202 protein-coding genes, 3 tRNA genes and 4 pseudogenes (2 of these 209 cut by a window edge) are annotated in these 230,686 nt (G+C 57.6%); 109 read left to right on the top strand and 100 right to left on the bottom strand.

The window, feature by feature from the left end; genetic code table 11:
• The 8 genes from ACYZUC_RS03500 to thrC form a co-directional block, all read right to left on the bottom strand.
• On the bottom strand, positions 1-248 hold the 5' end (the start) of the coding sequence (locus tag ACYZUC_RS03500; RefSeq protein ID WP_461996810.1) for an ABC transporter permease. Its footprint begins 481 nt before the window's first position; the window shows 248 of its 729 coding nt (coding positions 1-248); it begins with the start codon at positions 246-248; its stop codon lies off the left edge, out of view.
• 52 nt (positions 249-300) lie between these two features.
• Positions 301-1,083: a transporter substrate-binding domain-containing protein gene (locus ACYZUC_RS03495; protein WP_461993584.1), complete on the bottom strand. Its 783-nt coding sequence runs from the start codon at positions 1,081-1,083 to the stop codon at positions 301-303.
• Between the two features lie 175 nt (positions 1,084-1,258).
• Positions 1,259-1,576 carry a DMT family transporter gene (locus tag ACYZUC_RS03490; RefSeq protein WP_461993582.1) on the bottom strand — a complete coding sequence of 106 codons (318 nt, stop codon included), beginning with the start codon at positions 1,574-1,576 and terminating at the stop codon, positions 1,259-1,261.
• A 141-nt stretch (positions 1,577-1,717) separates the two neighbouring features.
• A complete protein-coding gene (locus tag ACYZUC_RS03485; protein WP_461993580.1) occupies positions 1,718-2,920 on the bottom strand; it encodes a trans-sulfuration enzyme family protein in 1,203 nt (400 codons plus the stop codon).
• A gap of 55 nt (positions 2,921-2,975) precedes the next feature.
• Positions 2,976-4,394, bottom strand: a complete 1,419-nt coding sequence (locus ACYZUC_RS03480; protein ID WP_461993578.1) for an aldehyde dehydrogenase family protein — start codon at positions 4,392-4,394, stop codon at positions 2,976-2,978.
• Positions 4,395-4,396: 2 nt separating this feature from the next.
• Positions 4,397-5,446, bottom strand: a complete 1,050-nt coding sequence (locus ACYZUC_RS03475) for a homoserine dehydrogenase (protein WP_461993576.1) — start codon at positions 5,444-5,446, stop codon at positions 4,397-4,399.
• 128 nt (positions 5,447-5,574) lie between these two features.
• The gene (locus ACYZUC_RS03470; protein WP_095129279.1) at positions 5,575-6,012 is read right to left on the bottom strand and encodes an Lrp/AsnC family transcriptional regulator; all 438 of its coding nucleotides are present in this window, start codon (positions 6,010-6,012) and stop codon (positions 5,575-5,577) included.
• 14 nt (positions 6,013-6,026) lie between these two features.
• Positions 6,027-7,550, bottom strand: coding sequence for a threonine synthase (gene thrC, locus ACYZUC_RS03465; RefSeq protein ID WP_461993574.1), 1,524 nt, complete (start codon positions 7,548-7,550; stop codon positions 6,027-6,029).
• A 119-nt stretch (positions 7,551-7,669) separates the two neighbouring features.
• Between thrC and ACYZUC_RS03460 the strand changes: the two genes are divergently transcribed.
• Positions 7,670-8,152, top strand: a complete 483-nt coding sequence (locus ACYZUC_RS03460) for a DinB family protein (protein ID WP_461993573.1) — start codon at positions 7,670-7,672, stop codon at positions 8,150-8,152.
• A 66-nt stretch (positions 8,153-8,218) separates the two neighbouring features.
• Here ACYZUC_RS03460 and ACYZUC_RS03455 read toward each other — a convergent pair whose 3' ends face one another.
• On the bottom strand, positions 8,219-9,115 hold the full coding sequence (locus ACYZUC_RS03455; RefSeq protein WP_461993571.1) for a dihydrodipicolinate synthase family protein: 897 nt from the start codon (positions 9,113-9,115) through the stop codon (positions 8,219-8,221).
• Between the two features lie 27 nt (positions 9,116-9,142).
• The gene (locus tag ACYZUC_RS03450; protein ID WP_461993569.1) at positions 9,143-9,838 is read right to left on the bottom strand and encodes a B3/B4 domain-containing protein; all 696 of its coding nucleotides are present in this window, start codon (positions 9,836-9,838) and stop codon (positions 9,143-9,145) included.
• Positions 9,839-9,999: 161 nt separating this feature from the next.
• On the opposite strand from ACYZUC_RS03450, the gene ACYZUC_RS03445 reads away from it, so the two are divergent.
• On the top strand, positions 10,000-10,602 hold the full coding sequence (locus ACYZUC_RS03445) for a helix-turn-helix domain-containing protein (protein WP_461993567.1): 603 nt from the start codon (positions 10,000-10,002) through the stop codon (positions 10,600-10,602).
• A 331-nt stretch (positions 10,603-10,933) separates the two neighbouring features.
• On the opposite strand, the gene ACYZUC_RS03440 is transcribed toward ACYZUC_RS03445, so the two are convergent.
• Positions 10,934-11,254, bottom strand: coding sequence for a sigma 54-interacting transcriptional regulator (locus tag ACYZUC_RS03440; protein WP_461996809.1), 321 nt, complete (start codon positions 11,252-11,254; stop codon positions 10,934-10,936).
• 387 nt (positions 11,255-11,641) lie between these two features.
• Positions 11,642-12,559 (bottom strand): LysR substrate-binding domain-containing protein, encoded by a 918-nt coding sequence (locus tag ACYZUC_RS03435; protein ID WP_461993565.1) that lies wholly within the window; start codon positions 12,557-12,559, stop codon positions 11,642-11,644.
• Positions 12,560-12,745: 186 nt separating this feature from the next.
• Here ACYZUC_RS03435 and ACYZUC_RS03430 point away from each other — a divergent pair, with 186 nt between their 5' ends.
• The 11 genes and pseudogenes from ACYZUC_RS03430 to ACYZUC_RS03380 all read left to right on the top strand — a co-directional run bounded on the left by ACYZUC_RS03430 (position 12,746) and on the right by ACYZUC_RS03380 (position 25,029).
• Positions 12,746-13,495 (top strand): SDR family NAD(P)-dependent oxidoreductase, encoded by a 750-nt coding sequence (locus ACYZUC_RS03430; protein WP_461993563.1) that lies wholly within the window; start codon positions 12,746-12,748, stop codon positions 13,493-13,495.
• Positions 13,496-13,588: 93 nt separating this feature from the next.
• The gene (locus ACYZUC_RS03425; RefSeq protein WP_461993561.1) at positions 13,589-14,890 is read left to right on the top strand and encodes an MFS transporter; all 1,302 of its coding nucleotides are present in this window, start codon (positions 13,589-13,591) and stop codon (positions 14,888-14,890) included.
• 19 nt (positions 14,891-14,909) lie between these two features.
• Complete coding sequence (locus tag ACYZUC_RS03420; RefSeq protein WP_461993559.1) at positions 14,910-15,758, top strand: transketolase; 849 nt, start codon at positions 14,910-14,912, stop codon at positions 15,756-15,758.
• Positions 15,755-16,777: a transketolase family protein gene (locus ACYZUC_RS03415; protein ID WP_461993557.1), complete on the top strand. Its 1,023-nt coding sequence runs from the start codon at positions 15,755-15,757 to the stop codon at positions 16,775-16,777. Before ACYZUC_RS03420 ends, ACYZUC_RS03415 begins: the two co-directional genes overlap by 4 nt.
• A gap of 287 nt (positions 16,778-17,064) precedes the next feature.
• Complete coding sequence (locus ACYZUC_RS03410) at positions 17,065-17,181, top strand: alpha/beta hydrolase fold domain-containing protein (RefSeq protein WP_461993555.1); 117 nt, start codon at positions 17,065-17,067, stop codon at positions 17,179-17,181.
• A 26-nt stretch (positions 17,182-17,207) separates the two neighbouring features.
• Positions 17,208-17,774 (top strand): annotated as a pseudogene (locus tag ACYZUC_RS03405) (alpha/beta hydrolase fold domain-containing protein).
• A 435-nt stretch (positions 17,775-18,209) separates the two neighbouring features.
• On the top strand, positions 18,210-19,700 hold the full coding sequence (locus tag ACYZUC_RS03400; RefSeq protein ID WP_461993554.1) for a carotenoid oxygenase family protein: 1,491 nt from the start codon (positions 18,210-18,212) through the stop codon (positions 19,698-19,700).
• Positions 19,701-19,882: 182 nt separating this feature from the next.
• Complete coding sequence (locus tag ACYZUC_RS03395; protein ID WP_461993552.1) at positions 19,883-20,650, top strand: helix-turn-helix transcriptional regulator; 768 nt, start codon at positions 19,883-19,885, stop codon at positions 20,648-20,650.
• A 228-nt stretch (positions 20,651-20,878) separates the two neighbouring features.
• A complete protein-coding gene (locus ACYZUC_RS03390; RefSeq protein ID WP_461993551.1) occupies positions 20,879-22,237 on the top strand; it encodes an FAD-binding protein in 1,359 nt (452 codons plus the stop codon).
• 329 nt (positions 22,238-22,566) lie between these two features.
• Positions 22,567-23,499 (top strand): SphA family protein, encoded by a 933-nt coding sequence (locus tag ACYZUC_RS03385; protein ID WP_461993549.1) that lies wholly within the window; start codon positions 22,567-22,569, stop codon positions 23,497-23,499.
• Between the two features lie 63 nt (positions 23,500-23,562).
• Positions 23,563-25,029 carry an aldehyde dehydrogenase family protein gene (locus ACYZUC_RS03380; protein ID WP_461993547.1) on the top strand — a complete coding sequence of 489 codons (1,467 nt, stop codon included), beginning with the start codon at positions 23,563-23,565 and terminating at the stop codon, positions 25,027-25,029.
• A gap of 421 nt (positions 25,030-25,450) precedes the next feature.
• Here ACYZUC_RS03380 and ACYZUC_RS03375 read toward each other — a convergent pair whose 3' ends face one another.
• A complete protein-coding gene (locus ACYZUC_RS03375) occupies positions 25,451-25,861 on the bottom strand; it encodes a winged helix-turn-helix transcriptional regulator (protein ID WP_461993545.1) in 411 nt (136 codons plus the stop codon).
• A gap of 89 nt (positions 25,862-25,950) precedes the next feature.
• On the opposite strand from ACYZUC_RS03375, the gene ACYZUC_RS03370 reads away from it, so the two are divergent.
• Positions 25,951-26,814, top strand: a complete 864-nt coding sequence (locus ACYZUC_RS03370; RefSeq protein WP_461993543.1) for an SDR family oxidoreductase — start codon at positions 25,951-25,953, stop codon at positions 26,812-26,814.
• 136 nt (positions 26,815-26,950) lie between these two features.
• On the opposite strand, the gene ACYZUC_RS03365 is transcribed toward ACYZUC_RS03370, so the two are convergent.
• The 10 genes from ACYZUC_RS03365 to ACYZUC_RS03320 form a co-directional block, all read right to left on the bottom strand.
• Complete coding sequence (locus tag ACYZUC_RS03365; RefSeq protein ID WP_461993541.1) at positions 26,951-27,877, bottom strand: alpha/beta hydrolase; 927 nt, start codon at positions 27,875-27,877, stop codon at positions 26,951-26,953.
• A gap of 71 nt (positions 27,878-27,948) precedes the next feature.
• Positions 27,949-29,229, bottom strand: a complete 1,281-nt coding sequence (locus ACYZUC_RS03360) for an OprD family porin (RefSeq protein ID WP_461993539.1) — start codon at positions 29,227-29,229, stop codon at positions 27,949-27,951.
• A gap of 49 nt (positions 29,230-29,278) precedes the next feature.
• Entirely contained in the window at positions 29,279-30,148 is an 870-nt protein-coding gene (locus ACYZUC_RS03355; RefSeq protein ID WP_461993537.1) for an aldose 1-epimerase, read from the bottom strand.
• Between the two features lie 89 nt (positions 30,149-30,237).
• The gene (locus tag ACYZUC_RS03350; RefSeq protein WP_461993536.1) at positions 30,238-31,329 is read right to left on the bottom strand and encodes a mandelate racemase/muconate lactonizing enzyme family protein; all 1,092 of its coding nucleotides are present in this window, start codon (positions 31,327-31,329) and stop codon (positions 30,238-30,240) included.
• On the bottom strand, positions 31,326-32,135 hold the full coding sequence (locus tag ACYZUC_RS03345; protein ID WP_461993534.1) for an NAD-dependent epimerase/dehydratase family protein: 810 nt from the start codon (positions 32,133-32,135) through the stop codon (positions 31,326-31,328). Before ACYZUC_RS03345 ends, ACYZUC_RS03350 begins: the two co-directional genes overlap by 4 nt.
• A 53-nt stretch (positions 32,136-32,188) precedes the next feature.
• Positions 32,189-33,478 (bottom strand): MFS transporter, encoded by a 1,290-nt coding sequence (locus ACYZUC_RS03340; RefSeq protein WP_461993532.1) that lies wholly within the window; start codon positions 33,476-33,478, stop codon positions 32,189-32,191.
• A gap of 82 nt (positions 33,479-33,560) precedes the next feature.
• Positions 33,561-33,854: a Dabb family protein gene (locus ACYZUC_RS03335; RefSeq protein WP_461993530.1), complete on the bottom strand. Its 294-nt coding sequence runs from the start codon at positions 33,852-33,854 to the stop codon at positions 33,561-33,563.
• Positions 33,855-33,869: 15 nt separating this feature from the next.
• Positions 33,870-35,276 (bottom strand): aldehyde dehydrogenase (NADP(+)), encoded by a 1,407-nt coding sequence (locus ACYZUC_RS03330; protein WP_461993528.1) that lies wholly within the window; start codon positions 35,274-35,276, stop codon positions 33,870-33,872.
• Positions 35,277-35,288: 12 nt separating this feature from the next.
• A complete protein-coding gene (locus tag ACYZUC_RS03325; RefSeq protein ID WP_461993526.1) occupies positions 35,289-35,735 on the bottom strand; it encodes a nuclear transport factor 2 family protein in 447 nt (148 codons plus the stop codon).
• A gap of 2 nt (positions 35,736-35,737) precedes the next feature.
• Entirely contained in the window at positions 35,738-36,547 is an 810-nt protein-coding gene (locus ACYZUC_RS03320; RefSeq protein WP_461993524.1) for an RraA family protein, read from the bottom strand.
• A gap of 172 nt (positions 36,548-36,719) precedes the next feature.
• Between ACYZUC_RS03320 and ACYZUC_RS03315 the strand changes: the two genes are divergently transcribed.
• On the top strand, positions 36,720-38,333 hold the full coding sequence (locus tag ACYZUC_RS03315; protein WP_461993522.1) for an IclR family transcriptional regulator domain-containing protein: 1,614 nt from the start codon (positions 36,720-36,722) through the stop codon (positions 38,331-38,333).
• 67 nt (positions 38,334-38,400) lie between these two features.
• The gene (locus tag ACYZUC_RS03310) at positions 38,401-39,036 is read left to right on the top strand and encodes a LysE family translocator (protein WP_461993520.1); all 636 of its coding nucleotides are present in this window, start codon (positions 38,401-38,403) and stop codon (positions 39,034-39,036) included.
• Between the two features lie 23 nt (positions 39,037-39,059).
• On the opposite strand, the pseudogene ACYZUC_RS03305 reads toward ACYZUC_RS03310, so the two are convergent.
• A pseudogene (locus ACYZUC_RS03305) lies at positions 39,060-39,382 on the bottom strand (transposase domain-containing protein); the annotation flags it as partial.
• A gap of 329 nt (positions 39,383-39,711) precedes the next feature.
• On the opposite strand from ACYZUC_RS03305, the gene ACYZUC_RS03300 reads away from it, so the two are divergent.
• The 11 genes from ACYZUC_RS03300 to ACYZUC_RS03250 all read left to right on the top strand — a co-directional run bounded on the left by ACYZUC_RS03300 (position 39,712) and on the right by ACYZUC_RS03250 (position 49,439).
• Positions 39,712-40,464: a hypothetical protein gene (locus tag ACYZUC_RS03300; RefSeq protein WP_461993519.1), complete on the top strand. Its 753-nt coding sequence runs from the start codon at positions 39,712-39,714 to the stop codon at positions 40,462-40,464.
• Between the two features lie 100 nt (positions 40,465-40,564).
• Positions 40,565-40,795: an AlpA family transcriptional regulator gene (locus ACYZUC_RS03295; protein WP_461993518.1), complete on the top strand. Its 231-nt coding sequence runs from the start codon at positions 40,565-40,567 to the stop codon at positions 40,793-40,795.
• Positions 40,796-40,799: 4 nt separating this feature from the next.
• Positions 40,800-41,642 carry a ParA family protein gene (locus ACYZUC_RS03290; protein WP_461993516.1) on the top strand — a complete coding sequence of 281 codons (843 nt, stop codon included), beginning with the start codon at positions 40,800-40,802 and terminating at the stop codon, positions 41,640-41,642.
• Between the two features lie 82 nt (positions 41,643-41,724).
• A complete protein-coding gene (locus ACYZUC_RS03285; RefSeq protein WP_461993514.1) occupies positions 41,725-41,934 on the top strand; it encodes a hypothetical protein in 210 nt (69 codons plus the stop codon).
• A gap of 14 nt (positions 41,935-41,948) precedes the next feature.
• On the top strand, positions 41,949-43,529 hold the full coding sequence (locus ACYZUC_RS03280; protein ID WP_461993512.1) for a ParB family protein: 1,581 nt from the start codon (positions 41,949-41,951) through the stop codon (positions 43,527-43,529).
• Complete coding sequence (locus ACYZUC_RS03275) at positions 43,526-44,074, top strand: DUF2857 domain-containing protein (RefSeq protein ID WP_461993510.1); 549 nt, start codon at positions 43,526-43,528, stop codon at positions 44,072-44,074. Before ACYZUC_RS03280 ends, ACYZUC_RS03275 begins: the two co-directional genes overlap by 4 nt.
• Positions 44,071-45,261 (top strand): STY4528 family pathogenicity island replication protein, encoded by a 1,191-nt coding sequence (locus ACYZUC_RS03270; RefSeq protein ID WP_461993508.1) that lies wholly within the window; start codon positions 44,071-44,073, stop codon positions 45,259-45,261. Before ACYZUC_RS03275 ends, ACYZUC_RS03270 begins: the two co-directional genes overlap by 4 nt.
• 242 nt (positions 45,262-45,503) lie before the next feature.
• A complete protein-coding gene (locus ACYZUC_RS03265; RefSeq protein ID WP_461993506.1) occupies positions 45,504-46,259 on the top strand; it encodes a PFL_4669 family integrating conjugative element protein in 756 nt (251 codons plus the stop codon).
• Positions 46,256-46,774, top strand: a complete 519-nt coding sequence (locus ACYZUC_RS03260; RefSeq protein WP_461993504.1) for a DUF3158 family protein — start codon at positions 46,256-46,258, stop codon at positions 46,772-46,774. The genes ACYZUC_RS03265 and ACYZUC_RS03260 overlap by 4 nt, the downstream gene beginning before the upstream one ends.
• Positions 46,771-47,241 carry a single-stranded DNA-binding protein gene (locus tag ACYZUC_RS03255; protein WP_461993502.1) on the top strand — a complete coding sequence of 157 codons (471 nt, stop codon included), beginning with the start codon at positions 46,771-46,773 and terminating at the stop codon, positions 47,239-47,241. The genes ACYZUC_RS03260 and ACYZUC_RS03255 overlap by 4 nt, the downstream gene beginning before the upstream one ends.
• Before the next feature lie 230 nt (positions 47,242-47,471).
• Entirely contained in the window at positions 47,472-49,439 is a 1,968-nt protein-coding gene (locus tag ACYZUC_RS03250) for a DNA topoisomerase III (protein WP_461993500.1), read from the top strand.
• A gap of 44 nt (positions 49,440-49,483) precedes the next feature.
• Here ACYZUC_RS03250 and ACYZUC_RS03245 read toward each other — a convergent pair whose 3' ends face one another.
• Positions 49,484-49,741: a hypothetical protein gene (locus ACYZUC_RS03245; protein WP_461993498.1), complete on the bottom strand. Its 258-nt coding sequence runs from the start codon at positions 49,739-49,741 to the stop codon at positions 49,484-49,486.
• 209 nt (positions 49,742-49,950) lie between these two features.
• On the opposite strand from ACYZUC_RS03245, the gene ACYZUC_RS03240 reads away from it, so the two are divergent.
• The 12 genes from ACYZUC_RS03240 (at position 49,951) to ACYZUC_RS03185 (ending at position 59,520) form a co-directional block, all read left to right on the top strand.
• A complete protein-coding gene (locus ACYZUC_RS03240) occupies positions 49,951-50,292 on the top strand; it encodes a helix-turn-helix domain-containing protein (protein ID WP_461993496.1) in 342 nt (113 codons plus the stop codon).
• A 900-nt stretch (positions 50,293-51,192) separates the two neighbouring features.
• Entirely contained in the window at positions 51,193-51,774 is a 582-nt protein-coding gene (locus ACYZUC_RS03235) for an STY4534 family ICE replication protein (RefSeq protein WP_461993494.1), read from the top strand.
• A 71-nt stretch (positions 51,775-51,845) separates the two neighbouring features.
• The gene (locus ACYZUC_RS03230; RefSeq protein ID WP_461993492.1) at positions 51,846-52,103 is read left to right on the top strand and encodes a hypothetical protein; all 258 of its coding nucleotides are present in this window, start codon (positions 51,846-51,848) and stop codon (positions 52,101-52,103) included.
• Positions 52,104-52,203: 100 nt separating this feature from the next.
• Positions 52,204-52,698: a RadC family protein gene (gene radC, locus ACYZUC_RS03225; RefSeq protein ID WP_461993490.1), complete on the top strand. Its 495-nt coding sequence runs from the start codon at positions 52,204-52,206 to the stop codon at positions 52,696-52,698.
• Positions 52,699-52,750: 52 nt separating this feature from the next.
• Positions 52,751-53,497 (top strand): DUF5983 family protein, encoded by a 747-nt coding sequence (locus tag ACYZUC_RS03220; protein ID WP_461993489.1) that lies wholly within the window; start codon positions 52,751-52,753, stop codon positions 53,495-53,497.
• 106 nt (positions 53,498-53,603) lie between these two features.
• Positions 53,604-54,146, top strand: a complete 543-nt coding sequence (gene pilL2, locus ACYZUC_RS03215) for a PFGI-1 class ICE element type IV pilus protein PilL2 (protein WP_461993487.1) — start codon at positions 53,604-53,606, stop codon at positions 54,144-54,146.
• On the top strand, positions 54,143-54,814 hold the full coding sequence (locus ACYZUC_RS03210) for a chemotaxis protein (protein ID WP_461993485.1): 672 nt from the start codon (positions 54,143-54,145) through the stop codon (positions 54,812-54,814). The genes pilL2 and ACYZUC_RS03210 overlap by 4 nt, the downstream gene beginning before the upstream one ends.
• Positions 54,815-54,823: 9 nt before the next feature.
• On the top strand, positions 54,824-55,543 hold the full coding sequence (locus ACYZUC_RS03205; RefSeq protein WP_461993483.1) for a TIGR03759 family integrating conjugative element protein: 720 nt from the start codon (positions 54,824-54,826) through the stop codon (positions 55,541-55,543).
• Complete coding sequence (locus ACYZUC_RS03200) at positions 55,525-56,073, top strand: lysozyme family protein (RefSeq protein ID WP_461993481.1); 549 nt, start codon at positions 55,525-55,527, stop codon at positions 56,071-56,073. The genes ACYZUC_RS03205 and ACYZUC_RS03200 overlap by 19 nt, the downstream gene beginning before the upstream one ends.
• The gene (locus ACYZUC_RS03195) at positions 56,070-56,585 is read left to right on the top strand and encodes an integrating conjugative element protein (RefSeq protein ID WP_461993479.1); all 516 of its coding nucleotides are present in this window, start codon (positions 56,070-56,072) and stop codon (positions 56,583-56,585) included. The genes ACYZUC_RS03200 and ACYZUC_RS03195 overlap by 4 nt, the downstream gene beginning before the upstream one ends.
• Before the next feature lie 9 nt (positions 56,586-56,594).
• Positions 56,595-58,700 (top strand): type IV conjugative transfer system coupling protein TraD, encoded by a 2,106-nt coding sequence (traD, locus tag ACYZUC_RS03190; RefSeq protein WP_461993478.1) that lies wholly within the window; start codon positions 56,595-56,597, stop codon positions 58,698-58,700.
• Positions 58,701-58,788: 88 nt separating this feature from the next.
• Complete coding sequence (locus tag ACYZUC_RS03185) at positions 58,789-59,520, top strand: TIGR03747 family integrating conjugative element membrane protein (protein ID WP_461993476.1); 732 nt, start codon at positions 58,789-58,791, stop codon at positions 59,518-59,520.
• Positions 59,521-59,757: 237 nt separating this feature from the next.
• Here ACYZUC_RS03185 and ACYZUC_RS03180 read toward each other — a convergent pair whose 3' ends face one another.
• From ACYZUC_RS03180 to ACYZUC_RS03170, 3 genes are read right to left on the bottom strand one after another with little or no spacing between them, the layout of a single operon-like run.
• Positions 59,758-61,203 carry a Shedu immune nuclease family protein gene (locus ACYZUC_RS03180; protein WP_461993475.1) on the bottom strand — a complete coding sequence of 482 codons (1,446 nt, stop codon included), beginning with the start codon at positions 61,201-61,203 and terminating at the stop codon, positions 59,758-59,760.
• Between the two features lie 23 nt (positions 61,204-61,226).
• On the bottom strand, positions 61,227-62,309 hold the full coding sequence (locus ACYZUC_RS03175) for a DUF3800 domain-containing protein (protein ID WP_461996808.1): 1,083 nt from the start codon (positions 62,307-62,309) through the stop codon (positions 61,227-61,229).
• Between the two features lie 48 nt (positions 62,310-62,357).
• A complete protein-coding gene (locus tag ACYZUC_RS03170; protein ID WP_461993473.1) occupies positions 62,358-64,109 on the bottom strand; it encodes a hypothetical protein in 1,752 nt (583 codons plus the stop codon).
• A gap of 336 nt (positions 64,110-64,445) precedes the next feature.
• Here ACYZUC_RS03170 and ACYZUC_RS03165 point away from each other — a divergent pair, with 336 nt between their 5' ends.
• The 9 genes from ACYZUC_RS03165 to ACYZUC_RS03125 are packed head-to-tail and all read left to right on the top strand — an operon-like array spanning position 64,446 to position 71,913.
• A complete protein-coding gene (locus ACYZUC_RS03165; RefSeq protein WP_461993472.1) occupies positions 64,446-64,781 on the top strand; it encodes an integrative conjugative element protein, RAQPRD family in 336 nt (111 codons plus the stop codon).
• Positions 64,778-65,017: a TIGR03758 family integrating conjugative element protein gene (locus tag ACYZUC_RS03160; RefSeq protein ID WP_461993470.1), complete on the top strand. Its 240-nt coding sequence runs from the start codon at positions 64,778-64,780 to the stop codon at positions 65,015-65,017. Before ACYZUC_RS03165 ends, ACYZUC_RS03160 begins: the two co-directional genes overlap by 4 nt.
• Before the next feature lie 17 nt (positions 65,018-65,034).
• Positions 65,035-65,406: a TIGR03745 family integrating conjugative element membrane protein gene (locus tag ACYZUC_RS03155; protein ID WP_461993468.1), complete on the top strand. Its 372-nt coding sequence runs from the start codon at positions 65,035-65,037 to the stop codon at positions 65,404-65,406.
• A gap of 7 nt (positions 65,407-65,413) precedes the next feature.
• A complete protein-coding gene (locus tag ACYZUC_RS03150) occupies positions 65,414-65,827 on the top strand; it encodes a TIGR03750 family conjugal transfer protein (RefSeq protein WP_461993466.1) in 414 nt (137 codons plus the stop codon).
• Positions 65,824-66,465, top strand: coding sequence for a PFL_4703 family integrating conjugative element protein (locus ACYZUC_RS03145; RefSeq protein ID WP_461993465.1), 642 nt, complete (start codon positions 65,824-65,826; stop codon positions 66,463-66,465). Before ACYZUC_RS03150 ends, ACYZUC_RS03145 begins: the two co-directional genes overlap by 4 nt.
• Entirely contained in the window at positions 66,462-67,274 is an 813-nt protein-coding gene (locus tag ACYZUC_RS03140; protein ID WP_461993463.1) for a TIGR03749 family integrating conjugative element protein, read from the top strand. The genes ACYZUC_RS03145 and ACYZUC_RS03140 overlap by 4 nt, the downstream gene beginning before the upstream one ends.
• Positions 67,264-68,781 carry a TIGR03752 family integrating conjugative element protein gene (locus tag ACYZUC_RS03135; protein ID WP_461993461.1) on the top strand — a complete coding sequence of 506 codons (1,518 nt, stop codon included), beginning with the start codon at positions 67,264-67,266 and terminating at the stop codon, positions 68,779-68,781. The genes ACYZUC_RS03140 and ACYZUC_RS03135 overlap by 11 nt, the downstream gene beginning before the upstream one ends.
• Entirely contained in the window at positions 68,744-69,160 is a 417-nt protein-coding gene (locus ACYZUC_RS03130) for a TIGR03751 family conjugal transfer lipoprotein (protein ID WP_461993459.1), read from the top strand. Before ACYZUC_RS03135 ends, ACYZUC_RS03130 begins: the two co-directional genes overlap by 38 nt.
• The gene (locus ACYZUC_RS03125; RefSeq protein ID WP_461993457.1) at positions 69,160-71,913 is read left to right on the top strand and encodes a conjugative transfer ATPase; all 2,754 of its coding nucleotides are present in this window, start codon (positions 69,160-69,162) and stop codon (positions 71,911-71,913) included. The genes ACYZUC_RS03130 and ACYZUC_RS03125 overlap by 1 nt, the downstream gene beginning before the upstream one ends.
• Before the next feature lie 200 nt (positions 71,914-72,113).
• Here the strand turns inward: ACYZUC_RS03125 and ACYZUC_RS03120 are convergent, their stop codons facing one another.
• Positions 72,114-73,397: a hypothetical protein gene (locus ACYZUC_RS03120; RefSeq protein ID WP_461993455.1), complete on the bottom strand. Its 1,284-nt coding sequence runs from the start codon at positions 73,395-73,397 to the stop codon at positions 72,114-72,116.
• Positions 73,398-73,645: 248 nt separating this feature from the next.
• On the bottom strand, positions 73,646-73,918 hold the full coding sequence (locus tag ACYZUC_RS03115) for a LasR-specific antiactivator QslA (RefSeq protein WP_461993454.1): 273 nt from the start codon (positions 73,916-73,918) through the stop codon (positions 73,646-73,648).
• A 169-nt stretch (positions 73,919-74,087) separates the two neighbouring features.
• Between ACYZUC_RS03115 and ACYZUC_RS03110 the strand changes: the two genes are divergently transcribed.
• The 5 genes from ACYZUC_RS03110 (at position 74,088) to ACYZUC_RS03090 (ending at position 78,657) form a co-directional block, all read left to right on the top strand.
• Positions 74,088-74,342 (top strand): helix-turn-helix domain-containing protein, encoded by a 255-nt coding sequence (locus tag ACYZUC_RS03110; protein ID WP_461993453.1) that lies wholly within the window; start codon positions 74,088-74,090, stop codon positions 74,340-74,342.
• A gap of 115 nt (positions 74,343-74,457) precedes the next feature.
• Positions 74,458-75,414, top strand: a complete 957-nt coding sequence (locus ACYZUC_RS03105) for a TIGR03756 family integrating conjugative element protein (RefSeq protein WP_461993452.1) — start codon at positions 74,458-74,460, stop codon at positions 75,412-75,414.
• On the top strand, positions 75,411-76,793 hold the full coding sequence (locus ACYZUC_RS03100) for an integrating conjugative element protein (RefSeq protein ID WP_461993451.1): 1,383 nt from the start codon (positions 75,411-75,413) through the stop codon (positions 76,791-76,793). Before ACYZUC_RS03105 ends, ACYZUC_RS03100 begins: the two co-directional genes overlap by 4 nt.
• A 3-nt stretch (positions 76,794-76,796) precedes the next feature.
• Entirely contained in the window at positions 76,797-77,105 is a 309-nt protein-coding gene (locus ACYZUC_RS03095; RefSeq protein ID WP_461993450.1) for a hypothetical protein, read from the top strand.
• Between the two features lie 10 nt (positions 77,106-77,115).
• The gene (locus tag ACYZUC_RS03090; RefSeq protein ID WP_461993448.1) at positions 77,116-78,657 is read left to right on the top strand and encodes a conjugal transfer protein TraG N-terminal domain-containing protein; all 1,542 of its coding nucleotides are present in this window, start codon (positions 77,116-77,118) and stop codon (positions 78,655-78,657) included.
• Here the strand turns inward: ACYZUC_RS03090 and ACYZUC_RS03085 are convergent.
• Complete coding sequence (locus ACYZUC_RS03085; RefSeq protein ID WP_461993447.1) at positions 78,646-79,044, bottom strand: DUF3742 family protein; 399 nt, start codon at positions 79,042-79,044, stop codon at positions 78,646-78,648. The two genes, ACYZUC_RS03090 and ACYZUC_RS03085, sit on opposite strands and share 12 nt — an antisense overlap.
• A gap of 455 nt (positions 79,045-79,499) precedes the next feature.
• Between ACYZUC_RS03085 and ACYZUC_RS03080 the strand changes: the two genes are divergently transcribed.
• Complete coding sequence (locus tag ACYZUC_RS03080) at positions 79,500-79,838, top strand: hypothetical protein (protein WP_461993445.1); 339 nt, start codon at positions 79,500-79,502, stop codon at positions 79,836-79,838.
• Positions 79,839-79,964: 126 nt separating this feature from the next.
• Complete coding sequence (locus ACYZUC_RS03075) at positions 79,965-80,927, top strand: ArdC family protein (RefSeq protein WP_461993443.1); 963 nt, start codon at positions 79,965-79,967, stop codon at positions 80,925-80,927.
• A 139-nt stretch (positions 80,928-81,066) separates the two neighbouring features.
• Here the strand turns inward: ACYZUC_RS03075 and ACYZUC_RS03070 are convergent, their stop codons facing one another.
• Positions 81,067-81,261: a DUF7740 domain-containing protein gene (locus ACYZUC_RS03070; RefSeq protein ID WP_461993441.1), complete on the bottom strand. Its 195-nt coding sequence runs from the start codon at positions 81,259-81,261 to the stop codon at positions 81,067-81,069.
• Between the two features lie 223 nt (positions 81,262-81,484).
• Between ACYZUC_RS03070 and mobH the strand changes: the two genes are divergently transcribed.
• Complete coding sequence (gene mobH / locus ACYZUC_RS03065; protein ID WP_461993439.1) at positions 81,485-83,209, top strand: MobH family relaxase; 1,725 nt, start codon at positions 81,485-81,487, stop codon at positions 83,207-83,209.
• Positions 83,210-83,467: 258 nt separating this feature from the next.
• Here mobH and ACYZUC_RS03060 read toward each other — a convergent pair whose 3' ends face one another.
• The 6 genes from ACYZUC_RS03060 to ACYZUC_RS03035 all read right to left on the bottom strand — a co-directional run bounded on the left by ACYZUC_RS03060 (position 83,468) and on the right by ACYZUC_RS03035 (position 90,913).
• Positions 83,468-84,064, bottom strand: a complete 597-nt coding sequence (locus tag ACYZUC_RS03060; RefSeq protein ID WP_461993437.1) for a Cap15 family cyclic dinucleotide receptor domain-containing protein — start codon at positions 84,062-84,064, stop codon at positions 83,468-83,470.
• Positions 84,065-84,496, bottom strand: coding sequence for a hypothetical protein (locus ACYZUC_RS03055; RefSeq protein ID WP_461993435.1), 432 nt, complete (start codon positions 84,494-84,496; stop codon positions 84,065-84,067). It lies immediately after the preceding gene.
• Between the two features lie 171 nt (positions 84,497-84,667).
• The gene (locus tag ACYZUC_RS03050) at positions 84,668-85,069 is read right to left on the bottom strand and encodes a Mov34/MPN/PAD-1 family protein (RefSeq protein ID WP_461993433.1); all 402 of its coding nucleotides are present in this window, start codon (positions 85,067-85,069) and stop codon (positions 84,668-84,670) included.
• Positions 85,070-85,459: 390 nt separating this feature from the next.
• On the bottom strand, positions 85,460-88,885 hold the full coding sequence (locus ACYZUC_RS03045; RefSeq protein ID WP_461993431.1) for a hypothetical protein: 3,426 nt from the start codon (positions 88,883-88,885) through the stop codon (positions 85,460-85,462).
• 847 nt (positions 88,886-89,732) lie between these two features.
• The gene (locus ACYZUC_RS03040; RefSeq protein WP_461993429.1) at positions 89,733-90,590 is read right to left on the bottom strand and encodes an ImmA/IrrE family metallo-endopeptidase; all 858 of its coding nucleotides are present in this window, start codon (positions 90,588-90,590) and stop codon (positions 89,733-89,735) included.
• Positions 90,590-90,913, bottom strand: coding sequence for a helix-turn-helix domain-containing protein (locus ACYZUC_RS03035; protein WP_063341190.1), 324 nt, complete (start codon positions 90,911-90,913; stop codon positions 90,590-90,592). The genes ACYZUC_RS03040 and ACYZUC_RS03035 overlap by 1 nt, the downstream gene beginning before the upstream one ends.
• A gap of 195 nt (positions 90,914-91,108) precedes the next feature.
• On the opposite strand from ACYZUC_RS03035, the gene ACYZUC_RS03030 reads away from it, so the two are divergent.
• The 4 genes from ACYZUC_RS03030 to ACYZUC_RS03015 are packed head-to-tail and all read left to right on the top strand — an operon-like array spanning position 91,109 to position 94,324.
• Complete coding sequence (locus ACYZUC_RS03030) at positions 91,109-92,074, top strand: CBASS oligonucleotide cyclase (RefSeq protein ID WP_461993427.1); 966 nt, start codon at positions 91,109-91,111, stop codon at positions 92,072-92,074.
• A 9-nt stretch (positions 92,075-92,083) separates the two neighbouring features.
• Entirely contained in the window at positions 92,084-92,599 is a 516-nt protein-coding gene (locus ACYZUC_RS03025) for an HORMA-1 domain-containing protein (protein WP_461993425.1), read from the top strand.
• Positions 92,599-93,537: an AAA family ATPase gene (locus ACYZUC_RS03020; RefSeq protein WP_461993423.1), complete on the top strand. Its 939-nt coding sequence runs from the start codon at positions 92,599-92,601 to the stop codon at positions 93,535-93,537. Before ACYZUC_RS03025 ends, ACYZUC_RS03020 begins: the two co-directional genes overlap by 1 nt.
• Positions 93,538-93,583: 46 nt before the next feature.
• Positions 93,584-94,324: a DUF6602 domain-containing protein gene (locus ACYZUC_RS03015; RefSeq protein ID WP_461993421.1), complete on the top strand. Its 741-nt coding sequence runs from the start codon at positions 93,584-93,586 to the stop codon at positions 94,322-94,324.
• Positions 94,325-94,328: 4 nt separating this feature from the next.
• On the opposite strand, the gene ACYZUC_RS03010 is transcribed toward ACYZUC_RS03015, so the two are convergent.
• From ACYZUC_RS03010 to ACYZUC_RS02960, 11 genes are all read right to left on the bottom strand, one after another.
• Entirely contained in the window at positions 94,329-95,633 is a 1,305-nt protein-coding gene (locus tag ACYZUC_RS03010; RefSeq protein WP_461993419.1) for an RES family NAD+ phosphorylase, read from the bottom strand.
• A 34-nt stretch (positions 95,634-95,667) separates the two neighbouring features.
• Positions 95,668-97,437, bottom strand: a complete 1,770-nt coding sequence (locus ACYZUC_RS03005; RefSeq protein WP_461993417.1) for an alkaline phosphatase D family protein — start codon at positions 97,435-97,437, stop codon at positions 95,668-95,670.
• 5 nt (positions 97,438-97,442) lie between these two features.
• Positions 97,443-98,567, bottom strand: coding sequence for a DUF4062 domain-containing protein (locus tag ACYZUC_RS03000; protein ID WP_461993415.1), 1,125 nt, complete (start codon positions 98,565-98,567; stop codon positions 97,443-97,445).
• A gap of 118 nt (positions 98,568-98,685) precedes the next feature.
• On the bottom strand, positions 98,686-101,625 hold the full coding sequence (locus tag ACYZUC_RS02995) for a DEAD/DEAH box helicase (RefSeq protein ID WP_461993413.1): 2,940 nt from the start codon (positions 101,623-101,625) through the stop codon (positions 98,686-98,688).
• A 788-nt stretch (positions 101,626-102,413) separates the two neighbouring features.
• Complete coding sequence (locus tag ACYZUC_RS02990) at positions 102,414-103,736, bottom strand: tyrosine-type recombinase/integrase (protein ID WP_461993412.1); 1,323 nt, start codon at positions 103,734-103,736, stop codon at positions 102,414-102,416.
• Between the two features lie 172 nt (positions 103,737-103,908).
• Positions 103,909-103,995 (bottom strand) — tRNA-Leu (locus ACYZUC_RS02985).
• A 195-nt stretch (positions 103,996-104,190) separates the two neighbouring features.
• Positions 104,191-104,264: transfer RNA gene (locus ACYZUC_RS02980), tRNA-Cys, on the bottom strand.
• Positions 104,265-104,515: 251 nt separating this feature from the next.
• Positions 104,516-104,956, bottom strand: a complete 441-nt coding sequence (locus ACYZUC_RS02975; protein ID WP_008029579.1) for a CBS domain-containing protein — start codon at positions 104,954-104,956, stop codon at positions 104,516-104,518.
• 40 nt (positions 104,957-104,996) lie between these two features.
• The gene (nirD, locus tag ACYZUC_RS02970) at positions 104,997-105,374 is read right to left on the bottom strand and encodes a nitrite reductase small subunit NirD (protein WP_461993410.1); all 378 of its coding nucleotides are present in this window, start codon (positions 105,372-105,374) and stop codon (positions 104,997-104,999) included.
• The gene (nirB, locus tag ACYZUC_RS02965; RefSeq protein ID WP_461993408.1) at positions 105,374-107,935 is read right to left on the bottom strand and encodes a nitrite reductase large subunit NirB; all 2,562 of its coding nucleotides are present in this window, start codon (positions 107,933-107,935) and stop codon (positions 105,374-105,376) included. Before nirB ends, nirD begins: the two co-directional genes overlap by 1 nt.
• A 338-nt stretch (positions 107,936-108,273) precedes the next feature.
• Positions 108,274-109,443, bottom strand: a complete 1,170-nt coding sequence (locus tag ACYZUC_RS02960; protein ID WP_461993406.1) for a DUF1624 domain-containing protein — start codon at positions 109,441-109,443, stop codon at positions 108,274-108,276.
• 205 nt (positions 109,444-109,648) lie between these two features.
• Here ACYZUC_RS02960 and ACYZUC_RS02955 point away from each other — a divergent pair, with 205 nt between their 5' ends.
• The gene (locus tag ACYZUC_RS02955) at positions 109,649-111,388 is read left to right on the top strand and encodes a dipeptidase (RefSeq protein ID WP_461993405.1); all 1,740 of its coding nucleotides are present in this window, start codon (positions 109,649-109,651) and stop codon (positions 111,386-111,388) included.
• A gap of 286 nt (positions 111,389-111,674) precedes the next feature.
• On the top strand, positions 111,675-112,931 hold the full coding sequence (locus ACYZUC_RS02950; RefSeq protein WP_461993403.1) for an OprD family porin: 1,257 nt from the start codon (positions 111,675-111,677) through the stop codon (positions 112,929-112,931).
• A gap of 68 nt (positions 112,932-112,999) precedes the next feature.
• On the opposite strand, the gene ACYZUC_RS02945 is transcribed toward ACYZUC_RS02950, so the two are convergent.
• From ACYZUC_RS02945 to ACYZUC_RS02935, 3 genes are all read right to left on the bottom strand, one after another.
• Positions 113,000-113,464: a RidA family protein gene (locus ACYZUC_RS02945; protein ID WP_461993401.1), complete on the bottom strand. Its 465-nt coding sequence runs from the start codon at positions 113,462-113,464 to the stop codon at positions 113,000-113,002.
• A gap of 79 nt (positions 113,465-113,543) precedes the next feature.
• On the bottom strand, positions 113,544-114,293 hold the full coding sequence (locus tag ACYZUC_RS02940; protein WP_461993399.1) for a creatininase family protein: 750 nt from the start codon (positions 114,291-114,293) through the stop codon (positions 113,544-113,546).
• Between the two features lie 61 nt (positions 114,294-114,354).
• A complete protein-coding gene (locus ACYZUC_RS02935) occupies positions 114,355-115,668 on the bottom strand; it encodes an MFS transporter (protein ID WP_461993398.1) in 1,314 nt (437 codons plus the stop codon).
• A gap of 138 nt (positions 115,669-115,806) precedes the next feature.
• On the opposite strand from ACYZUC_RS02935, the gene ACYZUC_RS02930 reads away from it, so the two are divergent.
• Positions 115,807-116,745 (top strand): LysR family transcriptional regulator, encoded by a 939-nt coding sequence (locus tag ACYZUC_RS02930; RefSeq protein ID WP_461993396.1) that lies wholly within the window; start codon positions 115,807-115,809, stop codon positions 116,743-116,745.
• 2 nt (positions 116,746-116,747) lie between these two features.
• Here ACYZUC_RS02930 and ACYZUC_RS02925 read toward each other — a convergent pair whose 3' ends face one another.
• The 16 genes from ACYZUC_RS02925 to ACYZUC_RS02850 form a co-directional block, all read right to left on the bottom strand.
• Positions 116,748-117,044 (bottom strand): hypothetical protein, encoded by a 297-nt coding sequence (locus ACYZUC_RS02925; protein ID WP_461996829.1) that lies wholly within the window; start codon positions 117,042-117,044, stop codon positions 116,748-116,750.
• Positions 117,041-117,343, bottom strand: coding sequence for a hypothetical protein (locus tag ACYZUC_RS02920; RefSeq protein WP_461993394.1), 303 nt, complete (start codon positions 117,341-117,343; stop codon positions 117,041-117,043). The genes ACYZUC_RS02925 and ACYZUC_RS02920 overlap by 4 nt, the downstream gene beginning before the upstream one ends.
• A 301-nt stretch (positions 117,344-117,644) precedes the next feature.
• Positions 117,645-117,947 (bottom strand): hypothetical protein, encoded by a 303-nt coding sequence (locus ACYZUC_RS02915; RefSeq protein WP_461993392.1) that lies wholly within the window; start codon positions 117,945-117,947, stop codon positions 117,645-117,647.
• 434 nt (positions 117,948-118,381) lie between these two features.
• Complete coding sequence (locus ACYZUC_RS02910; protein ID WP_461993390.1) at positions 118,382-118,711, bottom strand: hypothetical protein; 330 nt, start codon at positions 118,709-118,711, stop codon at positions 118,382-118,384.
• A gap of 405 nt (positions 118,712-119,116) precedes the next feature.
• Positions 119,117-119,572 (bottom strand): DUF6911 family protein, encoded by a 456-nt coding sequence (locus ACYZUC_RS02905; protein ID WP_223449909.1) that lies wholly within the window; start codon positions 119,570-119,572, stop codon positions 119,117-119,119.
• Positions 119,569-128,802 (bottom strand): hemagglutinin repeat-containing protein, encoded by a 9,234-nt coding sequence (locus tag ACYZUC_RS02900; RefSeq protein WP_461993388.1) that lies wholly within the window; start codon positions 128,800-128,802, stop codon positions 119,569-119,571. Before ACYZUC_RS02900 ends, ACYZUC_RS02905 begins: the two co-directional genes overlap by 4 nt.
• Positions 128,803-128,829: 27 nt before the next feature.
• Positions 128,830-130,548: a ShlB/FhaC/HecB family hemolysin secretion/activation protein gene (locus ACYZUC_RS02895; protein WP_461993386.1), complete on the bottom strand. Its 1,719-nt coding sequence runs from the start codon at positions 130,546-130,548 to the stop codon at positions 128,830-128,832.
• Positions 130,549-130,678: 130 nt separating this feature from the next.
• On the bottom strand, positions 130,679-132,745 hold the full coding sequence (gene treS / locus ACYZUC_RS02890) for a maltose alpha-D-glucosyltransferase (RefSeq protein ID WP_461993384.1): 2,067 nt from the start codon (positions 132,743-132,745) through the stop codon (positions 130,679-130,681).
• 239 nt (positions 132,746-132,984) lie between these two features.
• A complete protein-coding gene (locus tag ACYZUC_RS02885) occupies positions 132,985-134,532 on the bottom strand; it encodes a diguanylate cyclase (protein WP_461993382.1) in 1,548 nt (515 codons plus the stop codon).
• Between the two features lie 68 nt (positions 134,533-134,600).
• Entirely contained in the window at positions 134,601-134,819 is a 219-nt protein-coding gene (locus ACYZUC_RS02880) for a UTRA domain-containing protein (protein ID WP_461996807.1), read from the bottom strand.
• Positions 134,820-135,132: 313 nt separating this feature from the next.
• Positions 135,133-135,208 (bottom strand) — tRNA-Gly (locus ACYZUC_RS02875).
• 63 nt (positions 135,209-135,271) lie between these two features.
• Positions 135,272-135,832, bottom strand: a complete 561-nt coding sequence (gene pgsA / locus ACYZUC_RS02870) for a CDP-diacylglycerol--glycerol-3-phosphate 3-phosphatidyltransferase (protein ID WP_461993380.1) — start codon at positions 135,830-135,832, stop codon at positions 135,272-135,274.
• A gap of 32 nt (positions 135,833-135,864) precedes the next feature.
• A complete protein-coding gene (gene uvrC / locus ACYZUC_RS02865) occupies positions 135,865-137,688 on the bottom strand; it encodes an excinuclease ABC subunit UvrC (RefSeq protein WP_461993378.1) in 1,824 nt (607 codons plus the stop codon).
• Between the two features lie 2 nt (positions 137,689-137,690).
• Positions 137,691-138,332: a response regulator transcription factor GacA gene (gene gacA / locus ACYZUC_RS02860; protein ID WP_008015884.1), complete on the bottom strand. Its 642-nt coding sequence runs from the start codon at positions 138,330-138,332 to the stop codon at positions 137,691-137,693.
• 126 nt (positions 138,333-138,458) lie between these two features.
• On the bottom strand, positions 138,459-138,902 hold the full coding sequence (locus ACYZUC_RS02855; protein ID WP_461993376.1) for a GNAT family N-acetyltransferase: 444 nt from the start codon (positions 138,900-138,902) through the stop codon (positions 138,459-138,461).
• The gene (locus tag ACYZUC_RS02850; RefSeq protein WP_461993374.1) at positions 138,902-139,660 is read right to left on the bottom strand and encodes a carbon-nitrogen hydrolase family protein; all 759 of its coding nucleotides are present in this window, start codon (positions 139,658-139,660) and stop codon (positions 138,902-138,904) included. The genes ACYZUC_RS02855 and ACYZUC_RS02850 overlap by 1 nt, the downstream gene beginning before the upstream one ends.
• A gap of 627 nt (positions 139,661-140,287) precedes the next feature.
• Here ACYZUC_RS02850 and ACYZUC_RS02845 point away from each other — a divergent pair.
• On the top strand, positions 140,288-141,364 hold the full coding sequence (locus ACYZUC_RS02845; RefSeq protein WP_461993372.1) for a 3-deoxy-7-phosphoheptulonate synthase: 1,077 nt from the start codon (positions 140,288-140,290) through the stop codon (positions 141,362-141,364).
• A gap of 235 nt (positions 141,365-141,599) precedes the next feature.
• Entirely contained in the window at positions 141,600-141,959 is a 360-nt protein-coding gene (locus ACYZUC_RS02840; protein WP_461993370.1) for a hypothetical protein, read from the top strand.
• On the opposite strand, the gene ACYZUC_RS02835 is transcribed toward ACYZUC_RS02840, so the two are convergent.
• On the bottom strand, positions 141,956-143,647 hold the full coding sequence (locus ACYZUC_RS02835; protein WP_461993368.1) for a colicin-like pore-forming protein: 1,692 nt from the start codon (positions 143,645-143,647) through the stop codon (positions 141,956-141,958). The genes ACYZUC_RS02840 and ACYZUC_RS02835 overlap by 4 nt on opposite strands.
• A gap of 346 nt (positions 143,648-143,993) precedes the next feature.
• On the opposite strand from ACYZUC_RS02835, the gene ACYZUC_RS02830 reads away from it, so the two are divergent.
• From ACYZUC_RS02830 to ACYZUC_RS02785, 10 genes are all read left to right on the top strand, one after another.
• Positions 143,994-144,875, top strand: coding sequence for an esterase/lipase family protein (locus ACYZUC_RS02830; protein WP_461993366.1), 882 nt, complete (start codon positions 143,994-143,996; stop codon positions 144,873-144,875).
• 85 nt (positions 144,876-144,960) lie between these two features.
• The gene (locus ACYZUC_RS02825) at positions 144,961-145,242 is read left to right on the top strand and encodes a peptidylprolyl isomerase (protein ID WP_008029538.1); all 282 of its coding nucleotides are present in this window, start codon (positions 144,961-144,963) and stop codon (positions 145,240-145,242) included.
• A 136-nt stretch (positions 145,243-145,378) separates the two neighbouring features.
• Entirely contained in the window at positions 145,379-147,247 is a 1,869-nt protein-coding gene (locus ACYZUC_RS02820) for an extracellular solute-binding protein (protein WP_461993364.1), read from the top strand.
• Positions 147,247-148,308 carry a microcin C ABC transporter permease YejB gene (locus ACYZUC_RS02815; protein WP_008029533.1) on the top strand — a complete coding sequence of 354 codons (1,062 nt, stop codon included), beginning with the start codon at positions 147,247-147,249 and terminating at the stop codon, positions 148,306-148,308. Before ACYZUC_RS02820 ends, ACYZUC_RS02815 begins: the two co-directional genes overlap by 1 nt.
• Positions 148,308-149,330, top strand: a complete 1,023-nt coding sequence (locus ACYZUC_RS02810) for an ABC transporter permease (protein WP_461993362.1) — start codon at positions 148,308-148,310, stop codon at positions 149,328-149,330. Before ACYZUC_RS02815 ends, ACYZUC_RS02810 begins: the two co-directional genes overlap by 1 nt.
• A gap of 14 nt (positions 149,331-149,344) precedes the next feature.
• Positions 149,345-150,925 carry an ABC transporter ATP-binding protein gene (locus tag ACYZUC_RS02805; RefSeq protein ID WP_461993360.1) on the top strand — a complete coding sequence of 527 codons (1,581 nt, stop codon included), beginning with the start codon at positions 149,345-149,347 and terminating at the stop codon, positions 150,923-150,925.
• 119 nt (positions 150,926-151,044) lie between these two features.
• Entirely contained in the window at positions 151,045-152,460 is a 1,416-nt protein-coding gene (locus ACYZUC_RS02800; RefSeq protein WP_461993358.1) for a sigma-54 interaction domain-containing protein, read from the top strand.
• Between the two features lie 297 nt (positions 152,461-152,757).
• Entirely contained in the window at positions 152,758-154,149 is a 1,392-nt protein-coding gene (locus ACYZUC_RS02795; protein WP_461993356.1) for a GntP family permease, read from the top strand.
• A 7-nt stretch (positions 154,150-154,156) separates the two neighbouring features.
• On the top strand, positions 154,157-154,930 hold the full coding sequence (gene hbdH, locus ACYZUC_RS02790) for a 3-hydroxybutyrate dehydrogenase (RefSeq protein ID WP_008033792.1): 774 nt from the start codon (positions 154,157-154,159) through the stop codon (positions 154,928-154,930).
• A gap of 137 nt (positions 154,931-155,067) precedes the next feature.
• Entirely contained in the window at positions 155,068-157,023 is a 1,956-nt protein-coding gene (locus ACYZUC_RS02785) for an acetoacetate--CoA ligase (RefSeq protein ID WP_461993354.1), read from the top strand.
• An 18-nt stretch (positions 157,024-157,041) separates the two neighbouring features.
• On the opposite strand, the gene ACYZUC_RS02780 is transcribed toward ACYZUC_RS02785, so the two are convergent.
• Positions 157,042-160,893, bottom strand: a complete 3,852-nt coding sequence (locus ACYZUC_RS02780) for a hypothetical protein (protein WP_461993352.1) — start codon at positions 160,891-160,893, stop codon at positions 157,042-157,044.
• A gap of 139 nt (positions 160,894-161,032) precedes the next feature.
• The gene (locus tag ACYZUC_RS02775) at positions 161,033-162,142 is read right to left on the bottom strand and encodes a PilT/PilU family type 4a pilus ATPase (RefSeq protein ID WP_461996806.1); all 1,110 of its coding nucleotides are present in this window, start codon (positions 162,140-162,142) and stop codon (positions 161,033-161,035) included.
• Positions 162,143-162,261: 119 nt separating this feature from the next.
• Here ACYZUC_RS02775 and ACYZUC_RS02770 point away from each other — a divergent pair, with 119 nt between their 5' ends.
• On the top strand, positions 162,262-164,799 hold the full coding sequence (locus ACYZUC_RS02770; RefSeq protein WP_461993350.1) for a PAS domain-containing hybrid sensor histidine kinase/response regulator: 2,538 nt from the start codon (positions 162,262-162,264) through the stop codon (positions 164,797-164,799).
• A 65-nt stretch (positions 164,800-164,864) separates the two neighbouring features.
• On the top strand, positions 164,865-165,140 hold the full coding sequence (locus ACYZUC_RS02765; protein WP_007898282.1) for a peptidylprolyl isomerase: 276 nt from the start codon (positions 164,865-164,867) through the stop codon (positions 165,138-165,140).
• A gap of 154 nt (positions 165,141-165,294) precedes the next feature.
• Here ACYZUC_RS02765 and ACYZUC_RS02760 read toward each other — a convergent pair whose 3' ends face one another.
• From ACYZUC_RS02760 to ACYZUC_RS02720, 9 genes are all read right to left on the bottom strand, one after another.
• Positions 165,295-166,227, bottom strand: coding sequence for a sugar kinase (locus ACYZUC_RS02760; RefSeq protein ID WP_461993348.1), 933 nt, complete (start codon positions 166,225-166,227; stop codon positions 165,295-165,297).
• Between the two features lie 172 nt (positions 166,228-166,399).
• Positions 166,400-167,617, bottom strand: coding sequence for an amino acid deaminase (locus tag ACYZUC_RS02755; protein WP_461993346.1), 1,218 nt, complete (start codon positions 167,615-167,617; stop codon positions 166,400-166,402).
• Positions 167,618-167,658: 41 nt separating this feature from the next.
• Complete coding sequence (locus tag ACYZUC_RS02750) at positions 167,659-168,423, bottom strand: IclR family transcriptional regulator (RefSeq protein ID WP_008033782.1); 765 nt, start codon at positions 168,421-168,423, stop codon at positions 167,659-167,661.
• A gap of 162 nt (positions 168,424-168,585) precedes the next feature.
• Entirely contained in the window at positions 168,586-168,975 is a 390-nt protein-coding gene (locus ACYZUC_RS02745) for a RidA family protein (protein ID WP_008033044.1), read from the bottom strand.
• Positions 168,976-169,005: 30 nt separating this feature from the next.
• Positions 169,006-169,803, bottom strand: a complete 798-nt coding sequence (locus ACYZUC_RS02740; RefSeq protein WP_461993343.1) for an amino acid ABC transporter ATP-binding protein — start codon at positions 169,801-169,803, stop codon at positions 169,006-169,008.
• Entirely contained in the window at positions 169,800-170,462 is a 663-nt protein-coding gene (locus tag ACYZUC_RS02735) for an amino acid ABC transporter permease (RefSeq protein ID WP_461993341.1), read from the bottom strand. The genes ACYZUC_RS02740 and ACYZUC_RS02735 overlap by 4 nt, the downstream gene beginning before the upstream one ends.
• Positions 170,463-170,471: 9 nt before the next feature.
• Positions 170,472-171,134 carry an amino acid ABC transporter permease gene (locus ACYZUC_RS02730; protein WP_008033038.1) on the bottom strand — a complete coding sequence of 221 codons (663 nt, stop codon included), beginning with the start codon at positions 171,132-171,134 and terminating at the stop codon, positions 170,472-170,474.
• Positions 171,135-171,309: 175 nt separating this feature from the next.
• Positions 171,310-172,158 (bottom strand): transporter substrate-binding domain-containing protein, encoded by an 849-nt coding sequence (locus ACYZUC_RS02725; protein ID WP_008033036.1) that lies wholly within the window; start codon positions 172,156-172,158, stop codon positions 171,310-171,312.
• Between the two features lie 277 nt (positions 172,159-172,435).
• Entirely contained in the window at positions 172,436-173,227 is a 792-nt protein-coding gene (locus ACYZUC_RS02720) for a hypothetical protein (RefSeq protein ID WP_461993338.1), read from the bottom strand.
• A 509-nt stretch (positions 173,228-173,736) separates the two neighbouring features.
• Between ACYZUC_RS02720 and ACYZUC_RS02715 the strand changes: the two are divergent.
• The 6 genes and pseudogenes from ACYZUC_RS02715 to ACYZUC_RS02690 form a co-directional block, all read left to right on the top strand.
• Positions 173,737-173,856, top strand: a pseudogene (locus ACYZUC_RS02715) (non-hydrolyzing UDP-N-acetylglucosamine 2-epimerase); the annotation flags it as partial.
• 131 nt (positions 173,857-173,987) lie between these two features.
• Entirely contained in the window at positions 173,988-176,162 is a 2,175-nt protein-coding gene (nfrB, locus tag ACYZUC_RS02710) for a cyclic di-3',5'-guanylate-activated glycosyltransferase NfrB (RefSeq protein WP_461993336.1), read from the top strand.
• The gene (locus ACYZUC_RS02705) at positions 176,159-179,323 is read left to right on the top strand and encodes an NfrA family protein (protein WP_461993335.1); all 3,165 of its coding nucleotides are present in this window, start codon (positions 176,159-176,161) and stop codon (positions 179,321-179,323) included. Before nfrB ends, ACYZUC_RS02705 begins: the two co-directional genes overlap by 4 nt.
• Positions 179,323-180,201, top strand: coding sequence for a DUF4434 family protein (locus ACYZUC_RS02700; RefSeq protein ID WP_461993334.1), 879 nt, complete (start codon positions 179,323-179,325; stop codon positions 180,199-180,201). Before ACYZUC_RS02705 ends, ACYZUC_RS02700 begins: the two co-directional genes overlap by 1 nt.
• Positions 180,185-181,261, top strand: coding sequence for a GGDEF domain-containing protein (locus ACYZUC_RS02695; RefSeq protein WP_461993332.1), 1,077 nt, complete (start codon positions 180,185-180,187; stop codon positions 181,259-181,261). Before ACYZUC_RS02700 ends, ACYZUC_RS02695 begins: the two co-directional genes overlap by 17 nt.
• A 57-nt stretch (positions 181,262-181,318) precedes the next feature.
• On the top strand, positions 181,319-182,419 hold the full coding sequence (locus ACYZUC_RS02690) for a DNA alkylation repair protein (RefSeq protein WP_461993330.1): 1,101 nt from the start codon (positions 181,319-181,321) through the stop codon (positions 182,417-182,419).
• Between the two features lie 108 nt (positions 182,420-182,527).
• Here the strand turns inward: ACYZUC_RS02690 and ACYZUC_RS02685 are convergent, their stop codons facing one another.
• Positions 182,528-183,424, bottom strand: a complete 897-nt coding sequence (locus ACYZUC_RS02685; RefSeq protein ID WP_207284451.1) for a LysR family transcriptional regulator — start codon at positions 183,422-183,424, stop codon at positions 182,528-182,530.
• Between the two features lie 121 nt (positions 183,425-183,545).
• On the opposite strand from ACYZUC_RS02685, the gene ACYZUC_RS02680 reads away from it, so the two are divergent.
• From ACYZUC_RS02680 to lldD, 3 genes are all read left to right on the top strand, one after another.
• Positions 183,546-185,192, top strand: a complete 1,647-nt coding sequence (locus ACYZUC_RS02680; protein WP_461993328.1) for a GMC family oxidoreductase — start codon at positions 183,546-183,548, stop codon at positions 185,190-185,192.
• 424 nt (positions 185,193-185,616) lie between these two features.
• Complete coding sequence (locus tag ACYZUC_RS02675) at positions 185,617-187,239, top strand: MFS transporter (RefSeq protein ID WP_461993326.1); 1,623 nt, start codon at positions 185,617-185,619, stop codon at positions 187,237-187,239.
• Between the two features lie 1,144 nt (positions 187,240-188,383).
• Positions 188,384-189,538: an FMN-dependent L-lactate dehydrogenase LldD gene (gene lldD, locus ACYZUC_RS02670; protein ID WP_461993324.1), complete on the top strand. Its 1,155-nt coding sequence runs from the start codon at positions 188,384-188,386 to the stop codon at positions 189,536-189,538.
• A gap of 36 nt (positions 189,539-189,574) precedes the next feature.
• On the opposite strand, the gene ACYZUC_RS02665 is transcribed toward lldD, so the two are convergent.
• The gene (locus tag ACYZUC_RS02665; RefSeq protein ID WP_461993322.1) at positions 189,575-189,943 is read right to left on the bottom strand and encodes a DUF427 domain-containing protein; all 369 of its coding nucleotides are present in this window, start codon (positions 189,941-189,943) and stop codon (positions 189,575-189,577) included.
• Between the two features lie 317 nt (positions 189,944-190,260).
• On the opposite strand from ACYZUC_RS02665, the gene ACYZUC_RS02660 reads away from it, so the two are divergent.
• From ACYZUC_RS02660 to ACYZUC_RS02630, 7 genes are all read left to right on the top strand, one after another.
• Positions 190,261-192,489 carry a C1 family peptidase gene (locus tag ACYZUC_RS02660; RefSeq protein ID WP_461993320.1) on the top strand — a complete coding sequence of 743 codons (2,229 nt, stop codon included), beginning with the start codon at positions 190,261-190,263 and terminating at the stop codon, positions 192,487-192,489.
• Positions 192,490-192,647: 158 nt separating this feature from the next.
• Positions 192,648-194,597 (top strand): DNA topoisomerase III, encoded by a 1,950-nt coding sequence (locus ACYZUC_RS02655; RefSeq protein ID WP_461993318.1) that lies wholly within the window; start codon positions 192,648-192,650, stop codon positions 194,595-194,597.
• 78 nt (positions 194,598-194,675) lie between these two features.
• A complete protein-coding gene (locus ACYZUC_RS02650) occupies positions 194,676-195,305 on the top strand; it encodes a glutathione S-transferase family protein (RefSeq protein WP_461993316.1) in 630 nt (209 codons plus the stop codon).
• 31 nt (positions 195,306-195,336) lie between these two features.
• On the top strand, positions 195,337-195,840 hold the full coding sequence (locus ACYZUC_RS02645) for a GNAT family N-acetyltransferase (RefSeq protein ID WP_461993314.1): 504 nt from the start codon (positions 195,337-195,339) through the stop codon (positions 195,838-195,840).
• 146 nt (positions 195,841-195,986) lie between these two features.
• Positions 195,987-196,139, top strand: a complete 153-nt coding sequence (locus ACYZUC_RS02640) for a hypothetical protein (protein WP_007946257.1) — start codon at positions 195,987-195,989, stop codon at positions 196,137-196,139.
• Between the two features lie 222 nt (positions 196,140-196,361).
• The gene (locus ACYZUC_RS02635) at positions 196,362-196,691 is read left to right on the top strand and encodes a hypothetical protein (RefSeq protein WP_461993312.1); all 330 of its coding nucleotides are present in this window, start codon (positions 196,362-196,364) and stop codon (positions 196,689-196,691) included.
• Positions 196,692-196,948: 257 nt separating this feature from the next.
• Entirely contained in the window at positions 196,949-197,251 is a 303-nt protein-coding gene (locus ACYZUC_RS02630; protein ID WP_461993311.1) for a hypothetical protein, read from the top strand.
• Here the strand turns inward: ACYZUC_RS02630 and cynR are convergent.
• Positions 197,237-198,133, bottom strand: a complete 897-nt coding sequence (cynR, locus tag ACYZUC_RS02625; RefSeq protein WP_461993309.1) for a transcriptional regulator CynR — start codon at positions 198,131-198,133, stop codon at positions 197,237-197,239. The genes ACYZUC_RS02630 and cynR overlap by 15 nt on opposite strands.
• Before the next feature lie 121 nt (positions 198,134-198,254).
• Here cynR and cynS point away from each other — a divergent pair, with 121 nt between their 5' ends.
• The 3 genes from cynS to ACYZUC_RS02610 all read left to right on the top strand — a co-directional run bounded on the left by cynS (position 198,255) and on the right by ACYZUC_RS02610 (position 199,734).
• On the top strand, positions 198,255-198,722 hold the full coding sequence (gene cynS / locus ACYZUC_RS02620; RefSeq protein WP_461993307.1) for a cyanase: 468 nt from the start codon (positions 198,255-198,257) through the stop codon (positions 198,720-198,722).
• An 86-nt stretch (positions 198,723-198,808) separates the two neighbouring features.
• Positions 198,809-199,045 carry a DUF2790 domain-containing protein gene (locus tag ACYZUC_RS02615; protein ID WP_461993305.1) on the top strand — a complete coding sequence of 79 codons (237 nt, stop codon included), beginning with the start codon at positions 198,809-198,811 and terminating at the stop codon, positions 199,043-199,045.
• Between the two features lie 29 nt (positions 199,046-199,074).
• Positions 199,075-199,734, top strand: a complete 660-nt coding sequence (locus ACYZUC_RS02610; protein WP_192229300.1) for a carbonic anhydrase — start codon at positions 199,075-199,077, stop codon at positions 199,732-199,734.
• Between the two features lie 119 nt (positions 199,735-199,853).
• Here the strand turns inward: ACYZUC_RS02610 and ACYZUC_RS02605 are convergent, their stop codons facing one another.
• Entirely contained in the window at positions 199,854-200,204 is a 351-nt protein-coding gene (locus ACYZUC_RS02605) for a BON domain-containing protein (RefSeq protein WP_461993303.1), read from the bottom strand.
• Positions 200,205-200,277: 73 nt separating this feature from the next.
• Positions 200,278-201,780, bottom strand: coding sequence for an aldehyde dehydrogenase family protein (locus tag ACYZUC_RS02600; RefSeq protein WP_461993301.1), 1,503 nt, complete (start codon positions 201,778-201,780; stop codon positions 200,278-200,280).
• Between the two features lie 735 nt (positions 201,781-202,515).
• On the opposite strand from ACYZUC_RS02600, the gene ACYZUC_RS02595 reads away from it, so the two are divergent.
• Complete coding sequence (locus tag ACYZUC_RS02595) at positions 202,516-203,307, top strand: N-acetylmuramidase domain-containing protein (protein ID WP_461993299.1); 792 nt, start codon at positions 202,516-202,518, stop codon at positions 203,305-203,307.
• Position 203,308: 1 nt separating this feature from the next.
• Here ACYZUC_RS02595 and ACYZUC_RS02590 read toward each other — a convergent pair whose 3' ends face one another.
• From ACYZUC_RS02590 to glsB, 3 genes and pseudogenes are all read right to left on the bottom strand, one after another.
• On the bottom strand, positions 203,309-203,701 hold the full coding sequence (locus tag ACYZUC_RS02590; RefSeq protein WP_461996805.1) for a CZB domain-containing protein: 393 nt from the start codon (positions 203,699-203,701) through the stop codon (positions 203,309-203,311).
• Positions 203,702-203,734: 33 nt separating this feature from the next.
• Positions 203,735-204,187, bottom strand: a pseudogene (locus ACYZUC_RS02585) (methyl-accepting chemotaxis protein); the annotation flags it as partial.
• 312 nt (positions 204,188-204,499) lie between these two features.
• A complete protein-coding gene (gene glsB, locus ACYZUC_RS02580; protein ID WP_150636210.1) occupies positions 204,500-205,408 on the bottom strand; it encodes a glutaminase B in 909 nt (302 codons plus the stop codon).
• A 377-nt stretch (positions 205,409-205,785) separates the two neighbouring features.
• On the opposite strand from glsB, the gene ACYZUC_RS02575 reads away from it, so the two are divergent.
• From ACYZUC_RS02575 to ACYZUC_RS02560, 4 genes are read left to right on the top strand one after another with little or no spacing between them, the layout of a single operon-like run.
• Positions 205,786-205,995 (top strand): HvfA family oxazolone/thioamide-modified RiPP metallophore, encoded by a 210-nt coding sequence (locus tag ACYZUC_RS02575; RefSeq protein ID WP_461993297.1) that lies wholly within the window; start codon positions 205,786-205,788, stop codon positions 205,993-205,995.
• 53 nt (positions 205,996-206,048) lie between these two features.
• A complete protein-coding gene (locus ACYZUC_RS02570) occupies positions 206,049-206,564 on the top strand; it encodes an HvfX family Cu-binding RiPP maturation protein (protein ID WP_461993295.1) in 516 nt (171 codons plus the stop codon).
• A 56-nt stretch (positions 206,565-206,620) separates the two neighbouring features.
• Positions 206,621-207,244, top strand: a complete 624-nt coding sequence (locus tag ACYZUC_RS02565; protein WP_461993293.1) for a glutathione S-transferase family protein — start codon at positions 206,621-206,623, stop codon at positions 207,242-207,244.
• A 38-nt stretch (positions 207,245-207,282) separates the two neighbouring features.
• The gene (locus ACYZUC_RS02560) at positions 207,283-207,981 is read left to right on the top strand and encodes a dienelactone hydrolase family protein (protein ID WP_461993291.1); all 699 of its coding nucleotides are present in this window, start codon (positions 207,283-207,285) and stop codon (positions 207,979-207,981) included.
• 766 nt (positions 207,982-208,747) lie between these two features.
• Here the strand turns inward: ACYZUC_RS02560 and ACYZUC_RS02555 are convergent.
• Together ACYZUC_RS02555 and ACYZUC_RS02550 are read right to left on the bottom strand one after the other, a co-directional pair.
• Positions 208,748-209,716 carry a nitrilase-related carbon-nitrogen hydrolase gene (locus ACYZUC_RS02555; RefSeq protein ID WP_461993289.1) on the bottom strand — a complete coding sequence of 323 codons (969 nt, stop codon included), beginning with the start codon at positions 209,714-209,716 and terminating at the stop codon, positions 208,748-208,750.
• Positions 209,717-210,015: 299 nt separating this feature from the next.
• Complete coding sequence (locus ACYZUC_RS02550) at positions 210,016-210,948, bottom strand: GlxA family transcriptional regulator (RefSeq protein WP_461993288.1); 933 nt, start codon at positions 210,946-210,948, stop codon at positions 210,016-210,018.
• A 205-nt stretch (positions 210,949-211,153) separates the two neighbouring features.
• Here ACYZUC_RS02550 and ACYZUC_RS02545 point away from each other — a divergent pair, with 205 nt between their 5' ends.
• Positions 211,154-212,539: a hypothetical protein gene (locus ACYZUC_RS02545; RefSeq protein ID WP_461993286.1), complete on the top strand. Its 1,386-nt coding sequence runs from the start codon at positions 211,154-211,156 to the stop codon at positions 212,537-212,539.
• Positions 212,540-212,547: 8 nt separating this feature from the next.
• Positions 212,548-214,563 (top strand): hypothetical protein, encoded by a 2,016-nt coding sequence (locus ACYZUC_RS02540; protein WP_461993285.1) that lies wholly within the window; start codon positions 212,548-212,550, stop codon positions 214,561-214,563.
• 18 nt (positions 214,564-214,581) lie between these two features.
• Here ACYZUC_RS02540 and ACYZUC_RS02535 read toward each other — a convergent pair whose 3' ends face one another.
• Together ACYZUC_RS02535 and ACYZUC_RS02530 are read right to left on the bottom strand one after the other, a co-directional pair.
• Positions 214,582-215,517 carry a Ppx/GppA phosphatase family protein gene (locus ACYZUC_RS02535; RefSeq protein WP_008024127.1) on the bottom strand — a complete coding sequence of 312 codons (936 nt, stop codon included), beginning with the start codon at positions 215,515-215,517 and terminating at the stop codon, positions 214,582-214,584.
• A 107-nt stretch (positions 215,518-215,624) separates the two neighbouring features.
• On the bottom strand, positions 215,625-216,245 hold the full coding sequence (locus ACYZUC_RS02530) for a cell wall hydrolase (protein ID WP_461993283.1): 621 nt from the start codon (positions 216,243-216,245) through the stop codon (positions 215,625-215,627).
• 200 nt (positions 216,246-216,445) lie between these two features.
• Here ACYZUC_RS02530 and ACYZUC_RS02525 point away from each other — a divergent pair, with 200 nt between their 5' ends.
• Positions 216,446-217,297, top strand: a complete 852-nt coding sequence (locus ACYZUC_RS02525) for a CAP domain-containing protein (protein ID WP_461993281.1) — start codon at positions 216,446-216,448, stop codon at positions 217,295-217,297.
• A gap of 63 nt (positions 217,298-217,360) precedes the next feature.
• Here the strand turns inward: ACYZUC_RS02525 and ACYZUC_RS02520 are convergent, their stop codons facing one another.
• From ACYZUC_RS02520 to ACYZUC_RS02505, 4 genes are all read right to left on the bottom strand, one after another.
• Positions 217,361-217,516, bottom strand: coding sequence for a DUF2474 domain-containing protein (locus ACYZUC_RS02520; protein WP_461993279.1), 156 nt, complete (start codon positions 217,514-217,516; stop codon positions 217,361-217,363).
• Positions 217,503-218,519, bottom strand: a complete 1,017-nt coding sequence (gene cydB / locus ACYZUC_RS02515) for a cytochrome d ubiquinol oxidase subunit II (RefSeq protein WP_461993277.1) — start codon at positions 218,517-218,519, stop codon at positions 217,503-217,505. Before cydB ends, ACYZUC_RS02520 begins: the two co-directional genes overlap by 14 nt.
• A gap of 17 nt (positions 218,520-218,536) precedes the next feature.
• Entirely contained in the window at positions 218,537-219,958 is a 1,422-nt protein-coding gene (locus tag ACYZUC_RS02510) for a cytochrome ubiquinol oxidase subunit I (RefSeq protein WP_461993276.1), read from the bottom strand.
• 130 nt (positions 219,959-220,088) lie between these two features.
• On the bottom strand, positions 220,089-222,413 hold the full coding sequence (locus tag ACYZUC_RS02505) for an FdhF/YdeP family oxidoreductase (protein ID WP_461993274.1): 2,325 nt from the start codon (positions 222,411-222,413) through the stop codon (positions 220,089-220,091).
• A gap of 468 nt (positions 222,414-222,881) precedes the next feature.
• On the opposite strand from ACYZUC_RS02505, the gene moaA reads away from it, so the two are divergent.
• Together moaA and ACYZUC_RS02495 are read left to right on the top strand one after the other, a co-directional pair.
• Positions 222,882-223,880, top strand: a complete 999-nt coding sequence (gene moaA, locus ACYZUC_RS02500; protein WP_461993272.1) for a GTP 3',8-cyclase MoaA — start codon at positions 222,882-222,884, stop codon at positions 223,878-223,880.
• Between the two features lie 5 nt (positions 223,881-223,885).
• Positions 223,886-224,785, top strand: a complete 900-nt coding sequence (locus ACYZUC_RS02495; protein ID WP_414911731.1) for a bestrophin family protein — start codon at positions 223,886-223,888, stop codon at positions 224,783-224,785.
• Positions 224,786-225,003: 218 nt separating this feature from the next.
• Here ACYZUC_RS02495 and moaB read toward each other — a convergent pair whose 3' ends face one another.
• On the bottom strand, positions 225,004-225,543 hold the full coding sequence (gene moaB / locus ACYZUC_RS02490) for a molybdenum cofactor biosynthesis protein B (protein ID WP_461993270.1): 540 nt from the start codon (positions 225,541-225,543) through the stop codon (positions 225,004-225,006).
• Positions 225,544-225,825: 282 nt separating this feature from the next.
• Here moaB and ACYZUC_RS02485 point away from each other — a divergent pair, with 282 nt between their 5' ends.
• Together ACYZUC_RS02485 and fdhD are read left to right on the top strand one after the other, a co-directional pair.
• Positions 225,826-226,716 carry a LysR family transcriptional regulator gene (locus ACYZUC_RS02485; RefSeq protein WP_461993269.1) on the top strand — a complete coding sequence of 297 codons (891 nt, stop codon included), beginning with the start codon at positions 225,826-225,828 and terminating at the stop codon, positions 226,714-226,716.
• A gap of 135 nt (positions 226,717-226,851) precedes the next feature.
• Positions 226,852-227,679 (top strand): formate dehydrogenase accessory sulfurtransferase FdhD, encoded by an 828-nt coding sequence (gene fdhD, locus ACYZUC_RS02480; protein WP_461993268.1) that lies wholly within the window; start codon positions 226,852-226,854, stop codon positions 227,677-227,679.
• 26 nt (positions 227,680-227,705) lie between these two features.
• Here fdhD and ACYZUC_RS02475 read toward each other — a convergent pair whose 3' ends face one another.
• From ACYZUC_RS02475 to ACYZUC_RS02465, 3 genes are all read right to left on the bottom strand, one after another.
• Positions 227,706-228,494 (bottom strand): DeoR/GlpR family DNA-binding transcription regulator, encoded by a 789-nt coding sequence (locus ACYZUC_RS02475; RefSeq protein WP_461993267.1) that lies wholly within the window; start codon positions 228,492-228,494, stop codon positions 227,706-227,708.
• Positions 228,495-228,663: 169 nt separating this feature from the next.
• A complete protein-coding gene (locus ACYZUC_RS02470; protein WP_461993265.1) occupies positions 228,664-229,332 on the bottom strand; it encodes an ATPase in 669 nt (222 codons plus the stop codon).
• Positions 229,333-229,467: 135 nt separating this feature from the next.
• The gene (locus ACYZUC_RS02465; RefSeq protein WP_461993263.1) at positions 229,468-230,394 is read right to left on the bottom strand and encodes a LysR family transcriptional regulator; all 927 of its coding nucleotides are present in this window, start codon (positions 230,392-230,394) and stop codon (positions 229,468-229,470) included.
• Between the two features lie 132 nt (positions 230,395-230,526).
• Here ACYZUC_RS02465 and ACYZUC_RS02460 point away from each other — a divergent pair, with 132 nt between their 5' ends.
• Positions 230,527-230,686, top strand: partial view of a RidA family protein gene (locus ACYZUC_RS02460; protein ID WP_461993261.1) — the 5' portion only. Its footprint extends 245 nt past the window's final position; only the first 160 of its 405 coding nucleotides appear in the window; its start codon is at positions 230,527-230,529; the stop codon falls past the right edge of the window.

The raw sequence follows: 230,686 nt of genomic DNA, 5'->3' as shown, positions 1-230,686 counted from the left end.
AAAATCAATAACATCAGTACCAGATCCGGCACCCCCCGAATCAGTGTGGTGTAGAGCTGCGCCGGCAAACGCAGCAGCTTGAGGCTGGAAAGTTTGGCGCTTGCCCCAATCAGCCCCAGCAGTACGCTGAGCGCCAGGGAAGAAAGGGACAGCTTGACGGTCATCCAGGCGCCTTCGAGCAGCAAAGGGCCGAACCCTTTCAGGCTGAATGCAGAGAGCCCCAGCACGCCTAATAGTGTGTCGAACATGATCAGCAACCTATAGCGATAAGCGCCCGTCCAGCGGACGAGCGCCGGGTGGTTATTTGCCGCTGTAAAGATTCAGATCGCCGAAATGCTGCTTCTGGATCGAATCGTAGGTGCCATCTTCGTGTAAGGCCTGGATCGTTTTATCTATCAATGCCTTGAGCTCTACGTTGCCCTTAGCGATGCCGATGGCTGTTTTGGAGGGAAGATAAGGGCTCTCGACGGACGAGCTGATTTCGTAATCGGCACCCTGCGGCGAGTTGAGAAAACCTAACTTGGCCTGTAATGCGTCCTGCAGGGATGCATCCAGCCGCCCCGCTACAAGGTCGTAATACACCTGATCCTGGTTCTGATAGGACTGAATTTTTACGCCTGCTTTATCCAGAACGGCTTTTGCGTAGGCTTCCTGGATGCTGCCCTGAAAGTAACCAACCGTCTTACCCTTGAGTGACGCCACGTCTGCGCTGAGGCCCGAATTTTTTTTGAACACGTAGGACGTGAATCCGGAAAACAACTCGTTTGAAAAATCGATGGCTTTTTCGCGCGTGGGCGTCACTGTCATGGACGAGAGAATGCCGTCGAACTTACCGGCTCTGAGGCCTGGGATCAGGCCGTCAAAATCGCTCTCGACCCAGATGCATTTGACTTGAAGTTTGGCGCAAATCGAATGACCCAAATCAATATCAAATCCCTTGAGACTGCCATCAGCCGCTTTGGACTCAAACGGCGCGTAGTTAGCATCCACGCCAAAGCGCAATGTGGTGTACTCCTTGGCCGACGCACTATTCGCGCACGACGCAAACAGTAATATCAAACACAGCTTTTTTAGCGAATTCATAAGTACATCCCTAGATTTTGTAGTTGGATTTAAGGGCAGTAAACATCTGACATCGGTAAAACGTTACTTTCATTATTGTTGGTTAAAGCCATCGCTTCGCCTTAAACACTACCTGAGTGCCGCAACTTAACGAATATGGCAAATTGATCGTTATCACGAGCAAAATGCTCGCCGTTCAGGCAGACACCAACTTCATCATCAGCAAGCCACTGACAATCATAATGGCGGCCACAACGCGCAGCAGGCTGGCAGGTTCACCCAGAAAAAAAGTGCCCGCTGCGAATGCCCCCACAGCACCAATACCGGTCCAGATAGTGTAAGCCGTGCCCAGCGGCAAGCTTTTCATAGAGAACGAGAGCAGCGCAAAACTGGCTATTACTGTTATCAATGTAATAACCGTCGGTACTAACCGCGTAAAACCTTCCGACTGCTTCATCGAAAACGCCCAGACAACTTCAAGTATTCCTGCAATCACCAAACTTACCCAAGCCACGAGCTTCTCCTAAAACGCGAGCGAACGAACAGTTAGCCTTTAATAGGGCAAACCTTTTTAACTTTCTTAAAAAGACCCCCGCGAGCACGGGGGTAAAGACGGGTTTGACCAAACCCTGGCTGCGTGACGCCTGTATTTAAATCACTTGAATGTTGCATCCAGAGCGAACGTAATATCCTTGATCAAGTCTTCTGGATCTTCCAGCCCAACAGAAAAACGCAAATGACCGTACTGACGGAACTCTTCGGGATACTTGTCAAAGCCACCCCGTCCCTCTGCCCCCACATGCACGATCAGCGATTCGTCATGCCCTAATGAAACGGCCGAAGTTATGATGCGCAGATTCGAAACAAACCGATTCTGCATATCTGGATCGCCCTTCACCGCGAAGGCCATCATTGCGCCGTATCCCTTGCCTGCAAATTGCCGGCGCGCCAGCTCGTGCTGCGGGTGGGAAGGCAAACCCGGGTAGTAGACGTAGGCGATACGATCGTCGGCATCAAGAAACTGTGCCAGTTTTTCAGCCGTGCTCAACAGTTGTTTCAGACGCAGCGGCAGCGTGACCGACCCGCGCATGATCATCCAGGCATTGAAAGGTGAAATGGTCGCACCGAGGTCGACCAATGCATCATTTTTAATCTTGTAGATCAACTGGTTGGAGCCGATCACTACGCCACCCATCGCATCGCCATGACCATTGATGTACTTGGTCAATGAGTGAATGACGAAGTCGACACCGTGCTCACTCGCGCGGAAAAATGGAGGTGGGGTGAACGTTGCATCTACTGAAATCAGTGCGCCGTGCGCATGAGCAATTTCAGCCAACGCTGCAATATCTGCAACTTTGGTGGTCGGGTTGGCAATCGTTTCAGTATGAATCAGCTTGGTGTTAGGCCGGATGGCTTGACGAACCGATTCCAGGTCACCAACGTCTACAAACGTCGCTTCGATCCCATAACGTTCGGGCAGGAGTTCCGCGAAGAGTCGCCAAACGGCTTGGTAGGTGATGTCGCTGACGATGACGTGGTCGCCACTTTTCAAGAAAGAAAAGAACACCGAATGCAACGCGGCGACACCAGTTGCGAATACCACAGCATCTTCACAACCCTCGAGGGCTGCGAGTTTCTTCTCCAGACAAACCTGGTTGTGGCCTTGATTGCGCGTATACACAAGGCCGTCTGGACTCGACCAGTCCATGGTTGCCGGATCTTCGGGCAAGAGATAGGAGTTAGCCATGACCAATGGCGTACGGACGGCACCACTGGTGACATCCGCGACATTCCCGCCATGAACTGCCAGCGTCGCTGCAGATAATGTTGATAGGTTGTGCTTATCGGGACGCATGTCGATTCCTCTGATTTTATTGTTGTGTCATTCGTTGAAAATTCGAACGATTTGTTTAGCTTCCACTTACACCGTTAATGCAAATAACCTTGGGTTGCGTCATATCTTCATAGGCGAAACGCACACCTTCACGGCCCATGCTCCCGTACTTGAAACCACCGAAAGGCATTGCGTCGAATCGATAGTCCGAGGAGTCGTTGATCATGACGCCGCCCGCCTCAAGCCGCTTGGCTGCCTTCAGCGCAACATTCAAATTACTGGTGAAGATCCCGGCATGCAGGCTGTAGTCTGGTTCGTTGGCGAGCGTCAGGGCCTCATCCAGTGAACCTACGCTCTGGAGTATCACGACAGGGCTGAACACTTCTTCGCACCACAGCTTGCAGTGGCGGTCGACGCTTTCCAGAACGGTGGGCGAATAAAGCGACCCGTTGCGTACATTGCCAAACAGCAAGGTCGCGCCTTTCGCGATGGAGTCATTCACCACCTCCTCGGCGCGCTTGGCTGACGCCTCAGTAATCATCGGGCCGACATCCGTCTGCTCATCCGCGGGATTACCCACGATCAACTGGCTGGTTTTCTCAACGAAGCGTGTTTTGAATGTTTCGTAGAGCGGCGCCTCAATCAGAATCCGCTGGGTACCAATACAATTTTGACCGGCAGCCCAAAAAGCACCCGACACACACGAGTCGACTGTTTCATTCAAATCACAATCGGCCATCACGATGACTGGGGCATTTCCTCCCAGGTCCATCGCCAGTTTCTTGAGCCCGGCTGTACGCGAGATTTGTTCACCCGTGACGAAGCCACCCGTGAACGAAACCATACGTACCGCCCGGTGCGCGACCAAGGCCTTGCCCAGCGCAGCACCTCCTGTGGCGACTGTCACAACAACTGGAGGTAGGCCTGCATCGATAAGAAAATCCACCAGCTTGATCGCTGATAGCGGTGTGAGCTCAGACGGTTTGAGTACAACCGCATTTCCACCCGCAATTGCTGGCCCAAGTTTATGTGCGACCAGATTGAGGGGATCGTTGTAAGGCGTGATCGCGACGATTACACCAAGGGGCTCACGAGTGAACCATCCCTGGCGAGATTCGGATCCGACATAAGCATCGAAAGGGATCACTTCACCGGCATTACGCTTGGCTTCCTCAGCCGACAACTTCAAGGTATTGACGCAACGCAACACCTCCTTTCTCGCCTGCTTCAGCGTTTTGCCCGACTCAGCCACAATCAGTTTGGCAAAGGCGTCCTTATCACGTTCAACCGAGAACGCAGCTTTTTCCAATATGCGTGCACGTTCATGTCGCGGCAGATCCTTGGCAATCAAGGCACCCGAAATAGCCGTGTCGACTATCGTGGTGGCTGATGAAGCAGGGATGTCTGCCACCTCACCCACCTTGCTACCGTCAAACGGGCTAAGCACCGTAATGGCTTTATAATCAGCAGCGAGTGAGAGACTCAAGCTATTCATGATTACTTACCTGACTGGGTTTTGTGCTTGTGAATGCTCACAATATCGGCGAGCAAGGCGAAGGCAGTTTCAAAGCGACCGGCACCAGCGCCCACCACGGTTACAGGGCCGAGAATGGCGGTATTAAACGTAATGGCGTTGGTCGCGCCACTCACACCGCAGAGCGCGTCGTTGGATGGCAATAACTGAGGACTAACAGAGGCCGAGATCGAGCCATCACTCCGTTTCTCTGCGCTGCCGATAAGCTTCCATCGGGCATTGGCTTTGGTCGCCTCAGCAATATCGTTGGCGGTAATTTCAGAGATGCCTTTGCACAGGACATCGCTAGGCTTGAGCTTTGCTCCCAGCAGTTCATTCGCCAAAATGACGACCTTCAGACGTACATCATGGCCCTCCACATCCGCTGTTGGATCAGCTTCGGCATAACCCAACTCCTGGGCCTTTGCGACAGCCTCGGAGAAGTCCAGACCAGTTTCCATGCTGGAAAGGACAAAGTTGGACGTACCGTTGAGGATCCCTTTGAAACCGCTGATTTCCGAACCTGCCAGGGACTCCTTGGCCAAACGGATAACCGGCGTTCCGCTCATGACAGAACCTTCGAACTCGAACCGTGCACCGGTGCTTTCTGCAAGCGCTTTCAAACTATCAGCATGCAGTGCCACCGGCCCTTTGTTGGTGGTCACAACACTGGCGCCCTTCTCCAAAGCCCAGCGGCAGAACGTAGTGGCTGGCTCCCCATCCACGGGGTTTGTGAACGTTGCCTCAGCAACGATATCCGCACCCGAGAAGCGGATGACCGTTTCGTTAGCCGGCTCAGCACTGCCGCCTGGCAAGGTTCTGAAACCACCTTTGGCGGCAGGTACCGTGGCCAATTCATGTGCATCCAGACCGTCTTTGTTGATAATTGAGCCAAGATAAAGGTCGCTGACACCGACAATCTTCAGTTTGAAACCCAACTCATTTGCCCAGAGTGAGTTCTTGTCGGCGATAAGCTGAGTGAGGGCGCGATTGACGCCACCGAAGCCAAGCAGAGCAATTTTATATTCAGTCACGACAAAGATCTCATTGTTATGTTTTGGTGCTGAAATAGTAATTCGTCAACGTGCTTTCACGAATATGGCAAACAGAACGTTATTGCGAGCAAAATGCTCGTGCAACGGCGCACTTTGCTTTGTCCGTGCTACTTGGTGCAGGATAAAACGAAGGAAGTCACGGTATTTAGAACCCCTGGCAGCGCTGAGATTTCACTCCAGACCCTATGGATACGATCTGAACTCATAGCCTCGACCGTCAATACAATATCAAGATCGCCACTCATCACATTGCATGAAATGACTTCAGGCATTGCTACAACAGAACGGACAACTTCAGCATCACGCATCCTGTCTTTACGATAAACGAAGATTAACGCGTTGATGGGCCCGGCATCCGTGGAGGGCATACCTTTAATGATCGTATAGCCCCTGACGTATCCATCGCGTTCCAATCTTTCAATCCGCAGCCTGACCGCATTCCGGGACAAGTTAACTTTCATTGCAATATCATTATGAGCAAGCCGCGCGTTACGCGTGAGCTCTTCCAGTATTTTCTCATCAACTTTATCTAAAACACGTTTCATCTCTAACTCCAAACTTATAACGAGCGAGACTCCGTGTCTGTGGACAACGTCCCGATGAGCTGCTTAAGTGCGCCAACATCGTTAGGAATTGAAACACATCTATAATCGGGTCTAGGAGGAGCACCGATCCCTTTGATGACACCCAGCGCGTCTGATTCATCAATCACTGCAGCACTCTTCGATGGGTGTGTTGTCGCCAGACAGATCATCGGAATAAGCAAGCTGCGCCTGCTGACACGAGCAGCTCGCAGGCCAATTGCGGTGTTGGGACTGACCAGATAACCACTCTGCGCAAACACCTCATGAATGCTCCTGAAAGCATCCGAATCTTCCACGGCCAGAGAGTCGAAAAGTTTACGCGCCTCCAACCATTCATCTTGCTCTAACTGAATCGTACCCTCGCCCTCTAATAACTCCATATTTCGGGCTACTTTTTCTCCGCACCGGTTAAGAATACTCCATTGCAAGCGTTCAAAATTCGAGGCCAGTGAAACGTTCATACTAGGAGTATTGGTAATGCGAATTTTATTACGACTGTAGAGATTAGTTTGGAGAAAGTTATGCAACCCCGCATTGGCATTGGTGGCCACGATCAATTGCCGGATCGGCAACCCCATTTCCCTGGCAATATAGCCCGCATACAGCGCACCAAAATTCGCGGTGGGTACGCTGAAGGCAACTTCTCTGTTAGGCGCCCCTAGTTGAAGCGCTGAATAAAAATAGAAGGAAAGATGTGCAAGCACTCGAACCCAATTCACGGAATTGAACGATAACAGCTGCTGCGTTTCGTTATTGTGCTTGAAGAACTGTTCGCAGAGGCGATGACAATCAGAGTAATCCCCTTCGACAGCAACATTTACTATGTTTTCTTCATTCGCACTCAATAAGCGGCGTCTATGCTCCTCCGTTATTCCTCTGGAGGGATGCAGCACAATGACGGTCACACCTTGCATACCAGAGAAAGCTTTTATAGCAGCAGCGCCTGTGTCTCCACCGGTGCAACCTACAACAAGCGCTTTCTTTCCAGATTTCAGTAAACCGTGCTCAACCAGGCGAGCCATCAATTGGAGACCAAAGTCCTGATAGACGCCTGCTGGCCCATGAAACAATTCCAATATCCACTCATTACTCGCCGTTTGGTAAAGCGGTGCAACCGCTTTGCTTTTGAAGCAGTCAAACGTCTCCTCGAGAATCTGAGACAGCTGATCTTGAGGGATCCAGCTACCCATAAACGGCTCAATCACATGGCGTGCCAGTTCATGGAAAGGAAGCCATTCCAGTCTGGAGAGATCCTCACTTTTGAAGCGAGGAACCTTGAGAGGGACGAACAACCCTCCATCCGGTGCATACGCGCCCATGAGCACGTCACTGAACTCGAATGTTTTGCCAGGGGTCCGCGTGCTGACGTATTTCATAATCTGAGACACCCTCTCGCAATCTTTGAGCCAGCCGCCTCTCTGGCGGTGCTCTGCTGAAATCCAATGCGACGATTTAAATCGCTTGCCATCCAGCTTCCTTCCATTGACTATAAAAGTCAATATAGTGACTATTCCATTTGTCCAATGGCACTTTTTTCAGCCATACGCAAAGAGGCCTTCGGCGCTACCTCATCGAATAGCACAAGACATCTGTCAGCTTAGAAATCCGGGAGAACACCATGTGTGCCAAGAACCTTCTGCATTCGCTTTACCAGTACAAGGCATGGTCTGAGGAGGAGCTATTCAAATGCTTGAAAGCCCCGGCGGCGAAATCCTATCCAGACGAAATGGCGAAAGCGACGTACTGGCTCAGCCACATCAACATTGTTGATCAGCTGTTTATCGCCAGACTGCAAGGAAACCCAGACGAATTTGACTCCGTCGTGACTGACCAACCGCCGAACCTGACTCAGCTAGAAGAACAATTTTCCATAGCGAATCAATGGTTTGTTGAGTACACCAAATCAGTCACCGCAATGGAGTTGTCTGATCCAGTGGCGTTTATTTTCAAGGACGGGAAGCCAGGCAACATGACGAAGGAGCAAATCCTGGCGCATGTGCTTTCCCATGGTCTGCAACATCGAGGGGGTATCGGAACTATCTTGCCACGCGAGATCCTGCAGGATCACAAGGACCACTTCACAACGTTTTTGAAACGCTAGTAACCTGTTCGCCTGCCTCATGGAGCATGGTGGGCAGGCGTCCTCCTTCTATGTAAGAAGCCAGGTTCAGTTCAGTTCGAGCTCGTCGATCACCGAGGCAATTTGCTTACGCCCTTCACCACTTATCGTTCGGAGCGGCAGGGGCACGCTTGGATGCTGGGTAAATCCACGAAGCTCTGCGGCAGTCGCCACGACACGAAAGCTACCTCCAAATTGCCTGAACAACGACCAGAGTGGCTTTAAGCACTCAGAAAGGCGTGTGGCCTCATGGGCATCACCAGACAATGCCGCTCGCGTAATCGCTAGCGCCGTCTTGGGAAACAGCCCTCCCATGACGGAGTACCAGGCGTCGCAGCCAGCATTCATGCCGACAGCTGCAAACACATCACCACTCACCCCGATCGTAACGTGGTTCGGAACCAGCTCTCGAAGACGATCCACGCGTGCCTTGGCAAGATATGGCGCCTCGGGAACGCCAGGGATTTTGATTGAGCTCACATTCGGCAACTCGGCAATGCGTCCATGCAGCTCGTCAGTAAATTCGAAATGGGTGGTACCGGGATTGTCATAGACACATAGCGGAACTGAGATATTGGCCGTGACCGTTTCATACAATGAAAAGACATCTTCCGCAGATAGCTTCTGATAGGAAACAGGTGGCAGCAACAAGGCTCTGACCCCCACCTTTTGTGCCTCCTCGGCCAGTAATAGCACGTCACGCGTGCGTAGCGATCCAATGCTGACCATGACAGGCACATTGCCCGCTGCTTCTACTGCCAACTGAGCAACTCGAGAGCGCTCAGCCCGAGAAAGATACGCATAGCTTCCGGTAGAACCGAGTGCACCGATGGAGTCGACATTCGCTGCTGCCAGTTGTTCAACAAGACGAGTAAACGCATTTTCATCCACACCTTGCTCATTCATAGGCGTCAAAGGAAATGCACTAAGGCCGGTAAACATCATTCATGACTCCAAGGTTTCGTTTGTTGACTAATTGGCTCCAGGACCAATCAGTGAGCTCTCAATCTGAATGCCTGGCATCATCAGTTGCAAGCCTTCGATAAGCTTGTCACCTGCTTCCGTCAGCGCTTCGAGAGGCATTGCCGGCAAACTTTCCAGAATGAACCACATGTGTTTTGCATCAGCACTCAGCCGTGTTCTGACACCTTGCCGCCAATTCCAACGACGGCATGTCACGCCATTATCGTCACGCCATACCACTTCGCCGGCGTCTGGATACTCGTAAGCTGGAGCACCTTCTTTCATGGTGTCAAAAGGCTCAGTGCCATCTGCGACCACGAGCTGAGGCGAGCCCACATAGGCGTCTATGTTTTCCCCGCCTACTGGAATCGCATACTCGATACTGATGGCATTGTAGAGATCAACTATGGGATCCAGGCTCGGCAAGCTGCCATCACGTAAAACCCGCTTGCGCAACGCTTCGGCTGAGCAAGGCGTACGTTGCGGCTTAGCCCCGAATTTTCGAAAGGTCTCTGCCCATGCTGCCAGATGGGCTTCTCCCCAGCCGGGTCCATCTGACAACACTGACAGGCAAGCGCGATCCAAGGCCTCTTGAGCAACGCCAGGGTTGGTGAGGGGCGCAGCCCGCACTACGATGCTCAGCGCCCTGAAGCCCGGTGCCAGCTCTGCAACGGTTTGGTCAATTAACGGCAGTACGGACAGCATCAAAAATCTCCAGTGATCCACATGTCGTTTCATGCTAGCCACTGGCGACCAAAAAAGTCAATATATCGACCTGACTGATCAGACATAACTACTGAGCAGATTGACGACACTAGCGGCAAGCGTCGAGAATCCCTTTCAACTTTTTCTCATGATCATCAACAATGACCATAAATACCGGTATATCGACCGCGCCTGGCGCTGATGCTCAGACTGTGAGCCTGGCAGTTGCGCGAACGCTCAAACACGCACGAAAGAATCAGAAAATCACGTTGGATGAGCTATCCCGTCGCTCAGGCGTGAGTAAAGGAATGGTCGTCGAAATTGAGAAATGTACGGCTAACCCGAGCATTGGCATCCTTTGCAAAATCGCCGCAGCGTTGGGGCTTTCTGTTGCAGACATCGTCAATGTGACGGACGCCCCTGCTGCCCACATTATCGACAGTCAGGAGATCCCTACTCTCTGGACCGGTGATCTGGGTGGGACAGCCCGGCTTCTTGCAGGAACGACAGGCCCCAACATGATCGAACTGTGGCGCTGGGAAATGTGTCCAGGTGAATCCTTTTCGTCACAAGGGCATCCTCAGGGCACGCTTGAATTGTTCCATGTGGAGAAAGGGACGCTGAAATGTATTGTCGGGGAAACAGAATTAATCATCCCATCAGGTAGCTCTGCAGTGGCGAAAACAGACGTTCCGCACTCCTACGCCAATGCAGGTAGGTCCAGGCTAGTCTTCACCATGTCGGTCACTGAAATACACCAGTAAACGAGCCCTCAAGCTCATCAGCGCTGGTGAATATTCTATCGGTTGGTGCTCTGGCAAAGTGCGAGGTTCGTCAACATACTTCCGGCGCTAGGCAGAGCCATCTCACTGCCATTTCTCGTGATTTTTTGCCCTCTGCCGGGAGTTCGACGTCAATGAGGGTGGTATGGTCGAGGGTGCGTTGATCGAAAAGCTCGCACCTCAGCCTCTATGGCGTTCGCCCGGCTCAACAAGGCCAGGTGCACGACATTTTCCAGCTCGCGGATTAGGCGCACGCTGTAGAGTTCACGAAAGTGCCCCCCTAGCGACAGGATGTCTACCAGCTGTTCCTGCATTAACAGAACGCCACCTGGATGGTGTTAATGCAATAGAACAGATCGAGGCGGAAGTTGCCGGTCTCGACCACCTGCTCCAGGTTGACGTTGGTCGCGGTGAGCGGGCATATATCGATCTCGCTCGGCTTGCGCGAACCGATACGCACCACTTCCTGCTCCAGCAAGACCCGCAGCAGTTTCACCCGCTGCGACAACGTCAGGTCGCCGATCCGGTCGAGGAATAGGGTGCCGCCATGTGCCTCTTCGAACCTACCGGCGCGTCGCCCGACCGCACCGGAGAACGAACCGGCCTCGCGGTCGAAGAACTCGCTCTCGGCCAGATACTCGCTGATCCCCGCGCATTACCGCAACGAAGGCGCGGTGGCGTCCGCTGGCGGAAAAGATACAACGCGCCAACAGCTCCGCGCCGCCTGTCTTTCCATTGATCGGAACCGGCCCCGCCTTCAGCCCCCCGCCTTGGCCAGGATCGACTGCAGCAGCACATCGCCCCCCCGCCGTTGACCACTCCGGGGAGATCTCCTCCGATTCGGAATCTAGGGCAAAGCAATCACGTTCATGAAAGCTGAAATCTACTTGCCTGCTTGATAGTTTGACGGAACATTCAAGGCGCCTTGCTCACCTCAACGAAACCAGAACAGCTACCTCGCTCAACGCATGAGTTAAGTTCCGTGGCCGCCTGACTCACTTCAGTCAATTACTAGGACTGGTTAAAATACGAAGCTATGCCCTAGCTCTCCTTCCATCCATTCCAGGAATCGTCTGACTCTAGGAAAACTGGAGTGCGCTTTCGGAAAGACCAAATGGTGGGCGGCCACCGGAGAACTCAATGCTTCGGGGGCGACCTCAACCAGCGAACCGCTGGCGAGGTACTTTTGCGCCAGCAGCGTACTCTCGAGGGCAAATCCCAAGCCGTGGCTTGCCGCTTCCAGGCTCATGTAGGACCGATCAAAGCTTAAGGCATAAGGTTTTTCGGGGCGCGCAAGACCATGCTGCGCGAACCACTCAGGCCACCTGAGCAAGGTCGCTTCGGAAAGGATCAGGTCCTCTGCCAGTAGATCAGCTGCGTTTTCGACCGAGCAGCGTGAGATCAACTTCGGTGAGGCCAGCACAGCGAAGCTTTCGTTGCGCACGGTGCGCACTTCGTAGCTGGGCCAATTAGGCCGGCCGTGGCGAATATCGACATCAATCTTGTCTTGGCTGAAATGCAGCGACTCGTAGGAGCATGACAAATTGATCTGGATGTCCGGGTTGGTCATGCGGAATGACTCCAAACGGGGCATAAGCCAGAGCAATCCAAAGCTGGGGGAGGAATGCAGCCGCAGGCAATCCAGACTGACGTCACTCGCTGCACGCTCTGTGGCGACTTCCAAGCTCTGCAACAACCCGGAAATGTCCTTCAAATACTGCTCACCGACCGGTGTCAGCGTCACCCCACGCGCCGCCCGCACAAACAATTGTCGACCAATCATGACTTCCAGCTTGGCTAGTTGATGGCTGATCGCTGAGGGCGTGAGGTCCAGCACTTCGGCCGCCCTTGCCAGGTTACCGAAACGGGCTGTCTGCTCGAAGGCTTGAATTGCTCTCAGCGGTGGCAGATTGGATGAAGCGGTATCGTCCTGGCGCATCAGTTCAGCCTATTGTTTTGGTCATACCCGGGCAGCCCCATTCAACCATCTGCGGTTTGAATTGACGAGTGTTGAATTTTATTCATGTAACAGTGACGTTTGCGTTATTGCTCGGCATGTCGACGGGGACCACTCTGACTCATCGATCGCTGAATCGAACCATAAAAACAATCAGAGGTATCCCTTATGCTTCTTCAAGGAAAAGTCGCCATCATTACTGGCGCTGCATCGGAACGTGGTATCGGCCGCGCAACTGCTGTTACCTTCGCTAACCAGGGCGCCCGTGTGGTGATCCTGGATCTCGACGAATCCGCTGCCTGTGACGCCGCGGCCGCCCTCGGCGAAGGCCATCTGGGTCTGGCTGCCAACGTCGCAGACGAAACTCAAGTCAAAGCGGCCGTTGCCAAGGTCGTCGAACAGTACGGCCGTATCGACGTACTCATCAACAACGCCGGCATCACGCAGCCGATCAAGACCCTGGATATCCGCCCTGGCGATTACGACAAGGTCTTGGATGTGAGCCTGCGCGGCACGCTGTTGATGTCACAGGCTGTCATTCCCATCATGCGCACTCAGTCCTCAGGCAGCATCGTCTGCATGTCGTCCGTATCCGCTCAGCGCGGCGGCGGCATTTTTGGCGGCCCACACTACAGCGCAGCGAAAGCCGGTGTGCTTGGATTGGGCAAGGCAATGGCACGGGAATTCGGCGCTGACAACATCCGGGTCAACTCCATTACGCCCGGTTTGATTCATACCGACATCACCGGCGGCCTGATGCAGGACGATCGCCGCCACGCGATCATTGAAAGCATCCCGCTGGGCCGGCTGGGGGCGGCGCAAGATGTTGCCAACGCGGCACTGTTTCTCGCCAGTGATTTGTCCTCGTACCTCACCGGAATCACGCTGGATGTAAACGGCGGCATGTTGATCCACTGACAGGTGCGATCACCTACAGCCCTTTAAGTTCTGGATCGAAGATACGTCGGGCCACATGCCTGACGTTCTATAAAAACAAGAGATCAGACCATCATGATGACCACCATGACGCTCGACGCTGTGTCCACAGTGCGCTCAAGCGCGTATCGCAAAACTGCCTGGCGATTGATGCCTTTTTTGATGCTGTGCTATCTGTGCGCTTACCTGGACAGGGTAAACGTCGGGTTTGCAAAGCTTCAGATGATGAATGACCTGTCCCTGAGCGAGACCGTATACGGGCTTGGTGCCGGCGTGTTCTTTCTTGGCTATTTCCTCTGCGAAGTGCCGAGCAACCTCATCCTTCACAAGGTCGGCGCCCGTCGCTGGATTGCGCGCATCATGATCTCCTGGGGCATCATCTCCGCCCTCTTCGCCTTCGTCGAAACGGCCTGGCAGTTTTATACGTTGCGCTTTCTGCTCGGTATTGCCGAAGCAGGTCTCGCACCGGGTCTGCTGCTCTACCTCACTTATTGGTTCCCCTCCTACCGCCGCGCGAAAATGACCGTCCTGTGGTTCATCGCCATCCCACTGTCTGGAATGATCGGCGGGCCTCTTTCAGGCTACATCATGACCAAGTTTGCAGGCTTTCATGGCTGGGCGGGCTGGCAGTGGATGTTTGTGCTTGAAGCCATTCCCACCGTCATCGTTGGCCTGATGGTGCTGGCTTACCTCAAAGATGGCGTTCACCAGGCGACCTGGCTGACTTATGAAGAAAAGACGCTGGTCAGCGAGGAGTTGGCCGAGGACAACAGCCGCAAAGTCTCCCATGCATCGGTCGGTGCATTCTTGCGAGACCGCCGCCTATGGATCCTTGCCTGCATATACTTTTGCGTGGTCATGGGCCAGTACGCGATCACCTTTTGGTTGCCGACGCTTATCCGCAACGCCGGGGTTTCCGATCCGATGCACATCGGCTTACTCACCAGCCTTCCCTACATGTGCGCCATCGTAGCAATGGTGTTCATGGGTCGTAGCGGGGACAAGCATCAGGAGCGCCGCTGGCATTTGGTTGGACCCATGATTGCCGGGGCCATTGGTCTCACGATGGCTGCGATGTTCGGAGGTAACCTGGCTCTGTCGATATTGAGCCTCTGCCTCGCGGCGGCGGGTGTCCTTTGCGCTTCTTCGTTGTTCTGGATGTTGCCTACTACATTGCTCGGTGGAGTCTCCGCGGCTGCGGGGATCGCCGGAATAAACAGCTTTGCCAATCTTGCGGGGTTCTGCTCGCCGTTTCTGATTGGATGGATCACCACCACGACCGGTTCGAGCGCCATTGGCATGTACCTGATTACCGGCGTGCTGTGCATCGGCGCCTGTTTGGTGCTGCGCATCCCCGCCGCTTCGGTCAATCGTTGAGTTAACGGAGAATTCCCCCATGACTGCCAATCCATCTCGTGCGTCGTCCACCACTCTGGTGCAGCGCGCACATAACATTCGCCGCCATGCTTTGCGCATGGGTCAAGTTCAGGGTCAAGGCTATGTCGGTCAGGCATTGGGCGCGGCAGACCTGCTGGCGGTGTCGTACTTCCACGCGTTGAACTACAAGCCTGAAGATCCTGAGTGGGAACAGCGCGATCGCTTTTACCTCTCCATCGGTCACTACGCGATCGCGTTATATGCCGCTTTGATTGAGGCTCAAATCATTCCCCTGGATGAACTTGAAACCTACGGCTCAGACGATAGCCGTCTGCCCATGTCCGGGATGGCCGCATACACCCCAGGCATGGAGATCACCGGTGGCTCGCTTGGCCAAGGACTGGGGATTGCGGTGGGTGCCTGCCTTGGTTTGAAGCGCAAACAATCCGCCTCTTTCGTTTACAACCTTTTATCGGATGGCGAGCTGAATGAAGGCTCCACCTGGGAAGCCGTGATGTCAGCTTCGCACTGGAAACTCGACAACCTTATCGCCATCGTCGACGTCAATAATCAGCAAGCCGATGGGCATTCCAGTGAGGTGTTGGCTTTTGAACCTATTGTTGACCGGTGGCAAGCCTTTGGCTGGTTCACCCAACGCGTAGACGGCAACGATCTGGACGCCTTGGTTAAAGCGTTCGATGCCGCCCGCAGTCATCCAGCCGCTCAGCCCAGAGTCATTATCTGCGATACCAAAATGGGCAAAGGCGTGCCGTTCCTGGAAACCCGTGAAAAGACGCATTTCATCCGCGTGGATGAGCATGAATGGGATGTGGCCCTGAACAACCTCGAAGAAGGGAAAACTGTATGAGTAACGCAAATAACGCTACGGCTCAGGCGCCCGTGATCGTGAAGAAAAAGCTGACGACCTCCGCGATGATTGCCTCGATTGCTGCTGAAGGTCAGGCCACCCGATCCGCTCCATTTGGCCACGCGTTGGCAGCACTCGCGGATCAGCGCTCGGATATCGTTGGTTTATCCGCTGACTTGTCCAAGTACACCGACCTGCACATCTTCGCGAAGGCGCATCCCGAGCGTTTCTACCAGATGGGAATGGCGGAACAATTATTGATGAGCGCGGCAGCGGGTATGGCCCGGGAGGGCTTCGTCCCCTTCGCGACCACTTACGCGGTTTTCGCTTCGCGCCGCGCCTATGACTTCATCTGCATGGCGATTGCGGAAGAAAACCTCAATGTCAAAATCGTCTGCGGTCTGCCAGGACTGACCACAGGATACGGCCCAAGCCACCAGGCAACCGATGATTTGGCGATCTTCCGCGCAATGCCGAATCTGATGATCGTCGACCCCTGCGATGCACTGGAAATCGAACAGGCGGTACCCGCCATCGCAGCGCATCAAGGGCCGGTCTACATGCGTTTGCTGCGCGGCAACGTACCGCTGGTGCTTGACGAATATGGCTACAAATTCGAGATCGGCAAAGCCAAAACCCTGCGTACGGGGAACGAGGTTTTGATCATCTCCACCGGTTTGATGACGATGCGCGCCCTGGAAGCGGCCAAAGAACTTCAAGCTGATGGCGTGGATGTCGCGGTGCTGCACGTACCCACTATCAAGCCTTTGGATGAGCAAACGATTCTGGCTGAGGCCAGAAGGCCGGGACGGTTGGTGGTCACCGCGGAAAACCACTCAATCATAGGCGGATTGGGCGAAGCCGTGGCAACAGTGTTGCTGCGTAACGGGGTTACGCCGATGTTCAGGCAGATCGCTCTACCGGACGCGTTCCTCGATGCTGGCGCGCTCCCTACGCTGCACGATCGCTACGGTATTTCTACTCAGGCCGTGTGTGCGCAAATCAAGGGTTGGTTATAAACGTCTAAAGCTGCAGGGGGCTGATTGCGCCCCCTCGCAAGGAGGCACGACCATTGGGCACTGACAGGCTGCTCGACCCTTCTTACATGTTTTTCCTGGAAGAACCTTCCAGTGAATGGACACTCGCCACCCTCCCCGGCATCCGAAGCTGAATCAGTGCGGGCTATGCAACATCCCGGCCGGCGCACTGCGAACAGCGCTGGACAACGGACGCTGCAAGCACTGCCAGGGTTCGTCTATGTATTTATCGACCCGACCAACCGATTGAAGGTCAGACACTGCCTGCCATGTTGTACCTGCACGGAGGAGGTTTTGTACTGGGAAGTCCAGAGATGGCCGACGACTACCTGGCAGATCTCGCTAACGAACTGAAAGCAGTGATCGTTGAGTCGATTACAGGCTAGCGCCGGAGCATCCCTTTCCTGTTCCTCTGGAAGACTGCTATACGGCGCTGAGCTGGCTGTTCCGCCAGGGCCCCGCTCTTGGCCTGGATACGCAAAGAGTAGTGATCCTGGGCCACAGCGCAGGCGGCGGACTGGCTGCCGCATTGGCGCTGCTCGTTCGTGAGAGGGCCCAGCACTCGGTAGCAGGCCTGGTGATGATTTATCCAATGCTCGATCACAGAACTGGCTCAGCGACCGCCCCTTCTGATAACCCCACCACGGGAAGGTTAAGTTGAGGGCGGGAAGCGAACCAGTTTTGCTGGCAATGCATGCAAGGGTCATACGAGCTCGACGACAGACAAGCATTCCTGTTTTCCGCAGCCCTTGCGTCTGATCTGCGGGGACTGCCGCGAAGCTTTATAGGGGTTGGCGCCTTGGATTTGTTTTTGGAGAAAGACGTCGACTTCGCGTTAAAGCTGTCGCGCTCAGGCGTGCCCATAGAGCTTCACGTTTACCCAGGCGTACCGCATATGTTCGATCAGTATCCTGGCTCGGTTACCGAACAATGCCGGAACGACGTGGCAGCCGCGCTTGGAAAAATGTGGACAGCATGATCGATTGCATCAGATGACCCCATTTGTGCTCATTCCAGAAAAAAGCGCCTGGAGCAGACATATCGTTCTGGATGCGAGCTGCGATATCTCGCAACGCCACCGTAGCTATTTACAGTCGTAGCAAAACCATTCAACCCACCTACGCAGCACGAATGCAGGTTGACCAGATTGGCATCGACGACAGCGCTGTAACCATCAGCCCCACACAATCCAGTCATGGACTAATAAAAATTTCCGGCTAACGTAGCCACGCCGACCAGCGCTATTTCTCGCTGATGTCCTGCAGCTTCAGAATCAGCCCGTTGCCCAAAAACCTGGAGGTTAATGGCACACCATCTGTCATCGGAGCTGATGACAGATGGTTACAACATTCGACATGTACGCTGTTCATGGCCAGCCTACAAAATAAAATAAACCATTGCAGGAATAGCTGACATGAGCCACGTTTTCCCAAAAAATTCGCCTGTCTTCTCCGGAGTTATGAGTCCTTCGCGTGTTGAGGCTGACATCGTTGATCTAGAGATAGAAGGCGAATTACCTCCTCAATTGAACGGTGCACTGTACCGTGCCGGGCCAGACAATCGGTTTCCACCGATGCTTGGCGACGACACCATCGTGCATGGCGACGGAATGATCACCATGCTACGTATCCAGAACAAGCGCGCCAGTTTTCGCAGCCGATACGTACGCACTGACCGTTTCTTGGCAGAGGAAGAAGCCGGTCGATCATTGTTCGGTGCCTATCGTAACCCCTACACAGATGACCCCAGCGTTGCTGGTGTGGATCGCGGCACAGCCAATACCAATGTCGTGTTCCACGCCAACCGTCTATTGGCACTCAAGGAAGATGCACTTCCGATTGAGATTGATCCACTGACGCTGGAGACCATCGGAAAGTGGAATGCCGAAGGCACAATTACTAGCCCAGTGGTCACCGCTCATCCACACCCCGACGCACGGACAGGCGAATTGCTGATGTTCGGGTATCAAGCCAAGGGAATAGGAAGCAACGACGTGGTCTTCCTGCCAGTGAATGCCGATGGCCGAGTACCGCGGGAAACTTGGTTCAAAGCCCCCTACCCTTGCCTGATGCATGATTGGTTTGCAACCGAGCACTACGCACTCTTCCCTGTCTCGCCCGCCGTGACATTCCCGGAAAGGGTAAAAAAGGGCGCACCGTATTACATGTGGGACAGCACCAAACCCAGCTACATTGGCGTATTACCGCGCGACGGCAGCAGCGAACCGCGCTGGTTCAAAGGGCCTGCGCGTTTCGCCATGCATTTCGTCAATGCCTGGGAAGAAGACGGGCGAATCATACTGCAAGCAACCATGGCCTCTCCGGAGTCCCCACCGATGTTTCCTCCAGCCGATGCTGCAGAACCGCCCACAGAGTGGAAAAACGGCACCATCAAGATCGTCAACTGGTCGATGGACCTGAGTGACACCAAAGACCGAATCGAGGAAATCGATCTGATCGATGACGATCTGTTCATCGAATTTCCGCGCATTGACCCTCGCGTCGAAACGATTCGGCACCGCTATGCTTGGTGGCTGCGTAAGGATTTCCGTCGCCCTTCGGTTCCACACCTGTTGTCGGTTGTAAGCTTCAATGGCATCGAACGGCGTGATGAACTGACGGGCGAATTGGATACCTATTGGACAGACGATCGCTGGGCACTGGGTGAGCCGCTGTTCGTGCCGCGCCAGCCAGAAAGCGCCGAGGGGGACGGTTTTATAATCGCCCCGGCCTTCCGGATCGAGGGGCAAGGCAATGCTTACCTGGTCTTCGAAGCGATGAACATTGCGCAGGGGCCGATTGCCACGGTTCATGTGCCATTCCACTTCCGGCCTGCCTTTCACGGAAATTGGGTGACGACTGAAGAAATCGACATCGCAGTTGCCATGCGTACGGCGCGCGCCTGATTAATCTTGGCCACGGCAGATTAGGCCGCTACTCCCTCCCTCTGATGACCACTTCGATTTGCGCGGTGGTCATTATGTCAGCTATCCACTCGCTTCCAAGATCCAGTCAAAACAGCTAAAAATAAGGCTAGACTCAGCAAGAACGCCAAATAAGTACAATCAAATGGCGCAGGGAGACGATGATGGCATGGGTCACAGTTCCTGACATAGCCAGTGTGGAAATGGGATGGCTTGCGCATCTCATCGACAGCATTGGCACGCCGAACATGGATTTTGCGATGCTGAGCGCAGTGAACATGCTTGTGCCGGTAGAAGAGATCTCCGGTTACTTAGTCGATGCTTCACTCAATCCGTTCGGCTCTTACGGCCGCAGGGCAGACAGCTTACAGCGCGCCAAGAGTTATGCGCTGCATCACCACAAACATGACCCGCTGATTCAGGAGCTACGTACCCAACACTCACCCGGATTGATGCTCGTAAGGGTTGATCAAGCCTCGCGAATCCAGGACACCTGGCTGCGTTGGAACCACTTTGACGAACCCGGCTTTCGTTCACGAGTGTCGTTCGTGCGCACTAACCCGAATGGGTGGTCGATGATCAATTTCTTTCTGACCTGCGATACACCCGACGATCGTATGCTCGCAGAGCTGATGCGATTCTCGGTCGCCGCTTTTCCTGTTGCACGACGCCACTTTCAGCTACCCGATTGGGAACTACAGAATCTAGGACTAAACTCTGCCGCACGTTTGGAGACAAAACTGGCCGAACATTTCCCAACCCTGACGCCCCGCGAGCGTAGCGTTTGTGCATTCACAATGCTGGGAAGGAACTCGCGGGAGATCGCCATGCAATTCAACATCACTCCAGCTACCGTTCTGACCTATCGTCGGCGCGCCTACGAGCGACTCGGTATCAATAGCGCTGCGCAGCTGCTTGCCCACCTCATCTAGTGACTTTGGATACCGTCCATACAGCCGACCTCGCGTGCCTGACAGATAGGTCGCAGGCGACCGACCCATTGCGCAATCATACTAATCAACTCAAATAGTCAGTCAATGCGTTGTTCAGCCTGCGCTGACCGAGCTATGCCATCTGAGCTGATTACTTAAGTGGTCGTACGTTTTCCTTACTCTTTGAAGGCGCCTCCCCTGCCTTATCACTTTCAAAGAGTTTCAATTATGAACGACATGATAGCTGTGCAATTGCCTGATCTCGAAGGCAGACTGTGTATAGATTTTGCAACCCGACAACGGTTGGCCACAGACCTTGGCAATATTCTTTCAGAAGTCCCCTGCGCGGTACTGCAGCCGCACTCCGCACACGACATCGCACTGGTACTGACAGCGGCCGAACAGCAGGGACTGTCAGTCACAGTCAGAGGGTTGGGACGATCGGTCTACGGACATACTGTTGTGCGCCCTGGCGGTGTGCTAATTGATATGTCAGGGCTCAATAAAGTGCACAAGGTTGAACAAGACCGATGCATCGTCGATGCGGGCGCTACTTGGACCTCTGTAATAGAAGCGACAATCGCGCATGGGCTGACCCCTCCCGTGCTAACAGATTTTGTAGACCTGAGCGTAGGAGGCACGCTTTCCTGGGGAGGGATGGGCGCAATGTCCTTCCGCCACGGCCTCCAGGTCGACAACGTGCTCGAACTTGAAGTCATAACCACGGATGGCAAGCTCCACCATTGCTCCCCCGAAAAAGAAGCCGACCTTTTCTATGCTGTCCTGGGGGGAATGGGATTAGTCGGGGTGATGACGCGTGTCACCCTTCGCTTGATTGCAGCGCCCAAGTGGGTTCGTCGCCTCCAAATTCCTTATCCCGATGTTGCAACCATGCAAGAGGATCTGCTGAACCTGGTGAAAGAACAGCGTGTTGACGCAGCGGAAGGGCTGATTGTTGCACCGCGCGGCAGATGGGAATGCCTGATGGAAATATCGATATTCCATGACACAGGGGAGCCTGACGAAGAGTTTGCGCTGCGCGGTTTGCATGGCGCAGTGGGCGCAACTTCCCGGATTGACTCGACCTACGCTGAGTTTGTCACACGCCTTGGCGACGTCAAGACGCTTGCGTGCCGACCTACCGAGACGCCGCACGCTCATCCCTGGTGGTCAACCATGACCTCTCAGAACCTCAGTACCGATCTCATCGACCAACTGGTCGACAATATGGATGCTTCGAAGGCCGGCCCGTTTGATCTGATCGTCACCTACCCTGTGCCGACTGCGGTCTCGCGTACTCCATTGCCGAGGGTGCCGGATGCAGAGTGGCTATTTGTCGTTGCCCATTTCCTATGTGTCGACGCTGCCGATCATGTGCGGATTGCTGAAACACTCTCGCAGAACCGCCAGTTGTTCGAACAGTCAGCCGTCGCCCACCCTCACGGAGCTGTAGATCCGGTTAGTGCCGTTGATTACTCCAAAAGCGAATGGAAAGCACATTTCGGCGATGTGTGGCCGGCCTTCGAGGCCGCCAAGCACAAATACGACCCCCAAGGCACATTGGACAAGGCGCGTAGCGTTTTCTGAAAGGTGCCAAAGAGGTGAATGCCCAAGAGGAACTGCAAGCTGATATCGAGTGGGCGCCTGCCGTTCTTCCTGCGGATCTTACATAACTGAAAATCTGCGTTGTTCCTGGTTCTACACCATAGGTCGGGTTCAGTTGGGCTCTTGTGCGAACAACATGTCAGCAGAGCTGATGACAGATGCGACCCCGCCCCACACCTATTCTGAGCGCCGGTGGGAGTTGCTCAACTGACCAAGATCCCCCGAATAAGCGAGACGCCGTCGGTAGCAACCAACTGATAGTCGACGCTAACGCGTGGCGTGCACTTTCTAATAATAAGAGAACAATAATAATGACCAATATAAAAAAGAGCGTTTGTTTCCTATTAGCCCTTACTGCAATAGCACTGTTTTCAAGAGCAGTTCAAGCGAAGGAAGGCGCGGATTGGTATCCCTACGGTTCAGAAACTTGGATGGCGGGGGTGACGCCTCCTCCAGGCGTTTATTTTATCGATTACCTGGGGTACTACTCCGGCGATCTGCGTGACGGCAACGGAAGAAAGGCTCCAAGCTCCATCCACGCCTGGTTCAACGCATTCCGGATAGCGCATGTTACTGATCTCGACATTCTCGGAGGAAATTTTGCGTGGCATCTGATTCAACCTACAGTGCACACGTCGTCCCAATCCCCTGCTGGAGGAGTGTCTGGAACCCGCTTCGGCGATTTGACCCTGGGATTGGCTAATACTTGGCGCCACAATAACTCGAGCTGGGTGGCCGGGCTGGGGATAAACCTTCCCACGGGTTATTACAGAGCAGGCCGCCCACAAGAAAGTGTAGGGACTGGATACTGGAGCGTAGAGCCCTCTCTCGCTTATACCTACCTGAGTGATACCGGATGGGAGTTTTCAACCAGGCTTGCTTACTTTCTGAATGCCACGAATCACGATTACAAGCGCGCTCCCAAAACTCAGTCAGTCGACTACCACTCAGGTGACGAGCTCCATGTCGACTACCTGATTGGAAAGCGCTTCGGCCCCATGGGGATCGGTATTTCAGGTTATTGGGTGAAGCAAATTAACGACGACGAAATCGATGGATCAGCAGTGCCCGCCACCCCATTCACTTCCAAGGGACGCAGAGGACAAGTATTCGCTATAGGCCCGAGCGCGACCTACCAGACAAAGTCAGGAATCTCCGTAAGCCTGCAGTGGAACCATGAGTACAACGTCAGGAATCGTTTCGGTGGCGACAAGACCCTGATGAAATTCAATGTGCCATTCTGACCCCCATTACCGGCGTGTTCAAAACTTGAACATTACCCACCGTACTCACGAAAGGAAAGTCCCATGCCCCAAGCATACTCAGAATTCCATCTGCAACCCATCGCAGGTCAATGGCGAGAAGGCTCGGCCAAAAGCATCCTGAGTGTCACTGATCCGTTCGACCAGCAGCTGCTGTGTGAGATCACCATGGCGAACGAAAAGGACGTGGACCAAGCTTACGAAGCTGCCCGCCAGGCGCAAAGAAATTGGGCTGCACAGGGACCCAGTGCGCGCTCGGCAGTGTTGCTGCGTGCGGCTCAAATTCTTGATGAGCGTCATGAAGAGCTGGTTGGCTGGATCATCCGCGAATCGGGCAGTACGCGGATCAAGGCCGAAATTGAGCTGCATTCCGCTCGCGCCATCACCCTGGAAGCTGCAAGCTTCCCCAATCGCGCGCATGGACAAATAGTGGCATCGGACATTCCCCACAAAGAGAGCCTGATATACCGCAAACCCCTCGGCGTGGTTGGCCTGATCAGCCCATGGAATTTCCCCTTCCACCTTACCCAACGGTCGCTGGCTCCGGCCTTGGCTCTTGGCAACGCAGTCGTCATCAAGCCGGCCAGTGACACGCCAATATCGGGAGGTTTGCTCCTGGCCAAAGTGTTTGAGGAAGCCGGTTTGCCGCCCGGAGTGCTGAGTGTCTTAGTAGGTGCCGGGAACGAAATTGGCGGTCCCTTCGTGCGCCATTCGGCACCAGGGCTGATCTCATTTACCGGCTCAACCCCTGTAGGACAGAATATTGCACAGCAGGTCGGAGCGTGTGCACATCTGAAGCACGTGGTCCTTGAGTTGGGTGGTAACAACCCATTCGTGGTGCTGGCCGACGCAGACCTGGAGCAGGCAGTGAAAGCCGCAGTATTTGGCAAGTTTCTGCATCAGGGACAGATTTGCATGGCCATCAATCGCATCATTGTCGAGGCCCCCCTGTACGACGCGTTTATCACCGGCTTCATTGAGCGAGTCCGCAGCCTCAAAGTTGGTGATCCCAAGGACCAAGACACGGCCGTCGGCCCAGTGATAAACGTCAAACAGTTACAAGGCCACCTGCTCAAAGTTGAGCAGGCCAAGGCAGAAGGCGCCAGGCTGTTGCTGGGTGGAGCGCCACAGGGCCAGTTGTTCCCCCCCCATGTCTTTGTGGATGTCACGCCTGAAATGGCCCTGGCTCGGGAAGAGATTTTCGGGCCGATTGTCGGCATCCTGCGCGCTGACAACGAGGAGCACGCATTGTTGTTAGCCAATGACACAGAGTTTGGTCTATCAGCTGCGGTGTTTACCGCGGACTTGGCTCGGGGTGTGCGTTTCGCTCGACGGATTGAATCAGGCATGGCGCACGTCAACGACATTCCTGTAGCCGATGCGCCTAACGTACCTTTTGGTGGCGAGAAAAACTCAGGCATCGGCCGTTTCAACGGCGAATGGGCGATCAACGAATTCACGACCACCCAGTGGGTGACGGTTCAAAGCGAACCGCGCGCCTACCCGTTCTGATTACCCACCTTGCCCAAGTCCACGCGCGCGGCACCGAACAGGTGCTGTGCTCAACCTGGGTTTTGTGTACCCAGCGCCCTTGGCGATAGCAGGTCTCCGGCGGTGAGACATTCAGGTGATCATCCAGGCGTAGGTGTGGGCCACAGGCATCACCTATGTTCGCTCGACGCAGGAGTAAGGAACAACGCTGAAGTCCAAACCCGTCAGTGTGCATGCGCCTTAGAGAGCACTCTTTAATCCCAGATAATAGTATCAAGAGCATAATTTGGTAGTTTCGACCACAGACGCGGATATAGATGTATGCAGTGAAGTAAAAACGGTTTATTCCGCTCAAGCATATTAAGGGCTGAGGGTCAGTTTTTTCACAAGCTAAAAAACAACACATTTATCTTATGAGTAAAAGTTTTAAGAAAGGTGCCTATTAGTCTTGCCGCGAACGACGTTCATTCATAATTTTTTGTAGATTAGCTTCAATCCAATCTGCGAGAACTTCCACATGGCGCGCCACCTCAAGGCCCATAGGGGTAAGGCTATACTCAACATGAGGTGGCACTACCGGATATGATTTACGTATAACGAATCCATCGTGCTCCAAGAACTGAAGTGTTTGCGCAAGCATCTTTTCGCTTACACCTCCAATCTTTCTACGCAGATCGCTAAAGCGGTGTGTGCCTGCAATTAACGCTACCAGTACCAATACACCCCAACGGCTCGTGACGTGTTGAAGGATTATCCTTAAAGGGCAGCCTGCGTCAAACAGCTGCCCCTCACGTAATTGGTTAGCCACGGTCGTGGGCCGCTCAATGACTTCATAAGGAACAGAATCAGACATACATACTTACCTTCAGGTGCGTACTTACAAAAAGATTGCCAGGCCAATATTCTGCCTGCGCACACATTTTTTGTACAAGGAGCTTCTTCATGATTGCCATCACCGGTGCGACCGGCCAACTCGGCCGACTCGTTGTTGAGAAACTCAAACAGAAAGTACCAGCGTCCGATATCGTCGCCCTCGTTCGCAACCCGACCAAGGCAAGCGAGCTGGGCGTAGCGGCTCGAACAGCAGATTACTCTAAGCCTGAGACACTTGTTACGGCCCTCACGGGAGTTGACACGCTGCTTTTGATTTCATCAAGCGAAATCGGCAAGCGCGTGGAGCAGCATCGAAACGTCATCAATGCGGCAAAGCAAGCAGGCGTGAAACGCATCGTTTACACCAGTCTTCTTCATGCAGACACCTCATCATTGAGCCTCGCCGCAGAGCACCGCCAAACGGAAGCAGAGCTCAGAGGCTCGGGCCTTGAATTCACCATCATGCGTCACGGATGGTACGCCGAGAATCACACTGGTTTTATCCCAGGAGCGCTTGCTGGCGGCGCTTTTATTGGCAGCGCAGGGGCTGGCAAGATTGCTGCAGCGACACGCGAAGACTACGCACAAGCCGCTGCAGTAGTGCTCACCAGTGAAGGTCATGAGGACAAAACTTACGAATTGGCTGGCGACACCGCGTGGACACTCTCTGAGCTGGCTGCAGAAATCTCACGACAAATCGGTAAAGACATTCCGTACAAGAATTTGCCTGAGGCGGACTACGCCAATGCACTAATGGGTTTTGGCCTGCCAGAACCACTGGCACGCGCCGTCGCTGGGTACGACGTCAGCGCATCTGAGGGTGCACTCTTCGATGACAGCCACCAGCTATCGAAGCTGATCGGCAGGACCACCACCTCACTTTCAGCGGCAGTCACTGCCGCCCTTAAAAGCAGCGGCAGTGGAACCCTGTAATTCGCAACTGAGCTAAATATCTACTAATAATCGACAGTGGCCCTGAAGCTGGCATCCACCCATGGATCCAGCACATCAAACCAGGGCCGCGAGTTGATCAGAGCAGGCTTGGAATGCATCGTTGGCAGCGCTGAGGCTACAGTTTGTTCTCCACGAACATTGCAATGGAATCCCAAGCGGCTTCCACTACTGGCGCTCCGAAAGCCCTCAACCCTGAGTGAACCATGCCTCGCGCGATGTGCAATTGTGTGTCCACGCCATCAGCCGCCAACACATCGTGATAGGACACTCCGTGATCTCGCAGGGGATCAATTTGCGCCACGGCAACGAACGTCGGCGCGAGCCCACGAAAGTTTTTCGCTTCCAAAGGCATGGCGCATGGGTCCAGTCGGTCTTGCGCATTCGGCAGAAATCCCTCCAGAGACTTCGCCAGACCGGTCACTGTCATCATCGGTGCATTGGCATGTTCTTGCATGGATGGAAGTTGATGTGCAACTGTCAAAACCGGATAGATCAGTACCTGGGCCAACGGCTGAGGATGTCCATCTCGTCGTAAGGCCATACACAAACCCGCCGCCAGTGTACCTCCGGCGCTGTCACCGATGACCATCAAGCGTTCGGTACTGAGATCAGGATCGACGAGTCCCTGCCGCAGTCCATGCCAAACGTCCAGGCAATCCTCCAATGGAGCTGGATAGCCATGCTCAGGTGCAAGCCGATAATCGACCGCGACGATGGCCACCTTCAACCGCTGGCCCAAGGCGTATGCAAACCAGTCGTGGGTATCAAGGCTACCCAAATCCCAGCCGCCGCCGTGGATGTAAAGCAGTGTTGGCCAGCCTCCCACGGGGGGGATGACGTCGGGTCGGTAGCATCGCAAGCGCAATCCCTGCCATTGGAGATCATCAATCCGCCAGTCGTCAGGCGCAGCCGGCGTACACGCTCGACAGGCACGCAAGAACGCTTCCCGCCGAGCGGCCAGGCTGCCATCTGCTGGGGAGAAGCGTTGACTGGCTTCGACATAAGCTTGCATGGCGGCATCAAGCCGGTAGGATTGAGTCATGATTAAATGCACCTCCAAAAAACAAAGCTGCCGCGCTGTAAGCAGTGCGGCAACGTGATCAATTGCGGCTACTAAAACAGTGGCAAGGTATAGGCCAGAATCACCCGATTTTCATCCCGGCGCCCGGTCGCATCCCCGTGCAACTGGACATTGCGCCAGCGGAGCGCAAGGTTTTTCAGTGGGCCGTCCTGAATCACATAAGTGATATCCAGGTTGCGCTCCCATTCGCTGGCGTCCTGACCTGCAACCTTGAAATTGTCGCCTTTCACATAACGAGCAAAAGCCGTCAGGCCGGGCACGCCGAGCGGCGCAAAATCCAGGTCATAACGCGCCTGCCACGAGCGCTCCTGGGCACGGTCGAAACGTAGAACCTGAACCGCGTTAGCCACTCCTGGCAGGTCGGTGTCGTGAATAAACGGCAGTGCACTGTCACCGGCGTTGTACTGGTAACCGATGCGGAAAGTCTGCGCACGCAGGTTGGCGCTGAGCATCCCGGACGTCATGCGGCTGTCGAGTTTGCCTGCCTGTTCAGCGCCGGACTCACCGGTGTCGAGGTAATTGAGCGTACCCGACAGGTTCCACTCACCTGCCTTGTGCGTATGGGTCAAGGTGTACAGGTTTTGCTGATAGACATCTTCCAGACGTCCCCCCCACGCGCCTGCTGTCCATTGCGGGTTGATGCGCCAGGTACCGCCCAGGTAATTGAAGCAGTCACTGAACACGCTGTAGTAATTGCCCACCTGAATCTCACGACTGCCCGCGAATTCGCGCTGATTGACGCGGCGCATCTGGCCTAGGCTGATATCGAGATTATCGAACTCGCGGATGTCGAGCATCGCGCCTTCAAAGAACTGCGGTAGCAGTCGTGAATCCCCGGAAGTGACCAGCGGGATTTTCGGAAACAGACCACCCACCTTCAGTTCACTCTTGGAATACTTCAGTTTGAGCGCAGCGGTGGCCTCGGAAAAATTGTCGACCGAACGTGGATCGGCATTGCGCGGACCACCGGCGCGGTCGTACGCGCCAGGCAGCAATCCGGTGCCACTGCGCGAAGGCGACGAGTCGAGCTTGAGCCCCAGGCCCGCGTAGACATCCACACCGACACCAATAGTGCCGTCGGTGTAACCCGAGCCGCCTTTGAAGATGAAACCCTGTGCCCACTCCTCCAACTTTGACTGCGCCGGCTTGGTCGAGTCCCGCAAGTCATGGTTGTAGTAGAAGTTGCGCAAGGTCAGGTTGCCGTGAGCGTCATCGATCAGATCGGCCTGGGCCGCCAGAGGGCCAAGGCTGAGCAGCAGTGTCAAAGGTTTTGCAGCGCGAGCGAAGCCCGCCTCATGTGAGGATCTTTTCATTATTGTTGTTCTCGATGGTGGGTGTCGATTCAGCGGTCAGTGGATGACGTCAGGTGTCGTGCCAGGTGAAATCAAGGGTTGCACTCAGGCGTTGCCCTGGTGCCAGTTCATGAGTGCCCACGTCGTGCCAGGTTGAACGCGCCTGGTTGAAGGCGTCGGCAAGGTGCGACACCGGCTCCAGGCAAAGGTAGGTGGCATTTGCCGGGGCGAAGGCGACGAAATGATTCAGCGGTGCCGATGCGTGCAGGTCGAGCCGACCGCTGTCATACACCAATTGCAGATGCCCATCCCAACGCGACTGGTAATGGGCCAGTGCTCGCGCATCGTCCGCCTCGAACACCATGTTGCGCGGTTGGTCGAGGTACTCACCAGTAACGAGGTAGTCGCAATCAATGGCCCAATCACAGCCGACCGCATAGTGCGCACGCAGGCCGGGATGGCGCTGGAAATACGGGTGCAAGCCGAGTCCGCCGGGCATGGGTTGCTCGCCGTTGTTCGTCAACGCTAACGTGATACGCAAGCGATTGCCGAGCAAAACAAAATGCTGCTCGGCACGAAACGCCCACGGCCAATGCTCACCTTCATAATCACAGGCAATCAGCACCTGATCGGCAGTTGCGCTGACCACGTCCCAGGCCAGCGTGTGACTCACGCCGTGCAAGGTATGGGGTGCAGTTGCTGGATGGACCGGCAAGCCGTGCACACGACCGTTGAAACTCAGTTGCGCGTTACGCAGGCGGTTGGAGTACGGCATCAGCGGATAAGCGCCCGCCCTGGGCCAGTTCAGCGGATCGAAACCTTCGCTGTCGATCGGCACCAGCACATCCAGCCCGTTCGCGCGCAGAGCGGCGATACGACCGCCCCAGGCGGGCAGCAAACTCAATGTCCAAGTGGCATTTCTCAGTACGACAGGTTGCATGGGACCTCCTGCGCCTGGATCAGGCACGGCAAACCCGGCCGCCGGTTGCGTGGCGACGACGGTTTATCAATTCACAAAGGGATGAAACGTCAACTACGCCGGAAACGCTCGATCACCTGCAGATCAATGTCCACGCCAAGCCCGGTATCCTGGGGAATCAGTAACTGGTTGCCCTGGCGTAGCGACTCGACCGGGTACAGCCAGTCCGCCGGTTCCACAAACAGGTACTCCACCTGGGGGACCCAAGGCTGGACCGCCGCTAAGTGCAGAGTGGCGATCAACCCGGGACCAAAGTACGGACAATGCGGCAGCACCACGGCATCGTGCTCACGTGCTAATTCGGCAATGCGCAAACATTCGGAAATGCCGCCGACCTTGGTCACACTGGGCTGGATCGAATCGACCGCCCCCCTCGTCAAGGCCTGCTCGAACTGCACGGCCGTGCACCAGTTTTCCCCGGCGGAAATCGGTACGCCCTGGCCGCGCAGGCTGGCGAGCGTGGCGAAGTCCTCAGGCGGAAAGATTGGCTCTTCCAGCCAAGCCAGGTTGAGATCCGCCAACGCCGGCAGCCAGTCGCGGGTGTCTTGCACGCTCCACGAACAATTGACATCGGTGGCCAGTGGCACCGAATCGCCCACGGCGCGTCGGCAGGCAGCGATGTCGTGCAGGGTTGCCTCGTGCAGCTTGAGGTCGGTGAAGCCCATCGCCAAGGCTTTCTCGCAGGTCGCCGGGGCGATCTTGTCGTCGCCATAACGCACCAGGCTGGCATACGCCGGCACCTGGTCTCGACAGGACTCACCCAGCAGTCGATGCAACGGCACGCCCTGACGGCGAGCGGCCAAGTCCCACAGGGCGATGTCGATCCCCGAGATGGCAAACAGCGTCAACCCATAACGGCCAAACAGGTGCAGACGTTGCTGCAGATCCAGGTTCCACGCAGGGATATCAGTGATGTCTCGCGCCAGCAAAAGCGGTGCAATCAGACGATCGATCAGCGCCTTGGTCGCGTCGGCAACGAAGTAGCCAAAGGCTTCACCCCAGCCGATATTGCCCTGCTCGTCTTCAAGACGGATCAGCACGTTTTCCAGGGTGCGCCAGGTAGAAGGCGTACCGCCCTGCCCTTTGCCACCATCCTGGAACGGAATCTCCACCACTATCGTATCGACACGGACGATCTTCATACGCGCTCCAGGACACTGGCCAACGGCACACCCGCATAGGCACCGCCCACGTGGTCGCGGCCCGACCCTTCCGGCGCCATGGCCTCATAGGGAAGATAATGCTCGGCAAGGTGCTCACCGGCATTATCTTGCGGCGCGTAGCCCAAGGCGCGCGCACGCTTGTTGTGGAACAACGGATTAGGGCTATCTGAGACGCCGTAGACAATCTCCTGACGCACGTCCGGGTGCTCCAGGCCAATCAAAAGCAATTGCGCCAAGTCGCGGGCGCTGGTCCACATGCGCAGGCGACGGGCATCGGATACCTTGGGGTCGGCATTGCCAATGCGCACGATGAACGTGGCCAAGTCGCTGCGCTGGGAGATCATGGCGCACGCCGCCTCGCCAAATACCTTGCTTAAGGCGTAATAACTGTCGGGGGCCACGGGCATGTCATCGAAGTACTCGGCGGCGTCACTACGATGCTGACCCAGGACGTGATGACTGCTGGCGAAAACAAAACGCTTCACGCCATGACGCAGCGCAGCCTCCAACAGGTACAAGGTGGCGTGATAATTGGGCTCGACCGTGTTGAGGAACTCAATGTCAGTGCCGTGGGCGCAGGCCAGATGCAGGATGCCATCCACCCCGTTGACGGCCTGTTGCACACAGGCCGGGTCGGTCAGATCACCGACCACCGCCGTCTCGCCTGCCACGAGACCTTCAACAGGTTTACGATCAAGCAGGCGTAGCGCATAGCGCTGACGAAGAAAGGGTCGCAGCGCGGTTCCGACGATACCGGCAGCGCCGGTGATAAGCAGCGTAGGCATGACAAATTCCCAAATTCGTTACGGTCGCCGACCTTCGCCGGCGTTTCACAGGGTCAGGCGGCGGCGATGGCCATTTCGCGCTTCTGCGGCTTTTGACCAACAAAGAACGCCACGATCAGTGCACCGAGGATGCCAAGGCCACCTGCCAAGGCAAAACCACTGCTATAAGTGCCGGTGGACTGGATGATAAAACCAGTGACCGTTGGCGCAACAATGCCCGACAGGTTGGCCAGCCCATGCATGAATCCACCCGCTGTGCCGACCTGGTGATCCGGGACCGCATCCTGGATCAGCGACCAGTAGGCCGGCGCGGTGAGCATCAAGAAACCGATGGCGACGGTCATTACCGCCACGGTCGCTGTCACGCTCTGAACCTGGCCGGTCAACCCGATACACACCGCCGCAATCAACAGGCACGTGACGAGAACCACTTTGCGCGAAAACAACTGCTTGCCGGTGCGCTTGAACACCCAGTCAATGAGCAGGCCGCCGCAGACAAAACCGACAGTGCCCACCAGCCAAGGCAATGCGGTAACGATGCTCATGGCCTTGAGGTCGATGCCCTTGGCGTCGATCAGGTAGCTGGGAAACCAGGTCATGAAGAAGTACAGGATGTAGTTGTAGCAAAACAGCGACACACCAGTGACCAACACCGAACGCTGCAGAATGATTTCCAAGACAGGCGTGCGTGGCGCGTTTTCTACGGTAGAGACCGGCTCTTCACGGCCTTCGTTGATCTCAGCCAGTTCCTGGGGCGAGACCTTAGGGTGCTCGTTCGGCGTCGACGTGGCCAGCCGGTACCAGGCGACCGCCCAGACCAAGCCGATCACGGCAATGACCACAAAGGCAACCCGCCAGCCCAACCACAGGGCGAGAAAACCAATAATGGGGCCGGCCAAGGCACCGCCCAATGGCCCCCCGGCCTGATTGAGGCCGATGGCGCGGGCACGCTCCTTGATTGGAAACCAGCTGTTGACGGTTTTGTTGGCCGTGGTTGACACCGGTCCCTCACCAACGCCAAACAGCGCGCGAACGATCAGCAACGACCAGAAGTTGAACGCCAAAGCGGTGGAGCCACACAGCACCGACCAGAAGCTCATGGACCAGGTCAGTACGCGCTTGGGGCCGAAGCGGTCGGCGAGGTAACCACCAATAAAACAAAACAGCGCGTAGCCGAAGAAGAAGCTGCTGAAGATCATGCCTTTTTCCGAAGGCGTGAGGTGATATTCCTGGGTGATAAACGGCATTGCGATCGACAAGGCTGCGCGATCGATATAGTTGATGACCATGGCGAGGAACAGCATCGTCAGGATCGTCCAGCGGTAGTTCTTTTTCTTGTTCATTTACGTCTCCGCCCGGCATTGCAATGCCGGATCTTGTTGTTATAGCGCCTGCCCCGGGCAACAGGCCAGGCGCTGCTGGGGTCTAGACGCTGTAATCCACTGCCACCCATTCGAAGTACTGTTTGAGGTCCGCCACCAGGGCCTGGTGCGCAGGGTGCGGCAGGTAACGCTCGACCGCCGCCCCGTCATCAAAGGTGGACTCAAGGATGTAGTCCCAGCAGATCGGCCGGTGCAGCTCATTGGCGGCCACGTTCCACTGGCGGATGAAGTCGATCTCCTTCTCTAGGCCGCGCATCTGCGCGACCAGACGCGCTTCCAGTTCAGGCTGCGGTTCGACACCCGCCAGGCGCCGGAACATTACGATATGTCGCATCATCGTTACGCCCTCCGTTTAACCCAGGACCCAGGCCGGCGCGTCTTGCAACGCCACCGGGCGCAAGAAACGCTCGAGCGCGGCATAACCGACCGAGGTGGCTTGTGGAGTGGTAGACGATGGCCATGGTCCGCCATGCTGCTGCGCGTAACACACAGCAACTCCGGTCGGCACGCCGCCGAACAAGACGCGACCCGATACACGCTCAGCGGCGCGCACCAATTGCCGATTGAATTCACTGGAGTCTTCGGCGCCCCACAGCGTGGTGGTCAAGGTCCCACCCACCACATCCAGCACCTCAATGACCTGAGCCAGTGACCGGGCAGTGACGATCAACGCGGCTGGGCCGAACATCTCCTCACGCAGGTGCGGGTTGGCGATAAATGCTTCTGCAGCGGTGGCTAACAACTGAGGTGCCGGTCCGGCACCATCCGCAGCTTTGTCAAAGACAGGTGTCGCGTGCTGCGCCACAGTGGCAACGGCGGCCTCGAACCCCTTCTGCATGCCTGCTGTAAGCATGCGGTGCGTGGCGATGGGTGCAATGGCTTCGGCCAACTGAGCGACAAAACGCTGAGACTGGGGCGATTCCAAAACAACTATCAGGCCTGGGCTGGTGCAGAATTGACCGCAGCCGAGCGTAATGGAGGCCGCAAGTGTCTTGGCGAGCGTTTCACTGTTGTGCTCCAGTGCTGCCGGCAACACCACCAGCGGGTTGATGGAGCCCAACTCACCAAAGAACGGCACCGGACGCGCACGTTCATTTGCCGCTTGCCACAGTGCCTTGCCCCCTTGGAAAGAGCCCGTGAATGCTACGGCGGCAATTGCAGGGTGCTGCACCAGGTAAGTACCGCCTGCACGTGAGGTGCTCTCAACCAGGGTCAGTACACCCTCGGGCAACCCTTGCTCGCGAATGACGGCTGCGGCTACCTCGAATACAGCACGGGACAGCGCAGGGTGGCCCGAGTGTGCCTTGACTACCACAGGGCAGCCGGCGGCCAGCGCAGAGGCCGTGTCGCCGCCGAGTACCGAAAAAGCGAACGGGAAATTGCTCGCGGAAAACATCGCTACAGGCCCCAGCGGACGCTGCACTCGCACCAGTTTCGGCCGACCAACCGGTGGTGCGCCGGCGACTGCCTCGTCCACCACCCGGCGATAAGGCACGCCCGCCTCCACTTCGCTGGCGAACCCACGCAGTTGGAACGCGGTACGTGCGACTTCGCCGTTGAGCCGCGCTTCACCCAGCCCACTTTCACGGTCCGCGATGGCGACCAGATGCGCCTGGTTTTGCTCAAGGGCGGAGGCTAATCCGCGCAGTAAAGTGGCACGTACAGCGGCTGATGATTCGGCCCAGGTTACCGCGGCGTCTACTGCCTTGGCCACCACCTTGTCGATGCCAACCAATGCGGGGTCTTGTTGATTACTCATGTCGATCTCCGTTCAGTGCGGCGCAGGGCCGAGGTTGTAACCACGACCTGCGTAGTCGAAATCCACCAGTTCATTGATCGCGACGGCCTTATCCGCAGGCGAGGCGTAATACGCACGAATCTCTTTGATCAGACCGCTCTGCTCGTCGAACACATACCACTCATCCCCGCGCAGGGCCGTGTTCAGCTTGCTTTTCCAGTGCGTCCATTCGATCACCGCTTCATGGCTGTCGTGACTGACCAGGATTTTCTCAATGGTCCACTGTGAACCGAGGTTCTCCACGCACCACTGCCACTTACGGGCAATGGCGTCGGCCGTGCGCCATGGAATATCCGGCAGACCGGCTGGGAAGTAATGCACCGCGTCCGGGGTGAAACAGGACACCAATTTCTCGTAGTCAGCCTCGTTACAGGCATCGAAGTAGCGACGAATCAATTGGGCGTAAGTGTGCTCGGCCACGGTCAATCCTCCTTGCGGTCAATGATTGAAGGAATGGTCGGGCGGCCATTGGCGACCCAGGTGTGGTAATCGGCGATCGAAGCCGGGCTGGGTGGGTAAACGCCCCACAAGGCTTCACCTGCGGCAATGCGCATGGCCAGGTAATGCTCGAGATCATCCTGCACGCTGCAGACCTCGGCCAACTCTTCGGCCAGATGGGCCGGCACCAAGGTCAGACCGTCGGCATCACCCACGATGATGTCGCCGGGATAAACCGCAACACCGGCGCAGCCAATCGGTACTTGCAGATCGGCGACGTGGTGATAGGAAATGCGCGTAGTGGCCGTGATCTCACGGGCGTAGGCCGGCAGGTTCATGCCAGCGATTTCGCTGCCGTCGCGCAGGGCGCCGTCCGTCACGATGGCCTTCGCGCCGCGCGCCAGCAGCCGGGTCACCAAGATATTGCCAGCGGAGGCGGCGGCCGGATCATTACGGCTATCGATCACCAAGACATCACCCGACTGAATCTGCTCGACGCCCTGCCACTGCAGGTTGTCGTCATTGGGTTTGGTCGTCATCGTCGCGTAGGTATCGATATCCTCACGCGCCGGGATAAAGCGCATGGTGAAGGCACGTCCGGCGAACGGCTTGGTGTCACGCGTCATGGCGCGCAGGCCAACCAGCGCGGGCTGGCGAAAGCCACGCTTGAATAATTGGGTCGTTAACGAACCACTGCTGCACGTGGCGAGCTTGGCCAGGACTTCATCACTGACTTCAACCCGCTTGCCCGAAGCGCTTTCATGAGCGTCAGCGTAGGTGTGGATGGTGGACATTCTTATAGGTTCTCCAAACGATACGGCATCTGATGAGCAGCCCGGCATTCCCACCATGTGGAACTCAACCCGTAACCTGCCCCGCTGAGTTCGATTCTATGGCGGAAAACCGAATGAAAAAGCAGCAGAATGGGTGACCAACCAGAGCAGTTCCAAAAGGTGGGAATATTCGATGAAGACCGGGGATGGCACGGGCGCGCTGGAAAAAGCCTTGGATGTCTTGCAAGCTGTTGGCGCAACTCCCAGCGGCATCAGCCAAACGCAATTGGCCGCTCAGGTTCAATTGCCACGAACGACGATGTACCGGATTCTCGCCACACTGGTGGAGCGCGGCATGATTCGGCGCGACCCTACACGCAAGGTCTACCGACTGGGCTTCAATTATCTGGAGATGGTACGTAACGCGTACCTGGAGCCGGACCTTGTGGCCGCCGCCAGCGCCGAGCTTCGTGCATTGCGTGACCTCACAGGAGAAACCTCTTACCTGGCTGTATTGGACGGTAACCAGGTATTGTCGCTGGAGCGTTGCGATGGCGCCCACACCCTGCGCTCTGCAGCCAGCCTGGGCCAGGGCAAGCCGGTGTACTGCACCGGCCAGGGTAAAGCCATCCTTTCAGCGCTGGCGCCCGGCCCCCGTGACGACATTCTCAAGGGGTTGGTGCTGGAACCGCTGACACCGCTGACGATCACCGATCGCCGGCGCTTGTTGGCCGAATTGCAGATCACCCGTACTCGCGGCTACGCGCTGGATGACGAAGAGATACGGCTCGGAGTGCGTTGCGTCGCCGCCCCGATCATCGATAAGCACGGCAGCGTGCGCGGTGCACTGAGCGTCGCCGGGCCGGCCTATCGACTCACCCTGGAGCGTTTGACATTGCTCGGTCCGGAGCTGGCAGATGCCGCGCGACGGGTCGGCGAACAACTGCGGGGTGAGCCCTCAGCCCACCCGACCAGCGCTACGAATGTGGTGCCCGGGCCATGGGCTTTCCATGGTGCCTTCCCGCGCTGGCACGCCGAGCAAAAACGGCTTTATTGGGCGGACACCCTCGCACCAGCGATACATTGCTGGGACGGTCGCAGCAGCCGCATTCTGAGCCGATTGGACTTCCCTGTGCGTGTCATGGAGATGCACCATGATGGCTTGTTGGTAGCCCACGCAGGAGGCTGGTCACTGATCGATTGGAAAGGCGCGGAGCATTCCATGCAGGATCTCCTGGGCTCCCGCCTCCTGGCCTTGGGCACCCATCCAACAGGCACGCTGTGGGGATGTACCAGAACGTCAAGCGGCTGCGTAATTGGTGAGGTGAGTGTTGAGGGAGAACTGCGCCATGGCTGGAGCTTGAGCGAACAAGTCAGCGGCTTTCGGTGGGATGCTACCGGCACGGCGTTATACGCCATCGCACCAGGGACAGGCGACATCCTGAGAATGCAGCCTGGCAGCAACACCGTGCGGCGACTGGCTACCTTGCCACGCGGCGGGGGAAGTCTCAGCGGCCTGGCCCTGGATGCGCAGGGCGGCGTGTGGACAACCCAGCGTGATGGCTGGAGTCTCGCGCGCTTCGATGCAGAGGGCAATCTGGACCGAATGATAGGCCTTCCAGTACCCAGCCCTTCCGACCTTTGCTTCGCAGGCGAAGATGGCACCACTCTGTACATCACCAGCTCCCGTCAGGAGCTCAAGCTGGAAGTGCTCGGAGGGGCACCTGACTCAGGCTGCCTACTGCAGCTGGAAGCAGAAGTTGCAGGACAGACGGTGGCGGCGAGTTGCTGGCGCCTAGACAGTTAACAGGTTGGCGGCACATTATCGACACTCGGAATGCTGACCGGTATACGACGCTATCAAGGGGTTACTCATGTCATTTGATTTTCATCACTTGCTGTTCGTCTTCACAGCTTACATCGTTGGAGCGGCGAGCCCCGGCCCCAGCAACATGCGAATTATGGGAGTGGCAATGCATCAAGGCCGCAAGCCTGCACTTCTGCTGGCAGCCGGCGTGATCAGCGGTTCGTTTTTCTGGGGATCTATGGCAGCTACAGGCGTCTCAGCCATCCTGGCACAGTATGCTCAGGCGCTCGTTGCATTAAAAATAGTCGGCGGAATATACCTACTTTACCTGGCCATTAAAGCCGGACGTTCCGCCGCAACCTCGAATGCGAAGCTTGAAAAAGAAATGGCAGCATCACCCGCTGTTTCGGGTTTTGGCCTCTACCGGCGCGGCTTGCTCATGCACCTCACAAACCCGAAAGCGTTACTAGGCTGGGTCGCGACGATGACGCTCGGGCTGGGACCGCAAGCGACACCTGTCACCGTCGCAATCATCCTGGCCGGCTGCGCCGTGCTGAGCGTCACTATCTTCTGTAGCTACGCAATTGTCTTCTCCACCGCTCCGATGATTAGAGGATATCGTAGGGCTCGTCGATGGATTGAAGGTACGCTCGCAATAGTTTTTGGAGCTGCTGGAATGAAGCTGCTGCTCTGGCGCACTTGAACTCCCCCAGAGGACGTCTAACGCCCACCGCAGCCAGAACATTTTGATTCGGGCTGATGGACGTGAATTTCGCGAGGCAAGTGTTCAGGTAATGCTTACGCCGAGAGACAAGGCGAGATAGCGGTTCGGTTGGCGGTGTCAGTTCAGTCTGGCTGACTTGCAACTCTTCAACACTCAGTTGGAGCTGATCGATCATCGCGTCCAGTTGTTCGGAGCTGCGACCGAACTGCATGCGACGCAGCTTGGCGATCATCATTTTCAACCGCTCAATCTCTGCCCCCTGGGCAGAGACCAGAGCCTTCAAGGCTTGAAGATCGTTAGGCAGGGAGTCGGTCACGAGAGTCATGACCGAGTGTTCACTATCAAAACCTCGGGACTGATCACACATTCCACGTCACATTGCCCTTTGCCCATAGGCTGTCCACAGACCTGATGACAGATGCAAGCCCTACCCCATGCCTATTCTAAGCTCAGGCGGGAACTGCTCACCCGAGCAAGATGCCCCCTGAATAAGAGAGCGCGATCTGTTAACTCATTCTGCAAAAGCTGCCTTTACCCGATCACCAATCGAACATCCTATGGAGAAAAGGGCACCCGCAGGAGTTCATCGTCCAGCCTCAAAGCGCATCAACTTTAAGGTCTAGCTGCGCGCTCCCTCGATACAAGGATGTCTTTATGGAAGAAGATTTTCGAAGCCCTCCCTACGCAAAACTATTTTATCGCCCCATCGAAGTGGCCGTTCGCTGGTGCGGGCTAGTACATATCGAAGCTCAAATCCTCAGCGAGACCGATCATATTTTGCCTCTGGGAGATCAGTGTCGAACATTCACGTGCATTCAGCAAAAGCTTGAAATCTTACAGGATGCCATTCGCCATCAAGAATTGACTTATGGATGCTTGGGGATCGCTGTAACAAAGGGTGAGCTTATTGAACCATCGTTTCTCACTATTCGACACGCAGATCTCAAAAGCTGGTTTGCCCAATTCCATCCTACTGAGAAACCGGATTTTCTGTTCGACGAGCTAGAGAGACAAGTTATCTCGCCATACACTGTCGATATGTATAGATCTTTATTGGTAGAGATTGAGATATGTAAAACACAACACGAGCGCAGTCAAACCACCTTGTTCAATGTGCAGATAGAAAGGGATGCTCTCCTCCGGGAAAATATCGCTCTGACGTCTAAACTACGCCAAGCGCGCGAACCGAGCGAGCAAAGTGAGCGGACCTATCTACGACTGGTAGGCGCTTTGATTAATTTGCTGCTCGGGAAGTCCCCAAGCCGTAAACCGTACTCGGCCTTCACCAGCCAGGCTTCGATCATCAGTGCACTCATGGCTCACAATCGCAACAAGCCAGGCTTCACCCAACGCACCCTCGAAAACAAATTTGCTGCAGCAAAACGCAGCATCGATGACTTTGAATAGATACCGAAAATTGAGGCCGTTGCTATCGCATTTTGCGGTGTTTCTTTCCCTGGTCTGGTCTTGAATGGCAACACCCATTAAGCGCTATGGAGTGCTCGTCATGACGGATCAATTGGTCGCTTGCGCGCCCGCAAATTCACACAACCTTGAACGCCACATCATGCGGAGAGAAGAAGTCGAACGCAAAACCGGTTTCAAGCGTGCGCACATCTATAACCTGATGAAGGACGGAAAGTTCCCTCAAGCTAAACGCATTGGACTGCGCGCGGTGGGTTGGGACTCGCTGGAGATCGAGCGGTGGGTCAGCGAACGCTTAAGTCAGCAGTCCTGATGCCATGCGTGTGGTATCGGTGGTCTCCACCAAAGGTGGGGTAGGCAAAACCACAGTAGCCGCTAATCTCGGCGGTCTGCTGGCGGATGCTGGTCTACGCGTTCTGTTACTGGATTTGGATAGCCAACCCACCCTCTCCAGCTATTACGCCTTGAGCCAGAAAGCCGTTGGTGGTGCGTACGAGTTCATTGCACTCAACCTAACAGTACCTGCACAGATTGTTTCCAAGACAGTAATCACAGGCCTCGATCTGATCCTCTCCAACGATGATCAAGGCCGACTCAGCACCTTGCTGCTGTACGCTCCCGACGGTCGACTACGGCTGCGCAATTTGTTGGATACCTTCCGCCCCATTTATGACCTGTTTTTGATCGACACCCAAGGCGCACGTAGCGTGCTGCTGGAGATGGCCATCCTGGCCTCCGATCTCGCCCTTTCTCCCATAACCCCGGAAATGTTAGCCGCCCGCGAACTGCACCGCGGCACCTTGAAGCTGCTGAGTGAACTCGAACCATTCCGCCACCTGGGTATTCCACCGCCACCCTTGCGACTGCTACTGAACCATGTGAGCGCGATTCGGGTGGACACCCGGATGATCATCCGTGGCCTGCGAGAGACCTTCGCTGGGGCTATCAATATCTCGGTTTTGGACACCGTAGTTCCAGACCGGGTGGCGTATCTCAATGCCGCTTCCCTCGGCCTACCTGTCCACCGAATCGAGACGCACCGGTCACGCGAACGACGCTCGCCGTCAGAGTTGGAAACCATGCAAGCGCTAGCTATTGAGTTGTTTCCGGAATGGCGCGAGGCGATTTCTTCGGTGAGCCGATGCGTTGAGGTTCAATGAGACAAATCACCAAACCCGCATTTCTCACCAGGTCATTTTTTATCGACCTTGATGCCAACAGCGTTTGGCAGGGAGTCATTTGATGTTGGATCAACTGCCCATTATCGCTCCACCATCCATTCGACCACAGCACCCGCCTTGCGAAGAGTACTGCACTGTGGTGTTTCGCCTGCAGGGTGGGCGCTCGGCCATGGGTTGGTTCCTCGCAGAGCTCTCCCGACATTTCGAAGGCTCGGGAACTGCCGAGATCGTAAAATTCGAGGTCGGTGACCATTTACGTAACAGGGGTTAACTGAGGTTGTTCAGATGAAGAAGCTCAGTCAGGAGGAGATCACCGGCAAGCTGCTCCACGACCACTTCCCTCGGGGTCAAGAACTGGAGCAACTGTCCGATCCACTCATCGACACGCCTATGCTAGTCACACTGGAGCAGTTGCGGCCCTACGAACACAACCCGCGTTTCATCCGTAATCCACTGTATGACGATATCAAAGCCTCGATCCGTGAACGCGGGCTTGATCAACCGCCGCCGATTACCCGTCGCCCGGGAGAAACTTATTTCATCATCCGTAACGGCGGTAATACTCGCTTGGCGATTCTCGGCGAGCTGTGGCAGGAGACCCGCGAGGAGCGTTTCTTTCGTATTCACTGCTTGTTCCGCCCCTGGACCGATGAACTCACAGCCCTGCTCGGCCATCTAGCCGAAAGCGATCTGCATGGTCAGCTCACTTTTATCGAACGTGCGCTGGCCGTGGCTAAACTCAAATCCATGCTCGAACCAGATGGAGCTGTACTCTCTCAACGTGAACTGGCACGACGTCTTGCCGTTGGAGGCTATCCCATTTCGCAGTCGCATATCAGCCGGATGTTGGACACCCTTGAACACTTGCTACCCGCTATTCCACAAACACTTTATGCCGGATTGGGTAAGCCCCAGATCGAACGCCTGATCGCTCTGCGTAGCCAGGCCGAACGAACCTGGAACCATTACCCAACCGCAAACGTTTCGTTCGCCGAGTTTTGGCTCGGTACCCTGGTCAACTTCGATGCCGATCCCGAATCCTTCGATCTTGAGCAGATCCAGGATGAACTGCTCGAACGCATGAGCGGGTTGCTCGGACGGTCCTACCGTATGTTGGCTCTAGAGCTGACCGATACCCAACGCATCATCTCGACACCTGGCGCTGCCGTCACCACTCCTCCGGAGAACAACGTTTCGCCGAGCGTTCATGAAGTCGAGGCAGGGCTGCCCTCCTCCGAGCCCCGTCCAAGATCAACCGAGAGTCTAATCGAACCAAGGATTGAGGAACCGCCAGCATCGCAGGAAATGAATATCGTCTCAGCAGCCAACCCTCCGTCACGCGTCCAACAAATTCGTGAACAGATTGACCGCGAGACTCGCGCGGACGCAGCGCCCACCGTCGAAACCTGCACGATCGACGACATCTGGATCATCGCACCAGCACTCGATACCCCAGAACAACTGCGGTTAGCCATTTCCAGACTGGCGCGGGAAATGGCGGCCTATGCCGGACATCCCGAGAGCATCATTGATCAGAAACTTGGCTTGGGCTTCGCCCTGAACATCGAGCAAGTTGATCTGGCAGCTCCTCGCGCAACCGGCATTCACCTACTGCTCCTAGCCTTATTGCGCGCTCAAGACGAAGTGAACTGGGAAGATCGTCAGCAGCTGCCCTCAGCGCTGTTCGGCCAGCTGCTGTTAGGTATCTATCAACTCCCGCTCAAAGATCGTCCCGCCGTGGACGTAGGACTGGAGCGCCTGCCCGACAGTCTCTTAATCAAGCTGTTTCGCTTGATACGCTTAGCCCGGCGTCTGATCGACTTAACGCTTGTCCCTGAAGACGACTCAGCGAAGGAGCTGCCATGAACCTGTCCTTCAATGTGCTCAATCAGGCCATGCTGACCCAGGTACTACATGAGTTGCGCTTGGGCAATCTGCAACGCTGCAAGGCACTCGGTCTGAATGAGGATGACATCTACCTGTTGCAATCCTTGCCGCCCACCACGCTGTCGCGCCTGGCCCATTCCACCGTGTCTTGGGTCGAGGTCAAGATCGACTCGCCGGTACTACATCGGCTGATCGAGCAAGCCGAACGCGACGAGCAGAACGAACGGTTGATCAACCGAGCGCTCAAATTGGGTGCCAGCAGCACCATCATGTATCAGTGCTTCGGCTTGGCGCATTCGGAAACCGCCCTGCGGCGACGTCTACTCAAGATAGAAACACGTAAAGGCCGCCCTCAGAATTTGAGCGAAACGCAGGAACACGCGCTATGGCAGCGTTGGTGCCAACTGCGGGCTCAGGACGGTACCGAGGATCAGCTCGACGCCATGATGATGCTGGCAGAGGAGCAACAGATCAGCTTGACCATAGTGTGGCAACAGATCGACCAGTACAGCAACGGAACATGAACACTGCCCCTGCCAGTCGCTGGCAGCGTGTCTTGCAGCAATGTACCCAGCAACTGAGTGATCGCTGGCCCGCGCACCCTACCATTGAACAACCCTCCAACCAGGCTCTGCAGGCTGGCTTTCTATTCAGTGGTCAATCACACGAAGTCGTGCCACGTCAACTGCTGTTGGATAGTCGGCTGACGCCGCTGGAACGTAATGCCTGGCAAGTGTTTCGACTCATGCTGCAAGGCCAGGGTGTGGTCACACCGCGCTATGAGGATCTGCAGCCCTACCTGTCGAGCGTCCCCTACGGCGCGTCAGCCTCCCGTGAAACCATCGCTCGCGTCTTAACGATGCTCAGACTAACCCGCTGGCTTAGCCTGGTAAGTCGTGACCGCGATCAGCTCAGCGGGCGTCTACGAGGTTCGCTGTACGTCCTGCACGATGAGCCGTTAACCCCCGCTGAAGCGATGGAGTTGGATCACGATTACCTGGAGCTGATCGGACATGCCCTGGGTCATGCGACCAAGGCTGTGCGTATTGTCGCTCACCATATTCTGGAAGAGATTCGCCAAGACACAAATATTGATCAGGATCGGTTACCGACGCGGCTCGATAGCTGGGGCGAACTCTGGACCCAGCAAGGATTGGATCAGACAACCGATGCCACTCTGCACGATTCCGAACGGGGGGAAGATCATCTCGTTCGGAATCGTGCAGGCCCTCGTTCGGATTCCGAACTGAGTCTGAACGCCAGTGTTTCCGGCGGCGTTCGGAATCCGAACGCGGCCTGTACTGTATTAAAAGAAAGTAATTGTACTGTACCGCGCGCGACACCAGCAGTGGATAACCTGCACTGGCCTGAACCGCTGCACCTGAGTCCAAACGAGCGTCTGGCCGTCGCCGTGGCGCTGAACAAGCTGAAACCAGCGGATCGTCAGGCAGTGCTCAACGAAGCGGGCGCACGCTGTGCGGCCGGTGGTATTCGCAAGCCAGCGGCCTATCTGATGGGCCTGATCCAACGGGCGCTGAAAGGTGATTTTCGACCTTGGGCAGGTCAGACACAGCCCTCACTCATTGCAGAGTCGCCTCCAACAGCGCCGTCACGCCCGTCCCGAAAACAGGGCGAACCCGCTTCCGCACTCGCCCAAGCGTGCCTGAATGAGCTACGCCAACTCCGCGGAAAACACCCTGGACCTCAATAGATTTGATGCCAGTGGCATCAAATCTACTGACGTCTAATGTGAGATCGCAAAGGTTCAAATCTGCGCAATCCGACCGGTACGGCCTTCGCCATCCATGGAAATGATTCCACCGGCGTCACTCACGAACGTCTCCGAAATTAACCCTCTCACACCAAACCGAACAGACCGCATTCAGCTTTTTGGCTGCCCTTGACCCTCATCTGTCGCAACGTTCCCGTCCAAGCTTATGCGAGGACAACACCGTGGCCGATCACTATCAACTCAACCTGGGTTCATTGCGCAGCAGCATCACCCTGACTCTGCACACTCACCACGCCGCCCGTATCTGGCAAGGTCGGACCGCACGCGAAGGTGTCCACTCGATCATGGGCATGGCGGGCTACATCAGTGTCACCAACCTGATCAAACAAACCGCGGCCCAGGACGACCCCTATGCCGATTGGGCCATCGTGCAGCTCGAAGAAAAACTGATGCAGGCCAAAGCGGGGATGCTGGAACTGACCCAACAGCTGGATCGGATCAGGCAAGACCTGCCGACACAGATCGACATGAGCGACAACCTCAACATCCACCCCGTCACCTTGCCGTTGTACATCGGCAGCCAGCTGGGCTTTCTGGCGGTCTACTTGCTGACCGACTACGACACCCTGGTGCGCCGGACCCTATTGGCCCATCACACCGCTTTGATCGGCCGCATCGATATGGAAGCCTGGATCGACGACGGTGCACATCTGCTGCGCAGCCTGTTCGGCCAGGCACAGCGCTATCGGCATGCCGGCGTCACCCGTGATGACATGGCGGCGAACAACGCCCGTGCCATTGCGGCCATCGAGAAAATGGGTTTGCCCCCGATGGACATCCTTGAGGGGCATCGCCGCTCCCAGTTCGCGCCGCCAATCATTCGTCGTGGTGCTGTGGCGGTGGATGACACTGACGCGTTGGCAGTGGACGCGCAAGAGCTATCTGCCTCAGTGGAAGAGCCGGAGGACGAAGCATGAATCCCATGATCCCGGCTCAACCAATGCCCTTCGAAGCGTTGACACCGGATGCCTATCGACAGTTCGAACACGCAGCCTCCCTAAAAGGCCTTTTAAAGCCCTTTAAGGGTAAGGGGGAGTTGGAGCACCTGGCGCAGGTGGCGAGGGAAATCGAGGCGCAGTTATGTCACCTGATGGAGGCTGTAGTGCTGCAAGCCGGACAGCCCCCTTACTCACTGCTGGACATTCGATTGGTGCTGCAGAACACCAGCGCTGGCAGCAGCTTTTTGCGTTGGCGCACCCGTGACTTCGCCCGCATGGGGGTTGCGGTCTGGGAACGCCAGGTGAGCAACAAAGTCCTGCCGCTGGCCGTACACGAGGGATTGCACCGTTTCGAATGCAACCGCATTGCACTGAACCTGCAGATGAGCGTGGTGCATTCGCTTTACCGCCAGGCCACCACCTGCGCGATCAAAATGGCCAGTGCCGAACGGTTACTGCGCCAACTCACAACCGCAGTGGAGGTATCACGATGAGTACTTTTTTTGTCGGCGAAGGCAATATCGGCAGTGCGCCAGAGTTCCAGGAATTCCCGTCAGGCAATGACGAGCCACGGCGTTTGCTACGGCTGAATGTGTACTTCGACAACCCCGTGCCACGCGAGGGCAGCTATGAAGATCGAGGCGGCTATTGGGCGCCGGTTGAGCTCTGGCACCGCGAGGCTGAACACTGGAGCACGCTGTACCAGAAAGGCATGCGCGTGTTGGTCGAAGGCCGCACCGTGCGCGATGAGTGGGAGGACAGCGAAGACAATGCGCGGGTGACCTTCAAGATCGAGGCCCGTCGAGTCGGCATCCTGCCTCACCGAGTGCAAAGCGTGGTCATGCGGGAACGATCCAGTGAGCCGGCGGCATCTGCGACACACGTCGGGCAAAATACAGAGCAAACCAGTTCACCTGCGTCGAAACCCAGAAAGCGCAGAGGACAGCCACCGTCGGACTGACGGACTGACTTCAGGCATCAAAATTGCGCCTTTGCGCGAAGTTGCTGGCCTGTTATTACTCGCTGCTCGTGAAGATCCACACTATCGTCCACGCTACAACCGGCTAGCGGCCTCGGACCATTTATGCCCGTCCTCACCGACTAATATGAGGAACCTGCCATTCAGGTTTCTCGTATCTCGCAACGGCTATTTCCAACAACGCTGCTCCGAACTCAATCCGGAGCAGTTCTATGCGCCTCTTCCTCTGCGAGAAACCTTCCCAAGGTCGTGACATCGCCAAGGTTCTCGGAGCCAGCCGGCGCAGCGATGGCTGCCTGATCGGACCCGAGACAACCGTCACCTGGTGTATCGGCCATCTGCTGGAGACAGCCCCACCTGAAGCCTATGGCGATCAGTACAAATCCTGGTCGTTGGATCATCTACCGATCATTCCCGCGCAGTGGAGGGTTGAGGTCAAACCCAAGACTGCCGCGCAGTTCAAAATCATCAAACACCTGCTCAGCGAAGCTACCACCGTCGTCATCGCAACCGACGCCGATCGCGAAGGGGAAATGATTGCCCGCGAGTTACTGGAGCTCTGCAAGTATCGAGGCCCCGTTCAGCGCCTCTGGTTATCCGCACTCAACGAGGCGTCGATTCGCAAAGCACTGTCCTCGCTGAAGTCTGGTCAGGAGACCTTCCCGCTCTATCACTCAGCCCTGGCCCGCAGCCGTGCCGACTGGCTGATCGGCATGAACCTCAGTCGCTTGTTTACCCTCCTCGGACGGCGGGCGGGCTACGACGGCGTATTGTCGGTTGGACGCGTCCAGACACCCACTTTACGTCTGGTAGTCGATCGGGATCGCGCGATTGCCAGCTTCGTCTCGGTACCCTACTGGGACGTGGATGTGCACCTGTCCTCAATGGGGCAACCATTCATCGCATCGTGGTTACCACCCAGCTCTGGACAAGATGAAGCCGGTCGTTGCCTGCAACAGGCGATTGCCCGTCAGGCGGTCCAAGCGATCTCTAGCGGAAAGACCGCCACAGTGCTCTCGCTGCAGACTGAGCATTTCCGCGAAGCGCCACCCCTGCCCTTCGACCTGAGCACATTGCAGGAAGTCTGCTCGCGCAAGCTGGGTCTCGGCGTTCAGGAAACCCTGAACATCGCCCAAGCCCTGTATGAAACCCACAAAGCCAACACCTACCCGCGCAGCGATTGCCGCTATTTGCCAGAGAGTATGTTCGACGAGGTACCCGCGGTATTCGATGCCCTGCTCAAAACGGATCCCGCACTGCGGCCCGCACTGGGAGGACTCGATCGATCATTGCACTCCCGTGCGTGGAACGATGCCAAGGTCACCGCACACCACGGCATCATTCCCACCACCGAGCCGGCGAACCTGGCGCGGATGTCCGAACAAGAACGCCAAGTCTACGAACTGATTCGTAGCCACTACCTCGCGCAATTTCTTCCGCACCATGAGTTTGATCGATCACAGCTCGAACTGGAGTGTGGCGAAGAACGATTGACCGCTGTTGGCAAACAGATCCTGGTCCAGGGCTGGAAAGGCTTGCTCTCCGAAAACGCCGAGGAGGATGAGCCCAGTCAAAAGTCCCAAGTCTTACCCGTCTTGCAACAGGGTACTCAGTGCGCAGTGGACGACGTCGAACTCAAGTCCATGCGCACTGCCGCTCCCAAACCTCTCACCGAGGGCGATCTGATCAAGGCGATGAAAAACGTGGCCAAGCTGGTCAACGACCCACGCCTGAAACAGAAACTGCGAGACACCACCGGAATTGGTACCGAAGCCACACGAGCCGGCATCATCAAGGGGTTGATTGATCGCGGATATTTGCTGAAGAAAAAACGCACCTTAATGGCCTCCGCTGCGGCCCATACCCTGATTGAGGCGGTTCCCGCTGCAATCGCAGATCCAGGTATGACCGCGATCTGGGAACAGGCCCTGGACGAGATCGAAGCGGGACGCCTGTCCCTGGATACATTCGTCGCCAAGCAGGCGCACTGGATTGCGCAGTTGGTCGAACACTGCGGAGCGCTCACCTTGGCAGTACCGGTCGAAGCCGGCCCGGCCTGCCCCATTTGCAACGCCTCAACACTCAGACGAAAGGGGAAATCAGGGCCGTTCTGGTCGTGCTCCCACTACCCAGACTGCAAAGGCACTGTGTCCATCAGAAAAGATACGCGTCGCCCATGACGCGCCATTGAAGATCAACATGAATATTGGAGACGATGTACTGGTCAGTGCATCATAAACGGCGACTGATCCCTCTCCAAGTCGCTTAGCGGTTGTCCGATTTCACGGGCCAAGGCGATGCCTGTCGAAATCCATATCTGCCCTAGTTCGTTGAACGCTTTCAGGTGAGCAGGATTTTCGTTGAGCCAATGAACAAGGCTGTCGAAGTGTTCGGGGTTATCCGGACAATCATGGATCTTGATGAACAGCTCCAGTGTTCGATCCCAGATCAGATCCATGACGTTCTCGCTCTGCTCTTCCATGCTCAACCTTTCCTCCGTTTGGCCCTGTCAGACCGCTCATTCTCACTGGTCACTTCGGGCTCCGATTCCTGGAGGAATAGAAGTCACGTCGCGGTACACAGCTATTTCAGTCAATATATCAACCTTACAAGTCGATACTCGACCGTTAAGGATGTTCATGTCAATGGGTCTTTGCTCAACCATTCGGGTTGAATTGGAGAACTCATCACTTGGCACATAAACATCCAACCCAGGCCCAAATCGGGCGCATGATCGCGAAGCACCGGACCGAACGTAATCTGACCCAGGAAGAGGTGGCTGAACGCTTGGGGATTGGCAGCGAAGCTATTTCGCGCCTGGAGCGGGGTGTGGTGGAGCTTTCCGTGGTCAAGTTGATGCAACTGGCGGACATTTTCGACTGCCGGATGGATGAACTGCTGACGGAGTCGAGCAATCGTCCTAATGATCAGGGCCAGATGATCGCCGGTCTGCTGAGTGGACTGAAAGAAAAAGACCGCGCCTTCATTCTGGCGACCGTCGAACAGTTGGCTGCTCATCTGGGCAGTAAATAACCTCTTTCACTCGCATTCGTTATAGAGAGCTCTAAGGACGCCCTCTGCCTTGACGTCGTCGCACCCTCTCTGCTGTAGTGCTTCAGGATCATCGCCAACGGCGACCCAAGACCGATTTGCTCCGGGTAGCTCGGTCGGACTCCTTGAGTTCGGAGCCTTATCTTCTACGGAATTTCATTCCCGTTGTATGCTCGACCTGATCACGCTGGCGGATGACCACTGTTGCCTCTAGGGCAACAGTGGTCATCCGCCTCGGCAATCGTATTCAGTCCCGGAGCCCACCGGGGAAACACTGGGCACCCTTTGTGCGCGGATGCGTGCCAGCATGTTCCGACCCAGGCCACAACAAGGGTCGGTTGGCGAATCATGGCGCAGTTAAACCAAGTTTTGCGAGGCGCTTGTCGACTGCGTAGGACCGCCAAAGGTGGCTTTTCTCTTCCTCGCCTGGCACCCCGCCAGGCCCGCTCTTCACTTTCTTCAGTCCAGTGACTGCCACTATATTCCGGCCATAAAAAATCGGGTGGCAGCGCCTTGACGCGCCCCTGTGACAGGCTTATACAAAGGGCGTGGTTCGCTGTCGTTGACAGCCCAGCCCAGGTAGCCAGAACCTTCAAGGCTACGCCACGTTCGTGGTGGTTTACTCAAGTGCGATCAGCGTTCGGAAGCTCGCGCGGTTACCGCTACAGCGGTGATGAATGCCCACTACCCTATGCCTGCGAATTACCACCGCAGACTTCCTCTGCTGCACCATTATTCCTCCAGACGCATCGTTCTGATCGTCATCAGCTTACCGGTGTCGAGTAGTTCATCGCTCGCCTTCACCTTACCCACCCTGACGGGGGCTCACTTCCCCATCAGGGATTGTGCGTCGCCGTTTTCCCTTGAAACAGGAGAACCACCATGACCCACGCCAACCACTCCCAAGAAGCGACCACTTACTTCAATCTGCACACCGTCGGTATCGGCTACCTCAACCGTGTTCGTGAAGTACAAGTCCGCCGCGGCCAGCCATTCATGGCCTGCGATATCGCAGCCCTGCACGGTGCCACCGATGCGGTGGAATACACCCGCTTCGACTGCAAAGTCGCTGGGGGCGAAGCTGAACGCTTGATTCGTCTCTATATGGACGCCGTCAAAGCCGAGAAAAAGGTCTTGCTGTCGTTCCGTATCGGCGACCTGTGGATCGATCCATTTCTCTACGAGAAAGGCGATAAACAAGGTCAACCAGGCGCCAGCCTGAAAGGTCGTTTGCTGTTCATCGACTGGATCAAGGTCAACGGCACATTCGAGTACAAAGCGCCCGCCAGGCAGGAAGCAACAGCACCTGCTGAGCAAGCGCCAAACAGTGAGCCATCCCCAACGTCGGCTGATGCCGAAGCTGAGGAGACCGAAAACCCAACAGAGGCTCGGGTCGAACCTGAATCTCCACCTGCTCCACGCACGGCCCGCCGTGATGCCAGCCGTACCGTTCAGTCCGCCTGAACAGTCCACGATCTTTCTCATCAAGGCGCTCCCTCGAGCGCCTTTTCTTCAATCAGCACAGGAGAACCAACATGGAATCCTTCTGGCTCTGCGACGACTGCCTGTTCGCGGCGGCTTACGAGGACTACAGCATGTTATCGCTCTACTACACGACGGATGAAATCGAGGAACGCATCGCCGCGATGCAACGTGGGTTGATTCGGTTGATGCCCATCAGTGCCGACTTTGATCCCGAAGCCGGCTGGGGAATAAAAGCCTTTTCCCCGCTGCCCTGCGACGGCTGTGATTCACCCCTGCACGGTCAACGCCACCGATTCACTCGGCTGTAAACGACGCAGCATCGGCTAACGCCCGCAACTTCACACCCACCTCGGGGACACCACTCCCCTCGGGCGTGTACCCCTGATTGTTCCCTTCGGAGGTACCACCATGAGCACCCAACTCACACTGATCGAGACTTCGGATTTCGAGCCTGATCGTATCGTCCAAGAAAATCAGCTGATCGACGAAGCGCTGCATATTCTGGATCGTCGGCTGTTCGCCCGCGGCCCTAACCTAACATCGCCTGACGTCGTGGCCTCATACCTAAAACTGCATCTTGCGCAACAAGAGCATGAAGTCTTCGGTGTGATTTTTCTCGATGCCAAGCACCGGGTGCTGGCGTTCGAAGTCCTCTTTCACGGCAGCATTGATGGGGCCAGCGTTTACCCCCGCCAAGTCGTTAAGCGTTCCCTCGCGCATAACGCTGCGGCCGCCATTTTTGTTCACAACCACCCCTCAGGTTGTACGGAACCCAGCCAGGCGGATCGCGTCTTGACCGCACGGTTGAAAGAGGCCTTGGCCTTGATCGAAGTGCGCGCACTGGATCACTTCATCGTGGGTGAAGGTCGTCCTCTCTCCCTTGCCGAACATGGCTGGCTTTAACCCTCACAGGCGCCTTCGGGCGCCTGGTTCATTTTCATTCTGGAGAACCCTCATGAATCCCACACACCAAGCCCCAGCCCCGCTGACGGCCTCAAACCCATTTGCTCGCGGTTACGACACCCTGCATATCGAACGGCTGCTACTGATCACCTACGAAAACGACTGCCCTCCCTGCTTTCGACCAGTGCACGACGCACAAGCCCATCTGCCCGACAATGAGCTGCAACTGTCCCCTTGCCTGTTCAATGACGATTTCGCCTTGATCAGCGAAGGCCAATCCATTCCGGATGAGTTGAATGAACGCTGTCAGTCCAACGGGCTAGTGCGCCAAGTAATCTACGCCGTGATTGGCGAAATGCTCAACGACCGGCATCACCTTGGCGATCTGTACTCCTTGGAAGAAGCCCAAGCCATGGTCCATCGCTTGAGCTTCGAAACGGGACACTACAGTCGGGCCTGGGAGATCAGTACCGCACACCTCACTGAAGAAGCATTGCGCTACTTGGAAATCCGGGCTGGCAATTTCGACTCCAGACCAACCGGTCTGCTGTTCGAACCCTTTGCCCTGACAGACTGCAATGGCGTCGGGTGTAAGCTGATCGGCACGCCCTGGACCGACGATAACCTGGTGAAGATCGAGGGCCGTCCTTACTCATCGCTGAGGCAAGAGCAACTCGATGCCCGTACGCCAGTAGCGTTGATTAAGGTGCTGTACCTCGCGGCATTGGCGGATGTGCGATTGTTGATCTTCGACCCCGACGCTGCCGTCTTGGATGGGCTAGCCATTTTTGATGAATAGCTACGTGCTCAGCGTTAACACGACCCATCTTGAATCAACTTTCTCACTGAATCGCTCCTTCACCTCATGTCAGGTTCTGCACTGAATCTGACATGAGGTTTTTTTCATGGAGCGTTTATTCACGCCTGTCTGCCTGCTGGGTTTGTTGAGCGCCTGCACCGCGCAAATCCCCAACCCATTGCCGACCCATCCAGAGATCGACAGTGGCTCCAATCGGGCCCAGCTCTCGAAGGGTACAGCCGAAGGAAACCATCCGGCAGAACTCCGCTATGGCCGCTATACGCTGGTCAGCACCGAGCCCACCACGGAACAACGCGATCTTCTCGCTCAAATCATTGACGTGAGCATCCCGTCCAGCCTGAGTCCCTCGGTGCAGGATGCGTTGCAGTACGTATTGCAGCGCTCGGGCTATTCGCTCTGTCCAGTTTCCACGTCGGTGAAGGTGCTGTTTACCCGGCCCCTGCCGGCGGCCCATTACCGGCTTGGTCCAATCCCTTTGCGCAGCGCGCTACATGTGCTGGCTGGCCCCGCCTGGCAACTCACAACCGATGAGGTCAGCCGTTCGGTCTGCTTCGAGCAGCAGAAAACTAATGCCAGCGTCACGCTGATCACACCGGTCTCGCCGCATCAGTCGGAGGCACGCCCATGAAAGCCTCGACGTTTCAAACTCTCATCATTGGGCTGCTTTGCCTGGCGGTTGCCGGTCTGAGTGGCGGTTTGTACAACCAATATCAGCGCATGGCCAATCTACAGAGCACGAACCTTCAGTACCTACAAACTTTGGACACCCTGCAACGTGATTCAAACGCCCTCAAGGATGCACAGGAAAAACTGCAGTACGCGCTGAAAGACCTGAAGCAGATGGTCGACTCCAGTGAGCAACAAGCCAATACCCTCGATCCGATGCTGGATCAGTGGGCGCAAGAAATACAGGAGCTGCGCGATGGTCTGGCAGCGCGCACCACCTTGGCAGACCTGACAGCGCTGCATGCACGCATTGAACAGGTCGAGCAGCAACTCCTGGGCCTAAGGACCCAGCCATCGCCCCCACCGCCGACGCCTTCCGCGACCAAACCGAAAAAGACCGCTCGCCCCAAGCCCGCCCCGCTCTCGCCACCGTTCTCAGTGTTGGGGGTCGAGTCCCGCGGGGGTGAGCGCTTTCTGGCGGTCGCACCTCATGACAGTCACGCTCTCATGGATGTTCGGCTGCTGCATCGCGGCGAGGAGTTCGGAGCCTGGCACCTGAAAATGCTGGAGCCGAACTCAGCCATCTTCGCGGTGGCCGCTCAGCCAGACCAGACCGTGCACCTCCCTTGAGAAGCGATCATGAACAGAGCGCCACTGCCCGCCGTCGTCTGTCTAATTTCGCTACTGACCACAGGTGCTGCGATGAGTAACCCCATCACGACACAGTCACGGATCCAAGACACGCAGTCCGCTCCGCTGGGGCGCTCTGACTCTGAACAGGCTGCGAGCTGGGGTCTGACGGAGCAGGAGTGGACGCGCTTCGAACAGATCCAAGCCGGCCCGCGCGGTTTCTGGAGTCCGAACCTCGATCCGTTGACCGCACTCGGGGTCGAGGCCCAGACCGACCAAGAGCGCCAGCGCTATGCCGAACTACAGGTAGCGCTGGAAGCCAAACGCGCCGAGCGCGAGTTGGCCTACCAAAACGCTTACACCGCGGCATGGGCCAAGCTGTTTCCCGGGCTGCTGCCGATCCAGGGCATGGCATCCCCGTCCCCTGCCAGCTCATGGGTCGTGCCGCGCCAGGCTCTGTTTGTGGAGGACCACTGCCCTGCGTGCATCGCCGAAGCGCAACGTCTGCAAAACGGCGATTCGGCGTTCGATATCTACCTGGTGGGCAGCCAAGGCGAGGATGAACGCGTCCGTCGCTGGGCGACGCAAGCGGACATCGATCCGGCCAAGATTCAACGCCGGCAGATCACCCTAAACCATGACCGTGGTCGCTGGTTCAGCCTGGGGGCCCCGGGGCCATTGCCTGCCACATTTCAACAGGTGAATGGACAATGGCAACGCCTAGACTGAGTGCTATTGCGCTCCTGCTGACGATACTCGCCGTCCAGGCTGACGAACTTCCGCCTCCTGCCTATCAATTGGCGGCGCATGACGCGGACATCCCTTCTACGGTGCTGTTCGCAATTGCCCTGCAGGAGAGTGGTATCCACGTTCGTGGTCGACTACTGCCCTGGCCTTGGACCCTGAACATCGCCGGAACCCCCTACCGCTTCGCCACTCGCCAGGCCACCTGTCACGCTTTGCTTCAGGCGCTCGCCCGATATGACGCTAAGCGGGTCGATGCGGGACTCGGGCAAACCAACCTGGGTTATCACGGGCAACGTTTTTCCAGTCCCTGCGAAGCCCTTGATCCCTACCGAAATCTCGCCGTGACCGCCGCGCTGTTGCAGGAGCATCACGCCGCTACCGGTGATTGGGTGTCAGCTGCCGGACGCTATCACCGCCCGGCAGGAGGAACGCCGGCCGCGCGTTACCGCGCCGGTTTTTCCCGGCAACTCGAACGCTTGCTGGTTTCCTTCAAACAGGGCACACCACCATGAAGCGAATACCTCTTGCCTGTTATTGCATCCTACTCTTGGCACCTTTTACCCAGCCGCAATTGACCGTAGCCAGGAATCAGTCTTGCGACTTCACCCGACACCATTTTCAAGCTGCCAGGTCGCCGATAAACAACAGGACCCAGCCTGATCGGGCCATGCATGCGGACTTGTCTAAGTTTGCCAATGAAGCCTGGATATTGCCCGTCCACAGCTCTCACTTGAGCCCCGGCCAGATCACCTCTCGCGCCCTGAGCATGCCGGGTATGCGGCCATTTTTCTTGATCGGTGAGGATCCCCACTCACTGGCTTGGTTGCATCAACGCGCGGCTAAACTGCAGGAAATGGACGCGGCTGGCCTCGCCGTCGAAGTGGCCGATACCGAAGCTTTGACCCGGATTCGAGCAGTTGCTCCGGGCATCACCATCTTGCCGGTCAACGGCAACGACATCGCCACCCGCCTGCGGATTGAGCACTACCCCGTCTTGATCACCGCCAGCTCACTGGAACAGTGAGTCCAGGTCATGGCCGAGCATGCGATGGAATCCAAGCTCCGGCCAGCGGTGGAGCTGTACACCGTAACAATCTGCATCGCCGCCGCGGTGTTATGCGTGTACTCACCCTGGGCGCTGGCCCTGTCACCCGAGATCGGTCTGGTTGCAGCGCTGGCCTATGCCCTGTTCGGCCTGATCCGCCTGCGACAAGCCTGGGAGGTGCTGCGCTATCGGCGCAATATCCGTCGGCTGCCCCGCTACGAACTGACCAGCCGACAGATTCCGGTGAGTCGTAAGCGGTTGTTCATGGGACGCGGCTTTCGCTGGACCCGCCTGCACACCCAGCGCTTGGTCGAGACCCAGGATCCGGCTGTTGCTCACTATGTCGAGCAACCGACCCGTTACCGCCTGGCCCGTGGACTCGAACGGCACCTGGAACATGCGCCGTTTCCGCTCTCGACACTGGCGCGTGTCACGGCCTGGGACAGCGCCTTCAATCCGTTGCGCCCTTTGCCCCCGGTCGGTGGCTCGCCGCTGCTGCATGGGGTTGAGCCCGACGAAACGGAAGTCAGTCTGCCTCTGGGCGAACGGGTCGGACACACCCTGGTGCTCGGCACTACCCGTGTCGGCAAGACGCGACTCGCTGAGGTGTACATCACCCAGGACATTCATCGCATCGAACATGAGGTGGTCATCGTCTTCGATCCGAAGGGCGATGCCGACTTGCTCAAGCGGATGTACGTCGAAGCCAAACGGGCCGGTCGGGAAAAGGAATTCTATGTTTTCCATCTGGGCTGGCCGGAGATCTCCGCGCGCTACAACGCGGTGGGACGTTTCGGCCGCATTTCGGAAGTGGCGTCACGCATTGCTGGGCAGCTCAGCGGTGAAGGTAACTCGGCGGCCTTCCGTGAGTTCGCCTGGCGCTTCGTCAATATCATTGCCCGGGCTTTGATCGAGTTGGGCCGGCGTCCAGACTACCTGCAGATCCAGCGGCATGTGGTCAACATCGACGCGCTGTTCATCGAATACGCCCAGCAGTTTTTCGCCAAAACCGATCCGAAAGCGTGGGAAGTGATCGTCCAGCTTGAAGGCAAGCTCACCGAGAAGAACATTCCTCGACATATGGTGGGACGCGAAAAGTGCGTGGTGGCCATCGAACAATACCTGGCGGCGAAACGGGTATTTGATCCGGTAATGGACGGACTGCGTTCGGCGGTGCGGTACGACCGCACCTACTTCGACAAAATCGTTGCCTCGCTACTGCCGCTGCTGGAGAAACTCACCACCGGCAAGACCGCTCAGTTACTGGCCCCCAACTACACCGATCTGAATGACCCACGACCGATCTTCGATTGGATGCAGATCATCCGTAAGCGCGGCATCGTCTACGTCGGCCTGGATGCGCTGACCGATGCCGAGGTGGCAGCCGCTGTGGGCAACTCCATGTTTGCCGATTTGGTCTCGGTCGCCGGACACATCTACAAACACGGCATCGACCATGGCCTGCCCCAATCGGGTAACAACAGTGACAAGTTGCCGATCAACCTGCACGCCGATGAGTTCAACGAGTTGATGGGCGATGAGTTCATTCCGCTGATCAACAAGGGCGGCGGTGCCGGCATCCAGGTGACGGCCTACACCCAGACCCTCAGCGATATCGAAGCGCGTATCGGCAACCGCGCCAAAGCAGGCCAGGTTATTGGCAACTTCAACACCCTGCAGATGCTGCGGGTGCGCGAAACCGCCACCGCGGAGCTGCTCACCCAGCAGTTGCCCAAGGTTAACGTGCTGACCAAGACCCTGGTGTCGGGTGCCACCGACACTTCCGATCCTGAGGCCAACACGGACTTCACCTCGTCCTCACAGGACCGTGTCAGCAGCACCAGTGTGCCGCTGATCGAACCCGCGCACATCGTCAGTTTGCCAAAGGGGCAAATGTTCTCCTTCCAGGCTGGTGGACAACTCTGGAAAGTGCGCATGCCGTTGCCAAAACCCTCCAACGACGATGCCATGCCCAAAGATCTGCAGGAACTCACTCAGCAGATGCGGGCGGCCTACAACGAGCAGGCGGGGCAATGGTGGAGTGCAGGCGGTGGCGGCCCAACAATTAACTTCGATTTGGATCAGGCGGGGTAGCCCTACGCCACCTGGTTTCTATTCAGCAAGAACACACTCAAGAGACGTCGTAACGACATCAGTCCTGTGGCGCACAATGGAGTGAACGATGACGACTTCCGCACAAAACACGCCGCCACAACCTATCCAGCACCCAGGATTAATCGTCTCGGCGATTGGCTTGGTTTTACGCATCATCGGTTTGCTGATCGCCTCGTTGCTATTCTCGATCCTCATCGAGTTCGCAGGCCTGCTACTGTTCTGGAGCGATCAGGGTTGGCGACACAGCCAAGCCATGTTGAGTAGCGAATTGGGTTGGCTCAGCGAGCACTTCAAATCTTCACTCATCATCCAACAACCTGGACAGACGATTGTCCAGTGGCTGGATTTTCTCAATCAGTGGTTGTTGGTCAAGACCGGCTTTGCGGATTTTGCCCAGCAGGCGCGGGTGTCGAGCCAGGGCAACGACTTCTGGAGCTGGATCAATCAGCTCTACATAAGCATTGAGGATTTCGTGCTGGCGGCGGTGTATGTCACCTTCACCTTCGTGGTGCGCCTGACCATTCTGGTCCTAGCCACACCCTTGTTTCTGTTGACCATGTTCACTGGTTTTGTGGATGGCTTGGTTCGCCGTGATCTTCGCAAATTTGGCGCGGGGCGTGAGAGCAGTTTTGTCTATCACCGCGCCAAGCGCGCAGTGATACCACTGCTGATCGTGCCCTGGATCATCTACCTATCTCTACCCTTTTCGATCAGTCCAATGGCGGTATTCCTGCCTTGCTCCGTGTTGCTTGGGGTGATCATGGCAATCACGGCGGCGACGTTCAAAAAATATATCTAAGTGCAACACAAGTGCTGATTTTTTATTTCAGTCGATATGATGACGCGCGCTTGGCGGCCGCAGTCTTCTCGAAAAGCCCCTTGAAGTCATACCCAGGCGGCGATTTTTCCAAGCAGGCAATCGTGCGTCTCCCCAGTATTTCTTCTGCAGTAGGCAGATGCTCTACCACTTCGGCGGCAGTAGGAACACTTTCAAGGTGCGTCACCCTGTCATCGCTATTCCCCGGAACCAACTCTGTCAGAATGGGGCAGCCTCCCCGTCTCCCCGCGCTGGTGGAGTCAGATGGTGCAACAGGATCTTCAGCTTGCCCAACAGCTCGTCGAAGGTCACCACCTCGACGTTCTTGCATGCGTTACGGAAGATCTCGAAGCTGCGTCGCTGCGCTTCTTCCATTGGAGTCATACCTGCGATAACTACGCACTTCGTTGCGTCAGGGCGCGAGCCCCGAAGTTCTGGCTGTGTCTGGTGGAACAACCAGTTGCTGTGAAGAGCGCTCTGTTGATAGAGGACCTGGGTAATTGCACCGCTGAGCTCGGCGCTTGGACCGTAAACCTCGCTGTTCCGGTACGCCGTGTTGAGCATCAGCACCGTAGACGGTTTCTTGATCTCAACGATCGCCAGCGATGGCCCCAACTCACCGAGCAGGAAATCCCCCACTTGGGCACCGGAACCGCTCAGGTTCGACCCTTTGGCATGAAATTGGGTGTGAAGCAGGCGCACCGGTCGAGCAAAGAGCATCGTCAAGATGAAGATATTTTCCTCGAAGAAGCGCTGCCAACGGCCTTCTGGCAGCGCCTGCACCAACATCCGTTCATAACCCTCGATCATGCTGGCCAAGGTGACCCGCTCGATTTCCGCGTGAAGTTCCATGAGCGCACCCGGTGCGTCCTTCACAATCAACGCCGCGTTCTCGCGCACCGTCCGCACCGTGGCCGCTCGTAGGGAACGAACCGAAGCAGCAGACTGCCTCGTCCGGCCTAACCGCACCTCGACGAGCTCTCCAGCCGCGCCGACTTGCATAACTGGCGGAAACCGCTCCGGACTCAACTGCGCAAGCAAGGTATTTCGTACGTGCAACGCCTTTACCAGCCGTACCCGTTCACGCACGTTGCGATTCGCCCTTTCGAGGGCGCGCCTCTGCTCATCCAAATCCTGCACGTTAATCAGTACGACGCAGTCAACAACCGTTGATTCACCGTCCTCCGTGACGAGGATCGTATCGACCCCCGGAAGCTTCATGATGCCAGCCCAAATAGCATCCAGTTCCTTGATTAGACCGAGGCCAAAGGCGCAATTATTCGAGGTGCGCCAAGGCAGATATGTTTCGATGAGGGAAACAGCCTGGTCTGAACTGTCGGGCAAGGGATAGTCGTGCCTTACCTGATAGACAAGCGTCCTGATACGACCGTGCCTAGGGGACAAGTAACGCTGTGCATGTGGATTCGTGTGGACGGGATACGTGACGATCTTGCGCGGAAGGATTCGCGCTAGGAAATGCCATTGAGCCTCAGGCTGGGAGAACCAGACATCCGGGTCCTCGGACCGGGCGAACGTCTGGACAAAAAGATCCCTGCAGGCTGTGCCGCTATCGTCAGCGACTTCCAGACGAAAGCTTGGATTCATTACGTCGCTGTAGTCGTACACAGCAGGTGCCCCCTGACCATCCTCTGGTTCAATTGTCATATGCCAACCTCTGGTTTTCCTAGCTAGGCGTACCGCACATCTTGCGAGGCCACGACCTGATTGACCCCGTAACCGGTTCGAACATCGGATGTGCTGATCAAGCGCTCGACGGCCTTTGCCAGATCAGGATTTACCGTTGCACTCTGGCTATCCCTGAAGTAGCGCATCACCGCCCCGGCCACGACATCCGCTATCTGCAGGCCAATGCCTTCGTGCGACTGCGCAAACGCGAAAGTAGCCATCTCTTCGAAAATAAAGTCCGAGTGTGGAGCGTATGGAACTTGGCTTTGGTCCTTCTGGGCTTCCACAGTCGCTTTCCCCAGATGCAGGATGTCCTCGAGTTCCAACTGCTGGTCGTGAACGATGTGGACACCTTGCAGATTCCGCCTGAAGTAGAGATTCAGGCGCGCGTAGATGTTGGCAAACGAAGTCAGATTGGGAAGCATCCAAACACGCTTGCTGCGCTTGTTGTGATCAGGTGGCGGAAGGAACTGGAGAAATGCGTCAGGATCCTGCTCCTTAAGTTCCAGATACTCGTTACGGGCATCTTCCACCATCATGACTACGCCCCGGGCAATATCTTTCTTCCCAGGGATGTCCAGAAGGCGTACGCCCAGATCCTGAAGCAATGAAAGAGACTGCAGCAGGTGCGCCTCAGAAGGCTCTAGGCAGGCTTGGACAAATGCGTCGAGCACCTGATCCGAAGCTTCAGCATTCAGAAAGTCCGCAACAGTATTCCTAAGAAAGGCCATGGGTGCGCCTTCAGGAAACCCCATGCAAGGTGGTAGCAACTGAAAACTCGTGATGTGCACGCAGATGAAATAGCGTTTATCCACGAGCTCGACGAACAGAGGCGCACCGATAGACTCCAGGTAGTCTATAACCTCCAAAACAAATTTTGGCTTGGCCATCAGAGACTTGGACTTCAGCTCACCTGGTGAAATCCTGTGCAATGCGCGCAGCTCTTCGATTCGAGTGACAACTGCCGACTCGTCACTCACCCCCACCGCAGCCAGTACGAAGTATGGTTGCCCTTTGAAGTCGAAGCCGTCACCACTGTTGACCATGTCACCGCTATGACCACTCTCGTCGAGGTAGAACGTCATGCTCAAGGTTGGTCTCCCCCATTGTAAAAGTCTCCAGGCCCTGCCACATCATGCGCGTGCCAGGATACGGCCCAGGGGACTATTGATTGCCGTGAAGGCGTCGATGACGCCATCCAGGACAAAGTCGAGCGCACGACCATAACCTTGATGCAATGTAGCCGTGTCGAAGTCTTGATCCTGCAACCTCTCGATCTTGCTCACGGCGTCGTGGGCATCGGCAATGCGAAGATCGTAGGTGACGAACAGCATTGCAATGTCGCTGTTTTTCGCATTCCAGCCTTCTGGTTCATCCTTGCTTTTTAGTGCATCCGGCGCCTCGCAGTTTTCGTCGAACCTGGTCAGGATGTTCAGTAAGCACTGCAGAAGCTTTAGCTTCCCCAGAGTGGCGATCGACTTTCTCGGGACACCCATAGCTTCCAGAAGCTGTTTGAGGAAACCGTCGGGCAGCTTCTGCCAAATTTCATGGATGGATTTGCATCGAGCGAGAAAGGCCTGCTGGGTCATGTCCAAGGGCGCGAACTGAGCGAGTTTTGCAACCTGCGGATAATGTAGCCAGCCATCGGCTGCAACTTCTTCCCGCGAGAACCCGAGCAGTTCAACAGCCGGTTTTTCGATGCCCAGCGCGGTCCCAAGCCGAGAAAGGTTTTCTCCCAAGGACAGCATTTGCGTGAGGAACCGATCAACTTTGGAAACGATGTGTTCTTCAGTCAGGTCGCACTGTTTCACAATCGCAGGATCTAGGGCGTGGACATGAGCATGCAAGGTTTCCCGGTCCGGGACGCCTTTGTACAGATCCCGTAAATCCACCTCGATTAGGTTTCGCCCGACTCGCCGGCACCCAGTGAAAGACCACTGTCCAAGATAAGATGGACTGCAATACCAGCCACCATGCGCGTCTACAGGTGTGCTTCCGTACAAGCTGTTTTGTTCATAGCGTTCGAGAAATCTGTCGTCGAGATAGACCGTCGTATCATTCCTCATGATGTCATTGGCACTAGCGTGCGTAACCTTTCCAGCAACACCTGGCCAATTCAGCCCATCAGCTGTCTGCTGAGGGCAGAGGTTGCAGGAGACTGCCACTACTGTCGCCCATACCTGGAGCAGTAAACCGTTCTCTGTTTCCCGAAGATCGCCATCAAGCCAGCTCCCCGGCTCGCCAAGAGAATGAAAACGTTCCCCGTTCATCAGCTTGCGCAGTTGTGGGCTGTCTGCGAGCGTCGCCTGATAGAAGAAATGGCGAACGCCGCGTCCCCCCCTCAACCACAGATACTTGCGCAGATACTCGTTTGACATGAACCAATTAACATCCCGGGACGGCTTGAAGTGGTATTGCAGCGAAACCTCACCTTCAGCGACTCCGAACTCTGGCAGGCTCAAATCGTCGTAAACCAAACGCTGATGCTCATTGCCAATGCATCGTGGCGTTAAACCCAACGCCATCCATACCTTCTCGGCCAAGGTGTATGTGAAGAACAAGCTGCTGCCCCAGGAGGCAACGATGTAGTCATACCCGCTCACATTCGGTGTGAAGTCTTTCACGCTCCCTTTCTCACTTAGAGTCGGAACTCCGTGCGCCACCACACCCTGACTATGTAGAACGGGCATCGCGTTACCGTCATCGGGAACGACAGCCATCAACATATGAACCGTCTCGCGGTTCGACTCTGAGCGTTCGGTTTCCGTGAAACTACTCACCTCGACTCTCTGCAACGGATCAGTTCCCACTGGCTCTAGCAGTGAGCGCAACCGCTGCGGTAGCAGGTCGGCCGGAATAGGAAACCTTCCCACGTAATCAAACATCAGCTCTTCTCCTTGGCTGTTGCAAACAACCCACGTGCCAGTTCTGGACGCTTCCCAGTGAACCCAAATGGTGTGCTGCAACTGCAGCATCATAATGCGAGGCCGTTAAGAAACCGAGGAATATGGGTTGTAACGATATCGCCAGCTACGAAGCTCATTGAGAGCGGAATCTCCCTAATTCCCCCAATCACTATCCAAAGGTCGAAGGGTCACTCAGCTGTAAGTAAACATCTCCCGCACCTCCCCAGAATAAGCGATACATCAGACCTCAGGTTTCTTACTGAAGAAATCGACCTCTGAATTGATGCTGTCCTCAGATCCATAAGGGCCAGCATCATGCCAACTACCGTCGTTCGTTGCTTGTTACTACTCTCGTTGGCTATCGTCCATGGCGGTAGCTATGCCGCCTCCGCCCATGAACAAGATCAGTTCAGCCTGATTCAGCAGCAGCTCGACACTATCGAACGCCTATCCGCTCAAGCCGAGAGATCCAGCAACGCTCAACCGAATGAGCGCTACCGCTTCGACTATCCCCGCCTGACTGAGGACATCCAGCGCATCCGCCAAGGTGTACAGGGCTATCTCTCCCCCACCCGTGCTCAACCTCGCGATCCTGGTGAGCTGGTGGGTGGTTACCGCCTCGACACTCCGCCTGCGGAGCCCTCGCCATGAGCATGACCGACTCCCAGACCGCTGCCTTCCAAAACGCCTCCGGCTTCTCGGCACAGAGCAGTTCGACGCTCTGGCTGTCCCTGGTTCTCGTCCTGACTTTGCTTTGGTGTGCCTGGGTGATGTGGACGGCTTACCGAGGGTGGGCGGCCGGCAGCGTGCGCTTCGGCGCGCTTGGCGGAAGTACCGCACGCGTACTACTCACCTTGCTGGTTTTGATGTTCTTCACCCTGTCCTAACCCCGGAGATCGCCGTCATGCTCAAGTGCCTTGCCCCCCTGAAAAACAACCTGCGTGATCGTGCCAATCAGCGCTTGATCGGTCTGCTGTTGGTACTCGGTCCAAGTCTGGCTTTTGCCGAACTCCCCACCATGGAAGCCCCTTCGCGCGGCGAAGGATCCGGGTTAATCGAGACGATCAAAAACTACGCCTACGACGGCGGCATCCTGCTCGGTCTGCTGATAGCCCTGCTCGCATTCTTGGGTGTGGCCTGGCACTCGCTGACCGTGTATGCCGACGTGCAGAACCAGCGCAAAACCTGGAAAGACCTCGGCGCGGTGGTCGGTATCGGTGCTCTGTTGGTGGTGATCATCATCTGGTTCCTGACCAAGGCTGCCGCAATTCTGTGAGGTCGGCATGAACGACACTATCGAACGCCTTGCCGACGGCACCTTGATCTTTCTCCCGGAGCGACTCAATCGCGATCCTGCCGTACTGCGCGGTTTGACCAGTGATGAGATGTGGGTGGCGCTCGGTGTCGGCGCACTCGTCGGCTTGGTGCTGGGTGTTCCTCTGGCGATCGCCACCGCCTCCATTGCCGTGGCACCGACCAGCATGATCGCAGGCATGACGGTGGTGCTGTTTGCCGGTGGCACGCTACTGCGTCGGGTCAAGCGAGCCCGCCCCGAAACCTGGTTGTACCGCAAGCTCGAATGGGTACTGGCCAGCCGGTGGCGCCTGGGTCGCGGGAGTTTGATCCTCCACTCCGGTGCCTGGACGGTTCGCCGCTCCCGCCGGCTACGTCCTGCCCTGCCCCGGTGGCAGCCATGAGCCAGTTTCGGAACAAGGTCGATGCCCAACAGGCGCATATCTTCAGTCTGCGTCTGGCAGTGGTGGTATTGGCCCTGGTCTGTGCCGGACTCTGGTATGGCTGGCGCTCGGCACCGACCGATCTGACCGTGCATGTACCACCGGATCTGCGCTCGGGCAGCACTCGCAAGTGGTGGGATATTCCCTCAGAGAATGTCTATGCCTTTGCCCTCTACATCTTTGGCCAACTAAACCGCTGGCCCTCGGATGGCGAACAGGATTATCGCCGCGCCATCTATGGCTTGCAGTCCTACCTAACACCCGCCTGCAAGGCCTTCCTCGAAGGTGACTATGAGTACCGCAAGGCCGCCGGCGAACTGCGCCAGCGGGTGCGTGGTGTCTACGAAATTCTGGGCCGAGGCTACAGCGAAGATCCGGAACTCAGGGTCAAGCAACTCGACCGCGACAGCTGGCTAGTCAAACTCGACCTTAATGCCGACGAGTATTACGCCGCCGAACCGGTGAAACGGGTGGTGGTGCGTTATCCATTACGCGTAGTGCGTTTTGACATGGATCCCGAACGCAACAAGTGGGGGCTGGCACTGGATTGTTATCAGGGCACTCCGCAAAAAATCTCCCTGCCTGGAGGTGAGCCATGAAGCGGATTTCTACCCTGGGACTAACCGTCTCACTGATGCTATGGGGAGCTGCAGCGCAGGCCGTCGAACTGATGCACTGGGAACGCCTCCCCCTCGCGGTCCCACTGGTGATCAATCAGGAGCGGGTGATCTTTGTCGATGAGGATGTTAGAGTCGGTGTGCCCTCAACCCTGACGGGCAAGCTGCGCGTGCAATCAACCGGCGGCACGCTGTACCTGCGCGCGTCAGAAGCCATTGCACCGACCCGACTGCAACTGCAATCGGTCGCAACGGGCGAGATCATCCTGCTGGATATCGCGGCCACGCCTGGCGATCAACCGCTGGAGCCCGTACGTATTCTCAAAAATGCTCCGGTGCAGACTACCGAGACGGAATCGAGCACCGACCCTATCCCAGAACGCACGCCGATCCCGGTCGCTTTGACGCGCTATGCCGCACAGAGCCTGTACGCACCGCTGCGCACCGTGGAGTCCCTGCCCGGGGTACGCCGCGTCCCGCTCAAGCTGCGCACCGAACTGCCGACCTTGTTGCCGAGCGAAAACGCGTCCAGCACACCTATCGCCGCCTGGCGACTCGGTGATTACTGGGTGACGGCGGTGAAGTTGCGCAATCGTGGTTCAGAGACGGTGCAACTCGATCCGCGCCAGCTTCAGGCCAAGCTGTTCGCCGCGACCTTCCAGCATGCTTTCCTCGGGCCTGTCGGCAGTGCTGAAGACACTACGATCGCCTACCTCGTGACTCGCGGTGCCGGCCTCGAACAAGCCGTGCTGCTCCCACCCGTTGCGCGAGGTGCTGACGATGAAGGCTAACGCCTTGCTCAAATGGCTGGTACCGGCTGCGCTACTGGCCGTGGTGTTGATCATCCTGAAAACATGGGTCGCGGCCGACAGCACGCCCTCTCCAGAGAACCCGGTTGATCAGGGCAACCTTCAGTTATCCGCCGAGCAAGCCAAGTCGCTCGGCATTGCTGGCGATACCCCTCGCGACACGGTCGCCACCCTGGTCGGCCAGGTGAAGGCCATGCGCAGCGACATGCTCGGTTTGAAGAAATACAATGACTCACTGCAGACGGAAAACAACCGCCTGCGCGAGCGGGAAAACAGGGTCGACTCGCGTATCCAGACGGCGCTTGGCAGTGTGACCCAGCAGGTCGACGAAGGCCGCCGCCAAGCCAACGAGGCCCGACTCAAAGCAGAACAAGACAGTCGCCAGGCCCGTGGTCTGCTGACGCAATTGCAGGACCAGTTGTCGGGGCTAACCGGCAAAGGCAAGGACATGCCAATCGGATTGGGGCTCGAGCCCGGCGATGGTGCCCAGTTCGAAGGGAATCGTCCTGCCACGGATGCAACACAGTGGATTGAACCCTCAGATGCTCCGGCCACCGACGCCCAAGGCAAAACCAAGACCTCCTCCGCGCTGAGCCTGCCTACCGCCTTCAACTCACTGGAGGGCTTGAAAGATAACGCTATTGATCGCAGCCAGAAACAGCTACGCGCAGTCACCAAGGGTGAGCGTGACCTGACGCGATCCGTTGATCGTACCGAAGGCGCGAAGCCGGTCTACACCATTCCCGAAAACGCGACATTGATGGGCTCGGTCGCCATGACCGCGCTGATCGGCCGAGTCCCGGTGGACGGCACAGTGAATGATCCCTATCCCTTCAAGGTACTGGTCGGCCCAGAGAACCTGACCGCCAACGGCATCGACTTACCGGATGTCGCAGGTGCCGTGATGAGCGGCACGGCGTCCGGTGACTGGACCCTGTCCTGCGTACGCGGACAGGTCGAGTCAATCACCTTTGTGTTTACCGATGGCACCATCCGCACGGTGCCTCAGCCGAAGGCGGTAGCCAGCCGCAATGCCTCCACCACCCAGAGTTCGAGCACCGACAAGATCCGTGGCGGACTCGGCTACCTGTCCGATCCGTATGGTATTCCTTGCATCGCCGGCGAGCGCCGCTCGAACGCGCAGCAATACCTCGGCAGCCAGAGCCTGATCACTGCGGCCGGCGCGGGTGTCGCCGCCTTGCTCGGGGATGAGCGGAACAACAGCAGTGTGATCAGTTCAGGCGGCAGTACGCTGGGGGTCACCAGCAGCAATGGCAATAGCGCGCTGAATTCAATTCTCAGTGGTGGGGTCAGCGACATCCGCGAGTGGGTCAACAAACTGTATGGCGAAGCCTTTGCTGCCGTGTACGTGCCACCTGCAGCACACGTCGCACTGCACCTCGACCATGAGATCACCATCGACTACGAGCCCAAGGGTCGGAGCGTTCGCCATGAAAAAGACCATGCTTCTCTACCTGACCTGGATTAGCTTGCTCTGCTTGGTCCTGACGGGGTGTTCCACCGACAAGGAGACACTTCTGCCCCATGGCGAGCAAACCATGCTGGACATCTGGAACGGCGCCGGTTCGCAAGGCACTCAGCAGCAACTGCTGGATGCTCGGCAGCAGTTACGCCGTCCGCTGGCCCAGGCAGATTTCTCCGCTTCTCTCCAAGAACCGTACACTCGCACAGCGACGAACGAGATCCACAATCTGTTCCCTCGCCTGCCCAATTCCGATCTGGTGCTGTACGTGTATCCGCATTTGACTGGTACCGAGCAGGTACCGGTTCCGGGGTACTCGACCGTCTTTCCGTTCTACCAACGTGTGCAGTACGCATTACCTGGTGAACGTCAGGAAGACCTGTAGTGCGTACCGGCGATTCGGGCAATCGCACTCCCGCGTGGAAAGCCTGGCGCAACCCATTGCGCCCTCGCGCGACCTTGGCCGATGAAGCCGCACTCTATGCGCACAACCCCAGCTTCACCGATCACCTGCCTTGGGTCGAATACCTCGACACCGAGCAGTGTTTTCTGCTGGATGACAATCGCTCGGTGGGTGCCGTGTTCGAGTTGCTGCCCATCGGCACCGAAGGGCGCGAACCCGATTGGCTGATGGCCGCCCGCGACGCCCTCGAGGATGCCCTGCAGGACAGCTTTGACGAGCTGGATCAAGCGCCTTGGGTGGCGCAGTTTTTCTGTCAAGACGACAACGACTTCACCCCCTACCTGAACCGGTTCACCGATTATATTCAGGACAGCGCGCGAGGCACGGTCTTCACCGAAGCGTACCTGGAACTCACTCGCCGCCATCTGAAGGCCATCGCCAAGCCCGGTGGTTTGTTTGAAGATAGGGTGGTTACGCGCCTGCCCTGGCTCGGTAACAACCGGCGGGTGCGCCTGGTGGTCTATCGCTGGCTTGAGTCTGGCGCTGAGGAGACGGGACTCACTCCGGTGCAATCCCTGCATCAGGCTTGCGAACGTGTCGCGGCTTCGTTACAGGCATGCGGGGTGCAATCGATGCGAGTCGATGGCCGAGGTTTGTATGCCTGGTTGTTGCCCTGGTTCAATCCGGCACCCAGGCTTACTGATGAAGCGCCCGAGGATTTCTACCGCCGCGTGGCCTATCCGGAGTCTGGCGAGGGCGAGTCGCTGGAACTGCCCTTCGATCATGACTTCGCCGAGCGGCTGTTCTTCAATGAGCCGCGTTCGTATGTCCAACGAGGACTCTGGTTTTTCGACGATCAGCCTCACCGGGTCATGGTGGTGGACAAGCTGCGCCGGGCACCGTCGATTGGTCAACTCACCGGAGAAACCCGTAAGGGCGATGCAGTCAATGCCCTGTTCGACCAGTTACCTGAAGGCACGGTGATGAGTCTGACCTTGGTGGTCAAACCGCAGGATGTGCTCGAAGACCAGTTAAACCGATTGGCTCGCAAAGCCATCGGTGAAAACCTGGCCTCAACCCAGACCCGTCAGGATGTCGAAGAGGCCCGCGCGATCATTGGCCGACAGCACAAACTGTACCGCGGCACGCTTGCGTTTTACGTGCGCGGTGACGATGAACAGCAACTGCACCAGCGCTCGGTCAGCCTGGCTAACGCACTACTGGGTGCGGGCCTGCAACCTGTACGCGAAGGCGATGAGGTTTCGGCCTGCAACAGCTACCTGCGCTGGTTACCGATGGCTTACAACCCGGCCCGCGACACGCGCAACTGGTACACGCGCCTGATGTTCGCCCAGCACCTGGCGAACCTGGTTCCGGTCTGGGGCCGCAGCACCGGCACCGGCCACCCGGGCATCACCTTGTTCAACCGCGGCGGCTCGCCATTGAGCTTCGACCCATTGTCACGCCTGGATCGAGCCATGAACGGTCATCTGCTGTTGTTCGGCCCCACCGGTGCCGGCAAGTCGGCGACCCTGGTCACCCTGCTGATGCAGGTCATGGCCGTGTACCGCCCGCGCCTGTTTATCGTCGAGGCCGGCAACTCATTCGGCTTGCAGGGAGACTACTTCGCGACACAGGGCCTGTCGGTCAACAAGGTCCAATTGAAACCTGGCGCCTCGGTCAGTCTCGCCCCGTTCGCCGATGCTTGGCGCCTGGTCGAGCAGCCGGACCAGGTGGCGAGTCTGTCGATCGACGAGCTGGACGATGAGGTGGTAACCAGTCGCGAAGACCAGCGCGATGTTCTCGGCGAACTGGAAATCACCGCCAGGCTGATGATCACCGGCGGCGAGGCCAAGGAAGAAGCCCGCCTGAGCCGGGCCGATCGCAGTCTGATTCGCGAGTGCATCCTGGATGCGGCACAGACCTGTGTCGCAGCGGGTCGTCAGGTGCTGACCCGCGACGTGCGCAACGCCTTGCTGCGCGTCGCCGCCGACACGCACTTGCCGGAGAAGCGTCGCGAGCGTGCCCAGGAAATGGGCGAGTCCATCGACCTGTTTTGCCAGGGTTTCGAGGGCGAACTGTTCGATCGCGAGGGCACGCCTTGGCCCGAGAGCGATGTGACCATTGTCGACCTGGCCACTTACGCTCGCGAAGGCTACGAGGCACAGATGTCCATCAGCTACATCAGCCTGATGAACACCGTGAACAACCTTGCAGAACGCGATCAGTATTTGGGGCGGCCGATCATAATGGTCACCGACGAGGGCCATATCATCACCAAGAACCCGCTGCTGGCACCATTCGTGGTCAAGGGGACGAAGATGTGGCGCAAGCTCGGCGCGTGGTTCTGGCTGGCGACGCAAAACCTTGCCGACTTCCCCACTGCCGCGCAGACCATGCTCAACATGATCGAATGGTGGATTTGTTTGAACATGCCGCCAGCGGAAATTGAGGAGATCGCACGGTTCAAAAAGCTCACGCCGGCGCAGAAAGCCTTATTGCTCTCCGCCAGCAAGGAACCGGGCAAATACACTGAAGGAGTGGTGCTGTCGAAGAAGCTCGAGACGCTGTTCCGAGCCGTGCCACCCAGCCTTTACCTCGCCCTGGCCATGACGGAGCCCGAGGAAAAGGCCGAACGCTGGACACTGATGCAGGAGAACGGCTGCTCAGAACTGGAAGCGGCGTATAGGGTAGCTGAACGGATCGATAGAGCGCGAGAAATAGAACCAACATAGGAATAGCTATTCAGGTATCGCACTCCCAGAGAGTGAGTTGCGAAATTGCATCGCAACTGGCCAGACGATTGCATGACAACTGAACAGTTGATTGCATTCGTACTGACCACCTAGCTGGGTGGTCAGTTACTGGTCATCGCCCGCGTGGGGCTACTTTAAATAGAGTTAATTTCTGTCAGTTTCAACACCACTTTCTATTGTTAATGATGCGACCCTGGCTGCGACCTTGCTTTAGCAGCGTTCTTCACTTCCGACTCCAAGCTGTTTATCAGATAACTCAAATCATGCTTCGAGATACGTTTCGGTTTGACCAAACGCCCTGGGTCATTAATTCGTGCTTTTGTTTCATCCGAAAGCGCACGATCTAGACAATTGGCAAAGTCCATTTCATCGTCGAATATAGCTTCTACTTTTCGAGCCTCATCATGAATCACAAGTGCTCTCAGAGGACAGCTCTTAATGGCTTTTAACAATCCATCATCAAGCGTAGTTACAACAGGAATCATGAACTGATTGCCCTTTTTTTCTGTCATAAGCATTTCGCAATGTCGAAACATATAGAGGTCCCACGCAAGCGCGGAAATCCTGTTATTCGAATCTCCGTTTGGGTTCCGCAACGCGGGCTCGTCAAAGATGGGAATTCTACTTTGCTTATCAGCGAATCCGCTCAGAGCCTTCCATCCAAAATAAAGTTCTTTTAAGGGCATGAGGTCAAAATTATCAAGGCAGAAATCCACTAAGCAGCGAATACCGTCATCCACGCCTTGGCCATTCCAGCACTCCAGCATCGCGCGTAAAATTATTGACTGCATCATATCCCGCCGCTGGATACAGGCCCATGCCTCCCCATTGGTCAAGAATGCATCCCACATTTCCTCGGCTGCTGGTATATAGTCCTTAATCTGTTCGGCATGCCCTTTCAGCGCCCTATCCCTAACCTCAGGGAGATGCATCATGGCATCAAACATCTTTGCTGCCGCAACCTTCTGGTACGGCCATGGATTATTTGGCTTTACAACTTCACGTAGGTTTTCCAGTGTCGCAAACGTCCAATCAAAACCACGTCCGCTTTGATCTTCAATGAACTGCAAGGTCGCCCTCACCTTTTCGCGGTGTTTCGACTCTTCATGACGAAAAAAACCCGGTAACTCAGTAAGGAAATTTGTATCGAGTAGTGAGAAAAATGGAAACTCCAAGGGGGCACTGCCGCTCCTCATCTGCCTCTCGATAGCATCGGAAAATGCAATAATGCCCTTTCCAGCAAATAGAGAAGCCACAGGCACATTTGGATTATCTGACCTGCCCAGAGCCTGCAATGGAACCCCTCCCTCATCGCTCGCGAACAACACACGAATACCCGAAAACGCTTCACGATCAGAAGCGACGATGTCTGCGAGGGAATCACCTGGTGAGCGAAGTAGAATGGCAGTCTTTACACGTAGCATCTTTTTCATTTCTTGACGCAGATCGAGTTTGTTTACCATCGTGATGTGCCCTCTTAAAGATATCCTGGTGCGGTTGCCGACGCAGAAAATGAGAAAGATCGGTGGGTTGCTGCCACATATCTGGGCTCCGTTGCGCAACCTGATGCCCGCTCGTTTTCGTAGAGGGCAGCGCGAGTCGCAGAGCAAACATCGGGACAAAAACGCTGCACCTAAAAACCACAAGTGACTCAGGACTGTAACCTGCTGGTCTGTGCCAATGACAGGCCAGGCTAAATGCAAACGGGTGGTCAAGTCGATACAGGTATCCGTGTGCCGCGCTGAAGCCGCTGCTGAACCCTCAACAAAAAACCTGCTTCAAAAGCATCTTGGCAGTCACCGACAGGAAGGGTCTTGCGGGTTTGCGCTAGTTCCCACCACAGGGGTATCTCACCGGTTGTATCAAGCCAAGCCTCAGCGCATTGCACGCCACGCTCGATCATCGGGGCAAATTCGCTGCCCCAAGGTGTCAGAAGACTTGAACAACCGTCTGCCGCAGGAATGGAAATGTAGTTTTCGTCCATACACACCCTAGATTTCTGATTTATTGTTAGATGCAGAGTCCAGCCTCGAAAATCTTAACGACACCAAATGAACGCTCGATAACAGGCATGAGCATCAAATGGCTTAGATCAATACCAATGTAGACTATATCCCGTGGATTGAGAGTCCCTCAAGGCGCAATTTGCGCGCATGACTCAAGACTACGAACAGCTTCGCCTGCAACTGGCGGACAACATCCGCTTGATACGGCGCGTGAAGAACCTTACCCAAGAGCAACTGGCGCTCATGGCCGAGGTGGATCGTACCTATGTCAGTCAAATCGAACGAGGGGTAGGCAATCCGTCGCTATTGGTCCTGTGCAAACTCGCCAATATTTTCGAGATCACCGCAGATCAGCTACTCATCGAGCCTGACGCCCTTCGCCGTGTGCTGGACATCGAGTAGCCATTTCATCGTCCTGTAAATCCTTGTAAACCGACAACCCCACGTTCGGATTTATAACTGACAGCACCTCTTACATCATTGAACCTGCCCAGGCCATTCATCTAGAGCCTGGATCATGTCTGTTTCCTGCCTGTCAATTGCGCCCCAGAATCTACGGCCTTTGGCGCTGAGCATCCTGCTGGCGTGCGGGCCAAGCATGGCGCTGGATACCGGCAGCATCACGTCCTCTGTGTTGTCGCCAAATTGCCTTGCATACAGGGTCGTCGGCATTTGTTTCTGGCTCCTCTGCACGCCCTTCGGCTGCAAGGTCAAAACCTCGACCAAGGTGCGTCATTTCATTCCTGAGCTGGTGGTCTCAAGCTACGCCACCACCGGCAACAATCCCTGGACCGAGATGGCTACCCTCTCCTCTCCCATCAGCGGTGCGGAGGGGGGCGGCAACCTGATCACGCTGAACACCCGCCGCGACAACTTACCTCGCTTCAAAAACGTTGATGGCATCGGTCATCCAGGTGGCTGGGCCGCCACGCAACTGGCTTCGCAATCCGGCTACGCCTGCGCCAGCGGCGCTACTGCGTTCATGCCCTACTACCTGAGCACCCTGGACTCGCTGGCCTGGCGCCATGGCATACCGGAAAGCCTTTACCCCGAGTCGCTCATGACGGGGATCCGTGAAATCGGTCGTCAGGCTTCGGGAAACATGTGGGGCAACGTTTATCCCCGGCAGGGCTTTCTGGTACAGCCCGACGATTTCAAGGCGGCCGCAGTCATGGCGCAACGGGCCGGCGATGTAATTACCCGTAACGGGCAGCCGCATGTGTACTTACCGCTCACGCCCGCCAAACGCGACGGCTACTGGCCGCCTGGCCCGATCGTTGAAAACGACGCTTCGACCCACAAATGGCAATTGCTCTACCCCCAGGTTCAGCCCACGTGCGCCATCTTCCCCAGCGTTCCGGTACAGAGCACGGATGGCGGCTACGCCTGGTCGCTGTGGCGTCCCTATAGCTGCTGCAAACGTGAGGGGCAGACCTTTCTGTTCAGCATCGACTTCGAAGGAGGTGCTTCATGAGTCGGCTTCTCGCACGACAATGGTTGGGTGTGATGACTCTGTTGCTCTGTGGACTGCTCGCCATGGCCACGCATGCCCACGCCGCCGAGGGCGATTACCGCCTGGGTACTCAAGGCGAAGTGCTCGACGACCGAGTGATGTACACCATTGGTGGCGGCTCGGCAGTGGGCTCACCGAGCTCGCTCTACCGACCCAGCGGTCTCGGTGTCGGCGGATCCTGGCGAGCGAATATGATGTGCGGAAACATGAGCCTCACCAATACCCTGCAAAACCAGCTGAACGGCGCCACCGAAGGTTTCCAGCAGATCATGGGCAGCATCGTGCAGAACGCGACCCAAGCGGTGATGTCGCTGCCCGCGTTGATCATCCAGCGCGCCAACCCAGGCCTTTATGAGTTGCTCAGTAACGGGGTGATGCAGGGGCGTATCGACTTCGACCGCTCCAAGCTGACCTGCCAGGCCATGGCCGAGAAGATGGCGGACAAGGTCGGTCAAGCCGGCTGGGGTGCGCTGGCCAAGAACCAGGAAATGCAGGGCAATCTGGAACAAACTGGCGGTGATGCGGTGGCTGCTGTGAAAAATACCGAGAGCCATAACGGCAACAATGGGGTGTCCTGGGTCGGTGGCCAGAAGGCTGGAGGTAGCGGACAGACGCCCATCCGGGTGACCTCCGACGTAGTGCGAGCAGGCTACAACCTGCTGCATAACCGGACGGTGGATGACAGTGCCTCGATCAGTAGCAGTGATTGCCTAGGTGGGGCTATTTGCCAGACCTGGGCTTCGCCCCAGGAGGAATCCGAATGGGCCGTTCGCGTATTGGGCGAGACCGAAGTCGCGACCTGCGACACCTGCGAAACTCTGCGTGCGACCGCTGGCAGCGGGCTGACGCCACTGATCCAGGAGGCCTACAGCGAACGCCTCAAGGCCCTGCAAGGGTTGCTGTCTGGCTCTCTACCGCCTACCCCTGACAATCTGACTAAAGCCTCCAGCCCGATGCTGCCGGTGACCCGTGGCGTGGTTGAAGCCCTGCGCGACGATCCCGATCAGGATCTGTTGGCGCGGCGCCTGGCCAGTGAGACGGCCTTGTCCAGTGTGCTCGACAAAGCGTTATTGCTATTGCGCACGCTACTGGCGGGCAGTCACGAACCAAACATCGCCTCCGCCGAGCCGGCCCAAACCGCCTTGACGAAAAACATCGACACCCTGGAGCGAGAAATTCGCCTGCTGCAAACCGAGCTGCAGATACGGCAGATGCTGACCACCAATACCGCCAGCCTAGTGCTCGATCGGCATGCCGGTGGTGCCGATGCTTCGCGTACTGTCGAGCAAGGCGACCCCGAGCCCGGTCGACTCAATGATGCTGACGCCAGGCGCAAGTGAGCCATGAAACGCTCGCGGCTATTCACTTTGCTTTCGAGTCTGGGGATTGGCGCAGTGATGATCCTGACCGCCGCACTGGTCGCATGGATCGGCCGCGCTGCGCTGGGTAGTTTCGAGGCCTGGCAGCAGGCATTCGAGTCCGTAGGGCCCTATCTGCGGTGGTGGCGTGCCCTGCTCTACGGCGCCCTCTTCGCGCTCTGGTGGGATCTACTTCGGCGCTACCAACATCGACCACAGGATCGACTGCGCGTGAAGCGCATCGGGACATTAGGGCTCGTGCTCTTTACCTGCGTCGAACTCACCCGACTGTGAGGTCACCACCATGCTCATGAGCACCAACAGCTACCTGGAGTTTTACCTCTCCCTGCTGGCCTGGATCATCAACAACGGCCTCTGGAGCGTCCTGTCCGACACCGGACTGTTCGCCGCGCCCTTTGGTGCAATCATCCTGCAAGAATGGCTATCGGCCCGTCAGCAAGGTGCGGATGAAGGTAACAAGGGGCTGCTCTCGGTGCCTCGAATCGAGAACCGGTTGTGGCTCGCCTATATCGTTGTCTTGTTCGGCTGCGCGCCCGTCTTTCCGCTGAGCCTCGCCTCAATGGCGTTCGATGATGCGGCGAGCCAGCGCTGCGGTGTCAGTGTGGTTAAACCGGCGGAAACCGCCTGGGGGACGACCTTCAATACTATCGGCGAACGCTCCGCCAACGTACCGATCTGGTGGTTTCTGGTGCATGCCTTGAGCAAAGGGGTAACCGCCGCAGCCACCGCATCCATTCCCTGCGCACCGGATATTCGGCAGATGCGCATGGAGATCGACAACTCGCGTATCAACAGCCAGGTACTGCTGCAGGAAGTCGCCGACTTCACCCGCGACTGTTATGGCTATTCCCGTTCTCGGTTGTTTACCAATCGCCCGCAACTGGACAAGGCACAAAGTCACGACGCTTCCTGGATCGGCTCAAGCTATTTTCTCGACACGCCCGGCTACTACGATACGGATCGTTCACGCACACCGCGAGTCAGCTGGCCGTATGACGAAAGCCGCGATGTGTCCTTACCTAGGCTGGAGAATGGCGCGGGCTACCCCACCTGCAAGCAGTGGTGGAGTGATAGCGGTGTTGGCTTGCGCGAGCGCTTGATCCAGCAGGTCGATCCTTCGCTGCTGACTCAGCTGAAAGGTTGGTTGACTGGTCGTTCGAGCAACGAGATCGAGGATGCCACCCTGCGCGAACTAGTCAGTCCGCGCCAGCAATCGATGTCCATGTCGCCCGGACAGGTATACCAGGACTATGGTTCCAGCGCTCGTGGCGGCTCGATCAATCAGGGGCTTAATAACCTGGCCACCAATACCGGCTTGGCCCTCGGCTCCTTCAGCAACTTCCCGGCGATGAATGCGCTACGCGCCGCCCTGCCGATGGTGCAGGCTTTCCTGATCATGGGCGTCATCATCAGCTTGCCACTGATCCTGCTGGTCAGTACCTACCAATTGAAGACCGTCATGACCGTGACGTTCGCGCTATTCACACTGCACATGCTGAGTTTCTGGTGGGAGCTGGCACGCTGGATCGACTCCAGCATGCTCGATACCTTGTACAACCAGGTTTCGGCGTCCAATCAGATACTGTTGTCGCTGCCCACATCCGGGTTTATGGATGGGACGGTCACGGCGCAGGTAATTGAGTATGTGATGGGGGCGATGTTCATCGTGCTGCCGATGCTGTTTCTAGGAGCCATGAGCTGGGCTGGATATTCAGTCGGCAACGGGATTCAAGGCATGTTGGCGAACGGAAGCAAAGCCGCAAGTGATTCAGCGAGTAAAGGTACGGATCAAATATTGGGTGCTGCTAAGCGCTCAATTAGATGACTTGCTGTCGCCTATATAATGCCCATTGTCGTCGAAGTCACCGATGTAGAGATCAGCACCCAGGTAGTCTGGCCCTGGACTTTCCTCTTGATGATCGGAACCAACAAAAGCCCTGAACCATATCAAAGTGATGACAGCCAACATCATCACAAAAAAAGTAACCAGCCAAACGCTGACAAGGAGCAAACCTCCGATCAATGCCAGTTTGGCAATCAGAAAGCTCCCGCGAACGAGTAAATTACCCGCAGGTATACCTGCCGTCACCGCACGCTCAGCCACGCAGGACTCAAACGTTTTCAACTTACGGTAACCACGTTTTACCGACATGCCACATGCGTACGCCCAGCGGTGGGCACGTGAATTCTGAACAGGTTGCTGAGTCAGCATGCTCTCGCCCTCTTCTGAGCGTTTTCATGGTTGAGACAGGAGTAACAGCCTACTACTGAAAACTGTCCGTGCCTGACCGTTTATCAGTTTGCCCAGCCGAAAAAATCTTCACTGGAAGACAGAAGACAAGCCCCGTGAAAGAGCCTATCTACAGTGATTGACCCATATAAGTCGTCCGGCTAAATACAAGGTACAGATCGCTGTTATCAACAGCACCTGCCCAGGTAGCCAGAGCCTTCAAGGCTACATCACTTCGGTGATGGTTCCCCCCAAGTGCGATTAGCGTTCGGTGGCTCGCACGGTGACCGTTTCTACGGTGATGAACGCCTACTGCTCTTCTGAGCGCCTTTCGAGCTCTGCTCGTGAGGTAAGCCCTCTTGATTTTCTTCTACCCACTGCGGGGAAATCCTTCCCCCACGGGACATGTTTCTTCGCATTTTCAACGGAGACATACCATGCCCGACTCACTTACACCGGAAACACTGAACACCCTTCGGTTGCCCATCGTGTTCACTCCTGGCGCGTGGCAACGCGCAGTTCTGCTCGAGCGTTCCGATCACGCTGAGAAGCTGAGGGTCGATCGGCTGAGCCACGTATTGCGCGCAGCCTTCGAGGCTCACCTCGCCTCTCCACACGAGCGCTATGTACTGTTCGAGGTAGTACACATTCAACCAACAGATCACTTAGACCACGATCCGTTGCTGCAATTGAGTCTCAGCCTACTCCAAGAACCGGGTCAGCCTGGCGCCTTGCTGATAGCGCTTGCAGAAGAGGCCAACGCTAAACGCAGATAACCGTCCTCGGCTCTCAAATCCACATTCGGACAGCATGCAAGACCTGCATCAATCCACCCATCACCCAATCGGGGAACCCTCCCCGACGGGCAAGGCGTTCCTCCGTTTTCTCTCGAGGAAAACTCCATGCGCGATATCTACCAAGACGTGACTGACAAGATCGTTACCGCTTTGGACCAAGGCGTAGCCCCCTGGATCAAACCCTGGTCCTCAAGTGGCTCAGCTCACGTCGGTCATCATCACCCCTACCCCATTAACGCCATCACGCGGCGTCCCTATTCGGGGATCAATTTACCGTTGCTCTGGGCCGAGGCCAGGTTGCAGGGGTTCACTCAAGATCGTTGGCTGACCTTCAATCAAGCCAAAAAAGCCAGCGGGCACATCCGTAAGGGTGAGCACAGCACCCTGGCAGTGCTCTACAAGCCGATGGAGCGCGAGGAGCAGAGCAAGTCAGGCCAACCCGTACTCGATGAAAACGGCCAGCCCAAGGTCGCTCACTTTGGCCTTCTCAGGACGCATTTTCTGTTCAACATCGAGCAAACGGAGGGGCTCGAAATACTCAATGAAACCCTACTCGAGACGGAACAGAGTGATCCCTTCCAGCCCAACAGCGCTGCGGAAAATCTGCTGTTAAGTTCGGGAGCACACATCGTGCATCGATCTGCAGACGAAGCCTTTTACCATCCGATCAAGGATCTCATCCAACTGCCGACAAAAGCGCAATTTCAAGATGAAGGTGGGTACTACGCCACCGCACTGCACGAGCTGACGCACTGGTCCGGGCATCACGCTCGGTTGCAGCGCGAAGGCGTGACGTCACCCTGCCCTTTCGGCTCGCCAGGCTACGCGTTTGAGGAGTTGATCGCCGAAATGGGCGCGGCGTTTTTATGTGCCTACACCGGTATACAGGGAGAGCTGAGGCACGAGGGCTACATCGACTCCTGGCTCAGCCTGCTCAAGGCTGACAAGCGCGCAATCTTTCGTGCCAGTGGCCACGCCCGAAGCGCCTCGGAGTATCTACTAAACCTGGAGCAGCAACTGGGGCAAGTAGTCTTGGATGACTCGCTGTGCATGAACGATGGAGCTTAATCGTTACCTCACCGCTGCAATAGCTTCACAGGGCCCAACGCGAGTTGAGCCCTTTTTTCTGTTTCCAGAAACAGACGGCATCACGCCGCGAGCCCCTCACGCAAAGAACAAGAGAGGGGCGCACACCCGCAGCATGCCGTTACGCATCCAGGTTCTCCGCCAGAAAATCCACCAGCTCGAGCGGACTCCGGCTGTCGATCACCTTGTAGATCAGATCGCGTTTACTGCGCGGCAACTTCTTGACCACGCTCTTCGCCGAGGCCCTGACGGCTTCGTCGGTTCCATGGATACGTGCCGCAAGCAGCAGCACGAGCGTGGCGTCAGTGAGATTCATGGCAAAACCCAAAAAATATGCACCGCAGTGTACCGACTCTTTTCTTTTCCGTACTAGCCCCCCAACAAAACGATGCCTAGCAGTATCCATATTCCGATTGCCGCACAAAGGGACATCAGCCAAAAGGACGGGTAAGGGTTAGAAGGGAATGGGGACTCAAGGGTAAGAGCGCTATCCGAAAAGGCTAAAAGGCCACTGACCCAGCCACTTCCCGGAGGTCACGATGCTCGGTTTGTTTCGCCACAAAAGGCAGAAGCCCTCTCCGCCGCCGACCGTGAGCGTCGCCGAAGGCTACCTGCCCATCGAGTCGGCCCACAGCTTGTTGGCAGCGGAACACCGCCGTCAGTTGCTCGATCGCATCTGGCAATACACCGCCCTCTCCCACGCCCAATTCACCCAGCTCTACTTAAATCCGATCCATCGCTACGCCGAACAGGTCCAACAACTCCCGGCCAGCGAGACGCACCATCATGCGTATCTCGGCGGCATGCTCGACCATGGACTGGAGCTGGTCGCCTGTAGCTTGAAACTGCGCCAGTCGTATCTGCTCCCCACCGGGGCCGCGCCCGAAGACCAAGCCGCCCAGACCGATGCCTGGTCGGCTGGCATCGCCTATGGCGCCCTGCTGCATGACATCGGCAAGATCGCCGTGGACCTGCTGGTCGAACGCCAGGATGGCCGTGTTTGGCATCCTTGGCAGGGCTCCCTGGATCAGCCCTACCGTTTTCGTTACATCAAGGGTCGTGACTACCACCTGCACGGCGCCGCCGCAGGCTTGCTCTACACCCAAATTCTCGACCGCCCAATCCTCGATTGGCTCAGTGGATTTCCGCCACTGTGGGCCAGTCTGCTGTATGTCCTAGCGGGCCAGTACGAACGTGCCGGCGTGCTCGGTGAGTTGGTGATGCAGGCCGACCGTGTTTCCACCGCACAGAACATCGGTGGTAACCCGAGCAAGGCGCTGCAAGCGCCGATTCATTCGCTGCAACATCACTTGATCAGCGGACTACGTCATCTGGTTCAGCACGAGCTGAAACTCAACCAGCCAGGTGCCGCGGGATGGCTGACCCAGGACGCACTCTGGCTCGTCAGCAAGACGGTCACGGACAAGCTACGAGCCTATCTGCTATCGCAATCGATTGAAGGCATTCCCTCGTCCAACCTCGCGGTGTTCGACGAGCTGCAGTCACATGGATTGGTTGAGTCCACGCCGGAAGGCAAAGCCATCTGGACCGCGCTTGTGGCACAGGGAAATTGGCAGCAGAGTTTCACCTTTCTGCGCATTCAACCGGCACTGATTTGGGGGAGCGAAGACCGGCCTGAGGCCTTCAGCGGAACGGTGAGCATTGCGGTCCATGACCACGCGACTGACACCCCCGTACCAACACCAGCGCCCGAGACAGTCAGTACAAGATCAGGTCAAAGCCAACCGCAGCCGGATCCCATGGCGCTAGAGGATGCCGATTACCTCGGCACACTGCTAAACATGTTCGAGTCGGAAGACCCTCAGGCCAGTGATGCATCGTCAGAAAGTGCTCTCGAAAGTTCAACGCTTCCATCGGATAACCCTGGCCAGGCATTCTTGAATTGGGTCAAGGAAGGCATTCTGAGCCACAAGCTGGTCATCAATGACAGCAAGGCCAAAATCCACACGGTGGGTGGCAGCGTATTTTTGGTCACGCCCGGTCTCTTCCAACGCTACGCGCAGGAGTTTCCTGGTATCTCACAGTGGACCGATCAAGAAATTGAAGAATGGCGCTGGGTGCAGAAGTACTTTGAAAAACTGAAGGTTCACAAAAAGCGTGAGAATGGTCTAAACATATGGACCTGCCAGATCCAAGGCCCCCGCAAGAGGGCAAAACTCAAAGGTTATCTATTAGGAAAAACAGAGCTGCTTTTCGGAACAGTCCCTCCCGATAATCCTTTTCTCATGCTTGACCCAGAATGAACATCCAGATATCGCAAAGCCTGCCGATTGTAGCTAGAAAAGGACATTGAGACCGCACTTCTGCTATAGCAAACCGAGGTGTTCAGTTAGCGATCAATCCTTTGCATCTCGCATACTTTCGTACCGATGGAGCTGAGCGGACCACTCCACTCAGACCGAGAGTTGCGCCAATATCAACGCGCCATGCAGGCAAGGAGCACTCGAAAACTTAATGAACACCACCCCCCGAGCTTATTGCGCCAACCGAACACAGAAATCTTAACTTAATCGCGTAAGCTCAAAATGACCGTTGCTATTTTGACTGGTAAAATAGTTACCTCTAAGAACACCACCCTCATGACCATACAGCTTCAATATAGAAGCACCTTCATAGGGGCCTACCGAATCGGCACCAGTATTCTTTGGTATCACCCTATAAAAATAATAAAGCATCGGCCTAGAGGAGTTAATATCCTTGATAGTTTTTACAACAAGAGTTTCCGAGTCCGAGCCTTCGGAATGAACCTCCATGCTAACGCCAAACAAGCTCTGCTTAATGCTAGCTTCAGCCTCAACAGCTCCCTCCTCCCCATTTCGCGTCCATTTTATTTCCATTTTCCACTGGCCATTCAGATCAGGAAATAGCCATTCATTCAGTACTGGATATCGGGCCCAAATTTTTTTCCAAAAAAAATTCGCAGTCAAAAACAAAAGCCCTTCCAACAGCAAAGCACCACCAAACACAACCCTAAACGCCGCCTGCAGGGAAGCTTCTACACCACATACAAACATAATGAAGACTATCAGCGTTACGAAAGCAGCATAAAATTTTCCAACGAGCACCATAGCTTTAAGCGGGGATAACGTAGAAAACATTTACAGCTCCTCAAAATGGATTTCGCGACCGTTTTCAAAAATTGCTATACCCAATGTAGGCGTAGCGATCCCAATCATTTTCACTCCTGGTAATACAGAGCCAAACAGCGCAGCAAGATACCTACCCCCAAAACGGCGCTCACGTTTCAATTCGACCCCCTCAACGATTGGGGGTGAAAAGTACTGCGCAACGTCTGAAAGCAATAGATCGGTAGTTAACAAATGAAAACCGTCGTGTAGATCATTGTGTGAATGGGAAATTTCGGCCAAAACCTCCGCTGTGTCAGCCTGATCTGGAATTATCGGATCGACGCGCAGTGGAAACACAGGAAGATTGGCGTCAATTTCCTGAACTATGACACCAAGACCTGAGAAATCTTGCCCGGAGAACGCCACTACCCTTTTAAGCAAGTCAACTAATTGCTCCAACATAAGACACTACTCATAGGAAAATATTAATACAGCTTAAACACTGTCCTGCCTCACCGGGTGGCACTATGAGGCAGCCCCCCCCCGCAGGAGCGTTTGTCGCCTCCCAGTTGCATGCATGTATTCAAAATGCAAATCATACGCCCCACTATTAGTGCCAGTAACGGTCTACGATCACAGCGCCCTTGGGCGAGGAGTTGCCATTCGTGCAGGTCGATCGAGGATGGACTGGACTGGACTGGACCGGACCGGACCGGACTGATCCTGCGGATGGGTGTGCCATTCGCCAATATATCTGATAAGACCATTGCTTTCGCTCCATCGTCGACGAGCTATACCTTGGTGTCGATATGGCATGCGCTCGAAAAAATACCGAAATCGTCGATCCCAGAAACTGGGTTCCGTCGCCTCAAGGATTTCCAAATGAGTCCCACGTACGTGCCCAAGTAAAATGCCACCTGCCTCACTGGACTCGTCACCTTCCTGAACATACCTCGAAAACACTTCGAGCGGCTGTGCAGAGAGATAAACCAGTTGCTGAGTCGCAGGGTCGACCCATGTGTTTACAAACTGCATGCAGGACATCCTAATCGAGCCAGTGGGGTACAGTCGTGCGTCGCTCCCGTGTGCACCGGGTTGAGCACGCGAGTGGACAGTGCAGGCCAAGGATTTTGCCCGCCCATGCAAGAGCCGTATCCAGGCCGAGGCTGGCCGCCTGAATCGAGACGGAAGCAGAAAGCGGGACGTAAAGCCCCTCACAGCCTTGGCTGGAGAAAATAGGTTCTACCCCCCTTCGATGGAGATGAAGTGCTGCTCGCGATTGTAGTCGCTGAGGCAGCGATAACAGCCCTCTCCTTGATGCTGCGTGAGCAATGAACGCACCGCTAAACCTGCGCCCTCGATCCACACGTGGAACAGGGCTGTGCTCTTTTCTCAGTCGGCAGCGTGCCCACACACGATATTCATTCAGTGGTCCACGGGGTGCTCGCCGGGAAGGAGGTATGCCTGCGATTCGCATGAATCTACCGGCGTCACTCCTGTGGCATTTTGAGATGTGACTGTAGCCGACCGGTATCTCATGTTCAGCAGAATGTGATAAAAGACCACCTCTCGCGGGCCCCGCCACCGTCGCTCCATGCCCAGCCATAAGTTGTCCGAGGCGTGCAGTACTTCCACCCCAACACCATTGCTTGGATGGTTGTTGGTGTATCCGCTGTGGTCTCGGGCAGCAACGAGTTCAGCATACCCCCGGATCAGCGACCTAAAATCAATGACGTCACAGTAGGCTGCGATGAATACTGGACTGAGCGATTCTGGATCATAGCCCTCAATTTTATCCAGGTGTGTGGTGATGACCGTTACATCTGTGGAAAACAGCCGGAATGCCTCGAAGATGGCTATGCGCCTATTTTTCGAATCTCTGATGGATCCGTCGATCTCTCCCGGGCTCTTACCAGAAGGAGATTCGCCACCACGTGCCTGGTCGTTGATACCAACACGTGCCTCTGCCATCCGCTTGTTGAATAGCGAGGTGAACCAGTCGTTAATCAGGTCTTCCTTGGTGATTCGGAAGCTGGCAGTTTCGTTCGATTCTACGGAGTGGAGTTGCAGGTTCTTTTTGCGAAACACCAGCTCCTGTGCTACCTCTAACATGGCCTTCTGCAGGAATTCGTGCGGAAGTAACCCTTGGCCGACGATAGCCACGTAATCCTTGAAATCCTTAGAGACGATCTGTGTGTAGTGCTTGGTCAGTTGAAGGTCAGTACGCTGTGAGTCTTCGTTCACAATTTGGATTAGCTGCGAAAGGGAGCGATCGGCCGGTGAAGCTTCAACGAGTTGATTAATCAGGTCGTTTAGCCCCAAGCCTTCCGGAATCTGTGGATTTAGTTCGCAGTAGCGGTTGAAGATCTGCTGAGCGATCAGCGGCTCGTTTCGCTCAATAAGCGCCATGCAATAGGGCCCTAGAATTTCCGCCTGTACCTGCTGCTCAGTACTGAGCTTTGACCAGAAAACATCGATATCCTGAACTTGTCGGAGCTGACGATAGCCTTCCAGGATCGTCGCGACCCAAGGTGCCGGCATGAGGTCGGGCTCGGTGTCTCCGAGACTTGCTATGAATTGCGCTAACGCGTATCGAATCTGGGAGGTGTCGGACTCCCCATAATGGACAGCCAGACGGCTCTTAAACAGCAGAAAGCTGTGAATATCATGGTTCGTCTCCTTATAGAGCACCTCCATGATACTCACGCACCTTTGCGGCTTGGTGTCGCAGAAAGCCGCAGCTGTGATGTAACGCTTGAACACCTCACATTCATGGCGCTGAGCGCGCTCCTCTTGTTCATCGAGGTTGGAATATTGCTCAAAAGGTACAGGGTGGTGACGCGCGGCCTCGGCGAACTGCTCAGGTTCGTCTTTTAAGGTCTCCAGCAGTTCTAATAGCTCGAATTTGTATTCGTACGTCAACCAGACTCTACGGGCCCGCAGAATGTGAGGGTTGCGAGTGCTGACGAAGCGCTCTTGCGCCAAGAATGCCTTAGCAGAAGTAATCAGCTTGAGGGCCATTGCGGTATTGCCATAATTACAGGCCGAGGTAAAAGCCTGCTCGATTCCTTGAAGTCCCAGGTCTTCCGCTTCCTGCGGTTCATGAGCAGCAATAATGCTTTGCACATGCTCCGCACGAGCGATCGCCGAACAGTGCTCGAGGAGAACGAACAATTGGTCAACCGGTATGAGCGGCCCACAGCGATCAAGCAGATCCTCGAACAGGGAGTCTGGGAAAGAGTTGGCATAGGAACAGAAGTGTCGCCACAGATCGTACTCATCCCTGTAAAACGCACTGTCAAACAGATATGTAGCCTCCTCACGGGGGCCAAATCCCAGGGTGCGTACGATCTCAGCGACCCGCTCCCTGACACGCTCCCAACCGTCGACTTTCTGAGCGCGCCCCACCTGCAGCAGTACTTGTAGATACTGTCGGATGGCAGCTCCGACGGCAAAATTGTACTTATGCGAGTAAGAGAGCCGCTCCGACCACCTGTTGCAGGTACCGGAAAGCGCGAGCAGCGGACGCACACCCTCGCTGCCGATTAGCTTGTGCCAGGGCAGCGCAGCGAAGAATTCGCTAGGCTGCAGCGTTCGCTGCTGGCCAGCCAAGTTTGCAGAGAATTCCGCTCGATAATAGCTCACTAATGCGATTTGGATGGTTTCTAGTAAGTTATCTGAAGCATCAATGCTGGGCGTGGGGACATGCTCGAGCAACCAGAAACCCAGTAGATACTGATGGTGGCCTGGTTGCTGAAGCTCGTCTGCGCTTCGGTGAGCCGTAAGTTGGCGGACGTAGGCCTGACCGAGTTGACGGATCTGCTGTGGCTGGAGGCGCTCTAGCAGTCCTAGAAGGAATTGATACTCCAAGGTTTGTGAGAGTTTACTCGTGTGCAGGTAACAACGATCACCCAAAAAATCTATCGCGTTGAGCAAGCGCTCGCCTACGTCAGGAATTTTTGCCAACGCACGAAGGTATTCATCACAGACCAAGTGCTGGAAAACCTTGTCGAGGTACCCGCCCAGCGCTGGGCTGTCTTGATTTCCCTGGCTGAAGCGCTTCTGTGCGAGATGGAACAGGGCAATGTCGCATGTGTCCGCCCTTGACAGTAGGAACGCTAGGTAGCCGGCAATGTCGTACTCGGGCACTGCATTGAAAAGCAAGTATTTCAAGGTTGGGCGCGTCGTAGCGAGATCCAGTAGGGATTCGGCAGTTCCCCACGAAAAGAGTTGTTGGCCGTCGATACCGACGCTGACTTCGATAGAACTCGCGATTAACCAACTATAAAAGCCGTTAACAGTTCGCCAATGTTTGAATCGCTGTCCCAGGCATACGAACTGCAGGGCATCCGAGTGATCTTCGGGGGACACAGGATAGGCCGTATTCAACGTTGCCAAGGTCAGTCGCTCACATGGAGTCACCTCATGTTGTTTCTCCTTGGCACTTTCCTCGGAACCAATGCTGACGTGCATCGTGATCTGTACTGGCGTGATGAGACTGGAAAAACTGTGCTCGTTCCAAGCTTGCTTGAGCAAAGTTGTCATTGATCCATGTAGTGAGACGTCGTCGGCTAGATGCGACACCAATTGATCAGCAAACTCACGCTGTTCCGCGTTGCCCAATTGCTCCCAGATGACCGGCATAGCCCATCTGCAGTGCGTCCGCAAGCACCACAACCAGCGCTCGAATGCCTGCCTTGGCGCTAGCACTTCTCGTAGCACTTGCCATAAGTAGGTGCAGACCAATGCGTCGAAGTTTTGATTGCCTGGTGTCGAAACAAAGTTCCCGTCTTCAACCCGTAATTGCGGAAGCAGCTCGGCGATGGGGGAGATTCCGGCGAGTGGCAGCAACCGCGCTTCGAGCTCTCCAACCGGCAAAGTGAAGTGGGGTGGATAGTAGCCGTCGCTGCCATCCCTAATGGCTTTTAGAAATTCTACGGCCTGTATAAGCGGCCTCAGGCTGGGATCTACGACCTCAACGTTCCGTACACTCTGGCAGTGAACCACGCACCAGCCTGCGATGAAGGACACTAGGCCGTGCTCTTCAAGCAAAGCTAGCGGGAATTGGATTGCTGGCTGCGGCGGCTCACTATCCGCACGAGGCCAAGTCATTCGTCCATCTAGTAAGGCTTCGACTGTAGTTCGGTCAAGTGGGGGCGTGGCCAGCTTGGCATGCGCAAAGAAGATGGCCAGTGCCTTGGACTGGACGTGGTCCGTGTACTCATAGCACTCAGGTCGACGCCTGTGCGTAGCATACCCGTCCAGCATGGATGAAAGGTGCCGCCAGTTTGACGAAAAGTTATGCATGCCGAGTCAGGATCCGATGCGATTGGGGTCAGTCCGGTAGCTAAGCCTGCATTATGGTGGTGCGCATTGTCCGCGAACAAGCACGATTGGGAGACGTCCTCAAACCGAACGGCAGCCCCAACCACCTCCGCTCCTAAAGATAACTTCCGATCAACTTGCCAAGATCGGCCGATGCTTGCTAACGAGTGGCTGGTGACCATACCGGGGCAGACCAATTTCTAAGGAGGACCGTAGCGCTTAACGCCGAGGACGTCGCCAGGGTCACACCAGGTAAATACCCGCAAGCGGTCACCGATTTGCTGCCCAAAGACATGGGGAACGCCAATGGTCAAATTGGCCCACGACATTGGAGAGATACGAGCTACGAATGATCCTTGGAAGACTCGGTCTTTCAATCCTCAAAAGGTCGCCATACCGAAGCTGATCGCGGCAAATAGAGTAGAGATAGGACGTAATCATACTGGTCTGAAGACACCTTCATCTCCCGAACCGCAGTTCCTACATCAGCGTGAGGAAACCAAATTTTTGCAGGCAGTTCGATGCCTCGACGTTCATGCTTCACTCCAGGTGCGACGGCAAGGGAGCCAGCAGGCACGGGGACAGCTTGTTTTCGCGTCCGAAAAAAAGCACCTGCACGAGCTGCTTGGCGGCTCGAAAACGCCCACTGCATGTAGCCGTCGCGCGACAAGACAAGGACCGCATTTTCTTCGGTGTATTGAATCCATTTCAACACTGCTGCGGTCAGCGAAACGCCATATCGATCTGCACAGTGCCCGAGCAATTCAAGATCGACAACAGTCGTGACTTGCGCTCGGAAATCGTCCAAAGGCATAAGTAGGTAAGAGGAAAACAGATCAGCTTGCGCCTCGATCGTTTTCTCTTCCCAGTCAAGCATGTCGTCATTACTGCACTGGAATCCCTCGCGGGCCTGACGGTGCAGAATGTAGTGACCCAGCTCATGAGCTTGTGTGAACCGGATCCGGCCTGGTGATGCCATCGCACTATTGAACAGAAGCATCCATTTCTTACGCTCATCGTCCGGAAACAGTGCACCGTCGAAGCTCTTAATATCGACAGGCGTGACCTCGGTGATGGGGTCGGACCAGCCGAAAATGTTGGCAGCCTCCAGCGCGAGCATCGGCACATCGACGGGGAATCTGTGCCCACCGTGCTTATCACAAAAAAAATCAACGATTTTGGATAGGCGGTTCGCCGCCTTCTGAGGTGTCCATACCTGCTCGTCGCTCATCAAGATCCCTTTTTGAAGGTTTCCAATATCTTTCGAAGCTGCTCTTTTGCGTCCGGTTCGAGGTTTTTGTAGCCTCGAAAGAACGCGTCGTCTAGATGCCGTTCTTGCGGAGCACGAACATCCTCTTCAAAAAAGTACGGTGTCGCCACGCCTAGAACGTCAGCGAGAGCCGTTAACTTTTCCGCAGATGGCCGCTGAGATTCACGGTTTTCCAGTTCCCAAAGATAGCTTTTGCTCAGACCTGCCATGTCCGCCAGCTTCTCCAGGGTCAGCCCACGCTGCTTGCGCAGGTCGCGAAGCTTTTCGCCGAGACGAGTTGTCACGATCGCGCCTCCCTTTTGATGGTGATTGGTAAAAATAGTACCACGGTTCCGAACAAAGCGTTTGACAACAGCAATAGAAGGAGTAGGTTTACAGAAAGTTCGCTATACCGAACTTTTTATCAGGCTAGCCGATAACCCGCAGTTTAGGTGTAGTCGTCCTGCCTTCAGTTGATGCACTTCCCATAGGGGGCAGTTATGTCCAGAGAGCACGTCGACCACCGAGACATCGTACGATTCGCCGAAGAAAAGGTGAATCTTCCCAAGGACAAGGCTAGCGCATATCGAGAGCAGGCAGGACGTTTGCAGGACAAGCTGGAAGGTTATCTTTCCGATCACCCCGACTTCTCGTTGAAGCGGATGATGGTTTCCGGGAGCCTGGCAAAAGGCACCGCTTTGCGTTCCCTGAACGATATTGATGTCGCGGTGTATGTCAGCGGCTCGGACGCTCCACATGACACCAAGGCGCTGCTCGATTACTTGGCTGACAAACTGCGTAAGGCTTTTCCGAACTTCAGCGCGGACCAGGTCGTTCCACAAACCTATTCCGTAACCGTTTCCTTTCGTGGAACGGGTCTGGACGTCGATATTGTTCCTGTCTTGTACTCGGGCCTTCCCGATTGGCGTGGCAACCTGATCAGCCAAGACGACGGCTCCTTTCTGGAAACCAGCATTCCACTGCATCTGGCCTTCGCAAAAGCACGAAAACAGGCTCAGCCCACTCATTACGCGCAAATCGTGAGGCTTGTGAAATTCTGGGCCCGCCTGATGAAACAGGAGCGCGACGGCTTCCGCTTTAAGTCGTTCATGATCGAAATGATCTTGGCGAAACTCAGCGACCAAGGTGTCGACTTTTCTGATTACCCCGAAGCCCTCCAGGCCTTCTTCACGTACATCGCACGCTCGGAGCTCCGGGAAAAAATCTTCTTCGAAGATAACTACCCGGCGTCAAAGGTCGGCGTATTTACAAATCCCGTGCAGATCATTGATCCCGTAAACCCCGGGAACAACGTCGCCCGCCTTTACACGCAGCAAAATGTCGACGCGATCATCGATGCCGCTCTGGACGCTGGTGACGCAATCGATGCAGCCCTTTATGCGCCGAACAAGCAGCTAACCGTCGGTTACTGGCAAAAGGTTTTCGGGTCTTCCTTCCAAGTGTGAGGTAGCAATATGTCGTCTTACAGCTATACGGTCGCGGAGACCCAAACATTTACCCTAACTCATGCCAAGCATATGGCAGCGAAGGTCGCTGCGGATCTCATGCGACTCCAGCGCCTTTATGGGACGCCGAGCAGTCAGCATATTCTCGAGTATGAACAGGAAGTGACTCTGCTGTTGAAGGCGGGCTTTCTTGGCACAGTAACCTTCGGATTCAAGCGTGGAGAGAATTGGATCGAACCCACTCTCAGCTACTCAGCATCCGAGCTTTCGGGTACAGGAACCGATGACTCCCCAGGCCGCATTCGCCCAGGGGCGGATGTTTCAGGTGCTAGTTTCTACAGTTACCTGACTTATAGCGCTGCTTGGAATCTCGCATCACAAAGCGAAAGGGACGCCCTGGAAAGTGAGCGACCATTCTCTCGCGGTACGGCTTCTGCACCTGGCGTTAGCGGCTATCTCGTTGACGACCGCTCCTACTCCTCAGGTGGCCGCTCCCTCAATCGCTCGACAGTAAGGAGCTTCTAATGAGTACCAAACCTACCTTGGATGAACTGTTCGAGTACCGAGTGAACTATCCAGATTTTGAGCCGCAGGGGCGGCTGGCAAGGCTCGTGGGTCTGGATGAGCAGAAGCAGCGCCTAGCAAAAATCCTTGGCCTCCTAGTCAACTCGTCGGGCCTCACCCATTGGGCGAAGAAATTCCACCCTGGTTCTGAGGCCCTGCTAGATACCGTACTGCGCCGCCCTCCCCTCGTCGTCCTAGCCGGTGACGTTGGTTCTGGGAAGACCGAGCTTGCGGAAACTATTGGTGATGCGGTTGCTCGGCAAGAAAACATTGGGATCACCCTGTTTCCGTTGAGCCTTTCTACCCGGGGGCAAGGACGAGTCGGTGAAATGACCCAACTCCTTTCGGCGGCCTTTGACTACACCATCGAAGAGGCAAAAAAGCTCAAGTCATCAAACGGCCGTTCACGCGGAGCGGTCATTTTGCTTGTGGACGAAGCTGATGCGCTGGCTCAATCCCGTGAGAACGCTCAGATGCACCATGAGGATCGCGCTGGCGTGAATGCCTTCATTCGGGGTATCGACCGAATCGCAAACGCCCAGCTTCCAGCGGCGGTAATCATGTGCACCAACCGCCTGAATGCCCTAGATCCGGCAGTTAGGCGGCGCGCCGCCGAGGTGTTGTCTTTTGGTCGTCCAAATGACGAGCAACGTCGGCACATCATGACAAGCCGGCTCAATTCACTGGGAATATCAGGAACAGCCATTGAAGCGTTGGTCATCGCGACAGGACCTCAAGAAGGCAATGTCCCTGGTTTCACATTCTCTGATCTGACTCAACGCCTGATACCGTCCATAGTCTTGGAAGCTTATCCAACCCAGGCCGTTGACGCGAAGCGGGCAATATTGGTGGCGCAGCGGATGATCCCAACACCAGCATTTCAGGATCACATCATCTAATCGCCACCAGACAACTTTCGAGTAGTGCATCGCGAGTGAGGGAAATATGGCAACCAAAAAAGACCGCATCGCCGACACAGCTTGGATGAAAGATTCCTTCGTGGACGTTCAAGCGGAATTAGCGCTAAAGCTGAAGCGTGCAGCTCAATCCATTTCACACGCCGGAACCCATGGTGCAGTGGTCGAAGATCATTGGATCGATGTCTTCCGGGCGTACCTACCTAATCGTTATGAAGTGGCAACAGGCTTGGTGATAGACAGCCTGGGCAACCGAAGTGATCAGATCGATATCGTAATCTTCGACCGTCACTTCACCCCTACCCTGCTTGACCAGCAAAATCATCGGTATATCCCAGTTGAAGCTGTTTATGCCGTCTTTGAATCGAAGCCACATTTCGATAAAAGCTACTTTGAGTACGCTGGAAACAAGGCTGCTTCAGTACGTAAGCTGCATCGCACCTCTGTCCCCATCGCACATGCCGGGGGAACCTATGAGCCGAAACCGCTATTTCCAATCATCGCCGGCATCGTCGCCCCCAAGTCGAGCTGGACGGATGGACTAGGAGAACATTTCCTAAAACATCTTCCTAAAGAGGAAATGGAACGGTTGGACTGTGGGTGTGCCTTGGAGAATGGAGCGTTCGACAGTTTCGGCGACTGCTTGAAAGTCGTAGGGTCCGAGGGGGCACTCATCTACTTCTTATTCCGCCTGCTCTCTCGACTCCAATCACTGGGCACGGTCCCAGCAATTGACTGGGCAGCCTATGCATCGGCGATAAACAAATAGGTGTTCAATAGTCCCATTCACCATAGGGGTCTTGCTCGTAACGCCAATCCCTGATGACGATATCGCCGTTTATAACTAACGGCTCGAACTCAAAGGTGACACAGCCGATTTTGTGAGCCTCCAGAGTATCCGGGATGTACGCAAGACCAGACGGGAAAGGCCCATTGCCGATGATGGGGTCGTCCTCGGTCCTTTCCTGATAAGGAATGAAGGCGAGCACACGTGAAAACAGAGCAATGTTGATCCCATCCTGGTGCTGAACAGAGGCAAACATCACCCCATCAATAGGCGGCTCAACCTGCGTAGAAAGGTACTCTGCAATCACTTGGGTCAGTAAATATTCCTGCTCTTGGTCAGGCGTGACCGGCGAACTGATTTTGCTGTGCAAGGTGCGTAAAAACTGCCTTCGTTCCATATTCGTTCGATAAGTCGGATCAAAACAACTCATAGGCTGAGAATCAAATATGTTCTCCAACACACCAAAATCGAGTACCCGCGCATCCCGTAATAACTGAAACGCCCCCGTTAAAACCATACCGCCCACCGAGGGGCGCAGCTCGGCGATGCACGTGTCGCGATCAAATGCGCCATAAAACACAGGCACGCCAACAGGATTCATTCGCCCTGCGCGCGCCTTTTCCTTGGGCGGTGCCGCTAGTTCAGTTTCAGGGGACACAAGAATGTTTTTAGGATCCGATGACGGTGGGCAGTAGCGTCCTCGATACAGTTCCCAACCATCTTCTACTTCAAACAATCGCACCACCTCCTGGCTGTTTTCGTCCTTGAGGTGATGAATACCTTTAAACAACCAATCGAGGAACGCTTTACCGTGATCGTTAAAGAAACGGCTGCGATGCATCACACCACTTTTGAATTCTTGCCATTTTTCCTCGACGTCTGTCGGTCGGATACTGCGCCGCATGTACAGCGCATCAGCCTCAAAACGTGGTTCGCCACCGCGTTTCAAGTCATAGTCAGAGCAAACAGTGAGCAATTCGATAATGGCAGCAGTGACGGAGCCTTCACTATCGTCGCATTCAAGCATTTCTGCGACGATGAGCGCCAAGGGATTGCCTGCGCGAATGTAGCGTCCCAGATCCCCAGCACCGCACGTTCTGATGACCGGATCAGTCCCGTAGAAATTGTAAAGAATCTCTGCAATATCATCCGCTAAAACCTCAATGGCTATGCAGGGCCGCACATGCTCACAGACCGAACACTTGGCCATATCGCATTGGTCCCGAATACGCTGCCGAAGAAAGATATCCCCCACACAGCTATCACATACAACTTCTACGCTGCCTTTCACATCATGCCCCTTGAAAGCGCCCGTTTGAGGACCACTATTTCTGAGCGGGATGCACTGCCTGCAGATGGTTGGAAAAACCTACCTCAGTTTCACAACGCCAAGTCGCCCACAGTTTGCATCCTGTCTCCCCGCCCATGTCCAACTCAAACGCCAACCAGTTCCGAGCCGGCATCACATACCGATTAAAACCCGGGAACAACATCATCTCGACACAGTGCTGCACATCGATAGATTGGACCTTGCTGGCTGTGTGGTTCAGCAGCTGAAGAAAAAGCCGTTCGGCCACTCCAATCAACGACGGATGCACCACACCTGACGAAGTAAATTGCTGAATCTGCGCCCAGTTCGACGTCGGTGGAATATCCCGACGATAGCAACTGCCCCACGCCGCGACATGCACATCCCCGGAAGCAATGGATACTCGCAGCATTCTCTGCTCAGCAATACGTGTTAGCGATTCCAGGAGTCGCTTGCGCTCCCCCTCGTGATCCCCGTGCGACCAATGATCCTTTAGGTCATCAGCATTGCTGTCGAGCACATGATCCTGCCCAAATGTATCGAGTAACCCTTCAGCCAGCGACAATTTGGGGTGCGCGACCGGAACCGAGGACAGGAAGATCAGGTGCTGACATTTGCTTCCAGGATGAGCGGGCTTACCGTCACGCAGCGTGCTGAGCCAAGCTTGCATGGCAGTCCAGGTATCGGCCCCCATCACCTGGGTGCGTGAACGCTCAGTGCGCAAATCAGCAACAAACAACGATACCGGCCCCAAGTGATAGCCGAAACTAAAGCCCGGTTGACCATCCAGGAGCGGCAAGGCCAATCGATCCCCTTTTAATCGAGCACTCCATTGCATCGGCTCATACTGTGGATCCTGCTGGGAAACGTTTGCACGCTGGAGCAATTGCAACGGCGGCAAATCATCAAGGGCATGCTGCAACTGAAACACCCAGAACGCCTTACGCGCATGACGCATCAACACCTGGAATAACTCACAGTGCTGCATAGCCGGGCTGTAGGACCCCCAACCGTCGAAGATGTCGTGGTCGTCCCACATCATCACTGTAGGGATTCTCGCCATCGCATCAGCTGCATCAAGATTCGGTTTGGAGTGCCCCCAGTCACGCCGAGTATCAGGCAGCCAACGATTGGCATAGAGCCCGAAATAATAGGATTCGATCTCCTTCTCCAGCGCCACGCTCACCTTGAACGCCAACTGCTCCTTGCGCGACATTCCGACCCATTTCTTGAGAGGTTTCACATCCTCCCAGATCGAGTCAAAGTAAATCTGATCGCCCCCCATCAGCAGCAAGTGGAACCGCTTCAACCCCTTGTCATGGATTCGTCCTTCGTGCCAAAGCTGCTCCTTGTCCAGCAAGTAACCCGCAGCACGCAAGTCACTGTCATGGTTGCTGATCAGGTCAGCCCAGACGGCGTTTTCAGGGCGCACTAACTTGCGCATTCCACTAGGATCCGAAAAACCATTGCAAGAGACGTAGGCCATTCTTGGGGCATAGTCTTGACCGGGAATGGAGAACTGCCATTGCGGCCCTCCCTGCCCTACACCAAACTGAACCGTTCGCTCCTGCGCCTGCTGATCACAACTCATGTCGTAACGAAGGATGGTTTCCTTCGAACGCTCCAGTAAAACCTTCGGCGCCGGACAAGGCCGCCCTTCAATAGAAAGAGCTGGGAATGCAGAACCACTTACAATCCCGACTAACGCGGTCACTTGCCACTGCCCTGCTTTGCTGACGCCTCGAAAGGACAACACGGGCCCCACAGTAAAGAGTGCTTTAGACATCCCTGTTATCTCCCTTCAAGTTCGGCGGCAATAACTTTGACAATCTTGGCGCGTGAAGCGGCTCTCTTGGCCAGAATCTGCGCTTCACCTGTTTGATCCAACCATTCCCTAAAACGCTGGAGCGCATGGCGCGTTTGCGACGCATCGCGACAGTTGGCCAGGAAGGCAAACTGTACTTTCTGTACATCATCAGCGACAAAAATACCGAAGGAACCGCTGACAACCGTAGCATCAGGAAAGCCTAGCAACGCAGTGGCCTGAGTCTCTGTCGCTCCACGGTGACAGGCGATTAAATGCAACGGCCCTTCTGCACCTTTCAACAGATCAGCATGCTCATAGTCACGTAGAAAAGGCTTACCCACCAGCTCACGCGCAGCAGCAACCGTGAACGCAGCCGGGATTGCATGGACAAACACAACGACATTCACTCCAGCAATTGGAACAATGGCGAACGCTTCGCTAACAGGGTCTTTGCCACCATTGAGCGCCTGCAGTAACACCGTTTCCATCGCTCGTTTGCGCTGACGGAAGTCCATTCGTGTCCAATCCAGCGCCTGGCCCATATCGAAACGGCTCGAAGCCGCGGCGGTTACACCACGCTGGGTCAGAACAACCAACGCATCAAGAAGCGCTTCCTGAACTCGTGTACGCAGTTGATCCACAGTAGAGACCAGCCCCCCCCTAAAGGGTGTCTGCTGTGCAATAAACGCCTGGAAGCGCTGGTTACGTGCTGCCTCAGCTTCCCGGCCATCGTCTACTTGGATATTTGGCATAGCGATGAAGCGCACCTTCCCCCGAGTGGTGGCGAGCCCCTCCATGTACTCCGCATGGCAAATACCAATGTCGCCGTCACCACTGGCCCAGCCGGCATTGCCGTTGGACAGCACTAGTAGCACATCGCAATCCCTCACGGCTTGCAAACAGGCGTCCCAACTGTCCTGCATTCCGTCCGCAGGAGGTGCATCTTCGTTAATCCAAACTTCAAACACCTGTTTGCCAAATAGCTTCGTGCCTTCTATCTCACGTTTGAGTTGCTCTCGGATATTGCTGAGCGTTTGATCGCTGTCCGCGGGAAAGCGATCGTTACAACGGCTGGACAGCATTACTTTGATTCTCTTTGACTGGGCCATCCTTGCTCCTGCCCCAACTTCCGAGGCCTCAAAATTCTTTTATCAATGAATACCTTCCCGCCCTTTCTCCAGATTCACCTGGCCAGAAGCCGAAGGCAATGTGGTGCCCACCTTTCTGTTATGCACTGGTTACGACCCGGACGTCTGAACCAGATACATTCTTAATGTAGGAGTAACTGGTGCCGAGGACAGCAAGCTGATCAGCGGAGATTTTCGCTGCTGAAATGGCAGGCTGTACGATCACGAATCTGAAAATCATCTCGTGGTCGTGGCACTTGTTGCGAAGCAGCTCCAAATCTATTGGGTCACCCTTGAGGATTCTGTCGAACCCTTTCGGCAGCGATTGCTGGTACCGACCCATCAATCGATTGAAGAATTTTTCCTCGGTGTGCAGCCACTTCACCGATCGTGACGCCTGGCCGCAGACCTCGTAGACGTCGTTCACGCGAGCGCCAGGTCGAGCCTCGCCATCTTTTTGGGGGCAATACTTGCAGTGGTAAAGGTCCACAAAGATTGCGTCCTTGCTCTCTTTGATTGCCACTAAATCCGCAATCTCACCTGCGCCATCATCGTTGAAAATGAATGCATAGTCGTCCTCAATTCGGCTGTAGGTGAACCCTTGGACGGTGTCCATGTTACGAGTTGCCCTCATGGACTCGCTGTGGATCTGGGTGGTCCCCCAGTCCCAAGCCTCAATCAGCGCTATAGGAAGCTTCAAGTCCAAGCTATTGGGTGTGTAGGACCGGTAATTGCCCTCGACCATCGAACCGTCCACGGCTAGCAGGACCAAAGGGTTCGCATCCAGGTACTGCTCGAACGAGCTCTCTTCGGCGAAAATGATCTTGACCCCTGGGCAGGAGAATTTGTAGCTGTCGTTCAGTAACCGTATCGTGATGTCAGGCAGCTGACGTTCCGTGCCATCTACTGCAATGGCGATGACGGGCACTTCTAGTGTCAGGTCATCGCTTCGCCGAGGTTTGCCAAGCTCGACATCTAGCAGGTTGAAAATCTCACCGTTGAACGCTAGCGAAATTTTCTGCTCGTTTTCGATCGCAATGGACTCCGGCCAATCAGCATAGAAAAGCCCCGTTGGCCAGGCCCTTTCGATCTTCTCCGAGCGAATCACATCCTTGAGCACTTCAGAAGGGTTGATCGAGGCATCGTTGAGTTTCTGCGAGGCACGTTTGCACCACTCAATCCAGTAAATGATGCTGGAAGAGTTCATCTCCCAGATCTTCCCTTTGTGAGAGCAGCCAACGGTGGTGCGCTGTCCATCTTCATAGCCCGTTGCGAAGATGTTGGACTTTTTCGCCGTGCCGTTCTCGATTTCACTGATGACGGTATTGATGTCCCGCCCGACGTGCATCGTGAATCTCAGATCCTTGCGTGTCCTGGACAGCCCCACGTTCTGCAGCTTCATGAGCTTGATGTCGTGAAGGGTTCGGAAGGTAGGCTCGCCGTTGATTCGCCTGGCATCCTTTGCAATCAAATTCAAAAAACGCGTCGCTTGCGACTCATCACCAGAGGAGTGAATGAAGAGCGTCTTGTCGGGCGCGTGGTAGTACGCCAGGTACAGAATCCAGTTCGTGTCCACAATCGCCGAGGTCTGAGCCCATCCGACGGGTGTTTCTCGTCGCGTCACCATGATGATGGTGTCTGAATTGTCGTTGATAGAAAGGAACTGCAGCGGTTCTTTCTTCTGCGAGAAGTGATTCGCTTTCTCTGGCTGCCACTGGTCGCGCTCCACATGGTAGGCGATCGCACTGATCTTGGGGTTGGGGTTCAACCCGAAGATGTCCTCGGAGTCGGCATTATCCGGGAACTGTTCAGTGAACGTCTCTTTTTCGATTTCGCGGGCGATCTTGTCTTGACTCACGTCTCGAATCACGGCGCTCCAGTCGGCACTTTCCTTGTAAAGCACTGCCATCTGGTAATCGACTTTCTGGTTGGCAATGTTTGAGACGAATTTGGCGTCGCCTAGCTTGTCATCAACCCGGGTTAACCGACCGATGAACTGTAGCGTGACTGCCGGACTGCGATGCTGGTCGTGAATAGCCGCGATCTTCAGCTCTGGCAGGTCGAAGCCTTCGCCCAGCATGTCCACGCAGACGATGATCTTGTATTTCTTCTCGACAATTTCACCCAGTAGCTTGACCCGATTCGGTATCTTGCTGTGGATGAGAATGGGTGAGAGGTCTTCATGCTTTTTGTAGAGTTCAAACAGGGCTTCAGCACGTTTTTGCGATCGTGCACGTACCATCAGTAGGTGGTTAAAGCCTTGCTCTCGATCGCCTCGCAACAACTCTACCGCCTTATCAGCAACCACTTGGTCAGCCAACTCGAGGTTGTATTCGCGCACTGGGTGAAATTCGATCGACTTGAAGTAGCCATCGATCTGCGCATCCTTCAACGGGTAGTTGTAGATAATCTTGCCTTCAAGGGGCTGATTGTCCTCCCTGAAAGGCGTAGCAGTGAACTGCAGGCATGGCTTCTCTTTGAAAGCGGTTTTCACCCGCCCCCATGTCATGGCGGCCACATGATGGGTTTCATCGATGATCAGGTGGCTGCAGAGCTCAGCCAAGGCTTGGAGGGACTCTGTGTCGAATCGCTGCAATGCTTGCGGGGTAGCGACAATTACATTCGCCTCGGCAAGCTGTTGCACATCTTCAGCCGACATTCCTGAGCCGATCGCCCTCACCACAGGGTTAAGTGCTGTGGCAGAAACAGCACCAATCTCCCGAAGTTTTTTCAGTCCGAGGCATTTTTCGACAAGCTGGGAACGCAAGGCATCTGACGGGACGAGCACCAATGTCCTTGCCAACCGCCCTGCGATAAGCAGACCGAGCATAGTATCGGTCTTGCCGGTACCCGTTGGCATCACGATCGTTGCGGTCGTGGCCGGAGACATCACTAGGTGGCCCAGTGAAGCGTATAGGGCGGCAAGCTGAGGCTTACGCAAGCCTGGCGTATTGGTTTCCCGGACTGCCAGGTTGAAATTGAAGAGGTGTTGCTGCCAGCTTTGATATACGTCTAAGTACTTCCCTGTAGCATCGACCATTGCATTCACCAAATTGAATGTGAAAATCAGCGCTGATTAGTCAGTGGCCACATGCTATCAGTGAACATCATCTCAGGTGTACCCTGAAAAGCAGTGCTCAAACGCGCCACTCTCTCCGCCTTCACCAACCGACGATCGACGCCAAACAGTCCAATCTGAGATGGAGGTACACTGAAAGCCATCCGAATCCATCTTGGTCTCTGTCAGAAATCGCCACTCGTGATCGCTCGCAAACCTGATGCAATTGGGGGCAAAATTGGGGGCATATTTGAAATTTTTCTGCCTGAAAATATTGTCCTAGAGGCCAGTCAAAATGTTTTTTGGAGAGCAAGAGTTTGACTGTAAATAACAGACTCTAGACTCGCAGCGCTTTGTACGCGGAGCAAGAGCCATAGCTGGACTTACAGAGGTAATCGGCAGTACCGGCGGCAGGGCTGGATGTTGGCGCATTCAACCCAAGCGCGTCATTTTTCCTTCGAAGTTGAGATGTCTTGCCAAATGGTGTTCTCCTGCGCAATAAAAAATCCGACTCAAGGGCAGCGTATCGCGATCATTAGCCCGTAAAAATCAGATGTTGACCGTCATTTTTCGAGTGTCTTCCGATGCCTCATATGGCGCGAGAACTCCTGCCCTCCAGCGGCAACTCGAAAAACAACGAACTCCCATCAGAAGCACTCAAGTGTAGCGGTAACATCCATCGTCACCGCTCGAAGTTAACGCCTCAGTTTGAGCCCAGGGCACTACACACGATCCGCTTGGTCACGTCGAAATTATCCGAAGTGAGGGCATCAATTGGCGAACGATCTTTTTGTCGCCAATCGAGTGACATTCTCGCCGGTCAGATTAGCAAACTCATGAGGCGTGACATGCTCCTGAAGATTCGACGTAAGGTACCGGCTCCACCAGTTCATGATCAACCGACGCTCCTCAATGAACTCTGCCTTGTGAATGTAGGCAGCTCGAACGCTGTTGCGCTCTCTATGACTCATTTGCCTTTCGATGGCCGTCTCAGACCACAGACCTGACTCGATCAGTGCGCTACAGGCCATTGAGCGGAATCCGTGACCACAAATCTCTGTCTTCGTGTCGTACCCCATGGTGCGCAACGCTTTGTTCACGGTGTTTTCTGACATCGGCTTCCAGGCCCTAGCATCACCGGCAAACACCAGGTCGAATGTGCCAGTGAGGGTGTGTATCTGTTCAAGCACGGCCACAACTTGCGGCGATAAAGGCACAAGATGAACATCGCCCGCCATTTTCGTCCCCCGCGTTGAATGGCGTACGTCCTCCAGCTCCGGCCGAGTATCCGGGATCTCCCATACGCAACGCTTGAGGTCGAACTCACACCAACGAGCGAAACGTAACTCACTCGAGCGAACAAACACGTGCAGCGAGAGCATGAGCGTAAGCCGGGTCAGCTCTCGGCCCTTGTAGGCATAGATTCGTGCCAGCAATTCAGGCAGGCGTGACAGGGGCAATGCAGGCCGATGGGAGACTCGCGGCGCTTTGATCAAGCCCTGAAGATCGTACGCAGGGTTTATCGGAATAAGACGAAGGCGTTTAGCCTCACGCATAATACTTTGCAGGTATCTTTGTACCCTTAAGGCGACGTCAATCGTTCCGCGTTTTCTGATCGCCTCCAAAGGTTGCATCAGATCATAAGTATCGAGATCAGCAATCGCGCGAGCACCGATAAACGGGAACACATAGTTATTCAGACGGTTGAACACATTCTTGGAATGGTCGGGTGTCCATCTGGCCGACATGTTCTTGTGCCAGTCCAACGCAACGCTTTCAAAAGTACGGCCGTTGACAGCATCTTCCGTTTTGGCTTTACGCTTGTTCTCGACGGGATCAATGCCGTCTGCGAGCATCCGCTTCGCATCTAAACGCTTCTGGCGAGCATCGGCCAGGCCAATCACAGGATAGCTGCCGAGGGAGGTCAACCCCTCCCGGCCGTCAGGCTTTACATACCTGAGACGCCAGCCTTTACGGCCATTGGGTTGAATTAGGAGATAAAGACCGTCGCCGTCGAAAAGCTTGTAGGGACGGTCCGTTGGCCTTGCTAAACGGCAAGCAGCGTCGGTAAGCGGAGCAGTTGTGCGCGACATAAGGGTATCATCCTTAATCGAACCAAAGACTACCCCTAACTCTACCCTCTAAATGACTGGATTCCAGAAGAATGGACGAGAATCCGACGGAATGCTAAAACGAAAAAACCCGCCAGAAGGCAGGTTTTTCAAGGCTTCCAAAGAACTCAAAAGCGCTCAGTGGAATGCAAGATGGTGCCCGAAGCCGGAATCGAACCGGCACGCCCTTACGAGCGGGGGATTTTAAGTCCCATGCGTCTACCAGTTTCGCCATTCGGGCGGTAGCGCGGTCAAGCAGCCTGATAGCTGACAAATGACGATCTGTCAGTTCTGACGCCTGTGCAGCAGAGGACGAAATATATACATCCCGTCCCGGTGAAGCAAGTTTGCAAACGCCCATTTCAAGACTAAATCTTGCAGGACGACGCAAATAAAAAAGCTCCGTAAATCATCGATCTACGGAGCTTGTTTAAAGTGGAGGCCGAGGTCGGAATCGAACCGGCGTAGGTGGATTTGCAATCCACTGCATAACCATTTTGCTACTCGGCCTCAAACATCTGATGTCATGTAGCACAACACCAAACGCGTACAGTCTTGGAGAAGATCTAGATCTAACTCCTTGAAAACATTGAGCTTTTTCAGCGATCAGTGCTTTCGATGGCGTGAATTATGTACTGATTTCCGAAGGCTGGCAACCCCTTGATTTCAAAAAAAATTTGCCGGGTGCTTTGCATGTTGCGACGCAGGCTCAACGCTTCGCCCGCGCGCGCCAATACGGCTTCAGCATGCCCCCGGCCCGCTTAGTGCCCGCGAATGTAGTACTCCAATTGCCGGATCAAATCGGCCTGCTCGACAATCGCCTCTTTGACCAGGTCGCCAATCGACAACAACCCGATCAGCTCTCCGCTATCCAACACCGGCAGATGCCGCAGGTGGCTGTCAGTCATGACTTCCATACAGCGCTCGATGCTCTGCTGACTGTCGGCTGTCACCACGGGCGCGCTCATGATGTCGCGCACCGGCGTGCCGACCGAGGAGCGTCCCTGCAGAACGACTTTGCGCGCATAGTCGCGCTCGCTGATAACGCCGACCACCTGCCCCGCTTCGATGACTGGCAGCGCGCCCACATTCTTCTCGGCCATCATTTTCAACGCTTCAAGCACCATCTGGTCTGGCGCGATGCTATGCACGTGCTGGTTTTGCACGACCTTCAGTTTCAGCAGTTGTGCGGCTGTTTTCATGGATGCCTCCGCTATCGTTGCTCATTGCCGATGCTTGACCTCAAGCCAGCCCGACTTCCACCGCGCCGCCGTTAAGCCGTACCGGCCAGACCCGCAAACGTTGCTGCGGGTACTCCAGGCAGCTGCCGTCCTCAAGGCGGAAATGCTGTTTGTAGATTGGTGAAGCAACCACGAGGTCCCCCTTGATGCTGCCGACCAACCCGCGCCCGATGACGTTCGCCCCGGATTGCGGGTCATGGTTGTCGATGGCGTAGAGGCTTCGTCCCTCCGCGCCCGGCAGGTAGAACAGCGCCACTTGTGCGCCGTCGAGCCACACGACGACGCCGGAGTTAGAGACAAGGTCCTGCTGCTCGCACACGGCTTGCCAGACATCGCTGTCGGGCAGGGAATCGATGCGTTGGGTAGTGGACTGGCTCATCAGGCAATCTCCTCGGTGACAGGGATCAGGTTGAGTTCGGCGGCCATGATCGGGCGCCGTTGGCCGCGTTCCTGGACAAAATGGATGTCCGGGTCCGGGCGTTTATCGTTGACGAAGGTCCGGAAGCGCTTGAGTTTTTCCGGGTCTTTGAGGGCGTTGGCCCACTCGCATTCGTAGCGGTCGACCACCAGTTGCATCTGCGATTCGAGTTCGGCGCCGAGCCCGAGGCTGTCGTTGATGATCACCTCTTTGAGGAAGTCGAGGCCGCCCTCCAGGCTTTCGCGCCACACCGAGGTGCGTTGCAGTTTGTCGGCGGTGCGGATGTAGAACATCAGGAAGCGGTCGATGTAGCGGATCAGCGTGGCATCGTCCAGGTCAGTGGCGAACAGCTCGGCGTGGCGCGGGCGCATGCCGCCGTTACCGGCGATGTAGAGGTTCCAGCCCTTCTCGGTGGCGATCACGCCGACGTCTTTGCTCTGGGCTTCGGCGCACTCACGGGTGCAACCGGATACAGCGAACTTGAGCTTGTGCGGCGAGCGCAATCCCTTGTAGCGGTCCTCGATGGTCAGGGCCATTTGCACGCTGTCCTGCACGCCATAACGGCACCAGGTGCTGCCGACGCACGACTTCACCGTCCGGGTCGATTTGCCATAGGCGTGCCCGGTTTCGAAACCCGCTTCGATCAGCTCGGCCCAGATGTCCGGCAGTTCATGCAGCTGCGCGCCGAACAGGTCGATCCGCTGACCGCCGGTGATTTTGGTGTAGAGGTCGTATTTTTTTGCCACGACACCGATCGCGATCAGTTTGTCGGCCGTGATTTCACCACCGGGAATGCGCGGCACTACCGAATAGGTACCGTTTTTCTGCATGTTGGCCATGAAGGTGTCGTTGGTGTCCTGCAACGGCACCAGCGATGCGTCCATGATCGGCTGGTTCCAGCACGATGCGAGAATCGAGCCCACGGCCGGTTTGCAGACGTCGCAACCAGTGTGGCCACGGCCGTGTTTGGCCAGCAGTTCTTCGAAGGTGATCACCCCTTCTACGCGGACCAGCGCATACAGTTCCTGACGGGTATAGGCAAAGTGTTCGCACAGGCTTTTGTCGACACTGACGCCCCGGGCGATCAACTCATGTTCGAACACTTGCTTGAGCAGACCGGCGCAGCCACCGCAGCCGGTGCAGGCTTTGGTCTGAGATTTGAGCAGGCCCAGGTCGGTGCAGCCGCCATCGATGGCCGAGCAGATGGAACCCTTGGTGACGTTGTGGCACGAGCAGACCGTGGCCGATTCGGGCAACGCGCCCGGGCCCAGGGTCGGCGCGCCTTCGGATGACGGCAGGATCAGGCTGGCGGGTTCCGCCGGCAAGGCAATCGCGTTCTGCATGTATTGCAGCAGCGTGTCGTAATAGCTGTTGTCGCCGACCAGCACCGCGCCGATGACATGCTTGCCCGTGGCATCCACCACCAGCCGTCGATAGCTGGCCGTGGTTTCGTCGATGAACTGATAACTGCGTGCGCCTGGCGTGTTGCCATGGGCATCACCGATGGAGCCGACGTCGACGCCCAGCAGTTTGAGTTTGGTCGACATGTCGGCACCCAGAAACGGCTCGGCCGTGTCGTTGCACAGACGTGCCGCCACACCGCGCGCCATCTGGTAGCCCGGCGCGACCAGGCCGAAAAGACTGCCGTTCCAGGAGGCGCATTCGCCGATGGCGTAAATGTCCGGATCGCTGCTCAGGCATTCGTCATTGATCACTACGCCGCCGCGCGGGCCGATCTCCAGCGCGCATTGGCGGGCCAACGCATCTTGTGCACGGATGCCCGCCGAGAACACGATCAGGTCGGTTTCAAGAAACTGGTCGTTGGCGAAGTTCATGCGGTAGCGATATTCCTCGCCCGCGCTGATCGATTGAGTAGAGCGCGACAGGTGCACACCGACACCGAGTCTTTCGATCTGCGACTTGAGCGCAAGCCCACCCATTGTGTCCAGTTGCACCGGCATCAGGCGCGGGGCGAATTCCACCACATGCGCTTCCAGGCCGAGGCTTTTCAGGGCATTGGCGGCTTCAAGGCCCAGCAGGCCACCGCCGACCACGACGCCGCGTCGGGCATTGGCTGCTGCGGCACGGATCGCGTCGAGGTCTTCAAGGGTTCGATACACCAGACGCGAATCGCCTTCGGCACCTTCGACTGGCGGCACAAACGGGTAAGAGCCGGTGGCCAACACCAACTTGTCGTAAGGGATGCTGCCTTGCGCGGTAATCACCTGGCGACGGGTGCGGTCGATTTCCAGCACCGGCACACCCAAATGCAGGGTGACGCCCGGCGTCTGGTAGAGCGACGCATCGGACAGCGCCAACGATTCGGCATCACGCCCCGAGAAGTACTCGGACAGATGCACGCGGTCGTAGGCACGCATCGGTTCCTCGCTGAAGACGTGCAGCCGATACTGGTCAAGCGCGCCCCGCTCGATCAACTGCTCGACGCAATGATGTCCGACCATGCCATTGCCGATCACAATCAGCGTTTGCACTTTGTTCAACGCGGCAACATTGGAATTCATAAGAAGCACCCGGCTAAAACGGTTCAAAAAGCAAAAAAAAACGCCTGAAACCTTGCGGTTCCAGGCGTCTTTGCCTGTTCTTTTGCGGTGTTAGCACCAGACGTCTATGCCTGATCCACCGATGTTGCCCATGATTCGATCGTCGTTGACCGAGGGGGCTGCCCACTCGACTGCGTTTATGGTGGGCCTGTCCGGTGTATTGCAGTGTTTGTGCCAGATCGCGAAAACGCTGATTGCGCAGCGTTTTTCAGGCGCGAGCACCGAGCAGGCCCCAGAGTTTTGCCTTCGCATAGTGCAGACCGAGGCCTCACGGCTTTATAAAAGTGCATTCATGGGCACTACAGGTATTTGAGCCAGGCGATGTCGCGACGTCGGGCCTTCAACCCGGAGAACCAACGGACCGGGCGATAAAGCGCAATGGCCAACAGGATTGCGGCGATCCAAACCGCGCCTACCGAGTCGAAACCGAAGTACGCGCCCTGATTCAATCCGAACAGCGCAACAGCGATGAGATACAGAACCTTCAGTGCGTAAAGGTGCAATAGATAGAAGAACATCGGCGCTGATCCAAACACCGTCAAGGGACGCAACCATCGGCTCTTCTGCAAGTGCTCAAACCAAAGAAGCAGCAAGCATCCGAGGCTCAGGGTCAGCGCAATAAACAACAGCGACGGCGGGTATTTGGTGATGTTGAAAACACTCATCAGTGTTTGCTCGGACGTATCGCCAACGCTCCACGGCTTCTCGCCATAGCCGTTGAGCAGCCGCAGCGCGACGAAACCGGCCAGCCCCAAAACGCCACAGAGCAGCAATTTGCGTTGGCGCCCCTTGGCCTGCGCCGCTCGCCCGAACCACGGACCCATGGCGTAACCCAAGCAAATGACTCCTATCCACGGCAGCACCGGATAGGACGTGCGCAACCGAAACCCTTCGGACAGTTCGATCCAGCCGCGATCATGGAGAATCGCCCATGGCACGTGCATCGCCGATTCGATTGGAAAATGCAGACCGTCCAGCATGTTGTGACCGGCGATGATCGCCAGGCTCAAGAGCAGCAACACCGGACGCGGCAGCCAGACCATCACCGACAGGGCCAGCATGCTCAAGCCGATGGCCCAGATCACCTGCATGTAAATGACGGTCGGCGGAAACTGGAACGTCCAGGCGAAGTTCACGAGGGTGAACTCAAGCACCACCAGAAACAGCCCGCGCTTGAACAAGAAGCTGCAAACGTCTGCCTTGCCGGCGTACTTCTCACCGTACAGCCAGGCCGACAGACCGGTGAGCAGCACGAAGACCGGCGCGCACAAATGAGCGAGCGTGCGACTGAAAAACAGCGCCGGCTCGGTCGTGGCGATGTCCATGGGATCGGACACTTGCCGATGCAGGAAAAAGGTTTCGCGGACGTGGTCGAGCAGCATGAACAGAATCACCATGCCCCTCAATGCATCGATGGAAAGAAGCCGGCCAACTGCCGTGCCGGTGGAGCGAGAAGGTGCAAGGGTCATGGATGTTTCGCAACGCAAGGGGTGAATAAACGTGTCCCGCAGGACAGCCTGCCGGGCACCTTATATTGTTACCCTATAACATTTCCAGCCAATTATTAATTTGTACGCATCTTGTAAAACGGTAGGAACGAGCTCGCTCCTACAATGTTAATGTTGAAATGTTTTGTTTCATTAATCAGACACCTGCAAAGGAATGCCTTCAACAATGGACTTCTCACTCAAGCACCTGGCCGCGACAACTTTGATGCTGGCCAGTCTTTCGTCGTTCACCACAGCAGCGCACGCCAACATTACCCCGCAACAAGGCGCGGCCATCCTCAAGACGTTCAGTGACGCATCGATCACGGATTTCAGGCAGTTCCTGACAAGCCTGGCCAAGAGCGACCTGGCCAAAACCGACGACCTCGGCGTGGCAATCTCTGCCTTCCTCGACAACAAGAGCCTTTCCGCCGACCAGCAGAACGAAATCCATCGCCTGCTCGGCCTCTATGCGCGGGTGAAATACGGCAGCGCCGCCACCGAGACGCTGCGCGAACTGGTGGCCATCCCGACCTTCCGCGTGGACGGCGTTGCCCAGCACGACAACCCTGAATTCATCAAGATCGCCGACAAGATCAAGAGCCTGGCCCAGGCCTTCAACCTGACCTTTCGCAACGTCGACAACCGCGTCTATGAAATCTCCCTCGAAGGGAGCGGCGATGAAGTGGTGGGCATTCACGCCCACGCCGACGTGGTGCCCGTGACACCGGAAAACTGGGTCCTGAAGGACGGCACCCGCCTCGATCCGTTCAAGGTCACGCTGATTGGCGATCGCATGTATGGCCGTGGCACCGAAGATGACAAAAACGGCATCGTGGTGGCGCTCTACGCCATGAAAGTCATCAAGGAAGAAAAGCTGCCGCTGGCGAGAAATTTCAAGTTGCTGGTGGACACCACCGAGGAAACCAGCGGCGACGCCATCCCTTATTACTTCGAACACAACCCCACTCCCAACTACAACCTGGCGCTGGATGGCGGCTACCCGGTGGTGATCGCCGAGAAAGGCTACGGCACCGTCATGGCCAACTTCCCCAAGCGCAAGGCTGACGGCAAGGGCGCTGAAATCGTCTCGATGACTGGCGGCCTGGCCACCAACCAGATTCCGTCGGCGTCGGTCGCCACCCTGCTGAGTGACAAACCCGCCGAGCTGGCCGCCAGCCTGCAAAAAGCCGGTACCGAGTACGCCAAGCGCAATGGCGGTGACTTCGAGGTGACGGCCAAGGTCGTCGGCAAAGACGTCACGCTGACAGTCACCGGCGTGTCCGCCCACTCCTCCGAGCCCGAGTCCGGAATCAACCCGGTGGCGAGAATGCTGGTGTTCATCAACAGCCTCGACGGCAAGGTCGCCCTCAAGCACAACCACATCACCGACGCGGCCCGCTACGCTGCCGACAACTGGGGGCTCGATTACCTGGGTGGCAAATTGGCGGTCGGTTTTTCCGATGAGTTCATGGGGCCGTTGACCACCTCCCTGACCTTTGTCGGGATGGATGAAAACACCTTCAAACTCGCGGTCAACCTGCGCGTACCGAAGGGCAAGTCCCCGGAAGTGCTCAAGCGCGAAATCGCCGACAAACTGGACGCCTGGAGCAAGAAATCCCAGGTTGCGGTGGCCTTCGATTACTCGATCGCCGAACCGATGTACCGCAATCCCGAGGGTGAATGGGTCAAGGCGCTTCTCGCCGTGGCCAGCGAAAACCTGGGCATGGAACACAAATTCGGCACCTCGGCCGGCGCCACCTCGGTCCATGAACTGCCCAGCGGCGTACAGTTCGGCCTGGCCCGGCCCGAAGTCAAATACACCGGGCACACCGACAACGAGTTCAAGACTGTCGACCAGTTCCTGCTGGACTTGCAGATCGTGACCGAGATGTTCGGGCGCATCGGCCAGTTGCCAAAACTCTAAGCCCTCCCTTCGGACCCGCTGTTCTGGCGGGTCCGACGCTTACAACGTTCTGACCCACTTTCCTGAAGAAGTCTTTCACGCCTTGCCATCCGCGTTGCTTCCAGAGCAACGATCTCTGAATAAAGTTGCTCTTGCTGCCATTGGTCAATGGAGCGAGCATCGCTCTCGACACCGGAGCGGCTGCGAGCGCCACATCCTGCCGGCTGTCTTACCTCCCCCGCACGCGCACAAGCCCCGACAGAGGGCCTACGGGAGAGTCATGTCTAATAAAAACAAGAGTTCAATTATGACCAGAGACAAAGGCAAACTGTGTGTACTGCTGTTTACCGGGGCTGGCGCCAACCTTGCCCAAGCCGCCGACAGCGGATTCGTCGAACAGTCCACCGCTACCCTGCAAACCCGAAACTATTTTTTCAGCAGAGACTTCTCCGATATCCGAGGCTCGGAAAAATCGATGGCTCAGGAATGGGCCCAAGGGTTCATCCTCAACTTCAAGTCCGGCTACACGCCCGGGCCGGTAGGATTCGGCCTGGATGCCATCGGCAAATTCGGCATCAAGCTCGACAGCAGCCCGGACCGGGTCAACTCGGGGTTATTGCCGGTCAAGGACGATGGCCATGCCGCGGACAATTATGGTCGTCTCGGGTTGGCGGCGAAGATGCGGGTTTCCAAAACCGAGCTGAAAGTCGGTGAACTGCAACCCAACCTGCCGACACTGGTCTTCAGCGACATCCGCTTGCTGCCCCCGGCCTATCAGGGCGCGAGCATTACCAGCAGCGAAATCCCCGGCCTGACGCTGCAAGCCGGACATTTGACCTCCACGACCCTGCGCAATGAAGCCGGCGAGAGCAAACTCCAGGCATTGCTGGGCAACAAGCCGCAACGGCAAGTGTCGAGCGATGCCTTCAATTACGTGGGCGGTGATTACGCGTTCAACAGTAATCGCACCACCGTGAGTGCCTGGCATTCCCGACTGGAAGATATCTACGAGCAAAACTTCTTCGGCTTGAAACACAGTGTGCCGGTGGGCAGTTGGGTGCTGGGCGCCAATCTTGGTTACTACGACGCCCAGGAAGAAGGTCGCAAACTGGTGGGCAAGGTCGACAACCAGTCCTTCTTCTCGTTGCTATCGGCCAAGCTCGGTGGCCATACGTTTTATGCCGGTTACCAAGGCATGTACGGCGACAGCCCCTTTCCTCGCGTGTTTCTCAATGTCAGCGCCCTTGGCAACGAATTGCCGACCTACGAGTTCGTCTCCACCCATGAGCGCTCCTTTCAACTGCGCTATGACTATGACTTCGCGGCCCTCGGTGTGCCTGGCCTGCTAGCCAGCACGCGCTATGTCACCGGCGACAATGTGAAGACGGCGATGGGTTATGAAGGCAAAGATCGGGAGCGTGACCTGGACCTCAGTTACACCTTCCAGGCAGCCCCATTGAAAGGCCTCGGCGTGCGAGTGCGCAATGCGGTGGCACGCTCCAACTACCGCACGGATATCAACGAGAACCGACTGATCATCAGTTACACCTGGACGCTGTTCTGAGTTCCGAAAACCAATGTGGGGGCGAATCACTTCGCCCCCACGTGACAACCCTCACCGTTTCCCCGCCCTCAACTGACTTCCACCGTCATCTCGATTTCGACACAGGCGCCCAACGGAATCTGTGCCACACCGAATGCCGAGCGCGCGTGTTTTCCCTTATCCCCAAACACCTCGGCCAGCAGCTCCGAGGCGCCGTTCGTGACCAGATGCTGCTCGGTGAAACTGGACGTTGAATTCACCAGGCTCAGCACTTTGACAATCCGCGTGACCCGATTCAGATCGCCAAGATGAGTCTGCAGCGTCGCCAACAAATCGATGGCGGTGGAGCGCGCGGCCACATAGCCCTCCTCTGTCGTCAGCGTTTCGCCCAGTTTTCCTGCCCAGACTTTGCCACCTTGCTTCGCGATATGGCCGGACAGGTAAACGACATTGCCACTCTGCGCACTCATTACATAGGCAGCAGCGGGAGCGCCGGTGGTGGGCAACTCGATACCGAGGTCTTTCAGGCGGGTATAAACATCATGTTCAATCATGGGTTTTCCTCGAATAGAACGTGCCAACGCCCGGAACTTCCGGGCGCTGGGCTAGTTGAAAAACGTTTGATCCGGTTGTTTAGCCGGGTATCGATTCGCGACTGAAGGCGTCAAGTTCCTGCACCAGGCTCTGCGCTGCCATCATCACCAGAGCGCGACCTTTGTCCGGGGTGGCCAGGGACGGATCCGAGCCCATGCGGCCATCCGGATGGCGTGCGCGGAAATCCTGCGCTTCGCGAATAGGTCCCCACGGCGCGATCTGCGGCGAGTACTCGGCAGTTTTGATGGAATCCGGGTAGGCCCATTGGGTCACGGCAATCTCGGACGGCGTGGCATGAATGCCGTGCCCCTCAGGAAACTGCTCCCGCGCCAACTCACCGATTCCCTCCAGATCCCACCAATTACACAACTTCAGCGCGAACCCCGCGGGGCGTCGAGCGAAGCTTGCTTCGGCGTAAAGCTCCGAGAACGCCGCTTCAATCGATGCGACGTTGCCGCCGTGGCCATTGAGGAAGAGGATTCTTTCAAACCCGTGAGCGGCCAACGAACGCACCCAGTCACCAATGGCCGCAATAAACGTCGAGGGGCGAAGTGAAATGGTCCCGGGGAATCCAAGATGGTGCTGGGCCATGCCGATGTTAAAAGTCGGCGCAATCAGGATGTCTGCCGACTTCTGCGCTTCGCACGCAATGATTTCGGGGCACATCCAGTCAGTCCCCAGAAGGCCGGTCGGACCGTGTTGTTCATTGGAGCCGATCGGGATCACGATGGTGCGGCTGCGTTCAAGGAATTGCCCGATTTCGGCCCAGGTAGACAGGTGTAAAAGCATGTGGGTTCTCTCTTTAAAAGGGTTCCTTTCGGAACCGACTGATCAAGTGGGAGGCGGTTGATCAACCCGCGCTGAATTCAGAAACCGGGCGCTCACGCGGTTGCCGCTTGGTGGCAAGGATCACGAACGCTGCACACAAGAAGACGCAACCTACAACGACGATACCGAGATTGGCGCTGCCGGTTGCCGTTTTTGCCCAGCCAATCACCGCAGGTCCCCAGAAGCCGCCGGAAAGACCGATGGTGTTGATCAAGGCGATGCCGCCCGCCGCCGCGTCACCCTTGATGTGCTCGGAGGGCATCGCCCATAACACGGTGTAGGCCATGAACATCATGGCGGTCGCCACGGTCAGCAGAACCAGCGACGCCATCAGGTTGCCGTCGGCAAAGGGATACATGAGCAACAGGATGGCGCCAATGCCCGCAGGGACTGCGCAGTGGTAGCGTCGTTCGCCGACCCGGTCGGACCGACGCCCAATCCAGTACATGCCGCATGCCGCCGCGACATAGGGAATTGCGGCATACCAACCCAGCTGCATGGTGTCGTTGACGCCCTGGGCCTTGAGGATTGCCGGCAGCCAGAAACTCATGGCGTAGATCGAGAAGATGATGCAGAAATAGGCTGACGCGAGGATGTAGATTTTCGGGTCGCTCAACACCGCCCGGAACGAATGGGCTCGCCCCGACGATGTACCGAGCTCGCTCTCCAGCAGTGTCCTTTCTTCAACACTCAGCCATCGGGCCTCCGAGGGCCGATTGGAGAGTACGAAATAGGTCAGGATGCCAAGGAACACGCACGGCAGACCTTCAATCAAAAACATCCATTGCCAGCCGGCCAGGCCACCAACGCCTTCGAACGTGGTGATCAGCCAGGCAGACAGCGGACCGCCGATAATGCCTCCGATGGGACCGGCAATAAACACGATCGCAATGGCCCGCGCCATACGCTTCGGGCCGTACCAGCAAGACAGGTAATAGATCATGCCGGGGGCAAAACCGGCTTCGAATACGCCCAGCAGAAAACGCATCGCATAAAACATCGGCACGTTGCGCACAAAGAGCATGCAGGCCGAGGTGATGCCCCAACACACCAGAATGCGGCTGAAGGTTTTTCGCGCCCCCACCTTCGGCAACATCAGGTTGCTCGGCAACTCAAACAGCACGTACCCCAGAAAGAAAATACCCGCGCCCGCGCCGTAGGCCGCATCGGACAGTCCAAGGTCATTTTGCATCTGCAGCTTGGCGAAGCCGACGTTGATCCGGTCCAGATACGCAAACACGTAACAAATGAACAGGAGTGGCAACAGCCGCCAATTGAGCTTGCGGTAAAGGGCAGAAACGGCATCACTGCTTGCCGGTGTCAGTAAGGTTGACATGCGAGTCTCCAATTATTCTTGTTGGTCTGCGTTCGTGCCAAAGAATGTTGCACCGGCACCGCAGGCCCAGCAAGAGCAACTAAGTTCGTGTATCGTTGCCCTACAGGCAACACAAACTTTCTGGCGGGAGGGCCCGGGATGCGCGAGATCAACCAACAACGGCTGCGGTATTTTCATGAGGTGCTGGTCCACGGCTCGATTCGTGGCGCGGCGGACAGCATCAATACGTCGCCCTCCGTTATCACGCGCCAGATCAAGCTGCTGGAAGAGGAACTGGGTGCAAAATTGTTCGAGCGCCAGGCACGCGGCGTGCAGCCCACCGAGGCAGCGGCGCACTTGCTGGAGTTCTGGCGCGGTTATCGATCACACCAGGAGAAACTCGAAGACCAGCTTCAAGCGATCAAAGGCCTGCAACAGGGCCAGGTGCGAGTCGTCATCAGTGAAGGCTATGTCGATGCCTTGGTCGACAACGTGCTCGCCCCCTTCTGCAAGCAGTACCCCAAGCTCGATGTCCGACTGGACATCCTTCCCGTCGACGACGTACTGAACGAAGTCGCCGAAAACCGTGCGCACATCGGCCTTGCCTACAATCCTCCGCCGCATTCGCAAATCGATTACCGCGCGACGTCATCGCAGCCAGTGATGCTGCTGGTTCGCCCTGATCATCCATTGGCAGTGCGAGGGGGAACGGCAACCGTCGAGGACATACTCACCTGCCGACTGGTGCTGACGCCCCCCACTTTCGGTATCGGGCATGCGATCAAGATGCTTGAATACGCCGAGAAAATCGAAATCCGCCCGGCACTGGTCAGCAACTCCCTCGCCGCACTCAAGCGCCTGGTGGCCTCCGGAGATTTCGCCTCGTTACTCGGCGAATTTGCGGCCTATCGGGAAATCGAACAAGGCAGCCTCGCGGCAGTACTGATCGACCATCCGCTGTTTCTGGGCGTGGAAGCAAAACTGCTGGTGAAGTCCGGCCGACCGCTGGCCGCTCCGGCTCAGGAGCTGCTGAACTGGATGTTGCAGCGCTTGCCGATGTTTGGGTCGGGTGACGGAATTAGATTGGTTTCTCGGTGATCTCAGCGTTGTTTGCTGAGTTGCTCGAAGAAGTTGCTGGAATGAAAAAAGAGGCTGATGCCTCTTTTTTTAATGCCAGAACGTTCACTGGTGATCATCTCGGGTGCAGGATGATCGATGTCGCCATTACCGCCGGAGTTGTAGGTGCCGCCGACGCTCAAGGAGTAACCGTGCTCTTTGTCTTTCCCGGCTGAATTGCTAAAGGACAACGTGCCGGTACCCATCTTCAGGTTGCCATTGTCGACAGCAATCAGCGCACCGTCGATCCGGGTGTGGCTTTCGGACTTTTTATCAATCAAGCCTTGAACTTGGTTTTAACTTCTCCACCACGCGTATAAGTCATCATAAATGAATTCCAATTCACACCACGTCTGGTCGCGCACACCCTCAATTCCTTCACCAAACGATAGAGGGTTGCGCCATTGTAATCCGTTTCTGCATCCGTAACCCGAACCCCTTCCTTCTCAACAGTAAGAACAGTTTCGATATACCCCACACTTACTGCAACCTCATAACAAAAACAGTCGTAACCATGCACGATACCAGCATCTAACAATTCAAAAATCTGCCTCACTAACTGCAGGTCTTGAGCAACCATTATATAATCTCCGGCATTTTACGGGCTTCATTTTCAAAGGCCAACGCTTTAGCTTTGCCATCAACTGTATACGTCAACTTAATCGAGTCAGGGCTCGCCGAAGCAGGGTCGTCACGCCTAAATTTTATCGTCGCCGGCTCAACAGTTTTAAAATTAATCGGGGACAGACCACGATTAAATCGAAAGAGAGCTACTCCATTCTCGTGGAAAACGTAATCTACCCCCATTTACCTTTCCGCCCGCGAAAATTCGATACAGAAAAACGTTGCCTGCCCCCATTTAACAATAGCAATACCAATAACTAGTAAACAAAATTAGTTTTCACTTCGCCGCCACGAACATAAGACATAATAAAGGATATCCAGCCTTCGCCGCGCTTATCTTCACCGGCCTTTAATTCATCTATTAAAAGATGCAGTATCGCGCCATTAAAATCGGTTTCGACGTCCTTTATCAAGACACCATCCTTTTCAACGGTTAGGCCCCACTCCAGATACCCTTCCCCCACTTCGACTTCATACCTGAAAGAATCGTAACCATGAACAATTCCCGACTCTATCAAGTTAAATATTTTTTTTACTAACTCGAAATCTTCAGCTATCAAAATATTATCTCCGGCACTTCGTGGGCTTCATTCTTAACGGACAACGTCTTCGCCTCGCCATTTATTCTATACGTCAATTCCATCGAGTCTGGTCGAACCGAACCTGGATCTTTACGACTGAGTCTTATCGTCGCAGGCCCGCCGTCTTAGCTAACGGGGACAGACCACGATTAAATCAAAGGAGCGCTACTCCATTCTCATGAAAAACGTGATCTGCCCCCATTTACCTCCTCGCACCACAATCGTCAAGGTATGACCTCGTGTCAGGACGAATCAAATACCTACCGTATCAACCCTAATACAACAATAGTTCACATTTGGCGCTACCGGAGAGCAAGCAGGCAACACAACTAGCGCACATAGAGTGCACATCTATAAAACGTCTGGCACACCACTCAGCTGCGGATCACATTATTCGCACCACAGCCCTTCCTTCAACCATCATGCTTAAATTCAATATTTATCTTTATATTTTCCACATCCAACGTAACTATACATCCAGACCAGGCTTTTTCGCCTGCGCACAGGCCATTTGCAACAAAATAGTTCCTTAATTGCACTAACAACTCTGTTAAATCTCCAACTGCACGACCGTCGGGATTAAACCAATTAAAATCACCATCTTTATTAAAGTAATCAAACTCATAACTACTGCCATCACCCTCAGCGAAAAGCTCCGCTCTGGCTATAATTTTTTTAGCGTCTGACGGACCAGCATCAATTAAAAGCTGCCCAATTTTTTCATAAAACAGCTGCTCATCCATCACTCCCCGCCTCCAGGCGCATTTTTAAAATCAACATTCACAGGGCGACCACCGTCAATTGAGTACTTAACCTAACAGGCCGCATACCAATACCCTAATAGATAGACTCAATTTTGGCATTGACAGACTTTCCGACTTAATAACGCGATCGCCTTGCGGTGTAGAAACTTTCGCACCCGCAGCAAAGCAGCAAGGCCCGTTCGTTGGTGGCGTTCTCGCTGTGCCTTTTGCACCAAAGGTAAGCGACTAGAGCTAACGGGGACAGACCACAATTAAATCGAAGGAGCACCACTCCACTCTCATGAAAAGCGTGCCCCCCCATTTACCTCAACATTGTCGCCTGCCTCGTATTACTTCGAGCGTTTTTCTCACATCTAAGCAAGAGACATAAGCGAGTATGAAAGACTAAGGTTTCGGATCCCACTGTGAGCGCATTTGCAGTAATCCTGTAGGCATATCACCATAGTCAAACAATTCCTTGAACGTAGCCTGTGCAACAGCAAGGTCAGAACATACCGTACGTGCATCCCAGTCGTCGTCACCAAAGCGAACGAACCCTCGAAATGGCGAATCCCCCTCCTCCCACCACTCTAAAAGCTCCGTTTTAGGGTCAAGTGATTTCATCAATACAACCAATCTATATTGTCCCGGTAGAGACTTCATACATAGCTCATTTATAAAGGAATGGCTTTTCCCGAGCACCCTCAAGTAGACGAACCCACCATTCTTAAATGCATTTTCAAGTGCTACGCTAACTCTTTCCCAAGCTGGTGCTTCTGTGATTTGTGCAGGCGGGCGCATTGAGTTATCTAGCGCACATAACTCCAACACAACTTTTTCATCATTTTCGCTATCAATCATTCTTTCCACCCTGATCCGCGCACCCATTCGTAGACTCTACCTTTAACTGTATCAACGACCTTAAGGCCATTTAATCCGGCACGGTCGGCTGCTGCAGTCAGGTTACTTTTGCAGAAAGAACAAACTTCCTCCCCTCGCACCACAATCGTCATGGTTTGACCTCGTGTCAGGCCAGAATCAAATGCCTGTTGTATTAACCCTATTTCTGCATGTGCATTAGCCATTGTCGAGTTTGGCTTGCCAGGCGGGATTAAATCCGCAATTAGAGTTGATTTATTTGGATTTGCCTGGGTTACGGGCCTTGCAGTCTGATTGGTGTCAAGCAATGTTTTGCCTCCGATACTGCTTTCTGCTGTAACGGTAACTGGTGCTTTGGCTCCCGGCAAAACAGTGCCAATCCGCGGATCTTTTGCCTGGATAGCAAGAAGATCATCCCGCAACCCATCGCGCGCAATCGGAGAAGTGGCCGGAACATCAGAAGCCCCTTTTGAACCACCCGCAAAATAGTCCGGAGGCAAATCACAAGGCCCGGTATTGTGTACCCAGGTCTTGAGCTCGCCGACGTAGAACGTATGCCCCACATCGACCGTCAGATTGTATGTTTTGCCCTCGGGCAGGTACAGCTCAAGCGATTCGACTTCGGACGAGGTGTTTTCGGTATCGCCATCAGCCAGTGATTGCAGCAAGTCGCCTGGCTTCAGATCGATGACGGGAATGAAGTCACGTTTGGCGGGTACATAGAAGGGGTGGCTCGGCGTAACCAGCAGGGTTTCGCCTTCAGCTGCGTCGGTGCCACGAACATTTTTGAGCTTGAGGCGGTAGATCGGCTGATCCGAACGCTGATGTGTTGCCAGAATGGCAGCAGCGAACGGCTTGCCCCCTTTCTCAGGCTTGCTCCAGACAACATCTCCCACCTTGAGCGACTCAATAGCGCGATCGCCTTGCGGTGTAGAAACTTTCGTACCTGCTGCAAAGCAGCAAGGCCCCTTCGTTGCTGGCGTTCCCGCAGGGCCTTTTGGAACCTGATCTTTACCACCCGCCACAGTGATATGTGAATTACCTTTCCCCGGCACCTTCCCTGGCAGCACTCCAGTGAAGATGCTGGTAATCAGCTCACCGCCACCAATCAGAAAACGATCGTCCGCCTCCTTAGAATCAAGAGGCCTCTCCTCAAGCCCCTCCGCCACCATTCGACTGATGTCAGCCTGCAGCTTACCTATGTTCTTCGAAATCGTTTGACCGGTTTCCGTCCCGGCAAGCGCCTGCATCACAACAAATTGAGCGACACCTTTCGGCCCTTGAGCGACGGCCATTACATACCCTACGGCCTCCTGGCTCCCAGGATGCTCATCGATATAGGCCTGGACCGCGGACAACTGACGATTAAGCTTTTGAAGAGCTTTAAGCTCAGGCTCGGTCACCGTCGTCGTCTCCAAGGTCACTTCGCCTGGATTTGGAATGTATTTATCCGACGCAACGACATCCTGAATATCCTTGATGACCTTAGGTTCGATCCCATTCATCCTGGCCAGATTGGCAAGAACACCGTCGATGAACGCAGGATCACCCATCATCGCCATGGCATCTTTACGGCTCTTGCCTGAAAGGAGCAGCGCTTCCAGAGTGCTTTCGGCCAGGTCCTTGCCTGCCGTAGCTTGAGCGCGGGCATCCATGGGACGGCCCAGAATGTTGTCCACGCGATTGACCACGACATTCAGCGCCGAGGCAGCTCTGTTGAAGTTGGCCAGTGCGGTCTGGTCATAGTTGAGGAACGCCTCGCTCCATTGCTGCACGGTTACAACAGGGTGCAGTACCGCGTTAATGGAAGAATCACTGGCATACAAATCAGTACGTTCTTCCTCATCCTTGGTGATCTCATACGCCTTGCCCACATCACGGTTCAGCCCAGCCGTGGAGTCAGCGCCGGTCTGCGCGTCATTGCGCACCACGATCTGGCCTGCGCCGACGGTGGCCCGCACGATTTGCTCGCGATCCTTCTCGTAGTTCCAGCCTTCAACGCTCCCACCCGTCTTGCCTTCCTTGCCTTTCCCCACCTGGCTACCGTCTTGTACGGTGCCGCCATTGTTGCCGGGGTTATAGCTGCCACCAACGTTCAAGTAGTAACCGTGTTCTTTATCCTTCCCGGCGATGTCGCTGAAGCCCAATGTGCCGGTGTCCAGCTTCAGATTGCCGTTGTCGGCAGCGATCACCGCACCGTCGATCTGGGTGTGGTTTTCGGTGCGGATATCGACTTTGCTTTTGCCGGTGATGCTGGTTTGTTCTTCAACCCAGTTGGTCTTGCCGGTCGTCTGGCCGTAACCGACCGAGCCGCTGATACCGGCGCCCGGGCCGATGGTGGCGGTGACGTTGATGTCGAACTCTTTGCCCTTGACCTTGCCGGTATCGGCTACCGAGGAAACATTGAGGTCGCCGCCAACACGACCGACCACTTCATCGCCACGCAGGGTGGCGCCCGCGATGTTGGTGTCCTGGCCACTGGTGAAGCCCAGGCGGTTACCGGCGTAGAGGTACGCCTCTTGTTGACGTTCGCCTTCGCGTTCCAGATTGCCCTTGCCGAGGCTGACGCTGACATAAACGCCTACCCCCTGGGAGCCGAAGGTGAGGCCCGCTTCACCACCGCCGTTGTGGCGGTTGTTTTCAACATTGCTGTCGTTCTGCGCCGAGCGGATGTTCAGTTCGTTGCCGGCATTCAGATCGATATCACGCTGCGCCTTGACCTGGGTGCCGATCAGGTTCAGGTCGTTGCTGGCCTTGAGGTTGATATCGCGACCGGCGCCCAGTTGCGTGACCGTTGTCGATCCTTGAGCGCTGTCGCCACTGGCAGTGCCGTAGCTGCCACCGACACCAATCTTGATACCGCCACTGGTGCCGCCGTGAATGCCGCTCCAACTCTCGGTGTTTTGGGTTTCCTCACTGACACCGCCCTTGGCGACATCGAAGGTCACATCACGGCCTTTGACGTTGATGTCGCGCCCGGCATCCAGCCGGCTGCCCTTGACCACGACATCATTGTTGGCGTTCAGGTTGAGGTCGTGGCCGGCATTGAGGGTCGAGGATCTGTTGGTCTGCTCGACAACCTGCTGGCTGTTGCTTTGCTTGCTGTTACCGAACTTGGCGTCGCCGGTCGGCCCCGACAGGAACTGGCCAATCGCATCGACTCCCTTAAGGACACTGGAGCCTTGGCTGACGCCGTTCTCGCCTTTTCCGACCCCATTCACGGCATCCTTGGTCTTGCCGTAGTTGTGGTTGAGGGTGGCCGTCAGACCATTGCGCTCGGCTTCGCGCTGCTGCTCGGTCAACAGGGTTTCCCGCGCGGCGTCGATCCGGATATCACGGCCGGCGGTCAGGTTGATGTCGTTGTCAGCCTTCAGGTCGGAACCGATCTGATTGATATCGCGCACGGCCTTGACCGTCAGGTCTTGCCCGGCGCTGATCTGGCTGGCGGCGGCCGTCTGCTGTTCGACGCGGTTTTTTGCTTTGTTGCTGTCGGCTCCGGCGAAGAAGCTGACGCCGTTGGCATCGCTGGAGACCCCAATGCCGACCTGCTTGTTCTTCGACCAGTCCTGCTCAGCCGTGGTGTTCTGCGCCGCGACCACATTGACGTCGCGCCCGGCATCCAGGCTGACGTTGCGCCCCGCGCTGATGCCGCTGCCCACCACATTGATATCGCGTTCAGCCTTCAAGGTTGCATCGCGATCCGCAGACACATGGCTGCCGACACTGGTGCTGCTTTGTGCCTGACGCCCCGATTCCTTGGCCGAGGAAACGGAGAGGAACCCGTCCGAAGTAGAGAGCCCGACCTTTTTCTTGTACTGCTCGCTGCGGCTATAAGCCGTGTCGTTGGCCGAGACCAGGTTGATATCGCCCGTGTCGTTGACCAGTCCGGCACGCATTTCAACGTCGTTGCCGGCACTGGCTTTACTGGCACGGAGCCGGATGTCATTGCCGGCGGCCACCACCACATCGTTGCCGGCCTCAAGCTGGCTGCCGACTTGTGTCGCCGTGGTCGTCAGCTGACTCTTGCCACTCTTGGACAGGCCCATGAAGCCGGATTTGGTTTTCTTGCTGTACGAGCCATGCTCCTCAACGCCAGACAATATGGCCACATCGCCAGTGGCGCCGATCATCAGGTCTTCACCAGCCTTGAGTTGGCTACCAATCACGGTGACATCGCGACCACCGTTGATGCTCATGCTGCCATCGGCTTTTCGAGTGGTGTTGAGGGTCAGGTTCTGACCTGCCTCCACCACCGACGCGATGTTGGTGCTGTCATAGCTTTCGTTCTGTTTGCTCTTGCTGCGACCGAAGGAGCCTTTGCTCTTCTTCGAATAGAACGAAGCGCTTTCATCCTTGGCGGAGAGCACGTTGATATCGCCCGCCGCATCCAGCGCGACGTTTTGTTTGGCCTTCACATTACTGGCCACCAGCGTCAGATCCTGGCCGGCCTTGATCGACAGATTTGCGCCCGCCTGCACGGTGGAGGATTGCTGGCGCACCTGGTCTTTGCTGCTTTGGACTTTCTTGCTCTTGGAGCTGTTGTGACTTTCATTCGCGGCCGATTCGATGGCCACATCTCGCCCAGCGTCGAACGATAGATCCTTCTGCGCGGCCACCGTACTGGCGACCACCTTGATGTCCTGGCCAGCGGTCGCAGTGAGGTTGCCGCCGACTGACACCTGACTGCCGTATTGCGTGGTTTGGCTCTGGCTCCAACTGGTCTTCTTGTGTCGTCCTTCACTGCTGTTGACTTGCTCGGTCGAGACAAATTCCAGGTCACGCCCGGCCTTGAGTGTTGCGTTGCCACCCGCTTGCAGCACGCTGCCGCTGTTGCGGATGTCGTTGCCGGCGGTCAGGGACAGCGTATTGTCGGCTTCGATCCGCGCGGCGCTGTTGAGGTAATCGTTGTGCTGAGTGCCGCCTGCGTACCGGGTATCTGTGCTGGTCCGCGAGCGCTCGTTGATGATGTCGCCCTGAGTGGCGACCAGACTGACATCCTTGCCCTTGAGGATTCCGCCCTGAGCGTTGCGAATGCTGTTGGTCGCGAGTAGCGACAGGCGCTCGTTGGCCTCCATCAACCCGTTGTTGCTGATGTTCTGGCCGCTGGCTTGCAGGTTGGCGCTGGCACGCAACGTGCCCTGGTTTGCCAGGGTGCCGCCGGAAATCAGTGTCACGTCACTGCCCTGGATCAACGCCCCATTGGGTGCCAGGCGATTGTTCGCCTGGGCCAGGTACAGAACCGGTACCAGGACCTTTTCGCCGCGGACTTCCTGTTCTTCCATCCAAACGATGTCATGGGTCAGGGCCGCCACCTGGGCCGAACTCAGGGCGATGCCGGGAGAGAGGTTCAGGGAGGTTTTGCTGGCGATGGCGTTGTCCATCAAATAGCGGAACATCGCCTCGTCGCTGTTCAGGCCGGCAATGAAACGTTGGCCGGTGCGGGCGATCACCGCTTCACGAATAAGGCGCTGTTCATAGAGGCCATCACCGAGGCGACGTTGGGTCTGGTCACTGGTGACGCCGATGCGGCTGAGCAAGTAGTCGGAGTTGGTGAAACCATTGAGGCTGGCGAACGCCGGGTTGGTTTCGATCAGGTACTTGTGCTGCGGATTGCTGCTGAACTGGAACAGACCCTTTTGCCCTGTGGGCAGGCTGAAGCCCGGCAGGGACAATGGGTTAACCGCCTGCTGACGCAGGTCTGGAGTCAGTTGCGCATTGAACTGCGCCAGGGTCTGGGTGGGCGTATCGACCGCGGTCGCGGCGACTCGATTGGCGCCAGCGGTGATCGATTCGCCTGGGCGGATAGAACCGTTCACCACCTGTTGAGTGCCGGTGGCATTGACCTTGCCGGCGCTCTGAATGATGGCCGTTGAGGCATCGACCGCCCCGGAGGTCTGGGTTGTGCTCGAACCTGTGACATTACCCAGCGCGATGGAGGAAAACGGCATCGCTGCCGGGTTGTAGCTGGCGGATGCCGGGTCGTTATAGGCGTTGTACTTCGCAATGTTGTCGTAGAAGGTGTAGTAGGAGTCCTCGTCCTTGGTGTAAATCACGTAGGCCGCGTAACGTTGCTCGCCGCCCCCGGCACCAAGGTTATTCAGGGTCTGACTGTCGAGGGTGATATCGCCACCCGCCGAGACACTGCTGAAATGGTTGTCGAAACTGCCGCCGGTGAATTTGAGTTCAGCACCGGAAATCAGATTGGCCCGCGCCGAGTCTTCAGTGACTTTTGTGCCATAGGTTTCAGTGACGCTGTAATAGGCCTCGCAATGTTTGCCCTTGCAATTATCGGTAAAGGCCAGGGTGATCTGACCCGAGGTCAGCGCCGGGATAAAAGCGAATTTTTCCTTGCGGTTGACCAGGCGGTTTGCCAGCAACTGCATGCCATGGGCGCTTTCGATGGTGCCTGAGATGTTCTCGATCAAGCTCGCAGGACGATTGTTTTCATCAGCGATGTCCAGCCGACCCAGGCTGTAGATATCACCTTTGTTGTTGGTCACGCTGTTGGCCTGGAGGGCCATGTCGGCGCCGCTGAAAATCAGCCCGCCCTCGTTGACCAGCGTCGGTGTTTCAATACGCAAGGCGCTGCCTGCGCCTAAAGTGCCGCGGTTGGTCAGGCTGGCCACCTTCAACAGCAGGTCACCGGTGGCGGTCAGGCTGCCCTGGTTCAGCAGCTGGCTGCCGAGGTTGAAGTCGGCCTTGCCGCCACTGCGTATTTGCGCGTCTTGGCCCAGATCGGCGCTGGCAGCGGCGAGGGTCATTTTCCCCTGGCTCTTGAGGATGCCGTTGCCCCGATAAGTGCCGCTCAGGATCAGCTTCAGGTCACCCTGGGTTTCCAGGCTGCCGTCGTTGATCCAGTTGCTCCCGCTGGCTTCGACGCCATCGACAGAGATCAGTTTGCCGCTGGCAGTCTGGGTAAAGGTGCCGACCTTGAGGGCGAGTTTTTGCGCCTGGATCAGGCTGGTGTTGCTCCAGTCGGCCAGGTCCAGGTTGAGCTGGCTGTTGGTGATGAAGCTGCCCCCGGCGGCGCCGGTATCCGCCAGTGACAGGTCAAACCCGTTGGTGCCGAGGTGGCGGACGGTGCCTTGCTGGTTGCTCAGGCTTGCACTGTCGAGGGCAAACCGATCATTGCCGACTTCCACCAGGCCATTGTCGTTATTGAACTGGCCGCCGATCTTGAACCGGCTTTTACCTTGGGACCCCAATGCGCGCAATTTGCCATTGAGGTTAGTCAGCCTGCCCGCATCGATGCCAAGCGTTTCACCAGCCTCGATCAGGCCGTTGTCGTTATCCAGCGCACCGCTCAACGTCAGACCGATGTTCTTGCCGCTCAGATTGCCTTGATGGTTTTTCAGGCTGTCGGCATCGACCGTCAACTGTTGTCCGGCGCTGAGTTCACCTGAGTTATTGAGAATTTCTCCGCGCTTGAGCTCCAGATTGCCGGTGGTGGCAACCAGGTGACCTCGATCGTTGGTAAGGCGCGTCGTGCTGGTGGCTTCAACATTGTCGGCACGCGCGTCGCCCTGAGTATTGTCAAAGGTGGCGCTGCTGGTCTTGAGCTTGCCGCCCTGCGCATTGAGCTTGCCTTGCTGGTTGCGTAGATCATCGGCGACCAGCGTCATGGCACCCGCACCGGTCAATACCTTGCCGTCGCGGTTGTCGAGCACCTGGGTCGCCGTTGCCTTCAGTTCGCCGGTGTTGGCCTGCAGGGTGCCGGCGCGGTTATCCAGGTTCTTCGCGCTCAGGGTCAAGCCCTCGGCCTTACTGAGGATCAGCCCTTTATCGCGGTTGTCCACCGTATCGCTGACAGTCACCGACAGCGCCTGATTGCTGGCGAAAGTGCCGCCACGGTTATCCAGACTGCCACCGTCCAGACTCAGCACCTGCTGGCCGATGACCTTGCCGCCACGGTTATCCAGCACGCCGGCCTTGAGGGTCGCGGCGCCGTCGGCGACGAGCTCGGCGTTGCGGTTATCGAGTTGTTGCAGGTCCGTCGCCAGCGTGCCTTGGGCGTTGATCTTGCCCTGGTTGCTCAGGCTGCCACCCTGGATTTGCAGGTGACTGGCGCGGTTGGCGCTGCCATCAGCCTTGAGGCCGGCATTGAGATTGCCCCGATTAGTGATCTGCTGACCTTCGACGTGCACGTTACGGGCGGCGGTCAGGCTGCTGTCGATGTCGAGACTTCCCGCCGCGACGACCTTCGCGTCCCTGGCGGCATAAACCGTATTGGTGAGTGCAACTTCTCGGGCATTGAGCTTGACGTCGCCCTGGGTGGCTTCTGCACGCGCCAGGGTCAGTTTACCGTTGACATCAATCTGCAGATCGCCAGCGCTGGCGGCCACATCGCCCGCGAGTTTCACCCCGACCCCGGACTCGGTGCCCACCAGTTTGATAGCCCCGGCGTACATGCCGCCCAGGGCCGAAGAGTCGATGGCCAGTTGCGGTGCCGAACCGGCGCCAGGTGCCTTGGCCTTCGCCGCCAGCGTGCCCGCATTGACTTCGTTGCGACCGGTGACGATTGCCAATTGCTGCGCATGTAACTCAGCGTTGATCCTGGCGCTGCGCGTGATCAATTCAAACTGATTGACGTTGCTCGCATTGAGGCCGCGACCTTCAATGGCGATCGCACCGCCCTCCACGTCGTAGCGGTCTAGTCGACCGTTTTCAAGAATGGGCCGTCCGGTACTGAGCGTGACTTTGGGCGTATTGAGAAAGCCGCAACCATCACAGCTGATGCCGTGAGGGTTGGCGAGGATGACGTGGGCACCCTGCCCGGCCACTTCGGTGTAACCCCTGAGCTGGCTGGGGCTGCCGCCATTGACCTCGTTGAGGATGACGGAGGCGGCGCGACCGTTGAGGTTGCTGTTGCCGATGATGTAACCACCCAACTGGGTGCTCTGCAGATTGTTCGTGGCGTTGTTGAGGATCACGCCCTGCTGGCCGACGTTGAAGTCGCTGAACTGGTTATGGGACAGGCCGGTGCCATTGGGCGTGGCAATGTTCACCACAGGGACGCCGTTGGCCGCCTGCCCCACCGTGGTCGCACTGCCATTCACGACGATGCCGTCGGCCTGGGCCAGCATCGGTTGCCAGAACATCGCGTTGGCGAGGATGAACGCCAACCCGCGCTTGGGCAGCCCACAGAACAATTCACGCGATTGCAGGGCAGCCGAAGGCTGGCGGGCCAAAAAGGCGAGTTGGCGAACGTCCATGTCGTGTATCTCAGGTAAACAGCAGAGTTAAAGAAAGAAATCCAGGCGGAAGTAGATCGGTGCTTCACGCTCGCTCAGCGCTTCTGGCCGCTCAAGGGAGTGGGCGAAAGTGACGCTGGCGGCCAGGTGCTGGCCCCGGGCGAAAAGCTCAAGGGAGTTGCTCGACATCCGGCCGTGCTGCTCCGCGTTGTAACGATCGTTACGAATCACACCGACGTCATAACCCAGGCCGGTGCCATATTCCGTGAGTAGCGGACGCAGCCACGCCCACGTCACCGGACGGCTCAAGCGCAGGTCGTTGCGCCAGTAACCGCCGCTGTCGCCGGTCAGGGTCTGGTCCTTGTAACCACGGATCGAGGACTGGCTACCGAGGCTCATGCGTTGAGGGCTGAACAGCACGTCTTCACTGCGCTGGCCGGTGATCAGGCTGCTGAATACCAGGGATTCATCCCACAGCTTGAAGGGTTGCAGGTAGCTGATTGTCGCGGTGTATTTGCGGTAGCGGGCGTCAGGTGTGAGGTTGCCGAAAGCATCGCGACGCTGGTTCTCGCGCTGAGCATCGAATGCGCCGATGCCGTTCTGCATCCCCAAATCCACGTTGACGAACGCACTGCCGATGCGCCGGCCATGGTTTATCCCAAACTGCGCCTCGCTCAGCCGATTGCTGCTGACTGCCAGTTTGCTGTCTTCGATAAAGTTGTTCGTGCGCAGATAGGCCAGGCCGGCATTGAGGGACGTCTTGCTCACCGAGTCGCGGTGGATCACCCGCTCCAGGCGCAGCTGATGATTCTGGCTGTCGCCGCTCTGCTTGAAGTCAAACCCACTGGCCTGGGCCACAGAGCGGTACTCACTCTGGCTGTAGGCATAGCTGAGGTTCCACCAGCCGAACGGCAGGTTGTAATAGAGCGAGGCATTGTTCGAGGTTTTCTGATGATCGCTGATTGCGTCATGGCCGCCGCGCAGCATCAGTTGATCGGCCAATCCCAGGGGGCTGTCCCATTCAAACGAAGTACCCCACTGTTGTTCGCCGGTACTTTTCTGGCCGTCATTACTGCGCGACAACCCGGCGCGCCAGGGTTTTTGCGGCGTGTTCGTGACCAGTACTTCACTGCCGCCCACCTTCTGCCCGGGTGCCAGTTCCATCTTGGCCTGGTTCGACGGCAATCGATTGATCTGGTCTAACAGCTGTTCGATTTCCCGCAAGTTGAGCAAATCACCGGTCTTGCCAGGAAACGCCATGGCCAGCTCGCGCTCTGACAGTTGGCTGCCCTGCGCGCCTTGCAAACCTTCGAGCCGCCCCTCTACGACCAACACCTTCAAATGCCCGCCGGATAAATCCTGCTGCGGCAAGTAGGCGCGGCTGGTGACAAGGCCTTTTTCGATGTAGTGGTCGGTGATGACTTTCAGCAATTGATTGAGCTGAGTGACACCCAGGCATTGGCCCATGTAAGGCTTGAGCAAGTGCTCGCGCTGACCAGAGGAAAGGCTGTCGGCACCTTTGAGCTCAATGTTCTTGATGGGGAAGCAACGGGTATCGGCAGGCGCCGCTTGTTGCGCAGGCGTGGCTTCCTTGCCGGGCAAATCCTTGAGTTCTTCAAGACGACGACGCTGCTCGTCCAGCAAGCGATCTTGACGCTCGCGGATAAGGTCGGTTTCACCGGGTGTCGGGGCAGCAAAGGTAGTATTCAGTGGAGAAAGGCACAGCAAAGCCAGGCACAACCTCGCCACGAGGGCGGGTGGGTACATGTTCGATCCCTCGATACGGCGGGTGATGGCACAATAGCGGCGCGATACTAAATGGCCACTATTCTGGCGTCAACTTTCCTTTCGACGCAGACGGTAAGACAGCTCGCCTCAACCAACCTGCCGACACCTCTCAAATCATCGGCGAACTGCTGACCACGCGCAGTGCCAGGCCTTCGAATGGGTCCAGGGTGATGGTGAACTCGCCCTCGGCGCTCAGGTCGCCTTCGACTCGCTCGTTGATGATGTCGACCACCGGCCCCGGTGCAATATTGGGCAGGTGCAGCGTTTCGGTGATCGGTTGCGCACTGAAGTTCAGCGCGGTGATTTGCGTGCCTTTGCCGGCAGGCAACTCGTGCACCATGATCAGCAGGCCAGGGTGCTCGACGTCAGGAATCAAGATCTGCCGACTGGCGGCGATGTCATAGGAACGGCGCACCGCGAGGATTTTCTTTAGCTGCGAAGCAAAGGAGTCCGGGTCTTTCAGTTGGCTGGGCAGACTGCCATACAGCGTTTTCGAGCGCGGCATCTGGCCGGCGGACAGCAGCGCATCGGGATTGAGGTCGACCAGATCGTAAGCGCCGCGATGAATCCAGCGGGTGTCGCCATCGAGCATCAAGTGCGCCACCTCCTCCGCCGACAACGGTAATGCCCCCACCAGATCCCAGCCGGAAAGCGCGAACACGCCAGGTTGCATGGCGTTGTACATGACCAACAGCAAATGCACCTGGCGAATCTGCTGGATGTCCGCCTCAGTAATCGCGTTCAGGTCGCGAATGCCCAGCGCCGCCGTGATGATGCTGGCGGTGGTGCAGGACACGCCATTGGTGACGAACTTCAGGTTGTAAGGCGCGTGCTCCCCGGACAGGCGTTCGTACATTTGCTCGCGGATGTGCTCGCGCAGGATGTTGCCGGGAAAGGTCTGCCCCTGATAGAGGAACGTGTCATGGGCATGCAGGGTCCAGAAATGCACCAGCTCCAACGTCAGTTCGTCGTGGTTTTGCAGGGCATGAATCAATGAGGCGGGGTCGATGCCATAGTCATGAACCTGGCGCAGCATCAGGCGCAAGAACTCGGCATCGCCCATGAGCAAGGCATGCTGGTAGGCCGGGCGGGTGATGAAGTCGTAAGACAAGTCCGCCCCGCCATGGGACATTGACGCGATGTCGTCGATGGTCAGATTCAGCTCCTGGAAGCTGAAGCCGCCCGCCTTGCGGATCGCCCCGCCGAGCAACTGATTGCCGGTGATCGACAGCGGATGGCTTTCGGACCAGGCCGTACCGTCCAGCTTGCGCTCGACGCCCAGAAAGCCGTTGGCATCCAGGCGTAGAATTTTCGCGCCCATCACATCGACCGCGTGCAACGCATCACCGATGATCATCTGTTGCGCGGCGAAACTCGGGTCCAGCCAGTTGAGCGAAGGTTGCCCTTCCTTGAAGTAATGCAGATACACCCAGCGCCGCGGCTTGCCGTCGACGCCGATCACCACGGGCGTTGCACTCCAGTCGGTTTCCTTCACACCCGGCTCGAAGAAAATCACCCGCTGCAACTGACCGACGATGTAGTGCTTGTCCCGCAACGCATCGACCTGCAGCGGTCCGAGGTTCTGAGCATCACGCCCCTCAAGCACATCCGGCAGCAACGGCCAGTCTTCCTCGCGGATCTCGACCATATGGTATAGCCCCGGATAGTCCTCATAGGCCATTTCCGCAAGACGGAAATCCGCGCCTTTACCGGTGTGAGACGGAATCACATCGTCGATGATGACCGCGTTGTGTGCCGCAGCGATCCGGCTCAGGCCTTGAAACTGCGCCTCGGTGCCCAGTTCAGGATCAATGCCGAAGCTGATGCGATCGAAGTTACCGTCGATAGTGGGCGTGCGCTCGCGCCCCTGCAAACCACCGGAGGTCTTCAAAGGCCCGTTGTGAATGCCTTGAATGCCGATTTCCGACAAGGCATGCCAAAGCGTCTCATTGCCCAGCGCCTGCAAGACGGTCTCGCCTTCTGCGGTGATGATCGACGCGGGATACGCGGTGAACCACACGGAGGCGAGTGCCGAGGCGTCGCGGGGCCGGGTATGTGCGAAGGGTTGCTGCCACATTCGCCCTTGCCCGGAGTACAGTTTTGCTCGCTGCCTGGCCGCATTCAGCATTGATTGCTCAACCAGCCAAGCCACATAGTCCTTGTCTGCCGTCGTCATAAGCACATTCACTCGCTGTCGGAACCCAACACATTGAGCCGTCGCACGCAGCGCGGCGCGGGTAATGTTTATATGAGCCCGTGAGCGACCGATCGTTGCATGCCGAATGCAAACTGCTCAGAGCGTGCCGCCTACGATTCAAGGATCGACGTCGAAACTGCAAGCCAGCTTTTCTTCGTGTAACTGGAGGGTAGTCATTGTGTTGAAAGTGACATCAAATGCCTTGACGACTGTAGTACTCATCTACTCCGATGCACGGCATCAAGTTCGCTCTCCTCCTCGGCCGGTGCCACGCTCACTTGATTTCTACCTTGCGACTTTGCCCTGTAGAGCGCACGGTCAGCCCGATTGATCAAGGCCTTCTCATCATGGTCGCTATCGTGGGAAATATACGTCGCCAGCCCAAGACTGACAGTCACGACCCCGTAAGGGCTGGAAAGGTGCTGAAGTCGCTCGTCGGCGATACCGAGCAAAATCGACTCGGCAACCGACCGTGCTCCCGCCTCGTCCGTGTCAGGCATCACCACGGCGATTTCTTCACCACCATAACGCGCCGCCATGTCACCTGGACGACGCACGCAGCGCTTGATGGACTGACTGATAATGCGAAGGCATTCGTCCCCGGAGAGATGCCCATAGTGATCGTTGTAAAGTTTAAAAAAATCTACATCGACCAGGATGAGCGACAAAGGACTTCCAAGTCGCTTGGCACGCTTGAATTCGACATCCAGAAACTGATCGAGATACCGACGGTTGGCAAGACCGGTGAGTTTGTCCTCGCTGGCGAGAATCTCCAGTGAATGGTTAAGTTCTATCAATACGGCCTGAGCAGTACGCAGCTTTTTCTCGGCCCCGATACGACGACTTATATGAGAGATCAACCTGCGGCCCAGGGCAATCAACAGCCCCAACAGCAACACCACTACTGCGGCATATTGTTTTGTTTGCGTCCACCAGACTTGCATCGCCTCGTTCTGGCCCAATGCTACAGTCGTCACCAAGGGATATTGATCGCTCCTCTTGAACGCATAGATGCGGTGTACTCCATCGACACTTGAAGCAAAGTCCACGGTCCCTGACGACGTGTAACGCAGATGCTCGGAGAATATCGGCGCCCGTGACAAGTCACGACCGATATCCTCCGTACTGAAGGGAAACCGTACCAGAAGACGCCCTTCGGAGGACGTCAGACTGATCGCGCCGAACTGCCCCACGTGAATGGTTCGATACAGTTTGAGAAAGTGCTCCAGGCTGATAGTGACGGCGATCACACCGGCAAAGCTTCCATCCGGATGATCGATACGTCGACTGACCGATATCACCCAGGCGCCGGTGGCGCGACTGAGAATCGCCGGACCGATGAATATGCCGCGATCCGGATTGTCGCGGTGATACTTGAAGAACTCACGATCAGCATTGTTGCTCTGAGGCAAGGCCGGCAGAGTGCTCGAGAACGTCCAGCCCCCACTGGCGTCATACAGCACCACGCTGTTCAATTGTGTGAGCGCATTCATTTCCTGCGCCACCAATAATCTCAAGCGTTCAAGCTGCTGCGGGCCGACCCCGTCCTTTTCGATCCTTTCCGTCAGGCCAAGCAGTATTACTTCACTTTGCTTGAAGGTGCCCTCGGTATAGGTATTGAGGGCGTTGGTCAGGTTCAAGGTGTCGGTTTCGATATCCCTCAAGGTGCTCTGCCGAGCCGTCCATATCTGCCACGCAGTCAATAGCACCACGGATACACACACCAGGGCGGTCAGCAAAGCGGCCAGTCGAAGATCGCGTTTCAAGAGAGTACCGAGGTTGGTAAATACACATTCGTCAAAAGCGTGCGCAGTATAAACGCGTTCGAACCGAACTAATGACGGGAATGAACGGTATTGACCGGACTGTCTGCCAATTTGAACACGACGCGCTGAGGGTGGTTGACCGAAACCAGATACTCCACCGGCTGCCCTTGAGTGTCGAATATCACGCCGCGATAAACCAATGCGGCCGTCCCTGCCTCAACTTCCAGCAAGCGCGCCTCCTGATCGTTCATCGCGGCGTTTTTACGGGTGTGGCAAGCCGGGCACAGTTTTGCGGACTGCCTGTTCAGTGGCGTCGATTATGTCGGTCGAGGTGTGTAACTGGGCTTGTGGCTTTGGCCGTGGTCAAGCCCTGGTCGCCGAACGCGCCCGGCAACTCAAACAAGCCTTGAACATTCAACCCTGAAGCGTGCTGCGGCTTCAGGTAGAAATCGCTGGAAAAAAAAGAGGTCGAGGCCTCTTTCAGCACTGGACGTAAGTGTTACGCACAAAAAAAGAGGCCTTAGCCTCTTTTTCGAAGATGAAATGACAAATCGCGCACAAAAAAAAGCGCCACTCATTGAGTGGCGCTTTTTCTGTATTTGGAGCGGGAAACGAGACTCGAACTCGCGACCCCGACCTTGGCAAGGTCGTGCTCTACCAACTGAGCTATTCCCGCGTCTTGGTGGTGCGCATTCTATAGAATCCAGAAGCTCCGTCAACCCCTTGATTCAAAAAAGTTTTATTTATTTTCCACATCGGTCTTCAGATGCGGCCAGGCAGCCCGCAGGTATTGGACCATGGACCACAATGTCAGGCCCGCAGAGATCATCAGCAAGGCGTAACCCACCAAGACCCAGAACGTGAAGTCCGACGGATTGGCCAGCAGGATCACCAGCGCCAGCATTTGCGCGGCGGTTTTCCATTTGCCCAGGTTCGACACGGCGACGTGAGCACGAGCACCGAGCTCGGCCATCCACTCGCGCAGTGCCGATACCACGATCTCGCGACCGATGATCACGGCAGCCGGCAGCGTGAGCCACAAATTACCGTGTTCCTGCACCAGCAGCACCAGCGCCACGGCGACCATCAGCTTGTCGGCCACCGGATCGAGGAATGCCCCGAACGGCGTGCTTTGCTCCAGGCGGCGAGCCAGGTATCCGTCCAGCCAGTCTGTGGCGGCGGCAAACGCGAAGACCGAAGCGGACGCCAGGTAGCTCCATTGGTAAGGCAGGTAGAACAGTAAAATGAAGATCGGGATAAGCAGGACGCGTAGAACGGTAATCAGATTAGGGATATTCATCGGCACAACTGGCTACGAGGTGAGGGGGCATTCTACTCGCTGTGCAGATTTGCATAAATCAACTCTGCGAGCTTTTTACTGATCCCGGGTGCTTTGGCGATCTCTTCGATGCTGGCACGAGACAGCTCCTGCAATCCACCAAAATGTTTCAACAAATCGCGCCGACGGGTCGGACCCACCCCGGCTACACCCTCAAGCGTAGACGTACGGCGCGTTTTGCCACGACGGGCACGGTGCCCGGTAATTGCAAATCGGTGGGCTTCATCGCGGATCTGCTGGATCAAATGCAGCGCCGGAGAATCGCCGCGCAAGGTAAATTCGTGGGCGGCATCGTTGAGGTACAAGGTTTCGAAGCCGGCCTTGCGCGTCGCACCCTTGGCCACGCCCAGCAGAATCAGGTCGGGCACCGCCAGTTCATTGAGCACATCGCGCGCCATGGACAACTGCCCCTTGCCGCCGTCCACCAGCAGAATGTCCGGCAACTTGCCCTCCCCGTCCTTCAGTTTGCTGAAGCGCCGGGTCAGGGCCTGGTGCATCGCGGCGTAGTCATCGCCGGGCGTGACGCCCTCAATGTTGTAGCGACGGTAATCGGACTTGATCGGGCCTTCAGGGCCGAACACCACGCAGGACGCCACGGTCGCTTCGCCGCTGGAGTGACTGATGTCGTAGCACTCTAGGCGCTGCGGCGGCTCATCCAGTTTCAGCACGTCGGCCAGGGCATCGAAACGTGCCGCAACGTGTTGGCGGTTGGCCAGACGCGCGCCCAGAGCCTGTTCGGCATTGGTCACGGCCAATTGCTGCCAGCGTGCCCGCGTGCCACGAACCCTGTGACTGATGCTCAGCTCACGACCGCGCAGCTCTTCGATGGCCGCGATCAGAGTCGGGAAGTCTTCGTGAACCACGTTGACGATCAGCTCGCTCGGCAAGTCGCGTTCGGGGCTGCTAACGAAGTACTGACCGAGAAACGCGGCCATGACTTCGGAAACGTCTTCCTCAATGCCCACCTGCGGAAAGAAATTCTTGCTCCCCAGCACCCGACCGCCACGCACGCTGATCAGATGGACGCAGGCACCGCCCGGATTGACGAACGCGGCGATGACGTCGACATCACCGGTCCCGCCTTCCATGCTCTGTTGATCCTGGACCCGGCGCAGCAACGAGATCTGGTCGCGGAGTTCGGCGGCACGTTCGAATTCGAGGTTGATCGCCGCCTCTTCCATGCCGGCGGACAATTCATCGGTCAGCGCATTGCTGCGCCCTTCAAGGAACATCACTGAGTGACGAACGTCCTCGGCGTAAACCTCGGGCTCCACCAGCCCCACACACGGCGCCTTGCAGCGTTTGATCTGGTATTGCAGGCATGGGCGGGTGCGGTTCTTGTAGTAGCTGTCTTCGCACTGGCGAACGAAAAAGGTTTTTTGCAGCAGGCTCAGGCTTTCGCGAATCGCCCCGGCGCTGGGATAGGGGCCGAAATATTTGCCCTTGGCCTTTTTCGCCCCACGATGAATGCTCAGGCGTGGGAACGGACCGTCGGAAAGAAACACGTACGGGTAGGATTTGTCGTCGCGCAGCAGAATGTTGTAGGGCGGGCGCCATTCCTTGATCAGCGTCTGCTCAAGCAGCAAGGCTTCGGTTTCATTGGCCGTGATCGTCGTTTCGACCTGGGCGATACGCGCCACCAGCGCAGCGGTCTTGGGCGCGAGGCCGGACTTGCGGAAGTAACTCGACAGACGATTCTTGAGGTTCTTGGCCTTGCCGACGTAGAGCAGGCGTGCCTCGCTGTCGAACATGCGATAGACGCCGGGGCGTCCGCTGACCGTCGACAGGAAAGCACTTGGATCGAAGGTGTCAGTCATTTTCAGAGGCTGGCATCAACCATGCCGTGACGAACTGCCAACAGCGTCAACTCGACATCGCTGCTGATCGAAAGCTTTTCGAAAATTCGGTAACGGTAGGTGTTCACAGTTTTGGGCGACAGGCACAGTTTGTCGGAAATGATCTGGACCTTCTGGCAGCCGACAATCATCAACGCGATCTGGATCTCCCGCTCCGACAGTGCGTCGAAGGGAGAATCGTTGGTCGGCTGAAAGGATTTGATCGCCAGTTGCTGGGCAATCTGCGGGCTGATGTAGCGTTGCCCGGCAAACACCAGGCGGATGGCCTGGACCATTTCCGGCAATCCAGCGCCCTTGGTCAGGTAACCCGCGGCTCCGGCCTGCAACAACCGAGTAGGAAACGGATCTTCCTCACACACGGTGACCGCGACGACTTTGATATCCGGATGACTGCGCAACAATTTGCGCGTGGCTTCAAGACCACCGATACCCGGCATCTTGACGTCCATCAACACCACATCGGGTTTCAATTCACGCGCCTTGAGCAGGGATTCTTCCCCGGACTCAGCCTGGCCGACTACTTGCAGGCCATCGATGTCAGCCAGCATTCGTGTAATGCCTGTACGAACGAGATCATGGTCATCGACTACTAGCACCCTAATCAAGCAGACACCTCGCGATATGGTCTTATTGAGTTGCCGACACCTTAGCAAAAAGCGACTGGCAGACCTAGCGGCAAGCGTCATATAAAAAGTTTCAATACATCTTGAAAGGCTTGTCTTATGCGTGTTTCAGCGATACGAGGCATCGACATCGCGCTGCATTCTCAGGAAACACTCGTCTTTGCCGACCACTGCCAGGCCCTTTCGCTCGTATAACGCTTTCGCCGGATTATTTTCAAAAACCGTCAGGCGCAACGCCGGGCGTCGTTCCTTGCACGCCAGTGCCAATACCTGATCGATCGCCCAGGAACCGGCGCCCTGCCCCCGGAACGCTTCGAGCACGTGTAACTCACGGATGTACAAGGCCCTTGAATCCCGACTCAGGCTTACATAACCCAGCCGTACATCATCGCGGACGATCAGCCAGTTTTCCCGCCCCGCCCAGGCCACATCGAAGGCCTCGTCCTGCCACAGCAGATCGTGCTGAATGTAGTAGCGGAGCATGGTTTTACAGGTCAGTTCACGAGCAAAGTCGAGGTCCTGCGACGTCGCCGGACGTAATTCGAAGCCCATCAGGCCTCCGCGATGGCGATTGTTTGTCCGGTCCAGCCGTCGGCATTCCGGCGGGCAACAACCAGCAAATTGCCGACGCCCGGTGCGGCAGCGATCAGCGAACCGTCCGACGCCCAGATGGCGCTGCGTCCTGCCGACTCCCAGCCCCCCGTCGCACCGCCATGGTTGGCCATCAGCACTACCATCGAGTGCGTGACGGCATAGCCTTGCAACAACGCCGTATCGGGGGCGTAGCCGTTTTCAGTGATCAGCACGCCCGCGGCATACAGGTCGGCACCCTGTTGCGCCGCTGCCGCCGCATGGCTGGCGTGGGAGAAATCGGCGCATACCGCCAGAGCGATCGTGTCGCCGCCGATAGTCAGGGGCGAACCGCCAGTGCCCGGTGCAAACGCTATTTCCTCGCCGGGATGCAGATGCTGCTTGCTGTAGACCCCGAGCGAACCATCGGCGCCCAGTACCAGCGCCCCAATCAACACCGGCGAATGTTCCGACAGACGAATAGGCATCCCGACCACGGTCGTTACACCGACTTCCTGCGCAAAATCGCGCAATGGCTTCAGCATCGCATCCTCCGGCGCAATGGCCAGCTCAGCCGCCAGCCCACGCTCGTACCCGGTCAGCGACAGTTCCGGAAACACCAGCAACTGCACGCCCTGCTCCGCCGCCACCTGCATGAAGCGTTGATGCCACGCAATATTGGCGGCCAGGTCTCCAGCGATAGAGATCGATTGAGCGGCGGCGATGGTCAGCGTCGTCATGGTTCGTCCTTGTGACGTTGTGTTTTTGTTTAAACGGCGAGTGTGTCACAACCGCCGACGCACTCAAGCGATAGAAAATGCCGCGGCTGATCGATAGCAATTTGTGATTGAATCCGTGTACCGGCTTCTAGTAAGCTCGGCGCATCCATCGGAGACAGACCATGTTCAACGCCCTCTCACAGCTTCGTACCGCCAGCGCCCCGCGCTCGGTTGCGGCTGCCCGGGTGAATGTCGTTTGCGCTCCGGTCAGCTTTTATTTTGGGTATTGGTTTAGCCACTGGCGCGCCTGATACCCACACGGCGCCCACTTTAAACGGGTCGCCACCAGAGAATTCTCAACCCCCGGTCGGCCTCCCGACCGGGGGTTTTGTTTTTTCAGCCCCCACACTTTTTAGCAACAACACAGACATTTTGAGGATTCACGACATGAACTACGCCACTTATTACCGTCACGACAGTTTTACCGCCTGGCGATTTAGCAGCCTCCGCTCGGGACAGCCTGCCGCCTCCGATCGGTCACCCACAGGTGGCAAGCACACACACGCAGCCAATCCGGCCAATTGTCGAACACCCCAGTAGGGCCGAGCGTGCGGGAACGAACCCGCCGCCCGCCCAGGAAGCCTGAACATGAACTCGTCCGTCTCTGCTTTGCCACTGTCCACCCTGAGCCCTGCCAATGAAGCGCTGACCCTGCGCCTGCCGAGCTCACTGCAACTCAAACAGCAACTGCCGCTCAGCAACGCCCTGACCCGGCAAGTCGCCGCCCACCGCGATGCGGTCCGCGCGATTCTCAACGGTGAAGACTCCCGTTTGCTGGTCATCGTCGGTCCTTGCTCGATTCACGATCCGCAGTCCGCCCTCGAATACGCCAGTCACCTCGCCCGCCTCGCCGCCGACGTCAGCGATGAAATGCTGCTGGTGATGCGCGCCTACGTCGAAAAACCCCGCACCACCGTCGGTTGGAAAGGCCTGGCCTACGATCCGCACCTGGACGGCAGTGACGACATGGCCGGTGGCCTGACCCTGTCACGGGAACTGATGCGCGAAATGCTTCGACTCGGCCTGCCGATTGCCACCGAACTGCTGCAACCGATGGCCGCCGGATACTTCGACGACCTGCTCAGTTGGGTCGCCATTGGCGCCCGCACCACCGAATCGCAGATCCACCGGGAAATGGCCAGCGGCCTGAACATGCCGGTCGGCTTCAAGAACGGCACCGATGGCGGCGTCGGTGTTGCCAGTGACGCCATGCGCTCGGCCGCTCATCCGCACCGACATTTCGGTGTCGACAGTCAGGGGCATCCCGCAATCATCCAGACTCCCGGCAACCCTGACACTCACCTCGTATTGCGCGGCGGTCATCGCGGCCCGAACTACGACCGCGCCAGCATCGCCCAGGTGAACAGTGATTTGACCAAGCTGAAGATCCCGGCCCGGATGATGGTCGATTGCAGCCACGCCAACAGCGGCAAAGACCCGCTACGTCAACCAGCGGTGTTCAACGATGTGCTTGAGCAGCGCCTGCAAGGTGATCGCTCGCTGATCGGGATGATGATCGAAAGCCATTTGTTCGAGGGTTGCCAGCCGCTGAGTCCGTCGCTTCAGTACGGTGTCTCGGTGACGGATGGCTGCCTTGGCTGGGTGGGGACCGAGGCGTTGTTGCGTTCAGCGGCGGATCGGTTGCGCACGCAACGCAAAATTTGAAATGTTTAGACGCGGTTTTCCGGAGACTTTCAGGGACCGATTGACACGCTGAGGTTTGATCGTGCCCTCAAGTCTGAAATCATGACCGCTGACTGCACAGAGTGCCCGAGCGATGAGTGGCGAGGGCTTCTGAATGATTATGCATGGATGCAAATCAGCAGACTGAAAACAAGCGGCACTGGCTTGATATGAGCCGGTGCTACACCTTCGTCATTCGGTAGTAATGAGGTCAAGGATGGACAAAAAGTATTTCGTGAAAAACTCTCTGACAGGCTTCCTGTTTCTGATTGTAGCCATCGTTGCTTTTTATACGGGTGACGAGTTGTTCTACAAAGATGTTCGGTTGGTCATATTCATGGTGCTCAGCACTCTACTGTATCCACTGTCCAGATATCTGATACAGGCAACTGCCTACAGATTCAAGAGCCCCATCTTCTGGAAAAAAGCATTTCTCCTCCACTATTCGGATATTTCTGGAGTCACTGCATTATTTGCATTTTTTTGCATAGCATTTGCAATCCCTATTGGCAGCATCTACCTGACCTATATGATTTTTAATAGGGGGGCGACTAAAGCGCCCCCCTCCTCGCGTTAAATACTTATGACAAACTCGTTCACCTTGCTAACTAACTCATCATTTATAAGTGAGCTTGTAACCGCCATCAGCAAAGCGAACCCCAGGATTCCCACGGGAGTCAGGACCGTAAAACCAAACATGAACGCTAACAAGCCTGCGACCGCCTGACCTGCGACGACGGTTTCCGCCTTGATAAAAAACGGCTTCCAATCCCCACTTTCCGCTGACTTTTTCGCCTCTATAGTCAGATCGCGGAAATTTATGGCATGACCTGCCAAGCCGAATCCTCTTCCAAATTTTTCCAGAGTCCTTGCCATCATGTCCTTATCCAGCGAGTCGATAGCCCTGACAATCGCTTCTTTATCCTTGACGCCAAACTTCCTGTCCAACACATCTTTATATTGATCAAAGGCTTTAATTGCCTCTTCGGCATTTCGAATTTTCTTTCCTCTGGCGCTTGCAGAAAGCTCCTTTGCGAGCGCTGAAGCTTTCTCACCAAATTTTTCAGTCACTTCCTTGTAAAAGTCCGCCGTGAACTTGATCGCATTCTTAATCTGTTCCGCATCATTCGCACGCTCGACCAGCCCGCCAAACGCATTTGAAGTCGCCGTCAGATGCCGTGCAGATTCAGCCTTCAACAACGCATCGTGGTAACTAAGCCATTTGGTCCCTATCGGGGTATTGTTTTGCAGGTACACCAGCTCATTCAGCGCCTCCAGTTCCGGCTTGCTCAAGGGCGCTTTGATTTTCGGATTGTTCAAGGTGAAATTGATGGTCAGGCCATTAATCCGATAAGGTTCGGTCGGCTGTACGGGCCTCATCGCAGCGATTTTGTTCGCTGCCATGCGCTCCAGTGTCACTTTGTAATGGGTCAGGGTTTGAGTAGGTGTCAGGCCTGCCACCGAACCCGCTGCCGCAATTAATTCCGCCTGTAGAAACGCCGGAAGTTGCTGAGCGTGGATATCCCGTTCCAGACCGATGTCGCCAAGGCGCTGATCCTGCGCAGTCAGCCATACCTCATCATCTAAAGGAATACCCGCCTCTGCTTCATTTCTTTTACTGGCCAGCTCTGCAAGTTTGCCCGCCAGAACATCCACCGAGAGCGAGAGCCTCTTGAGCTCCATTGCCGACTTATAGACATTGTTAAACAGGCCATACAGGTTATAGAGCGCATAGGGATCATGGTAAGGGGAAGTCAGGACCTCACTTATTTTTCGACGCGGTAACACCTCCATCAGAAAGTAAGGACTCTGACCGTAAAGCCCATAGATACCGGGCGCCGTGGAGATGTACTGTGACTTTTTGGAATCGATAAGATCCAGAGCGGCCTTTTGGTCCCTGGCGGCAGACTCAGCGACAGCTAGAATCTGCCCCGCTTTGGCAGCCTTCTTCCTTTCCTCCAGTTCACGTTCGGTATCTGCAAACAGCGTGTTGAATCGTGCGTTGTATTCGTTATCAATCTCTAGCTGGTCGGCGACCTGAACGTTCGCAAACTCGGCCATGACGTTCGGCCCAGGAAGGTCTCGAATACTGCTTGGACCTCCTTGCCCTCTACGCGGCCCTTCCTGAAGCCCCCAACCGCTGTTGTTTCCGATGTAACCGCCACCACCGCCAGCCCCGAATGTCTGCTCGCGATCACCGTTAATGAACGAGGGTTTGATGTTGTACGGCTCCCCGCGAACGAATCCTTCGTCCTTGTCTGACATGTGCAAATTCCCTTTATCTCAGTCCTTTGAAAAGACGCCATCCCACAGGTCGGCATCGAACGAAACCTATTCAATCTCATAAAGGAAATCCGTGATGTCAGGAGAGCGCTTCGAACTGCCCGGCTAAATACGCTCCGCGTGGTAGGTCATTGATCAAAACAACTACGAACCAGATAAAAAGATGTCGAAACATTCCGATTAAGGCCTCGCTCACATGCGAGGTTTCGCACACCACCTATTCCGTTTTCACCCATTCACAGCGGCTTTTTCATACATCGCGCAAACGTCCGAGTGCTTTAGAGTGAGCCCCGGACACACTCACGAACTCCCGCGAAAAGGTATGAACATGCAACGGAATGCAAGCACCCTCCATCCCATCCTGTTGGTCCACGGCCTGTTTGGTTTCGATCGGATCGGCCCTTTCGAGCTGTTCCATGACATCAAGCAAACCCTCAGGAGCTCCGGCGCCAGAGTGTTCATCCCGCACCTGTCGGCTACCCATACCAATGAGGCGCGAGGTGACCAGCTTCTGGCACAGATCGAACGGGTGCTGGAAGGCACCGGTGCAGACAAGGTCAACCTGATCGGGCACAGCCAGGGAGCACTGGCCGCTCGTTATGCCGCAGCGATAGCGCCGCAAATCGTTGCGTCGGTGACCTCGGTCAGCGGGCCCAACCATGGCTCGGAACTGGCGGATTTCCTGCGCAAGGCGCTGACGCCTGGGCAACTGCCGGAGCAGGTCGCCGATACGGTGGCCACGTTGTTCGCGGACTTCCTGTCCTTGTTGAGTGGCGACCGCCACCTGCCGCAAAACGCAATCGCGGCGCTCAATGCCTTGACCACCGAAGGCGTCAGCGCGTTTAACGAGAAGTACCCTCAAGGGCTGCCGAAGACTTGGGGCGGCAAGGGCAGCGAGCGGGTCAACGGCGTTCGCTACTATTCCTGGAGCGGAACCCTGCAGGGCTACCTCCTCGATGAAGGGCTCAACGCGCTTGACCCACTGAATGGGTGCTCCCGTGCTTTTGCCAGGTACTTCACCATCGAGGCCGAACAGAACGACGGCATGGTCGGCCGCTTCAGTTCTCATCTGGGCAAGGTGATCCGCTCCGACTATCCGCTGGATCACCTGGACAGCATCAACCAGACAGTCGGTCGGGTTCGCAAAGACATCGACCCGATTGATCTGTATGTGCAGCACGCCGAACGCCTGCGAAAGGCTGGCCTGTAAGCATTTGAAGGAACTTTGAGAAGAAATGGACCACTGAATCCGGTAGGCTGCGCACTTTACTGAACATTAAAAGGAGTATTTTTCCATGGCTAAAGCCACTGCCCGTCACATCCTGGTTGCCAGCGAAGACAAGTGCAACGAACTCAAAGCCCAAATCGAGGCTGGCGCCGATTTCGCCGAAGTTGCCAAAGCCAACTCCACTTGCCCGTCCAGCCGTCAGGGCGGTGACTTGGGTTCGTTCGGTCCGGGCCAGATGGTCAAGGAATTCGACACCGTGGTCTTCAGCGCACCGATCAACGTCGTGCAAGGCCCGGTCAAGACCCAGTTCGGCTACCACTTGCTCGAAGTGACCAGCCGTCAGGACTGAGTCATTCGCGTAGTTTCAAGCACAACGGCCCGCCTTTTGGTGGGCCGTCGTGTTTCGGGTACGTGATACGACTGGCGAGGGACGCGCCGCTAGCGTACAAATTGCGGTTATCGATCACCCGGCTCTAAGGCTGAAAATGCGACTGGCTTTCCCTGTTTTGTTGTTCACTGCCGTGACCCTGTTGTTGGGCGCCGCCGGTGTGAACGCCGCACCGCAACACGCGCTGACCGTCTACGGCGAACCGGCCAAGTACCCGGCCGGCTTCAGTCATTTTGCCTACACCAATCCGCAAGCCCCCAAGGGCGGCACGATGCGTCGCTCGGCGATCGAGATCGGGCATTTCGACCATGTCCTGCCTTATATAGACAAAGGCATCGGCGTGACGCAGATCGACGGCTTGATCTATTCGCCGCTGGCCCAGCGCTCGCAGGACGAGCCTTACACCGTTTACGGCCTGGTGGCGCAGAAGATGGAGCGTTCGGATGACGGGTTATCGCTGCGCTTCTACCTCAACCCCAAGGCCCGCTTCGCCGACGGCAAGCCGATCACCGCCGAAGACGTGCGCTACACCTTCGACCTGCTGATGACCCAGGGCAGCCTGCGTTATCGCACCCAGTTCGCCGACGTCAAAGGCGTCGAGGTGGAATCCCCGCTGACGGTGCGTTTCGACTTCAAAAGCAACGAAAACCGCACCCTGCCCCTCGACATCGCAACTTTGCCGGTGTTTCCCGAGCACTGGTGGAAAACCCGCGATTTCGCAGGTGGTGGTGGTTACGAGCCCCCACTGGGCAGCGGCCCGTACAAGGTGAGCAAGGTCGACTCCGGACGCAGCATCACCTTCGAACGTAATCCGGACTGGTGGGGCAAGGACCTGCCGGTCAGCCGCGGGCTGTACAACTTCGATCACTTCAGCATCGAGTACTTCGGTGATACCGATGTCGCGCGTCAGGTGCTGCGCGGTGGCGCCTACGACTACAACCGCGAATTCTCCGCCACCGCCTACTCCATCGGTTACGAAAGCCCGGCCCTCAGCGACGGTCGCCTGCAAAAGGCGCACCTGGCCAGAGAAGCGCCGCAACCGGCCCAGGGCTTTGTGTTCAATCTGCAGAACCCGATGTTCCAGGACCGCCGCGTCCGCCAGGCACTGGTGATGCTGTGGGATTTCGAATGGAGCAACCGGCAGATGATGCGAGATATGTATATCCGCCAGCAGAGCTTCTTCTCCAACTCCGCCCTCGCCGCCCGCAGCCTGCCGGATGCCGCTGAACTGGCGATTCTCGAACCGCTGCGCGGGCAGATCCCCGACGAGGTGTTCACCAAAGTCTTCGAAGCGCCGAAAACCGACGGCAGTGGCGTGATCCGTGACAAACAACTGCAAGCGCTGGACTTGCTCGGACAGGCCGGCTGGAAGCCCGATGGCGATCAATTGGTGAATGCCGAGGGCCAATCGCTGAGCTTTACCTTCCTGGTCAGTCAGAACGGGATGGACCGTTTGCTGTTGCCTTACAAGCGCACGCTGAAGCAGATCGGCATCGACCTGAACATCCGCCGCATCGACTCCTCCCAATACGTCAATCGCCTGATGTCCCGGGATTACGACATGATCGTCACCGGCTACCCGGTCACCACGTCGCCGGGCAACGAGTTGAATAACTATTTTGGTTCGGCAGCGGCCAACGATCCGGGCTCCAACAACTACATGGTATTGAAGAACCCGGCGGTCGATACGCTGGTCAACGGCCTGGTCCGCGCCACCACCCAGGCCGACATGTTGCACTACGCCCATGCCCTCGACCGGGTACTGCAATGGAACTATTACTGGATTCCCAACTACTACCCGCCGGGCAGCTCGACCGTGTGGTGGAACCGTTTCGGCATTCCCAGCGTGCAAGCCGCCAATGACGAAGCCATCGAGAGCTGGTGGGAAGTGAGCACCACGCCGCTGACCAACCAACAGATGACCGCCGAACTGATCAAGCGCGGCAAACCCGGAGGGCCGCACTGATGTGGGCTTATATTCTGCGGCGCCTGCTGCTGATCATTCCGACCCTGGTGATCATTCTGCTGGTCAACTTCGTCATCGTTCAGGCCGCACCGGGCGGCCCGGTGGAACAGGCCATCGCGCACCTGCAAGGCATCGGCGGCGCCAGCGTAGGCGGCGGTTCCGGCGAGGTCATGAGCGGCAGTTCGCGAGCCAGTCGCGGCCTCGACCCACAACTGATCAAGGAAATCGAAAAGCAATACGGCTTCGACAAACCGGCCCATGAACGGCTGTGGCTGATGCTCACCAGTTACGCACGACTGGACTTCGGCAAAAGCTTTTTCCGCGGCGCCACGGTCACAGACCTGATCCTCGAAAAAATGCCGGTGACCATTTCCCTCGGGCTCTGGGCCACGCTGATCACCTATCTCGTATCGATCCCGCTGGGCATCCGCAAAGCCGTGCACCACGGCAGCCAATTCGATATCTGGAGCAGCACCGCGATCATCATTGGCTACGCGATGCCGGCGTTCCTGTTTGCGATGTTCCTGATCGTGGTGTTCGCCGGCGGCACGTCGCTGAACTGGTTTCCGGTGCGCGGCCTGGTCTCGGACAATTTCGATTCCCTGTCCACCGTGGGCAAGATCGCCGACTATTTCTGGCATTTGGTGTTGCCGGTCACGGCGCTGGTCATCGGTGGATTTGCCACATTGACCATCCTGACCAAAAACTCCTTCCTCAATGAAATCACCCGCCAGTACGTGGTCACGGCGCGCGCCAAAGGCATGAGCGAACGTCGCGTGCTGTACGGCCACGTGTTCCGCAACGCCATGCTGCTGGTGGTGTCGGGCATTCCTCAGGCGTTCATCAGCGTATTTTTCGCCGGCTCATTGCTGATCGAGGTGATCTTCTCCCTCGATGGCCTGGGCCGCATGAGTTATGAAGCTGCGGTGTCGCGAGATTATCCGGTGGTGTTCGGTTCGCTGTTCATTTTCACGCTGTTCGGCCTCCTGATAAAACTGGTCGGCGACCTGTGCTACACGCTGGTCGACCCGCGTATCGACTTCGCCGCGAGGAATGCCTGATGTTCAAGCTTTCGCCGTTGGCGCGTCGCCGTTTCGACCGATTCAAGAAAAACCGTCGTGGCTGGTGGTCGCTGTGGCTATTTGTCGGCCTGTTTCTGCTGAGCCTCGGCGGCGAACTGATCGCCAATGACAAACCGCTGGTGGTCAGTTATCAGGGCTCGTTGTACTTCCCGGTGCTCAAGCGCTACACCGAGCAGGAGTTCGGCGGGCAACTGCCGTTCCAGGCGGATTACCGCAGTGACTATGTACAGAAGCTGATCAAAAAGGACGGCGGCTGGTTGCTGTTTCCGCCGATCCCGTTCAGCGACGACACGCCCAACTATGACTTGAACAAACCGGCACCGAGCCCACCGTCGAACGTGAATTGGCTGGGCACCGACGACCAGGCTCGCGACGTGTTGGCACGGGTGATTTTCGGCGCGCGGGTGTCGATTCTGTTTGCGCTGATGCTGACCTTTGTCAGTGCACTGATCGGCATCGCCGCCGGCGCGCTGCAAGGCTATTACGGTGGCTGGGTCGACCTGATCGGCCAGCGTTTGCTGGAGGTCTGGTCAGGGCTGCCGGTGCTGTACCTGCTGATCATTCTGTCGGGGTTTGTCGAGCCGAATTTCTGGTGGCTGCTGGGGATCATGGCGTTGTTTTCCTGGCTGGCACTGGTGGACGTGGTGCGTGCCGAGTTCCTGCGCGGGCGCAACCTCGAATACGTCAAGGCTGCGCGGGCACTGGGCCTGACCGACCGCAAAGTCATCGTGCGGCACATCCTGCCTAACGCGATGAACGCGACGCTGAGCTACCTGCCGTTCATTTTGACCGGGGCCATTTCAACGCTTACCGCGCTGGACTTCCTCGGTTTCGGCATGCCGGCCGGCAGTGCCTCGCTGGGCGAGTTGATCGGTCAGGGCAAGCAAAACCTGCAAGCGCCGTGGCTGGGGCTGACTGCGTTTTTCACCCTGGCGCTGATCCTGTCTTTACTGGTGTTTATCGGCGAGGCGTTGCGAGATGCCTTTGACCCTCGATCCTGACGCGGACTGTTGATATGAGTAACAACCTGATCGAAATCCGTGACCTCTGCGTGGCCTTCAGCGGCGAGACCGTGGTGCGCAACCTGTGCCTGGACATCCGCCCCGGTGAGTGCCTGGCGCTGGTGGGTGAGTCGGGTTCCGGCAAATCGGTGACCGCGCACTCGATCCTGCAACTGCTGCCCGAGACCGGCACCGAAACCAGCGGCAGCATCCGCTATCGCGGCAAGGAGTTGCTCGGCGCTTCGTCCAGGGTTTTGCGAGAGTTGCGGGGCAACCGCATCGCCATGATCTTCCAGGAGCCGATGACCTCGCTCAATCCGCTGCACAGCATTGAAAAGCAGATCGGTGAAACCCTGCTGCTACACAAGGGCCTGACCGGCAAAGCCGCGCAGGCGCGGATTCTGGAGCTGCTGCACCTCGTGGGCATCCAGAAGCCCAAAGAGCGGCTCAAGGCGTATCCGCATCAGCTCTCCGGCGGTCAGCGGCAACGGGTGATGATCGCCATGGCGCTGGCCTGCGAGCCGGAGTTGTTGATCGCCGACGAACCCACCACCGCGCTCGACGTTACGGTGCAGCGCAAGATCCTGATCCTGCTCAAGTCCCTGCAACAGCGGCTCGGTATGTCATTGCTGCTGATCAGCCATGACCTCAATCTGGTGCGCAGCATCGCTCAGCGTGTGTGCGTGATGAAGGCCGGGGAAATCGTCGAACAGGCGCCGTGCGAAACGCTGTTCACCGAGCCGAAACATCCCTACAGCTGCGTACTGCTGAACGCCGAACCGGAAGGCCAGGCGCTGCCCCGTGACGAGCGCGAGAACGTTCTGGAAGTGGACAATCTTTGCGTGCGCTTCCCCCTCGGTGGCGGGCTGTTTCAGCGCAAAACGTACTTACATGCCGTGGACGGCATCAGCCTGAATGTCCAGCGCGGCAAGACATTGGGCATTGTGGGTGAGTCCGGCTCGGGCAAGTCGACACTGGGTCAGGCGATCCTGCGCCTGCTCGACTCCGAAGGCAGCATTCGCTTTCAGGGCGAGGCGCTGGATGGCCTGACACAAAAGCAACTGCGGCCATGGCGCAAGAAAATGCAGGTGGTGTTCCAGGACCCTTTCGGCAGCCTCAGCCCACGCATGTCCGTGGCACAAATCATCAGTGAAGGCCTGGAAGTGCATAGCCAGTTGACGGAAGACGAATGCAAGGCCGAAGTGATTCGGGCCCTGCAGGAAGTCGGCCTCGACCCGCAAAGCCGTCATCGCTACCCCCACGAATTCTCCGGTGGCCAGCGCCAACGCATCGCCATCGCCAGGGCGCTGGTGCTGAAACCGGCGCTGATCCTGCTGGACGAACCGACCTCGGCGCTGGACCGCACCGTGCAGAAGCAAGTGGTCGCGCTGCTGCGCCAGCTTCAGGAAAAACACGGCCTGACGTACCTGTTCATCAGCCACGACCTGGCGGTGGTGCGCGCCCTGGCTCATGACATGATTGTGATCAAGGACGGCAAAGTGGTGGAAAGCGGCGCCAGCCACGACGTGTTCGATTCACCGCAGCATCCGTACACCAAAGAGCTGTTGGCGGCGGCGCATCTGCAGCAGGCATAAAACCGCGTCGCTGCCTTCGCGGGCAAGCCTCGCTCCTACAGGTGAACGCGATCCCCTGTAGGAGCGAGGCTTGCCCGCGAAGAGGCCCGCACAGACACACACATTCTGGACATGACCCCATGAACACCACCGAAAGCCTGAAGGACTACCAGCGCGTTCGTCTGTTGGCGATCCGTTCGCTGTTCGAGATCATCGAGCAGTCCAGCGAAGGCACGGTGATTGTCGACCGCGACGCGAACATCGTCTGGATGAACGAACGTTATGCCCGACGCTTCGGTCTGGAATCGGCGGAAGTGGCCATCGGCAAGGCCTGCGAAAGTGTGATCCCCGGTAGCCTGCTACGAGAAGTGGTGCGCACCGGCCGCCCGATTCTGCTCGACATGCAGGACACCCCCAAAGAACCATTGGTGGTGATGCGCCTGCCGATCCATGACGATGCCGGCGTGGTGATCGGCGCCATCGGTTTTGCGTTGTTCGATGAGTTGCGCAGCCTGTCGCCGATGCTCAAACGCTACATGAGCATGCAGGAAGAGCTGGCCTCCACCCGCTCGCTGCTGCGGGCACGGCAGACCAAGTACAACTTCGCGCATTTTATCGGCACCAGCGCGGCCAGCCTCGAAGTCAAACGCCGCGCCCGACGCAGCGCCAGTGCGGATTCTCCGGTTTTGCTGCTCGGCGAAACCGGCACCGGCAAAGAGCTGCTGGCGCAGGCGATTCATGGCGCATCACCCCGTGCGCACAAGGCTTTCGTCAGCATCAACAGCGCAGCGATTCCCGAGGCGCTGCTCGAGGCCGAATTCTTCGGCACCGCCCCCGGCGCGTTTACCGGCGCCGATCGCAAGGGCCGCGTCGGCAAGTTGCAGATTGCACAGGGCGGCACGCTGTTTCTCGATGAAATCGGCGACATGCCGCTACCCCTGCAAAGCAAGCTGCTGCGGGTGTTGCAGGAAAAGGAATTCGAACCGGTCGGCTCCAACGAAGTAATTCAAAGCGATGTGCGGGTGATCGCCGCGACCTCCACCGACCTTGAAGCGGCGATCAAACGCGGCGAGTTTCGCGCCGACTTGTATTACCGCCTCAATGTGCTGCCGATCCAGGTGCCGCCGCTGCGTGATCGTCTCGATGATTTGCCGGCCTTGAGCGAGGCCATTCTTGAAGAGCTGCGCAGTCAGCACGAGCTGAACCGCGAGGCCCTGGAGTTGCTGGCCCGACACGCCTGGCCGGGGAACATTCGCGAGTTGCGCAACGTGCTGGAACGGGCGGCATTGCTCAGTGACGATCTGATGCTGAACGCGACCGATATCCGCGCGGCGATTGGTACGTTTACGCCGGTGGAGCGTGTGGCGCCTTTAAAGGTTGAGTCGGTTGCACACGAGACGTTCAGTGAGGCGCGTGAACGGTTTGACCGGCAGTTGATTGAATCAGCCCTCGCGCAATGCGGGGGGAAGGTGATTGAAGCGGCGGCGCGGCTGGGGCTGGGGCGGTCGACGTTGTACAAGAAGATGGTGGCGTTGGGGATTGCGGAGTCTCCATAAAGAGACATACATCTCCATTATTAGACAACCCCTCGGAGCGCTGCGCGCTCATCGCCGGCAAGCCGGCTCCTACAGGAAATCGCATTCACAACACACACCCTGTAGGAGCCGGCTTGCCGGCGATGAGGCCCTCAACATTACAAAAAATCTCAAAATAGAGACAAACACTCTCATCCCTCTCTAATAAATCAATAAATATCCTTATATTTCAACATGTTGCCACCTTGGCACAAATCTCGCTAAAGCCCTCCCTCACAACGTTTCACCCCACAAAAATAACAATCCAGGAGACACACCATGAGTGTGATCATTGCCTTGGCAGCCCTCGCGCTGCTGATGCTCGCGGCCTACCGTGGCTACAGCGTTATCCTTTTTGCCCCGATTGCCGCCCTCGGCGCCGTCCTGCTCACCGACCCTTCCGCCGTCGCCCCTGCTTTCACCGGGGTGTTCATGGAGAAAATGGTTGGTTTCATCAAACTGTATTTCCCGGTGTTCCTGCTCGGCGCAGTGTTCGGCAAGCTGATTGAGTTGTCGGGTTTCTCGCGTTCCATCGTTGCGGCGGCGATTCGCCTGCTCGGCACCCGCCAGGCGATGCTGGTGATCGTGCTGGTTTGCGCCCTGCTCACTTACGGCGGCGTGTCGCTGTTTGTGGTGGTGTTTGCGGTCTACCCGTTCGCGGCCGAGATGTTCCGCCAGAGCAATATTCCCAAGCGCCTGATCCCGGCGACCATCGCTCTCGGCGCCTTCTCGTTCACCATGGACGCCCTGCCCGGCACCCCGCAAATCCAGAACATCATCCCCAGCACCTTCTTCAACACCACCGCGTGGGCGGCGCCGTGGCTGGGTTTGATCGGCGCAATCTTCGTGGTCTGCGCCGGCATGCTGTTTCTGCAGCGCCAGCGCAACAAGGCTCAGATTTCGGGAGAAGGCTACGGCACCGAACTGCGCAACGAGCCGGAAACCGCTGCCGACATCAAACTTCCCAACCCGTGGATCGCGCTGTCGCCGCTGTTGGCCGTCGGCATCATGAACCTGTTGTTTACCCAGTGGATTCCCCAGTGGTACGGCAAGACCCACAGCCTCGCGCTGCCGGGCATGGCCGCACCGGTAACCACCGATGTCGCCAAACTCACGGCGATCTGGGCAGTTCAGGCTGCGTTGCTGGTCGGCATCATCATGGTGCTGGTGTTCGGCTTCCAGGCGATTCGCGGCAAGTTGGCCGAGGGCAGCAGAAGTGCGGTCAGCGGTTCATTGCTGGCGGCGATGAACACCGCGTCTGAATACGGTTTTGGTGCGGTGATCGCGTCCTTGCCGGGCTTCCTGGTGCTGGCCGACTGGCTCAAGAGCATTCCCAACCCGCTGGTCAACGAAGCGATCACCGTGACCTTGCTGGCCGGCATCACCGGCTCCGCATCGGGCGGCATGAGCATCGCGCTGGCGGCCATGGCCAATGACTTCATCGCTGCGGCCCATGCGGCCAACATTCCCTTGGAAGTGCTGCACCGCGTCGCCGCGATGGCCAGTGGCGGCATGGACACCCTGCCGCACAACGGCGCGGTCATCACCTTGCTGGCGGTGACCGGCCTGACCCACCGCGAAGCCTACAAAGACATTTTCTGTATTACGCTGATCAAGACCCTGGCGGTTTTTGTGGTGATCGGTACTTTCTACGCCACTGGCATTGTGTGAGGTATTCATGACGACTCTTTCAGGCAAGACCGCACTGGTCACCGGCTCCACCAGCGGCATCGGCCTGGGCATAGCCCTCAGCCTGGCCAAGGCTGGCGCCAACCTGATTCTCAACGGTTTCGGCGATGCCTCCACAGTGATTGCCGAGGTTGAGCAGTTCGGCGGCAAGGTCGGTCATCACCCCGCCGATGTCAGCGACCCGGCGCAGATTGCCGACATGATCGCCTACGCCGAGCGCGAGTTCGGCGGCGTCGACATTCTGGTCAACAACGCCGGCATTCAGCACGTGGCGTCGGTGGAAGATTTTCCCGTGGAGCGCTGGGATTCGATCATTGCGATCAACCTGTCGTCGGTGTTTCACAGCACCCGCTTGAGCCTGCCGGGCATGCGCGCCAAGGGTTGGGGGCGGGTTATCAATATCGCCTCGGTGCATGGCCAGGTCGGTTCGGTGGGCAAGGCTGCTTACGTGGCGGCCAAGCACGGGGTGATCGGTTTGACTAAGGTGGTTGGCCTGGAAACCGCCACGACCAACGTCACCTGCAACGCAATCTGCCCAGGCTGGGTGTTGACGCCGTTGGTGCAGAAGCAGATTGACGACCGCATTGCCAAAGGGGTTGATCCGCAGCAGGCGCAGCACGATTTGCTGGCCGAGAAGCAGCCGTCGCTGGAGTTCGTTACGCCGCCGCAACTGGGTGAGCTGGTGCTGTTTTTGTGCAGTGAGGCCGGTAGCCAGGTGCGGGGCGCGGCGTGGAATATAGATGGTGGGTGGTTGGCGCAGTGATTGGGCGATAGACCGCGTTATCGTTCTTCGCGGGCAAGTCGGATCGCCGCACCGCTCGCTCCTACAAAAGCAACGCAATACCTGTAGGAGCGAGGCTTGCCCGCGAATGGATCTGAAGATAAAAGAAGAGGCAAAAAATGTCCGACATCCTCTGGCAACCTGACGCCAAACGCATCGCCAAGACCCGCATGGACGCCTTCCGGCGCTCCATCAATCAGCGCCACCACCTCGACATTGCCGACTACGCCGCCTTGCACCAATGGTCCATCGACCAACGGGTCGATTTCTGGCAAGCCATCGTCGATTTCTTCGATATCCGTTTCCATACACAACCGGACGCCGTGCTGATCGAAGGCGACCACATGCCCAGCGCCCAGTGGTTTCCCGGCGCCACCCTGAACTTTGCCGAACACTTGCTGCGCCGTCGTGACGATGCCGTCGCCGTGATTGCGATTGGCGAAAACGGCCAGCGCGAACAACTGACCTGGGCCGAACTGGCCGAGCATGTCGCCGGTTTTCAAAACAGCTTGATCGCCGTCGGTGTCGGCCTTGGCGACCGAGTCGCCGCGTGCATGCCGAACACCTGGCAAACCCTGGTCGCCATGCTCGCCACCACCAGCCTCGGGGCCATCTGGTCCTGCTCGTCGCCGGACTTCGGCACCCAGGGCGTCATCGACCGCTTCGGCCAGATCGAACCGAAAGTGCTGATCACCTGCGCCGGTTACCGTTATGCCGGCAAAGACATCGACCAACGCGCCAAGGTCAACGAAATCCTTGAACGCCTGCCGTCGCTGCAACAGCTGATCGTGGTGCCTTACGCACGACCCCAGGCGCACATCAAAGACTTCCGCACCCACGCAGGCGTGACGCTTTGGGATGCGTTCTACGAACCGGGCGGCGAGCCGGATTTCGTTGCCGTGCCTTTCGCCCATCCGCTGTACATCCTCTATTCCAGCGGCACCACCGGCGTGCCCAAATGCATCATCCACAGCACCGGCGGCGTGCTGTTGCAGCACGTCAAGGAACACGGCCTGCATTGCGACCTCGGGCCCGGCGACCGCTTGTTTTACTACACCACGTGCGGCTGGATGATGTGGAACTGGCTGGTGTCGGCCCTGGCCGTCGACAGCGCCGTGGTGCTGTACGACGGCTCGCCATTTCATCCCGGCCCGGAGCGCTTGATCGACCTGATCGATGACGAGCGCATCAGCGTGTTCGGCACCAGTCCCAAGTACCTCGCGACCCTGGAAAGCAACGGCGTGAAGCCTCGGCAAAGCCATGATCTCGGCACGCTGAAAACCCTGTTGTGCACCGGTTCTGCGCTATCGCCGCAAAGCTACGACTACGTCTACCGTGACCTCAAAGCCGACCTGTGCCTGGCGTCGATGTCTGGTGGCACCGACATCGTTTCGTGTTTCGTGAACGGCAATCCCCTGATGGAGGTGCGTCGCGGCGAAATCCAGGGCAAGAGCCTGGGGATGGCGGTCGAAGTCTGGAACGATGCCGGCCGTGCGGTCGTTGGCGTAAAAGGTGAACTGGTCTGTACCCGACACTTTCCGGCCATGCCCGTCGGCCTGTGGAACGACCCGACGGGGGAAAAACTGCGCGCGTCTTATTTCAGCCTGTTCCCCGGCGTCTGGGCCCAGGGCGACTACGCCGAACAATTGGCTCACGGCGCGATGATGATTCACGGGCGCTCGGATGCGGTACTCAACCCCGGTGGCGTGCGCATCGGCACGGCGGAGATTTACCGTCAGGTGGAGAAAGTCCCGCAAGTCACCGACAGCGTGGCCATCGGTCAGCAATGGCAAGACGACGTGCGGGTGGTGCTGTTCGTGCGGCTGGTCGAGGGGGTCGAACTGGACGAGACGCTGCAACAGCAGATTCGCCAGGTCATCCGCGCCAACACCACGCCACGCCACGTACCGGCGAAGATTGTCGCGGTGACGGACATTCCGCGCACCATCAGCGGCAAAGTGGTCGAGTTGGCGGTCAGGAATGTGGTGCATGGCGAGCCGGTGAAAAACACCGATGCGCTGGCCAATCCCGAAGCGCTCGAGCAATTTCGGGATCGGCCGGAACTGGCTTTTTAAACGGCTTGCGCTTCTGTTTTATCCAACGTGCGTACCAGGCCTGCCTGACGCAGGCCTTTGCGCTGTCACGCCAGGGTTGTTCAGCGTGATCCGCACCGGATCGCCGATTGCGCTATCGGGATTTGCTTCAAGTGCATCTTGCAGCAAGGCCATATTGCGCTCATACCCACTCCTGTCCGTGTACAACTGACTCAACAGCGAAGTGGCCACTGCCAGTGAGTCGGCGTTTTCAAAGGCTTTGGAACTGGCGTGGAGATCATTGCCTTCATCGGTCACCGCAAGCTGCCCGGAGGCAAGGTTCAGCAGCGCCGACACATCCAGCGACTGTCCACCGCCAACGTTACCGGCGTCGCGGGCATAGGCGACATCACCGATCTGCGCAGGTCCGTGAAACAACTCATGGATCAAGTCGTCTGCGACCACATCATGGTTGAACCCCAGACCGATGAAGTGCCTGTTGAGATTGGCGGTATAGATTTCAATGAACGTGGTATCGGATGGCCCGGCTGCACTTTTCCACTGCTGGTAGGCGCTCGTGTCGAAAGCAGCAATGTGGTGGGTGTCCTTGAGCGGATCGAGAAGGAAGTTACTGATGGACACGCCCGCAAAGTCTGCTCTGATCGCTCTCAGATAATTCACCAAGCGACTGATTGCCTCGTTCGAGTCGCTTCCCATCAGCAGTCTGATGACCAGCTTGCATTGTGCCTCGAAGTCATGATGGGTCATGACATTGATCGCGTTTTCGATTTTGGTCCGGGCCCGAGGCAGGCTTTGCTCGATGAACTGTCGGGTATAACTGACGGGCAATGTCTTGGTGGACCGGGGCAAGCGGACAGGGGCCACATAGGCAAAGTTGTTCAGTTTTGGTCCCCAGGCTTTGCCCAGGCGGTCGAGGGCATACCATTGAAAATTGTTGCGCGCCGCCACCACCGTGAGCGTTTCACCGATTGCACCACGGGGGCGCCAGTTACCCTGTCCGGTATGCAGGTTGTTGGCTGCGCGGACCAGGTCATAGGATTTATGGCTGCCATGGAGTCTGCCCAACTGGGACTTCGCAAGCCCGAGAAGCTCTTGCGCCTGCCTGCTGAAACGTAACGCGCCTTTATGGATGAGTTTCCCGGCGCCGTAAAACACCGTTGGCACATCATCCACGGGGTTGAACAGGGAAACGGACGTCACGAAGGCCAGCTTTGTCAGGCGGGCGGCTTTGGATGACATGGAGATCGCCTTCGACGAGATGCTCAGCGCTGCGGAGCCCGCCCCCACGAAGGCACCTCCAACAGCAATAGCGTCCATGACACAACCATAGACCCCGTCGACCATCTTGTTGTATTCCCCGGAAGATAAATCCTCGACGCATTTTTTAAAGGGAACCGCCAGATTTACGAGGAACTCTGCAGTCTCTTCGCCCTTTTTTCGTTCGCTTTCAAGCGTTGTCGGCACGGTGGCCATTGATTCGATTTCGTCAAATGTGCGGAACGGATGATTGCTCACAACGAACTCGGCAATTCGCACCAACTGCAGATTATCGAAATTACGGTAGGTACTCTGCTGCCGCGCCACCACAGACGCCGGCGATGAGAGTTCACCGAGCTTTTCAATAATTGCCATGGAGCTAGTGCCGTCATTCTCAGCGACCATCCCATCCGTGTATTCAATAATGGAGAGCGGCAACAATTCGGGAGGCTGGGGAGTCAGGTGAGCATTCAGATCCCCGTTAAAATCCATTCTCGCGGCGGCCCGCAATTTACCTGTTGAGATGATCAGCGTGGCGAGCGTGTTGTTTTTCCGCATTTCACCCCGCAAGGTAAACAATTCATAACACGCGGCCGTTTTTCCGAGGGTAGCGAACATGACAATGCCAAAGCGCCCCCTGGCCGCATCGTTACCGCGTTGTGTTTCGTAGTCAATTGAGTAAGACACCGGCGTAAATGGATTGGAACCCGACATCGTCCCCGTCGCCGGAAAGCGGATGGTAAAAAAGCTGATCTTGCCTTTCAGAAAGATTTCCAGATCATGGGGAAGCATGTGTGAAAGGGCCAACTTCACATTGGTCATCAGCGCTTTATTCAAATTGCCGTGATAATCCCGTAATAGGCGATGGTATTCGACATTGTTGGGCGGCAGTCTCAGCAACCTTGGAAAGCGACTATAAAGGCTGGTGACGGAAGGATCGTAATAGGTTGGCCTTTTGTAATTGGTCAGTCCGGCATGTAAATCAGGTGTTTTGGAAATAACTTCGTCGGGAAAGACCGCACGAAAATCCCACTGGCCTCCCGTCAGATCTCCCGACATGTGCAAGCCGACCATCGACATGGGGTTGGGGGATGCATAGAGACCGGGGTGTTGATAGAGCACTTTATCGTCGAGGAAATCACACTCCGGTACTGCGCCTTGCAACGCTTCACGCGCGATGGTTTCGCGGTTGGGCATGGGGCTGGAATAGACGCGCGCCAGATGGGTGAAGTTCTCCGCGTATTCCTGGAACGCCGTGATTGCCTGCTCCGTGGTTTCCTTCGCCGCTTGAGTGAGTTCGCTTGCGCTGATAACTCCATTCATCAGTGCCCAGTCAACAATTGGATCAATCATTGCCAAATCCCGCAGTCGGGACAGCGGTTCGCTCACAGGCTCCAATTCGACATACGCCATGATTTGCGCATACGTCAGCACACGTGATGCGCCCTTCCTGACCGCTTCCGCCAGGGCAACGCCATGGCAAAAGGTCAACCAGGCAACCGAGCCCATCGTCAGTGCCGATGGAACGCCCCTGACCAGAAATTCCGGTGCGATCTCCGCCAGCAGCAGGTGACACGCCAGCGGCGCAGCGGCAGGATCAACCCAGCCTTTGGTATGGAGAAAGGCCTGCAACTCTTCGCGCACCATGGCTGGCGAGCGCTCGACATTGGTCGGCGTATATAAAGCGAAACCACCGATACTCTTGCGGTCCTGGGTGCTGCCGAGAGTCGGATAAAGGTCCAGCAACAGACTGGTTATCAGCAGTTGCTCGAGATCTTGCGAAGAGACATCTTGCCCGGATTGCGCACCGAACCAGTCCAACGCCTCCAGCAGTGCCCTGGCGCTGGCTTGGGCCACAGGATGCTTGACCAACTGAACCATCCGTTCAGCGGCGTTATCGTGTGTCGCCAGGCCGCGGCCCGTTTCGCGGTACAACTTATCCAGCAGTTTGGTGTTATTGGCGACAAGCGGGGTGGCCTGCCGAATGGCAGTACGTTGCTCACTCGACAAGACTGCTAACGACGGGTCATCCGAAACGAGCTGGCCCCAATAGTTACCCAACTCATCAACATCAGGATCAAACTCGAATAGCGCAATCAGGTTTTTTACTTCGCTCGCATTTCGAGGGACTGCCAGGCCATGAAACTTCAGCCATTGCTCCACATCAACTAAATCCTCGGTATAAACGTAACCACCGGTTTGCCTGGCAATATCCCCGATCACCAGCAGCTTCTGGTAGTAGTGGGACTCGTGGACGATATCCACGTCGACGACTTCCCACACTGCACTGTCTTTTCGAAATATCTCCAACCCACTGGTTTCATTAATTCGGGTTGCCGCCATGTTCTCGGGGCGGTGACGACGCAGCTCATCCATCACGACCGTGTAGTTGGCCAGGTGATTCCACGCCTCTCGGCCAGGCATATGGACTTCATGAAGCGAAGACCCTTCTACCAATTCCAACTCATAGCCTTGCCAACTGTAATCCCCGTCGCCCTCTTGCTCATCGATAATAGTTGGCAACAGGCTTAGTACGGATTGTCGCTCGGCAGCATCGGCCTTTAACCACTGATACTGCACCTCGGAAACTGAACCGGCAACTTGATAGTCTTTATATTTAAACTTTTCACACATAAAACAACCTCATGAATTTTATTATTCGACTGGTTAAGCACAACCGAATCCTTACTTATTCATGAGCAACCAAACAGCAAAAAACCACAAGGAAACATTTCAAACATTAGATCCAACAAAATTCAAGCGACGCCTGCACTCAATCGGCCAACCCCCATTCATCACTGGACGAACTTAATATCGAAGCTCCGTCCCTGTGCAACTTGAGATGTAACTTTAAATTATTCAGCGAATCCGCATTTTTTAACGCTTCGTCCTCGCTTATCACACCGTCCACCACCAGTGCATACAGTGCGCCATCGAAGGTCTGCATCCCCAGCTCGGCGGACTTTTCCATGATGCCTTTAAGTTCGTCCAGCTCATTGCGCCGTATCAAGTCGCCAATGGTCGGCGATCCCAGCATCACTTCTACCGCCGCCCTGCGCTGACCGTCACGAGTGCGCACCAGACGCTGGGAAACGAAGGCTTTAAGATTGTTGCCCAAGTCATGCAGCAATTGCATCCGCCGTTCTTGCGGGAAGAAATTGATAATGCGATCCAGCGCCTGATGGGCGTTGTGGGCATGCAAGGTGGAAATCACCAAATGTCCGGTGTCGGCAAACGCCAGCGCATGCTCCATGGTCTCGCGGTCGCGAATCTCACCGATCAGCACCACGTCGGGTGCCTGGCGCAGGGTATTTTTCAGCGCGGTATGAAAACTGCGGGTATCGACGCCGACCTCGCGCTGATTGATGATCGATTTTTTGTGCCGGTGGATGTACTCGATAGGGTCTTCGATGGTGACGATATGCCCGCTGCTATGGCGGTTGCGGTAATCGATCAACGCCGCCAGCGAGGTCGACTTGCCCGAGTCGGTGGCGCCGACGAACAGCATAAGCCCTTGTTTGAGCATCACCGTTTCCAGCAGCACGGGTGGCAACTTGAGGTCTTCGAAACGCGGAATGTCTAGCTTGATGTTGCGCACCACAATCGACACATCGTTACGTTGCTTGAAAATATTGACCCGAAAGCGCCCGACACCCGCCAACGAGATCGCCAGGTTCATCTCCAGTTCCCGATCGAACTCCAGTCGCTGTTCGGCGTCCATGATGGACGCGGCAATCGCGGCGATTTCCCCCGGTTTGAACGGCTGGTCGGCCAAGGGTTTGAGTACACCGTCAAACCGTGCGCAGGGTGGCGCGCCGGTGGACAGGTACAAATCGGAACCCTCCTGGCTGGACAGAGTCTTTAACAGCGCATCGATTTCCATGGCAAAAAACACCCGCGAAGCATTCAATGAACAGAAATGACCCGAAAAATCGGTCATTCAGCGTCTACCGCCATAGGATAGTAGACGCCGTCACCCCGACCGACGTGCAGGACACCTTGATGAACGCAGTACCCACCGGCAGCGATGCCCAGGCCTTGATTGCCAGACTGGACTGGACGTGCACCCCGCTCGGCGCCGCCAGTGCCTGGCCGCAAAGCCTGCGCACAGCGGTGGACATCGTGATTCACTCACCGATGCCGATGCTGTTGTTGTGGGGGCCGCAGCTTACGCAGATCTATAACGACGGCTTCGCGCTGCTGGCCGGCAGCAAGCATCCGCACGCTTTCGGACAACCGACGCACCAGATCTGGCCAGAACTCAAAGACTTTACCGACCCGATTTACAGCGCCGTCCTACAAGGCCAGGTGCGGACTTACAGCGAACAGCGCTTCACCCTGCAACGCGACGGGAATGATTCCGACTTCTGGCTGGATTTGACCTACAGTCCGATCCGCGATGAACACACCGAAGTCGCCGGGATTCTGGTCACAGCCATTGAAACCAATGAACGTCGACGCATCGCCCTCGAACTGGAGCAGCGCTCGGCCGCCAGTCTGAAGGCACAGCGCGAGACCGAGGAACGCCTGCAACTGGCGCTGGCCGCCACTGACGCCGTCGGCACCTGGGACTGGGACATCGGCGAAGACCGCTTCATTGCCGACGCGCACTTCGCCCAATTGCACGGCATCGACCCGCTACTCGCCAGCCAGTTGCCCATCAGCGACTATCTCGAAGCCGTGCATCCGGAAGACCGCGCGATGGTCACTCGCGGCATCAAGCACTGCATCACTCAGGGCAGCGAATACGCCGAGGAATATCGCCTGTTGCAACCCGACGGCCAGTTGCGCTGGGTGTTTGCCCGGGGCCGTTGTTACAAGGATCACCATGGCCGGCCGATCCGTTTCCTCGGCGCCGCGCTGGACCTGACCGAACGAAAACACACCGAACAGGCCTTGCGTCAGAGTCAGACCGAGCTGCAACTGATCATCAACGCCATGCCGATCCTGATCAGTTACGTCGACAGCGAGGAACGCTTTCGCCTGAACAACGCGGCGTACCTCGACTGGTACGGCCTGACGCCCCAAGAGCTTTACGGTCGGACCATTCGTGAGGTGCTGGGTGAAGAAGCCTACGCCTTGCGCGCCGAATACATCGCCGAAGCGCTGGCGGGCAGAGCCTGCTGTTTCAGTATCAGCACGCCGCATCGTGATGGCAGCACCCGACAAGCCTTGATGAATTACCTGCCCCGCCACGGGCCGGATGGCGCGGTGAACGGTTTCTACATTTTCGTGATCGACGAAACCGAGCGCAAACAGACCGAAGAAGCCTTGCGCAACCTCAATGAAACCCTTGAGGAACGTGTCGCCGCCCGTACCCAGCAATTGGCCGAAGCCAACCAGCGCCTGCAAAACGAAATGTTCGAACGCGAGCGCGCCGAAGATGCCCTGCGCCATGCGCAGAAAATGGAAGCGGTCGGCCAGCTCACCGGCGGCATCGCCCATGACTTCAACAATATGCTCACCGGGATCATCGGCAGCCTCGACCTGATGCAGCGCTACATCGCCGATGGGCGTACCGCCGAGATCGGCCGTTTCACCGAAGCGGCGGTGTCGTCAGCCAACCGCGCGGCCGCCCTGACCCATCGCCTGCTCGCTTTCTCCCGACGCCAGTCGCTGGACCGCAAGCCGCTGAACGCCAACGAACTGATTCATTCTCTGGAAGATTTGCTCAGCCGCACCAAGGGCGACCACATCGAGCTGAAACTGCAACTGGCCGATGAAGCCTGGCCGGTCAGTACCGACGTCAGCCAACTGGAAAACGCCCTGCTCAATCTGGTGATCAATGCGCGGGATGCCATGCCCGATGGCGGCGAGTTGCGTATCGAAACCGCCAATGTCTATCTGGACAGCAGCGACATCAACATTCTGGAACCCGTCAAGGCCGGGGATTACCTGATGATCGCCGTCAGTGACAACGGCACCGGCATGACCCCGAAAGTGTTGGCCAAGGCGTTCGATCCATTTTTCACCACCAAACCTATCGGCCAGGGCACGGGGCTGGGTTTGTCGATGATCTACGGTTTTGCCCAGCAGTCGGGCGGTCACGTGAGCCTGTTCAGCCTGCCGGACCAGGGCACCAGCGTGCGCCTGTTCTTGCCGCGCTTGCACGAGGTGGAGCCGGAAGATGTGCTGACGCCGGTCATCGGCGAGGCCCCCTCGGCGATAGCCGGGGAAACCGTGGTGTTGGTGGAAGATGATCCGGCGGTACGCATGCTGGTGTTCGACCTGCTCAAGGAGCTGGGTTATCGCGCCCACGAGGCCGAAGATGCGAAGACCGCCCTGCCCCTGCTCGAATCCGGTCTGCGGGTCGATCTGCTGGTAACCGATGTCGGGCTGCCGGGCATGAACGGTCGGCAATTGGCAGAAATCGCCCGTCAGCACCGTCCGGAGCTCAAAGTGCTGTTCATGACCGGTTACGCGGAAATGGCCGCCGAGCGTCAGAGCTTCCTTGAGGAAGGCATGGACATGGTGGCCAAACCGTTTTCGGTTGACCTGCTGGCCAACAAGATTCGCACGATGATCGGCCAACCCGAGTGAGTTGAGGCATAATCGCGCGCCCCGATCCACCCACATAGCCATTACCGTTGCAAGGTACACGCCCCATGAAAGCTCAAGCCCGCCATATTCTGGTGAAAACCTCGGAAGAAGCCGAGCAGCTCAAACAACGCATCGCCAAGGGCGAAGCCTTCGATGTGCTGGCCAAGAAGTATTCCACCTGCCCGTCGGGCAAGCGCGGCGGTGATCTCGGTGAAGTACGGCCGGGGCAGATGGTCGGTGTGATTGATGCGGTGATTTTCAAGAAGCCGTTGCGGGTGGTGCATGGGCCGATCAAGAGCAAATTCGGGTATCACCTGGTGCAGGTGTTTTATCGGGATTGAGCGGCTGACTTGAGGGCCTCATCGTCGGAACGCCGCCCGGAGCCGGCTCACTCCCACAGGATTTGTGTGTTGATCGCCAATTTGGGTACGACACAAACCTTGTGGGAGCGAGCCTGCTCGCGATCCGACTGCGCAGCAGCCGGCCATTCACCACCTACCGCGGGATCAACGCCCCCGGCACCTGAATCACCCGACTCGCCAACCGATGCCCAGCCTCCGCTGCTTCGACCGGGCTGCCGCCCTTAAGCCGACTGGCCAGATACGCCGCACTGAACGAATCCCCCGCCGCCGTGGTGTCCACTACGCGTTCGACCTTCTGCGCCGGCACTTCGAACGACTCGCCCTCACAGCGAATCAGGCACGCTTCGGCGCCACGCTTGAGCACCACTTCCGGCGTCCCCACCTGCTCGTACGCAGCGAACACCGCGTCGCAATCGGAAAAATGAAACAACGCCTGTTCGTCGTCGACAGTCAGCAACGCCAGATCGACATACGGCAACACGCTGCGATACGCCGCCCGAGCCTCCTCGATCGACGCCCACAAACGTGGCCGGTAGTTGTTGTCGAACACAATCCGCGCATCCCGCTGCCGCGCTTCGATCAGGGTTTCCAGCAACTTCTCCCGACCTTGCACACCGAGCACCGCCAGGGTGATGCCGCTGAAATACAGCACGTCGTAATCCGGCAGCGCCGCGAGGATCGGCGCGGCGGCTGGCGTGGTGAAGCAATCGCGGACGGCGGCTTCGTTGCGCCAGTACAGAAAACGCCGCTCACCGGCGGCGTCGGTCTGGATGCAGTACAAACCGGGCAAGCGACCGGGCAGGCGCTGGACCATGTCCAGGCCGATGTGTTCGGAGGTCCAGCTTCGGCACATGGCATCGCTGAAACTGTCATCGCCCAGGGCGGTGACGTAATCAACGCTGCCACCTTCGCCCAGTTCCCGGGACAGATAGACCGCCGTGTTCAAGGTATCGCCGCCGAAGCTCTGTTGCAGACTGCCGTCGGCGCGGTGTTGCAACTCGATCATGCATTCGCCGATCAGGGCGATGCGCGGGATGTTGGGGCCGAGTGTGTTGATGGTGTTCATTGTTGTGGTGTCTCTGGTGGTTCGGTGGTGTCTGAGAGGACGCCTTCGCGGGCAAGCCTCGCTCCTACAGGATTTGTGCCGTAATCATCATTTGCGAATGACACAAAACCTGTAGGAGCGTGCGGTGCGACGACTCGACTTGCCCGCGAAGGCCGCGCCCTGGTCTGGAACCTTAGAAACAGGTTTCCATGGTTTCGATGACATTCAACTGCTCATCCACCAGACACCCCGTGCGCCACTTGTCGAACGTCAGGCACGGGTGCGAAGTGCCGAACGAAATGATATCGCCCACCCGCAGCTCAACCCCCGGGGCCACCGTCATGAACGCGTGCTGATCCATCACCGCCGTTACCTTGCAGGCACTGACGTCGTCACCCTTTGCCGGCACCACACCAGCCTTGTAACGCAGCAACGGCACCGGCAGCCCGGCGTCGTAGGCCACGTCGCGTTTGCCCAGGGCGATCACCGCAAAACCCGGCTCCGGCAACGATTGCACATGCGCCCAGACTTCCAGCGCCGGGCGCAGGCCTTCGTGCAGATCGCTACGACGGTCGAGCACGCAGCATTGCGCTTCTTTATAGATGCCATGGTCGTGGGCCACGTAGCTGCCAGGGCGCAATACGCTGAGGAAACGTCCGCCAGCGTTCTGCGCTTCGAAGGACTCGGCGATCAGGTCGTACCAGGCCGAACCCGACGCAGTGATGATCGGCTTGGCAATGGCGAACGCGCCGCTGTCCTGCAACTGCACCGCCAGACGCACCAGCGACGCGGCGAACGCGCGAATGCCGGTGACCGCATGATCACCGTGAATCACGCCTTCATAACCTTCGATACCAGTCAGCGCCAACGCGGGTTGTGCGCTGATGGCCTTGGCCAGGGCGATCACTTCCTCCTCGGTCCGGCAACCGCAACGACCACCCACCACGCCGTATTCGATCATCACGTTCAGGCGCACACCGCGCGAGGCGAAATACGCGCCGAGGTCAGCGACGTTGTCCGGGTGATCGACCATGCAATGGAAATCGAACGTCGGGTCCGCCAACAAATCGGCGATCAGCGCCATGTTCGGCGTCCCCACCAGTTGGTTGGCCATCAGCACCCGACGCACACCATGCGCGTACGCCGCGCGGGTTTGCGTGGCGCTGGCCAGGGTGATGCCCCAGGCACCGGCGTCCAGTTGGCGGCGAAACAAGGCCGGGGTCATGCTGGTTTTGCCGTGAGGCGCGAGTTCGGCGCCGCTGTTGCTGACGAACGCCTGCATCCAGCGAATATTGTGTTCCAGCGCCTCGCGATGCAGCACCAGCGCCGGCAGGCTGACGTCACGCACCAGATAGGCACCGGTCTGGGCAAAGCCCTTTTCCACGGCAGCAGTATTTTGGGCAGAAGACATGGTCGAACTCCTCACATTTTCGCGGCCGCGAACAGCCGCTGTTATTCGTTAATGCGACGGGCCAGGCGGTTGGCGTTGTCGATCAACACCCGGCGATAGTCGTTGTAATGGGTCTTGGCATCGGCCCGAGGGGCAACGATGCACAGGGTCGCAATGGCCACGCCGTTCGGGTCTTTGACCGGGGCGGCGAAGCAATGGGTAAAGGTGTCGGCGACACTGTCGAAGGAGAAAAAACCGTCGATGCCAGCCTGACGGATTTCACCGAGAAACTGCTCCAGCGGCAGACGTTCACCGTTAGGCAGGATGAAGTCGTCGTGATCGATCAGGTCGATGATTTCCTGGTCGCTCAGGTGCGCCAGCAGCAGGCGCCCGGACGCGGTCCAGGGGATCGGCGCGTTTTCACCGATGTCCGAGGAAATGCGGAAATGCCGTTCGCCCTCTTTCATCAATGCCACCGTATATTTGCGCCCGTTGAGCAGGCACATCTGCGCGGTTTCATGGGTCTGGCTGACGATCTCCTGCAGGGCGTGGTCGGCCTCGCGGGTCAGGTCGAAATGACGCAAATGCGCCTGCCCGAGGAAGTACAGCTGACGGCCGAGGTAGACGTGACCGTCCTTGCCCACGGGCTCCAGGATCCGCCGTTCGAGCAAGGACGCCACCAGTTCGTAGACCGTGGATTTCGGGCTGCCGATGCCACTGGCAATTTCATTCGGACGCAGGGGCTGGCCGATTTCCTTGAGGAAATCGAGGATATCGAACGCCCGGTCCAGACCGCGAGCCCGGCGCTTGATGGTGTCTTCGGTCATGTCAGTGTTTCCCAATCAAAGTGCCGGGAGTTTACCCAGAGTGCTGTGCTGACCGTTAGGCCGCCTTCGCGGGCAAGCCTCGCTCCTACAGGGGATCGCGGTCTCATGTAGGAGCGAGCGGTGCGACGACTCGACTTGCCCGCGAAGAATTCACCGCAAATCTCAGGCCTTTTTCTTGTACGCGATGCAGTCGATCTCGACCTTGCAATCGACCATCATGTTCGCCTGCACGCAGGCCCGGGCCGGTGCGTGTTCGGGTTTGAAGTACTCGGAGAAGACCTTGTTGAAACTGGTGAAATCCCGCGGATCTTCCAGCCACACCCCGGCACGCACCACGTCTTCGAGGCCATAACCGGCCTCTTCGAGAATCGCGATCAGGTTCTTCATGGTCTGGTGGGTCTGCTCGACGATGCCGCCAACAATGATCTCGCCATCCAACGCCGGCACCTGGCCAGAAACGTGCAGCCAGCCGTCGGCTTCAACGGCGCGGGCGAAAGGACGAGGCGTACCGCCAGCGGCGCTGCTGCCGGTGCCGTAACGAGTAATGCTCATGAGTGTTTCTCCTGATTGAAAAGCTAGAAGTTAAAACCGCGTGTTTTTGAGAAACTCAGCCAGACGCGGTGATTGCGGGCGCTCGAACAGCTCCTTGGGAGGCCCCTGCTCTTCGATACGCCCCTGATTCATGAAAACGATCTTGTCGGAGACCTCGAAAGCGAAGCGCATTTCGTGGGTCACCAACAGCATGGTCATGCCATCCTCGGCCAGGCCTTTGATCACGCTCAGCACTTCGCCCACCAGTTCCGGGTCGAGGGCCGAGGTGACTTCGTCGAACAGCATCAGGCTCGGGTTCATTGCAATCGCCCGGGCAATCGCCACGCGCTGTTGCTGACCGCCCGACAGTTGCCCCGGATAGTGATCGCGGCGCTCCAGCAAACCCACCCGTTCGAGCCATTTTTCGGCGAGCGCGACAGCCTCGTCCTTGTGCAGCTTTTTGACCTTGAGCAAACCGAGGGTGACGTTCTGCAATGCGGTCAGGTGCGGGAACAGGTTGAACTGCTGGAACGCCATGCCGGTCATGGCGCGATGACGGGCGATGACTTTCTCCGGGTGGCGTACGCGCTTGCCGTTGACCTCGTCATAGCCGATGGATTCGCCATCGAGCATGATCTGTCCGCCCTGGAATTCTTCAAGCATGTTCACGCAACGCAGCAGCGTGGTCTTGCCCGAGCCGCTGGAGCCGATCAGCGTGACCACGTTGCCGCGCTGCATGGTCAGGTCGACGCCCTTGAGCACTTCGAGCTGGCCATATTTTTTGTGCAGCCCGCGAATGTCCAGCAGGGGCTGCTCATTTGGAACGTTCGAAACTTGAGGTTGAGTCATGGCAAGGCCACCCGCTTTTCAATGTGCCGGCCGAGTAATTCGATGGCGTAGTTGATGACGAAAAACAGAAATCCGGCGAACAGGTAAAACTCCAGCGTCATGAAGGTCCGGGCGATGATCTGCTGGGTGCTGAGCAGCAACTCGGCCACGCCGATCACCGACAACAGCGTCGAAGCCTTGACGATCTCGGTGGACGAATTGACCCAGGTCGGCAGGATCTGCCGCAGCGCCTGGGGCAACAGCACGTAACCGAGGGCTTGATAAAACGTCAGGCCAATCGCCTTGCTCGCTTCCATCTGACCGCTCGGCAACGCTTGCAGCGCGCCGCGCACAATCTCGGCGACGTGGGAACCGCAGAACAGCGTCAGCCCCAAAGCTCCGGCCTGGAATGCACTGATCTGCCAGCCCAATGCGGGCGCCATGTAGAAGCAAGCGAGTACCAATACAAACACCGGTGTGCCGCGAATAATGTCCACGTAAAAACGGAACGGCGCGCGCATCCAGAACTTGCCGTAGGTCAGCACCAGACCGGCGACAATGCCGACCATCGTGCCCAGCAAAATCGCCAGCGCCGAGACCTGCACACTGGTCAGGAAGCCTTGCCACAACATTTCGCGGGCAACCCATAACTCATGCAGCCAACTGGGTGATTCGTACATGAGGGCCTCCTATCGGCGGATCGCCAGACGCTGCTCGAGGTAACGCAGCATCATGGCAATGAGGTAACAGGCCGCAACATAGAGCGCTGTGGTCACCAGCCAGGTTTCAATCACCCGGTAGCTCTCGACATTGATCTTGCGCGCGTAATAGGTCAGCTCGGGCACGGCAATCGCCGCCGCCAGCGAGGTGTCCTTGAACAGCGAAATGAAGTTGTTCGACAAGGCCGGCAGCACGTTGCGCAACATCACCGGCACAGTGACGTAGGCCTTGACCTGCCACTCGCCCAGGCCGATGGCGAGCCCGGCTTCGCGCTGGCCCTTGGGAATGCTCAACAGCCCGCCCCGGAACACTTCGGTCAGGTACGCCCCGGCATACAGCGACAGGGTGATGATGAACGACGGGATCTTGTCCAGACGAATCCCCAGGCTCGGCAACGCGAAGTAGATCAACAGAATCAACACCAGAATCGGTGTATTACGGATCACCGTCACATACACCGACGCCATCACCCGCAATGCGCGGTGCTTTGAGAGCAAAGCAAACGCCATCATCAGGCCGATCACGCAACCGATGGCGATCGACACCAGCGCCAGCTCCAGGCCCAGACCGAGCCCCGCCAGCAAGGTGTCGAAATCGCGCCACACGGCGGCAAAGTTCAACTGATAGTTCATGGTCAGCAGTACCTTGAACGGGGCGCGTCATGGGCGCCCCACTCCTCATTCAACAATTGGAAACGTCGCGAGCGAAGGAAAGACAAGGCGAAAACAGGCGAGAAAGCGGAGTTGACTTTAGTCAATGAGCATTTCGAGCCTGTTTTCAACGCAGTATTTCCGAGCGCAGCAGTTTTCATTTGAATTCGACGGGGAAACCGATGGCTGGGGTAGGCAGGTCGACGCCGAACCACTGCTTGAAGGACGCTGCGTACGTCGGGAATTCAACGCCGGTCATGGCTTCATGCAACGTGGTGTTGACGAAGTTCAGCCAGTCCTGATCGCCGCGTTTAACTGCGCACGCATACGTTTGCGGGCTCCAGGCGTAGGTCGGGCTGCGATAGCGGCCGGGGTTCTGCACCATCAGGTATTTGACCGATGACTGGTCGGTGGCAGCGGCGTCGGCTCGGCCGGAGTTCACGGCCTGGTACATCAAATCCACGCTGTCGTACTGATCGACCTTGGCCTTGGGCAGCGCCTGGTGCACCAGTTCTTCGGCGTAAACGTTCTGCAGCACCGCCACGGTCACGCTGTCATTGGCCGCCTTGAGGTCTTCGATTTCCTTGTACTTGCTGTTGGCCGGCAACAGCAGGCCGACACCTTCGCGGTAGTACGGCAGCGTGAACGCCACTTGCTGCGCACGGCTTGCGGTCACGGTAATGAACTGGCAACTCATGTCGACCTTGTCGGTCAGCAGGTTGGGAATCCGCGCATCGGACGACTGCACCACGAACTCGACCTTGCTCGGATCGTTGAACAACCCTTTGGCGACCATTCGCGCGATATCGATATCGAACCCCTGCAACTTGCCGTCCGCTCCCTGGAAATGCCACGGCGCATTGGTACTGCCGGTGCCCACGATCAGTTTCCCACGGGCCAGCACGCTATCGAGCTTGCTGTCCGCCGCCTGGGCAACGCCCATGGCAGCAGCCGAAGCTGCAAAGAGAAAAACACACGCTTTAAACAAGGAAGGTCGGCGATGCATGGCAAGCACTCCAGGATGATGTGTATTCCGCTATACCGGAACCGAGTATGTAACAACGGAATAGACAGCAGAAAGTGTGCCACAGGTTGTTGGGCCATTTCTCGGAAAATTACAAATCCAGTGAAATCAACGGGATGCGCTGCAACACGAAAAAACGGTAGCGCTCGTGCAAACGACTGGGCGCTACCGTTCGCCACAACGGGCGGGTAAAAGCATCTCAATTGGGCGAAGGTTGACCCTGTCGTGTGCGCTCACCTTGCCAGCGCCCGGCTCACACTTACATCTCAACCCGGAACAAACCGCTTAACCCGCCTTTGTTATAGAGCAAGCCATCGAGCAGTTCGATTGCATACCCGGCCCTGGACTCCTTGCCGATGAGTGTCCGCAGCACGGCCGGATCCACTCGAAAGCTCAGAAAACCCTCAGCGGTCGTGCGAATCTGCTGCAACTCCAACAAGTATTCGACGCCTGGACCACAAGGTGGAGGAACGTCGGGACCGCACGGGATGCCACCTGTCGTGGAGTAAATCCTCAAACCCAGGAACATTCCCCGGTGCAGACCGCGAATGGGCGGAATACGGAATGTGGCGCCATTCGGAATATCAGCAAGTTTGAGGACGCCGTCCCGCGCCTCGACAATATCGACATCCGGCAGGTGATCGATGTCCAGTTCGCCAGTGGCCACCACGAAGGAGAACGCATGGGAGTTTGATTGCGTGCCATCCGGATGGCTGACGGTATAGCTGACGTAAACCGTACCCCCCGAGTGCATTAACACGGCGGCATCGGGAATAGCGACCTGTTGCAATCCGGAAGAAATAACGGGATGAGGTTCGGCCTCATATTTCCCTTCATCGCCAAGCCAGGTGACGTACACGCAATCGCCTGGCGCCAGCGCAGGATCAGAGATATGCGTGGTCACCTCGCCGGGGCGGTAGTCGACCAGCAGCGGAAGAAACACTCGCACGACTTCGTACGCGGAAAACCTCACCGTCGGTGCCGTGAGCAAAGAGAGGGAGTATCGTGATTGCCTATCGAAAAAACCGCTGTCCACTGCTGTCGAGATCATGCCGACCACCCTTCCATATCCAGAGATGAATTCATCAAACTGGCTGAAAAACTGTCGGCACAGCCTGGAGTCCAACAATCAACCGAGTGCAATCAAGCTCTCCTGCCGACGCTCCTGTCTACTGTCAATTCTGACAGGAGGTGATGTCTGTGCACGGGCATCCTCGTTGGCGCTTTGCGACAAGACCATGCTCAATAACGGTGTGGAGAACGCATCGCGTATACTCGATACCCGAAAATTGCCTTCAATCCGAATCAGCCAAGTTGATCGAATAGGTGCGAGACCCAAACCGGCTGGCGGCGACCTTCTTTGCACTGAATTGAACGTTTAAAGAAAGTGCCATCTAATAGCCATAATCGGCTGAGCATTCGCTGCAATTGATTGACATCAATCAAGCCTCAAACCGAATTGGACAAGCTCCAATCCGGCTGCTTTCATTTATATCTCAGTAAGCGGCAAAGCGTTGATGGCCTTGAGCCAGAGCCTTGCCACATTCCCAGGAGGGGTCAATGTCTTTCAACATCATGATGGTTTTCGGTATGCGTCCGGAGGCCATCAAGATGGCGCCACTCGCCAGAGTGTTGCGTCAATTGTCCGGGGGCAGACTGAGCCTCTGCGCCACCGGCCAACTGGATGACGAGGTTCACTTCGAACGTATGAGCCATGTTCACACCCCCTTCGGCGAAGGCCACGCCAGCGAACGCATCGGCACTCGATTGTTCGAGTGGCTGAGCGTGCGCTCGGCGGCGGTCAAAGCACGATGACTTTCGGTTTTGTCGATTTTTTTGCCTACGTCCTGTTCGGTCTCAAATACCTCGCGATCACCCTGGCGTTATTGATGTTCCTCCTCGGGCTCGATGACCTGTTCATCGACCTCGTGTACTGGGGCCGCAAGCTGGTCCGACGCTGGCGGATCTACGAAAAATTCAAGCGCGCGGATGAAGAGCGCCTGTACGCCATCGCCGAAAAACCCCTGGCAATCATGGTCCCGGCGTGGAACGAAGTCGGTGTGGTCGGTGAAATGGCACGCCTGGCGGCGTCGACCATCGATTACGAGAACTATCAGATTTTCGTCGGTACGTACCCCAACGATGCCGAGACGCAGGCGGATGTCGATGCGGTCTGCCAGCACTACCCCAACGTGCACAAAGTGGTCTGCGCCCGCCCCGGCCCCACCAGTAAGGCCGACTGCCTGAACAACATCATCGATGCGATCCTGCGCTTTGAAAGCGAGGCGAAAATCCAGTTTTCCGGGTTTATTCTGCACGATGCCGAAGACGTGATTTCGCCGATGGAATTGCGCCTCTTCAACTACCTGCTGCCGGCCAAGGACCTGATCCAGATTCCGGTCTACCCCTATGCGCCGGAGTGGCGAGGCTTCACCGCCGGGCATTACGTCGACGAGTTCGCCGAGAATCATGGCAAGGATGTAATCGTCCGCGAAGCCATGACCGGCCAGGTGCCCAGCGCCGGGGTCGGCACCTGCTTCAGCCGTAAAGCCATCAGCGCCCTGCTCGAAGACGGTGACGGCATCGCCTTCGACGTGCAGAGCCTGACCGAAGACTACGACATCGGTTTCCGCCTCAAGCAAAAAGGCATGAAGTGCATCTTTGCCCGCTACTCGGTGACCGACCCGAAACTGGCGCTCGAACAGCCTTGGGCGTTCGGCATGGACCGTGTGTTTTCCCAGGTTATCTGCGTTCGCGAGCATTTCCCCCGGGACTTTCAGCATGCCATCCGCCAGAAATCGCGCTGGATCGTCGGCATCGTCTTTCAAGGCACCAAGAACCTCGGCTGGAGCCCCACGGGCGTGCTCAACTATTTCCTCTGGCGCGACCGTCGCGGCATGATCGCTTACCTGCTGAGTTTCCTGGTGAACCTGTTGTGCATCGTGCTGCTGGCGATGTGGCTGATGACGGTGATTGCACCGACCGCCTGGCGCTATCCGTCGATCCTGTCCAACAGCCCGGTGCTCGCGACGCTCTTGTGGCTCAACGGTTTGATGCTGATCAATCGGCTGTTCCAGCGTGGCTGGTTCGTCACCCGTTACTATGGGCTCGTCGAAGGCCTGTTGTCGGCGCCGCGCATGATATGGAGCAACTTCATCAACTTCTTCGCCAACGTGCGGGCGCTACGCCAGGTCATGGAAATGGGTGATTCGCGCCGCGTGGCATGGGACAAGACCACCCACGAATTCCCAGCCCTGACCAAAGCCCAGCGCACGCCACTAGGCCATCGACTCGTGGAAAAAGGCCTGCTCACCGAAGAGCAACTGGAAGCGGCGATCACCAACCCGATACGCCGGCGTCTGGGCCACGAACTGCTGCTGCGTGAACACATCGACAGCACGCAGCTGGTAGAAACCCTCGCCGAGCAGCTGGATCTCGAATGGGCGCCACTGAACCCGTTCAAACTCGACAAACGCCTGATCGACGCCGTGCCGCGCAAGATCGCCTCCCACTACGGCGTGCTGCCGGTGGCCGAGGAAGGCAACACCCTGGTGCTGGCCTCCGAAGGGCCGGTGAGCCAGGTCTCCCTCGGCGCCATCAGCCGTCAATTGAAACGCCCGGTGCGCTGCCGTCTTGCGCCTCAGGGCCGGGTCACGCTGGGTATCCGCTACTGGTACGCCAGCCCCCGCCAGAATAAGGAAGTGCACCACATGCTCGAAGTGCTTGAGCGTCATCAGGACGATGAAGCCTTGCTCGAACGCGTCAGCCATCACCAGGTGCTGCTGGGCAATCTGCTGCAAGTGCGCGGTATGGTCCCGCCGAGCCTGTTCAATCAGGCTTTGATCGACTTCGATGCCGAGCACATGTCCTTGGGTGAACACCTCATCTCGCGCGGCATGATCACGCAGGAAGTGCTCGAACAGGCCCTGGCCGACCAGGCCAGTGAACAGCAAGCGGCCTTCCGCATTGTCCGGGAGGTCGCATGAAGCCTGATCGTCATGCCCTCCTCATCGGCAGTCTGTTGCTGAGCCTGGCGACCAGCTCGTGGGTACAGGCTGAACCGCTGACCGAGTTCGAACAATTTCGCAGTTTCCCCTACATGGATCGCAGCTACCGCGAAGCGAAAAAGGGCAACTGGGCCGAAGTCGAACGGCTGATGCGCCACCTGCTGGTCAAGGTGCCGAAAAACGATGAAGCCCGCGCCCTGCTGGTGGAAGCGCTGGCCAAGCAACGACGGTACAAGGATGCCGTGCAGGCGCTGCCGGAGAACCCGGACAACAACGACGCCTTGCTCAACCTGCGCCTGACCTGGATCGAACAGGATCCTCCGGGCAGCGAGCAAGTAGAACAATGGATCGCTAACAGCAACCTCAGTCAGCGGGTACGTCTGTGGCAGGCCTATAGCTTGAGCCTCGCGAAGTTTGGTGGCGCTGGCAGAGCTCACGACTGGCTGGCACAACTGACACCCAAGGGTGACGACAACATCCTGCAACTGGCCCGCTCCAATTGGTCCGAACAATTGCGCGACTGGAACGGCACCATCGAGCAACTGGCGCCACTGGCCGCCAGCGATCAACTGGACGCCGAAGGCTGGCAGCGACTGGCCAATGCCTATGTGCAGCGGCTCGACGAACAGCCTTTGCAGCAATTGTTGCAGCAAGCCCCGTCACCCGAGGCCGCGCGCAAGACCCGCCTCGCGATGATCGATCGGGCGATCGCCATGGGCCAAGTGCAACAGGCTAAACGCTGGATTCAATCATTGCCCGCCAGCGACCTGGCGGATCCGGCGCAACGCCAGCGCCTGTGGGAACTGGCTCGACAAAGCGGCGATGTGCCGACTGTGCAACGCTTGAGTGGCGAATTGCAGCGCCCGTGCCTGGAGACGGCCGAATGGTTGTCCGGTCACGATCCGCAAGCCGCACGCACGCAGCTGCGTGACTGCCAGCCGAACGATGACCCGCAACGATGGTTGATCCTGGCACAGCGCCTACAAGACACCGAGTTGCTGCAAGGCACGCGCCTGCCCGAACCCTGGGACAGTCGCCGTCAGGCACGGCTGCTGGATATCTGGCAGGACCAGGGCGAGAGCGACAAGGTCATGGCCTGGCTCGCCGGCCAGCCACAGACGGCTGATGTGGTCAAACGCAGGGCCGAACTGGTGCAAGCCCTGGGTCGCAATACAGAAGCCGCGACGCTCTGGGAGCGACACTACCAGCAGACCGGCAACCTCGGCTCGCTCAATCAGGCAACGTATCTGGCGCTGAATGCCGGACAGCGCGAACACGCGCAACAGCTGCTCGAAAACGCCTATGACCGTCACGGCGGCAAGTTGCCCGTTGCCCTGCTGCAACGGCTGGCGGGGCTCTATGCCTCGTCGACGCCGACCCCGGCGCAGCAGAAACGCATGGTGTCGCTGCTCAATCGCGTCGATCCCGCCACACGCGGCCAACTGCTGGCGCAACTGGCCGAGAAAGGTCAGTGCGACGCGGTGAGACAAGCCATTGGCGACCACCCGCAGGTCGCAGGCGACTATCGAGCCCTGGGCCGTTGCGCCATGCCGAATCGGCCGGGTGAAGCCGTCGTCTACTACCAGACCGCGGAAAAACTCGGCGACCGTGGCAGTCGTCTGCCACTGGCATATGCGCTGGAAGCGTCCGGTGATTCGTCGGGCGCCCTGGCCATCTGGCGCAGCCTGCCGGAGGCTGAGTTGAGCGATAACGCCAAACTGACGGCCAGCCGCAGCGCCCTCACCGCAGGCGACACGCAGCTCGCAGAACGTTACTGGCAACACAGTCGCGCCCGGGGGGCCAATGAGTGGGCGCTGGGCGCGGCAATTGCCGACGCGCGCGGCGATCATCTCGAAGCATTGCAACGTCAGCGCTCAGCCTTGCAGCAGGCGCCAGATGCCGGGCATTTTTACGCAGCATCGGTCACCGCGCAAAAGGCCGGCGAACTGGAACAAAGCACCGCGTGGCTCGCCGAAGCCGTGCGTCGCGAGCCGGACAACCCGCGTTATCGCGCCGATTACGGCATGCGTCTGGCGGGGGCCGAAACCCGGGAACAGCGCGCCCACGCCATCCCTTATCTGCAAAGCGCCACCCGTGATTTTCCGGAAGACTATCGCCTCGGCGAAACCCTGGCGCTGCGTTATGACGAAGTGAAGGACAGCGCGGCGGCGCGCAAGGAATTGCGCCGGGTCATTGATCTGGAACAACACCCGGTAGCCGCCGACGATGAGGACGGCAGCATGGACGCCAGGCGTTATCGCCAGCGCCGCGCTCACGAAACCCTGTCCCGTCGCGACAGTCGCACGCTGGCCAGCACCTGGTCACCGGCCGGCGTCTCGACCAACGACAGCTTCCGCCCCAACGGCACTCTGCGCGACAGCACACGACGCGCCACCTCACAGAACGTACAAGTGGCGATCTGGGACCATGCCCTCGGTGAAGAGCCGAGCCGCGCCGGCAGCACGTTATCGGTTTATGGCCGCGTACTGCTCGGCGGTCAGGGTCGATCGAGTTACGGCGAATCCCTCGGCACCGGCGTGGGTCTGCGCTACAAGCCCTGGGGCACAGCGAACATCAACTTCTACGGCGAGCTCTACAAGCAGAGCTCGTTCGATGACAACGACAATCAGCGCCTGAGCCTGGGACAATTGCTGATTCCTGAAAAACTCGCCGACCAGTTCAACGATCACCGTCAGGACGGTCACACCAGCACCGATTACCTGTTGCGCGCCACGGCCTCGTTTCTTGATCAGGGACGATTCCGCAACGACTGGCGCATCGATGAAAACGATTGGGAGGAACGTTCCCTCTACCTCGACGCCGCGTGGTGGACCAAGGCCGGTGATCACCAATGGCTGTCGCGCTTCCAGCAGGGTCACACCTGGAAGTTGCCGTTCAACGGCGCGCAAACAGTCATGCCGTACGGCTTTCTCGAGTTCGCCAGCCAGGACCCGAACAATGACTGGCGCCAGGACCTGCGCACCGGTATCGGCCTGCGCTGGCAATGGTGGTTCGACGACGACATCTACAATGCTTACCGCGCGCACCTGACGGTTCGTACCGAGTATCAGCAATCCCTGAGCGGCAACCTGTATGAAGGCGGCAACGGTGTGTTGCTGGGTGTGGAGTTGAATTTCTGATGACGCGTTTTCTCCTGGTTTTTTGCCTGTTGTTGAGCAGCACAATGGCCCGCGCCGATGAGCGGATTTTTTACCAACCCCTGAACGTCGACGCCAGTCTGAGCCAGGCGCAATGGCAACGGATCTGGCAGGACACCGCCCAACACGGCGTGCAGACCGTCATCGTGCAATGGACGGCGTACGGTGATTCAAACTTCGGTGGCGTCGATGGCTGGCTCGCCAACAGTTTGAAACTGGCCCACGAGCAAGGCCTGAAACTGGTACTGGGCTTGAGCATGGACCCGGCCTATTACCAGCGTATCGATGAGCTGGACAGTGCCGGGCTCGCGGCTTATTGGCAGGTGCAACTCGGGCAGTCACTGGCCCAGCAACAGCGGCTGCGCCAGGACTGGAAGTTGCCGGTCAGCGGTTGGTACCTGCCGATGGAGCTCGATGATTTTCACTTCCTGGCGGTCGAGCGACGGCAAACCCTGCAGCGCCAGCTCAAGGATTTCGCCGGCAAACTGGATGCACCGCTGCACGTCAGCGCTTTCACGGCCGGCAAACTTGCGCCACAGGTCAATGGCCAGTGGCTCGATGGACTGACGAGCGTCGGTGTTCAAGTGTGGTGGCAGGACGGCGCGGGCACCGGGCGTTTACCGCCGCTGGTGCGCAACGGCTACGCCAGCGCACTGCCCTGCCCGGTCGGCATCGTGCGCGAAGCGTTCCGGCAGGTCAGCGCCGAGGGCCAACCGTTCCGCGCAGAACCGGCCGCCCCGGACGCCTCCTCGGCAGGTTGCCATCCGACGGCGGTTTTTTCCCTGCGTTATCGACCGTGGGGCAAGGTGATTCTCGACAACCAGCGCAAGCAACAGGTCGGCGATGTACAAAACCATTGAAGACGAAGTCCTGAAAAAAGCCGCGCCGGCGGCACTCAAGGCTGAATTCATCCAGCATGAATTCGAACGACTGCATAAATTCTGCCTGCTGATTTATGTCGCCAGCATCGTTATCTGGGTGCTCTTCGATCTGATTGTCAGCTTCATCGGTGGCCAGAGTTTTACCTGGCTGTCGATGCTGTTTCTCGGGGTTTTCACGATCCTGGCGATTGTGCTGCTGTTCACCCGCAAGGCTCGACATTTCCACGTATTGAACCTGCTGTTCGTCTTCGCCATGACCTTGGGCATTCGCCTGGTGATCGACGGCTTGCCCGCCGATTTCCAGCCCGCCTGGCTGGTACTGGCCGCCGCGAGCACGCTGTACAGTGCATCGGTGTTGCCGCTGAGTCGTTGGTCCTTTTACGGCGCGCAAATCATCACCTGGCTGCTGCTCAATCCGTTCTACGACACCCACTTTCACGTGTTTGAGCTGCGGGGGATGATGACGGTCTGCTACGCCGGTTTTCTTTGTGCGATGACCGTCTACAGCTTCCTGAAATTGCGCGAGGCCAAACTCTACAATTTCATCATGTCCCGGTTGCTGCTGGATCAGGCCTACATCGACACACTGACCGAGATCCCCAACCGTCGCTCGTTCATGGCACGCGCCGACAAGCAGTTGCAAGCCGCGCCACGGGAGTCCGACCATTACCTGGCAATGATCGATATCGACAACTTCAAGAAGGTCAACGACGTGTTCGGCCACGACATTGGCGACGAGGTGCTCAAGCGCGTTGCTGCGGACATCAAAGCGGTGATGGCCGACTTTGAATACGCGCGACTGGGTGGCGAGGAGTTTGCGATTTACCTCGCCGGTGTGCGCCGTGAAGACGTCGCCGCCCTGGCTGGCGATCTGTGCCGGGTGGTCCGCGAACAAACCACCCGGCACCCGGTGACCATCAGCATTGGCCTGGCGCGGGTCGCGGAGGGCGACACGCTGAATCAGGCGCTGGTGAAAGCGGATGAAGCGTTGTATGAGTCAAAACATTCGGGGAAGGATCGGTATACGTTTCATCAGTGATGAGCGTATTCGCCAGCAAGCTCGCCTGGATAAATAACGATTTCAAAGGAATCGACAATGGCCGTTGACCAACCCGCACCTGCCCTGAAGGAAATCTTCAACGCCGAGCGCCTCAAGCACATCGCCACCGAGATGACCGCGGTCTACCCCGACTTCAACGCCAAAGCCTTCCTCAAACTGGCCAACGACGGACTGGCCGAGCTGTCCATCATGCAGCGCATGGCCCGGGTCAGCGAATCTCTGCACGCGGTACTGCCGCTGGATTTTGACGAGTCGCTGGAGGTATTGCGCGCCCTCGCCCCGCGCCTGAACAGCGGTTTCGTCAGCATCTCGCTGCCGCATTACGTCGCGACCTATGGCGCCCATGCCTTCGAGCCATCCATGGCTGCGCTCAAATACTTGACCACCTTCGGCTCCGCCGAGTTCGCGATCCGCTATTTCCTGCGCAGTGACCTCAAGCGCGCGTTGGCCGTGATGCACGATTGGTCGCTGGATGAAAACGAACATGTCCGGCGCCTGGCCAGTGAAGGCTGTCGCCCGCGCCTGCCGTGGTCATTTCGCCTGGAACAGATCCAGGCAGACCCAAGCCTCGCCGCCGCGATCCTCGACAACCTCAAGGCGGACGCCAGCCTTTACGTGCGCAAGTCGGTGGCCAACCACCTCAACGACATCACCAAGGACCATCCCGAGTGGGTGCTGGACCTGATCGAAGGCTGGTCGCTGGAGAACAGGCACACCGCGTGGATCGCCAGACATGCGCTACGCAGCCTGATCAAACAGGGCAACCAGCGGGCGCTGGCGATCATCGGCGCGGGCGGCAAGCCCGAGGTCGAAATCATTGACGTGAACGTTGAACCGGCCGTGATTGGCCTGGGGGAGAAAGTCACGTTGTCCTTCAGCGTTAAATCCACGGTCGAGGACAGTCAGCGCCTGGTGATCGACTACGCCATCGATTACGTCAAAGCCAATGGCAGCACCTCGGCGAAGGTGTTCAAGCTCAAGGCATTGACGTTGCCCGGACACGCCACCGCCCTCCTCAGCCGTGGCCAGCACATCAAGGAACTGACGACGCGCCGACATTACGCAGGCAAACATGCGGTGCACATCCTGGTGAACGGCAAACGCCTCGCCAGCACTGCCTTCGAAATCCTCTCCTGAACACGCGGCCCCCTGTAGGAGCGAGGCTTGCCCGCGAAGAGGCCCTTGAGTCTGGTATCAATTTCAAAACCGCCTTCGCGGGCAAGTCGGATCGCCGCACCGCTGCTCCTACAAGGGATCCGGGCCTCGCAGTAGATCCTGTTCACGCTCACACAACTCCACCACGTAATCCCACAACACCCGCAACCGCACGGACTTGTGCAGCTCGCGACGGGTACTGATCCAGTAGCTGCGCTGGATACTTTCATCCGGCAACAACGGCACCAGCTGTGGATCGGCGCTGGCCATGTAGCACGGCAGCACCGCAATCCCCAACCCCGAACGCGCCGCCTGTTGCTGGGCGATCACGCTGGTGCTGTGGAACACCACCTGCGGATTGCGGCAGAAGCTGTTGAGGAACATCAATTCCTGACTGAACAGCAAGTCGTCGACATAGCCGATCCACGCGTGGCGCCCGAGGTCTTCGCGGCTGCGCAACGGTGGCGCCCTGTCGAGGTAAGCCTGGCTGGCATACAGCGCCAGGCGATAGTCGGTGAGTTTGCGCGTGACCAGCATGTCGGCTGCCGGCCGTTCGAGGTGGATGCTGATCTCCGCTTCGCGGTTGAGGATGCTGACAAATCGCGGCACCGCCACCAGTTCCACTTCCAGCCCCGGATAACGTTCGAACAAACCGTTCATGCGACTGGCGAGGAACATGATGCCCAGGCCTTCGGTCACCCCCACGCGAATCTTGCCCAGCGGTGCCGTCGATTGGGTGATCTCTTCCTGGGCCAGCAATGCGACGTTCTCCATCGCTTCGGCGTGTTTGAGCAACGCTTCACCCGCCGGCGTCAATTCATAGCCCTGGGCGTGCTGGACGAACAGCGCCGTGCCGAGGCTTTTTTCGATGGCCTCGATGTGCCGGGCCACGGTGGCGTGGGTGGTGTTCAAACGGCGGGCAGCGGTGAGCAAACGCCCGCTGCGCTGCAATTCGAGAAAAAACCGCAGGTCATTCCAATCGAACATGAACCGTCCTTAGGGATACGCTGTTTAAAAACGCACAGCGGCTGCGCAAAAACTAACATTCTTTTGACGAAAGCTAACAACTAGGATGATCGACAACAAGAACAACAATACGAGGTCAGGGATGCAGACTTCCCTTGATGAATACGATTACATCGTGGTCGGGGCCGGGCCGGCGGGATGTTTGCTGGCCAATCGATTGTCGGCCAACCCGCAACACCGGGTGCTGCTGCTCGAAGCCGGCGGCCGCGATAACTACGCGTGGATTCACATCCCCGTGGGTTACCTGTTCTGCATCGGCAACCCGCGCACCGACTGGTGCTTCAAGACCGAAGCACAAGCAGGCCTGCAAGGTCGCGCCCTGAGTTACCCGCGCGGCAAGGTGCTCGGCGGCTGTTCCTCAATCAACGGCATGATCTACATGCGCGGCCAGGCCGGCGACTACGACGGTTGGGCGGCCGATGGCAATCCCGGCTGGCGCTGGGACGATGTGCTGCCGCTGTTCAAGAAAAGCGAAAATCATTTTGCCGGCGATTCGCAATTTCACGGCGCCGCCGGGGAATGGCGGATCGAGCGCCAGCGACTGTCCTGGCCGATTCTCGACGCCTTCCGCAGCGCGGCCGAACAAAGCGGCATCGCCAGCATCGATGACTTCAATCAGGGCGACAACGAAGGCTGCGGCTACTTTCAGGTCAATCAGAAGGCCGGGATTCGCTGGAACGCGGCCAAGGCATTTCTCAAACCGGTCCGCCATCGTCCCAATCTCACCGTGCTGACCGACGTTGAAGTCGACCGCGTGCTCCTGGAAAACGGCCGCGCAGCGGCGGTCAGCGCACGCTGGCAGGGTCAGGCGAAAACCTTCAAGGCGCGCAAGGAAATCGTCCTCTGTGCGGGCGCCGTCGGTTCGCCGAGCATCTTGCAACGCTCCGGCATCGGCCCTCGCCCGCTCCTGGAAAAACTGGGCATCGGTGTGGCCCACGAGCTGCCCGGTGTAGGCGGCAACCTGCAGGATCACCTGCAACTGCGGCTGATCTACAAACTGCAAAACGCGCGCACCCTGAACCAGATCGCCGGCAGTGTGTGGGGCAAGATGGGCATGGGGCTGCGTTATCTGTATGACCGCAGTGGCCCGCTGTCCATGGCGCCGAGTCAGCTCGGTGCATTTGCCCGCTCGGGGCCGGAACAGACTTCGGCGAATCTCGAATACCACGTGCAGCCGCTGTCGCTGGAGCGCTTCGGCGAGCCGTTGCATGCCTTCCCGGCCTTCACGGCGTCGGTCTGCGATCTGCGTCCGCAAAGCCGTGGGCGAATCGATATTCGCTCGGTCAACCCGCAGGAGGCACCGCTGATTCAACCCAATTACCTGAGCCATCCGGAAGATTTGCGCGTCGCCGCCGATGCGATCCGCCTGACCCGACGCATCGTTTCCGCGCCTGCCCTGCAAGCGTTCAAACCGGTGGAATACCTGCCCGGCGACAGTTTGCAGAGCGAAGAACAACTGCACGAAGCTGCCGCGCGAATCGGTACGACGATTTTCCATCCGGTCGGCACCTGCCGCATGGGCAATGACGGGGACGCGGTGGTCGATGCCGAATTGAAAGTCCACGGCATCCCCGGCCTGCGTATCGCCGACGCCTCGATCATGCCGCGCATCACCTCGGGCAACACCTGTTCGCCGACGCTGATGATTGCCGAAAAGGCCGCACAACTCATCCTCAACCCCGCCACAAGGAGCCTGACCTCACCAATGGAACTGGTGACCAATGCCTGACCTCCAAACACAAAACCTGTAGGAGCGGGCTTGCTGGCGATAGCGGCGGATCAATCAACATCGATGGCGCCCAAGACACCGCTTTCGCCGGCAAGCCGGCTCCTACAGGGTTGTAGGTAGGGCACAAGAAACATGAACGACGACGATCAACTGTAGGAGCTGGCTTGCCAGCGATAGCGGCGGATCAATCAACATCGATGGCGCCAGATACACCGCTTTCGCCGGCAAGCCGGCTCCTACAGGGTTGTAGGTAGGGCACAAGAAACATGAACGACGACGATCAACTGTAGGAGCCGGCTTGCTGGCGATAGCGGCGGATCAATCAACATCGATGTCACCCGATGCACGGACAGTAGCGGCACCAGCCCACAAGGCCGGCGCCGACAGTGGAACAACAAAAACAATCACTGTGAGGGATACCGATATGTCAGAACACGTTCAATCTCTGGAAATCACGCGCAGCACCGATGCCAGCCGTGACACCCGCAAAGTCATCTTCGCTTCGTCACTGGGAACGGTGTTCGAGTGGTACGACTTTTTCCTCTACGGCGCCCTCGCGGCGGTGATCAGCAAACAGTTTTTCGCCGGGGTCAACGACACCACCGCGTTCATCTTTGCACTGATGGCGTTCGCCGCCGGCTTTATCGTGCGGCCCTTCGGTGCGCTGGTGTTCGGGCGGCTGGGAGACATGATCGGGCGCAAATACACCTTCCTCGCCACCATCGTCCTCATGGGCGTCGCGACGTTTTGCGTCGGGTTGCTGCCGACTTACGCGAGCATCGGCATCGCCGCGCCGATCATCCTCGTGGTGCTGCGCATGCTTCAGGGCCTGGCCCTGGGCGGTGAGTACGGCGGCGCTGCGACCTATGTCGCCGAACACGCGCCCATCGGCAAACGCGGTTTCCACACCAGCTGGATTCAGTCCACCGCGACCCTCGGCCTGCTGCTGTCGTTACTCGTGGTGCTGGGTTGCCGCTACTTCACAGGTGACCAGTTTGAAGTCTGGGGCTGGCGGATTCCGTTTCTGTTTTCCATCGTGCTGCTGGGCATCTCGACCTGGATTCGCCTGAGCCTGCACGAATCGCCTGCGTTCGTGAAAATGAAAGAGGAAGGCAAACTCTGCAAATCGCCACTGCGTGACTCCTTCGGCAAATGGGAAAACCTCAAGGTCGTACTGATCGCGCTGTTCAGCATCAACGCCGGGCAAGCGGTGACGTTTTATGCAGCGCAATTCTACGTGCTGTTCTTCCTCACCCAGTTCCTGAAAATGGACCCGGCCCTGGCCAACAGCCTGCTGATCGTCAGCGTGATCATCGGCGCGCCGTTCTTCATTTTCTTCGGTTGGCTGTCGGACAAGGTCGGGCGCAAACCGGTGCTGATGATCGGCCTGTTGCTGGCCACCGCGCTGTACTTCCCGATTTTCAAGACCCTGGCCCATTACGCCAACCCGGCGATCGACCAGGCCAGCCGTCAGGCACCGATTACCGTACTGGCCGACCCGGCGACCTGCACCTTCCAGTTTGATCCGGTGGGCAAGGCGAAATTTGACAGCCCGTGTGACAAGGTCAAAACCTTCCTGGTGAAACAGGGCCTGCCCTACAGCAGCGAAGCGGCCCCGGCCGGCAGCGGCGTGCAGGTCAGCGTTGGTGACGTGAAGCTCGATGGCTTTGACGAAGCGGCCCTGCGGGGTGCGGTGACCCTGGCCGGGTATCCGTCAAAAGCCGACGTCCAGTTGATCAACAAACCAATGATCGTGGCGCTGATCGTCGCGCTGATCATCATCTCGGCCATGTGCTACGGGCCGCTGGCGGCGTTGATGGTCGAGCTGTTTCCGACGCGCATTCGCTATACCTCGATGTCCCTGCCGTATCACATTGGCAATGGGTGGTTTGGCGGGTTTTTGCCGACGGTGTCGTTTGCGTTGGTGGTTTACACCGGGGACATCTTTTACGGGCTTTGGTACCCGGTGGTGATTACTGCGGTGAGCCTGGTGGTGGGGATGATCTGTTTGCGTGAGACCAAGAATGTGGATCTGGATACTAACTGAGGGCTGGTTGGTGTTCCGGTGGTTGGGGGCATGTCCGTTATTTCGGTGATGGCTGCTGGCGGTTTCGCCCTTACGGCGAGTCACTTGCAGAAGCGGCAAGTAACCAAGCGCTCTTGCCCCTTTCGTTCGGTGCCTCGCTGTGGCTCGGCATGCCCTCGCTCCGGTCCTGCTCCGTGGGCCCGCCGCCATCGGCCATCCCTGGCCGGGGGCGGCTAACCCGGCATCCATGCCGGGTTGCCCACTGCGCAGAACCTCCACTCGGCCTCTCGAGGGGGCGCTCAGATCAAAAGCTGAAGGCGAGCTAACGCTCGGCCTGATGAGTGGTGAGAATCAAAAGCGTATGCCGATCTCTGTAGGAGCCGGCTTGCCGGCGAAAAGCGTCGGGACAACGCGTTCATTCAGACAGCACGCGTTATCGTTGGCGTCCATCGCCAGCAAGCTGGCTCCTACAATTTTTGAATCGTGTGAACCCAATCCCATGTAGGAGCCGGCTTGCTGGCGATAGCGGTGGGTCAGTCGACGCATGTATTGGCTGGACGGACGTCATCGCCAGCAAGCCGGCTCCTACAGGGGAATGTGCAAACATCCAAAATTAGTGCAGCCACCACAATGCGGGAGCGCGCACGACCGAAGAGCCAGGTCGGCTTTCAGGCCGCCTCGGCGGCTGTGGCGGTAGTCGCCCCCTCGAGAGGCCGAGTGCAGGTTCTGCGCAGTGGGCAACCCGGCATGGATGCCGGGTTAGCCGCGCACGGCCAAGGATGGCCGATCGCGGCGGGCCCACGGAGCAGGACCGGAGCGAGGGCATGCCGAGCCACAGCGAGGCACCGAACGAAAGGGGCAAAAGCCCTTGGTTACTTGGGGCTCTTCCAAGTGACTCGCCGTAAGGGCGAAACCAATCGCCGCCGTGACCGCAGCAACGGATATGTACACCGTCAAAAAAACTCGTCGCCTGAAACAGAGCTATCGCCGGCAAGCCAGCTCCTACAATTTGATCGGCGCACACTTGCAAGAGACGGGTCGCACCGTCACCCCCACAATGATTCCGGGAACATCTGCGAAAAACAGAATTACCGCAAACACGAGCCGTTTTCGCTACTCTGGCTCCAAGCACCCATCGCCCCGCCACTCACCCGACCGAGGCACCATGATCATTTCATCCGCATCCGACTATCGCGAGGCAGCCCGCCGCAAACTCCCCCGGTTCTTGTTCGATTACATCGATGGAGGCGCTTATGCGGAGCACACACTGAGGGCCAACAGCGCCGACCTGACAGGCATCAGCCTGCGTCAGCGCATTCTGAAAAACGTCGAAACCCTGAGCCTGCAAACCACCCTCTTCGACCAGCCCCTCGCAATGCCGATCATCCTGGCGCCGGTAGGCCTGACAGGCATGTTCGCCCGTCGAGGCGAAGTACAAGCCGTGAAAGCGGCGCAAAACAAAGGCATTCCCCTGTGCCTGTCGACAGTCTCGGTGTGTTCGATCGAGGAAGTGGTGGCGCAAAGCCAACAATCCATCTGGTTCCAGCTGTACGTGCTGAAAGACCGGGGCTTCATGAAAAATGCCCTGGAACGGGCCAAGGCTGCCGGGGTGAAGAACCTGGTGTTTACCGTCGACATGCCCACGCCCGGTGCGCGTTACCGGGATGCGCACTCAGGCATGTCCGGACCGTTTGCGTCATCGCGGCGAATGCTTCAGGCGATGACCCGACCCGACTGGGCCTTCAACGTCGGTGTCATGGGACGCCCGCACGATCTGGGCAACATCTCGAAGTACCTTGGCAAAGCCGTCACGCTCGAAGACTACATGGGCTGGCTGGCGAACAACTTCGACCCGTCGATCAGCTGGAGCGATCTGGAGTGGATTCGTGACTTCTGGAAAGGCCCGATGATCATCAAAGGCATTCTCGATCCTCAGGACGCGCGAGACGCCGTCAGCTTTGGCGCGGACGGCATTGTGGTGTCGAACCATGGCGGACGACAGCTGGACGGCGTGCTTTCCACTGCCAAGGCATTACCTCCCATCGTACAAGCGGTGGGGAATGATCTGACGGTGCTGGTCGACTCGGGGATCCGCTCGGGGCTCGATGTCGTGCGGATGCTGGCCCTGGGCGCGAAAGGTGTATTGCTGGGGCGGTCCATGGCCTATGCCCTGGCCGCCGACGGTCAACGCGGCGTGGAAAACATGCTGGATATTTTCGCCAAAGAGATGCGCGTGGCGATGACGTTGACCGGGGTGACTTCGATTGCTCAGATCGATGAGTCGACGCTGGTGCAGGCGGTTCGTGAACTGAACGCCTGATCGTAAAAACGCCCTGTCAATGCAGGGCGTTTTCAATCACTCGACGTCTTTGAGAATCTCGAACTTCACCTGATCGGGATAGAACGCAATGTAACCGCGAATCTGTTCTACCGACACTTTGGGATCTTCATAGCTCCACGCCGCATTCGCGCCCTCATGCCCCGGGATCTGCAGGCTGAAATAGCTCGCATCGCCCTTGTAGGGGCAGTAACTGGTGTGGTCGGTGCGGGCAAAATATTTCTCGTCGATATCCTCCCGGGGCACGTAGTACACCGGAGGGTAATTGGCCTCCAGCAGCACCAGCGCGCGCGCCGACGCAGCCACCTGAATGCCGTGAAACTTCACCAACAGACAGCCGGGCTGCTCGGCGATGGTAATGACAGGGCTAGGACCGGAGCTTTTCATGAAATGCGTTCCTCGGGACGATGAAAAACCTGTGGGAGCGTGCGATGCGGCGATCCGAATTGCCCGCAATGGGTCGCACAGTGCCCCAAAACTTGAGAACACAGCTTCGTCAGGTATAACCCAGATTTCGTCAGCGCGACGGCTTCACAGCCGAACGGGACGCTGAAGCTATCCGTCGGTGGACCGGCACAAGCGGACCAACGGCCCAATTACGCTGAAACATCGTCTACGATCAATAGCACCGTTGACATCCCTGCTTCGCAGTCAGGTCGTCGTGGCGTGGGGGTTCGAGTCTCAGAAGCTTGAGGGTCACCAACATGCCGGCCAGCCGATTTTCCCTCGATCAAACGTTGATCACCCTCGACGCACGCCCGGATCGCCTCGATCTGCGTGATCGCCTGTTCACTCCACGAATCCAGTCGCTGCCGCCCTCCTGGCCCGCCGACAAGGACATCGCTGCCGAACTGTCGGGATACCTGGCCAGAGACATGGTGCTGTTCCAGGGTAACGAGGGCGCGTGCACCGGGTTCGGCCTGGCGGCGGTGGTCAACTTTCTGTTGTGGCGGCGGGACCGTACGGCCACCAAGACCAGCCCGCGCCAGCTCTATCACCTGGCCAAGCTGTATGACGAATGGCCCGGCGAGGACTACTCGGGTTCAAGCTGTCGCGGCGCGTTGAAGGGCTGGCACAAGCACGGTGTCTGCGCGCAGGAATTATGGCCCTACACCGTCAAGCCCGATGGCTCGGTGCCGGCGTTCGAGGCACCGGCCGAGAATTGGGCCGCCGATGCCGTGACCCGGCCGCTGGGTGTCTACTACCGCGTGGAAAAGGACGATGTCACCGCGATGATGGCGGCGTTGTATGAAGCCGGCGCGCTTTACGTCTCGGCCAACGTGCATCAGGGTTGGGCACTGATGCGACCCAAAAGCAAAAAAAGCCCGGTGGCGGCGTTTGAAAGCATATCGCAACTGCCTGTAATCAAAGCGTCGGCGAACACCCAGGGCGGCCATGCCTTTGCCTTGATCGGCTACACCAGCCAGGGTTTCATCGTGCAGAACTCCTGGTCGACCGACTGGGGATTTTCCGGCTTCGCTATCCTGACCTTCGAAGACTGGCTGGCCAATGGCACCGACGCCTGGACCGTGGGCCTTGGCGTACCGATCGAACACGGCGGGCTCTCCCCGGACTCGCGCCCGTCACGCGCCAGGGCCGATGTTCAATCACCGTTTCGCAACGCCCTGTCGAGCTCCGTTGCCAAGCGTGAAGGCTTTTCGTTGTTCACCGCCAGCTCGCGGGACTCAGAACGCAAAGGACCCGCGCTGCTGACCAAAGATCAGGCGTACGGCCTGACCATCGTCATGGAAAACAACGGCAGCATCGGCCCCCGGCTGACCGATGTGGAGAACGTCCGCGCCGGCGTCAAACGGATCGTCTACGAAGCACCTCGCGCCTGGTACGACAAGCTGCCGGCGGCCAACAAACCCCCGGTGCTGCGCATCGCCATTGTGGCCCACGGGGGGCTTAACTCCGAACAGGACTCCATCAACCGGATCTGTGCGATGGCGCCCTACTTCCTGGAAAACGGCATCTATCCGCTGTTTATCACCTGGCGTACCGGGGCGCTCGAAACACTCGCGGATATCATCCAGGACACGCTGCCCGGGGTGTTCGAAGCAGGCGGCATCAGCGACGTGCTGAAATTGATCAAGGACAAAACCCTTGAAGGGCTTGATCGCACGGTCGAGTTGGCGACCAAGAAGCTCGGTGGCGATCAGTGGAGCCAGATGAAGCAGAACGCCGAAGCCGCTGCCGTATCGGGTTTCACCCCGCGAGGCTTGGTGGAAATGGCGGACAACCTGAAAAAGCTGATCGACGACATGGGCCAGAAAAAAGTCGAGTTGCATCTGATCGGCCACTCGGCAGGGTCGTTGATCAATGGCCACCTGATTCGCCTGCTATGGGCCCGGCAGTTGCCGACCGAGACTTCGACGCTGATGGCCCCGGCGTGCACTCTGGACTTCGCCAACCAGACCTATCGCAAGGTCATCGAGGACGGCGGGCTCAAGCGCAAGGACTTCCACATTCACCTGATGTCCGATCAGCGCGAACAGGCGGATAACGTCATTGGCGCGTATCACAAATCGCTGCTCTACCTGGTTTCCCGCGCCTATGAAGAACTGCAACGCATGCCGCTGCTCGGGATGGCCAAAGCCCTGGATAAAGACTTCCAGGATTTCAGCGACCCCGACCTCGCGGAATGGAACATCGCCGCCAAAAACATGACTGAACAGTGGAACCGGTTTTACTGGGGCAACGCGATCCCGGCCGGTTTCGCCGCAACGGGCCGAGGCCTTCCCGATGCGTTCGCGTCCACGTTGCACATTTTCAACGACCCGAAAATGAACTACGGCGCGGGGGTCAAGGCGGACACTTCCCACGGCGGGTTCGACAATGACATCAACGTCATCACCAGCGTTTTGCTGACGATTTTGCGGCTTGCACCGGGCACGAAACTCGCGCAACCGGTGGTTAACCTGAACTACTGAACAACGCCCACCTGACGGAGCGAGCTTGCTCGCTCCTACAAAGGGCATTGCAATGACCAGAAACGCACGAGCTGTACATCCATACAGATAAAGATTGCTCCATCGCTCTTCAGCGGCCATTCTGTGCACCTCCCGGCAATTGATGAACGATGGTGGTTATGCGGCTGTACCTCTGTGAAAAACCTTCCCAGGCCAAAGACATTGCGGCCGTGCTCGGCGCCCGGCGTCGCGGCGACGGCTGCTGGTTGGGAACGGACGTCACGGTGACCTGGTGCATCGGCCATCTGCTGGAAACCGCGCCACCGGATGCCTACGACGCACGCTACAAGCGCTGGGTGCTGGCGGATCTGCCGATCATTCCGGACAAATGGAAAATGACCGTCAAACCGCGCACCGCCAGTCAGTACAAGGCGGTCAAACGCTTGCTCGGCGAGGCCGATGAACTGGTGATCGCCACCGACGCCGACCGTGAAGGCGAAATGATCGCCCGGGAACTGGTGGAGCATTGCCGTTATCGCGGGCCGATCCAGCGGTTGTGGCTGTCGGCGCTGGACGATGCGTCAATCCGCAAGGCTTTGGCTGCGCTGAAGCCGGGGGCAGAGACCTTCAGCCTTTATCATTCGGCATTGGGCCGTTCACGGGCCGACTGGCTGATCGGCATGAACATGAGCCGGTTGTTCACGCTGCTGGGGCGCCAGTCCGGTTATCAGGGCGTATTGCCGGTCGGTCGAGTGCAAACGCCGACCCTGCGCCTGGTGGTGGACCGCGACCGCAGCATCGCCGATTTCGTCCCCGTGGCTTACTGGGCCATCGACGTGCAGCTGCTGCACGATGGCACCGCGTTCACCGCACAGTGGCGTGCGCCATCCGACGTTTGCGACGATCAGGATCGCTGCCTCAATCAGGCTCTCGCACAACAAGCTGCGGCGGCGATTGGCAACGCGGCGAGCGCCCGGGTGATCAAACTGCGCACCGAGCGCATGCGCGAAGTGGCGCCGTTGCCGTTCGATCTGGGCACCTTGCAGGAAGTCTGTTCGAAGAAACTCGGGCTTGGCGCTCAGGAAACCCTCGACATCGCCCAGGCACTCTACGAAACCCACAAAGTCATCACCTACCCTCGCAGCGACTGCGGTTACCTGCCGGTGAGTCAGCACAGTGAAGCGCCCGGTATTCTCGCCGCCCTGCGGCACGCAGATCCGACGCTGAACGCCTTGCAGGACCACCTTGAACCGCAACGGCGCTCACGGGCCTGGAATGACGCCAAGGTCAGCGCTCACCACGGCATCATCCCCACGGCTGCGGCAAAGAACCTGGATCGACTGGTGGGCAAGCAGCGAGCGGTCTACACGCTGATCCGCGCGCGGTATCTGGCGCAGTTTCTGCCCAACCATGAATACGACCGGACCCAGGCCGACTTCGACTGTGCCGGCGAAGCCTTGCGCGCGGTCGGCAAGCAGATCGTCGAACCCGGCTGGAAACGCGCCCTGCCCGAGGCCCTTGCTCCGGCCAAGGGCCGCGAAGTACCGGCGCCGCAAACACTGCCGACATTGAGCGAAGGCCGTGATTGCGCGGTGGCCGAAGTGAAGCTCAAGGACCTCTGGACGCAACCGCCCAAACCGTTTACCGAAGGTGATTTGATCAAGGCGATGAAGAACGTCGCCAAGCTGGTGGAGGATCCACTGCTGAAACAGAAACTCAAGGACACCACCGGGATTGGCACCGAAGCCACCCGCGCCTCGATCATTCAGGGCCTGCTCGACCGTGGTTATCTGATCAAGAACGGCAAGGCCCTGGCCGCCACCCCGGCGGCATTCAGCCTGATCGACGCCGTGCCGCGCGCGATTGCCGACCCGGGCACCACAGCGATCTGGGAGCAGGCGCTGGACATGGTGCAGAGCGGCGAAATGAGCCTGGAAGAGTTCGTCACCAAACAGGCGGCGTGGATGAGCAAGCAGGTTGCCCGCTGCTCCGGCCTGAGCCTGAGCATCAGCGGGCCTGCAAGCCCTGCCGGGCGAGGTGCCACACCCTGGAAAAACAAACGCAAGCCGGCCAAACGCAAGCCATCGACCGGCGCCAAACGTGCAGCAAAACCGCCGGGTAAAGCTTGATGGCACTTCGAATGGACAGCGATGGTCTAGTGTTCTTCAAGCCCGGCTACAACCCTGTTTCCTGAAAAGGCATCGACCATGATTATCGTGCACCACCTGAACAACTCCCGCTCCCAGCGCATTCTGTGGCTGCTGGAAGAACTGGCCATCCCTTACGAACTGAAACTCTATCAGCGCGATCCGAAAACCAACCTGGCCCCGCCGGAACTGAAAGCGATCAACGCCCTGGGTAAATCGCCGGTCATCGAAGACGGCACGCAGAAACTGATTGAGTCCGCCGCAATCATCGACTACCTGATTCGTCGCCATGGCGAGGGTCGCCTGCAACCCGATCCGACCACCCCGGCCTACGATGAATACGTGCAGTGGCTGCATTTTGCCGAAGGCTCGGCCATGTTGCCGTTGATGCTGAACCTGTACGTCGGACGTCTCGGTGAAGCCGGCGCACCGCTGCATCCGCGGATCAACTCGGAAGTGGCCAACTACCTCGGTTATCTGAACACGGCGCTGAGCCAGTCCGATTACCTGCTGGGCAAGGAATTCAGCGCAGCCGATATCCAGATGAGTTTTATTGGCGAAATCGCCCGCGCCCAGGGCAAGCTCGGCGACTACCCTCATGTAGCGGCCTGGATCGAGCGCTTCCAGGCGCGCCCGGCGTATCAAGCCGCACTGCAGAAAGGCGGCAAATACGACTTCGCGCCTCACTGATTGATCCCGCTCTGAACAGGAGCCAGTCCGCATGCCCTCGATAGAACTGCACGCCGCTCAGCGCGACGAACTGGAAACGCTCGAAAACCTGATGCAGTTCTATATGTACGACCTCAGTGAGTGGCTGCCGCTCAAACTCGGCGGGCATGGCTTCTTCCACATCCAGTCGCAACAGGACTATTGGCGCGAACCCGCAACCCGCCCGTACCTGATCAAGGTCGACGGGGAGCTGGCGGGTTTTGTGACCGTGGATGACAACACCCATCTGTCTGGCGCCCAGTACAACATCGGCTACCTTTTTGTCAGCCGACGCTTTCGTGGCCAAGGAGTCGCGACGTTTGTCATTTCTACCCTCTTGAGCCAGCTGCCCGGGCAATGGCAGATTTTCCACATCGACGCCAACCCGCCTGCACGGCAGTTCTGGGCCCGTGTGATACCTGAGCTCACGGGTGGCGCGTTCTCCAGGCATCAGCAACCAGTAGACGGTTACCCCTGCACCTTTTACCGCTTTCAAAGCGCGCCGCCACCGTCCTGAGTGGCGCTTTTTCCCTGTTGCTTTCTAATTCCAAACAGCTTTGTCCGACAATATGTAGTGACTGAAAATAATCACTACAAAACCGTTGACGCCTCCGATTTGCCCTTGCATGATGCAGACATCTCCCCGATCGGGAGTACAGCAACATGTTTGAGCAAGCTCGTCTGACCGCCGAGCTGTTTTTCCCGGATACACGCTGCCCACAAGGCAGATTGAAGAAGCTGACCTGGCCCGAACGTCCAGTACAAGGACGAGAAGCGCTGGCGATCAATCCTCATGAAGCTTGTGGCCGACCCTGAAAACGTCGGCAGTGGCTTGAAGGTATTCGCTGCTTCTCTTCGTTGTGACGCTATTGCGTAGCAGTTATTCAACACGACTACATGCAACAGACGCGGGACCCCGTCACTCTCGACGGCCGACCGCTGACGTCCTGGTTTCGGTGCCAGGGATCAACTAACCGATGGGCTACCTGTATTAGCGAATCAACTTTGAAAGATCACCAAATGGTCAAGGGGCATATTATGAATCTGAACAATCAACCTACTATCGATGAACTGGCTCGTATGTTCGCTGCGCAAAAAGACAGCCACGACAGCCACATTCTGTGGATCAGCAAATCGGGCCAGGTTCATATCGATTGCCTGTCGCCGCATGCCCATGAATCCGAGTTCGACCAGAACAACCAGAACCTGTTGGCCCGACTGAAGATGTACCGTCGCGGCCAGGGTTATGTCGGCAAGAAAGCAGCAGCCGACAAGGACTTCATCGGCAATGTCCTGCAAACGCTGAAGCAGGCCTGGGACTCGATGCAGAACCAGAATGAAGTTCGGGTGATTGATCGGTTCTACTGATAAACCCAATGATGTAGGAGCCGGCTTGCCGGCGATGGACTCAACTACACCGTGGTGACACAGTCAGTACGCGTTATCGTTAACGACCATCGCCGGCAAGCCGGCTCCTACAATGGGCTGAATGGGTGTTCAAGCCAATGAAGGCCCCATAAAAAAGGCCCCGCTCGAATAAACGAGCGGGGCCTTTTTGTTTGTCTCCGGTTTGCCAAACAAAGCTATTGTTAAGCGTATCCGCTGTTGGTCCCAGGAGACTTGCGATGAAAAACAAGCTGATATTCCCGCTGTTGCTGGTTCTGACAAGTGTTGCTCAGGCAAACAGCGTCGACGGTGTCCCGTCATTCGCGGTGGAGTGCCCTGGCAAGTTTCTCGTCCAGGGGGATCAGGATGGGCCGGTCATGATCAACGGCAAGGAAGCCGACACCAAAATCATCAGTGAGCGCCACTTCGAAGCCAAAGGCTCCGGTATCACCCTGACAATTGTCCTCGCCGATGATGATTCGGTCGCCGTGACCGCCACCGGCAAGGCCTCCAACGGCGTGTGCCAGTCAGTGGATGACTGACGTCGCCTCAGCGCTTCCCAGCACCAGCTCCATGAAGGCCACCGACGCCGCACTGTGGTAGTTGTTTTTGCGCCGCAGCAGCGCGGCCCCGCGCTTGGGCGCCTCCCCCAGCAACGGGATCCTGCGTAACGCGCGGTCCTGAGTGGCGATGGGTTCCGGAAGGATGGTGGCGATCGCCGTGTGGCGGATGACTTCCAGCAAGGTGCTGACCGAGTTCACCTCGATGGCCACTTTTGGCGTGATCCGCTGCTCAGCGAAATAATCATCGATTCGGGTTCGGGTGACGAAATCCGTGGCCAACAGGGCAAATTCCAGCTGGGCCACCGCTTCAGCGGATAACGCGACCCGGCTTTCGTACAACGGATGATCCCGCCCGACCATCACGCCCAGCGTCTCGGTAAACGCCGGGATCGACTCGATGTCAGCATTCCTGACCTGATCAAATGCAATGGCGATGTCCAGCGAGTCATCCAGCAGCCCGGCTTCGATGCCGTCCATCGACAACTCGAAAATCTCCAGGTGGATGTTCGGATAGCGCGCCACGTAGTCGCGCACCAACGGCCCGACCAGATACGCCATGAACGTCGGCGTCATCGCCAATCGCAACGTCCCCCGGGACAAGTCCTTCACGTCATGCAACGCCCGTTTACCCGCCTCCAGTTCCACCAGCACCCGCCGAGCGCACTCGATGTAGGCCTCACCCGCATCGGTCGGCTTGACCGTGCGCGAGGTGCGGTCGAACAGGCTCACGCCGAGGGTTTCCTCCAGTTGGCGGATCTGTTGCGACAAGGTCGGTTGGGACACGTGCAATGCCTCGGCAGCACGGGTGAAGCCGCCGTGGTCGGCGACCGCCAGCAAGTAGCGCAAATGTCGGAGCAACATCGGGATCAACCTATAGGCAGGGCTTATGCAATGCATTGTATATCGGTCTTGGACGCTATGAATCAATCGGCAGAAGATTGCTTCACACCCAAGCAGTACTCAACCCGAGAGGAGATTCACCATGCAACAGTCCCACGCTTACAACGACCCGAGCCTGACCCTGACCACCTCGATCCTCGATGCCAAGGCGCGTAAAAACCTGTCGTGGCAGGACCTGACCGACGGCACCGGCCTCGGCCTGGCCTACGTCACCGCCGCCCTGCTCGGTCAGCACCCGCTGCCGGAAAGTGCCGCCAAAGTGATTGGCGAGAAGCTCGACCTGGACGCCGACGCCGTGGCCCGCCTGCAAATCATTCCACTGCGCGGCAGCCTCTCTGGCTTGCCGACCGACCCGACCATCTACCGCTTCTACGAAATGATCCAGATCTACGGCACCACGCTCAAAGCCCTGGTTCATGAACAGTTCGGCGACGGCATCATCAGCGCGATCAACTTCAAGCTCGACATGAAAAAAGTTGAAGACCCGGAAGGCGGCTCCCGCGCCGTGATCACCCTCGACGGCAAGTTCCTGCCACTGCGTCCTTTCTGAGTTGACCCCGGCCCGCACTCAAGTGCGGGCCTGTTCCAGAACCCCACTTGTTTCTTTGTTCACCACATTGGCCTGGAGGATGCCCCATGAAAAAAATTCTGTTGGTGCTGTCGTTGTTAGCGGGCATGTCTGCCCAGGTTCACGCGAAGGAAACGGCCGTCGCCTACGAGTACGGCATGAAACTGGACATCGCGCATGTCGTGAGCATCACGCCGATTGCCAATGAATGCGGGGTTGTCCCCGTGGAAATGACGTACCAGGACTCCACAGGCGCCACTCACATTCTGGACTACAGCGTGTTTGGCACCGGCTGCTCGAACTGATCCCCCATCATTTGAAAGGAAATTCCCCCATGAAAGCGCTCATCGACGGTTTTTTGAAGTTCCAGACGGAAGCCTTCCCGCAACGGACCGACCTGTTCAAACACCTGGCCACCACGCAACACCCCGGCACGCTGTTCATCACCTGTTCCGACAGCCGTGTCGTGCCGGAACTGCTGACTCAGCAGGAACCCGGCGAACTGTTCGTGATCCGTAATGCCGGCAATATCGTGCCCTCCTACAGCCCGCATCCGGGCGGTGTATCGGCCACGGTCGAATACGCGGTGGCCGTACTGGGCGTCACCGACATCGTGATTTGCGGCCATTCGGATTGCGGCGCGATGACAGCCGTCGCCAGCTGCAAATGCATGGATCACCTGCCCGCCGTCAGCGGCTGGTTGCAACATGCGGAATCGGCGAAAGTCATCAACGAATCCCGGCCTCATGCCAGCGACGCGGCAAAAGTGAGTTCGATGGTGCGGGAAAACGTGATCGCGCAACTGGCGAACATTCAGACGCACCCGAGCGTGCGACTGGCTCAGGAAAAAGGCCTGCTGAACCTGCATGGCTGGGTCTACGACATCGAAACCGGGTCGATCGATGCACTGGATGCCAACAGCCGCACGTTCGTGTCACTGGTCGAACACCCGAGCACGTGCGCCGTTCATGGCAAAGCGGTTGAAGCGGCTTGATCCGTGCACCAGAGGGCCATCGCCCTCAGCTGGCACCGTGCAGCCAATCAACATCCGCGCTCAATAACCGCGAAGTGAAAATGCAGCGCGCCCGACTCACGGAAGCGCTGCACCCCGCTTTATTTGTCTTCCGGTTTGGTTGACGAGGATGGCCGGATCTCCGGGTTTTCCTCGGCGTTGGGCGGTGTTGGAAAGCTTCCGGGCGTGAACACGTGAGTCAGCAATTCCCTGGCATCGATTTCATTGACACCACTTACCGTGCGAGCCAGCGCAACAGCCTGCTCACATTGCTTATGAGTGTTGACGCGACCACTCAACATCACCATTCCCGCAAGGGTTTTGACATGGACTTGCAGGCTAAGGGTCGGATCGGCCAACGCCATGGCCGACTTCACCCGGGCTGTCAGCCACGCATCGTGCGCGGCCATTTCCAGCTGATGAGAGTAATGCTCGAAGGATTGAAGTTTCATGGCGGACCTCTGTCTCAAGACGCAGTCGCAGACATCCTTAATTATAGTGCGGTCTGCGCTTGAGGTCGGGCTCTCAGCGTTTGACCGACAGATCGATCTGCGTCATGCGACTACGGATCGTGAACACGCCATCGCCCGAAAGAATCGCGCTGCGAGCAAACAGACGACCACTCTCCCAGTTTGAAAGCCCCAGTTCCGGTTTATTCAGCGCGTATTGCCCGTCGACCCAACGGGTAATCCCGTTGCCGACAAAAGGCGCGTTGACTGCGTTGTAGAAGCGCTCATGCGCCTCGGCATTTTCACTGATCAATGACACGGTGAATTGCGGGCTGTAGCGATTGAACAAGGCGATGGCCTGGCCCAGGTCGTCGACGATCTTGAGGCTGACTTCCGGGGTTTCTTCCCACTCCCACTCGCGGCCCAACTGGTCTTCGGGCAGTGGTTCGGCCAACGCTTCGGTCTGGTAGCCGTCAGGGCGATAGACCTCGACGGTTGCGGTGCGCCAACGGCCCGGCAAATACGTTTCGCTGCCCTCGACGATGTGCAACTTGCAGCCCTCTTCCCGGGCGCTGCCGGCTTTTTCCAGGGCGTCCAGAAACAGCGGCACCAGTTCGGCGGCGCGATCGCGGTGGATCAGGCAGACGTTCAGGGTGTTGCAGACTTTACGGTCCAGGGAATTGCGCACGACGGCGGCAAAGCGCTTGGCGTCGGCGTCCTTGTCGGCGACCAGCCAGGCGCCACCGGTGCCATGCAGGCTGACGGCAGTGCCGACCTGTTGCGCGATGCTGCCCAACTGACTGACCGCACGCCCCGAACCACGGGCCACCGCCAACGACAGGCGACGGTCGGCGAACATGGCCCAACCGGCGGCGTGATTGATACTTTCCACCAGCGACACTGCGCCCACCGGCAAACCGGCCTCACTCAATGCCGGATTCAACGCGTGGGTGACAATGGCTTGCGCCGTGCCCAAGGCATCGCTGCCAATGCGCAGCACCGCGGTGTTGCCGGTGCGCAACACGCCGGCGGCGTCGGCGAAAACATTCGGCCGGCCCTCGAAGACGAAGGCGACGATGCCCAACGGCGAAACCACCTGTTCGACCTTCCAGCCGTCATGCTCGACGCAACTGATCACTTTGCCGCGCGTGGCTGGCGCATCGCGCCAGGCCCGGAGGCCCGCGATCATGTCGCGGCGCATGCGTTCATCGGCCAGCAACCGTGTGGTTGAGCGTCCGCGCGACTTGGCCCACTCGATGTCGGCGCGGTTGGCAGCTTCGATCAAGTCCCAGCAGTCCTGGTTTTCCAGGCGCTGGGCAAAAAGGTCGAAAAACGCACTGATCGCCTGATCGGAAACGGCGGACATCGCCGTAAACGCCGCTTCAGCCCGCTCAATCGCGACCGCCGCCGCTTTCTGGTCCGCAACGGGAATCAGCAACAACTCGCCGCTGACCTGCTCCACCAACAGGTGGTCCCCGGGCTGAAAGCGCAAGGCCAGTTCGGGGCTGACCACAGTGACGCGGTTACCAGCGAAAGGGATTGGCGTGCCAGCGACTAGACGTTCGAGCGCAAGAGACATGAAGCGGTTTCACCATGCAATGGGCGGTCGGAAAATGTATAGCAAATTCCCAGGAGCGTCATTAACCGCTGGCCAACCGACGCATTTCGCTCGATTCCTCGCTAATGCTCGGCCTGATGAGTGGTGAAACGCGAAAACGTACGCAGATCCCTGTAGGAGCCGGCTTGCTGGCGATGGCGTTCGTCCAGGCGATAAACATGTCGACTGACCCACCGCTATCGCCAGCAAGCCGGCTCCTACAGGGAATCGCGTTTGCTTTTGCTTCTCACCACTCATCAGGCCGAGCGTTAGCTCGCCTTCAGCTTTTGATCTGAGCGCCCCCTCGAGAGGCCGAGCGCAGGTTCTGCGCAGTGGGCAACCCGGCATGGATGCCGGGTTAGCCGCCCCCGGCCAGGGATGGCCGATGGCGGCGGGCCCACGGAGCAGGACCGGAGCGAGGGCATGCCGAGCATTAGCGAGGCACCGAACGAAAGGGGCAAGAGCCCTTGGTTACTTGGGGCTCTTCCAAGTGACTCGCCGTAAGGGCGAAACCAATAGCAGCCGAAACCAAAGAAACGGATATGTACCCCATCCCAAAAAAAACCAAACCTCCATCCGCCCTGTTTACTCGCTCCGAACACGCCCGGCCTGCACCGCCAACAAAGCAACCGATGATCGCAATCCCCGCTGCCCGTCCCCCCGCGCTCCTACGCTAAAAGAGGAACATCAGCGTTTCCTTTTCCCAAGGAGGCCGTCATGAACGATGAATTCAGAAGTCATGGCGCGGCGCTGGACGATGAAGGCCTGGCCAATGCGCTGGACCTGGCCAAAGTCAGTGCTGCGCAACTCTGGGCGGTTTTAGCAGTAGAAACCTCCGGCAACGGATTCTTCACCGATCGCCGCCCGAAAATCCTGTATGAGCGTCACGTTTTCAGCCGGCTCACCCAACGCCGGTTCGACGCCCAACACCCCGACATCAGCAACAAACAACCCGGCAACTACGGTGCATCGGAGGGGCATCAATACGACCGATTGAAACTGGCCATGAACCTGGACAGGGACGCCGCTTTGCAAAGTGCTTCATGGGGACTGGGCCAGACGATGGGGTTCAATTTCCGGCAAACGAACTCGGCGGATGTCGAGGCGATGGTCAAACAGATGGTAGCCGGCGAAAACCAACAGTTGCTGTGCGCCATTGGCGAACTGATCGAAGGCGGCTCGGTAAAACCCCTGCGCGCCAAGGACTGGGCCAACTTTGCCCGGATCTACAACGGCCCCAATTACGCCATCAACAACTACGACTTGCGGCTCAGCGCCGCGTATCAGAAGTTCTCCTATGGCGGCACGCCAGACCTGAGGATCCGCATGGCGCAGGCCTATTTGACCTACCTCGGCTGGCATCCCGGCCCTGTCGACGGCATCGTCGGCAAACGGACCCGGGACGCGATGAATCTGTTTCAGGCGCAGGAGCATCTGGACATCACCACGGTGCTTGACGACCAGACGCTGGCGCACCTGTGCAACCGGGTCGAAGCGCTACCGCTCTGACTCAACGGCCCATCGGGGATTGCAGCCGCGCGTGCAGCAATCCCTTGACCGTGCGCATCACCGCCGCGTTCGCCTCCTCCATCTGCCCCACGTGCTTGAGCGCCTCTTCCAGCTCGCCCCGGCCATGGGCATCCAGCGCGGCCTGACCGCTGCTGTGAACCAGCCGATGCGGCACTTCCATCCGCCGAAAATCGGCGTCGCGCTGCTGGTTGCGGTTCTGATCGCTGTAATACCACTGACCGAACAGGCACTCGGTTTCGTCGGGCAGGATCAGCGGTGAATGCGGCTTGGGATTGAGCAGGCGGTCGTACACCGTGACCTTGAGCGTCAACTCTTGCAGGTTGGCCAGCTCGACATCCGACAGCAGGTGCGACTGGTCGATTTCGCGCTGCATCTGCTGCGCCTCGTCGTACATGCCGGCCATCGCCTCGGCGGTTTTGTCGATTACCGCGCCGAAGGCGTTGGAGACTTGGCTCTGTTGCGAAATCGCCTGTTTGACCTGGCTGATTTCCTGTTGGATGGCCGAGGTTTCCTTGACGATTTCCCGGGTGGCTTCGGCCGTCTTTTCCGCCAGCAGCCGCACTTCACCGGCCACCACCGCGAAGCCGCGTCCGGTGTCCCCGGCACGGGCAGCCTCGATGGCCGCGTTGAGTGCCAGCAGATTGGTCTTGCGGGCGATGTCGCTGATCAGGTCGACGATGCGGTCGATCTCGCTGGCGCGCCCCACCAGATGGGTGATCACGTCTTCCAGCGCGTCCAGGCCCGCGGCCATGACTCGCGATTGTTCCTGCAGGTGGCTGACCTGCTCGCGGTTGTCGATGGCCGCGCGGGCGACGGTTTCCGCTCGTTGGTGATTGAGTTTGAGACGCTGGTTGAGCATCGAGAACGATTCGCTGACCGGCGACAGCGAATTGCCGCAGATCAGCAGGTGTTGCGCCAGGCCACGGAAAAAATCGCGGTCGCGCAACTCGGCCTTACGCGCTTCCATTTGGGTTTCATCGACGCCTGCCGTGACTGGCTGCGAGATCACCTGCAAGGCCGGATCGACGTTGTACTCGGTGGTTTTCCTGCGCCACGTGAAATTCATCGTCATTCCCCTACGCCCCGACGCACTGCGTCAAAGGCGCGGACAATACGAATGATCAATGCTGGATAAAAGATCCAATCCGACGAAAAAAACCCAGACCAGCGATCAGAACACCGACCAGCCAATCCGCTGGCTCAGCAGTTCCAGCGCGGCCATGCCCGCCAGTGAGTTACCGGCAGCGTTGAGTTCCGGCGACCAGACGCACACCGTGAACTGCCCCGGCACCACCGCGACGATCCCGCCGCCCACGCCGCTCTTGCCGGGCAAACCAACGCGATAGGCGAAGTTGCCTGCCTCGTCGTAGAGGCCGCTGGTGGCCATGATGGAATTGACTTGCTGGGTCTGGCGGGCGCTGAGGATCTGTTCGCCGCTGTGCTTGCAGAAGCCGTCGTTGGCCAGGAAGCAGAACGCCCGGGCCAGGTCCACGCAGCTCATGCGCAGGGCGCAATGGCTGAAGTAGCTGCGCAGCACCGCTTCGACATCGTTGTGAAAGTTGCCGAAGGATTGCATCAGGTACGCCATGGCGGCGTTGCGCGCCCGGTGCTGGTATTCGGACTCGGCGACCTTGCCGTCCACCATGACTTGCGGATTACCCGACAGGCGCCGGACGAAATCGCGCATCGACAAGGCCGGTGCGGCGAAGCGCGACTGGTTGATGTCGCAGATCACCAGTGCACCGGCGTTGATGAACGGATTGCGCGGGCGCCCGCGCTCGAATTCCAGCTGCACCAGCGAGTTGAACGGCTGCCCGGAAGGCTCGTGACCAAGGCGCTGCCAGATGGCTTCGCCGGAGTGCTCGATGGCCTGCACCAGGCTGAATACCTTGGAAATACTCTGCACCGAGAACGGCGTGTGGGCGTCACCGGCGCAAAACAGCTCGCCGTCATTGCCATACACGGCGATGCCCAGTTGATTGGCCGGCACGGTGCCGAGGGCAGGAATGTAGTCAGCCACCTTGCCCTGACCGATCAGGGGCCGAACTGCGTCAAGGATCTCGTTCAACAGCGCTTGCATGCCGGGTTCCGAAGTCTCGCCCCAAGGGATTGCGGGGACACTGACGCTAGACGCTGGTGGTCAGCAGCGGATCACAGTTGTGAATTGGAATACCCCTGTAGGAGCCGGCTTGCTGGCGATAGCGGTGGGTCAGTCGACACATTTATCGCCTGAACGGACGCCATCGCCGGCAAGCCGGCTCCTACAGGAATTTGTGTAGGCCAAGAAAATTTCGAGGGTTACGTATCAGAGTGTGTACAGCCCTGCCCTTGACACACCCCGGCCATAAAACCCCACCCCAACGACACATCGCAGATACACCCGATTGATGAAATGTGCCTGTCGATTGGCTCAGCCGATCAAAGCGCTCAACTCACTCAATGCTACGGAGTATCACCATGTTCAAGCTCTCGACTTCTTCCCTGACCCTCGGCCTGATCATCGCAGGCGGCCTGGCCCTGTCCAACGTCGCGTCGGCCTCCGAGTCCGAAGCGTTCAGCATGAAACAGCTGGCCCACGGCTACAGCCAGGCCCACGCCGACACCGACACCGCGGAAAAACCGGCGGAAGGCAAATGCGGCGAAGGCAAGTGCGGCGCCGGCGAGTAACCCTTGCGCGGGGCCACGAGCCCCGCATCCCTGACTGAACGGAGACCACGTCCATGAACTCTGCAATCTCGTCGGCCGTGAAAGGCCTGCACCTGAATCTCGACCGTGCCGGTAGCTGGCTCGCCCCATTGACCCTGCGGTTGTTCATTGCCTGGGAATTTTTCGAGTCAGGCCTGGAAAAATGGAATGGCGAAAACTGGTTCGCCGACATTCAGGATCGCTTCCCGTTTCCCTTCGACCAGATACCGGCGACGCTGAACTGGGAACTGTCGATGTGGGCCGAGCTGCTTTGCGCCCTCGCCATCCTCGTCGGCTTTGGCACACGGATTTCGGCCATCGCCTTGATCGTAGTCACCATTGTTGCGACGGCCGCCGTCCACTGGCCGGCCGATTGGTCTACATTGAGTGAGCTTGCTCAGGGTTACGCCATCAGCAACAAGGGCCACGGCAACTTCAAACTGCCGCTGATTTACCTCGCCGCCCTGATGCCGCTGTTGCTCTCGGGTGCCGGCAAGCTCAGTCTCGATACGTTGTTGGCTCGCTTCTTCTGGCGTCGCAACCACCGCTGAGGCGCCAGCGTTTCGATAACGTACCTGCCACTCCCAATAGAACAGGAGCAATCGCCATGAGTCTCACTCTCTACGGTTTTGACGGCAGTACTTATGTGCGCACAGTGAAGATGTTGCTGGTGGAAAAAGACGCGGACTTCGAGCAGGTGCAGGTCAACGTGATCAAAGGGGAACCGCACCTGCCGGAGCATCTGGTGCGTCACCCGTTCGGCAAGGTGCCCGTCGTCGACCACGACGGCTTTCGGGTGATCGAAACCGGCGCGATCATTGCCTACCTGGACGAAGTCCTGCCCGGCCCGTCAATCACCCCGGACAACGCCCACGACCGTGCGCGCACTCACATGGCCCAGGGCATTTATGATTCCTACGGTTATGGCGCGCTGGTCTCGGTGTTCGGCTACCATCTGTTTCCCGACTTCATTGGCGGGCAGAATGAGGATTCGCGCCGCCAAGGCATCGAGAATTCGAAACGAGTGCTGCGCGAGTTGATGAAGATTAAAGGCACCGATCCCTATATCGCCGGCCTTGAACCGAGCATCGGCGACTTCTACCTGGCACCGGGTTGCGCCTACATCGCGATGACCCCGGATGCGCCGCAGGTATTTGCCGTGGACGGCTTCAACAGTTGGTGGAAACGGATGCAGGGGCTGACGAGCTTCAAAGCCACACAGCCGCAGTAAGCTACCCCCTCAACTCACTTGCGAAGACAGGAGCCACCATGAGCGTGACCACCCAATGGATCGAGATCGACAGCGCTGAAGGTAAATTCGGCGCTTACCTGGCGATTCCGCATACCCAGAAAGGCCCGGGGATTGTGCTGATCCAGGAAATCTTCGGTGTGAATGAACACATCCGCTCGGTCGCCGAGCAATATGCCGCCGACGGCTACCTGGTGATCGCACCGGACCTGTTCTGGCGCAGCGGCCCGCGCATCGAACTGACCTACGACGAAGCCGGCTGGAAACGCGCCGTCGAATTGATGAACGCCACCGACGTCGGCAAAGCGCAGAAAGACATCGAGCTGGCCATCGACGCCCTGAAAGCACAACCAGGTCTGGATGGCGGCATTGCCTCTATCGGCTACTGCTTCGGCGGCTTGCTCTCCTACCACACCGCTGCCAATGGGCTGGTGGACGTGGCGATCGCCTACTACGGCGGCGGCATCCAGAACCAACTGGACCGCGCCGACGAAATCGAAGTGCCGCTACTGATGCACTTCGGCGAACAGGACAGCCACATCCCGCTGGAAGCCGTGGAGAAAATCGCCGAGCGTTTCGACACCAACGACAACGTGGAAATCGTGGTTTACCCGGAAGCCGAGCATGGTTTCAACTGCTCGCATCGCGACAGCTACAACCAGCGCGCAGCGGCTGAAGCCCATGGCAATACCCTGATCTTTTTGGGCATGGAACTCTAAGACCGACATGCTTTAGGTAGGAGCCCGGGTTGCTGGTGATGGCAATTTCAATGACGCCATCGCCAGCAAGCCGGCTCCTACAAATCTCGGGTGTGTACGGGATCGTGGGTTCACACAAAACCTGTAGGAGCCTGGCTTGCTGGCGATGGCGATTTCAAAGACGCCTTCGCCGGCAAGCCGTGCTCCTACGGATCTCGGGTGTGTTCGGGATCGCAGGCTCACGCAAAACCTGTAGGAGCCTGGCTTGCCGGCGATGGCGATTTCAAAGACGCCATCGCCAGCAAGCCGTGCTCCTACAGATCTCGGGTGTGTTTGGGGTCGCAGGCTCACGCAAAACCTGTAGGAGCCGGCTTGCTGGCGATGGCGATTTCAACGACGCCTTCGCCGGCAAGCCGTGCTCCTACAGATTTCGGGTGTGTTCGGGGTCGCGGGTTGACGCAAAACCTGTAGGAGCCTGGCTTGCTGGCGATGGCGATTTCAAAGACGCCTTCGCCGGCAAGCCGTGCTCCTACGGATCTCGGGGGTGTTCGGGGTCGCAGGCTCACGCAAAACCTGTAGGAGCCGGCTTGCTGGCGATGGCGATTTCAAAGACGCCTTCGCCGGCAAGCCGTGCTCCTACGGATCTCGGGTGTGTTCGGGATCGCGGGTTGACGCAAAACCTGTAGGAGCCGGCTTGCCGGCGATGGCATTTTCACTGACGCCTTCGCCGGCAAGCCGTGCTCCTACAGGTGAAGCGTTTACCGCTTGATCGTCATGACTTCCATAATCACAACTCTTCCGCTTGCGTAGCGACGGCCAGCTTCGGCTGCGCGTTGCGCTCGTGCACATGGCGATGCGGTGTGCGGTCGATGTTCAGGCTGAGGATTTCCGGACGGCTGTAGTGGCCGCGCCCATCCATCTGACGTTTGCGCACTTCGATCTGGAACAAGTCGATGTCGGCAATGACTTCGCCTTCACCTTCGGTCAATGCGCCGACGACTTCACCTTGCGGATCGATGATCGCGGTGTAGCAACCGCCGGAGATCGGACCAATGCCGCAACCGGTGTCAGCCATGATTTGCGCCTGCTGTTCCGGGTACAACCAGGCCGTCGAGTTCACCACAAAGCACGCCGATTCCAGTGCGTGCATGCGGATGCTGACTTCCATCTGGCGGGTGAACCGCTCACCGGCGAACGAACCGGGGTACATCGAGGCGTGAATCTGTTCGCCATCCTCGATCAAGGCATAACGCGCCAGCGGGTTGTAGTGTTCCCAGCAAGCCAGTTGACCAATGCGGCCAACGGCGCTGTCGGTGGCGCGCAGGCCGGAACCATCGCCCATGCCCCAGATCATCCGCTCGTGATAGGTCGGCGAAATCTTGCGACGGGCCTGAATCAGGGTGCCGTCCGCATCGAACAGCAATTGCGTGTTGTAGAGGGTACTGCCATCGCGCTCGTTGACGCCGATGGACACCACCATATTGGCGTCCTTGGCGGCTTTGCCGATGGCATCGGTGGTCGCGGAAGGCACGACGACGGCCTGATCGAGCAATTTATAGTGCTCGGAGCCCATTTCGAACGGCGCCTGCACAAAGGAAAAGTACGGGTAGTACGGCACGATGGTTTCCGGGAAAACGGCGAACTGCACGCCTTTCTCGCCGAGTTCACGGATCTTGTTGACGACCTTTTCTACAGTGCCTTCACGGCTGTAGAGCACAGGTGCGATCTGGACGGCAGCGGCTTTGACGATGGTCATGGCGGTGATCTCAGTGGGGAATGGGCTTCAACGAGATCGAGATTACGACAATAATATTTTGTCTCAAATGCCAAATACACCACCTTTTAAGCCATGCAAGTGACTTACCGACGATGGCGTTTTCGAAATCGCCATCGCCAGCAAGCTGGCTACTACAGATCGAGGGGATGTATGGATTCGAGATTCACACCCAATCCTGTAGGAGCCGGCTTGCCGGCGATGGCGATTCCGAAAACGCTATCGCCAGCAAGCCGGCTCCTACGGGTCGTGGAATGTTCAGAATTGTGGGTCCACGCAAGTCAACCTCGATTCGCACGCTGGATGACTTGCGGCGGTTGCCCAAAAGCGCGAATAAACGCCCGGCGCATCCGCTCGCGATCACCAAAACCGGTCTCTGTCGCCACCACATCGATGGCGTGTCGGCCGGTTTCCATCATCAGGCGCGCGGCCTCCACCCGCAGGTTTTCAATCGCCTTGGCTGGAGACTGACCGGTTTCGGCCTGGAAGACGCGACTGAACTGTCGCGGGCTGAGGTTGGCGGCACTGGCCAGTTCCTCGACCGATAACTCGGACTTCAAATGCTGCTTGGCATAGGTCAACGCGGCTTGAATGCGGTCAGTCTTGGGCTCGAGTTCAAGCATCACCGAAAACTGCGACTGCCCGCCCGCGCGCCGGTGGTACACCACCAATTGCCGGGCCACCCGCCGCGCCACTTCTGCACCGAGGTCACTTTCCACCAGGGCCAATGCAAGATCGACACAGGCACTCATGCCAGCTGCGGTCCAGACGTTGCCGTCGTTGATGAAGATCCGGTCCTCCTCCACCTTCACCTTCGGGTAGGCCCGTTGCAGCGCCGGTGCATGGCACCAATGCGTGGTCGCTCGCCGGCCATCGAGCAGACCGGCTTCGGCCAGCGCGATGGCACCGGTGCAGATCGAGCCGACCCGGCGGCAGGTCTGACTGGCGCTGCGCAGAAACGCCACCATGCCCGATGAAACCGGACGGATCAGGTTATCGCCCATCACCAGCAGCGTGTCGAACGAACGCTCGTCGAACGCTGTGGTTTCCACGCCGAAGCCGGCGGAGGTCTGCACCGTCCCGCCGTGTTCCGACAACAAGGTGAGGCTGTACACCGGCTCGTCGGCGGCGCCGTTGGCCATTTCGAACGCTGCGCACATGGCCAGGCCCAGCACCTGGAATTCGGGGTAAACGATGAGGCCGATCTTGTGCATGACGCCTGTTTCCTGATGACCGTAAAGGAGGCCTTATAGCTTTTAAGGCCATCGAATTTGCACTGTACGCCCTAATCAGGTCTATACCTAACGGAAAGCCGTTGGCCGACAACACGAGGCGCAGGCCGTGGACACCAAGGGTTCTGGCATCAATCTGGGGTTCTGGCTGCCCGGCAGCGCGGTCATTCTCAGCCTGGTGGTGTCGATGTTCGCGCTCAACCGCGAACCCTTCCTTGAACCGCGGCCCATCGGTGCGCAATTCCAGGCGCAACTGCCCATCGAGGCACGGCTCTGGCAGGACCCTTTCGATGCGGTCGAGCGCTACCGCAAAAAACTCACGGGCAGCAAGAACCCGGATGCCGAGAAGGTCTGCAGCCCGGACCTGTCGCCCCTGGCCGGAGAAAACACGGCACCCGACCTCATGGTCGCGCTGGTCGAAGGCGGGCCGTATGCCGACGAAGTCGAACGCCGGCGACGCATTCGTTATGCGCTGCTGGCAGGATTCAAGAATTCCCACCGCGTGCCCGATCAGGAGCAGTACATCCATTGCCTGAGACTCGCCGCCAACCTGTCGCTCGAAGCCCCGCAAAAAAACGCATTCGTCGACGCCCCCTATGAGATTTTCGTCTCCAACCCTTTCGATCCGCCGACGTCACTTGAAGGGGCCGCGCCGCCACCCGAACGCACGATCGTGTTCTGGCTGAAACAGGACGCGCTCGGCTCAAATCCGCTGCAACAGCTGGAAACCCTGCGCGCCAGCCTGAAAAGCAAAGTCGCGGCAGCGTGTTCGCCAACGCCATGTGCCGAGCCCCCCGGCGATGCCGTACTGAAGGTCATCGGCCCCTCGACCTCAACCGTGCTGCGCGACATGTTCCAGGACCAGGACATTGGCAAAGCCACACCGACCGTGGAGATCTACTCACCGCTGGCGACGGCCGATAACGAGACACTGGATCGCGGCTACCGGAAACGTTCGCCACCGCTGGAAACCAGAGCATCGATGAAGTTGCTGCGCACCGTCAGCGACGACGGCACCATGACGCAACTGCTGCTCGACGAGCTGAAATTGCGCCGCGTGGACCCGGCCACCGGCGTTCGTTGCACTGAAGGCAAGCTGCGGCGAATCGGCTCGCCCTGCACGCGCGACCTGCGCCGCAGCGGCAATCGCATTGCGCTGATTTCCGAGTGGGACAGTTTCTACAGCCGTGCGCTGATCGAAAGCTTCAAGGCGCAGGTAGCCAACGATGCTCGCCTGGGCCACGACGAAAAGAACCAGCGGGACGTGGTCGATCAGTGGATTCTACGTTTCAGCTATCTGCGTGGTCTCGACGGGCGCCTGCCCGAGGAGTCGGCGAGCAACGATAAACCGCCAGCAGCGATGCCGCTAAAAACAACGCGAGCGCCAACACGATCGATCTCAGCCCGCTGGAAAAATCCGACGGCAACTCCCAGCTCGATTACCTGCGGCGCCTCGCCGATCACATCGCCAACGAAGACGCGGCCTATCGACGCAACGGCGAAAGCGGCATCGGCGCGATTGGCGTACTGGGCGTCGATGCCTACGACAAGCTGCTGGTGTTGCAGGCACTGAAGAGCCGGATGCCGTACAAGCTGTATTTTTCCACCGACCTCGACGCCCGCATGCTGCAACGGGGCCAGGCGCAAACCACGCGCAACCTGATCCTGGCCGCGCCTTACGGGCTGACGCTGACCCGCGCCTTGCAACAAGACGTGCCACCGTTTCGCGACAGCCTGCAAAGTGCGGTGTTCATCTCCGTGCTGGCCGCACTGGCGCCGCAATCCTTCGACGCCAAACGGGCGAAGTTCGACTATTCAAAATCGGAGCTGCTGTCGCCGGGTATTTATGAAGTCGGCATCAGCGGCTTCATTCCCTTGGCGAGCCGGCTGACCGCCTCGCGCCCGGCCACCTGCGAGGCGCCGACACAATCGCAATCCGATCGCGGCGTGCGCCCGCACGATCTGATGGCGCTGCGCTGCCTCCAGGATCCGACGCCACCGCCCTACCCCGAGCCCTCAAAATCCATCCGCGAGCGTTTCAAGCAAGCCCAATCATTTTTCTGGGCCGGGCCGCTGACGATCACCCTGCTGATCCTCGCCGGGTTCATCGTCTGGTGGCGCATCGAAGGCCCGCGAGATGATCACGACACACGACTGGCCTGGGTGCGAGGCGTACCCATCACGCTGTACATGGTGGCGGCGGCCTGCGCTTTTATCGCCACGCGGTTCTGGCACGCGGAGTTCCTCTGGTTCACCTTCGTGCTGATCCTGCTGGGAATCGTCTCGTCAAACCTGCTCCGACGCTCTGCCAGGCAACTGGCGTTCGCCAAGGAAGCGCCCGGCAACCTGAGCACCGGTCTCGACTCCCGAGCGTGGTACATCGTGGTGCCGTTGGTGATGTTTATCCTCGCGCTGATGCTGGCGTACCAGATGCGCGCCACGTTGACCGAAAACGGCCTCGGCGAACCGATGTTCCTGTTCGAGGGCATCAGTGCCTGGCCAACCGTGGCCCTGCGCTTGCTGGCCGTGCTGATTTCCCTGTCGGCGCTGGCATGGGGCTGGCGCAACCTGCGCATCAACCGGGCCGAGATCGAAACCGCGTTCCACTTGCACCTGCACATGCGCAAATACGAAATGACCTTGTGGGGACAGTTCCGACGCCTGATTCGCCGTAGCAAAGGCTGGACATTTCGCCGCTGGTGCAACGAGCTGGGGCATTGCCTGCTGCTGATTTTTTTCCCGCTGCTGAGCGCCAGCGAAGAATGGTCCAAGACCTGCAAACCCGCTCAAGCCGCGTGCACGGACGGGCGCAAGATGATTTCCATTGCGCGCTTCTGGGGTGAGCACTGCGTCTGCGGATCGTTTGGCGCGCGAATGTTGCGGGCGATTCTGGCCACGTGGCTGTACGTCGTGGTGACCAGCGTGTTGTTTGTCATCTGGCCCATGGAAGGCACGCCGGTGCGCGGTGAATCGGCGTGGTGGATGTGGAGCTGGCTGATTCCGACCCTGGTGTTCCAGACCCTGGTGTTCTGGGTGGTCGACGCCAATCTGTTGCTGACGCGATTTATCCGCCACCTCAGCGAGCATCACGCGATCTGGCCCGGCAGCTTGCAGCTGCAGCACAAGAAAATCTTCGGCACCCTCAAGCATCCCTGCATCGACGAGTGGGTGGATTTACAGCTGATCGCCAAACGCACCTCGGCGGTCAATCGCCTCATCTACGCACCAACGGTGGTGATGTTGATTCTGCTGGCCTCGCGCAGCAGCCTGTTCGACAACTGGCCGACGCCGCCGGGCCTGATGATTTCCTACCTGCTGACGGCACTGGTGTTGCTCACCTCCGCGCTGTCACTGCGCCGTGCCGCCGAAAAGGCCCGCACGGTGGCCCTGCAACGACTCGACGCCTACCTGCTGGAAAACGCCGAAGCAACGCCGGGCTACGGCAAATTCAAAATGATTCGCGAACGGGTCGCCACGCTCAACACCGGTTCGTTCTCGCGCTACGCCGAAGACCCGCTGATCCGTGCGCTGCTGCTTTCACTCACCGGTATCGGCGGCTCGGCCGTGGTCGATGCGTTGAACTATGCGAAGTTCTGAAGGGATCGCGGCTGGCACTCAGTGCCGGGACATCAACCCATGCAGTACACCGAACCGCAAACCGGGCTCGGACGGTGTCATGTGCGAGACGCCGAAGACTTTGAACGCTGCCAGCATCAGCACCAGTCCGCCGGGCAGGATGCTCAGGCGGTGACTTTGCAGGCCCGCGAGTCTGAGTTGATTGACGTGCCCCACTTCCAGCAGGCGCAACGACAGGCGCAACAGGCCGCTGTAGGTAATGCCGCTCTGGCCTTCGTCATTCAAACCGTTGGCCTTGAGCACTTTGGCGAGCATCCGTGCGGTGCCTGATGAGCCGATCACTTGCTGCCAGCCCAGCGAGCGATAACGGCGCGCCACGCGTTCGAATTGCAGGGTGGCGACACGCTCGGCTTCCAGCAGCGCCGGAGCCGTGATGCGCCCTCCTTGAAAATAACGCGCACCAAAGGTGCCGCTGCCGATGGCAATGCTTTCGGTCAACAGCGGCTGCGCGCCCTGCCCGAGGATCAATTCCGTGGAGCCGCCACCGACGTCGATCACCAGCCGTTTGCGTTCCGTACCTGGAACTGTGTGGGCCACACCGGCGTAAACCAGCCGCGCTTCTTCATGCCCGGAGATCACATCGATGCGGAATCCCAGATGCCGCTCTGCGCTGGCCAGGAACAATTGGGCATTGTCGGCTTCACGCACGGCGCTGGTCGCCACCGCCCGCACACGACCGGGCTCAAAGCCGCGTAACTTTTTGCCGAATCGCGCGAGTGCCTGCCATCCGCGGTCCAGTGCCATTTCGTCCAGCGCACCGCCCTGAAAACCCTCAGCCAGACGCACTGGCTCGCGCAGGGTTTTCACCTCCTGGATCACCAGTTGCTGATTCCGCTTGACCGACTGGCCGATCATCATGCGAAACGCATTGGAACCCAGGTCGATGGCCGCAAACAGGGAGGCATCTCCTTTCATTGAGGTATTCCTTGCAAATTCATCTGTCAGCAGACCCAGGCCCACTGAACGTTCAAGACGGTTTGCAAGAATTTTTACATGGGTTCGATGACATCCAGATGACATCGCTAATGGGCCTCTCCACCCTTGGGCTTATAGAAGAGAAACATGCTGGTCTCGGTGGTCTTGATGTATTTGCTGGCCCAATCGGGGTTCACGTTGCGGTCGTGAAAATACATCGCGCCGTTGGTGCGGTCGTTGAGCTGCTTGTTGAGCGCCTTGCGCGCGATTTCCTTGGCGATCGTGTATTGGGTTTCTTCCTGGACCTGATCGGAACGCCCGTCACACCACCAGGAAAACTGGCAGCTCTTGGTTTCAGAACCTTGTTTGACCACCGCGCACACCGTGTCCGGAAAGCCCTCATGGCCCAGGCGATTCATCACCACGCTGGCCACGGCTTCCATGTCGGCGGAGGATTTGCCCTTGGCTTCCCAATAAATGGAGCGCGCCAGACAGGTGATTGCATCGTCCAGCGGCGACGCGCCTGCCGGGTCGACCGCCTGCACTTCGGAGGTGGTAATCGCTTCGGACTTGGGCACCGGCACATCGGCACCCTTCTCCGCCGCTTTCTGTTCCAGCACTTCGGCCTTGTTTTCGGCCACTTCCTTTTTTTGTTCCTGTTCAGCCGCCGATGCCTGGCCGCCGAGTAGCGTGATTGCAAAGCAGGTTGCTATCCAGATCAAGCGCATGATCGACCCTTCTGAGTGGACTGGATTCAAGCATCAAACTGTCGACGCTGAGCGCCCGTGGCCAGCGACATCGCTTGATTGTAGTTGCCCGTTTTCATTTCGACAGACAGCCGACAACCTGTATTTCAGTGTGAAAAGGCATTGCGCTCACGGGGGTGAAATCGCGCATCATGGGCGCAGTCCGAACAAGGGAGATTTCCATGCGTGTCCTGCCACCCGTTTTGCGTCTTGCCACGTTGTCGCTGGGGCTGTTGTTCGCCGTGAATGCGCTGGCGGCCGACGAGAAACAACTGATCGACTCGATCAACGATTACCGCAGTCAGGTGCAACGTTGCGCGGGCCAGGTTTCGTCAGAACTGCCACCGCTGGCGGGTGACCCACGGCTGGCGTTGTCCGCCACCAGCATCGGCAATCTGCAACAGGCCATGGTCGCGGCGAATTATCCGATGAAGAATGTGCAGGCGATCAGCCTGTCCGGGCCGCGTGATGCGGCGGCGGCGATGAAAGCGATCCAGGAGAGCTTTTGCCAGATCGTGCTCGACCCGCAATTCGTCGACATCGGCGTGAGCCGCCAGGACCGTGAATGGCGCATCGTGCTCGCGCGGCCGCTGTTGAGCGCGAAACTGGGCAACTCGCAGGCCGAAGGCCAGAAGCTGCTGGCCGAACTCAACGTCGCCCGCAGCCGTCCACGTCAGTGCGGCACCCAATCCTTTGCCGCCGCCACGCCGCTGACCTGGAACGCCATATTGTCGACAGCGGCCGAGGAGCATTCCCGGTCCATGGCCAACAACAATTACTTCGATCACAAGGACCGCGACGGTCGCACGCCGGGTGACCGGGCAGAACTGGCGGGTTACAGCGGCCAGCAGATCGGCGAGAACATCGCGGCCGGGCAAGACAGCGTGCGCAAGGTCGTCGATGGCTGGGTCGCCAGCCCCGGCCACTGCGCGAACCTGATGAACCCGCAGTTCCAGGAGTTGGGCGCGGCGTATGCGGTGGACCCGAAGAGCGATTCGGGGATTTACTGGACAGTGATGTTTGGTTCGCCGTAAACGCCCGCCGACAAACGCAAAAACCCGGACCGCCATGACGGCGTCCGGGTTGTTTTTTTCAAGTCAGTGCGCGCTCATTCCCGCCGCATGCATCAACAATCGTAATGCCCCCGCCACGACGCCCAGCGCCAACACACTACCGAACCAGATCAGCACCAGCCAGCCGAGGCGCCGATACCAGCGTGCGGGTTCTGGTTGACGCGAATTAATGATAGCCATCGCCGATCCTCACTTTGCCGCGGAACACGTAGTAACTCCAGACGGTGTACATCAGGATGATCGGCAGGATGAACAAGGCCCCGATCAGGATGAACAACTGGCTGGTGGGTGGTGATGCCGCGGCCCAGAGGTTGATGGAGGGCGGCACGATGTTCGGCCAGATGCTGAACGCCAATCCGATGTAACCCAGGAACACCAGCGCCAAGGTAAAAACGAAGGGCCAGTGGGTGTGGCGCTGACGCAAAGTACTTAGCAGGCCGAAGAACGCGAGCGCGGCCAACAACGCCAAGCCGCCAAACACCACCAGATGGGCGTGGGCAAACCAGCGCGTCGCGATGTCCGGGTGCAGGATCGGTGTCCAGACACAGATCACGCCGATCACCGCCAACAGCAGCCAGGCCAACGGACGCGTGAACAGGCGCATCCGCGATTCGAGCATGCCTTCGGTCTTGACCAGCAACCAGGTGCTGCCCAACAACGCGTAAGCGACGATCAACCCCACCCCGCAGAACAACGGAAACGGTGCCAGCCAGTCCAGCGTGCCACCGGCGAACTGCCGATCGACCACCGGGATGCCGACGATGTAAGCACCGATCACCACGCCTTGGGCAAAGGTCGCCAATAGCGAACCGCCGATAAACGCCAGATCCCAGATGTGACGCTTTTGCGGGCTGGCCTTGAAGCGGAACTCAAACGCGACACCGCGAAAGATCAGCCCGCACAGCATCAATATCAGCGGCAGGTACAGCGCTTCCAGAATCACCGAATACGCCAGCGGAAACGCGCCATACAGCGCCGCGCCACCCAGCACCAGCCAGGTTTCATTGCCATCCCAGACCGGCGCCACGGTGTTCATCATCACATCGCGTTCCCGTGCATCCGGGATCAGCGGGAACAGGATGCCCAACCCCAGATCAAAGCCGTCCATGATCACGTACATCATCACGCCGAAGGCGATGATCACGCCCCAGATCAGCGAGAGGTCGATACCTTGAATACCCATGATTCAACTCCCCTTATTCAATGGACGCGGGCGTCGGTGTCGAGGTTTTCGGCGTCGGCGGACAGCGGCCGACGTGGCGTTATTACTTGAGCGGAGGAGTCGCCGACAGGATGCGCGTGATGCGGTTGCGGCCCCTTGCGCACCAGTTTCATCATGTAGCCGATCCCCACCGTGAACACCGAGAAGTAGATCACCACGAACAACGCCAACGAGATACTCAGCTGTGCGACCGAATGGTGAGAAGCCGCGTCCGCCGTCCTCATCAATCCGTAGACCACCCATGGCTGACGGCCCACTTCGGTGGTGATCCAGCCGGCGAGCATCGCGACCAGGCCGCTGGGCCCCATCCACAATACAAAACGCAGGAAACCGCGATGCCGATAGATTCCACCATTGCGGCGCAACGCGAGCCCGAGCAGACCGGCGAGAATCATCAACATGCCAAGGCCCGCCATCACGCGAAAACTCCAGAAGATAATCGTCGCGTTGGGCCGGTCTTCTTTCGGGAAGCTTTTGAGCGCGGGAATCTGTTTGTCCAGACTGTGGGTCAGGATCAGGCTGCCGAGGTACGGGATTTCCACGGCGTAGCGGGTTTTCTCGGCCTGCATGTCCGGGATGCCAAACAGCACCAGTGGCGTCGGCCCGTTGTCGGCGTTTTCCCAGTGGCCCTCGATCGCAGCGATTTTCGCCGGTTGATGCTCCAGCGTGTTCAAGCCATGAGCGTCACCCACCACCGCCTGAATCGGCGCCACGATCAACGCCATCCACAGCGCCATCGAGAGCATTTTGCGCACCTGACGGGTGTCGTTGCCGCGCAGCAAATGCCACGCCGCCGACGAGCCGACGAAAAACGCGGTGGCGACGAACGCGGCAATCGCCATGTGCGCCAGGCGGAACGGGGACGACGGGTTGAACACAATGGCCAGCCAGTCCATCGGCATCACCCGGCCATCGACGATCTGGAAACCTTGAGGCGTTTGCATCCAGCTGTTCGACGCGAGAATCCAGAAGGTCGAAATCAACGTGCCGATCGCCACCATCACCGTGGCAAAAAAGTGCAAGCCGCGCCCTACCCGGTTCCAGCCGAACAGCATGACCCCGAGGAAGCCCGCTTCAAGGAAGAATGCGGTGAGCACTTCATAGGTCAGCAACGGACCGGTGATGCTGCCGGCGAAGTCGGAAAAGCGACTCCAGTTGGTGCCGAACTCATACGCCATGACCAGGCCAGAGACCACACCCATGCCAAAATTGACGGCAAAGATCTTCGACCAGAAGTGGTAGAGGTCACGATAGGTGTCGTTGTGGGTCTTGAGCCAAAGCCCTTCGAGCACGGCGAGGAAACTCGCCAGGCCGATGGTGATGGCGGGAAAGATGATGTGGAACGAAACCGTGAACGCGAATTGAATGCGCGCCAGGTCCAGTGCCTCCAGGTTAAACATGCTGAACATCCTCATCGAGGCTGAGTTGAAAACGGCACACAGCCGGGCCACCGTCGGGCCGTAAGGCCCGCAGCCAACTAATGTCGAAAGGGTGAAACCGGTGCGGCGTGCGGCGCCGCTCCGGTCTGAACTACGCGACGGAAGACATGATCACGTTGCTGGTGCCCGCCTGTTCGAGCCGGATCGCGACGAACTTGGAGGTCGGGGTGAACGTGCGGTCACCGTAGCTTTCCAGCGGAACCAGTGGATTGGTTTCCGGGTAGTAAGCGGCGGCTTGGCCCGGCGGAATGTCGTAGGCAATCAGGGTGAAGCCGCTGACACGACGCTCACGGTCATCGTCCCAGAGTGCGACCAGATCGACTTTCTGCCCCGGCTCGAAGCCGAGTTTGCGAATGTCCTGCTCGTTGACGAACACCACGTCGCGCATGCCGTAGACCCCGCGATAACGATCATCCAGACCGTACAGGGTGGTGTTGTATTGATCGTGGGAACGCATGGTTTGCAGGATCAGATCCGGTTTCTCTGCCAGGTTGCGCACGCCTGCGCTGATCAGGTGCTCCGGCAACACACTCGGGGTGAACTGCGCTTTACCGGTCGCGGTTTTCCAGACGCGATTCGAAGCGTTGTTCGGCATGTGGAAACCGCCCGGGTGCAGCAACCGTTGATTGAAATCTTCGAAGCCTGGAATGGTGTCGGCAATCATGTTGCGGATGCGCCCGTAGTCGCCGATGGCCCAGTTCCAGTCGATCGGATGCTTGCCCAGCGTGGCGGCGGCGATCCCGGCAATGATCGCCGGTTCCGAACGCAGGTGCACCGACTTGGGTTTCAACTGGCCATGGGAGATGTGGATCATGCTGAAGGTGTCTTCCACAGTGACGCCTTGTGGCCCCTCGGCTTGCACGTCGATGTCGGTGCGACCCAGGCACGGCAGAATCAGCGCCTCCCGCCCGGTAACCAAATGGCTGCGGTTGAGTTTGGTGGCGATGTGCACGGTGAGGTCGCACTTGCGCAACGCGTCGTGGGTGCGCGGGGTGTCCGGGGTGGCTTGAGCGAAGTTGCCGCCCAGGGCGATGAACACTTTCGAACGGCCCTGCTCCATCGCCGAAATCGCCATCACGGTATTGTGGCCGTGCTCGCGTGGCGGTTTGAACGAAAAGCGTTTTTCCAGTGCGTCCAGCAGCTCGACCGGCGCCAGCTCATTGATACCCATGGTCCGGTCGCCTTGCACGTTGCTGTGACCGCGCACCGGCGATAGGCCCGCGCCGGGGCGGCCGACGTTGCCGCGCAACAGCATCAGGTTGATGACTTCCTGCAGCATCGGCACCGAGTGCGTGTGCTGGGTCAAGCCCATCGCCCAGCACATGATCACGGCTTTGGCCTTGGCGTACATGCGCGCGGCGAGTTCGATGTCCGCCAGGTTCATGCCGGACTGTTCCTCGATGTGCTCCCAGGTGGTGGCATCGACTTGCGCCAGATACTCATCCATCCCCGAGGTATGTTCAGCGATGAAGGCGTGGTCAAACACCGGTTCACCGCCGCTGGCTTGAGCTTCGCGCTCCCACTGCAAGAGGAACTTGACCATGCCGCGCATCACCGCCATGTCGCCGCCGAGTGCCGGGCGGAAGTAGGCGGTGTTGGTCGGCTCGGAGCCGTTCAACAACATCTCGATCGGGTGCTGCGGATGCTGGAAACGCTCCAGCCCGCGCTCTTTGAGCGGGTTGATGCAGATCACCTGCGCCCCGCGCTTCACCGCTTCGCGCAGCGGCTCAAGCATCCGTGGATGGTTGGTGCCAGGGTTCTGGCCGATGACGAAGATCGCGTCGGCATGCTCCAGGTCATCGAACACCACGGTGCCTTTGCCCACGCCCAGGCTCTCGCCCATGCTGACGGCACTGGCTTCGTGGCACATGTTGGAGCAGTCCGGGAAATTATTGGTGCCGTAGGCCCGTACGAACAACTGGTACAGAAAAGCCGCCTCGTTGCTGGCCCGGCCCGAGGTGTAGAACTCGGCCTGATCCGGCGATTCGAGCGCATTGAGGTGCCGGGCAATCAGGGCGAACGCGTCATCCCAGGTGGTTTCCACGTAACGGTCCGACTGCGCGTCGTAGCGCATCGGATGGGTGAGCCGGCCTTGATACTCCAGCCAGTAATCGCTTTGCTCGGCCAGCGTCGACACTGTGTAATTGTTGAAGAAAGCCGGGTTCACCAGGCGGCCGGTCGCTTCCCAGTTGACCGCCTTGGCGCCGTTTTCGCAGAACTTGACCATGCCGTTCTCCGGCGACTCCCCCCAGGCGCAGCCCGGGCAGTCGAAGCCACCGTTCTGGTTTGTCTTGAGCATGGCGCGGATATTTTTCAGGGCGTTCTCACTGCCCAGCCAGTTCTTGGTGACGGCGATCAACGCCCCCCAACCGGCAGCGGCACCCTTGTAAGGTTTGTAACGGTCGACTTGAGACATGATGCTTCTCCGTGACATTGCACACAGGCTTTTCGAAGTACGGAGCAAGCATATGAATGGGGTCTGAATATTGTCTAATCGCTATTAATGACCACATTATCGAAGAGATCTATCACGGGTTTTATCCCTTTTTTTTCAATGGCTTGAATGTTTAATAAATAACTTTAACGCTTGAAAAAAGTTTGTCATAGAGCCCATCGATCACCCGGTCATTAATAGTGATTGGACGCCCTCCATAGTTGCACTTAGCCTGCGGTTCGGGTCGCAAAACAACGGGCCTGTAACGGGTGACTGACTTGTAGGAGCCGGCTTGCTGCGGGCGGCGTTCCGACGATGGCGTCAGTGAGGCCGCCATCGCCAGCAAGCCGGCTCCTACAAAAGCGTCCCGCCATACATTCCGGATAACGACGGAATTTCCATTACAAAGTGCGCGGGTCATTACCACCAAAACCGCCAAGCGAGGCTGTCATGTCAGAGCGAGTCTTGATCGATGGGTTCTCCCGGCGCGTGGACTATCTGCGGATGTCTGTCACCGATCGTTGCGACTTCCGTTGCGTGTACTGCATGGCCGAAGACATGCAGTTCCTGCCACGCCAACGAATCCTGACCCTGGAAGAAATCTACCAAGCAGCCGAAAGCTTCGTGGCCCTGGGCACCCGCAAAATCCGCCTGACCGGCGGCGAGCCGTTGATTCGTCCCGGCGTGGTGCAACTGTGCGAACGCATCGCCGCCCTGCCCGGCCTGCGGGAATTGTGCATGACCACCAATGGTTCGCAGTTGAGCAAACTGGCCAAGCCGTTGTTCGACGCCGGGGTCAAACGGCTCAACATCAGCCTCGACTGCCTGGACCCGCAGCGCTTTCGCGAACTGACGCGCACCGGCGATCTGGCACAAGTCATCAAAGGCATCGACGCCGCCAACGCCGCCGGGTTTCGCAACACCAAGCTCAATTGCGTGGTGATGAAGGGCCGCAACGATCACGAGATCAACGATCTGGTGAGCTTCGCCATCGACCGCCAGCTCGACATTTCATTCATCGAAGAAATGCCCTTGGGCACCATCCATGAGCACAGCCGCGCGGAATCGTTTTATTCCAGCGCCCAGGTACGTGAACGAATTGCCGAGCGCTACACTTTGATTGACTCCGCCGAGTCGACCCAGGGCCCTTCCCGCTACTGGCGTCTGGCCGAGGCGCCACAGATTCGCCTGGGGTTCATTTCCCCCCACAGCCACAACTTTTGCGGCACCTGCAACCGGGTGCGGCTGACCGTGGAAGGCCGGCTGCTGCTGTGCCTGGGCAACGAACATTCGGTCGACCTCAAGGCCGTATTGCGCGCCCATCCCGGTCAGCCCGAACGCTTGGAAAAAGCCATTATCGAGGCGATGAAGCTCAAGCCTTATCGGCACAATTTCGAAGTGAACGATGATGTTCAGGTGGTTCGCTTCATGAACATGACGGGCGGCTGAAGACCATGATCGTGAGACCCAAACCCAATCTGATCGGCGTCCTGACTTCACTCAAGGGTTCGATCGCCAAACGTATTGCCTGGCGCAGCCTGATGGTGACCGTGCTCGCCTCGGCCATCGTGCTGATCGAGACCCTGCACCCCAGTTATTTCTCCAAGGTCAGTGCAACGCCGTTCACCCTGCTGGGCTTGTCGTTGTCGATCTTCATGAGCTTTCGCAACAACGCCTGCTATGACCGCTGGTATGAAGCACGCAAGGCGTGGGGTGATGTGATCGTGGACATTCGGTCGATGATTCGCGAAACCCAGATCATCAAGGACGCCGGCGAACGCTCAAAAATCCTCAGCAACCTCTGCGGCTTCGCCCATGCGCTCAACGCGAAACTGCGCTCGGAAAATGAACTGGCGGCCAGTGGCGACTGGCTCGACCCGATGCCGAGGAACAATACTCCCGACCTGAGTGGGCAAATTCTGCTGCAGGTCGGCCAACAGTGTTCGACGCTCAGCGAATCGGGCGCGATCAATGAATGGCGCTATACGCTCATGGCCAATCATCTGACCCGCCTGACCCAGGCCCAGGCCGTGTGCGAACGAATCAAACATACGCCGCTGCCGTTTCCCTACACCCTGTTGCTGCACCGGACCATTTACCTGTTCTGCATCTTGCTGCCCTTCGCCATGGCCGAACCGTTGGGCTGGCTGACACCGATTTTCACCGCCATTGTCAGCTACACGTTTTTCGGGCTGGACGCGATTGGCGATGAACTGGAAGACCCGTTCGGTCGTGACGAAAATGACCTGCCCACCGATGCCCTGGTGCGCATTATCGAACGTGAAGTGCTGTCGGCGCTGGGGGCGACGCAGCTTCCTCCGGTGCTGGAGCCCGTTGATTACGTACTTGAGTGATCGAGGCGTTCACCCCTCAGCCAACGGTGAGGGGTGGTTGACGTGCTTTAGAACACTTCGCTGAAAGGGATAAAGCGCACCGGGTCACCGACCTCTTGCGTGCAACCTCGCGTACCCGGCAGCAAGGCTTCGGGGGCGCGACCTGCAAAAATCTGTTGCGAGGACCATCGCCAACAGCTTGGCGATAGCTTCCTCCACCGGCATCAACGCTGACGAACTCATCCCCGTGGCCCGCACGCCTGCACCGCTTTGAGATGCGGCACAAAGTTGCACGGCCGGTGACGGGCATCCAACTGCTCGGCGAGGATGCCTTCCCACGCGGTTCGACAGGCGCCGGTCGAACCTGGCAGGCAGCACACCAGCGTACCGTTGGCCAGCCCGGCCAATGCCCGGCTCTGTACCGTTGAGGTGCCGATGTCGAGGATGGAGATCGCCCGGAACAGCTCACCAAAACCGTCAATCTGTTTGTCCAGCAAACACGCCACGGCCTCGGGTGTACTGTCGCGGCCGGTGAAGCCGGTGCCGCCGGTAATCAGCACCACTTGAATCCCGTCATCGGCGATCCAGTTCGCCACCTGGGCGCGGATTTTGTACAAGTCGTCCTTCAACAAGTTGCGTTCACTGAGGGTGTGGCCGGCTTCCAGCAATCGACTGACCAGCAATTGCCCTGAGGTGTCGTTGGCATATTCACGGGTATCGCTAACGGTCAGCACGGCAATATTCAACGGTACAAATAACGCATCCGATTTCACGCTCATATCTTTCTCCGGCAGGTATTAATTAAATAACCTTCAGAGACTAAAGCGCTTGAACAATCACTGTCCAATCACTCTAACCAACCAACTTATCGAGCACCTCTATCACTCACTTCGACTATTAAATCCTGCAGTGATAGAGCCCACCGATGACTCATTAAATATTACTGATTGGACTGAAAAGAGAGGCAGTGAGATCGTCTGTTCATAACGTTAAATGCCAAGCCTGTGCCCTTCGCACCTACGCTAATACTGACAGCCCATTCCCTATCGGCAGGTGCCATCGTGGACATCAAACAACTCAAGTTTCTGATCGCACTGGAGCAGACCCGTCACTTCGGTCAAGCCGCCGCGCGTTGCCACATCACCCAGCCCACCCTGTCCATGCGCTTGCGTAATCTGGAGGATGAACTGGATCTGGTGCTGGTCACCCGAGGCCAGCGCTTCGAAGGCTTCACCCAGGCTGGCGAGCGTGTACTGGCGTGGGCCAGAACCCTGCTGGCGGCCCATGACGGGTTGTTCGCCGAAGCAGCCGCCTGCCGTGGCCAACTGGTCGGCAACCTGCGCATGGGCCTGGTTCCGCTCAGCAGTTTCAATCCGGTCAGCTACATCAAGGGCCTTTCCCACAGCTTTCCCGAGCTCAAGTTCAGCCTGAACTCGATGAGCTCGGACCAGATCATCGAAGGCCTGGGCAACAACCAGCTGGACCTGGGTGTCTGCTACCTGGATCACGTGAACCCCAATTATTTCGAGTTCTTCGAAATCGGCGAGACCCGCGTTGGCCTGCTCTACGACACCCGTCACTTCCATTTCGAAGGCACTGAAATGAGCTGGGAAGACGCCGCCGAACTGCCGCTGGGGATGATCAGCAATGGCATGCACTACCGCAAATCCATCGACCTGAGTTTCCGCAGCCGCGGGCTCAACCCGCAACCGATCCTGGAAAGTGACTCGACGTACCAGTTGCTCCAGGCGATTCACGAAGGCTTTTGCTGCTCGATCATGCCGCTGGACAGCGGACTGGAGGAGCCGATCGAACACCTGGCATTCATCAATCTGCCGGATGCCAGCGTTCTTGCGCCGCTGGGCCTGATCATGCGCAAAACCGAACCGCGCTCGGCCATCGCCGAGAAATGTTTTGCCGAGGCTCGATTGTTATTCAACGCAACAAACTGATGTCAATCAGCCCTCCGACAAACAACGTGCGGACGCGATGATCGACAGCACCAATCACGGAATCGGAACAAGCGATTGGACGCAATAATTGAATATCCGTAGCCTGAACTTAATCCAGTGCTGCGGGGTTTAATCATGTTGTGCCAAGTTAAACAATCCAGTGAACTAACGGACGCAAACGCACCGGCACCACAACCGTTGCACGTCATGTTCAGAGAATACGATAAGGCCGCTGCCCGCTCAGAAGCGGCGTTGGCGTCCGAGATTGCCTTGGCCATTACTTACAACGGACTGAGCCAGGCAGTGATGATGGTATCCCCCGGCAATATCGAGGATTTCATCCGCGGTTTCAGCGTCAGCAACGACATTGTTGAAGACCTGAGCGAAATCTACGACGTGCGTCTCACGCATTTCGATCAGGCCTGCCAGGCCGATGTGCAGATATCCAGTCGCGCGTTCTGGGCACTGAAAAATCATCGTCGGCAAATGACCGGCACCAGTGGCTGCGGGTTGTGTGGTGTCGAAGCACTGGAACAGGCCCTGCCGCAACTGGACATTCTGGAACCCGTTCCTCTTCCCGCCGCAGAGCATTTCAGTGGCATACGCGAGCGCATCGAACAGGCTCAACAAATGGCGCGCAGCAGTGGCGCGCTGCATGCGGCGTTGTATTTCGACGCTGACGGCAATGCGGTTGTGTGCAGGGAAGACATCGGCCGCCACAACGCCCTGGATAAATTGATCGGCGCGCTGCAACAGGCACGGATCGATACGCGCGTCGGTTTCACCGTCGTGACCAGCCGCTGCAGCCTGGAGCTGATTCACAAAGCCGTACGGGCGAAACTCGGCACGCTGGTCAGCCTGTCGGCACCCACGGCATTGACGGTGCAGTGGGCCATCCGGCACCGCCTCAATCTGATTCATGTCCCCCATCGCAACGCGCCACGCATTTACAGCCCGGTTTAACCGAATCAGCGAATTTAGCGTGGTGTTCAGACCTGCGCCTGAACCACCTCGATGCCCAGTTTCCGATAATCCCCGACATCGCCTGACGCCACATGGCGCTCGGTGATCAGCGTATGAATGCGGTTGCACGGCGCGACCACAAACGGCTCGACCGCGCCCAGTTTGTCCGCCGTGGTGACGGCGATCACCTGCGAAGCACTGTCGAGCAGCGCCTGTTTCACCGGCACCTCATCGAAGTGCAACGAGCTGATGCCGACTTGCGGATGAATCGCGCAAACCCCGGTGAACAGCACATCCGCCTTGATGCCCTGCAACAAGCGCACGGTCTCGTGTCCGCTGACCGACATCGTCGCCAGGTTGAGTTGCCCGCCTGCCAGAATCACCTTGATGCCTTTGTATTCGGCCAGGGTGATGGCGGTCATCGGCGAGGTCGTGATGGCGGTGATGGCAATGTCCGAAGGCAACGAACGTGCGATCTGCAGCGTCGTGGTGCCGGAATCGAACATCACGATCTGGCCATTCTCCACCCGACTGGCCGCGAGCTGCGCGAGGTGGGTTTTCACCTCATCGGTTTCGCTGACCCGCGTGAAGTAATCCTTGCCCGTGTCCTTGGGACGAGGCAGCGCACCGCCGTGCACGCGTTGCACCAGACCGGCCGTGGCCAACTCTGACAGGTCGCGGCGGATGGTGTCTTCCGAGACGGCGAAATGCTGACTCAACTCGGAGGCCATGACCTTGCCGTCACGTTCGAGGATCAGCAGGATTTTCTGCCGGCGCAGATGAGGGAGTTCGGCGGCCGAGTGATGATCGTGCATGTTTATGCCTGAATTTGCGGGTTTGTGCGAGATTAGCCAAACCTTCGTGCAAACACAATCGATGTAGGGCTCAGGGGGGGGGCATCGCCGGCAAGCCGGCTCCTACAGTTCGTGAAACACCGCGATCTTGTAGGAGCTGGCTTGCCAGCGATGGCTTGAGGGTTGGCCGTCAGTTGATCGCGACCTGAGCCACATGACCCGAGGTCACCAACGCCTTCAACGAGGTGTCGAACTGTTTCAGCGCATTCACTTGCAACGCGGTTTGCTGGTCGATCTGCGCGGCGATCTCCGGTGCGGCTTTGCCATGCACCCAGACTGAAGGCATTTGTAGTGCGCGCGAGCCCTCGGCCTTGCCGATGTATTGCAGGTTCGAGTCGTAGAATTTGGCCATGAACCGCGCTTCAACCTGGTTGTTGCGCTTGGACACCAGACGGCTGTAAGTGTCGAGCATCACCACCACGTCCGGGTGCGCCTGCACCAGCGCATCGAGGTTGTCGTAGACCGTCACCGAGGCAAACTCTTTCTGCAACGACCCCATCAGCCAGTTGATCGCCCGTTTCGGATCGGAGCTGTTGACGAAGGCGTTGCTGATGCGTGAATCCAGTTCAGGGTTCTTCGCGCCGTTCAGCGCAACCGAGTGGTACTGCTCAAGGTATTCGAGGGTGCTGACGGTGTTTTCGCTGTAGAGCACGCCCACCGATTGCGCGTGCTGCAAGCTCGCGGCGCTCTCGGCGACCGGCAGGAAGTGGCAGGACTGTTCGGCGGCGTATGCCGGCACGGTGGCGGCAACGCTGCCGGTCAGGACAGCGACAAGGGCCAGCAGGGTAGAGATTCTCATCGCGCAGGTTCCTTCAAAGGCGAATTCGGTATGTGGCTATCCTCCTCCCTTGGCGAAAAAACAGAACTTGCGATTCTTGATGATGGTTATTGATCAAACGAATGGTTGCGGCAAAAGGGATCGTTACCCCTAGCCTCATGCCCCCGGCCGATCAGCAACCGGCGCATGCTGCGCCATCAACTCGACCACCCAATCAATAAACACGCGCAGCTTCAGGCTGATGTGCCGGTTCGGCGGGAAGGCCACATACAACGGCATCGTCTCGAGACTCCAGCCCTCGAACAGCGGCACCAACTCACCGCGCGCCTCGTAGTCCCGGGACATGTATTTGGGCAGCCAAAGCACACCGAGCCCGGCGAGGCCCGCTGCAAGAAATGCGTTGCCATCATCGACGGCCAGCACGTAGCGTCCTTTGACCTGCACACGCTCACGCTCGTTGTACATCGCGTAGGGCACGGGTTTGCCGGTGCGCGCCCACAAAAAGCCGACGACTCGATGATCCGAATCTTCCAGCTCTCGCGGGTGCAAAGGCACGCCGACGCGAGCCAGATAGCTCGGTGCTGCAAACACCCCAAGCGGCAGGTCAGCGACGCGCCGGGCCATCAGCGACTGGTCCGTCAGCTCGCCGCCGCGCACCACGCAATCGACGTTCTCATCGATCATGTCGACGATGCGATCGCTGACGCCCATGTCGATCTGGATGTCCGGGTATCGCGCATAAAACGCAGGCAATGCCGGCACCAGAATCATCCTCGCCAACGGGCTCGGCACATCCACGCGCAGTCGACCTCTGGGAAGCGCCGACGCACCGGACAGGCTGGTTTCGGCATCGTCCATGTCGGCCAGCAGCCGTAACACCCGCTCGTAATAGACCGCGCCATCAGCCGTGACGTTGACCTTGCGCGTGGTGCGGTTGAGCAACTTGACGCGCAACCGGGCCTCCAGTTGCTGCACCAGCTGGGTCACGGTGGTCTTGCTCATGTGCAAGGTTTCGGCCGCCTTGGTGAAACTGCCCGCCTCCACCACGCGCGCGAATGCCTGCATTGCATCAAAACGGTCCATTGCAGCCCCAGGTATCGATAGGATTGTTTGGATATCACAAACAGTGGTGACCAAGGTTGCTCGTTTATCGCCCCGATGCAAGTCCTTACAGTCCCTCCATCGTTCACACAGAGCCCTTGATGGAGGCCTTTCATGACACAGCGCGATGTTGTTTTCCCACCCAAACGCCAGGCGCTTTATGAGCGCAATCGGTACTCGCCGGCTATTCGCTCCAACGGCTTTTTGTTCGTCTCGGGGCAAGTCGGCAGCACTGAGGATGGATCGCCCGAACCTGATTTGGAGAAGCAGGTGC

The sequence above is a fragment of the Pseudomonas sp. GT1P32 genome (assembly GCF_054897805.1).
The sequence above is the reverse complement of the archived record's forward strand: the minus strand, read 5'-3'. Positions and strand labels throughout refer to the sequence as shown.

Excerpts from the sequence above, each read along its gene's own strand:
- ACYZUC_RS03495 (WP_461993584.1), bottom strand. The coding sequence starts at position 1,083 with ATGAATTCGCTAAAAAAGCTGTGTTTGATATTACTGTTTGCGTCGTGC.
- ACYZUC_RS03485 (WP_461993580.1), bottom strand. The coding sequence starts at position 2,920 with ATGCGTCCCGATAAGCACAACCTATCAACATTATCTGCAGCGACGCTG.
- ACYZUC_RS03480 (WP_461993578.1), bottom strand. The coding sequence starts at position 4,394 with ATGAATAGCTTGAGTCTCTCACTCGCTGCTGATTATAAAGCCATTACG.
- ACYZUC_RS03470 (WP_095129279.1), bottom strand. The coding sequence starts at position 6,012 with ATGAAACGTGTTTTAGATAAAGTTGATGAGAAAATACTGGAAGAGCTC.
- ACYZUC_RS03460 (WP_461993573.1), top strand. The coding sequence starts at position 7,670 with ATGTGTGCCAAGAACCTTCTGCATTCGCTTTACCAGTACAAGGCATGG.
- ACYZUC_RS03455 (WP_461993571.1), bottom strand. The coding sequence starts at position 9,115 with ATGATGTTTACCGGCCTTAGTGCATTTCCTTTGACGCCTATGAATGAG.
- ACYZUC_RS03450 (WP_461993569.1), bottom strand. The coding sequence starts at position 9,838 with ATGCTGTCCGTACTGCCGTTAATTGACCAAACCGTTGCAGAGCTGGCA.
- ACYZUC_RS03445 (WP_461993567.1), top strand. The coding sequence starts at position 10,000 with ATGACCATAAATACCGGTATATCGACCGCGCCTGGCGCTGATGCTCAG.
- ACYZUC_RS03435 (WP_461993565.1), bottom strand. The coding sequence starts at position 12,559 with ATGCGCCAGGACGATACCGCTTCATCCAATCTGCCACCGCTGAGAGCA.
- ACYZUC_RS03430 (WP_461993563.1), top strand. The coding sequence starts at position 12,746 with ATGCTTCTTCAAGGAAAAGTCGCCATCATTACTGGCGCTGCATCGGAA.
- ACYZUC_RS03425 (WP_461993561.1), top strand. The coding sequence starts at position 13,589 with ATGATGACCACCATGACGCTCGACGCTGTGTCCACAGTGCGCTCAAGC.
- ACYZUC_RS03420 (WP_461993559.1), top strand. The coding sequence starts at position 14,910 with ATGACTGCCAATCCATCTCGTGCGTCGTCCACCACTCTGGTGCAGCGC.
- ACYZUC_RS03415 (WP_461993557.1), top strand. The coding sequence starts at position 15,755 with ATGAGTAACGCAAATAACGCTACGGCTCAGGCGCCCGTGATCGTGAAG.
- ACYZUC_RS03410 (WP_461993555.1), top strand. The coding sequence starts at position 17,065 with ATGTTGTACCTGCACGGAGGAGGTTTTGTACTGGGAAGTCCAGAGATG.
- ACYZUC_RS03400 (WP_461993554.1), top strand. The coding sequence starts at position 18,210 with ATGAGCCACGTTTTCCCAAAAAATTCGCCTGTCTTCTCCGGAGTTATG.
- ACYZUC_RS03395 (WP_461993552.1), top strand. The coding sequence starts at position 19,883 with ATGGCATGGGTCACAGTTCCTGACATAGCCAGTGTGGAAATGGGATGG.
- ACYZUC_RS03390 (WP_461993551.1), top strand. The coding sequence starts at position 20,879 with ATGAACGACATGATAGCTGTGCAATTGCCTGATCTCGAAGGCAGACTG.
- ACYZUC_RS03385 (WP_461993549.1), top strand. The coding sequence starts at position 22,567 with ATGACCAATATAAAAAAGAGCGTTTGTTTCCTATTAGCCCTTACTGCA.
- ACYZUC_RS03380 (WP_461993547.1), top strand. The coding sequence starts at position 23,563 with ATGCCCCAAGCATACTCAGAATTCCATCTGCAACCCATCGCAGGTCAA.
- ACYZUC_RS03375 (WP_461993545.1), bottom strand. The coding sequence starts at position 25,861 with ATGTCTGATTCTGTTCCTTATGAAGTCATTGAGCGGCCCACGACCGTG.
- ACYZUC_RS03370 (WP_461993543.1), top strand. The coding sequence starts at position 25,951 with ATGATTGCCATCACCGGTGCGACCGGCCAACTCGGCCGACTCGTTGTT.
- ACYZUC_RS03365 (WP_461993541.1), bottom strand. The coding sequence starts at position 27,877 with ATGACTCAATCCTACCGGCTTGATGCCGCCATGCAAGCTTATGTCGAA.
- ACYZUC_RS03360 (WP_461993539.1), bottom strand. The coding sequence starts at position 29,229 with ATGAAAAGATCCTCACATGAGGCGGGCTTCGCTCGCGCTGCAAAACCT.
- ACYZUC_RS03355 (WP_461993537.1), bottom strand. The coding sequence starts at position 30,148 with ATGCAACCTGTCGTACTGAGAAATGCCACTTGGACATTGAGTTTGCTG.
- ACYZUC_RS03350 (WP_461993536.1), bottom strand. The coding sequence starts at position 31,329 with ATGAAGATCGTCCGTGTCGATACGATAGTGGTGGAGATTCCGTTCCAG.
- ACYZUC_RS03345 (WP_461993534.1), bottom strand. The coding sequence starts at position 32,135 with ATGCCTACGCTGCTTATCACCGGCGCTGCCGGTATCGTCGGAACCGCG.
- ACYZUC_RS03340 (WP_461993532.1), bottom strand. The coding sequence starts at position 33,478 with ATGAACAAGAAAAAGAACTACCGCTGGACGATCCTGACGATGCTGTTC.
- ACYZUC_RS03335 (WP_461993530.1), bottom strand. The coding sequence starts at position 33,854 with ATGATGCGACATATCGTAATGTTCCGGCGCCTGGCGGGTGTCGAACCG.
- ACYZUC_RS03330 (WP_461993528.1), bottom strand. The coding sequence starts at position 35,276 with ATGAGTAATCAACAAGACCCCGCATTGGTTGGCATCGACAAGGTGGTG.
- ACYZUC_RS03320 (WP_461993524.1), bottom strand. The coding sequence starts at position 36,547 with ATGTCCACCATCCACACCTACGCTGACGCTCATGAAAGCGCTTCGGGC.
- ACYZUC_RS03315 (WP_461993522.1), top strand. The coding sequence starts at position 36,720 with ATGAAGACCGGGGATGGCACGGGCGCGCTGGAAAAAGCCTTGGATGTC.
- ACYZUC_RS03310 (WP_461993520.1), top strand. The coding sequence starts at position 38,401 with ATGTCATTTGATTTTCATCACTTGCTGTTCGTCTTCACAGCTTACATC.
- ACYZUC_RS03300 (WP_461993519.1), top strand. The coding sequence starts at position 39,712 with ATGGAAGAAGATTTTCGAAGCCCTCCCTACGCAAAACTATTTTATCGC.
- ACYZUC_RS03295 (WP_461993518.1), top strand. The coding sequence starts at position 40,565 with ATGACGGATCAATTGGTCGCTTGCGCGCCCGCAAATTCACACAACCTT.
- ACYZUC_RS03290 (WP_461993516.1), top strand. The coding sequence starts at position 40,800 with ATGCGTGTGGTATCGGTGGTCTCCACCAAAGGTGGGGTAGGCAAAACC.
- ACYZUC_RS03285 (WP_461993514.1), top strand. The coding sequence starts at position 41,725 with ATGTTGGATCAACTGCCCATTATCGCTCCACCATCCATTCGACCACAG.
- ACYZUC_RS03280 (WP_461993512.1), top strand. The coding sequence starts at position 41,949 with ATGAAGAAGCTCAGTCAGGAGGAGATCACCGGCAAGCTGCTCCACGAC.
- ACYZUC_RS03275 (WP_461993510.1), top strand. The coding sequence starts at position 43,526 with ATGAACCTGTCCTTCAATGTGCTCAATCAGGCCATGCTGACCCAGGTA.
- ACYZUC_RS03270 (WP_461993508.1), top strand. The coding sequence starts at position 44,071 with ATGAACACTGCCCCTGCCAGTCGCTGGCAGCGTGTCTTGCAGCAATGT.
- ACYZUC_RS03260 (WP_461993504.1), top strand. The coding sequence starts at position 46,256 with ATGAATCCCATGATCCCGGCTCAACCAATGCCCTTCGAAGCGTTGACA.
- ACYZUC_RS03255 (WP_461993502.1), top strand. The coding sequence starts at position 46,771 with ATGAGTACTTTTTTTGTCGGCGAAGGCAATATCGGCAGTGCGCCAGAG.
- ACYZUC_RS03250 (WP_461993500.1), top strand. The coding sequence starts at position 47,472 with ATGCGCCTCTTCCTCTGCGAGAAACCTTCCCAAGGTCGTGACATCGCC.
- ACYZUC_RS03245 (WP_461993498.1), bottom strand. The coding sequence starts at position 49,741 with ATGGAAGAGCAGAGCGAGAACGTCATGGATCTGATCTGGGATCGAACA.
- ACYZUC_RS03235 (WP_461993494.1), top strand. The coding sequence starts at position 51,193 with ATGACCCACGCCAACCACTCCCAAGAAGCGACCACTTACTTCAATCTG.
- ACYZUC_RS03230 (WP_461993492.1), top strand. The coding sequence starts at position 51,846 with ATGGAATCCTTCTGGCTCTGCGACGACTGCCTGTTCGCGGCGGCTTAC.
- radC (WP_461993490.1), top strand. The coding sequence starts at position 52,204 with ATGAGCACCCAACTCACACTGATCGAGACTTCGGATTTCGAGCCTGAT.
- ACYZUC_RS03220 (WP_461993489.1), top strand. The coding sequence starts at position 52,751 with ATGAATCCCACACACCAAGCCCCAGCCCCGCTGACGGCCTCAAACCCA.
- pilL2 (WP_461993487.1), top strand. The coding sequence starts at position 53,604 with ATGGAGCGTTTATTCACGCCTGTCTGCCTGCTGGGTTTGTTGAGCGCC.
- ACYZUC_RS03210 (WP_461993485.1), top strand. The coding sequence starts at position 54,143 with ATGAAAGCCTCGACGTTTCAAACTCTCATCATTGGGCTGCTTTGCCTG.
- ACYZUC_RS03205 (WP_461993483.1), top strand. The coding sequence starts at position 54,824 with ATGAACAGAGCGCCACTGCCCGCCGTCGTCTGTCTAATTTCGCTACTG.
- ACYZUC_RS03200 (WP_461993481.1), top strand. The coding sequence starts at position 55,525 with ATGGCAACGCCTAGACTGAGTGCTATTGCGCTCCTGCTGACGATACTC.
- ACYZUC_RS03195 (WP_461993479.1), top strand. The coding sequence starts at position 56,070 with ATGAAGCGAATACCTCTTGCCTGTTATTGCATCCTACTCTTGGCACCT.
- traD (WP_461993478.1), top strand. The coding sequence starts at position 56,595 with ATGGCCGAGCATGCGATGGAATCCAAGCTCCGGCCAGCGGTGGAGCTG.
- ACYZUC_RS03185 (WP_461993476.1), top strand. The coding sequence starts at position 58,789 with ATGACGACTTCCGCACAAAACACGCCGCCACAACCTATCCAGCACCCA.
- ACYZUC_RS03180 (WP_461993475.1), bottom strand. The coding sequence starts at position 61,203 with ATGACAATTGAACCAGAGGATGGTCAGGGGGCACCTGCTGTGTACGAC.
- ACYZUC_RS03175 (WP_461996808.1), bottom strand. The coding sequence starts at position 62,309 with ATGACGTTCTACCTCGACGAGAGTGGTCATAGCGGTGACATGGTCAAC.
- ACYZUC_RS03170 (WP_461993473.1), bottom strand. The coding sequence starts at position 64,109 with ATGTTTGATTACGTGGGAAGGTTTCCTATTCCGGCCGACCTGCTACCG.
- ACYZUC_RS03165 (WP_461993472.1), top strand. The coding sequence starts at position 64,446 with ATGCCAACTACCGTCGTTCGTTGCTTGTTACTACTCTCGTTGGCTATC.
- ACYZUC_RS03160 (WP_461993470.1), top strand. The coding sequence starts at position 64,778 with ATGAGCATGACCGACTCCCAGACCGCTGCCTTCCAAAACGCCTCCGGC.
- ACYZUC_RS03155 (WP_461993468.1), top strand. The coding sequence starts at position 65,035 with ATGCTCAAGTGCCTTGCCCCCCTGAAAAACAACCTGCGTGATCGTGCC.
- ACYZUC_RS03150 (WP_461993466.1), top strand. The coding sequence starts at position 65,414 with ATGAACGACACTATCGAACGCCTTGCCGACGGCACCTTGATCTTTCTC.
- ACYZUC_RS03145 (WP_461993465.1), top strand. The coding sequence starts at position 65,824 with ATGAGCCAGTTTCGGAACAAGGTCGATGCCCAACAGGCGCATATCTTC.
- ACYZUC_RS03140 (WP_461993463.1), top strand. The coding sequence starts at position 66,462 with ATGAAGCGGATTTCTACCCTGGGACTAACCGTCTCACTGATGCTATGG.
- ACYZUC_RS03135 (WP_461993461.1), top strand. The coding sequence starts at position 67,264 with ATGAAGGCTAACGCCTTGCTCAAATGGCTGGTACCGGCTGCGCTACTG.
- ACYZUC_RS03130 (WP_461993459.1), top strand. The coding sequence starts at position 68,744 with ATGAAAAAGACCATGCTTCTCTACCTGACCTGGATTAGCTTGCTCTGC.
- ACYZUC_RS03120 (WP_461993455.1), bottom strand. The coding sequence starts at position 73,397 with ATGGTAAACAAACTCGATCTGCGTCAAGAAATGAAAAAGATGCTACGT.
- ACYZUC_RS03115 (WP_461993454.1), bottom strand. The coding sequence starts at position 73,918 with ATGGACGAAAACTACATTTCCATTCCTGCGGCAGACGGTTGTTCAAGT.
- ACYZUC_RS03110 (WP_461993453.1), top strand. The coding sequence starts at position 74,088 with ATGACTCAAGACTACGAACAGCTTCGCCTGCAACTGGCGGACAACATC.
- ACYZUC_RS03105 (WP_461993452.1), top strand. The coding sequence starts at position 74,458 with ATGTCTGTTTCCTGCCTGTCAATTGCGCCCCAGAATCTACGGCCTTTG.
- ACYZUC_RS03100 (WP_461993451.1), top strand. The coding sequence starts at position 75,411 with ATGAGTCGGCTTCTCGCACGACAATGGTTGGGTGTGATGACTCTGTTG.
- ACYZUC_RS03095 (WP_461993450.1), top strand. The coding sequence starts at position 76,797 with ATGAAACGCTCGCGGCTATTCACTTTGCTTTCGAGTCTGGGGATTGGC.
- ACYZUC_RS03090 (WP_461993448.1), top strand. The coding sequence starts at position 77,116 with ATGCTCATGAGCACCAACAGCTACCTGGAGTTTTACCTCTCCCTGCTG.
- ACYZUC_RS03085 (WP_461993447.1), bottom strand. The coding sequence starts at position 79,044 with ATGCTGACTCAGCAACCTGTTCAGAATTCACGTGCCCACCGCTGGGCG.
- ACYZUC_RS03080 (WP_461993445.1), top strand. The coding sequence starts at position 79,500 with ATGCCCGACTCACTTACACCGGAAACACTGAACACCCTTCGGTTGCCC.
- ACYZUC_RS03075 (WP_461993443.1), top strand. The coding sequence starts at position 79,965 with ATGCGCGATATCTACCAAGACGTGACTGACAAGATCGTTACCGCTTTG.
- ACYZUC_RS03070 (WP_461993441.1), bottom strand. The coding sequence starts at position 81,261 with ATGAATCTCACTGACGCCACGCTCGTGCTGCTGCTTGCGGCACGTATC.
- mobH (WP_461993439.1), top strand. The coding sequence starts at position 81,485 with ATGCTCGGTTTGTTTCGCCACAAAAGGCAGAAGCCCTCTCCGCCGCCG.
- ACYZUC_RS03060 (WP_461993437.1), bottom strand. The coding sequence starts at position 84,064 with ATGTTTTCTACGTTATCCCCGCTTAAAGCTATGGTGCTCGTTGGAAAA.
- ACYZUC_RS03055 (WP_461993435.1), bottom strand. The coding sequence starts at position 84,496 with ATGTTGGAGCAATTAGTTGACTTGCTTAAAAGGGTAGTGGCGTTCTCC.
- ACYZUC_RS03050 (WP_461993433.1), bottom strand. The coding sequence starts at position 85,069 with ATGCAGTTTGTAAACACATGGGTCGACCCTGCGACTCAGCAACTGGTT.
- ACYZUC_RS03040 (WP_461993429.1), bottom strand. The coding sequence starts at position 90,590 with ATGAGCGACGAGCAGGTATGGACACCTCAGAAGGCGGCGAACCGCCTA.
- ACYZUC_RS03030 (WP_461993427.1), top strand. The coding sequence starts at position 91,109 with ATGTCCAGAGAGCACGTCGACCACCGAGACATCGTACGATTCGCCGAA.
- ACYZUC_RS03025 (WP_461993425.1), top strand. The coding sequence starts at position 92,084 with ATGTCGTCTTACAGCTATACGGTCGCGGAGACCCAAACATTTACCCTA.
- ACYZUC_RS03020 (WP_461993423.1), top strand. The coding sequence starts at position 92,599 with ATGAGTACCAAACCTACCTTGGATGAACTGTTCGAGTACCGAGTGAAC.
- ACYZUC_RS03015 (WP_461993421.1), top strand. The coding sequence starts at position 93,584 with ATGGCAACCAAAAAAGACCGCATCGCCGACACAGCTTGGATGAAAGAT.
- ACYZUC_RS03005 (WP_461993417.1), bottom strand. The coding sequence starts at position 97,437 with ATGTCTAAAGCACTCTTTACTGTGGGGCCCGTGTTGTCCTTTCGAGGC.
- ACYZUC_RS03000 (WP_461993415.1), bottom strand. The coding sequence starts at position 98,567 with ATGGCCCAGTCAAAGAGAATCAAAGTAATGCTGTCCAGCCGTTGTAAC.
- ACYZUC_RS02995 (WP_461993413.1), bottom strand. The coding sequence starts at position 101,625 with ATGGTCGATGCTACAGGGAAGTACTTAGACGTATATCAAAGCTGGCAG.
- ACYZUC_RS02990 (WP_461993412.1), bottom strand. The coding sequence starts at position 103,736 with ATGTCGCGCACAACTGCTCCGCTTACCGACGCTGCTTGCCGTTTAGCA.
- ACYZUC_RS02975 (WP_008029579.1), bottom strand. The coding sequence starts at position 104,956 with ATGAAAACAGCCGCACAACTGCTGAAACTGAAGGTCGTGCAAAACCAG.
- nirD (WP_461993410.1), bottom strand. The coding sequence starts at position 105,374 with ATGAGCCAGTCCACTACCCAACGCATCGATTCCCTGCCCGACAGCGAT.
- nirB (WP_461993408.1), bottom strand. The coding sequence starts at position 107,935 with ATGAATTCCAATGTTGCCGCGTTGAACAAAGTGCAAACGCTGATTGTG.
- ACYZUC_RS02960 (WP_461993406.1), bottom strand. The coding sequence starts at position 109,443 with ATGACCCTTGCACCTTCTCGCTCCACCGGCACGGCAGTTGGCCGGCTT.
- ACYZUC_RS02955 (WP_461993405.1), top strand. The coding sequence starts at position 109,649 with ATGGACTTCTCACTCAAGCACCTGGCCGCGACAACTTTGATGCTGGCC.
- ACYZUC_RS02950 (WP_461993403.1), top strand. The coding sequence starts at position 111,675 with ATGACCAGAGACAAAGGCAAACTGTGTGTACTGCTGTTTACCGGGGCT.
- ACYZUC_RS02945 (WP_461993401.1), bottom strand. The coding sequence starts at position 113,464 with ATGATTGAACATGATGTTTATACCCGCCTGAAAGACCTCGGTATCGAG.
- ACYZUC_RS02940 (WP_461993399.1), bottom strand. The coding sequence starts at position 114,293 with ATGCTTTTACACCTGTCTACCTGGGCCGAAATCGGGCAATTCCTTGAA.
- ACYZUC_RS02935 (WP_461993398.1), bottom strand. The coding sequence starts at position 115,668 with ATGTCAACCTTACTGACACCGGCAAGCAGTGATGCCGTTTCTGCCCTT.
- ACYZUC_RS02930 (WP_461993396.1), top strand. The coding sequence starts at position 115,807 with ATGCGCGAGATCAACCAACAACGGCTGCGGTATTTTCATGAGGTGCTG.
- ACYZUC_RS02920 (WP_461993394.1), bottom strand. The coding sequence starts at position 117,343 with ATGGTTGCTCAAGACCTGCAGTTAGTGAGGCAGATTTTTGAATTGTTA.
- ACYZUC_RS02910 (WP_461993390.1), bottom strand. The coding sequence starts at position 118,711 with ATGGATGAGCAGCTGTTTTATGAAAAAATTGGGCAGCTTTTAATTGAT.
- ACYZUC_RS02905 (WP_223449909.1), bottom strand. The coding sequence starts at position 119,572 with ATGATTGATAGCGAAAATGATGAAAAAGTTGTGTTGGAGTTATGTGCG.
- ACYZUC_RS02900 (WP_461993388.1), bottom strand. The coding sequence starts at position 128,802 with ATGGACGTTCGCCAACTCGCCTTTTTGGCCCGCCAGCCTTCGGCTGCC.
- ACYZUC_RS02895 (WP_461993386.1), bottom strand. The coding sequence starts at position 130,548 with ATGTACCCACCCGCCCTCGTGGCGAGGTTGTGCCTGGCTTTGCTGTGC.
- treS (WP_461993384.1), bottom strand. The coding sequence starts at position 132,745 with ATGACGACGGCAGACAAGGACTATGTGGCTTGGCTGGTTGAGCAATCA.
- pgsA (WP_461993380.1), bottom strand. The coding sequence starts at position 135,832 with ATGAATATCCCTAATCTGATTACCGTTCTACGCGTCCTGCTTATCCCG.
- uvrC (WP_461993378.1), bottom strand. The coding sequence starts at position 137,688 with ATGACTGACACCTTCGATCCAAGTGCTTTCCTGTCGACGGTCAGCGGA.
- ACYZUC_RS02855 (WP_461993376.1), bottom strand. The coding sequence starts at position 138,902 with ATGGGCTTCGAATTACGTCCGGCGACGTCGCAGGACCTCGACTTTGCT.
- ACYZUC_RS02850 (WP_461993374.1), bottom strand. The coding sequence starts at position 139,660 with ATGACGACGCTGACCATCGCCGCCGCTCAATCGATCTCTATCGCTGGA.
- ACYZUC_RS02845 (WP_461993372.1), top strand. The coding sequence starts at position 140,288 with ATGAACTCGTCCGTCTCTGCTTTGCCACTGTCCACCCTGAGCCCTGCC.
- ACYZUC_RS02840 (WP_461993370.1), top strand. The coding sequence starts at position 141,600 with ATGGACAAAAAGTATTTCGTGAAAAACTCTCTGACAGGCTTCCTGTTT.
- ACYZUC_RS02835 (WP_461993368.1), bottom strand. The coding sequence starts at position 143,647 with ATGTCAGACAAGGACGAAGGATTCGTTCGCGGGGAGCCGTACAACATC.
- ACYZUC_RS02830 (WP_461993366.1), top strand. The coding sequence starts at position 143,994 with ATGCAACGGAATGCAAGCACCCTCCATCCCATCCTGTTGGTCCACGGC.
- ACYZUC_RS02825 (WP_008029538.1), top strand. The coding sequence starts at position 144,961 with ATGGCTAAAGCCACTGCCCGTCACATCCTGGTTGCCAGCGAAGACAAG.
- ACYZUC_RS02820 (WP_461993364.1), top strand. The coding sequence starts at position 145,379 with ATGCGACTGGCTTTCCCTGTTTTGTTGTTCACTGCCGTGACCCTGTTG.
- ACYZUC_RS02815 (WP_008029533.1), top strand. The coding sequence starts at position 147,247 with ATGTGGGCTTATATTCTGCGGCGCCTGCTGCTGATCATTCCGACCCTG.
- ACYZUC_RS02810 (WP_461993362.1), top strand. The coding sequence starts at position 148,308 with ATGTTCAAGCTTTCGCCGTTGGCGCGTCGCCGTTTCGACCGATTCAAG.
- ACYZUC_RS02805 (WP_461993360.1), top strand. The coding sequence starts at position 149,345 with ATGAGTAACAACCTGATCGAAATCCGTGACCTCTGCGTGGCCTTCAGC.
- ACYZUC_RS02800 (WP_461993358.1), top strand. The coding sequence starts at position 151,045 with ATGAACACCACCGAAAGCCTGAAGGACTACCAGCGCGTTCGTCTGTTG.
- ACYZUC_RS02795 (WP_461993356.1), top strand. The coding sequence starts at position 152,758 with ATGAGTGTGATCATTGCCTTGGCAGCCCTCGCGCTGCTGATGCTCGCG.
- hbdH (WP_008033792.1), top strand. The coding sequence starts at position 154,157 with ATGACGACTCTTTCAGGCAAGACCGCACTGGTCACCGGCTCCACCAGC.
- ACYZUC_RS02785 (WP_461993354.1), top strand. The coding sequence starts at position 155,068 with ATGTCCGACATCCTCTGGCAACCTGACGCCAAACGCATCGCCAAGACC.
- ACYZUC_RS02780 (WP_461993352.1), bottom strand. The coding sequence starts at position 160,893 with ATGTGTGAAAAGTTTAAATATAAAGACTATCAAGTTGCCGGTTCAGTT.
- ACYZUC_RS02775 (WP_461996806.1), bottom strand. The coding sequence starts at position 162,142 with ATGGAAATCGATGCGCTGTTAAAGACTCTGTCCAGCCAGGAGGGTTCC.
- ACYZUC_RS02770 (WP_461993350.1), top strand. The coding sequence starts at position 162,262 with ATGAACGCAGTACCCACCGGCAGCGATGCCCAGGCCTTGATTGCCAGA.
- ACYZUC_RS02765 (WP_007898282.1), top strand. The coding sequence starts at position 164,865 with ATGAAAGCTCAAGCCCGCCATATTCTGGTGAAAACCTCGGAAGAAGCC.
- ACYZUC_RS02760 (WP_461993348.1), bottom strand. The coding sequence starts at position 166,227 with ATGAACACCATCAACACACTCGGCCCCAACATCCCGCGCATCGCCCTG.
- ACYZUC_RS02755 (WP_461993346.1), bottom strand. The coding sequence starts at position 167,617 with ATGTCTTCTGCCCAAAATACTGCTGCCGTGGAAAAGGGCTTTGCCCAG.
- ACYZUC_RS02750 (WP_008033782.1), bottom strand. The coding sequence starts at position 168,423 with ATGACCGAAGACACCATCAAGCGCCGGGCTCGCGGTCTGGACCGGGCG.
- ACYZUC_RS02745 (WP_008033044.1), bottom strand. The coding sequence starts at position 168,975 with ATGAGCATTACTCGTTACGGCACCGGCAGCAGCGCCGCTGGCGGTACG.
- ACYZUC_RS02740 (WP_461993343.1), bottom strand. The coding sequence starts at position 169,803 with ATGACTCAACCTCAAGTTTCGAACGTTCCAAATGAGCAGCCCCTGCTG.
- ACYZUC_RS02735 (WP_461993341.1), bottom strand. The coding sequence starts at position 170,462 with ATGTACGAATCACCCAGTTGGCTGCATGAGTTATGGGTTGCCCGCGAA.
- ACYZUC_RS02730 (WP_008033038.1), bottom strand. The coding sequence starts at position 171,134 with ATGAACTATCAGTTGAACTTTGCCGCCGTGTGGCGCGATTTCGACACC.
- ACYZUC_RS02725 (WP_008033036.1), bottom strand. The coding sequence starts at position 172,158 with ATGCATCGCCGACCTTCCTTGTTTAAAGCGTGTGTTTTTCTCTTTGCA.
- ACYZUC_RS02720 (WP_461993338.1), bottom strand. The coding sequence starts at position 173,227 with ATGATCTCGACAGCAGTGGACAGCGGTTTTTTCGATAGGCAATCACGA.
- nfrB (WP_461993336.1), top strand. The coding sequence starts at position 173,988 with ATGACTTTCGGTTTTGTCGATTTTTTTGCCTACGTCCTGTTCGGTCTC.
- ACYZUC_RS02705 (WP_461993335.1), top strand. The coding sequence starts at position 176,159 with ATGAAGCCTGATCGTCATGCCCTCCTCATCGGCAGTCTGTTGCTGAGC.
- ACYZUC_RS02700 (WP_461993334.1), top strand. The coding sequence starts at position 179,323 with ATGACGCGTTTTCTCCTGGTTTTTTGCCTGTTGTTGAGCAGCACAATG.
- ACYZUC_RS02695 (WP_461993332.1), top strand. The coding sequence starts at position 180,185 with ATGTACAAAACCATTGAAGACGAAGTCCTGAAAAAAGCCGCGCCGGCG.
- ACYZUC_RS02690 (WP_461993330.1), top strand. The coding sequence starts at position 181,319 with ATGGCCGTTGACCAACCCGCACCTGCCCTGAAGGAAATCTTCAACGCC.
- ACYZUC_RS02685 (WP_207284451.1), bottom strand. The coding sequence starts at position 183,424 with ATGTTCGATTGGAATGACCTGCGGTTTTTTCTCGAATTGCAGCGCAGC.
- ACYZUC_RS02680 (WP_461993328.1), top strand. The coding sequence starts at position 183,546 with ATGCAGACTTCCCTTGATGAATACGATTACATCGTGGTCGGGGCCGGG.
- ACYZUC_RS02675 (WP_461993326.1), top strand. The coding sequence starts at position 185,617 with ATGTCAGAACACGTTCAATCTCTGGAAATCACGCGCAGCACCGATGCC.
- lldD (WP_461993324.1), top strand. The coding sequence starts at position 188,384 with ATGATCATTTCATCCGCATCCGACTATCGCGAGGCAGCCCGCCGCAAA.
- ACYZUC_RS02665 (WP_461993322.1), bottom strand. The coding sequence starts at position 189,943 with ATGAAAAGCTCCGGTCCTAGCCCTGTCATTACCATCGCCGAGCAGCCC.
- ACYZUC_RS02660 (WP_461993320.1), top strand. The coding sequence starts at position 190,261 with ATGCCGGCCAGCCGATTTTCCCTCGATCAAACGTTGATCACCCTCGAC.
- ACYZUC_RS02655 (WP_461993318.1), top strand. The coding sequence starts at position 192,648 with ATGCGGCTGTACCTCTGTGAAAAACCTTCCCAGGCCAAAGACATTGCG.
- ACYZUC_RS02650 (WP_461993316.1), top strand. The coding sequence starts at position 194,676 with ATGATTATCGTGCACCACCTGAACAACTCCCGCTCCCAGCGCATTCTG.
- ACYZUC_RS02645 (WP_461993314.1), top strand. The coding sequence starts at position 195,337 with ATGCCCTCGATAGAACTGCACGCCGCTCAGCGCGACGAACTGGAAACG.
- ACYZUC_RS02640 (WP_007946257.1), top strand. The coding sequence starts at position 195,987 with ATGTTTGAGCAAGCTCGTCTGACCGCCGAGCTGTTTTTCCCGGATACA.
- ACYZUC_RS02635 (WP_461993312.1), top strand. The coding sequence starts at position 196,362 with ATGAATCTGAACAATCAACCTACTATCGATGAACTGGCTCGTATGTTC.
- ACYZUC_RS02630 (WP_461993311.1), top strand. The coding sequence starts at position 196,949 with ATGAAAAACAAGCTGATATTCCCGCTGTTGCTGGTTCTGACAAGTGTT.
- cynR (WP_461993309.1), bottom strand. The coding sequence starts at position 198,133 with ATGTTGCTCCGACATTTGCGCTACTTGCTGGCGGTCGCCGACCACGGC.
- cynS (WP_461993307.1), top strand. The coding sequence starts at position 198,255 with ATGCAACAGTCCCACGCTTACAACGACCCGAGCCTGACCCTGACCACC.
- ACYZUC_RS02615 (WP_461993305.1), top strand. The coding sequence starts at position 198,809 with ATGAAAAAAATTCTGTTGGTGCTGTCGTTGTTAGCGGGCATGTCTGCC.
- ACYZUC_RS02610 (WP_192229300.1), top strand. The coding sequence starts at position 199,075 with ATGAAAGCGCTCATCGACGGTTTTTTGAAGTTCCAGACGGAAGCCTTC.
- ACYZUC_RS02605 (WP_461993303.1), bottom strand. The coding sequence starts at position 200,204 with ATGAAACTTCAATCCTTCGAGCATTACTCTCATCAGCTGGAAATGGCC.
- ACYZUC_RS02600 (WP_461993301.1), bottom strand. The coding sequence starts at position 201,780 with ATGTCTCTTGCGCTCGAACGTCTAGTCGCTGGCACGCCAATCCCTTTC.
- ACYZUC_RS02595 (WP_461993299.1), top strand. The coding sequence starts at position 202,516 with ATGAACGATGAATTCAGAAGTCATGGCGCGGCGCTGGACGATGAAGGC.
- ACYZUC_RS02590 (WP_461996805.1), bottom strand. The coding sequence starts at position 203,701 with ATGCAGCGCGAAATCGACCAGTCGCACCTGCTGTCGGATGTCGAGCTG.
- glsB (WP_150636210.1), bottom strand. The coding sequence starts at position 205,408 with ATGCAAGCGCTGTTGAACGAGATCCTTGACGCAGTTCGGCCCCTGATC.
- ACYZUC_RS02575 (WP_461993297.1), top strand. The coding sequence starts at position 205,786 with ATGTTCAAGCTCTCGACTTCTTCCCTGACCCTCGGCCTGATCATCGCA.
- ACYZUC_RS02570 (WP_461993295.1), top strand. The coding sequence starts at position 206,049 with ATGAACTCTGCAATCTCGTCGGCCGTGAAAGGCCTGCACCTGAATCTC.
- ACYZUC_RS02565 (WP_461993293.1), top strand. The coding sequence starts at position 206,621 with ATGAGTCTCACTCTCTACGGTTTTGACGGCAGTACTTATGTGCGCACA.
- ACYZUC_RS02560 (WP_461993291.1), top strand. The coding sequence starts at position 207,283 with ATGAGCGTGACCACCCAATGGATCGAGATCGACAGCGCTGAAGGTAAA.
- ACYZUC_RS02555 (WP_461993289.1), bottom strand. The coding sequence starts at position 209,716 with ATGACCATCGTCAAAGCCGCTGCCGTCCAGATCGCACCTGTGCTCTAC.
- ACYZUC_RS02550 (WP_461993288.1), bottom strand. The coding sequence starts at position 210,948 with ATGCACAAGATCGGCCTCATCGTTTACCCCGAATTCCAGGTGCTGGGC.
- ACYZUC_RS02545 (WP_461993286.1), top strand. The coding sequence starts at position 211,154 with ATGTTCGCGCTCAACCGCGAACCCTTCCTTGAACCGCGGCCCATCGGT.
- ACYZUC_RS02540 (WP_461993285.1), top strand. The coding sequence starts at position 212,548 with ATGCCGTACAAGCTGTATTTTTCCACCGACCTCGACGCCCGCATGCTG.
- ACYZUC_RS02535 (WP_008024127.1), bottom strand. The coding sequence starts at position 215,517 with ATGAAAGGAGATGCCTCCCTGTTTGCGGCCATCGACCTGGGTTCCAAT.
- ACYZUC_RS02530 (WP_461993283.1), bottom strand. The coding sequence starts at position 216,245 with ATGCGCTTGATCTGGATAGCAACCTGCTTTGCAATCACGCTACTCGGC.
- ACYZUC_RS02525 (WP_461993281.1), top strand. The coding sequence starts at position 216,446 with ATGCGTGTCCTGCCACCCGTTTTGCGTCTTGCCACGTTGTCGCTGGGG.
- ACYZUC_RS02520 (WP_461993279.1), bottom strand. The coding sequence starts at position 217,516 with ATGGCTATCATTAATTCGCGTCAACCAGAACCCGCACGCTGGTATCGG.
- cydB (WP_461993277.1), bottom strand. The coding sequence starts at position 218,519 with ATGGGTATTCAAGGTATCGACCTCTCGCTGATCTGGGGCGTGATCATC.
- ACYZUC_RS02510 (WP_461993276.1), bottom strand. The coding sequence starts at position 219,958 with ATGTTTAACCTGGAGGCACTGGACCTGGCGCGCATTCAATTCGCGTTC.
- ACYZUC_RS02505 (WP_461993274.1), bottom strand. The coding sequence starts at position 222,413 with ATGTCTCAAGTCGACCGTTACAAACCTTACAAGGGTGCCGCTGCCGGT.
- moaA (WP_461993272.1), top strand. The coding sequence starts at position 222,882 with ATGTCAGAGCGAGTCTTGATCGATGGGTTCTCCCGGCGCGTGGACTAT.
- ACYZUC_RS02495 (WP_414911731.1), top strand. The coding sequence starts at position 223,886 with ATGATCGTGAGACCCAAACCCAATCTGATCGGCGTCCTGACTTCACTC.
- moaB (WP_461993270.1), bottom strand. The coding sequence starts at position 225,543 with ATGAGCGTGAAATCGGATGCGTTATTTGTACCGTTGAATATTGCCGTG.
- fdhD (WP_461993268.1), top strand. The coding sequence starts at position 226,852 with ATGTTGTGCCAAGTTAAACAATCCAGTGAACTAACGGACGCAAACGCA.
- ACYZUC_RS02475 (WP_461993267.1), bottom strand. The coding sequence starts at position 228,494 with ATGCACGATCATCACTCGGCCGCCGAACTCCCTCATCTGCGCCGGCAG.
- ACYZUC_RS02470 (WP_461993265.1), bottom strand. The coding sequence starts at position 229,332 with ATGAGAATCTCTACCCTGCTGGCCCTTGTCGCTGTCCTGACCGGCAGC.
- ACYZUC_RS02465 (WP_461993263.1), bottom strand. The coding sequence starts at position 230,394 with ATGGACCGTTTTGATGCAATGCAGGCATTCGCGCGCGTGGTGGAGGCG.